We start from the raw sequence: 230686 nt of genomic DNA, 5'->3' as shown, positions 1-230686 counted from the left end.
AGTTTTCTGGGGCTGGGTATTCAACAGCCCAATTCATCGTGGGGGAGTATGCTAAACAACGCACAAGGATTTATAGGGGAAGCACCCCATCTAGCTCTGTTTCCTGGCTTGTTTATTCTCCTTACAGTAATGAGCTTTAATGTCCTAGGAGATGTTTTGCGAGTAGCCTTTGAACCAAAAGCGAATGACGAATAAGAATAGATATAACGAATGAAGATGATTAGCTTGGAGTGAGTCATATGACGGAAGTTTTATTGGATGTGAAGAATTTAAGAACGTCTTTCTTCACACGCGCTGGAGAGGTGCAGGCTGTTAGGGGAGTTAGCTTTACCGTTCAAAAAGGTGAAGTAATAGGGATTGTAGGAGAGTCGGGGAGTGGAAAAAGTGTGACCGCCAAATCAATTCTCTCTCTGATTGCACAACCGGGGAAAATTGTCGGTGGAGAGATCAAATTTGGTGAAAAGGATCTGTTAGTAGCGACAGAAAAAGAGCGTAAAGCGATTCGGGGAAATCGGATCGCTATGATCTTTCAAGATCCCATGACTTCTCTTAATCCTGTATATAAAATTGGACGCCAACTGACAGAAGTAATTATGAGGCATCAAAAGGTAAGTAAGTCGGTAGCTAAACAAAAGGCAATCGACTTATTAAAACAGGTGGGCATTTCCTCTCCTGAAGAACGCTTTAACCAATACCCGCATGAATTCAGCGGCGGGATGAGGCAGAGAGTGATGATTGCAATGGCACTCTCATGTGAACCGGAGCTATTGATCGCAGATGAGCCCACTACCGCATTAGATGTAACGATACAGGCTCAGATTCTTGATTTAATAAAAGAGCTAGCTAACCAGTCAGATACAGCTGTTATGCTGATCACGCATGATTTGGGGGTAGTCGCCCAGGTATGTTCAAGAGTAATTGTCATGTATAGCGGTATGGTGATGGAGGAGGGGAAGGTTGAGGATATCTTCTATCGCCCACAGCATCCTTATACACAAGGGCTTCTGCGTTCTCTACCTAAACACCATAAGGGAAATAAAGAAAGACTAATTCCCATCGAGGGAACTCCGCCTAGTTTATTAAACCCTACAAGTGGCTGTCCATTTGCAGAACGCTGCCCTCATATGATGGATAAATGTCTTAGCGAGATTCCGCCTTCTTACGAGATAGGTTCCGACCAACGGATGAAATGCTGGCTGGGAGAAGAGATCGGGGGGAAAAGGAATGAAACCCAAGGACATTTTAGTTGATGTAGAACATCTCAAGAAATATTATCCAATCAATAAAGGTTTTTTTGGTGGGATAAAGAAATATGTCAAGGCTGTTGATGACATCAGCTTTCAGATTTATAAGGGAGAAACGTTTGGGTTAGTTGGAGAGTCGGGATGTGGTAAATCTACAACAGGACGCAGTATCGTCCGGCTGTTCGATGTGACTGATGGGAAAATATTGTTTGATGGACATGACGTAGCGAAGATGAGCGAACATCAGCTCAAACCTTTTCGCAAACGAATGCAAACCATTTTTCAAGACCCGTATTCTTCTTTAAATCCGGGGATGACTGTCTTCGAGCTGATCAGTGAACCTATGAATATTCATGATTCCCTTGGAGAAAAAGAGCGGAAGGAAGTCATTCAGGATCTCTTGGAGCGTGTCGGTCTAAAGAAAGAACATTTGGATCGTTACCCGCACGAATTTAGTGGAGGGCAGAGGCAGAGAGTCAGCATTGCTCGATCTCTAGCAGTGAAGCCAGAGTTTATCATGTGCGATGAACCAATTTCAGCGCTGGATGTGTCAGTTCAGGCCCAGGTTGTCAATATGCTAGAGGATCTTCAAAATGAATTAGGGCTGACCTATCTGTTCATTGCCCATGATTTATCGATGGTACGTCATATTTCAGATCGCATCGGGGTGATGTATCTAGGTCAACTTGTAGAAGTAGCTGAAAGTAACGAGCTATATGATCATCCGGCACACCCATATACACAAGCACTTCTTTCTTCTATTCCGATAGCTGATCCCAAGTTGCGTAATCAAAAACGTATCATGATGGAAGGGGACATTCCAAGCCCCTTGTCAACCATCCGCGGCTGTAAATTCCAATCGAGATGTCCATATGCATCATCACGCTGTGTCGAAGAACAGCCGAAGCTAGTATCTATTAGCCCGGGTCATCAGGTTGCCTGTCACTTGTTTAGTGAATAAGTCAGAAATGGAGAGGGTATTACAAAATGTCTCTAGTAAAACTTTCGCAAAATGAAGCACTCATGATTGAGGTACTCCGGGCAAAGGGTGTGACAGAAGAAGAGTTATTTGATGTCTTAAAAGAGGGAGATATCAGTTCTTTTCAAAAATGGAGCGATGACTTCGATTTTTCCAATCTGCTTGATTTCTCAAGACAGAACTGGGGTGAGTTTGAACAAGCAGTAAGAGAAGGATATCAGATTAAATTTAATACAATCAATGGTATCAAATATTTGATCTCTGTTAGATTAAACCAAATGGCTGACCGTGATTACCAACATAATGGTGATCATTTATCGGGAATTAAGCTTAAAGAAGCGGAAGTCATCTGGCTACAGTCTGTACTCTCTAAGAATTGGACGGTCGTGGAGCAAGAACAAGAACGAAACTCAGATTTTAAGGTAGTAAAAATAGAGATGGTTCGTTCGTAAGCATTGGAGCGTAATTACGTAATTTTTCAATGGAAAGTCACCTGCCGGGGTGGCTTTTTTTTGTGGCTTGAGCGTGACTGCCCTGTCATTCCTTTTTTTGTCATACTGGTGTAACACTTCAGCACTACTATATACCTAGTCATTCGCAACAACGTGCTGGAGGGAACTCAGATGAAAAACGAGACATTCTTACTTACAGGAGGTACCGGTTCTTGGGGATGGGAACTAGTGACTCAGTTATTAGAGAAAAATCCAAAGGAAATACGTATCTATTCTCGCAATGAAGCGCTTCAAGTGGAAATGAGTCAGTATTTTCATGATCACCGATTGCAGTTCATTATTGGTGATATTCGCGATAAACAAGAAATGATACAGGCTTGTCAGGGTGTCGATCATATTTATCATTTAGCCGCCCTAAAGCATGTACCTATTTGTGAAAATCAACCAGATATCGCTATTAAAACAAATGTGATTGGCACACAAAATGTTATTGAAGCTGCCATCATAAATAAGGTGAAAAAAGTCATTTATGTATCAACCGACAAAGCCTCAAATCCTTCAAGTACATACGGAATGACAAAAGCGATCGGGGAACGTCTCATTATTCAAGCCAATATGCGAGACACGTCCACCAGATTTGTTTGTGTGAGAAGTGGAAATGTTCTAGGATCAACAGGAAGCGTCATTCCTATTTTTCAAAATCAGATTCAGCAAGGACTGGATTTGGGTGTGACGGATATGAATATGACAAGATTTTTTTTGCGACTAGAAGAAGCGATTCAAATGTTGTTTATAGCTACAGAGCAAAGCATGGGAGGAGAGACGTTTGTCTTACACATGCCATCCTGTAAGATCAGTGATATGGCTGAGGTATTCATTGAGGAATCGAGAAGAAATGACATAGGAATAAAGCTACTGGGCTTACGTCCTGGAGAGAAGCTTAATGAAACACTAATCTCGGAATGTGAAAGTCACAGAGCGATTCATTTTAACCAAGATTATTTTGTGATTCTACCTACCTATCAATCTCCAGAGCTACAGGTGCATTACGCTAATTGCCAACCGGTTGGTTTTCATAGTTACCATTCTGAAAGCTCCCTTATGACAAAAGATGAGGTTAAACAAATGCTAGAGACTGGGGGGTTCTTTAGATGAAAAAAATCATTTTTACAGGAGGCGGATCAGCCGGTCATGTAACGGCCAACTTAGTGCTGATTCCCAAATGTACAGAGGAAAATTATGAAATCCATTATATCGGATCAGAAAATGGTTTTGAGCAAAGGCTTGTAGCGGAATTCGAGCAGGTTCACTATCACAGCGTATCAACTGGTAAGCTACGGCGCTATCTCGATTGGAAGAACATTACTGATATCTACAAAGTGATGAAAGGTATCCTTCAAGCGTATCTCCTAATGAGAAAGCTGAAACCTGATGTGGTATTTTCTCTAGGGGGATTTGTTTCCGTTCCAGTAGTCCTCGGAGCAAAAATGAATGGGATTGCTACTATCATTCATGAACCTGATGTGCATATGGGGCTTGCGAATCGGATATCTTATCCTTTTGCTACAAAGGTGTGTACAACCTTTTTAGAAACGAAAAAAAATGATCCATCAAAAAAGATCACTCATATAGGGGCTATTGTTAAAGATACGCTCAAATCGGGGGAGCGGGAGCGAGGAATTTCTTTCTGTAACTTTACCTTTCAAAAGCCCGTCCTTCTTGTGATGGGAGGGAGCCAAGGTGCAGAGAAAATTAATCAGGTTGTTCGAGCGGTTTTACCTGAGCTATTACTAAGCTTCCAAGTGATCCATTTATGTGGACCGGGGAAAATAGATGCTTCCATCCATCAAGAGGGCTATCAACAATTTGAATATGTCACACATGTATTGCCTGATTTGTTGGCAGCGGCTGATATAGTGGTGTCACGTGCCGGTTCTAACTCGATACATGAATTGTTAGCCCTGCAAAAGCCTATGCTGCTAATTCCGCATACCAGTGGCGGTACGAGAAATGGACAGATAAGGAACGCACAAAATTTTCAAGATGCAGGATATGCAGAGACTCTCATGCAAGAGAATATGACAAATCAAACATTTTTGGAGCATGTCTATTATCTACACCAAAACCGTGAATCATATATCCGACAGATGAAAACCGACGATTCTGGAAAAGCTGTGGAGAAGGTTATGGAATTAATCAAGGGGTTTGATAAACGTAGTCTCTATCATTAAATGGTAGATGCGAGACTGATTGCTTACGTAAATGATTGAAACAAGGAGTATCTATGAATATATTACTTGCAGACGATGATCTGGACATGCTGAGAATTATACGGCTCTATTTTGAAAAAGAGGGATTTCAGACGTTTACAGCACAAGATGGTGAGGAAGCCTTAGCGGTCTTTTATAATCAAAGGATTGATCTAGCCGTGCTTGATTGGATGATGCCAAAGATTAGTGGACTTGAGGTGTGCAAAGAGATTAAAGGACATCATACCACCAAAGTATTAATGCTTACAGCTAAAGGAGAGCATGAGGACGAACTGATGGCTTTAGAAATGGGAGCGGACGAGTATGTTAGGAAGCCCTTTGAGCCGCGAATTTTACTATTACGAGCGAAAAAGCTACTGCAAATAGAAGATAACATTCGGATTGGTCCATTGCGGGTGGATATGCAAGGGGGCAAAATATTTAAGGATGGAATCGACCTAGAGGCTACGAAAAAGGAGTTCCAATTAATGAAATGCTTTCTCACAAATCGTGGAAGAATTTTATCGCGGAAAACGCTATTAGATCAGGTTTGGGGATTCGATTATTATGGAGAAGAAAGAACCGTAGATACACACATTCGTAGGCTCCGTGAAAAAATTGGGGAGCAGCTTATCAAGACCCATCGTGGCGTCGGATATAGTTTGGAAGTCGGACATGAATAAGCTAAGTCGAAAGCTATTTTTACGCACATCAGGTATTATTTGCTTTGTATTTGTGCTGTCTTATCTACTTACTACGTTTTTTTTACCAAGCTATATTTTGCATCAGAAAAAAATTAATTTAGCAGAGCTTACTTCTAAGCTGGAAACAATGGATATAGCACAATTACTCCATGATGTTGAAAAGCTGGAGTATGACTACAACGTAACAATTGTGCAAGCACCTTTTCGTACAGATATCAATGAATTGAATGGTTTGGTACGAGACGCATTAAATAAAAAAGGAATTACGCTGTCTAAATTCTGGATTACAGAAGAGAGCTTTGAAAAATTAGAAAAGCATGAGACAGTCCGCAAAATTTATAGCCAAGAGAAGCTAGAGACTAGTTTTTTGGTAACTTTTTTAAACAAGAATGGTGCATTATTCGTTATCGGTGATTCCATTGCCCATTCAAGTGCATTTATTCAAATGGTTAACGAATTTAACTTATATTTAGCGATAGGAACACTATTATTGACAATCGGATTATCATGGCTCATTTCTAGGCAAATTGTACGTCCCCTGAGCCAGCTACGACAAACGGCAGAGGACATCTCTCATTTGTCTTTTCAAAAATCCGAGATTCAGACTGGTGATGAAATAGAAAGCTTGGCGGAAAGCATAAATATTATGAGTGACAAGTTAAAAGAGGCCCTAGAAGCGTTGGAAGAAAAAAATCAAAACCTACGCATATTTATTTCGGACATTTCCCACGAGTTAAAAACACCGATTTCGCTTATCAAAGCGTACTCTACCGGGATAAAGGATGGGCTAGATGATGGCACGTTCATTGATGTTATTAAAAGGCAAGCGGATGATATGTCTGGGATTGTAGACAAGCTACTGAATCTGTCCAAACTACAGAATGACTCATTCACGATGGAGTCATTTGACTTTTGTCTTTTATGGAAGCAAACCATAGACAAATATCAGATTGCTATTCAGCAGAAAGACCTCATTCTCACAGTAGAAGATTGTGGACTAAGCAATTGTTTTGTTGTAGGGGATCGAGCAAGGATTGAGATTGTGCTTGATAATTTTATCAGTAATGCGGTGAAGTACACAAAAAATCAACAGATAGAAATCTTGCTTCAAAGAGATGAAGAGCATTTGGTGTTCTGTATAAAAAATGGTATTGAGTATTGGGATAGCAAATATTCCGAAAAAATTTGGCAACCCTTCTATGTAATCGAGAGCTCCCGAAATAAGAATTTGAGTGGTACCGGATTGGGATTATCTATTGTTCAAACCATTTTGCAGAAACATCATGCATCATTTGGAGTACGCGTAGAACAGGAGATCATTGCTTTTTACTTTACGATGCCCTTAGCGAATGTTATGAAATAGAACAGATTGATAGAATTGAAACAATTGATACAATTGATACAGATGCCGACGTGTTAGATAAGGTATTGAAAGTAACAAAGTAGAGGAATGCGACGATCCTTCATGTGTGGAATTCTGTATAGGCAATCCTGTTTCTTTCCCTATGAACCCAGTGCCAAAAGGTACTGGGTCTTTTAATCGAAACAAGGGAAGGGTTTTATACTCCATAGATAACAGGACAGAACAACTTTCACAAAAATCAAAAAAAGATTGTGCTTATATTTTTTCTTGATTTTTCATAAAGAACCAAGCTATAATCACAACTGAAAATAATTATCATTTTCACCGTTAAGTAAACTAGTGGTACATAAAATTCAAACAAGAAATGGTTTGTAGGAGAAGGAATTTTGTTGAATAAGCTTGTGATAAAAACAACAGCAAGATGGGGACCCTCACTCATTGGGGTGTTGTTTATCTTGTCGCTTGTCGGTTTAGTTGCTTCTATGTTTGTAGCTATTTCATTTGGTGCAAAGGATTTGACACTGAGTACGGTATGGACGGCCATTACTTCTTATAATCCGGAGCTGACGACACATCAAATCGTTCATGAAATGCGGTTGCCACGTGTGATTGGGGCGGCCGTTGTTGGAGCAGCGTTCGCAGTTGCAGGAGCGTTGATGCAAGGAGTTACTCGTAACCCACTAGCTGATGCAGGAATTTTGGGGATTAATGCAGGCGCTACGTTTGTTGTAGCAATCAGTTTTGCATTTTTGCCAAGTTTGTCTTACACGAGCTTGATGATTATGTCATTTCTAGGAGCCGTGCTTAGTACCATACTCATCTTTTTACTGGGATCACAGGCAGCTGGAGGGCTAACACCGTTGCGTTTAACGATCGCAGGGGCGGTTGTTGCAGCCTTTTTACATTCACTTAGTTCTGGAATCGCTATTTATTATGATTTGAGTCAAGATTTGGCCTTTTGGTATGCTGGGGGTGTCTCTGGGGTTAGATGGTCTCATCTTACTGTACTGGTGCCGGTTATCTTGATTGCCATTTTGTGTGCTTTTCTATTGGGACGTTCTGTATCGTTACTCTCATTAGGCGACGACGTTGCAGATAATTTAGGTGTTCATACAAAGCAGATTCGTTTACTTGGAATGGCGATTGCTGTACTGCTTGCTGGGGTATCCGTTTCAGCTGTTGGTTCAATTGGATTTGTAGGCTTAGTGATTCCGCATATTTCCCGAAAGCTAGTAGGAGTTAATTATCGATATATTATTCCAATGTCAGCTCTTTTAGGGGCAACCCTGTTAGTAGTAGCTGACTTAGGAGCAAGGACAATAAATCCGCCTAGAGAGTTAGCGATTGGCGTAATGGTTGCACTTGTCGGTGTTCCTTTCTTTCTTTACCTTGCCCGCAAAGAAAGGAGAGGCTTATAAATGGAACAGCGAATTCTCAGTAGAGAAAGGCGAGCAGGGATGGTCGGAGTCATCCTGGTGTTTATTAGTTTAGTCACCATTCTTATCAGTCTCAATACAGGCTCTATCCGACTTGCTCCTTTAACTGTTTTACAAGCCTTTATTGGCAATGGTAGTCAAGAGGATATGATGGTTTTATTTGAATACCGTCTTCCACGTATTGTTGTCACGATGCTTGCTGGTGTGGGCTTAGGGGTTTCCGGAGCTATTCTGCAAGGGTTATCCCGTAATTCACTGGCAGATCCGGGGATTCTGGGTCTTCATGCAGGAGCTTCTTTTGGATTGATGATCTTTGTTAGTTTTTTTCAATCACTAAAAGGAGCCTCTGCCTTACTGATCCCGCTGTTTACCTTTCTAGGTGGGGTAGTGACTGCGGTACTGATCATGCTACTCGCTTATGATCGGCATAAAGGGTTACTGCCTATTCGCCTCATACTGGTTGGTATTGCCATTACAGCTGGCTTCAGTGCAATTACGCTGTTTCTCTCACTTGCCTTAGATGAAACGACATATGCTTTTACTTCTAGGTGGCTGGTCGGTAATGTCTGGGGACGAGATTGGATCAATGTGGTGGCATTGCTGCCATGGATACTGATATTTACTCCATATGCACTCGCCCAATCAAAAGCACTTAATGCTTTCTCGCTTGGGGATGAAGTAGCAATGGGGATCGGGACTGCTGTGAACCGTAAACGATTATTGTTACTGGGGACAGCTGTAGCCCTATCGTGTGCTAGTGTTTCGATGGCGGGAGGAATTGGTTTTATTGGCTTAGTAGCTCCTCATCTGGCTCGTCGACTTGTTGGGCCATTGCATCAGCATTTGCTACCGATAGCAGGTCTTGTTGGATTGGTCATTTTGGTGATCGCAGATACGATTGGGCGTTCCATTTTTCAACCGAATGCAATCCCGGCAGGTGTAGTAGTAGCCGCTGTAGGTGCTCCTTATTTTTTATACGTATTATGTAAAACAAAATAAATAATTTTCAGAAGGAGAAAAAATGAAAGAGAAATTAATGATTTTTATGTGTATTCTATCTATTTTTGTATTATCCGCTTGCGGTCAAAGTACATCGCAATCGAATCATACAGAGTCGACAAAAGGGCAAACAGCTGAGCAACCGGCAGATAAGAAAGAGCCTCGGATTGCCTCTATGTCAATTCATTTGACGAATAATCTCCTAGCACTAGGAATTACTCCAGTTGGTTCTGTAATTGGTGGCGATTTAAAATCCTTCTTGCCTCACGTAGCTGATCGTTTGAAGGATACGAAACCATTAGGTGTAGTAGCAGACCCTGATATGGAAGCTCTTTTAGCATTAAAGCCAGATGTGATTTATGTAGATCAACAATATGCAGGGAGTGATTTGTCTAAGTTTGAAAAAATTGCTGAAACGCATTCCTTTAACCTAGATGATGGAACATGGCGGGATACTTTGAAAAAAGTAGGGAAGCTTGTCAACCGAGAACAACAAGCGGAAACCTTTATTAAAGATTACGAAGCACAGGCTGAACGTGTGAAACAGCTCATACATAACAAGGTCGGCGATGGTACCGTGATGGGAATTCGAGTAACGGGGAAAGAGCTACGTGTGTTTAGTACGAGACGACCAATGGGACCTCTTCTATACGATGATTTAGGCTTGAAACCTGCCAAGGGTGTAGAGAAGCTTAATAAAAAGAAAGCTTTTGAAGTGATTTCTCAAGAGGTACTCCCTGATTTTGATGCAGATGCCATCTTTGTTATTGTGAATAATAGAGGTGGAGCCGATAAGGTATTTGAGCAATTACAGAGCAATCCGATCTGGAAAGATTTAAAAGCTGTGAAAGCAAACCACGTCTACATGATTCCTGAACAACCATGGCTGGACTATTCAGCACTCGGTGCGAAAATGGCGTTGGATAACGCTGAGGAAATCTTTAGTAAATAGGCAAAGCAGAAAGTCATGCGAAAATCCTGAGCATGGCTTTTTGTTTATTGAAAAAAGGAATGGAAATATTTATATAGAAAGAGATGGTAGATAGTACTACAAGGTAGAACAGTTTAGTAAAGAGGGAGGAATCACTTTAGATTTGATGAAACAAGCGATAGGACTCATGGATCAAGACGCGAGCGAAGATTATATACAGCAAAAGATTGCAGGCATCAATAGTGAGATTAAAAAATATAATGGAATATGCCCTATTTCTCTACAAAAAGGGTTAGTTACATGTAACAATCTCAGACAAAAATACGGTAGCTGGGAATAACCGCATCTTATGTAAAGGAATAAAAGCATGTGATGCACATTGTAGGGGTATCGGTTGCTTTTACTTTATGTTTATTCAGAGGGATTTGTTATTTTTTATAGAATTAATTGGTATTGATATCTATTTCAATAAAATGTGACATCGAACCACCTTGTAATAACAGAATAAGCTTACTTTAGAGGAGAAACACGCATGAACAAACGCCGAATCATGATTACTTGTGGCTCAATCGTGGCTTTCTTTTTTATTGCGATCATTGCCGCTAGTAGCTATTTTTATCAAATCAGCATCAGTCGTGGTGGTCAAGTCACACTGTATTCTGGTGAACAAGAGGCTTCCGCTACCCCTGTAAATGCAGCAGTGGAACAGGAGAAAATCAACGTAGAGGAATGGTACAAAAAGCAGGAAAAAGGCAGTCTAGAGCAAACCTCATTCGACGGATTGAAACTAAAAGCTACTTACATACCAAGTGAACAACCTAGTGACAGGGCAGTCATTTTAGCTCATGGCTACCGTCGCAAAGGGGAAGACATGAAAAGCTACGCAAAGTTCTACCATGACTTGGGGTTTCAGGTGTTAATGCCGGATGCTCGCGGGCATGGTAATAGTGAAGGCGACTATGTCGGATATGGCTGGCATGATCGTAAAGATTATCTGGGTTGGATTAAAATGTTAACGAAACAGGCAAAAGCCAAGCATATTTTCTTGCATGGTGTCTCCATGGGTGGAGCCACAGTCTTAATGACTAGCGGAGAGGAGCTGCCACCTGAGGTAAAAGGAATTATTGAGGATAGTGGATTTACCACTATGACTGAGGAATTGGCCTATCAGTTGAAGCATTTGTATCAGTTGCCGACTTTCCCGCTTATGCAAACAACGAGTTGGACTACTAAGCTACGGGCAGGCTATTCGTTTGAAGAAGTGTCTCCCATAGAGCAAGTCAAGAAGAATACTCGACCATTATTTATCATCCACGGTGATCAGGATAAGCTGGTACCAACAGAGATGGCATATCGCATCTTTGACGCTGCACAAGGAGAGAAACAACTCTGGATAGTACCTGGAGCAGGGCACACGAAATCATTTACCGTAGCAAAAGCAGAGTATCAAGAGCGTGTAAAGAATTTTATTGAAAAGGTACTCTAGGAAAGCAGTTGTGTGTTTAGATATCTTCCTCCCAAAAATTAAAAATTAGTGTTAAAAGCATCTGTTTCTAGCGTTTTTGCTGTGACAGATGCTTTTTTGTTTGGGCACGTTGCATTTTCTGATACATAGAATATCAAAAACACAACTAGAGGAGGGTGCCTCATGATGTGGGAGGAACAGGATGTATTAGAGGTGGCATGGAGCCATTTGCCAGAAGGTGCAGAGGTTTTGCCGATGAGGGAGCCTCATAATTCATCTTATGTTCGTGCTATCGACATGGACAAAGAAGGCAATATGGGGGCAGCTGTTGCTTATAGATGGCACGGGGGAATTTCACTGGTGATGCTAAAACAAGACTGCGGTGGTTGGCAGGTACTTCAGGAAGGGACTGCCCATCCACTCTATTGGTATTGTCTAGCTAAGGCTCAATTACAAGAAAATCTACCTGCTATGGCTATTGAATCTATAGAGACAGGTATCCGTATCAAATCATCATCTACTTATGTAGAGAAATGGAATGATCTCATTCAACATATTCGCATGCAAATACACCAAAAATCAATTGCTCTATATCCGGCATCCATGAGTACGAGGGAAGGAGTGAAATGGGGCTACATTAATGATCGCGGACAGTTTTTAATCGTTCCTCAATTTGTGTATGCTCTTCCTTTTCAAAAGAACGGGCTTGCTATTGTTTCAGTCGCAAATGGTACCGGATTAATCAATGAATTAGCTCAGTACGTTGTAAAACCTATATACAGTTCAATTAACTCGTTTACGGAAGGTCGAGCAACTGTAATCGATGACAAAGGCTTTTGGGTGATAGATGACAAGGGAACAGTGTTGAGCGACAAACCTCACTCTTATATCGGGATGTATCAAAATGGTAGGGCAATATTTGCTGATACAGATGTACAGGGGAACTATCGATATGGCTATCTCAATCTGGAAGGTAGGATTGTGATTCCTAACAAATATGAAGAAGCCAATGATTTCATAGATGGGAAGGCAGTTGTTAAAATCAAAGAAAATCAATATGCTCTTTTAGGTCGTAACGGGGAGGTATTACATACGTATCCCTACCATACTGTAGGATCGTTGAGCGATGGATTAATGGCTGTTCAGCAGAAAGAAAAAGAACCGTTTGGCTATATGAATGAACAAGAAAAAATAATCATTGAGCCGCAATTTACTTCAGCACAGGCATTCAAATCAGGGCGTGCTGTAGTAGATACATCGGTGGATGATTTCGTTTTTAAATGGGGGCTGATTGATAAAACGGGAGCATTCAAAATTAAGCCGGGGTATAGTGATATTGAGATGCTAGGGGAAGACCGGGTAGCAGTAGGCGTTCTAAAAGACAACAAAGCACCATACATGGGTTCTACATATGCAATTGCTGATAAGGATGGCCGTTTTTTGACAGAATTCGTATACAACAGAGTAGAGAATTATCAGGATGGGGTAGCTTCAGCGACTAATGAACAAACCACCTTCTTTATTGATCGTTCAGGGAGGACCGTGAAGAATCTACCAATTATTAAGGGGACCGGAACACTTACTAAAATGGGAGACGTAATTAAGGCTGATGTGAACCAGCGTGTAAGTTATTACAAGCCAAATGGCACATTGATTTACGCACAAAACACGGTTATTCCGCTTACCAAGCAATACCGGGTCAAAGAAGAGATATATCATCCTAACAAGGATTATCTCGTCTACTATCCACAAATAGAAGGAATGGCTAACAAAGCGGTGCAGGAACAGGTAAACAAGCGTTTAAAAGACTTATCTCAAATCAAGCCGATCGATCAGAATGCCCAGCTAGATTATAATTATTTCGGTGACTTCTCCGTTGATTTTTTTAACAATCAGCTTGTGCAATTAAAGCTACTTGGTTATAACTATCCGTTTGGTGCTGCTCATGGAATGCCTACACAGATATATACCCCAATTGATTTGGTTACAGGACAATTCTATACACTACCAGATTTGTTCAAGCCTACTAGTAACTATGTAAAGGTGCTAAGTGACATTATCGGTCAAAAGATAAAGACAGACCCACAATACTCCTATGTTTTTCCTGAGACCTACAAAGGAATAGCACCAAACCAGCCCTTTTATATTAAAGAGGACGCTCTTTATATCTATTTCGCTCCCTATGAAATCGCTCCTTATGTTGCAGGATTTCCTACTTTTCGCATTCCATTTCAAAATATTATGTCAATTATTCATACACAGGGAGCATTTTGGAAGTCGTTTCATTAACCAGCTAGATACGAGAAAGCCGCAATTCAATTCTTTGAGTTGTGGCTTTGTTTATGTTCGAAAAATATTCGTATGGCCATTCTATCCTTTACTGCCCCAAGGCTCATATTTCTGGACGGATTTATTGGACGAGCATCTATTTTTTTAAGAATGCGAAATAAGGTATGTGAATAAATCAAAAGGGATGGATGTATGAATCGGATCATCTGCACGAAGCTGAGCAACAAGAGAGGGGAAGTAAACAAAAGCGGTTCATTTTCGGAAGAGGAGAGGAAATATCATGAGTGAGTGGACGACTTTTCAAGAAAATGCGTTGTACCCTGATTGTAATGCAAGGTATTATTTCTATCCGTTTGTAGTTGATCCTGAAGTAGAGATCATTATTGAGGGAGAATATCCTTGTTCACGTTATATGTCTTATACGGTGTACGGATGCAATCAACAGGTGATTGCAAGTGCGTTTGATCAAATGCTAATTCCAAACGAAGGGTGTGTAAATACGTTCGAACCACACGCGAATTGGGAAGCTATGAATCGCAGTTATACACTCAAGCTTCAGTTCACCCCACCGCCGAAATATGTATGTCCCTTTGTTCCAGGGGTAGGAAATAATTCATTTTTTATTGGAGCACTGCCTAATGGACAACCTAATTTATGGGGGATTTTAGTCTACCGTATTTATGTAGCAAGTGAAGGGACAGACGAAGCAGGAGGGGAGCTACCAACAATCATCTATAGGCGCAAAAAGGACGGCAAACGACTCAGAGTAAAAAATCAGAAGCCGTTAGATTTGGAAGCAATTTTACAACAAAGCAGTCAGTTATGCACTATGCCGTCTAGACCAATAGGAAATCGAACAGTACCTTTGACGCCTACAACTAATGTGCTTACCTGGTCTCGGCCATCATACAAGCAAAATCTCGTTTTATTTGGAAACCCGCAGGGAGGTTATATGTATGCGTCCCTTTGCTCTTCGCCTGCTCAGTATTTGTGTCTGAGATGGAAAGCTCCCACGTTTCCTGATACGTACCATAACCAGTCCATTACAGGACTAGAAAATATGCGGTATTGGAGCATGTCCTTTGTTTCTACTGTAGGGACTGCTACTATTTGTACGTTAGCTGATTACCAAACTGTATTGGACGAACAAGGATTTGCTACATTGCTAGTAGGTTTTGGAGCTCCACGTCCCGCTTTTGCCATACCAGAGCGTGGTTACAATTGGGTTGATTTGGGCAACCAGCCAGTAAAAGGTGTCATTTATCGCAATATGGTGGTATCGGCATGTTTTCCATGCACAGCAGTAAATATCCCTCTTGGTCAACAGGTTTCTATGCGGATGGGAGAATATTTACCAATAGGACAGTACATATCAGTATGCTAAGGGGAAAATTCATCTTCCATTGTTTTTTACCTGCGAGTTGATGGTCTACAGGTGTAAGAGATACAGGAAATCCCAATTAACGTGAAGAATACATTGATAATGGAAAAATTCTAAGAGAAGGAGGTACATACATGAATATACATGCAGTCAGGGCAGAATTAATTGAGACTGTAGATGGCTTGTCAGATACAGAAATCAATCAGAGAGCTGTGGAGGGTGTCTGGACAATTGGGCAGGTGTTGGAGCATTTATACCTGACTGAAATCTCAGTAGCTCACCATGCTAAAAAAGCGTTGAGTAATGAAGAGGTACAAATAGAACCAAAGCCCATTTCATTAATACTGGATCGTAGCAAGAGAGTGCAAGCTCCCGCTTCTTGTGAACCAACAACTGAGCCTAAGCATGTACAGGATCTATTGCTGAAGCTAGAGTCTGCTCGTACTTCTTTGTTAGCTGTTTATGAAGGAGCAGAGAGTTCTCAGCTTGCAAAGAAGGGATTTACACATCCAGCATTTGGGCTTCTAGACATAAATCAATGGATAGAATTTGTTGGATTCCATGAGCAAAGACACCTAGAGCAGATCAAAGAGATTAAAGCACATTTATCCGTGTAGTTGTTAAATGAAAGAGTAGGATGAGGCTCTTTTTATGTATGCCGATAGCTATGATAGTGAATATAGTCCTAAAAAAGAAAATTCTTTATAATTAGTCCCTACGTGGTCTTATGAAAACGATATAAGGGAAAACAGACTGCCAATCTGTTGTCTGTTTTTTATTTTTATCTTTACAAACCGTCGGTCGGTATGTAAGATGATAATCAGGAAATCATTCCAAAAGGAGAACGTGCTCATGACACAACAGAATCACTCCATCTCCACATTTCAGATGCTACTAGCAACTACGGAAGAGATTATTCATGAACGGGGATGCCGGCAAACCACCCTACAAGAAATTATGAACAGAACCAAGTTGTCAAAAGGGGCCATTTATCATTATGTGCAAAGCAAGGATGAGTTGTTTGCCTATATTTTGCAAACGAAAATGGAAAAGGTAAATGAGCAATTTCAATATCAAGTTGAAATTGCTAAACGTGGAGAATTGCACGATCCATTAAAATCAATCATTGATGGTTTTACTGAATTGCTAGAGGGAGAAAAGGAGGTCTCCAGTCAAATTTTTATTTATCTCCTCTCTCAAAAAGAAAATAAAGAGATTGCTACTTTATTAAACCGATTTCATCAGTTCTCTGTTGATATGCAAATGAAGTGGATACAATGTGGGCAGGAGGCTGATGCTATTTCCAAAAATGTCGATCCACTGAAACTAGCCCATTTTTTTATGACAAATATGTATGGGAGTATTATTGCAAAAGAAATGGGTATAAATCAATTTTCGGCTGATGATCTATACCTTATTATGAATGATTTATTACAAAACAAAAACGAAGACAGTCAAAAAAATTAGGCATAGCAGGGGGTCAAATCTTGATCTCCATCTGCTTGACCTATAGGTGAAGGAAATGTTTCAAATGTTACGTATATGGAATACTAGCTCCTACTTTAGTAGCTCAATATTTTTTTATTAAGCACAAACCGCCAGTCGGTTTGTTGACAGGAGTGTATAGCTTATATGGAAGCAAGACCTAAAAAAACGCGCAATTTTACAATAATCCTTACGAGTATTCTATTATTGGTCATCTTGGTTATTTTGTACTACAGCTATAAAAATTACTATTACATAACAACTGATGACGCTCATGTTACAGGTGAAATCTACAAAATAGCAGCTAAGGTACCAGGGAAAATAGAACAATTCAACTTGGAAGAAGGTACTCAGGTGAGTATGAATCAAGTTGTTTCCAAACTTGAACAAGTAAATGCGAGTAATATTTCTTCTTTAGAAAACCTAGTTGTACGATCTCCAATTGATGGGATCATCATCCAAAAGCTTGCAAATCAAGGGGAGATTGTAGGAGCTGGTAATCCGTTAGCTCTTGTAATGAACAAAGCAAGCTTATATATCCAGGCCAATATTGAAGAAACCAAAGCAGGATATGTGAAAGCCGGGCAGCCGGTGGAAATTCGCTTAGATATGTTTCCCGGTCATGTGTATCAAGGCAAGGTGGAATATGTCGGAGAAGCGACGCAGTCCACATTTTCCTTGCTTCCCCCAACAAATGCAGGAGGTAGTTTTACGAAGGTAACACAACGTATTCCGGTTAAGATCAGCTTTGTTGAACAAGCGTTTAATTTTAAGCCTGGAAGTAATGCTTCGGTCACGATTCTTGTGAGATAGGAGAAAAATCATGAGTAGAACGAAACAGCGTTATCTAAATCCTATGCATTCTTCCACTCAGAACTTTTGGCCTGCTGTATTTGCCATCGTGTTAGGCACATTTATGGCGGTATTGGATACGAGTATTGTTAACGTGGCTATCCCAGAAATGATGAATGTTTTTGGGGTTTCTACAGATGAGATTCAATGGGTTGTTACGATCTATACACTTACAATGGCTGCTGTCATTCCACTTTCTGGATACATAGGTGTGCGTTATGGTATGAAAGTAAGTTATCTTGTCAGCCTGCTCCTGTTCACGTTAGGCTCGTTATTTTGTGGTTTTGCGTGGAGCAATGGAAGCATGATCGCAGCAAGGATTGTTCAAGCGATGGGGGGTGGCTTGATGATGACAATTGGACAGTCGATGATTCAATATGTTGTGCCTGCGGAAAAAATGGGCCCTGCAATGGGAGTATTCGGTATCTCGGTATTTGTCGCTCCAGCAATCGGACCTAGCTTGAGTGGCTATTTTGTAGAATATCTGGATTGGCGGCTGATTTTTACTGTAAATATTCCATTTGGATTACTGGCTCTTTATTTGGTCTGGCGCTTTTTACCAGAGACAAGCGCAGAAGGAAATCACCGCTTTGATTTACCTGGATTTGTGTACGCTAGTGTATTTCTTGTTACGATCTTGTTAGCCTTTACCAAGGGGGAACAGGAGGGCTGGAGTTCCTTTTACATCGTTTCATTATTTTTATCAGCGTTAGTTAGTGGTGTTTTATTTATACAGAGAGAGCTATCGACATCAGAGCCTTTAGTGGATATCCGTTTGTTTGCTAATCGAGATTTTACAATAGGTGTTTTGGTTAACAGCTTGATCATGGCAGCTAATTTCAGTGTCATTTATCTGCTACCCATTTACTCGGAAAACATGCTAGGGAAAACAGCAATGGAAACAGGACTTCTCTTACTACCTCAAGCTATTGCATCTGGTATTGTAACTCCGTTAAGCGGAATGCTGGCTCCTAAATGGGGGGTGAAGCCTTTTATTATTACTGGAATTGCACTTTGTATCCTATCTGGGGTAGGCATTGCTCAGATCGACCTGCATACGGATATGAACTACATAACATCGTTACTGGTACTCAGAGGTATGGGAATGGGGCTATGCTTAATGACTTCTATGCATATTCCTCTGCTAGCCATTACTGATCAAAGCAGGATACCGGCAGGATCTGTCATTACTAACGTTTCTCGACAAATGGCTATATCGATTGGAATCGCTGGCTTAATTAGCTATTTTTATCAACGAGGTGCTACACATACCGTTCAATTATCAGAAACGGCTACATATAAAAGCGTAGTAACTAGTGAGACACTCCGCCATTTTATACAGATGTTTAGTAGTAAAGGATTTTCGAGCGAGGAGGCTCACGGCATGTCATTAGGATTGATGGAGCAACTGGTTCGAAAATATGCTACTATTCAGGCTTTGCAAGATAGCTTGGCCATGGCAGTGATCGCATTCATAGTAGCTCTTGCATTGATTTTTTTGATACGGGAAAAGAAAATATCTGATGCAGCATCACCGAAACAATCAGTGCCACATGAATGAAAAAATGAAGGATACTTCGATGAAACAGGGTGGCAAGCGTACAGGTGTACCAGAGGAAGAGATAGATTCGATAGCGGAGGAATGGTAACAATCACGGAAAATGCCAAGTGACAATCCAAGAAAAGAATGGGAGAGAAGATGATGAGTAACGTGCAAAATGGTCGGTTTGCTGCAACAGCTGGAAAATCATTTGTGGTGTTTTACATTGGGATGCGCATCAATAAATGGTGGGCTATCCATAAATGGTTTCCTGTCTTTTTAGCAATGGGGAAAATGCTTAAAGAGTTATACCAGCATCCGGAATTAGGATTTATGGGAGCAGAATATTGCTGGAATGGTAGAACAATCGGTCTCATACAGTATTGGAATTCATATGAACAGCTAGAAACCTATGCACACGGGGGCTATCATCTGGAGGCTTGGAAAGCTTTTCAACGTCAAATAGGTTCAGATGGAAGTGTAGGTATTTTTCATGAAACATATAACATGGAACCTGCCAAGTATGAGGCGATTTATGCGAATATGCCGTTGTTCGGACTAGCAAAGGCAATTGGGCAGGTACCTGCAACAGGTAGATATCAAAGCTCTAGAAAAAGATTAACAGCACATCCTCCTGAAGAGAAAATAGAATAAAGCAGGGTTTCGTCTATGATGTTAGGTGACAGGCTGATGTAAGAATCAGCTTGTTTTTTATAAAAAAATATTGACAATGAGAATCAGTATCAATATTATGTAAGTGATAATAATTTTCATTTAAGGATTAGAAATATAGATATAAGGGAGAGATCTCCGTGAGCAAAATTGGGATGATATATGCGAGCATGACAGGAAACACCGAGGAAATGGCAGAATTGATTGCTGGAAGCATTCGTGAACAAGGGGTAGAAATTGAAGTAAAAGAGGTATGGAATGCGAAAGCTGCTGACTTGGTTGAATATGATGCAATCCTGTTAGGGGCATACACTTGGGGCGACGGAGATCTGCCAGATGAATTCCTCGACTTTTACGATGAAATGGACGGACTTGATCTTAGTGGTAAGAAAGCGGCAGTTTTCGGTTCTGGAGATACTAGCTATCCGATGTTTGGAGAAGCTGTAGAAACGTTGACTAAGAAGCTGCAATCCTTAGGAGCAGAAATCGTGTTGGAAGGCTTGAAGGTAGAGCTGTCACCTGGAGATAAGGAGATTGAGGAATGTAAGGAGTTTGGGTCTACCTTTGCACAGAAGCTTGGGTAATAGTCTGGGGTGAGAGTAACTTCTATTAGATATAGTGATCAATGATAAAGAAGCCAGAAGATGAAACAGAGAGTTTCTGTTTTTCATGTCTGGTTTCTTGTTCTGTTCAGCTTTCCGTTTGGAAGGCTTTCGCTTATAAAGTGAACCTGATACAAAAAAGCCCCGGAGAAGGTCTCCGGGACGAAGGTGAATAAAAAATCTTATTGTTTGTCGTAGGTAACTTTATTGGTTTTACCTTTACCTTCGAATTCCCACAAATCATCTTTACCATCAGTATCATAGATGGTTCCATCAATGTTAGCATCGTCAAACTCATCCCAGATGTCATCACAGATATCCTTGATGAATTTTTTGATTTCTGAATCGCTTAGGTCTTCATATTTACTCTTGTAATCATCAAGGTCGACTTTAATTTTTACATCGATATCATCCTCATCACCTTTTAAGGTAATATCCCATTCGATTTTTTTCCATTTACCATAAGTATCGTTCAAATCGTCTTCCAGATCATCTACATCATCTTTTTTGCTCTTTTTCTTTTTATCTGTATCCTTTTTGTTTAATTGATCTCTATAGTAGGTAACATCTTTTTCTAACGTAGAGATTTTAGAGTCTTTGTTAGCAAGCTCAGCTTGTAGTTGTGCGATTTTAGGGTCTACACGGTCTCCTACAGTTACTGTAAAGGTAGATTGATCCCAAGAAACATCCTTGTTAAATACGCCTGCCATCATGCGTAGTGGGATGTATGTAGTACCGTTAACGATGAATGGTTCGGTATCAGTATTAACTACATAGCCGTTATACTTTACTTTCACATTGTTATAAGTAGCTTGAATATTTTTTTTCACGACAGCTGCATCAGTTGTAGCAGGCAAAGCCCCAATTAACAAAGCTGAGGACAGCAAAAGTAGTGTTTTCTTTTTAAACATGTCTTTCCCCTCCAGATAGTGGATCAATTCGTCTTTTGTTATTCATTTGTAAACACTTTATCCTGATATTGAAACGGCAAATTGGCTTGGAATTCTCCCTACATTCGAATTCCTAAGAAATATACGGCTAAGTATCAGAATAGTGCTTATCACGGTTTTTTACAAGAGAAAAAAGTCATACTCTCGACCCATTTTCATCTTTTTTCCTGCTAAGTTTGTTTGATTTTTTTCCAATATTTTAGTTAAAAGCTTTCATATTGGGAAAGTTTCTTAGTTAAGATAAAACTATCCAAAGTATATAATGGTAATAATTACTAATGTTTCAGTAATGTAAACTTGAGGAAATGGTGTGAAAAGTCATTTAATCATTACATCATGATGCTTACGTAAGGTAACATTACCGTTTTAAATAAGGAATAATAGACTTGCAATTCCAAACATATAAAAAATATACTGAAGATACTCGGAAAAGATTGCTGATTATAATAAAATCAAAAATAGAAGTACTATTACAATTCGTTCAAAAAATATCCACTTTAGAGAAGATCACGGCATTGCGATAAATCAAAATATCAACTACTATGGAAAATAACTGTACTTTTGTAAGTAAATAAATAATAGTATGGGTGGTGTCAAGTTGAAACAGCAACACAACAAAAAGATGAAAGCTGGATCAGGTAAAAAAGGTAAAGCATCTGATCAATCTTCAAAATGGATTTTTTGGAGTATCGGAATCATAGCTGTTTTAGTGGTAGCGTATCTCTTCCTTATGCCAAAATCAACGCAGTTGGCATTGATGGAAGCTACAGACTATGAAGGGCAGCCTTATCTTGGGAAAGAGACTGCCAAAGTTAAAATTGTTGAGTTTGGTGACTATAAGTGCCCAGCCTGCAAAACATTTAATGAAGAGCTTGTAAAACAGATTGATAAGGATTTTGTAGAGACTGGAGTAGCTCAGTTTTATTTCTTGCAATATCCATTTATTGCTGTAGATTCTCATCGTACAGCTTTATTTGCTGAAACTGTTTATGGAGAATTAGGGAATGATTTTTTCTGGAAATTCCATGATTTATTGTATAAAAACCAACCAGCAGATCTTAAGCTAGAAGGGCAGGATTACTTTACAGAAGGTATGTTAAAAGATCTGATAAGCCAAATAGCTGACCAACAACAAACGGAAAAGGTAATGCAGGCTTTCACGGCTAAGAAATATCAAGCGGCTGTTGACAAAGATTTGGCTATTGTAAAAAGGCTTGATGTAAGGGGAACGCCAACCTTATACATTAATGGGAAGCGATTTGAGGGAAGTACGATGGATGACTTCAAAAAAGCTGTAGAAGAAGCAGCTACCCCTGCTACAGAGGGGAAATAGTGCATGAATAAGTCGTTAGTATTTTCCTGGATTACTGCACTTATTGCAACGATTGGGAGTCTTTATTTTAGTGAAGTAATGCATTTTGTACCATGTACGCTTTGCTGGTATCAGCGAATTTTGATGTATCCATTGACAATCCTGTTAGGGATAGCTGTGTATCGTAATGATACCAGTATCTATAGATACATATTGCCGCTTTCGATCGTGGGAATGATCACTTCAGCTTATCACTATGGCGTGCAGAAGGTACCCTTTATGAAGGGGGCAGCCCTCTGTACCCAAGGTGTGCCGTGCACAGGTGAGTATATTAATTGGCTTGGCTTCATCACAATACCTTTCTTGGCATTAGTTGCTTTTGTGATTATTACAATTTGTCTGCTTGTAGTGAAAAGAGAGGCAGATGCCGAGTAAGGTAGAAAAAGTGAGTATAGAAGTATCAAATGAAATGCAAAAACGATTTGAAAATAGAAACAAACAAGCAGAGTGTTGGAAGAGTTAATTCCAACACTCTGTTTGTTTATGCAACAGTATATCGATTCGTCTGCCAAGCCGAAATGTCAGATAAGCTACATCCGGAATGGTGATGTAGCTTCACCAAAGGGGACGAGTGGTAGTGGATTGCCAATACATATTTTTTCTTGTACACTTAGTAGTGGAAGTGGAAAATATAAAAAATAAAATATTTTCCTTGATTCCCCAGGAGGTGATTTCAATGCAAGAACGCATTGCTATGTGTGTGAAAGAAGAGATAAAACAATATGGCATCAAATTCACAATGGCAAACGTTGCTCAGCTTGCAGGCATTAGTACCAAGACTTTATATGGCATTTTTGTATCCAAAGAAGAGCTACTTGCCTACATTATTCAGCAGGATATGCAGCATTATTTCGATAAAGAAACAGAAATCCTACAAAATAAGCAGTTGGGACCGATTGAAAAACTAAAACAACTGTTTTTGGTCATCCCTAGTGAGCTTATCACGTTTGATTTACGATTTATAGCAGAATTAAAGAGGTTTTATCCTGATCAGTGGCAGATTTTTAACACACTCATGCATGAGGGATGGGACAATATAAGTAGGTTTATGGAAGAAGGGATTGCAGAAGGGATATTTCGACCTGTGAATGTAAAGGTATTTATCCAGATGTTTATAGGCTCCTTACAACAGATGACCTATCAGTCTCCGCTCACACAGCAGCAAATGACAGTGCAAGAGGCTCTGGAAGCCATCATGGATATTATGGTGGAGGGTGTAAGAAATAAAGAGATTGAGCCGGAAAATAGGGAGGAGAGAGCGAAATGAGCTGGGTCTTTTTAGGGGTGGCTATTTTATTAGAAGTTGCAGGTACGACTATGATGAAGCTGTCGAATGGATTAACAAAGATATGGCCAACCATTCTTATGTTTGTGTTTTATCTGATTTGTTTTTCTTCGTTAAGCCTAGCTTTAAAAAAGCTAGAGGTTGGCGTTGTGTATGCAATCTGGTCAGGGATAGGTACCGCATTGATTGCGACTATTGGAATTATCTGGTTTAAAGATAGCCTATCCGTACAAAAGGTGATTGCTATTCTATTGATCATTGCTGGGTGTGTTCTTTTAAATTTGCAGGGAGACTCCCATGGTGGATCAGCAGAAGGAAAGCACAGTGAAGAAGCTGAAATGGTAGCATCTAATAATAGGGATAGCTCGTACCAGTAAGTAAACAATCGGAAAAAACATTCGGGTTGCAAAGGAGTGCACCAAAAGATGAGACTTGGAGCTGTGGAAGCAGGTGGAACGAAGTTTGTTTGTGCAATCGGGAATGAATATGGTGATATTTTGGAGAGGACTAGCTTTCCAACCACGACGCCAAAAGAAACATTGGACCAGGTTATTGACTTTTTACATCGAAAGAACGTAGATGCAATTGGGATAGGTTCGTTTGGACCGATAGATGTAAACACGAGTAGTAATACCTATGGGTATGTAATGAATACACCAAAGCTGGCTTGGAGAAATTATGATGTTCTTGGTCATATGAAAGAACATTTTTCGGTTCCAATTGCCTTTGATACAGATGTGAATGCTGCTGCATTGGGAGAAGCTACTTGGGGAGCCGCTAAAGGCTTAGATAGTTGCATCTATATGACAGTGGGTACTGGAATTGGTGTTGGAGCTATTGTGGAAGGGAAGCTTTTACACGGTATGTCTCACCCAGAGATGGGACATATTTTGTTAAAACCACATCATACAGATTCATTTACAGGTGTGTGTCCGTACCATGGTAACTGTTTAGAAGGCATGGCATCTGGACCAGCTATTGAGAAACGGTGGAATCAACAGGGAACAGAATTGCAAACAAGCACAGAGGTTTGGGAACTAGAAGCCTATTATCTAGCGCAGGCTTTGATGAATTATGTCCTTATCTTAGCTCCTAAAAGGCTTATCATAGGTGGAGGGGTTATGAAGCAAAAGCAACTATATCCACTATTGAGTCGACAATTGATCGAACTATTACAAGGTTATGTGAGTGAAAATGAGTATTTCTATGGTGATTTATCAACCTACATTGTTCCTCCAGCCCTTGGAGATAATGCAGGGGTGTCTGGTGCTTTGGCATTAGCAAAGGGAAGCTTGGTGCAGGGGTAAAAGTAATTTTAGTTATGGAGGAATAGAAGCTGATAGGTGTTTGAAGATGATACTGATAATAAGTATAAAGGGTTGAGCAAATGAAAACTGCTCAACCCTTCTTTGTAATCGCACTGCTCAATCAAACGTAAAACCAACGTTGCTCCAACCGCTCCAGCTATTTATGCTTTTTTACAAGAAAAACTCATTTCCATAGTCTACCTCAGCTTTCCCACAACTTTTCCTCAAGATGAACATTCACCTGACATGCCCCGTTAGTACATTGTTCTTATAAGAAGTTATTCTTGTAAAACTAACTATGAAGGGGCTTGATTTGAATGAATAAAAAGCATCAAGATGGATGATTGGGGCGTTAGCACTAGCAGTTTTTGCACCAACGGCGGCCTTTGCGGCAACGAATACAAATGTAGATGAAACGAAAGTAGAAAGAACCTTTCATCAAAAAGGCGGATACGACTCACTAGAGAATAGACAAACCAATCAACAAGAATTAATGAAGATTATCAACAAATACAATCCTGATCTAGCTGACGATTTCCAGAAACTATTTGACCAGCAGGAAAAAGGGAAAGTAGAAGTGGATGAAGCAACCAAGAAAAAGCTAGATGAAATTCGTGAACAAGTAAAAAACGGTACGTTAACTCAAGAACAAGCTAATGAGAAGCTTGGTGTGAAAGGCTTTGACAAAGGCAATGTGGAATTTCGGAAAGTGGAAGTGGATGAAGCAACCAAGAAAAAGCTAGATGAAATTCGTGAACAAGTAAAAAACGGTACGTTAACTCAAGAACAAGCTAATGAGAAGCTTGGTGTGAAAGGCTTTGACAAAGGCAATGTGGAATTTCGGAAAGTGGAAGTGGATGAAGCAACCAAGAAAAAGCTAGATGAAATTCGTGAACAAGTAAAAAACGGTACGTTAACTCAAGAACAAGCTAATGAGAAGCTTGGTGTGAAAGGCTTTGACAAAGGTAATGTGAAATATGGGAAAGTAGAAGTGGATGAAGCAACCAAGACAAAGCTAGATGAAATTCGTGAACAAATGAAAAATGGTACGTTAACTCAAGAACAGGCAAAAGAAGAAATGGAAAAATTGGGCTTTAAGCACGCTGTTCGTGAAGGCAAAGAAAATATCATGGAACAGATTAAAGTAGCAGCCGATGCGGATGATGCTGATACAGTGAACAAACTGCTACATGAGTTGTTAGAAAACATGCAAAACAAAAAACACCTAGAAGCAAATGCTGAATAATTGAAGTATGCATATAATTGGATAAGGCTCTGTGAAGAAAGCGAAACTATACTGTCAATCATTATAGACAACCATCTACGATAACAACTTGCTGTTGTCCTATTAGGAGATATCTGTATACAAAAAAACGTCCGATTTGGCGAGTCGGACGTCTGTTTACTTAACTAGTTATTTCTGGGTCAGTTTATATCTGTTCTTTATTTATTTGTTCGAAGTAAGTAAATGATTGCTCTAAGAGATACACCAGCTGGTCGCTCTGCTCCTTGCCCAAGAAATCAATTAACCCTTCAAAAATATTCGTAGCCTGTTCACTGGCCTCTTTGGCGATTTGTTTACCCTTTTCAGATAACGTTATTTCAGCTATTCTTCGATCTGTTGGATGGACCGAACGTTTGACATAATCATTTTTAATCAAATTATTAATCATTTGGGTTACGGTTGGAGAAGTGACCTGCAAAATTTTACTAATATCAGAAACAGTAATGCCTTCGTTGTCCGCCTGTTTACTACCTTCTTTTACAGCCAGCAGTAAACGAACTTCACTTGCTTTAATGTTCCATTTGGTTTGTTGTTTTCGCCAGTCTGACTTTGCTAAACGTGAGAACAGACTTCTTAATTGTGTAACATTCTCATAGCTATTTGCATTCATTTTTACCACCTCAATTGTTATTTTAACGTAAACGAATACAGCTAACACAAGAGCTTTCAATATTCGGGAATGATAATGAAGGTATTAACTCAAAATAAATCTTGAAAATATAAAAATCAGCCTTATAATATTTATTAGGTTGCCTACCTAATTATTTTATCAAGATATAAGTTTTAACACAATAGTAAAGGGGAATGGAATGGAGAACTTATCACAGAAACAAAAAGTTGTTGTAATGATCGCGTTAATGGCATCGATGTTTTTTGCGGCCATCAATCAAACGCTTGTCAGTTCAGCTATGCCAAGGATTATCGCTATGTTGGGCGGCTTGGATTATTACTCATGGGTCATCACGGTTTATATGCTAACCTCTACGGTGGCTACTATTTTGGTTGGTAAGTTATCGGATATCTACGGACGAAAACCGTTCCTATTAACTGGAATTGTCATTTTCATGTTGGGTTCCTTTCTTACCGGCTTATCCACTAATATCTTTCAGATGATTGTGTATCGGGGAATTCAGGGCATAGGTGGTGGAGTTTTGATGTCCGTCACGACAATGGCCGTTGGTGATTTATTTATGCCTCGTGAAAGAGCGAAATGGACAGGACTCATGATGGCTATTTTCGGTTTTTCCAGCGTTGTTGGACCGACCTTAGGTGGTATCATGATTGATAATATGGATTGGAAATGGTTGTTTTGGGCGTTTTTGCCTCTTGGAATTGTCGCTTTTATGATGATCTTACGGATGTTTCCAAAGACACCCCGTGTTAAATCGGAATCGATTGATTATTGGGGTTCGCTCTTTTTGTCTCTTTTCATTATTACGCTTTTATTAGGCTTTTCTTGGGCAGGATCAAAATATTCATGGGGCTCAATAGAGATTATTGGATTGTTCCTAGCAGCGCTAATATTCGCTGTTATTTTGATTCTGATTGAACGTAAAGTAAAAAGCCCCGTTTTGCCATTGTCCCTTTTTAAAAACAGGATTGTAACCAATTCTAACGTTGTTGGATTTCTTATGAATGCAGGAATGATGGGGGCTATGGTATATTTGCCTTTTTTCGTACAGGGCGTTAAGGGGTTAAGTCCGACCCAATCTGGATTTGTTAATATGCCTATGTCATTGATGATGGTCATACTGAGCAGTATGGCTGGTCGATGGATATCTAAATCAGGAAAATACAAGCGCTATGCAATTTTCGGTATCTTTTTCATGATCCTGGGTATGTTGCTGATGGGATTTATGAACAGTATTGCATTAGCTGTGGTGAGTATGTGTTTGTTCGGATTGGGACTAGGATTAGGGATGCCAGTCTTTACATTAGCCGCTCAAAATGCAGTTTCGTTAAACCAACTAGGTGTGGTAACGGCTACAGCAACCTTGTTTAGAAATTTAGGAGGAACGATTGGGATCGCTGTATTCGGTTCTATCATGAACTCCATACTTAAGCGGAAGTTGGAAGAAACGATCGCTTCAGGAGAAGGTCTGAATCTGTCTCAATTAGACCCACAGCAAGCGGAACAACTGGTACCATTTCTAAATCCGCAAGTTCTATTGGATCAACCAAAATTAAAGATGATTGAAGCTACGTTGCCGGAAGGACTTCAATTGTATTTTGCACAAATGATGGATATGCTCCGATCCGTATTGAGCGATACACTGTCAACTGTGTTTTTTACTGGGGCTGGGATCTTGGTTGTCGCACTGGTGTTGGTCTTCTTCCTCAAAGAAATACCGCTACGTTCTGCCGATAAAGGTACATCACAGCAAGAAAGCTAACCGGAGCAATACGGGTACTATCGGAAGATGATGATAATGATGATGAAATTCTGCAAAAATAAAAATAAGCTGATCGCGATGGTGCGATCGGCTTATTTTCTGTACAGGTCATCTCATCCACGTATTATGCTTGTTCGTCATTTAAAAGATTATATTTCATCGCATATTCAACAAGTTCCCTTTTTCTAGAAACGTTAAGTTTATTCATAATTCTCGTCTTATGAGTATCAACTGTTTTGATACTCAACATTAATTCCTGAGCCGTCTCAACTAGAGAATATCCTCTTACAAGAAACCGTAAGACCTCACGTTCGCGGGGACTTAAAATTACGTAAGGATTTCGTGAATCGGTTTCTGACGGCGTTCTTTTAAGTATTGATGAAATCAATGTCTGAGTTTCTTTTGGCCGAAGGTATACATATCCGTTCATAACGGTATCAATAGCTGTATATAATTCTTCATCTACTGCCGCCTTAGGAACGTAACCTGAAGCGCCCGCATGCATGATAGATGTTATGTAGTCTTCATCTTCATGCATTGTAAGTACAATTACTTTAGCTTGTTCATGACGCATTTTAATTTCTCTAAGAACTTGAATTCCGTCCAGGCGTGGCATACTGATGTCGAGTATTAAAATATGAGGTCTTATATCTTCATAAAGCCGAATTGCTTCCACTCCATCGGCAGCTTCACCTACAACTTTTAAGGATGGTTTCTTATGCAGTAGCAGTTTTAAGCCCGATCTCAGTAAAGAGTGGTCATCAACTAGCATGATTTGGACTGTCTGTTCCATTACTGCCCCCTTTTTCCAATGGTAGCGGGATAGACACCATGAGTTCGGTCCCACCGATATTCGTAGTTTTGACAGAGAAAGAACCGCCAAGCAACTCGGCTCTTTCCTTCATACCATATATTCCAATTCGATTTTGCTGGCGAGCCCTTTCAAAATCCTCCTGCTGGATACCGTGCCCGTTATCATGGATCGTCAATTGTATACCATAATCTACGATGCTCATATTAATCACAATCTGGGTGGCTACTGTATGCTTGACTACATTAGTTAGGCTTTCTTGAAGAATTCGGTACAAGGCTACAGCAGCATGATTATCGATAATCATTTCATCTTTAGGGATGAATAGGATAACCGCAATACCGTATTTCTCTTCAAACTTTCTAGTATATTTTTTTATTGCCGGGATTAAACCCATATCATCTAAAATGGGTGGCCTTAATTCTACCGCTAAATCTCTAATTTCTCGCAAAATACTTGCTGCAATCTCTCGGCTGGAGTTCAACAACTCCTGCTGTTCGATATCTTTAGCTTCATTAGCCAAAACACGCATTGTGACCATCAGAGAAGTAAGAGCTTGGCTTGTTTCATCATGAAGTTCACGAGAAATTCTTTTTCTCTCATCCTCCTGAGCAGATAACAGCTTCAAGATAAGCGTGTCTCGAAGCTTGTCTTTTTCTTGAAGTTCCTTCAATAGTGTTTCTACCTCAGTGTTAGAGTTAATTAAGTTGTCAGCCATTTCATTGAAAGCTTGCGCTAGTTTCCCTACTTCGTCTTCACTTGTTACTTTAGCCCTCAAAGTCAAATTTCCAGCTGATATGCCTGTTGCAACAGCAACCAAACTATTTATCGGTTTCGTAATAAAGCGAGTAACATAATAAGTGATTCCAGCAGTTCCTATGCAAACCAATAATGTCGCTAAAATCAATTCACCAATCTTAATGAAAATATAGGTTTTTGCCTGTTTTTCCTCCATGCCAACGCGAACAAAGCCTACCTCTCCTCCTTCTATGGGAACGAGGATATCGTGGATATTCCCTTCGTCTGAAGTTAGTGTGGCAACTTGTTGACTATTTAAGCCATTAGGAGTATGTGAATGTAATATTCCCTTTGGTATGTGATTGGAGAACGTGTGCCCTACAAGACTGTTATTACTATTGATTATCAAGATATAACGAACATCTTCATTCGCTTTTTGTGCCTGGGAGATGAGGAGATGAATCGAAAATTGATCATCAATAAGAATGTAGTCAGAACTCAATGCCGCAATATTATTCGCAATATTGACTCCGCGTTTCTTAAGCTCTTCACCCATCATTTTTGTAAGTGAATCCCAAATGATCCATCCTAAAACTGAGGCAAGAAAGAGTAGCGCAACGATGATAGTTCCAAATATCTTTTGGTTTATCTGAAATTTTTTCATCCATCTCATAAGTGACCTCATTTATAAAACCCTGTACTGTAAGCGGTATCATATAATTGCGGATCAAAAGGAACAAATCGATCAATGCATAAACCCTGCAACGCTGGTTTTATGGTTTCTTGCTCGTGAATGGTTAAAAAACTCTCTCTAATAATTTTCTTTTCTTCATCTGGTAAACTGCTACTGATTACCACTGGACTGGTACCTGTTGGCTCTGACTTAGCAATAATTTGTAACGTATCGGCTAATTCAGGATTTTTTAGTTTGGTTTGTTCGTAAACCAAACTATTCACAGCAGCAGCATCAACAACCCTATCTATTACTGCTTTCAGAGAGTTTTCATGATTGTACGTATAAACATAGCTGCCAAAGAAATGCTCCGGAGTTTCACCAAAATCAGCTAACTTTTCGCTTACAAAAATATAACTGGAATAACTGGTGGGATCGGTAATGGCGACACTTTTTCCTCTTAAATTATTGATATCTATAATATTGCTGTCACGATTTACAACAAGATAACCATAATAGTAAGGTACTCCCATTCGCTCCTGCATCGCAATTGCTTCAAATCCCTCGACTTGTTTGTAAGTTTGATACGCACCCGATGAAAGCAAGGCTATGTCAGCACCACCGTTCATCATTAGCATGCTTAATTCATGATAACTCTTGCGCTGAATAAGAATTGCTGGCCTATTGAGTTTCTCACCCAGATAATCTGCAATTTTTCTGTAGTACATAACCGTATCACTCGGCGATAGTACACTTGAAATTGCCACTCGTATCGGGAAAGGTTCGCTATTTTGGGAAGTAACGGGCGTAACATCAGACTCAGAAAAAACAATTTGATAATTTGAATTTTTGTTCTGGCATCCTGACGCAAGTAACGTAAGCAAAATAATAAGTAGTATTCTCAGCGTCCTTATCATGCTTTTCTCCATTCTTTATAGGGAACTTCAAACAAAAATAACGAATCAACTCGAGGGTAGTAATCTCTGGATTGCATGTAGTGCTCCAAGTATAGCACATCCTCTATGACTACCTATACCCCAGTATTTACAGGATAGTGTACATGATCTTTAGAGTAAATCAAGTAAAGAAAGCTTTTTAAATCTGTACCAAATTTCGGTACATCTCGTATAGGAATATTTCTGACAAGACCTCCTAAAATATCTTACAAAAAAATCAGATGTTTGCTGATATTTTTACAACGTAAATTTCCACGATAATAAAAAACAAGGAGGTTAATGTGACGCTAAGCATTTTTGAAAGCACTATCATAAATCCAGTGATTAGCTGAAATTTTCATTCACATCTAACTTGAAACAGGTAAAGGCTATAGAGATTAATACAAATATTTTCTCGAAAGAAAGGTTATGTGTACTAGCACAAAAACCAAAAAACGATGGTTATCTATTTATGTCCTATTCATAACAGCTAAGAATTGAGGTTGATGGTATGATTTCATTTTTAAAGCCGAAGATCAATACTACAAAAGTAGCGACAGAACATATTCAAAAAACCTATAAGCTCTTCCGATTGCAATCATTAGTTGGTGTTTTTTTTGGTTACATGGCTTATTATATTGTCCGCAATAACTTTGCATTATCTACTCCTTATCTAAAAGAGCAACTCCACCTTAGTGCTACAGAAGTTGGACTGTTAAGCAGTTGTCTGCTAATTGCGTATGGAATTAGCAAGGGATTCATGAGCAGTCTTGCCGATAAAGCAGATCCTAAAAGGTATATGGCGCTTGGTTTGCTCATGTGTGGACTGGTCAATATAATGATGGGATTCACGACGGCATTCTGGATGTTTGCCGCTCTCGTTGTACTGAACGGTATTTTTCAGGGAATGGGAGTTGGGCCTAGCTTTATTACCATCGCAAACTGGTTTCCTCGTAAGGAGAGAGGGTTTGTCGGCGCCATCTGGAATATATCGCATAATTTGGGTGGTGGTATCGTAGCACCTATCGTTGGCGTCGGCTTTGCTATGCTTGGATCCGACCAATGGCAAGCAGCAAGCTACCAAGTACCGGCAGCAGTTGCTATCGTTTTTGCCATGGTTGTATTAGCCTTGACAAAGGGTTCCCCGGTAAACGAAGGATTGCCGCCTTTAAACGAAATCATCAAGGATGATCTAGACTCGACTTTGCAACAAAGAGCTGATTCCAAACCGCCAGAGGATATGACTGTCTGGCAAATCTTCAAAAATTATGTATTATGCAATAAAAATGCATGGTTTGTTTCCTTTGTAGACGTTTTTGTATATATGGTTCGTTTTGGCATTATAAGTTGGTTGCCAATTTATCTGTTGAATGTAAAACATTTCACCAAAGTAGAAATGAGCGTTGCCTTTTTATTTTTTGAATGGGCAGCCATTCCGTCCACTCTCTTGGTTGGTTATCTTTCGGACAAGTTTTTCAAGGGATATCGCATGCCACCAGCTATCATTGCTATGGTGTTAATTTTCTTCTGTATAATTGGCTACTGGCAAAGTGGTACTTTATTTGCAACTACGGTCTTTGCCGCGATAATTGGTTGTCTGATTTACGTTCCACAATTTCTGGCTTCCGTACAAACTCTGGAGGTAGTACCACCTTTTGCGGTTGGTTCCGCGGTTGGTTTGCGGGGCTTTATGAGCTATATCTTGGGTGCATCTTTAGGTACTACCCTCTTTGGTGTGATGGTTGACAAAGTAGGCTGGAATGGTGGTTTCTATGTACTATTGTCTGCTGTTGTCTGCTGCATTATTTTCTGTATATTGACCCATTTAGGGGCAAAAGAGCTAGAACGCAATAAGAAACAGGAAGCCTCAGAATTATAAAAAAGGGCCCGAATTCTGAACAAGAGAGTTCGGGCTTTAAGTTTATATTCTATACGAAAAACACTAGAGCAGATCCAAAAGCATTAGATGAACTATACAGCTTGAATGCATATAAAAAAGGTAGCACTTACTAGCGCTACCTTTTTTGGCTTTTTTACAAAGTAACTTCTGTTTCCTGTTTTGTGAATTGTGGAACTGGTGGTGTTTTGCGATTCAACATACTAATCCCTAATGCCGTCAGGGCTTCTGCAATAGGTACTGCCAGCCAAATACCATTTACCCCGAACCATTTAGGTAGGATAAACAACAAAGGAATAACCAGCAGGACACCACGGGTTAATATAATCCATAGTGATTTACGTATCTTCTGTATGGCTTGGAAGTACTCTCCATACACCAGATTATATCCTAAGAAAAGATAGTTGATAAAAAATAGATTCATCCCGTTCACGGTAATTTGAATCAACTCTTTAGATTGAATGTCAAACAACATGATAAATACATTTGAAAACAAAACTCCAAAAAGTACGGCAGCGACTCCAAAAATCCAACCAGTTTTTACTGTTAAACGTAAGCTAGCTCGCAATCGTTCACTTAATCTTGCACCATAATGAAAGCTTGCAATTGGTTGAAGAGCCGCCCCTACCCCCAAGAACAATAGCAATAGCATGGCATGAATATAATTGACGATGGCATATGCTGCAACACCCTGTGCCCCCAGATATTTCATGAAAGCTAGGTTGTATGCCAATGTAGTGATCGCGATGGTACTCTCAGCAATAAAGCTAGGAAATCCAATATTTACTATTTGCCCGATTTCCTTTAGCTGAAACCGGAAGGCCACAAAACGCAATGTGCTACCTTTCTTACAAAAGTGAGTAAGTAGAACGAAAAAACCAATAGCAGCCGATAATATCGTAGCATAGGCTGCCCCTTTTACACCCATCCCCATCATGAAAATAAAGATATAGTTAAATATTATATTAAGGACCGATGTGACAATTAGGCCCATCATTGCTAGCTTGGGGTTTCCGTCATTACGGATAAAAATGCTCAAGATGTTTTCTAATACATAAACCATCCCGAAAGTTAACAGCACACGTAAATAATCAAGTACATAAGGCAAGATTGCCTTGTCAGCTCCAAAAATATAGGCAATTTGTTCAATATTTGTTAAGCAAACGACCATTATTAGACTAACCAATAGAATTGCCAGTGTAAAAGATTGAGTAAAAATCTGGCGAGCGTGTGTTACTTCATTTCTTCCCAAGGCAGCTGAATAGAGAGTAGCTCCACCCATTCCGATCCAAAGAGAGATAGAAAGGAAGATGGAAAAGGCGGGTACGGAGATGTTTACCCCAGCTAGTCCTTCTGGCCCTACCCCCCGACTGACAAATACCCCATCCACAAAAATATTAATCGACATAAGTAGCATGCCGAGTACAGAAGGGATGAGATACGAGATGAATAGCTTTGGCACGGGGGTCTCCCTTAGTTTAATTGCTGCGTCTGTCATAATACGACCTCCTTGTGATAGCTCTTATTGTAAACCTTCAAGCTACTTGAAGCTCAAGGGGGCGCAGAAATTTTTTTGTTTGTCAGTCAATAAATTTATTTGAAATCAGTCAGTTATAAGGGAGGTAGAGGGTTGGATTGGAATTTGGATTTCAGTAACAAATTCATCGGATTCACTGGTGATAGATAAATCTACAATGCCTAGCTCATAGGATTTATCAGTAATCTCATAATTACGCCTTCTGATTGCTGAAAGGAGGCGTTCATAGGACTGATCGAGCTGTTCGTAAGGTCCATAATGCATGGTACATGCGTACAAACCAGCTGGAATACTGGCATAGCGCTCTTTATCAACGGGAAGATCATCAATCATGATAAATAAACTATTGTAATCTTGATATTCCCCTTTTAGGATGGAGGATTTGGACACAGAAGTACCAATATCGCCAGCAAATAATGATACCTCTAAAAGCTGAAGATCACTTTGCAATGTATTAAGGTGATACTCAAACTCTTCATCAGAGAGGTCTGCTTCTACGACTATAGAGTGAATATAGCGCTTTGGTAAATCTTTAAATACGACGGAATCATCCGGTTTATCTACGCCTTGTTTGATGGTTGTGATCTTACTTTCCAAGCGATTTAGCATGTAGGCGATTTCCTGTTGTTTTTGTTTAAGCGATGTTCTTTGTTTTTCTAGGATGTCCAAAGCCAGATCGGGGGTACGTTCATCCATAAATCTTTTAATCTCTTGTAGTGGAATACCTAAATGGCGAAAAAACTTAATAGAAGTTAAAGTAGAAAATTGATCAATTGTGTAGTAACGGTATTGTGTTTTCTGATCAATGCTTTTAGGCTGAAAAATGCCTTTCTCATCATAATAGCGAAGCGTTGATTCGGCGATACGGTGCATACGAGCCATCTTGCCAATTGTAAATCGATTTTTCATAATAGATTCCTCCGGTTTGGACACAGGTTTCTCCTTTGTTTCCTAGTAATACATTATCTTGTCCAGTTATACAAAATCAATAAAGCCCTATAAGCATAAAAAAAGACAGACGAAATGAGGAGTTTCGTCTGTCTTTATGAGATAACATGGATAGGGATTTTGTTGATCCTCTATTCCGAAATAAGTGGTTTATCCGATGAATTCTTGTACCCAGTAACCGTTATAGTATCCTACTCCGATTTTTGTGAAGGAAGAATCCATAATGTTTCTACGGTGTCCGTCGCTACCCATCCAGTCTTTCATAACTTCTTCTGCAGAACGTTGTCCCTCAGCGATGTTTTCACCAGCTGTACGGAAAGAAATGTCATACTGCTTCATCATGTCGAATGGAGATCCGAAAGTTGGGCTGTCATGATCAAAATAATTGTTTTGTGCCATGTCTTTTGCTTTGTCTGTTGCCATTTTAGATAGTTCTTTATCCATGCTAAGTGGTTTCAGACCAGCCTTTGCACGCTCCTGGTTTACGATATCTACTACTTCGTTCACCATTGCGCTTGCTTCAGAAGATACGTTCTCTTTTGAATCGTTATCTTTTACTGGCTCTTTGATGGAAGGTTTTTTCTGTTCGTCTACAGAAGCTTTATCGGAATCCTTTTTAGAAGTCTCTTTGTCAGCCCATCTGTCTTTACCCTTTGATTTAGAAGGTAATTCAATGTCGCAATCTTCAATGTTTTTCAATTGATCGACGATGGATTTTCCCTTATCCGAATTTTGATTTAAAAGGTTATTTAATACATCGGTAGGAAGACAATCCTTAGAGTTTCCTTGCTTCTGTTTAAGTAAATCAGAAAATGCATTCAGATCAAGGTTAGCAGTACCTTTTTGGATCGGTAACTTTTTCACCGTGCAATCTGGAGAAGCAGCAAATGCAGACGTAGCGATACCGCTTACTGCCATTCCTACTGCTAATGCAAATACTGTTTTAGACATCCATTTTTTCTTCACTTCTCATCGCTCCTTTTTTTTACCTACGAGGTTAGTTGTCGGGTTCGGATTGAGGATACAACCCTACGCAGACATTATGTACGATTCACCCCAGGCGGTTAGCATAAGCCTTACACCATCAGTCATCCCCCGCACTTCTCATGACTTGGGAAGTTTCGGCAAACTCAGAATAACAAAGTTACCAGCAAGGAAAAAGCGGTAGATAATTGGTAAAAGTAGATAAAAATTCCTATTAAAATTTGATGAGAAAAGGAGGAACTAGGAAGAGTTCAAGTGGCTAAAGGGATGAAGCTGGATCAAAATAATAGAAAATAGAGGCAGCGATAACAGGTAAGTTGGAAGAAAAAAAGCACATTTGCTAAGTTTAGGAGGGGAGTGAAGTAAATAAAACGATGAAAAATAGAAGGAATTGTAAATTTTTTTACTCCTATAAAAGGGTAATTTGCACGAGTTGGACTATGCAACGATCAACTAGATGTTAGAAATTAGAGTAAGAAACTAGAAATAATAAGAATGTAGGAAGAGGGGAGGTGGATACAGGAGGAAAACAAACTTATATTTGTTGTTGTTAGAAAAATGTGATAATATCAGTTGTTACATTCTAGGAGGGGGATGAATGATGGCATTCCATTCTGTTTTATCGTCGGAATATTTAGAACTATTGGAGGATGTGTTTGAAAAAGCATATGAATGTATAGTGGTGACCGATCCAGAGGGGGTTATTCTGATGATGAACCATAAATATCGGAGCTTTATCGGCATAGCTGACCCAATCGGTAGGCATGTTACGACGGTTATTGAGAATACGCGAATGCATGTAGTAGCCAAAACTGGCTTAGCAGAGCTGGCTGAGGTTCAACGTATTAATGGCCGGGAGATGATAGCGAACCGTGTCCCTATCTATCGGGAAGAGAAAATGATTGCGGTACTCGGAACTGTTATGTTTCAGGATGTGCGGCAGCTTCACGCTTTGTCTGCTACTGTAGATCGATTAAAACAAGAATTAGATTACTATAAAGGTGAATTACAGAGGAAGCTGAGAGCAACCTATCGTTTTGAACAGATTGTGAGCACCAGCGACTTAATGAACAAATGTAAGGAACTGGCAATGAAGGTTGCTAACAGCGATACAACCGTACTGATTACAGGAGAGAGTGGCACGGGAAAGGAACTGTTTGCGCATGCTATTCACGCGGCAAGTCAGAGGGCGATGGGACCATTTATTCGTGTAAATTGTGCGGCTATCCCGGATAATTTATTGGAGTCCGAGCTGTTTGGATATGAAGAGGGAGCATTTACAGGGGCACTACGCAAAGGAAAAAAAGGTAAGTTTGAACTAGCAGATCGAGGTACAATCCTTTTAGATGAAATTGGGGATATGCCACTAGCTCTACAAGCCAAGCTCTTACGCATTTTACAAGAAAAAGAAGTAGAGCGAATCGGGGCGAGTCGGCCACTATCACTAAATGTACGAGTGATTGCTTCTACTAATAAAGATATGATCGCTTTGATGAAAGCAGGCAAATTTCGCGAGGATTTATTTTATCGTTTGCATGTTGTTACCCTTACAATACCACCGCTTCGGGATAGGCTGGAAGACTTACCATATTTGGTAGAGATTATACGAGAGCAGTTGATGGAGTCAACCGGGATTGTAGTGAAAGGAATGGATGAAGAGGTATGGGAGCTGTTACGTTATCACAGCTGGCCTGGCAACGTCAGAGAATTACGTAATGTATTGGAGCGTGCCATGCATATGATGGAGGGAAAGTGGATTAGGGCCGAACATATTCTGTTACCTACATCCATACCAGGAAGCCCCATGCTACAGAGTAGCTTTCCTAGCCTCAAGGAGTGGTTAGCAAAAGCTGAACGAGAGGCGTTGCAACAGGCCGTACAACTTGCTGGGGGAAATAAACGAGAGGCAGCAAAACTGCTCGGAATTAGTAAATCAAGCTTCTATCAAAAGTGGGAGAAGCTAATCGACAGGCAAATAAAACAAGTGAAGTAGTAAGTCCAAGATACCGGAATGAGTCCAGAATCTTGGACTTTTTTATATGTACAGCTTACAACCAATGATTCATAAAGAGGAGAGCTTTTATGTATTTGCAGGACGCGAATTATTACGTGATTTTTTTCCGAAAATTTGGACTTAAACTCAGGGGCGGCATGCGAAATCGTTCAGCTTGTAAAAGGCTGGGTACGATGAAAATGTTGTTAGTATCTGTCAGATTGACTGGAATAATGTTACATAACACTTTTGCTCAATAAATGGCATAAATCATGCTTCTTTATAGAGGATAGACACATTTTTGTCAGATGAGAGAGGGGAATTATTTATGTTTTTAGAGATCGTAGCGATCCTTGTGTCTTTATGTTTACTAATGTTTTTTGCATATCGAGGCTATCCTGTTATCGTATTTGCCCCCATTTTTACTCTATTGGCTGTCGTCCTATCGGGCTTAGCGTTACTGCCAAGCTATACAGAGACATTTATGACAAATGCAGCTAATTATATTAAGGCATTCTTCCCTGTATTTTTATTAGGAGCGATTTTCGGTAAAGTGATGGAATTAAGCGGAGCGGCTGGTTCTATCGCACAGACAATCGTCAAAGGGCTGGGATCAAATCGAGCCATGTTATCCATTGTATTAGCTTGTGCAATCCTCACCTATGGTGGTGTCTCCTTGTTCGTTGTAGCGTTTGCTGTCTATCCATTTGCAGCAGCTCTTTTTCGGGAGGCGAATATTCCTAAACGCTTGATTCCAGGCACGATAGCTTTAGGAGCGTTTACATTCACGATGGATGCATTGCCCGGTACACCACAGATTCAAAATATTATTCCAACGAATTACTTTGGAACAGATGCCTATGCGGCTCCACTTGTGGGAATTGTGGGAGCCTTCATGATTTTTGTAGGCGGGATGCTTTGGTTGGAAAGACGTCGCAAGCAGGCGGCCATAGCAGGAGAGGGATATGGTGATAATCACAAAAATGAGCCAGAAGCAAAAGAAGCTGAAAAATATCCTCATATTGCCTTGGCCATCTTACCTTTATTGCTTGTACTCCTCACCAATTTTCTATTAAGCAGAGGATTCATTGCAGTTGATAGCTGGTACGACCCAGCTATGCTTCAAGAAAAATTTAAGATTGAGAATGTAAAGACGGTAGCTTCTTCGTGGGCTTTGATCATTGCGTTGCTAGTAGGGGTTATTTCAGCTCTAGCTATAAATGTAAAAGCGGTGCATAGCAAACTGGCAACAGGCCTTACGACAGCAGCAATGGGGGCTTTACTTGCCATCTTTAACACAGCTTCTGAAGTAGGCTTTGGGAACGTGGTAAAAACGTTGCCAGGGTTCAAAATCATTCAAAGCTGGATTTTGGGGGCAAGCGATCATCCATTGGTTTCTGAAGCCTTAGCGGTAAATGTACTGTCTGGAATGACTGGCTCAGCTTCTGGTGGTTTGTCGATTGCCTTGGAAGTAATGGGAAAACAGTACGTAGAGCTAGCAGATGCTGTTGGTATTTCACCTGAGCTACTACATCGGATTGCTTCAATGGCTTCGGGAGGGATGGATACGTTACCTCATAATGGTGCTGTTATTACACTATTGGCTATCACTGGACTTACGCACCGTCAGTCCTACAAGGATATTTTTATCATTACCGTATTGAAGACAGTCACGGTTTTCATACTGGCTTTCGTGGTTTCCATTTTCTAATGGGATGGGTGTTGAAAAAGATAAGGATAAGGCTTTTGCCATGATAATAAGGAATAGGAGAAATGTCTAATGGGGTTATTAGATCAAAGAGTAGCATTAATTACTGGGGCTGCGAGCGGTATTGGTTATGAGATGGCACAGCATTTTGCCAAGGAAGGAGCGATCATCGCCATTGCTGATCTTAATGCGGGAGCGGTTGTGATGTCAGCAGAGAAGCTACGTCAGCAGGGGAATAAGGTGATCGGCTTATGCTGTGATGTTTCAAATGAGGAGCAGGTTGCAGCCAGCGTACAGCGGGTTGTCGAAGAGTACGGCAGATTGGAGATTTTAATTAATAATGCAGGTCTACAGCATGTGTCCCCAATCGAAGAGTTCCCGACAGAACGTTTTGAGCTGTTGTTGAAAGTCATGCTAGTGGGACCCTTTTTAGGCATTAAGCATGCGTTTCCTATAATGAAACAACAGGGATATGGTCGGATTTTAAATATGTCTTCTATAAATGGACTAATCGGATTTGCGGGAAAGGCGGCTTACAACAGTGCCAAGCATGGAGTGATTGGACTGACGAAAGTAGCCGCATTAGAAGGGGCCGTGCATGGGATTACAGTAAATGCGTTGTGTCCCGGCTATGTTGATACTCCATTAGTACAAAATCAGTTGAAGGATTTGGCTGTTACTCGTAATGTACCGTTAGAAAAAGTACTGGAGGAAGTCATTTACCCATTAGTCCCTCAGAAGAGATTGTTGTCCGTAGAGGAAATTGCAGACTATGCTTCTATGCTGGTAAGCGATAGATTAAAGGGAGTAACAGGTATCGCCGCCGCTATTGATGGAGGATATACTGCCCAATAAAAAGCCTTTACCGAAGAATGCAATAGAAAAAGCAGGTAACAAAAGAAGAATCAGAGGATTCCTTTCGCTATTACCTGCTTTTTTATCTATTTTCTTATTGGAAAGAAAATGTAATTTCTTCTAAAGCTTCATTAAAATCAACGGTCATACTTTTATCTTCAATAAACCACATGTCATCTTGCTCAAAAAAGAAGGTGATGCCTTCAGCCGTACTGGAGAGTGCAATTTCATTCGGTTCGGCTTTAGAAATCCCCATGGAATAGCTTTTATGTAGGCTGGTGCCCCCACCGTATCGGACGAAAAAGCGAATGGAATCGCCTGATTTGAAGCCCCAGTCTTTTTTGAACCAAGCAAGTGCTTGTGGTGTAATGGTAATGGACATTGAGAGCCACTCCTTCATCATGTCATCTGGAGATTGGTCGATACAGAAGTATCCTTTTATGTAGCATACCAGATTTTTATTGAAACATGATAGGATATAAGTGTAAAGTCTAAAAAAGTTAGTTAAAAAAATACAGGCAAACGTGTGAGAAACATCACATACATATACGTAGTTATCGAGTAAGATTAGGGTGTACCAAGGAGCTGAATAGAGAAAGATAGCCCCAAGGTGGTTTATAAGGAATTGCTTTTATGCACTACTTAACATCAAATAACAAAAGTTCCTTGTAAACTAGAATGTGAAAAATTTCACTTTCGCTTTATTTTTTAACGTGTAAGTGAAAAAATTCACTAAATCTGTGGATACAATGCTTTCTTATTTAATAAGGAGGAAGAAACCATGAGCAATGAAGTAAAAGTGCAGGAGCAAGCAAAAGAAGAGGCAGTAAAAACAATGATTGATACCTTGGTCGAGAATGGTAACCAAGCATTAAAGGACTTTGCTAATTACGATCAGGAGCAAATAGACAGCATTGTAAAAGCAATGGCGTTAGCTGGGTTAGATAAGCACGTATATCTGGCCAAATTAGCTCATGAAGAAACAGGACGCGGTGTTTTTGAAGACAAGATGATCAAAAACATTTTCTCTACAGAATATATTTATAACAGTATTAAAAAAGATAAAACAGTTGGTCTCATTCGTGAAGATGAGCAAAATGGTATCATCGAAATAGCTGAACCGATTGGCGTAGTAGCAGGGGTTACACCAGTAACAAACCCGACCTCTACCACCATGTTCAAAGCAATCATTTCTATTAAAACAAGAAATCCAATTATCTTCGCCTTCCACCCATCTGCACAGAAGTCTAGTGCAGAAGCAGCGCGTACATTATATGAAGCAGCAATAAAAGCTGGTGCTCCAAAGAATTGTATTCAGTGGATTGATCAACCATCCTTAGAAGCAACGAAACAATTAATGAACCATCCAGGCACAGCTCTCGTATTAGCAACAGGTGGAGCTGGTATGGTGAAATCAGCTTATAGTACAGGTAAACCAGCACTTGGTGTAGGTCCTGGTAACGTACCTTGCTATATTGAGCGAACTGCGGTAATCGAGCGTGCGGTAAATGATTTGATCCTATCTAAAACGTTTGACAATGGTATGATCTGTGCTTCTGAACAAGCTGTAATTGTTGACGCACCAATCTATGAACGAGTTAAACAACTTATGATTTCTAATAACTGTCACTTTTTGACACCTGATGAAAAAGCAAAAGTGGAGAAGCTGGTCATAAATGAAAATACATGCGCAGTAAATGCGGATATCGTGGGAAAACCAGCCGCAGTCATTGCTGAAATGGCCGGTGTACACGTAGATCCTGAAACGAAAATTCTAATCGCAGAACTGACAGGGGTAGGTGCTGATCATCCATTATCCCGTGAAAAATTGAGCCCTGTCCTTGCATGCTACAAAGTGAAAAATGCGGATGAAGGATTCCGCCGTGCAGAAGAAATGCTTGAGTTCGGTGGCCTGGGACATACAGCAGTTATCCATACAGAAGACGATGATCTTATGGAAGCATTTGGAATGAGAATGAAGGCTTGCCGTATCGTAGTTAATGCTCCATCTTCTCAAGGGGCAATCGGAGATATTTACAATGAATTTATTCCTTCTCTAACGCTTGGTTGCGGTTCTTATGGTCGAAACTCTGTATCTACCAACGTAAGTGCTGTGCATATGATCAACGTCAAAAAGGTGGCGAAACGACGCGTGAACATGCAATGGTTTAAGATTCCAGAGAAAATATACTTCGAGAAAAATTCTATTCAATATCTGCAAGACATGCCTGATATCTCTCGTGCTGTAATTGTGACAGACCCAGCTATGGTAAAACTAGGCTATGTAGATAAGGTATTGAGAAATCTGCGCAGTCGTTCTCAATACGTTCATTGTAAAGTGTTTAGCGATGTAGAACCAGATCCATCTGTAACAACCGTACGTAAAGGAACTGAACTAATGGCGGATTTCCGACCTGATGTGATCATTGCATTAGGTGGTGGTTCTGCAATGGACGCTGCGAAAGCTATGTGGTTATTCTATGAATATCCAAATGAAGAATTCCAAAACCTATACCAAAAATTCTTGGATATCCGTAAACGTGTTTATAAATTCCCTAAACTAGGTCGCCTAGCTAAATTCGTAGCCATTCCTACCACTTCTGGTACTGGCTCTGAGGTAACACCTTTTGCGGTAATTACTGACCGAGAGAAAAACATGAAATATCCAATTGCTGACTATGAATTGACTCCTGACGTAGCGATCCTTGATCCGCAATTTGTAATGACTGTGCCAAAAGTAATCACTGCTGATACTGGTATGGACGTCCTGACTCACGCGATGGAAGCTTATGTATCCGTAATGGCGAATGATTTCACAGATGGTCTGGCTCTAAAAGCAATTCAGCTTATCTTTGAATACTTGCCACGTGCCTATAAAGACGGTGGAGACGAGGTCGCCCGTCAAAAAGTCCACAATGCATCTTGCATTGCAGGTATGGCTTTTGCTAACGCATTCCTTGGTATCAACCACAGCTTAGCACACAAATTGGGCGCTGAATTCCATATTGCCCACGGTCGTTCTAATGCGATTCTGATGCCACATGTCATTCGTTTTAATGCGACTGTTCCAAATAAATTCGCATCTTTCCCTCGATATGAAAAGTTCATAGCACATGAGCGTTACGCTGAAATAGCTCGCTTGCTAGGACTGCCTGCTAAAACAACAGAAGAGGGTGTAGAAAGTTTAATCCAAGCGGTAGTTACATTAGGAAAATCTTTAGATATCCCAATGAGCATTGAAGCGAATGGAGTAAGTAAAGAAGCGTTCGAAAAAGAAGTGGATCGCTTGGCAGTTCTCGCATTCGAAGATCAATGTACTACTGCTAACCCTAAAATGCCATTAGTTACTGAACTTGCAGAGATTTATCGAAACACATTCAAAGGCGTGTAGAGCTACACAATTTGTGTTAGCTATACCATATAGCTTCTCCTTTCCGATTTCATATGATAACCTTCCCTTCACACTACTAAATTGGGCGAGCCGAATCTGGCTCGCCGTTTTTTTCTTTTCCCTAGGCGACAGCGATATTTTTATTTTAATTGCTTTATTCTTACTATGTAAAAAATTGTAACGAAACGTTTGTTAATTTCAGCATATTTCAGAAATTATATTTACAGTCTTCAAAAAATCAGATAATGTATTACAAAAGAACCATAGCAGTACAGTTGAGAGAGTAGTAAGAGAAGAGTAGATAGGTTTTAAGTGAACAGTGCAGGTTAGACCAGTATAGTACAGGTTTTACAGAGCTGAGGAGGAGAGTTAAGATGAGAAAAGTAACAGGGTTTATCATGTCCATTGGATTAGCGTTGTCATTAGCTGCATGTGGTGCTGCACCAACTGAAAAGCAGGAGGGAGCAACAGCAGCTGGACAAAGTACTTCAGATAAGCAGGTCAAAATTGGTGTATCCCAATTTGTACAGCATCCTGCCCTGGATTCCATTTATCAAGGAATTAAGGATGGATTAAAAGATAAAGGCTTTGAAGAAGGTAAGAACCTGGAAGTAGATTATCAGAACGCAAACGGCGAACTGAATAATACGATCACAATTGCTCAGAAGTTTGCCAGCGACAAGAAAGACGTTGCAGTGGCGATTGCTACTCCGTCCGCTCAAGCTTTGGCTAAAGCAATTGGAGATGTTCCAGTAGTATTTACTACGGTAACAGATCCTGTATCAGCAGGATTAGTACCTTCTTTAGATAAACCAGATAAGAATGTAACAGGGACTTCTGATAAATTGTCAATGGAAGTGCAGTTGCAGCTCGTTCAAAAGTTCATTCCTACCATCAAAAAAATAGGTGTCATCTATACTACAGCAGAAGTAAACGCTGAGGTTCAGGTTAAGGATTTACAGGCAGCTGGTCAAAAAATGGGTATTGAAGTCGTCCCAGCAGGCATCAGCAGTCAAAATGAAGTGCAAATGGGCGCTCAATCCTTAATTGGTAAAGTGGAAGCTATTTTTATTCCCATTGATAATACAGTGGTTGCTTCCATTGAAGGTGTGCTTGGTGTAGCGGAGAAGGCTAAAGTACCGGTATTTGCATCCGATATGGATACTGTTAAGCGCGGTGCAGTTGCTACGTATGGCATTGATTATTACAAGATGGGCAAACAGACTGGTGAAATGGTCGCACGTATTTTGAAAGGTCAGAGTGTGGCAGATACACCGGTTGAAGTAGGGAAGGATACCGAATTGGTCATTAACGAGAAAGCTGCTCAAAAGTTTGGTTTGACTATTTCAGATGATTTGCGTAAACAAGCGAAAGAAATCGTGAAATAACAAAGAGGGCAGCAATGCCCTCTTTTTAGCGTTTGATTAGATGGATTCATGCTTTGATAAAGCAGAGTTTTTATATGTATATGGTTGAGATTAGAAAGCTGAGATGAGCACAGGAGGATGACAGATGAGTGTAGCAATGATGGGAGCTTTAGAACAAGGATTATTATTTGCGGTTATGGCTTTAGGTGTCTATCTTACGTTTCGGATACTTAACTTTCCGGATTTAACGGTAGATGGGAGCTTTGCTTTAGGTGGGGCGATGGCAGCTACATTGATTACGGAAGGAACACATCCCGTGCTAGCTACATTCGTTGCCACAGGAGTCGGAGCATTAGCGGGAGCATTTACAGGAGTACTCACTACTAAAGGTAAAATTAACGGTTTACTTGCAGGGATTTTAACCATGATTGCCCTATACTCGATTAATTTACGGATAATGGGTAAATCAAATGTTCCCTTGCTACGTGAAACAACACTATATTCAATAGCACAGGATATGTCTATTCCAGACTTTACTGTTAATGGTATTACATTCTTTTCGGGAGTTGCCTTGCTTTTCCTGATGGGAATCCTAATCTTAAAAGGAGTCTTAGATTACTTTTTACATTCTGATGTAGGACTTGACCTTCGTGCCACTGGAGATAATCCAACTATGATACGTAGTTATGGTGTTGGTACGGATGGAACATTAATTATGGGACTAGCCCTTTCTAATGCACTGGTGGCTTTATCTGGAGCACTGATTGCCCAATATCAAGGCTTTGGTGATGTAAACATGGGAATCGGCATGATTATCATCGGGCTGGCCTCTGTTATTATCGGAGAAGTAATTGTTGGAGATAAAAGCATCATGAGAGCCACATTAGCAGTTATTATTGGCTCTTTGTTGTACCGGTTTGTTATTGCATACGCACTAAAAATAGGCTTGTCACCTGGGGATATGAAGCTGATCACCGCTTTACTTGTGATCGTAGCACTTACTTTACCAAATGTTTTGCGTGGGATGAATAAGTACCTGCCTGTCATAGGTAAAGGAGGAAACAAATCATGCTAAAGCTAACAGATGTAACTAAGCTATTTTATGGAGGAACAGTAAACGAGAAAATCGCATTACAGCAGATTCATTTACATTTGAAGCCAGATGATTTTGTCACAGTAATAGGTAGTAATGGAGCAGGCAAATCAACATTGCTAAATATGATCGGTGGAGCCTTGTTGCCAGACAGGGGACAAGTACTTATTGATGGACAGGATGTAACACGTAGGGGAGAGCATCAACGCGCCAAATATATAGGGCGAGTATTCCAAGACCCAATGGCGGGAACCGCACCCCATATGACCATTGAGGAAAATCTAGCTATTGCTTTAGCCCGAGGAGAGCGTAGACTGTTCCGGCTAGGCGTCACTAAGTCAAAACGAAGCTTATTTCGTGAACAATTGAGCATTTTGGAGCAGGGATTAGAAGATCGTCTGCAAGCTAAGGTAGGTCTATTATCTGGAGGACAACGTCAAGCTCTGAGCTTGTTAATGGCAACTCTTACTAAGCCAAAAATCTTGCTATTAGATGAACATACCGCAGCACTCGATCCGAAGCGAGCAGCTCTCATAACAGCACTGACTAAGCGAATTGTGGAGCGTGATCAGCTAACGACTCTGATGGTTACGCATAACATGGAGCAGGCACTCACACTAGGAAATCGATTGCTGATGCTCCATGAAGGTAAAATCATTTTGGACGTAGGGCAGAAGAAAAAAGCTAACATGACTACAAAGGAACTGTTGCAGGCTTTTGAAACAGCGCGAGGAGAGAGCTTTACGGAGGATCGGTATTTGCTGTCGTAATAGATTTGGGTTTGAAAATGTAAAAGCCAATGCTTATGGTCAAAAGACCTGGGCATTGGCTTTTTATATGAAAATCCCTATTAGCCGTTGATCAGACGACCAATGATTGGATAGTAGTACGTTCTACCTGTAAGAGAGTAGAAGATACCTTTGATTGGGCAGTAGAGTGCCATGATTCCGAATACAATGAGGAATGGAATGCCGATTAGAATGAACGACAATGCCCAAGAAATAGCGATCAAAACAGACATAGAAATATGGAAAACGAGTGCTTGCAGAGCTACGTTTTTTACATATCGATCAGATGCGAGTATCCAAATAATAATGGGCCCAATAATGGGAGCAAAAAAAGTGCTGGCATGGGAGAGTAATTTTAAGACTTGATTCATTTCCATAGCATAAACCTCCTATTCGTTATTGCAAATATCACATGAGTAACGATAGATTCACATGATATCACGTTCTAAATGAAATTTCAAAAAGTCATGCTCTTCTTTTACACTTTTATTTTACAAGTGAATCAATGGTTTTTATACCAGCAAACGAATGATTTTTATCTCCTTCTCAAGACTGAGGCGATAGTTAAATGGAAATTGAACTATTGTCGAAATTTATATCTAAATTTATCGAAAAAAATAAAAAAATGTAAAAGGAATTTAAGAGGATGAAAAGAATGGTAAAAAGATACCCGAATAAAGAGTTTTTACTAGGGGAAAGGGAGGTTTTCAGATGAAGTGGAGAAAGACGATGTCCGCGATGCTTGCATCCGCACTGCTTTTTAGTACAATTGCAGGCGTACCAACCATTACGGAAGCTAAGAGTAAGAAAGATACGAAGCAGCAAAAGCTTCACCAGAAGAAGAAAAAAGAAAAGGTAACGACCAAAGACAATTTTTCACCGGTAGATGAATCCACTCTCAACCTTGATCGTTTAGCGAAAAATCTACAGGCAAGAGGCATTATCGCTGAAGATGCTACCCAGGATGAGATTCGAGATTCTATCAAGGAATACCTGGAGGATAAGCGCATCCCAAGTGGGCCAGATACCTCCAGTTCATTTGGTGCTGAGGCAAAGCGTAGTCAAGAAGCTGCTAAAGAAGAGGTTATTCAGAATGTAGCTGAATTCAAAGGAAAGAAACGTTCTAGAAATTTTGATGATAATATGTTTGTTGATAATATCGTCGTTAGCCTCGTTGAGTTCCCAGATAGACGCCACAATGAATTACCAAAAGTGAAAGATTCGATTTGGACAGCTGATTTTAATGAAGAGCATTATGAAAAAATGTTGTTTGAACCGGGCGGATACACAACACCAGAGGGCACGCCAATGACCACAATGGCTAAATATTACGAAGAGCAATCTCGTGATACCTGGTCGGTAAATGGCATAGTAACACCTTGGATAACCGCTGAACATTCTTATAAATACTATGGAAAGAATCGGAACGGTGGAGATGCTCGCCCACGCGATTTAGTAATTGAAACTTTGGAACAGGTAGGTCAGGCAATCGCAGGTCATGAGGAAGAGTACGATCAACGTGACCCTTACGATCTTGATGGTGACGGGGATCTAAATGAACCGGACGGCATTTTGGATAATCTGATGTTGGTACATGCTGGTATCGGGGAAGAAACAGGGGAGGACGATGATGCGATCTGGTCACATCGTTGGACGCTAGAAGAGCCTGTAAAGATACCAGGAACAAATTTACTTGCGTATGATTACATGATTCAACCCGAAGATGGGGCACCAGGTGTCTTCAGCCATGAGTATGGTCATAATTTGGGCTTGCCGGACTTATATGATACGAATAAAGGCGGGCATGATTCTCCAGTTGGAGCTTGGTCATTGATGTCAAGCGGTAGTCACACAGGCTATGTATTTCAAACAGAACCCACCAGTCTTGACCCTTGGTCTAAAATGATGCTACAAGAAATGTACGGTGGGAAATGGATATCTCCGCAGGTGGTAGATTATGCTGACCTACGTAAGAAACAGAGGTTTACATTGCACGAAGCGGTAAACCAAGATATTGATAATAATATGGTACTTAAAATTGATATGCCTGAGATTATTAAGGATGCGCCAACAAAGCCCTTTCAAGGTGAATATTCTTATTTTTCCGATGAGGGTGATAATTTAACGAGTACGATTACAACTCCTGAAATCGACCTCACGGATGCTACGGAAGCGACAATGACTGTAGATATGTGGAGGAGTATTGAAAAAAATTACGATTTCTTATACCTAAATGCTATTGATGTAGACACAGGCGAGGAGGAAATAGTAGAAGATTGGAGCGATGATCCCGAAGAATGGGAAGAAGAGGAGATCGATCTCTCTGATTATGTCGGTAAAAAAGTGAAATTTCAATTTGAGTACGTGACAGATGCTGCAACGACGAGACAAGGAGTATATCTGGATAACATCGTGGTATCAGCTGATGGTGAAGTGGTATTTAAAGATGACGGGGAAGGGAAGCCTAATATGGAATTAGATGGCTTCACCCATTTCAATGGAAAAGGTAAAGAATATGATGCCTATTATCTCGTAGAATTACGCTCTTATAACGGTGCTGATGAGGGATTAAAATATTTTCGCCGTGGAGAAACATTTTTAACCTATGATCCTGGAATGGTTGTTTGGTATTACGATGGGCGATATGGTGCAACGGAGGATAACAAAACCAGCTTGCATCCTGGCCATGGAATGCTTGGTGTAGTTGATTCTCATCAACAAATTCGTTATTGGGATGATAACAAGAAGAAACCAGCCGATGCTCGTTACCAAGTAAGTGATGCTGCATTTAGTCCAAATCCTACAAGTGAAATTAATCTTGATTATATCTTGGGTAAGATGTGGAGTCCGTCTCGGAAGGGTGTAACAACCTTCTCTGATGAAAAGGATTACTCGATGCCAGGTCTAGAAGATGTAGGAATGGTACTACCACAGGTAGGTCTTAACATCAAGATTAAGGATATTGAGGATGATTTTACAAAGGCTACAATTGAAGTGTGGAAAGACTAGGTAATAGGAACAAAAAAGGACAACTTGTTAGAAAGTCTTCACGAAAAATTAGAAAATAGGTTACATCAATTCGAGCATTTGTGATAACATATGAATTGTTGGAAATAGCAACCTATTTCGACAAAAATTTACAAAAAAATGCCGATCACCATAGAAAAGCCGCAGGTGGTCTGAACACCTGCGGCGATCGCAAATAGTCGTACGGGGTAGGTAGCCGTTCGAGTCAGCCATGGCCACTTTTCTGTTTATTAGACAGACTAGTGGTCATTTCCGTTTGGCAGAGGCGGTCAGCAAGGCTATGATGAGTGTCCCAAACGTAATCATCAATGATAAGCCTTCATACACTGACATATGCCCACCCCCTTTCTGTGGGGATACGGTCCGCCTTACCGTCGTTTGACTTATCTGCTTACATTTTATTATATCATGATATTTTCCTTTGTTGTATTATTTTGTAAAATGTCATGATTGTTAAATCATTTTTAGACCGCTAATTAAAATAATAGCGCAAATCATGTAACGTAAATGAATAGTAGGTACTTTAAGCGCAAGCAAACTCCCAATAAAAACACCAGGAATCGAACCTGTTAACAGTTGGAATACGGTGGCATAATTTATGTTTCCATATAAAATATGAGTAAAACCAGCAGCGGTAACTAGAAAGAAAGCGTGGGCAATATCGGTTCCGACTGTTGAGGCACCTCGCATCTGAAAAAAGTAAAGCAAAACAAGGGCAAATAGGGAACCACTGCCGACAGAAGTAAGTCCTACGATAAAGCCTAAAATGGCTCCTGAGGTAATGGCTAAAATACTTTTTTCTTGCGTGGTTTTTTGTTGCCATTTGTTTGGCTTCACTTCTTTACGAGATTGGATCGTTTTAATCAACATGACAATAGGAATGAGAATCAGGGCAAAACCTAATACCTTTTTGACTACTGCATCAGCTGAACCGAAATTCGTTTGTATCCAATGTAGAAAATGGACTGCGAGAATGGCACTGGGAACACTTCCAATACCTAAGTAGAGTACAATGGTCCAGTCGATGGTTTTTTGTCTCCAATGCTGGAGAGTTCCAAATATTTTTGTAATGGAGTTATATACAAGATCTGTTCCTACGGCAATCGTTGGCTGAATTCCCATCATGATTAAGAAAGGCGTCAGTAATGCTGCCCCACCTACTCCTGTTAATCCGACAAGAAAGCCAACTAACAAACCGATGAGAGTTAATGAAATATCGATCATGCGAAACCCTCTCTTCCATGGGCGAATGCTACCTTACATGGTATGGAGTGGTTAGAATCGGGGTGCGTATCGACAAAAAAATAGGCGAAAGGCAGTTGTTATGTGCTAACTGTGTTTCTATTGTTGACTGTATATGGAAAGATTCGCTACAATGAATGCGAATCTATTTATGAAAAAAATCACTTCTTACGCTATAGACTTTCGAGTAATTTTTCCGCTGTTATAGTATAAGGGATCACTTATTTTGAAAGAAGGAAAGGAGCCTTGCAATATGGAACACGAGGTTGACTTAAAGGAGTCCGGCACCTCTTTCCTAGATGATATGGATACAAAACAAGTGCAAACTGAACCCGCAACGTTATCAGATTATGTACAATTAATGAAGCCAGGTATTATTTTTTCTAACTTACTAACTGCTTTTGCTGGTATTTGGCTTGCTTCAGCAGGATTTAAAAATTTTCATTTTGACCTTACGATTTATACGTTGATCGGAACTTCTGTAATTATTGGCTCTGGTGCTGTATTAAATAACTATCTGGATCGAGATCTGGATAAAAGAATGAAACGGACGCAAAACCGTGCCTTAGCATCAGGACGAATCCAACCACGTAATGCATTGATTTTTGGACTAGGTTTATTATTGCTTGGATTAATAGTGTTGTTCTTTCTAGCTAATCCACTAGCAGCAGTCTGTGGCTTGGTGGGTCACATTTTTTATGTGCTTATTTATACACCGATGAAGCGTGTCAGTACTTTGAATACCGTGGTAGGCAGTGTCTCAGGAGCAATGCCTCCTTTAATTGGCTGGGCTGCGGTAACAGGAACGCTTGATTTAGGAGCTTGGACTTTGTTTCTAATCATTTTCTTGTGGCAATCTCCTCACTTCTTGTCATTAGCTATGATGAAAGTGGAAGATTATCGAGCGGGGGGTATCCCAATGCTCCCGGTGGTACGAGGATTTGAAGAGACCAAGCGCCAGATGTTCTTCTGGGGAGCTGCCTTATTGCCGGCATCACTCATTTTATTCCTATATGGGAATGTAGGTATGTTGTATTTTATTGTCGCATCCATCATGGGAATTATTTACCTAGTACTTCTCTTCCAAGGTTTTTCAGTCAAGGATGATATGGCATGGGCGAAAAAGCTATTTGGTTATTCGCTCATTTACTTAACAGTAATGTGTGCAGCCATGGTTATTAGCGCTATTTTGGTTCACTTATAAAAAAGTTTGAAAAGTTGACATGTTTATCACACATTTATACAGGAACATCTCTTGCAAAGCGGGGGATGTTTCTTTACTGTTAAAGAAAGTAAGAAAAAATTCGGAATAAAGGAAGTTATTCAAAAAGATGGCGGTTACATTTTTGCGCCAGCTAGGTTCGTTGCTTCTTCAAAAAGATTTGCTACATTGATAAAAGAGGTATGAGAATGGACAAAAATGTAAAACGATTAGCGATCCTCTCGACTGTTGTTATGTTTATCGTGATGATTGCTGGTTCTTTAGTAACCAAAACTAACTCTGGTCTTGGCTGTGGAAATGATTGGCCACTGTGTAATGGGAAGTTTGTTCCCTCGTATGCTTTGGAGTCAATCATTGAATACGTTCATCGATTAACAACCGGTCTAGCGGGAATTGTAGTGGTTGTCTTTTCTATTTACTCCATTTATAAATACAAAGGTAATAAAGAAGTATTAGGACTAGCAATATTCGGAATGTTTTTTATTGTAGTAGAATCTATTCTGGGTGCCTCTGCTGTCATCTGGCCACAATCTTCACCTGTCTTAGCTCTACATTTTGGCTTTTCTTTGCTCGCATATACAGGAGTATTTATGCTCACTATGTTTGTTATTAACCATGAACGTCTTCAGAAACTAATTAAGGGAACTGTAGATAAAGGCTTTGGTTTATATGTGTGGATGGTAAGTGTATACGCTTACGGGGTTGTGTATCTGGGTGCCTATGTACGTCATACAGGCTCCAGCTTGGGCTGCTCAGGCTGGCCGCTTTGTAATGGGAAGCTAATTCCGGAATTGAGTGGTCAGGTGGGTGTTCAGTTTTTACATAGGGTGGCTGCTGCTGTATTGGTGCTACTAATTATCGGAATTTATGTATATGCTGCCAGACATTATAAAGAATCACGTAAAGATATTTATACCTGTTCTAAGCTAGCGCTGGGATTGGTTATTCTCCAAGTGCTTAGTGGGGGATTAGTGGTATTTGCTAATTTAGAATTATATGCTACTTTGATCCATTCTGCCATCATTACAGTATTTTTTGGAATACTATGTTATTTAGGTTTACAGACATTGAAGAGGCCATCCTAAAAAAGTGGAGATGGAAAAGAGCGAGGTTTTCTCGCTCTTTTCTTAGGTTAACGAATTATTAGATGAAGAAGCATGATCATCTTCCTTGTATTCGTCCTGTAAAACGGAGTACACCTTAGAATCACGCAATTCTCCTTTGATTAACACATTTTTGCGCAATGTTCCTTCATAAACCATCCCCAATCTTTGCATGACACGTTCAGATAGAGTGTTGGTTGCTTCGCATTTACCTTCCATTCTCACGAGTCCGATTTCTTTAAAACCATAAGCCATTACAGCTCTAAGCGATTCGTATGTCATTCCTTTTCCACGATAGTCAGGATGTAGGACTGCACCTAATGAAGCGCTTTTTTCTTTATCTGCATATTGGAAAAGGCCGGCCACTCCAATGGTTTTACCGGATTCTCGATGGTAGATCGCCCAAATGAATGCTTTTTTCTCCGCGCAATCTGCCATGCGTTTCTCTAAGTACAAAACAGTATCCAATTTACTTTTATGGATTTTTCTAGGCACGTGATGTGTAGTTTCTTCCTTTGAAAAGATTTCAAATAGGTCATCGGCTTGATGTAAGGATAAATGGAGGAGCATGAGCCGTTCGGTTACGAGAACAGGGTAGTCGGTTATCATTAATCAAACTCCTTTGTAAGTATTAGTTTCTTATACGTATTTTTTCTTATTCTATGTATATCACAGGTTTTGGTAGAAACAAAAGAATATCTCCAAAACTTTCATCACTATCTTTTCTGAAGCAACGCTCTTACTTCTGGTACAATAGAGAAAAGCAAACAAATGATCGATAGAGGTGGAAGGATGCGCATTTTGCATACAGCAGACTGGCACTTCGGCAGATTGCTAGAAGGTCGGGATAGACGAATAGAACAAGCGGCTTTTGTAGACGAACTATGCCAGATTGTTGAGGACAAGCAAATAGATTTAGTAGTGATTGCAGGTGATGTGTATGACTCTGTAAACCCACCTGCGTGGGCGGAGGAGCTTTATTATGAAGCCTTAGAAAGATTATCAGCAGAAGGTAAGCGCGGGGTAGTCGTTATTGCAGGTAATCACGACCAACCAGAACGGGTGCGCGCTGCTTCGCCACTGGCTCATAAGCATGGAATTGTGTTGCTCGGATTACCTAAGGAACAACCCTTGCTTACTAAAGTTGATACATCGGCAGATAAAGTAAGAATAATTGATGGCGGACCATCCTGGTTTGAAATTGCGATTCCAGGAGTAGAGCATACAGCCGTAGTTGTGGCTTTATCATATCCTTCAGAAGCACGATTAAAGGAATTAGTTAGTGAAAGCTTTACACCAGAGCAAATGCAACAAGCATTTAGCGAGAGAATCAAAGATCTTTTGCATGATTTAGCTAGCCATTTTCGTGAGGATACTGTCAATATCATGACGAGCCATCTGTTTGCTATGGGTGGACTTGAAACCGATTCGGAGCGTCCGATACAGATTGGGGGGACGCATACAGTTTCTCTGAATGCATTCCCTCCGCAAGCAGATTATGTTGCATTAGGTCACTTGCACCGCTTGCAAAAATTGAGTGAAACACCTTTGATTCGCTATAGTGGTTCACCGTTATCGTACAGCTTTTCGGAAGCAGGACAAAGCAAGGCGGTAGTGATGGTTGAGATTATTCCAGGTCAACAACCGACAGAAGAAATTATTTATTTGAAATGCGGTCGAACCTTGGCAAGATGGAAGGCGACTGGCGGAATAGCAGAAGTAGAAAAGTGGTTAGAAGAAGGTAAAGATGCAGATTGTTGGATTGATTTAGAAATTCACGTGGATGATGTGATTGATCCCGCAGAGTTTCAGCGTATACGCAAGTTGAGCGATAACTTTGTAAAAGTACAGCGTGTGCTGGTTGCTTCCACAGAGCAAGAGAAGCAGGAAATTGAAAAACGCGAGGAATTGAATCCTGTACAGCTTTTTACTCGTTTTTATGAACGTAAGCGTGGAACATCGCCGGATGAACAGGTTATCCAGTTATTTTCCCGTTTGATGATAACCTCTGATGCTGAGACAAAGAAACAGCCAGGAGGAGATGAATAATGAAACCTATTCACTTGAAACTATCAGGATTAAATAGTTATCGGGATTTGCAGGAGATTGATTTTGAAACGTTATGTGAAGCGGGATTGTTTGGTATTTTTGGCCCTACTGGTAGCGGTAAGTCAACCATTTTAGACGCGATTACGTTGGCGTTATATGGACAGGTTGTTCGTACAGGCGGAGGTTCACATCCACAAGAGGTTTTAAATCAATTGGAGTCACGGTTGTTTGTCTCTTTTACCTTTGAATTAGGAAGCGCTAGCCAGCGACAACGATTTACCATCGAGAGGGAGTTTGGTCTCAATAAAAACGGTAATCGAAAGCAACCGGAAGTTCGTTTAATTCAACATGGATTACTTGATGATGAACAAGATCAGGTGCTGGAGTCTAAAGCCACAGCAGCTACATCTATGATTGAAAAGCTAGTGGGTTTGACCATTCACGATTTCACACGAGCGGTTGTGTTGCCACAAGGTCAATTCTCTAAGTTTTTGACCTTAAAAGGCAGTGAGCGAAACGAAATGCTCCAGCGTATTTTTCATTTGCATGAGTATGGCGAAAAGCTAATGTACCGAGTCAAAGAACAGATTGATAGCAATAAATTGTCTCTGCATCAATTAGAAGTGGAAGAAGCACGACTAGGGGATGCCAGCAAGGAAGCTGTTGAAGCGGCGACTCAGGATGCAAGAATATTAGAGCAAGAGTATGAGAAAGCGGCGCAAATCCAAAATGCTTTGTTGAATCAAAAGAATGAATGGGAACAAATTCGCAAGTGGCAGTTCGAATTGGAAGAAATTCAACAACAACTGACAGAGCTTGAAGAGCAGGCTCAACAAATCATGTTGCGAAAAAATGAGATAGCTAAGCTGGAGGCATCTGTTTCCCTTTATCCATTGGTGCAGAAGGAAAGTCAGGCGATAAAGCTATGGGAGGAAGCTAAGCAACAGTTGCTTACTAAAAGAGTGGAGCGGGAACAAGTCGAGCTGCGTAGCAAAGAGGCAGAACAAGTAAGCCAACAAACCCAGCAGCGTTTGCGACAAGAAGAGCCACAGCTAATCCAACAGCGAATCGAATTGCAACAAGCCGCAGAGTGGGAGCAAGAAATAGCAAAATTAGCTCAGGATATCGGTCAATATCAGGCAGAGATTCGTTTATTACAGCAACAGATACATCAGGATGATTCTTTGCTATCAGCACTTGATCAGCAAAGAGCAGTAGCCGCTCAAGACTTGCAAAAGCTTGATGCAGAATGGCAACAGATCTCGTTGAGCACAGAGGAACGCAAGGCGATTCGTGCGATGCAACAGGCTAAGACTGCTTTTGTTCAGGAAGAGCAACGCTTTATAAGCGCCGAGCGTGAGGTAACCGAACTATCTCAAAAGGTACAGCTTGGTCAAACCCGATTAAGAGAAGCGGAGAACTTATATATAAAAGCTCATGGAAGGCGTACAGAGACCGAAACATCGTTGGTTGAAATAGAAGCTCAGCCGATCAAAAGTGAAGAAGACATTACTCGGTTACGTGAACAGCTAGTAGATGTAAAACGTATCGGCATTGATTGGCGTAGCTTTGAAAAAAAACAGGACGATTGGGAATTAAAATGGACCGAATGGACTGCTTTGCATGCCGATGTAACAAAGAGATTACAGCAGGCAGAACAGACGCTGCAACACATAGAAACCAAGAAGAAGACTACTCAGGAACAGATAAAAGAGTGGGAGACAGATTGGTCTTCTTGGCAACAAACTAACATGGCTCATACGCTACGTTTACAGTTAAGAGCTAATGAAGAGTGCCCGGTATGTGGATCGACTCATCATCCTTATGAGGATGTAGATGAGGAGACAGGCAATATATTGCAGACAAAAATCCAAACAACTTCGCTACAACAGCAGGAAATTGCTCTACGTGAGCGTCGTGTTCATTTAGATCACCTGCTGGAACAGGCGGAACAAGAATGGAAGAGTGCTTCGGAAGCTTGCCAGCAGATGAGAGTTGAGCTGGCTGGTTTATTGGAAAGAAAAGATTCCTTGCAAAAGGAAAATACACAGATCGAGCAAGACTTGCAATATATGAAACAGCAACTAATTCAATTGGGCGAAGAGTGGATTGTAGCGTCTGTTGATGAATTGGGCGGGAAGTTCAAACATGTGAGCCAGGAAGTAAAAGAACTCTCAGAACAACGCCACCATCATGTGAAACAGCTAGATGAATTACAAAAGCTTCTGCGTGAACAACGTGATGAAGAATTAGAAAAGAAGGTTCAACAAGAAAAGATTACCACCTGGTTAGAAAGTCAGCAGGAGCAATTGCAACAAGCCAATCAGCGTCTATTAGACAGTAAACAGGCCTTGTTAACGGCAGAACAGCAATTGGATGAGCTTCGGGGTGAAATACCACGTGACCAGATTGAAGCATACCACTCTAGAATGGAAAAGATGGAGCAGAGACAGGAGGAACTGCGTACACTACGCGTGAATCTGGAAAAGACGCTAGAGGAATTACAACATCAAAAGCAAGCCAAAGTAGAACAGCGTGGGGAAGAGCAAGCGAGATTAACAGCGCTACAGCAGCGCTATGAGGATCGAGAGGCACAGTATAAAGAGAGACAAGAACAATGGCAGTTACGTACTCAAGGTAGGCCGGCTAATGAACTATTGCAGTCGTTGGCACGAAATTTACAGGAGCTACACGCAGCAGCAGAACAAGCAGATACTCTAAAACTTCAGCTAACGAATGAGCGACAACAGTTGGTCGAATCATTGGTTGCATTGGAAGAAACAAATTTACAGCTTACGAAGCAAGCAAAGGAATTGGAATTGGAAGTGGAACAAGCTTTATCACATGCTGTATTTGCTGATCGGGAGACCGTCTATGAAAATTATGAGCGACGAGCTTTTTTAAAGCCTTATCAAGCAGAAGTAGAAAGCTACCAAAAACAGCTAACGGAATTGTCATATGCCAAGACACGTTTGATCGAATCTCTTGCTAATCGTTCTGTAAGCGAGCAGGCTTACAATGAGCTATATGCCTCCTTTACAACAGGAGAGCAACGGTTGTCTGAATGTAGGGAATCGTTAACGCTGGCCAAAGAAAAACTTCTAACCGTGCAACAAAATCACGAGAAATGGAAAAAAATAGAGAAGGAATTCGGTGCAGTCATCGATGAACAGAGCCGTTTAGAAGAGTTAAGAAAGCTGTTTGAAGGAAAAGCATTTGTTCAATATATTGCTGAAGAAAAGATGATGGCGATTGCCCGTGATGCTACCTATCATTTAGGACGTATGACTAAAGGACGTTATGCACTGGAAATTGGAGATGGTGGAGAGTTCGTATTGCGTGATGAAGCAGCAGGTGGACTGCGCAGAGCCGTTAACACCTTATCCGGAGGGGAAACATTCTTAACAGCATTAGCCCTAGCCTTGGCCTTATCAGTTGAAATTCAAATGCGTGGAGGTCGGTTGGAGTTTTTCTTTTTAGATGAAGGGTTTGGAACACTAGATCCTGAGCTGCTAGAAGTTGTGTTAGATGCTTTAGAAAAACTAAGAATGAGTCAATTTACAATTGGACTAATTAGTCACGTACCGGAATTAAAATTGCGTATGCCGCGACGACTTGTTATTACCCCTGCTGAACCGCTTGGATCTGGTAGTCGCATTCATATGGAGATGGAATAGGAGGGGAGACAATTGGCTGTACAGTTTTTGTTAGGTCGGGCAGGTACTGGCAAGACGGCTGCGATCTATACTGATGTAATGAATAGGCTCGATGAGGAACGGATGGGTCCCCCTCTAATCTACTTGGTTCCAGAGCAATCTACTTTTCAGGAGGAATATCAATTCATTAACCTACCTGGGTACTCTGGTCATATCAGAGCACAGGTGTTAAGCTTTGGCCGACTTTCCTACCGAATCTTACAAGAGGTGGGGGGACTGACGACGCTACCTATTGATGAACGCGGTAAGCAGATGGTGTTGCGTCTATTATTAGAACGTCATCAGGATGAATTAAAGGTATTTCATCGTTCCGCCTTGCAACCAGGATTCGCTGAAGAATTAGTACAAATGATCAGTGAGTGTAAAAAGTATAGTGTCAGTCTGGAAATGCTAGAGCAGTTACAGATAGAGAATGCAACCCTACAACATAAATTACATGATTTGTTATTGATCATGCGTGCATATGAAGACTATGTTACAGATAAATATTTTGATAGTGATGAACTATATTCTACAGTTGCTAACAAGCTAGCTGAATCTAGTTTTATCGCAGATGCAGAGATTTGGATTGATGGATTTAGTGGTTTTACAAAACAGGAATATGCTTTGATTGAGCAATTGATGTACTGCGCTAAACAAGTAAATATTGCTTTATGTATAGACCCACAGGATCGGATGAAACCGCTAGATGATCTCTCACATTTTTATCCAACAATGGAAACGTATCAAAAGCTACTAGAGATTGCGATGCGAGGTAATATTCCAATTGAGGAGCCACGTTTGTTTGAGCATGACCATCGTTTTACTGATAGTCCATGGCTTGCACAGGTGGAACAAAAGTATTTTGACTGGAAAAAGCCCGCTGTATTACCTTCACCTAAGCATGTGGACGAGGTAAAGCTGTTTACAGCCGCCAATCGCAGAGCTGAGGTACAAGCTGTCGCTCTACAAATTTTGGCGTTAGCACGTGATTATGGCTACAGGTATCGTGATATGGCTGTGCTTTTACGAGAAATGGGAACGTATTCCGAAGAAATTGCGCATGTATTTACGAGCTATAACATTCCATATTTCCTTGATCAAAAGAGAACAGTAAGTCATCATCCTCTGATTGAATTTATTCGTTCATCTCTTGAGGTTATCTCTAGAAATTGGCGATATGATGCCATTTTTCGTTGTTTAAAAACAGACCTGCTGTCTCCGCTAGATCAGCCGCTTAGCCAATCGAGAGCCGAGATTGATTTACTAGAAAACTACGTGCTGAGTTATGGTATTCAGGGATATTATTGGTCCATGGATGAGTGGGGGTTTCACGGAACAAATACTTTATACGAACAAATTGAACCTATACGTCAACGATATGCAAAGCCACTTAAAATGTTTGAGACTGAGATGAAAGTGGCTTGCAAAGCAGGTGTTCGCCAAATGGCAACAGCCTTATATGAATTTTTACAGGTGCAAAATGTTCCTATTAAATTGGAAGAATGGCAGAAGCAGGCTGAATTAGAAGGAGATTTAGAAGCTGTCCGTGAGCATGAGCAGGTATACAATGATGTGATGGATTTATTGGATCAGATCGTAGAAGTAATGGGCGATGAACAAATGGAGCTTGTTACATTTGCTCGGATTATTGATACAGGTCTGGATAGTATTCGTCTTGCCTTGGTTCCTCCTTCGCTAGATCAAGTGGTCATTGGGTCCATGGAGCGCTCCCGTCAACCCGACGTAAAAGCATTGTTTTTGATGGGAGCAAATGAAGGTGTAATTCCACTACGCCCCAAAGAAGAAGGGATTCTAAACGAGGCGGAACGAGAAAAGCTGGAAAAGGCAGGCATTGAACTAGCACCTACGGCGAAGCGAAAACTAATGAACGAACAATATCTCCTCTATCGTGCTATGACACGTCCATCCGAGAGATTATGGATTAGTTGCTCGCTAGCTGATGAAGAAGGCAAAGTCTTGTTACCATCGAGCCTGTACGAAGAGATGAAAAAGACCTTACCTGGTCTTACGATTGGTTATTTTCACAATGAACCAACTGCCCAACCACAGCTAGATATAGGTTTGCTGGGGAGACCAAGACAGGTGTTTAGTCATTTACTTACGCTAATTCGTCAATTAAAAAAAGGGATTCCGCTTCCGCCATTTTGGTGGGAGGTCTATGACTGGTTCCTGGAGCATTCGGAAGATGAAAAGCGGGAGAAATGGCTATTATCGGGGCTGGTGTATCAGAATCGCGCTTATCCGCTCTCGAAAGAAATTAGTCGTTCCTTGTACGGAAGTGAGATTCGGGTAAGTGTTTCCCGTTTAGAACGATTCCAAGCCTGTGCTTATTCTCATTTTTCCTCTCATGGCTTGCGGTTAAGTGAACGTCAAATGTACCGTCTAGAAAGATTTGATGTTGGTGAACTTTTTCATGCTTCTTTAAAAATGGCAGTGGAGCAGATGAACAAACAGCAAGTCAATTGGAGCGATATGACGGAACAAGGTAGCATGAAGCTGGCTGATCAGGTTGTGGAAGAGCTTGTTCCACAAACGAGAAGCAGTATTTTGCAACGAACCGCTCGTTATCGTTATGTAACGAAGAAATTAAAACGTGCTGTTGGGCGTGCGATCTCTGTACTGAGTGAACATGCAAGACGAAGTCATTTTGCGCCTATTGGTCTGGAAATTGCCTTTGGACCTGGTGGAGAAATTCCGGGTCTGACTCTAGAGCTGGAGGATGGAATCAAACTGCATTTGTTAGGTAGAATAGATCGAATCGATCACTCTGTTGGAACAGAAACCGAATTTTTGCGAGTGATTGACTATAAATCAGGCCCGAAAGCCCTTGTTTTGTCTGATGTGTGGAATGGATTGAATCTCCAATTGCTCGTATATCTGGATGTCGCTGTGAGCAATGCTGAGCAGTGGGTAGGCAAGCAGGCTGAGGTAGGTGGTGTCTTCTATTATCAGGTAGCTGATCCGTTCGTTGCAGCCAAACAGATGTTATCAGCTGAACAGGTGGAAGCGGAACGGCAGAATAAGCTGAAAATGAAGGGACTTATGTTAGCAGACCCACAATTAGCACGCTTAATGGATAACCAAACGGAATCAGGTAATTCCGATCTACTTCCGTTTGGGATAAAAAAAGATGGTAGCTTCACTCAATATTCATCAGTAGCTTCCAAGGAGCAGTTTGACCTCCTACAGAAATTTGTGCGGAAGTGTATTGTGAAGTTGGGTAGACGATTAACGGATGGAGATATAAGTATTGCACCGTATTTGCAAGGGCCAAGACTTGCATGTCAGACTTGTGCGTATAAGTCAGTTTGCCAGTTTGATAGTTTATTGGAAGGCAATCAGCCACGTTTATTAAGTAAAAAGACTGATAAGGAAGTTTGGGAATTAATTCGTGAAGAAGTCTACGAACAAGACGAGGGAAGGGAGGTAGGAGCATGAGTGAGCAGGAGAATAAAATGGAACAAAAACCTAGTCATTGGACGGATGAGCAGTGGAGAGCAATTATTGAAAAAGGAGATAACTTGCTGGTAGCCGCTGCTGCTGGTTCTGGGAAAACCTCAGTATTAGTAGAACGGATCATTCGTAGAATTTCTGACGTTAACAATGCTGTAGGTGTGGATCAGTTGTTGGTTGTGACCTTTACAAATGCAGCTGCTGCTGAGATGCGCCACCGAATTGGTGATGCCCTGCGTCAAGCATTGGACAGCGATCCTACCTCTGCCCATTTACGGAAGCAGTTGGTTTTGCTACAACGAGCAACTATTACGACTTTGCATTCTTTTTGTTTGGGCTTGTTGCGTCAGTATTATTTTATGGTGGAGCTTGATCCAGGGTTTCGCATTGCAGATCAAATGGAGGCGGAATTACTGCGCCAGGATGTATTGGAAGAACAATTTGAACAATGGTATGAATCTGATGAGAGCTTTGCAGCACTAGCTGACGTGATGGTAGAGAGCCAGGATGATGAAGCGTTAATGGGGTTATTTATGCGCCTGTTTGATTTCTCACAGAGCCATCCGCATCCAGAGCGTTGGCTAAAAGATGCCGCTGATATGTTTGCCAATACACAAGTGGAAGAGCTACATGAATCTCCCTGGGTAGTTACGTTATCAGGAGCTATTTCATTAGAATTATCTGCTCTTGAGTCGCAAGTAAAAAAAGCAATAGCACTTGCAGAAGAACCGGATGGGCCTGGAGCATATATCCCTTTATTACAGCAAGAGCTTTCTATGATTAATCAAGCAAAATGTGCTGCTGAGCAAGGCTGGAATCAGTTAGATGACAGTATGAGAAGTATTACATTTGGTCGACTGCCAGCAGTAAAGGATGCTGACCCGTTGATCAAAGAACAGATACAAAAACTACGTAATGGCGCAAAGGATAAGATAAAGAAGCTGTTGGAAGAGTATTTCACGATGACGCCTGAGCAATATACAGCAGACCTACAGCGAATGGCTCCCTATATGCAAACGTTAGCTCGTCTAGTTAGTGAGTTTAAACAGGCCTTTCGTCAGGCGAAGCAAGAACGGGCTCTTGTTGATTTTAGCGATCTGGAGCATCTGGCTCTACGAATTTTACAACAGGAACAGGAGGACGGCAGTTTCGTACCTTCTGCTATTGCCATGCAATTACAGGAACAGTTTGCCGAAGTGCTAGTCGATGAGTATCAGGATATCAATCTTGTGCAGGAAACGATTTTACAGTTGGTATCAAGGAAAGAGACAGCGGAAGTGGCAGCAAATCGTTTCATGGTAGGGGATGTTAAGCAGAGCATTTATCGCTTCCGACTTGCTGAGCCTAATCTATTTATGCAAAAGTACGATTCGTATGAAACCAATGAAGAAAAGGACCCTTTCGCCCCTAAGGAACAAGATGCACCTCTGGAGTTAAAGGGAAAGCGAATTGATTTGGCCGCTAACTTCCGCAGTCGAAAGGAAGTAGTGGATGCAGTCAATTATATTTTTCGTCTAGTTATGACACCTCGTGTAGGTGAGATTACTTACGATCAAGCGGCGGAATTGATTGGTCGGGCTTCCTATCCAGAGATAGAGCCTGAGCAATTGGCGGTTGAAGTTCACCTAATCGATCGTACGGGATTTGAATCGGAGGAATCCAACTCAGGGCAAGTGTCGGAGCGAACAAGTACTAACTCTATAGGAAGTATAGATAGCTATGATACTGAGGTAGAAGCTCTACCTACTCTGGAAGAGGAAGCTTCTGTTGCTCAGCTAGAAGCACGATTGATTGCCAAGCGTATTAAGGAGTGGCTAGAACCGGGTGTGGGCGGTCAGCCCTTACTCGTTTTTGATAAAAAAACACAGGGAATGCGCCCCCTGGAATATCGGGACATTGTTATTTTGCTCCGAGCTACAGCGGGCTGGGGACAAGCAATAGCAGACGAATGTAAGCAAGCTGGCATACCTATTTATGTAGAACAGAATCAGGGCTACTTCTCTGCAAATGAAGTGGATATAATCATGTCGTTACTACGCGTCATAGACAATCCGAAACAGGATATCCCTCTAACGGCGGTACTACGCTCGCCTCTTATTGGGCTTAGCGAAGAGGATTTAGCTCTGATTCGTGTGTTGACTCCTACGGGGCCTTTTTATCAGGCGGTCGAACAGTATGTAATGGCCGAAGAAGAACAGCTGAATCGAGTCGTAATGGCAAAGCTACGCCGATTTTATCGGATGGTACAAGGCTGGCGAACACGGGGAAGACGAAGCTCGGTGGCAGAATTACTGTCTGATATATATACGGAGACAGGCTACGTTGATTATGTAGCATCGCTAGAGAACGGTTCACAGCGGCAGGCAAACCTACGCGCATTATATGACAGAGCTAAGCAATACGAAGCCACCTCGTATCGTGGTTTGTTTCGATTTTTACGCTTTATTGACCGGATGCAGGAGCAAGAGAATGATCTTGGAGAAGCGAGGACTATTACGGAAAGTGAAAATGTAGTCCGTTTAATGACCATTCATAAGAGTAAGGGATTGGAATTCCCAGTTGTATTTGTGGCTGGAATGGGTAAACAGTTTAATCAAAGCGATATGAAAGGTCGTTTTTTACTGCACAAGGATTTAGGCTTTGGTCCGCAGGTAGCTGATGCAGTTTTGCGCCTGCGTTATCCCAGCTTAGCTTTTTTAGGCATTCGTCAAAAGCTTAAATTAGAGATGCTAGCAGAAGAGATGCGTGTACTCTATGTAGCGTTGACTCGAGCTAGAGAGAAGCTTATCCTTGTGGGTTCTGCTAAGGATTTGAGCAAATCAGCCATCGCTTGGTGCAGCCAGTCTACAGATAAAGAGACCCTATCTGATGAAGATTTAGTTCAAGCGAAGGGATATCTTGATTGGATTGGCAGAGCGTTAGTACGACACAAAAATGGAGAACCATTACGCTTGCTATGCCCAGATACTCAGGATAATTCTTCAATTCCTCTAGTACGTGATCCGTCTGTATGGCAGTTCCAGTTTTATCAGCCGAGCGATCTTATTGCGATAACCGAGCAGAGTGAGCATGATGAGGAAGTTTTTTCTTTACTGCAGAAACGGAAGCCAGTTCCTGATCATCCGCACTCGGAGGAATGGCGTGATAAGATTAGGTCTGTTCTAGAATGGCAGTATGCTCCACAGGTTGTATCACAGGTACCAGCTAAGTGGAGTGTCAGTCAATTGAAGAGCCAGGCTGTAAATCTAACCGAGGGAGTGGGAGAAGACGGCGTTAAGATTGATTGGGAGAATGATCGTCTAGAAACACATTCTCAATCTGTATCAGGACTGGAAAGCCAAACCGATATGCAGTCGCCAACTCGATCTGTAGCTGAAGGATACAGTCATCTTAATCCAAACCTTGAAAAGATAGCAGAGAGTCCGAATTCTCATCGATCGAGACTCACAAAAAAACCGCGATTTCTAGCTGATATGGACAAGAATAGAGAAGAAATAAACAGTGAAATTGATGATATAAAAATTATGACCAGCAGTGATCCTGCTACAAGCAAGGTGGAAAAACCTATTTTTACGAAGGCGGAAGTAGGTACCTTTACACATTTGATTATGCAAAATGTAGAGTTGAATAGAGCTTTAGATCAAGCGAATGTTACTGATCAAATTGAGCAAATGATAGCACGACAGATGCTGACTAGAGAGCAAGCCAGTGTAGTAGATATTGCCTCTATAGCACGCTTTTTTGCCAGTGATTTAGGGCAACGAATGCAAAAAGCTACCAAGGTGTACAGAGAGTTACCATTTACACTTGCAGTTCCCCTACGTGATATTAGATCACGTTTGCTTGCCGACCAAACAGAATTATTACTAACTGATTCAGGTGATGAACGGGTACTTGTGCAGGGGGTAATTGATTGCGTTATTCGGGAGGAGAACGGTGGATTAACGTTGATCGATTATAAAACGGATCGATTACCACCAAACGAGAACGAAGCAGCTCAACTACTCCGGACAAGATATAACGAGCAAATAAGTTTGTACACACGTGCTCTTGAGGAGAGCTGGAAGGAGCCAGTTACGAAACGCTATCTGGTAGCTATGGCAATGGGGCTTGCAGTACCATTGCATGAAGAGTAAGGATTTTTTGTAGAAAAAAACTAAGAGGTCTCCCGAAAGTCTAACTGTATGGGAGTAACCTCTTCGTTTTATTTTTCATGTTGTTTGATCATAACAATAATAGTGAGTACAATGCAGGTCACTAGGCTAGCAATACCGATAGTAGCACCAATAAATGCTATTCCCAAACCTTCAAAGCCATTTACACAAAAGCTATATAGAACTGCCAAACTGCTTACAATAAATACAACCGTTGAAGGGATATACATGAAGATCATGTTTTCAGGTTTTTTGATGTAAATAAAGTAGGAGATTAAGAATAATACGATAAAGGTAACGATAGCTATCATGCTTATTCCAAACAATTAACCATCACCCTCCTCACGATGTTGACTTGATGTATCTCATTATTAAACAGGAAATCTAGTATTGAATAATCAATTTATAGACAAAATGTGAGTTTTCTCACCAACTGACCGCAACTTCCCTCGATTTTTGGCGTACTAGTATGGAGGGGGAAGAAAGATATGGAAAGTAGAGAATATATGGAGTTAATGGGGGCCTTGACTGCAATAGCGCTACCTGTCTCCTTAGGATTATTGCTTGCCTATTTTATCCGGAAGTTACCTGAATGGTTCAAGTAATGATGATGTTCTTTTCGTACCGCATGATTTCTTCTATAGCTGGCATCATAAATAATAGATTTATCATAATGAATGACATATAAAAGCAGGCATGACCCTTTTGCTATTTTCGAAAAGACATGCCTGCTTTTACATTTCTACATATAAAAAGAGAGATAATAACATATTGGGAAGGCCTACTAAAAATAAATGAACTGCCCAAATTTGCTGTTTTTTGTGCTGTTTATCATAAAAAAGAGTGCGCTCATGCATTCTGCTGCTATCTAATAGAAAGGTAGAAATGAATGCACTGATGGCCCATAATAAAGCACCAATGATGACAGCAACTTTCAGCATAAGTAGGTGGTCTTGGATGAGCAATGAGACGAGGAGTGAGACAAGTAAACCTAAGCTTAATGATTTTAACATGAGTTCACCCTCCTTTCTCACTCATTTTTACGCTTGGCAAGCCGAAAAGGTTACAGGAAAAAATGACACAAATCTATTCTTTATTACGTTGATTGGATAACGGATGGGAACGTGCTATACTTTGAAGAAAAAATTCTGGAGGAACCCTAACGATGCAACCAATATCAGACAAAGAATGGAACCAATTTAAGCAAAAGCATGAAGATACAGCAATTATGCTAATTACGTGCCCTGATCGTCCCGGGATCGTCTCGACAGTTTCTCAATATCTATATGAACAAGGTGCTAATATCATTCAATCTGATCAATATACAACCGACCCAGAAGGCGGTCGCTTTTTTATGCGTATTGAATTTAAGCAAAATCGTCTACAAGAGTGCGGGGAGTCACTAAATCAGGGCTTTGCCCCGATTGCGAAACAGTTTGAGATGGAATGGAAGTTAGTTGAAGCCTGCAAGCGTAAGCGTATGGCCATTTTTGTATCTAAAGAAGATCATTGCTTAGTAGAATTGCTGTGGCAGTATAGTGCAGGATATTTGCATGCGGATATTGCGATGGTAATCAGTAATCATTTGGATACGAAAGATATGGTAGAAGCGATGGGTATCCCATTCTATCATATTCCCGTGACTAAAGATACGAAACAAGAAGCTGAGCAAAAGCAAATCGAGCTTATTAAAGGTAAGGTAGACATGATCGTATTGGCCCGGTATATGCAGATTTTATCGCCGACATTCCTTCAGGATTTTCCGTGCCAAATCATCAATATTCACCATTCCTTCCTACCAGCCTTCGTAGGGGCAAAGCCATACGAACGAGCGTATGAGCGTGGCGTTAAATTAATTGGTGCTACTGCGCATTATGTAACGGAAGAACTAGATGCAGGCCCGATTATTGAACAGGGAGTAGAACGTGTTACGCACCGTGATGACGTAGATGATCTTAAGCGTTTGGGTAAACAAATAGAGCGGACCGTGCTGGCCCGCGCTGTTCATTGGCACCTAGAAGATCGAGTTCTGGTACATCAAAATAAAACCGTGGTTTTCCCATAAAGATCTGATAATTCTTGTTGTAGTATTTGATGGATGTAGGAGATGACCTTCTGAGATTCGGGGCCATGTAAAATAATATGACCAGAGTTTGGGAAGTATTGAACGGTGGTTTGCCTGCTCGTCACCTTTTGCTGCAAATACTCAGCGCTGATAGCTTGAACAGTATCGTCCTTTTTCCCTTGAATAATGTAATATGGGCAGGTAACGCGATGCATCATTATCTTTGTTTCAGCTAGCAACCTGCGGAATTGTATCATGCTAGAAAGTGGAATGCGCAATAGGCTTGCCAAGTATTTGTTGCTGTAGTTACTGAAGTCTTCTTTTAGATTAGAAAGGGACTGGGGAATGTCCCAATAGTAGTATGGTGTACACAGAGTAAACAAGAGTCGAACAGGGTAACGAGCAGCTAGATGAAAGGCAAGTAAGCCTCCCATTGAAAAACCAATGATCACCGTGACATCTACGCGCATGCTAAGTCGTTGATAGGCTTGCTCGGCTGAATGTATCCATTGTCCGCGAGTGGAACGCTTCAAATGGTAACGATCAGTTCCATGTCCTTCTAGTGTTGGGCACTCAACAGTATAGCCTTGATTACGCAGAAATTGGACAAGAGGTAACACATCATTAATTTTGCCTGCAAACCCATGTAAAACTAGGAAGCCAAGCGTGGTATCCATTTGCAAGCTCCTTTCTACATAAAAAAGGCGACCCAAGGGTTGCCTTTTTGTGCTAAGAATACACGTATTTTTAGCTCTAACAAGTGCAACAGAAGAGGTGCTTTACTATATGTGCAAAGCCAAGCTTTCTATGTCTTGTTAGGTTATGCGTAATGAATTGAAAGTAACCGTGTTAGACGGAAACGTTTTTTAACACGTTTGCTACTTGGAAGGAAGCGGCGGTGCACGCTTTAATATCATCTGCTGTGAAACCGTCCGCTACTTCTACTAAAATAAGACCCTCTGCGGTTACATCAAACACAGCACGATCCGTAATAATACGGTTAATGACCTGTTTCCCGGTTAAAGGGAGAGTGCAGGAGGGAAGAATTTTGCTTTCTCCATGCTTATTTACATGCTCCATAATCACAACAATTTTTTTCGCACCGTGGACCAAATCCATGGCACCACCCATACCCTTTATCATCTTTCCTGGAATCATCCAATTGGCTAAATCACCCTTCTCGGATACCTCCATCGCACCTAGAATGGCCAGATCAATATGACCTCCACGAATCATTCCAAAGGACTCAGCAGAGGAGAAATAGGAAGCACCCGAAATCGCTGTTACTGTTTCTTTTCCAGCGTTGATCAGATCAGGATCTATGTCGTCAGCATACGGATAAGGTCCAATACCCAATAATCCATTTTCTGACTGCAAAACTACCGTTTTACCCTCCGCAATATAGTTAGCCACCAGTGTAGGCATACCAATTCCCAAATTTACATAAAAACCATCCTCGATTTCTTGAGCGGCACGCATGGCCACTTGTTCGCGAGACAAGGTCATGGATATCTACCTCCTTATTTTAAACAGTGAGTAAGCGTATGAGTGAACATTATTAATATTTTTAATTATTTTTTTGTAGTTCAATAATGTTATGTTAAGCTTTTTGAACGGTGCGCCGTTCGATACGTTTTTCAAAGGATGGGGCTTTAATCAAGCGTTGTACGTACACGCTTGGAGTATGAATTTGATCAGGGTCCAGCTCTCCTGCTTCTACGATTTCTTCTACTTCAACAAGTGTGATTCTACCAGCTGCCGCCATCATCGGATTAAAGTTACGTGCGGTTTTATGATAGATCAGATTGCCGAGTGTATCAGCCTTCCAAGCCTTTATTAATGCGAAGTCACCCGTAATCGCTGTTTCCATTAAGTATTCTTTACCATTAAATATGCGTGTTTCACGCCCCTCGGCAATGGGGGTACCGACACCAGCCGGGGTATAGAAAGCAGGAATGCCTGCTCCACCGGCACGAATTCTTTCCGCTAACGTGCCCTGTGGAGTCAATTCTACCTCCAGCTCACCTGAGAGGAATTGACGTTCAAATTCTTTGTTCTCACCTACATAAGAACTGACCATTTTTTTTATTTGCTTCTGTTGTAGCATGAGGCCAAGCCCCCAGTCATCCACGCCGCAATTATTTGAAACCACGGTTAAACCCTGAACCCCTTTATCACGTAAGGCAATAATCAGATTTTCTGGAATACCGCAGAGACCAAACCCACCAACTAATAGCGTAGCCTCATCATGAATGTCCGCAACCATGTCATGATATGATTCAAAAATCTTTGCCACGATGCACCTCTCCCTCCTGTTTAAAAAAAGCTATCACAGTTTTGTATAATCTGGGATGTGTGTAAGCGTTTTACAAGCTAAATTTTATCAGACTATTCAAAAAGATAAAAGGGTAGAACACAACTTTGGCGACCTATCATATCTTTTCTTTTTAAGGTAAGATTACTAAGGACAGATAGAGAGTTTGAAACGGAGGAAACCTGCATGATAAAAATGTTTGTAAGCGATTTGGATGGCACTTTACTTACGGATGAGAAAAAAATTGATCCGGCCGATCGTGAGGCATTGCTGTTTTTAGCTAAAAAAGGAATCCAAATTTGTATTGCTAGCGGTCGTATTGATAGAGATATTAAATGGGTTATCGAGGAGCTAGGTCACCAATGCCATCGTGTGAGCCAAAACGGTGGTTTTGTCATTACGCGTGAAGAGCAATTATTGCATGCTTGCGATTTTGATCCAGAGATGGCTCGAAAATTGTGTGAAACAGGAAATGAATTCGACGCGATAAGTTTGGTGAGTGTGGGCGATGAGGTGTACCTGACTAAAAAAACAGCGTACAAGGAAATTGAAGAGGCTCACAAGGAACAGATTAAAGAAGAACCAAACCTTATAAATATGTTCAGTGATCAACTAAAACCGACTAAATTAACATATATTGGGGAAATGGATATATTAAAGCAATTGCAACAAAAAGTACATGAACTCTACCCTGAACAATTTGATTCATTTGTGTCCTTTAGCGATTGTCTAGATTTAATGCCTTTACATGTTAGTAAAGGAGATGGTGTAGGCCGACTGATGAAAAACTTAGATTTATCTCCAGAGGAAGTGGCCTGCATTGGGGATTCCTATAATGATCTGCCTATGTTTGAAGCAGTGACGCACAGCTTTGCAATGGAGCATGCTGATGAGGCTATTAAAGAAAAGGCGGCTCATACTGTAAAGAGCGTACGTGAAGCAGCTGAGTGGGTTGCTCAGCAAAACGGTTGGCAATTGACACCCGCCCCTACATCTAAATAGCAAGAATATAAATAAGGAGCAGCTTCTACGCATTGATGTGGGGTTGCTCTTTTATTTATGTTTTTGCGGTTATATTATTTTTTAAAATATTGAAAGCTATTGTAACTGCTAAGATATCCATATACAATGAATTAATTAAATATTTGAAATTTTTACTCCGGGGAGTGATCGGGTGAGAAAAAGGATGTTATTGGGTGTTGCATTCCTACTTATGTTGAGTGGTTGCGATAAAATGAAATCGAATGTTGATCAGATGGAAGAAATGAGAGAAGGATATTTTGCTATGGGGGAAATGGGTCTACAAATAAAGACGGTTCCAAGCTATCGTGTATCCACTTTAGAAGCAAATGAAAGGAGCACAACCTATGGAATTGTTGCCGCGGCCAAGGAAATGTCCTTATCCTTTGGAGCAAGCGGTAAAATAGCTCAAATCAACGTGAAAAAAGGAGATAAAGTAGAGGCAGGAAAAGTGTTAGCCCAGTTGGATACGACTGTATGGCAACAGGAAATTGCATCTGCCGAATCTCAAGTGGCACGGGCAAGTGCTGAAAAAATAAAAGGCTTACAGGGGGCTGATCAGCATGACTTGTATGATCTGCAATTGCAAATTAATAAGGCAAAACAGAAGCTTGCAGTAGCCAACGATGAGCTGTCAAAAGGAAAGCGATTATACGACAGCGGGGCTATTGCTAAAAGCGAACTGGATCGACTGGATCAAGCACAAAAACAAGCTATGATTGATTTGCAAGCAGAGCAGAATCGTTCTTCTAAATTGCAGCAAAAGCCAAGCTTCGCTGATCAAACCACTTTACATGCTGGCATTAAACAGGCGCAGGTACAACTGGCTAGAGCTCAACAGGAATTAAAAGCCACCCAATTGATTGCCCCTTTCTCTGGGATCGTTGCTGAGGTAAACCAGAATGTTTCAGAGCAGATAGGTTCTGGCCAAGCTGTTGTAAAGCTAATGGACGATAGTGCTTGGATTGTCAATCTTCAGGTAAATAGTGGTCAAATCACTCAATGGAAGCAGGGAGCAGAGCTTACGATTCAATCGGTTGGAAATACCTCCATTCCTGGCGTCGTCACATTCGTATCCCCCATACTAGATGAGAAAAAGGGTACATACACGGTAGAAGTAGCCGTGCTAGGAAACCCACAAAATTGGAAAACAGGTATGACTGTCTCTATCCAAATTACAAGCAAAGACAGTAAGGATATCTATGTTCCCGTATCAGCAGTCGGCTTACAGGATGGGGAACGCTTTGTAATTGTCATAGATGGGGGAAAAGCAAAGCGGCAAATCGTTACAGTAGGTGCTATTCACAATGATATGTATCAAATTAAAGAGGGAATTTCTGATGGACAGGTCATAGTTCGATCTGGTTTATCATACGTAGCAGAGGGTGAAGCCGTGAAGGAGAGTTCCCATGAGTGATACTATGACGAAACATCCGCGAAAGCAGTTGTTACTTCTTACAGTGGGACTTATTTTGTTACTAGGATTAATCTCGCTGTCTTCCATACCTTTGCTCGTGTTTCCTGATGTAAAAAAAACGATTTATCAAGTTGAGATTACAGCTCAGGGACTTTCAGCAGATGAAGTAGAAGCACAGATTTCTCAACCAGCTGAAGCAATGATTAGAGGGCTTTCTGGAATTAAAAAGCTAACAGCTATCTCGACGGAAGGGCAAGCAAAAATTGAAATTGAGACAGAGAATCATTTTGGCAATGATTTTTATAGAAAGCTACAAGCTAAGCTAAACGATAGCGAAGGATTGGGGATTAGTAAGGATTCTATTACGGTAAAACAGGAGGAATTATATCAAGAGCCTGTTGCAACTATGTTTATGACTGGTCTGGCTATTCCTGAATTGAAGAGACTGGCAGAGAACGAGATAAAGGGTAGGCTCGAACGTATCGAAGGGATATCACAGGTAGTAGTAAAATCACCCAATGTACAAAATGAGATTGAATTATTACTTCGTCCCTCTATGCTTCAAGCCTATCAGCTAACACCAGGTGACATTGTAAGAGAGTTACAAAATAAAGGGAAGAATGAATCACTTGGAAGCATTGGTGAAGGTGTAGATGGCACCGCGTTCTCATGGAATAATACGTCTCATTCATTGGAAGATATATCTAAGTTGACCGTTTCTACACCAAAAGGGGAAGTAGCATTACATCAATTGGTTGATATTCGTGATTCCCGTCATGAGATTGGTGAGTCACTGAGGTTCTATCACGGAGAGCCTGTAGTTGAGTATCAGCTTTTCGCAGCAAACGAAGCATCCCTTCTTACAATTGATCAGCAGCTCCGTCAACAAACAGCTGAGCTAAATAGAGAAGCAAACCAGAAATACCAATTGTTTATCAGACCTGGAGCACTTCAGGAGGCTTTGGCATCCATGCGGATTGTCCTTGCTCTTTTTAGTGGAGTTTCCATTTTGGCAGCTCTCTATATTGGTTATCGGATGCGCCAGTGGAAGGCTGGATTATTGTTATTAGTCTCCGTTCTCCTAACCTTGCTCGTGCTAGCGACTGGTCTTTATTTTACAGATCAGACCTTTACCATTGCTTCTGTCGGACCGCTGTTGGTGATAGTTACCCTATGTCTAGGAGCAGGAATGCTCTTATTTGAACGCTATGCGCTCATACAGATCTGGAATGATCAACAGGTTTGGCAGGCGACTAAGAGCAGGTGGATTCCTATTATCCTTCCGCTTGTTATCGTTAGTTTATTGTTTATCCCCCTTTTGTATAGTCGCCTTTTAAAAGAAGAGGACAAGCTTAGTTTATTACCAGCACTTCCGATCCTGCTTTGGGGTGGAATCGGGGTTTGTCTGATCTATTTATACGTTCTACCAACAACTGCTGCTCTATGGCTTCGGGCACGAAAAGGACCTGATTCCAACGAGCACGAGCAACCTAGCAAGCACATAAGGAGCATAAATCGTCGTAGCTCACGTACAGAATTTAATCAAAATACAGATTCCCATGCCCTTCAACGCATGAGGAATTGGATACAACAAAAAATCATATCAACCTGGTACGAGCGTATGCAACTGGGCTTATTACCATATCTACTAGCGTTACTTGCTGCATGGGGTGTTTACTTCTTTTGTGGCCCGTTTATGCAAGCTGACCCTTTCTTACAATGGAATCAAAATGAATCCAAAACACTAAGTGACACTAGTCAAACTTTTACATTGGACCTTCCGCCCTACACACCAATGGTAGAAGCTCTTCAGAAGGCCAAGGATACGGAAATCATGCTACATAAAACGATTCCTGAGCTTCAAGATTCCTATATGGATGTGACACCGTCTAGCATCACGTTTTATTTACAGTATCAAAATCAATCTTCCTGGGAGCGTAGTAGTTATAAAATAAAACAGAGTATTGATACAATATTATCCAATGTACCAGATGCTAATTATTCAGTTAAATTTGCTCAGTCAGGGGTAGAGAACGAAGAGAAAGTGAAATTTACCGTTCAAGGCCCCTCCTTGTCAAAAGTAAAAGAAGTAGCGAATCAAGTCATACAAGTAATGGAAAAGACAGGCGACGGGTTATCCTCACAGGTATACAATGTGATGACCAGTGAAAATTCAGAAGGGCAACAAATGGAGATCGTTCCCAAAGCTGAGATCACTAGTTTATACGGTGTATCTGCTGAAGATGTAGAGCAGCAAATGAACAGCTACTTAGGCCCACAAAAGGTGAGTACGGTAGAATGGAGTGGTGTGAAAAGTCAGATTGTACTACGTTATCCTAAGCTGTACATGGATTATCCTGACCAGCTACAACAAGCGCCTATAAAGACCCTCAATGGACTGAAACCGCTGGGAGAGTTAGTGATCATGCAACATAAAGCTCTATCTCCTACCTATATACGGACGGATAAGACGTATCAAATCAATATTCATGCAACCGTTAAAAAGCAGGGAGAAGGGAAGTTTCCGACTACACCAAGGACTCTGTATTACAGCATGCCAGAAACCTTCAAAAAAGAAATTCAATTGCCAACCGATTATAAAATAGTAACGCCACTTGATAAAGAACTAGAGGAGCACAGTGTAAAAGGCTGGGAACAAAAGGGGCCATTCATTGTCACATTCACGATCAGTATATTGATTGCTCTATTGGTAGCTACTGTGTTGAAACAGTTGCGTTCGACGATCATCGTTATCTTACTGACACCGCTACTGGTGGTGCCATTAGTTGCAGGGGTAGCGATTTGGGATTTACCTGTCAATCAGCCAGCGGTATTTGCTACACTGTCATTGATTACTTTTTTAACACAACAAATATTGCTAATGTGTCGTTATTTTGAAGAGTACCCAGAGCAAGGAGAGCTGAGCTTAATTCAATCACATAGGGGGAAAACGGCTACATTTATGTATATGCCAAGCCTTCTTTGTATCGTGGGCGTTTTTTTCATTCCGTTTCTGCCGTTCTTGTTTGGATGGACGAATCGCTATTTCTTTAGTTCTTTCTTGGGAGTTATGTCAGTAGGATTCCTATGTATTCCATGGATCATGCTCTATATAGTACCAAGCTTATATCGATATGGACCTAGTCAACAAAAAGAGCATCGAGACCACATAGGAGTCATACTACGCCAATCATTTACCCATTGGTGGAATAATAGAGGGAGACGTTCTCTCACGAAATCACGTGATTCTGACGAAAGAGTAGGGTGGTTAGTAAATAAAGGAAAAATGAAGAAAGAAAGCGTAGAAGAATCTGGAGATAGACGTGAAAAGCTCTGTCCAGAAGACTTTCAACCATTACCGCGTACGGATAGGTAAGCAAATCAATCATAACGATATATGTCTATAAGTGGTAGATGGAAAAGGGGCTGTCAACTAATTGGATAGCCTTTTTTCCATTGGTTAATCTTTCAGGTATAATGGTGAACATCATTTTATTTCTCAAAGAGGTGACCTATGAATCGTCGAAAGGGACTATTGTACGTATGTATCCTACTACTGGCACTAGGTGTTCAATTCGTATTTTCTTCTCAACCGTATGGACAACAGGATATGCGTGGACAATTAAAAAAATATATCGATCTAAATGGTATTCAAGAAAAAGTTGGAAATATTTCATTTCAGTATGTAAACAAGGAGATAAGTTTTGAAAATAATGGTGTAGAGGGAGTTTTAGAATTCTTAATTCGTAAAGCAGGACACTTTTTTGGTTTTATGTTCATTGGAATCATGCTGTTTCAAGCCATTCGCTATTTGTCCTCTCCTACTTATTCGTTACCATGGAGCCTATTTTTAAGCCTGTTTCTAGGGGTGTTAGATGAATGGCATCAGTCCTTTACACCGGATCGCTCCTCACTTGTTACGGATGTTGTTCTTGATTTTTCGGGAGCGTCCATTGGCATAATATTTTTATTTGTCTATACAATTTTCGGAAAAAAACAAAAAAGTTTAAAAATGTTGTAACAGAATACTCACAGGTGTTAACATTTTACCGTAGGGTTGATGATAAAATTTAGGAAATCAACCATTATAAAGAGAGATAACACCACTATAGAATTAGGAAAAAGAAGGGAAGTCTGTTAAATGAAAGTACCTGTTGGTATTTCAAACCGTCATATTCACTTATCACAACAAGATCTAGATCAATTATTCGGTCCTGGCTATGAGCTTAAAAAGCTAAAAGATCTTAAACAAGTTGGTCAGTATGCATCAGAAGAAACGGTTAACATTGTTGGACCAAAAGGTAGAATTAATAAAGTGCGTGTATTAGGACCGGTACGTAAAGCAACGCAACTAGAAGTATCCCGTACTGACAGCTTTGTCTTGGGTGTAGAGCCTCCAGTGCGTGATTCCGGAGATATTAAAGGTAGTCCAGGTATCACTCTTGAAGGGCCTCATGGAACTGTTACCATTGATGAAGGTGTTATCATTGCATTCCGTCACATTCACTTCTCAGAAGACGAAGCAAAAGAATTTGGCGTAAAAGACAAACAATTTGTATCCGTTGAAGTTCCAGGTACTCGTTCCATTGTGTTTGAAAATGTATTGTGCCGTGTGCATAAGGATTTCCGTTTAGAATTGCACATCGATACAGATGAAGCGAATGCTGCTGGTCTTAAAAACAATATGGAATTAGAGGTTATTGTACCAGTTGATAATGGCGACACTTACTCTAAGTTTAAAGCACAAGAGAAAAAGCTAAGCCTTGTTTTAAACTGTGGAAGCTCTTCTGTAAAATATCAATTGTTCGAATTGCCTTCCCGTAAAGTAATTGATAAAGGCATTGTAGAAGAAGTAAAACGCGATGCTTATGAACAAGCAATTAATGCTATTTTTGATAAATACAAGCAATACGATATCGCTATGGTATCTCATCGTGTCGTTCACGGTGGAGAGGATTTCAAGGAATCCGTTATTATTACAGACGAGGTAAAACGCAAAATCGATGCATTGTCTCGATTTGCACCTCTGCATAACCCTATCAACCTACTGGGGATTGAATTGGCGCAAAAAATTCGCCCAGATGCGCTTCATGTAGCCGTATTTGATACAGCTTTCCACCAAACAATGCCTCCAGTATCGTATTTATATCCATTGCCATATGAATACTACGAGAAATACGGTATTCGTAAATACGGCTTCCACGGAACGTCCCACCGTTATGTCGTACAACGTGCTGAGCAATTAATGGGTACACCAAAAGAAAAATTACGCCTAATTAGTTGTCATATTGGTAGTGGTGCTAGTATTACAGCTGTTCGTTATGGACAATCCATTGATACATCTATGGGTATGACCCCACTTGCTGGTGTAATGATGGGTACTCGTAGCGGTAATATTGATCCAGGTATCTTGCCATACATCGCTGAAATCGAAAAAACAGATACAGCTGGTGCAATGGATATTTTGAACAAAGAAAGCGGTGTACTAGGGTTATCTGGTATCTCCAGTGACTTGCGTGACATAGAAAAAGCAACAGCAGAAGGTAACGAGCGTGCTAAATTAGCACTTGAGCTATTTGCACAACGTCTACATGACTTCATCGGTCTGTACTTGGCTCGCCTTAATGGTATCGATGGTATCATCTTTACAGCAGGTGTTGGCGAAAACAGTCAATTGGTTCGTCAATTGGTATGTAACGGACTAGAATACGCTGGTGTTATTCTCGATAAAGAAGCAAATCGCAACAACAAAGGAGAAGGCTTCATCAATAGTGCCTACTCTCCAGTTAAGATTATGGTAATCCCAACTAATGAAGAATTGGTAATGGCTACCGATGCTTACCAGCTTTTCCTAAATAAAACAGATATGGTACAAGTATAAAAGTGAAGAATGGGCTTTTCATTGAATCGTTTTGTCTGCTATACTTAGGAAATGAGCCTGTATGAAGTGGGGTTCTCGACACTTGGTGAAAAGATAAAAGGAGTGCAAAATGGATGGCAGTAGAAGTTGGAAGCATCATTGAAGGAAAAGTGACGGCAATTAAACCTTTTGGTATGTTTGTTGCTGTGGATGAAACGCAACAAGGACTAGTTCACATTTCCCAAGTTGCAAATGGTTTTGTAAAGGATATTAATGATCACTTTTCCGTTGGAGCTGCTGTAAAGGTTAAAGTACTCTCCATCGATGATGCAGGTAAGATCTCCCTTTCCGTTCGCGCAGCTTTACCAGCACCAGAACGCGAAGCTCGCGACGAACAAAAAGAGCGCGGTGGAGACCGTGGCGGCTATCGTGGTGGTGGGAATCGTGGTGGAGACCGTGGCTTTAATAAGCGTGACACTCCTAAGGATTCGTTTGAAGACAAAATGAAAAAATGGATGAAACACAGCGAAGAAAACATAGCTACTATCAATAAAAAACAGAATAAGCGCGGATACTAATCGCAGCGATGTTTATAAACAGAGAAGAGGAACTATCATGGTTCCTCTTTTCTTTTTCATGTTTTAGCATAAAATCTGGATATTTATAGAGAACAGGTGGTAATAAAACATGTGGAGAGAACTTTTGCAAGATGTTCCTGAGATTATGCAGATAACGGAAGAAGAACGAGCCATTCCGGAGGTGGCTTTGTTCACGGTAACTTATCTTAGTGATACTCACCCTGTAAAAGCACTTTTAGCTATTCCAGATGAGAAACTGATCCCATATCAAAAGGTGGTAGAGCCCTTGCCAGCCCTTCTCTACTGCCGAGGTGGCTATAAAAAAATCGGAAGGGTTCAGCCACTACGGATTTCTCAAATGGCAGCTTTCGGTTATGTCGTTGTTGCTCCCCATTATCGCGGGAACGAGGGAGCTCCTGGTAGAGATGAATTTGGCGGAGCAGAGATGGAGGATGTGCACCAAGCGTATTTTTTGCTCGCTAACATACCCTTTGTAGATACTAATCGCATACATCTATATGGCTTTTCACGTGGTGGCATGATGGCATTACGTGCTGCTATGCTTCCTAATCGTTATGCGTCCGTAGTTGTTTGGAGCGGTGTCAGTGATATGCACCTCACGTATTCAGAACGCCAGGATATGCAGTCTTTATTGAAAAAAATAATGGGCTCTCCAGATACGGCTCCCCATGCCTATGATAGCCGTTCACCTGTGAGACAAGCTGAACAAATCACCTGTCCAGTTTTGATCATTCATGGTCAAGTAGATGAGAATGTAGGAGTAGAACATGCCACTCGTTTGGCTAAAGCTCTTGTCCTGCATCATAAACCACATGAGTTGTGGCTGGTGGACGATGCGTCCCACTTGTTTACTTCGGAGCAGATTGGAGAATATACGAAAGCTATGTTTCGTTGGTTAGAAAGCAGTTCTATTAAATAGATAATAGGATAAGTAAAGCCAGTTAAATTAACATATCAATGTTTAACTGGTTTTTTTAGTGAAAGTAAAATATTTTAATTATTGACAATATATTGAATTAACAGTAAATTTAAGTAAAGTTAAATTATGCTATTTATAGAAGGGAGGTGAGAGTATGAAAAATTATACAACACCAAAAGTGAAAGTAGTAAACCCTGGCGTAATTGATGTAATTGATTCTTGTCAATGTGGTTCAAAAAACGGAGCAGGAGCGTAAGACACATAGGTAATAGTAGTAATGGCACTACTTGTAAAAATAGTGCCATTACTATTTCTATTAGGAAAGGAATGATACGATGTTAGTAACCGATGATGTATTAACTTTTCCAAAATTAGCTGTCTATCGAGAAAAGGAAGATTATATTATTCATAATTACTTGGTGAGTAGTTGGATTGTGTTGAATCAGAAAGAATATGAAGTAGCGCATGAAATGATTTATAACAAAAAATCACCGCAGGGTTTAATTGATGAACAGTACGATGCAAGTTTGGTAAAAAGGGTCATTGGTTTGATTAGACTGTATAAGATTGATAGTTTTAATGTAGATACTGAGAACAAACAAAGTACGCACAAACCTGTACCTAAATCTGTTTATTTTGTTACAACATACAAATGTAATTTAAATTGTGTCTATTGTTATGCAGAAAGTAGCCCCAGCAGATCTATGGATAATGATATCTCTACCGAAGAGGCTAAAAGAGTCATCACAGAAGTAAAGGAATTAGGGACAAAAACAATTGTTTTTACAGGAGGAGAGGCATTTTTACGAAAAGATCTCGTGGAATTAATGGAATATTCTAATTTTATAGGGTTAAATGTCCATATGATTTCAAACGGTTCTTTTATTTCTAACAAAGAGATAGCTAACAAAATTGCTGAGATCACGAAATTAGTAACGATAAGCCTTGATTCCATGATCGAGGACGAACATGACAAAAATAGGGGAAAAGGATCGTGGCAGAAGGCGAAAAAGGCCATTGATTTATTGCTAGAAGCTGGTTGTAAGTTAAAAATTAACCAGACAATCACGAAAAATAATATGGATGCTGTGGAGGACGTAATCGATTATACAAATAAAAATAACATCCGGCTTGTTATAGCTCCTGTAGCATCTTTAGGAAGAGGCAAGACTCACGAACACGAATTAAATTATGTGCAACGTATAAAAATCGAAAACACAATCATCAACAAACAACCTAATTTTGATGCTGTTAACCAGTTTTACATTAAAAATCATTGTGGTCACGCGTATAGTGAGTTTTCGGTTGATAGTAAAGGGGATGTATTTCCCTGTAAAATCATGCATAATCCCGAGTTTTTAGGTGGAAATGTAAAAGACAAATCGTTAGAAGAAATTTATTACGAATCTCCTGTCTTTACTGCATCACGAAACAGAATCACGGATAACTTACCGATTTGTGGAAAATGTACATTTAAACATATGTGTGGTGGTGGATGTAGAGCTATCCAATGGAGCGATACAGACAGTATAGATGGTACAAACACGGAAGAGTGCAAAATTATAAAAAGTAACTTGAAAAAACATATGTGGAATTATTTTAGAAAATCAAAAGAGGAGGTTCCTTCCTGATGATGTCTCCCTATCAAGTAAACAAAGATATCTTTTATGATCAAAATGTAGAGGGTATATTTGTCCTCACACCTGAAGGACAAACGATATTGTTTGAGGATGAAGTAGCCTGTACACTGTGGACACATATTTGTACGAAAGAAACAATTACGCTAGAAGAGATACTAAAAGAGATATCGGGAAAATTTAATGTTAATACAGAAAATACGATGATTACAAATGATATACAGATGTTTTTAGATGAATTAGTTAGGCATAGGTTACTTACTACCTAGGTAATGTTCCTATTTACTATCATGATAACGAAAATGATAGATATCCATGCCAAACAATTTTGGGGCATGATCATCTAAGACAATAAGTAAGTACATGCAATCATGCCCTGTCGCATCTAAAAATATTTGTACGTTAAGAAGGAGATTTTGGCTTGGATATCATAAGAATATTCAAAAATAAAAACTATACATATCTTTTTCTGGCGAATGTAACCTCCTCTATGGGCAATAAAATTGGTCTCATCGCATTCACATTGTATATTCTTACAAGATTTTCTTCACAGCCTATCTTTGCCACCATTACAGAATTAATGTACTCTCTCCCCATGCTTGTCATTTTCTTGTTCATCGGTGCTGTGGCAGATCGTTTTGATCGCAAAAAGATTGCTTCTTGGGCGGATTTTATTTGTGCTTTTCTTTCTCTAGGATTACTTTTTGCTATTGCCATTGATTCCATCGTCCTTTCCTTTTTCATCATATTTGTGAGGAGTGCAGTCTCTAATTTTTTTAGTCCTGCACAAAGAGCTATCATGCAAGGCATTTTAACCGAAAAGGAATATCCAGTAGCTACCGGTTTAAATCAAATGGTAAACAGTATTCTTATATTAGTAGGCAGTTCCATTAGTATCTTTCTTTATTGGCACATTGGTATAGAGGGAGCAATCTTGGTAGATGCCATATCATATCTGGTATCTGGATTGCTAATCCAATTATGCAATATCAAAGTAGAAATCAGATTGCCAAATGGTGAGAAATCGTGGAAAGATGTATCAATAGGAGCCTTGATATCAGATTTCAGTAAAGGTGTTGGATATATTTGGAATAATAAACTAGTATTAGCCATATCAAGTGCTTTTTTTCTATTTGGAATTATAAATGCCGGTTATGCACTCATTCCTACTTACGCATTGAAGTACAAACTTGCTCCAGAGTCATATGAGACAGTATTGCTATGGATGGGGATTGTGTCAGGAGTAGGTGCTTTGTTTGGAAGTGTAGTCGGGTCCTATTTAGCAACTAAAATGAAACTATATCACATAGCAGTTCTTTCCCTTATGATTATGGGGATCTCGGTTGTTTCCTCAGGTCTTACGAACAACGTTTCCGTTTTTATTCTCCTTGATTTTTTCATTTCTCTGGCTTTTCCCTTATTAAATATAGGTTTTGGTGGTTGGTTGCCAAGCCTCGTTGACCCCAAAATAATTGGAAGAGTATACGGGTGTCTTACGCCTATGATGATGCTGTCACATTCTATTACGTTGGGAATTATCGCTGTTACTTTCCCTGTCTATATAGGTGTAAGCTTCTTGTTCTTCATACACGGCACATGTATGCTTCTAGCGGCCATTTTTTACTACTATATCTTTCAAAAGAATTTTGCAAATAGGCAAGTGGTTGAACAACAGATGTAGGGGCAAATAATGGAAACAAATTCGTTTAAAAAATCGCTTTTTCCCCCTATGCCCATTCGTTATAATGAAGAGACAAAAGGATGATAACGGATCCATGTAGGTAACTAAAAAAGCGGGGAATTCATGTATGCAACAAAAATATTTTGAGCAGCATCAGCATAGTGATATTGATGAATTGGCGGATATTATAGGTGAACTATTACAAAATCCGATTACCATTGAAGATTTAGATCATCGATTGATTGCATATAGTTCGCATGGAGATAGTACAGATCAGGCTCGTTGGTCTACGATCATGGGACGACGCGTGCCAGAAAAAGTATTAACACGCCTCTGGAAGGATGGCGTTTTTCAACAGCTCTTTTCGCAAAAGGACCCCGTACATATTCCTGAAAAGAAAGAGATTGGACTTGGAAAGCGGGTTGCAATCGCCATACGTAGAGGCAATGATATCTTGGGCTATATCTGGGCACAAGAGGTAAATCGCCCCTTGACCTCCTGGGATGACGAAATTCTTCGTCAGGCTGCGAAGGAAGCGGTGCCTCGACTGCTACAACGACAAGGAAAGCGCAAAGCAGAGCAGGATAGACAAAAAGAATTTCTGTGGGAGCTTTTACTTGGTGGGCACGGTGAGGAGACGAAGCTACAGCAGAAGGCGATAAACCTACATATGAAAATTGTTCCTCCATTGCTTATTTGCACCATAGAGGTTTTGGAAGGCAAGGGTGAACAGATACATCAATTGCTATATCCCCTATTGATGCGAGATAAAATTTACAATCTAACAGATGGTTCCCAGCTGATTTTGCTCATGCAGCATCCTAAGGGGAAAGCTGTGTCAGAAGATACTCTAGTTGTTTATTCCGAGCAATTTTTAGAGGAATGCATGTCCAAGCTCACAGACAAGTTTGGAAAAGGAAAAGTCCATATTGGTTGCGGCCGTTCTGTTTGTTCACTTATCGAAGGACGCCAAAGCTATCAAGAGGCTTTGCAGACGAACGCTATAAAACGGCTGTTCCCTCATGAGACAGAGCGGATATTGAGATTTCAACAATTAGGGATCTACCGTTTCTTACCACAGATGAAGAGCTGGAATAAAGAACAAGCCTACAAAAATGATCAATTAGCTAAACTACTTTATTATGACCAAGACAATCAAACCAATTTGACCGAAACATTGGAAGTCTTTCTCGATCATGTCGGAAAGGTTAACCGAACAGCGGCTCATCTGCATATCCATATTAATACGCTCAGCTATCGATTAAAACGAATTGAGGAAATTATGCAGATTGATTTAGATGATCCTAACCAGCGGTATTCGCTCTATATTGACTTAAAGGTAATGAAGCTGGAATAACTTTTTTGCGCATTTGTGAAAATTCACAAATGAACGCTTTTTCTCTCAAAGGAATCTCTAATGCTCCCTTTATGAAAACGCTGTATTATTGAGAAGTGAAGAAGAAATTGTAAGTGAAAGAGAACTGAGCAGGGGCTATCAAGGGGAGGATTTAATAATGATTATCGGGATTCCTAAAGAAATTAAGAACAACGAGAACCGTGTAGCGATCACGCCTGCTGGAGTGACAGCATTGGTACAAAGCGGTCATCAAGTGTTAGTTGAAACAAATGCAGGACTAGGCAGTGGATTTATTGATACTGAATATCAAGCAGTGGGAGCTACTATCGTGCCAACAGCAGCAGATGCATGGGCGGCTGATATGGTGATGAAAGTAAAAGAACCACTTGCTTCTGAATATAACTATTTCCGTGAAGGACAAATTCTATTTACTTACTTGCACCTGGCACCAGAACCAGAATTGACCAAGGCATTGGTTGATAAAAAAGTGATTGCAATCGCTTATGAAACCATCCAAATGCCAAATGGCTCTCTTCCTCTGTTAATGCCAATGAGTGAAGTGGCAGGACGCATGTCTGTTCAAATCGGAGCTCAATTCCTAGAAAAACCATACGGTGGTAAAGGTGTACTTCTAGGAAGCGTTCCAGGTGTTCCAAAAGGTGAGGTTGTTATCGTTGGTGGTGGTATTGTAGGTACCAACGCTGCGAAAATGGCAGTAGGCCTAGGTGCAAATGTTACTATTTTAGACATTAGTGCTGATCGTCTTCGTCAATTAGATGACCTATTTGGTGGACGTGTTCATACATTGATTTCTAACAGCTTTAACATTGCTAACGCTGTGAAAAAAGCGGACTTGTTAGTAGGAGCAGTACTAATCCCAGGTGCGCGTGCTCCACGTCTGGTAACAGAAGAAATGGTAAAAACGATGGCTCCAGGTTCTGTGATCGTTGACGTTGCTATTGACCAAGGTGGTTCTATTGAAACGATTGATCGTATCACTACACATGATAACCCAACATATGAAAAACACGGTGTTATCCATTACTCAGTAGCAAATATGCCAGGAGCAGTAGCTCGTACGTCTACACTTGCTCTAACAAATGTCACAGTTCCTTATGCTGTTCAAATTGCTAATAAAGGATATGTAGAAGCAATCCGTAGCAATCATGCTCTAGGAAAAGGTGTTAACGTTATTAATGGTCAAGTAACCTATAAAGCAGTTGCGGATACACACAATCTGCCATTTGTTACTTTGGAAGATGCTTTACTAGTAGCAAGTAAATAATAAGTTCCAGATTATAAAAATAATTCATTTGAAAAAGTGACATACTTTTTGTTAAAAAAGGTATGGCACTTTTTCTTTTTTTGACTTTATATCCAATGCCAAAGGTTTATGGTATGCTCTTATATCGAGAACAGAATATGCGTTAGGAGTGAAGTGGCAACAATGTATAAGCACCTAAAAAAGTTTATATTTAAAATGGATCCTGAATCGGCACACGAGAATGCGATTAATGGACTACGAATGGCCGACAGCATTCCTTTAGGCAAAAGGGTATTAAATATGATGTATGGTTATGAACATCCAATGCTCGTCAATAAAGTATGGGATATCGTATTCCCTAATCCAGTGGGACTGGCAGCTGGATTCGATAAAAATGCTGAGGTTTATGTTCCACTCGGATCAATTGGATTCGGCCATGTCGAAGTAGGTACGTTAACCCCACTAGCCCAACCAGGTAATGACAAGCCGCGTTGTTTTCGTTTAAAGGAAGATGATGCGATCATCAACCGTATGGGTTTTAATAACCACGGTGTACAAGCAGCAGCGAAATCATTGAGTCATTATCAAGATGCTTGCATGCCAGTTGGGGTAAACATTGGAAAAAATAAACTAACTCCTAATGATCAAGCAGCAAGTGACTATGAAAAATGCCTCGAAGCTTTATATCCCTATGGGCATTACTTTGCGATTAATGTAAGCTCACCTAACACTCCTAACTTACGTGACTTGCAGGAAGTAGATAGTTTACGTCATCTTTTGCGGACAATCCGCCAAAAAGCGGATCAGCTAGAGAAATACGGTGCGAAGCGTAAACCAATCCTATTAAAAGTAGCCCCAGACATGTCGGATGAGCATATGAGCGATGTTGTTTATGTTGCTCTAGAAGAGAAAATGGATGGATTGATTGCTACCAACACTACTCTGTCTCGAGAAGGTGTGTCCGATCCTACGCTGGCAAAAGAAGCAGGGGGACTGAGTGGTCCAATGCTATTGCCACGTTCAACCGAATGCGTTCGTGATATTTATAAAGCAGTAGGCGACAAAATGCCCATTATTGGGGTAGGTGGTATCTTCACTGGTGATGATGCGTACCGCATGATGAGAGCAGGAGCATCTATGATTCAGATTTATACGAGCATGATCTATGTGGGACCAGGTGCTGTCACAGAGATCAACAAACGTTTGGTTCAGCTAATGAAGCGAGATGGATTTACCCATATTAGTGAAATTATTGGGATTGATCATAAATAAATGTGCAATACAGTTAAAAAGGAGCTCTTTCGTTTTGAAAGACTCCTTTTGTAGAGCCGATTTTTCTACACATTGTTTCAAAAATTCTACTTGGGATTTCCCAAAAACCAGCTACAATATATGTGAGAAGATACAATAGGACAATTGATTATAGGGGGTTGGTGTAATGCGGATACTAATGGTAGGTGCGGGAGCAATTGGTGGATATTTTGGATGTCGTTTGGTGGAGGGTGGCAGAGATGTTACTTTTCTTGTACGCCAAAAGCGTAAGGCACAGCTAGAAGAGCGAGGTCTAGTTATTCAAAGTGTTAATGGCGATTCCACAGTTTACCCCGCCTTATTACTAGCTGGAGAAGAAGCGACCCCTTTTGATGTCATTATGTTATCTCCAAAAGCATACCAACTAGATGATGTAATCAATGATATCGCTCCATATGTGGGCGAGGATACAATGATCATACCGCTTTTAAATGGAATTGCTCATATGCAACCACTACAGGAGCGTTTTGGAGCAGATAAGGTTTTGGGCGGATTGTGCTTTATAGAAACGACGCTTAGCGTTGACGGGGATATCATACAAACCAGTAAGGCTCATCGGCTAGCTTTTGGGGAATGGAATGGTGGTACGTCAGAGCGAGTAGAGCGTTTATATGAGTATGTAAAAGTAGCAAATGCGAGCTTCGAACTGTCCAATAACATACAGCAGGAGGCTTGGCGAAAATATTTGTTTATTACGATGCTTTCAGGTATTACCACCTTGATGAACGCAGCAGTAGGACCAATTCGCGATTCTCCATTTGGAATCGAGCTGACGAAACAATTAACAGAAGAATGTGTGAGCGTTATGATAGAGATTGGTGCCCCAATCTCTGCTCAAATGGTAGATCATGTGATGGATACTTTTAAGCAACAGGGCTACAAAATGAAATCCTCCATGCTACGGGATATGGAGAAACGACTCCCAATTGAAGGAGAGCATTTGCAAGGTTACTTGCTGCGCCTTGCCGAACAGCAGGGAATAGAGACACCAATGCTACGGATTGTTTATAATAACGTAAGAATTTATGAACAAAAGCGTGAAAGCACATTCTAATGCTATAATAAGGGGCAGAAAAGGAGGGCTATGCTGATATGGAAGTTGTAAAAATTGCTCCCCGTGGTTATTGCTATGGCGTAGTGGATGCCATGGTACTGGCTATTAAAACGGCAAAAAATCAAAATGTGCCGCGCCCTATCTACATTTTGGGAATGATCGTGCATAATGCGCATGTGACAGATGCTTTTGAACGTGAAGGAGTTATCACGTTGGATGGAGAAGATCGTCTAGCGCTTTTAGATAAAATTGATCATGGAACGGTTATATTCACTGCTCATGGGGTATCGCCAGAAGTCCGTAAAAAAGCGAAAGAAAAAGGTCTGACGGTTGTGGATGCTACTTGTCCTGATGTAACGAAAACACATGATCTCATTAAGGAAAAGGTAGATGAAGGCTACCATATTCTCTATATTGGTAAAAAGGGACATCCTGAACCAGAGGGAGCGATTGGGATAGCACCTGATCGTGTTCATTTGATTCAAACGCTGGAAGATTTGCAAAACGTACACGTTACGACCGACAAATTAGTGGTAACAAATCAGACAACGATGAGCCAATGGGATGTAAGGCATATTATGGAAGCCATTGTGGAGAAATATCCTTCCGTTGAGGTTCACAATGAAATATGTATGGCTACACAGGTTAGGCAGGAAGCAGTAGCAAAACATGCTGGAAAAGCAGATGTAACCATAGTAGTGGGAGATCCTCGAAGTAATAACTCGAATCGCTTAGCACAAGTTTCTGAGGAGATTGCGGGTATTCCTAGTTATCGCATTTCTGATCTGTCTGAGCTTAATATTGAGTGGCTAAAGGGTAAAAAAAGTGTATCTGTTACTGCAGGTGCATCTACCCCTACACCATTAACAAGAGAAGTCATCGCTTTTCTCGAACAGTTTGATGAGAATGACCCTACAACCTGGGAAAAAATACGGACGGTAAATTTTGATAAGCTATTACCTACTGTAAAAGAATAGACAAAAGTGTAAAAGTAGCAATCTGATACGAAAACAGCTTCTTCGGTAATTCCGATTGAAGCTGTTCTTTATGTGGAAAGTAGAGGAGAAAACTGCATGAACAGCAAAAATAACCAACATACTTTTACAAACGAAAGCGCTTCAAATGCTTACGTAGCCCTAGGTGGACTTTATATCTTTTTGTATTACGCTATGGGCGCTTACTCGCCTCTATTAACAGAGTACTTTAAATCCATTCATTTAACGGGAGTTGAAATTGGTACTCTCAGTTCGATCACTCCTGTGGTATCTTTACTGCTACAGCCAGTTTGGGGAATGATTTGTGATAAGTTTCAAATTCGAAAAAAGGCGTTAATACTGGCTCTGATCGCTGCAGCCTGTATCTCATTTTTGTTTACCTTCATTAATACTTACGCATGGGTGTTTTTTACGATTGCGTTTTGGTCTATTTTTCAATGTGCGGCTATCCCGATTTCAGATAGCTTAACACTTAGCTATGTTAGCAAGCGCTCCATGCATTTTGGCAGTATTCGATTATGGGGGGCCATTGGATTTGCTATTGCTGCCTTTCTTACTGCCTTGGCTGTTCAGCAGTGGGGTCCATCCGCTATTTTTTACAGCACAGGGCTTGCTTATTTTCTCGCTGTACTCTTTTTGATCAGAATTCCAGATGAGCGAATTGAGCGCAAGGAGCTTCCACGTAATAGCTTTAAAAAAGCCGGGACACTTTTTAAAATCCCACGCTTTATACTCTTTCTCCTTTGTACATTTTTCGTATTCGGTTCGATGAATGCTCATAACACCTGGTTTAATCTATACTATCAGCATATCGGTGGAGAGATCGCCACATTAGGTCTTGCTTTCTTACTGTTTGCAGGTAGTGAAGTGCCTTGTATGAAACTAGCATCACGTCTTATCAAAAAAATTGGCTTGGAGCAAACTCTCTTATTTGCTTGTATTGTCTCAGGTGCCAGGTGGTTTTTTTACGGATCAGCTCCAAGTACGACAATCATCCTAAGCCTATTTTTCCTACAAGGATTATCTGTCGGTCTATTCTTAGCCACGGCTGCCCAATATGTACGTGAGAATACACCTCTTTCCTTGCAGGTAACAGCTCTAGCTCTATTTGCTTCCTTTGGAGTGGGATTAGGCTCTATGTTTGCTAATTACACAGCAGGATGGGTCATGGAATACTACGGTATTTTGCGAACGTATACATTCTTTGGGATTTCTACGCTGCTTGGAATCATTCCTTTATTACTCATTTGTTATGGTCCTTGGAAGCGTAATTCAGAAGAGATTGTTACGGAATAAGGTGCAATGACAAAAACAAAAAAATATAATTGTTCCCCGAATGAAAGACGCATGTAAGGAAGTCTTTCATTCGGGTTTTTTTATGTTCTAAAAAGTGAAAAGAAAAAAATTGAAAAAAAGAGAAAGAGAATTCAATTTTTTACGTTATACCTTATGACAAGCAAAAAGAATAGGCTGCGCAGCATTCTTTTTGAATGGGAGGATAGACATACATGCAGGACGATCACGAGCTGATTGAGTAGGTCTTGCAACAGTAGGTGGATAAGAAAGTGACCGATCAGAATATTACGGTTGAATTAAAAGAAATTCTCGCTGATTCCATGCGAATCGCCGCCATACTTGATGCGAAGGATAAGGATGGTAAAAAAATTAGCCAAGAGGATCTCTCGGATCATTTGGAAGAGGCTCTATTAGATCCATCAGGAAAAGATTTGACAAGAAAAATAAGGGGATGGATGGGAGGCGATTACAATGGATTTACGATGATTCACAGAGAACTAACTGATCTGTTCGATGACACAAATTCTATTCCTGTAACAAAATAGATAAAAGTAATCCCTTTTAAAAATGGGAAACTACCTTATCAGATAACCCAAAAGATGCCCCCCCCCTTATCGGAGTCATCTTTTTTCTATTTGAAGAGACAAGAAAAATCACGCAAGTAGCACTCTGATAGCAAATTACCCGGAGTGACCCCGCAGTTATGTTGTACATGAATAAAGTTCTGCTACACTATATACTATTTACAATAATTGACAATCGTCTTAGCTGTGATTTATACTCGCCTTATAGAATGAAAATTCATTCCGCAAAGGGGTTACAGGAAGTGTCGGAATCTAAACGCGATTTAATAATGAAAGCTGCACTAATTCTTTTTGAGGAACGAGGCTTTGATGGGACGACAGTTCCGATGATTGTCGAGAAAGCGGGAGTTGGTGCCGGTACTCTTTATCGGTATTTCGAAAATAAGGAGTCCCTCGTCAATACCTTGTTTCAAGAATGTGTAATGGATTTGCTAGAGATTGTGAAAAAAGGATATCCCCATTCTTCTGAAGATGTATATGAGCAATTTCAGCACATTTCCAATCAGGTTATTAGCTATTTATTGAACAATATGTATGCATTATTGTTTCTTGATTCACATGCGAATAGGCATTATCTGGACGAGACTAGTCGCCAATCCTACAATATGCTACGGGATTTCTTTATTGACTTTATTAGTCAGGGCCAACAAAAGAACATTATTCGCCCATTACCTGCTGATGCATTGCTTACGATCGTTGACGGTGCATTTATCGCTTTAAATAAGGCAATTCGGTTTTGCGAAATTAAGAATCCATCAGAATTAATTGCAGGTGTTCAAGAAGCATGTTGGGATGCGGTCAGAATTCATTAATTCAGACCCCCCTTATCAAAACAGAATGAATTTTCATTCCGAATGAAGCCAGTTTTCACAATCTAACAGATTTAAATTATAGGAGTGATAAGAACATGAATGCTACCGTACAAAAAAGGTTTTGGATTCTACTCATACTATCCCTCTCGATGATCGTGATGACGGCATGCAGTAAAGATAAGGAAGCAACTGTTCAACCGCAGGAGGCGAAAATAGTTGTAGCAGAGGCTATTAAAGCGAAAACATTTAAAGAGATGAGTGAGCTTCCCGGGACGCTTGCTCCCAAGGAAGAAACAACGTTATCTTTTGAAGTAGCAGGAGAGGTCAAGTCTTTACCATACAAAGAAGGAGATCAAGTAAAAAAAGGGGACATTTTGGCCCAGCTTGATTCCACAGATTACTCTCTCCAGCTAGCTTTGGCCGAGGCTAATGTATATGGTGCGAATGCTAATTTGGCTAAAGTAAAAAACGGCTTCAGAGAACAAGAGGTCCATCAAGCAAAAGTAGCGGTTGATGCAAAGAAAATCTTGCTGGAAAAGGCACAAAAAGATTACATACGCATGGAGCAACTCTATAAGAGTGGTGTGATCCCTCAAACTGAGCTTGAGAATGTCAAAAATGCACTTGAACTTGCTAAAAAAGACTTTGCTTCGGCCCAGCAATCCTACTCGCTTGTAATGGCAGGGGCCCGGGCGGAAGATATAAGCTCGACTCAAGCGAGCTATCAGGGTGCTGTTGTTGGTCGAAATCAGGCCGCAGCCACTCTAGCAAAAACACAGATAAAAGCTCCGATTACTGGAACAGTACTATCAAAATTAGTGGATGTGGGACAACTGGCGAGTCCGGGTGTTCCTGTTTACCGTATCGGCAACATTACCCAACTGAAAACAGTTTTACCCGTACCTGACAGGGATATATCTGCCTGGAATGTAGGAGATACAGTCGAATTTACACTGTATGAGCAAAAACGGACAGGAAAGGTCTCAAAAATCTATCCGGCCACCAATGAGCAGACAGGTACGATCAGCGTAGAAGTTGTGATTGATAATGCAAAGCATGACTGGTTTCCCGGACAAGTAGTGAGTGCGAAGCGTGCCTTGTCACAAAAAGAAGGAATTTTTGTGCAGGTAGAAGCTGTTTTTAGCCGAGGGTCCGGTCCTTTCGTCTATGTGATAAAAGATGGTAAAGCAAGGAAGACACCTGTAGTCATTGGCCAGTACGTTGATAACTTTCTGGAAATTACATCAGGGCTTCAAGCAGGAGATATGCTGATTACGAAAGGTGCTGACCGATTGCTCGACGGTGACATTGTTGCCGTGGGAGGGGGCAAACAGCATGATTGAATATTTCATCAAAAAGCGAAAAATAACGCTTGTCTTCTTTACGATGGTGGTGCTGATTGGGATATTCATTTCCCTCTCACTTCCTAAGCAGGAATCACCAGACACCATTGTCAGTATAGCTACGGTCACGACCATTTATCCAGGGGCCACTCCAGAAAAAATGGAACAAACCGTAACGAAGAAATTGGAAGAAAAGATCAATGAGGTTCAAGGCATTAAATCAATTAGTTCCGAATCCCGTTCTGGGATATCCCTTATTACCGTTCGGTCAGAGAGTAAAGTCGAACCGAAAAAGGTATTTGAAGAGCTGCGGAAAAAAGTGAAGGATGCTGAGGCTGATTTACCTGAGGAAGCAGAGCAACCAATCATTAATGATGATATGAGTCGTACGTTTATACAGACCTTTCAAATTACGGCTGAATCATTTGAAGAAATCCTTCAGCTACGCGATACACTTGATCTTTGGAAGGACCAGCTTCGTACCATACCTGGTGTTTCAGACGTCTCTATACTCGGGTTGCCAAAACAAGAACTAAAAATATATGTAAATGCACAAAGATTGCAACAATACAAAATTTCCTGGACACAGGTAATGAATGCTGTTCGAACGAAAAACGAAACGACGCCACTTGGTGATGTCAACATTGACACCCGTAAATATCAGCTTACCTTGCCTGTTAGCTACAAGGCTGACACATTCAACAAAGTAATTGTGACCCGTACAAAAGAGGGAGTGCCTGTTTATCTTCAGGATATCGCGACGATTTCAGACAGTACCAAAAGACTTGAATATCGAACCTATTATAACGGGAAGCCTGCTGTGACGGTCAGCATAAATGCCGAATTGGGAAGCGATGTTCCAGGTGTTCAGAAAGCCATTGATCAAAAGCTAGAAACGTTAGAAAAGAACCTTCCTTCGTGGGTAAAAAAAGAACCGGTTTTTTCCCAGGTGGATCGAATTGATGAGCTTTTCTCCGGACTGTTTCACGAGATGCTGATTGCTATTGTGGCCGTTCTTTTCATATGCATGCTAGGCTTGAACCTGACGACATCCATGATGGTAGCCTTGGCGATTCCAATCTCATTGGCAGCAGGGATGGCTGTCCTTCCTTTCTTTGGAATTACACTCAACCAGATGACGATCTTCGGGCTCATCATTGTACTTGGTATTCTAGTGGATGATGCAGTAGTGGTGAACGACAATATCGAGAGAAGGCTGTCTGTACTGGGGGAAGACCCGTATACGGCTGCCGTACTTGGAACCAAAGAGGTCTCAGTTTCGATTATCACAGCTACTCTTGCTACGGTCTCGGCGTTTGGGCCGATCATTTTTCTCCCTGGAGATGCGGGGCACTTTATCTTTCCTGTTCCGGTGATCATCATCTTTACGATGCTAGCCTCAATGCTCATGTCACTTACGATAGTTCCTATTTTTAGAGAATGGAACCAGAGACGAAACAAAAAACAGACAAACTACCAGAAGCCATCTGGTCTATTAGGAAAACAAATCAATTCCTTGATTCATTGGTATGGGGATCGCGTAATGCCGATAATGCTGAAGAATCCATTAAAAACAGGAGTAATTGGGGTATTGATAGCAACCGTGTTTTATGGATTGATTACATTTATACCCGTTCAGCTTTTTCCTGATGACGACAGACCACAGATGATTGTCAACATTAGCACGCCTGTTGGCAGTAATTTGCAGGAAACAGATCGAATTGTTCAGAGCGTTACAGAGTGGATTCAGCAGCAGCCGCATATTGAAAAGGTCTCTGCTTTCGTAGGTGGGAATGGGCCACAGATGATTCCGAGTGCACCACCTGTCGGGTCAGGAGAAAATATGGCACAATTGGTAATTACATTTAATAATAAGCAGATGGATTCAAGAAAAATCCTGAAGCCGTGGATGGCACAGTTTAAACAGATGTACCCAGAAGCAAATATTATTCCCTATAGTGTAAAGGCAGCGATGTATACAGGAAGTCCGGTAGCCATTCGGGTGTATGGAGACGATTTGCATCAGCTATATGCCATTTCGGAGCAAATAAAACAACTGATTGCTGAAACGAGGGGAACCTATAATATAAACGATACCCTTGGTAATGAGCAGTATTCCCTGCAATTCAATGTGAATCAGGGAAACATGGATAAGAAGCTGATCAGTGAAGCTGACTTAACGCGGACATTACGCCTGATTAGCCAAGGAATTCCTATGGGGCAATTTGATAATGGGAAACATTTGGTTGATATCACTCTGCTTGCGGATCAGTCGGGAATGACGACTCAGCAAGTCTTTCAACAGCTTACAGTTCCAAACGTTCAGGGGCAACTCATTCCTGTCTCTCAGATAGCGGAAATGAAGCCAGCCTTATCATTACAGAATATTCCTCGCTACAATTTATCACGCAGTGTCACGATTACAAGTGATGTAGGGGATCGGACGGCCGATGATGTGATGAGGGAATTGAAAGAGAAGATAGAGAAGCTAGAATTACCAGCAGAGTATGCATGGAATGTAACTGGTGAAACAGAAGAGGAAACCGATATTTTACTTGATTTAGGAATGCTGGCGGTTGTAGTGGTTTTCCTCATTTTTCTCTTGATTGTCATACAGTTTAATTCGTTATCCATTCCTATTTTGGTCATGAGTACGGTTTATCTGGCGATTTCTGGTAGCTTAATCGGGTTATTCATCACAAGAACACCAATCGGATTTATGACAGTGGCGGGCTTTATCTCCTTGTCTGGGATTGTTGTGCGAAATGGGATTGTCTTGATTGAGTTTATCGAGGAGGCAAGACATACTGGTGTTGAACTGAAGGAAGCGGTTATTGGAGCTGGTAAAGCCCGATTGAGACCGATCCTGTTAACATCTCTGGCAGCGATAGCAGGGCTTACGCCAATGGCGATTACGGGCAGTGTGATGTTCAAACCGCTCGCTATTACTATCATTTCTGGTTTGTTGTTCTCCATGCTGCTAACACTGATTGTGGTTCCATCCCTGTATATGGTTCTTGCAATTGGCAAGCAAAGGAAAATCGCAAGAAAGAAGGCTCGGGGACAGATAAATAGCCAACAGGTTGAAAAGCCATTGTAAGTCAAGGCTTCCTCAGTGGTCGTAAAAAAGTAAAAAGGAATGGATAGCGAGTCAAATGATTTACGACTGTTATCCATTCTTTTTTACGTGTCTTAAAAAGTCTACGATAAGCTTTTCGTTGTTGATTAATGGTTATATGGAAATTGAGTCGAATATCCGCTAAATTGCTGATGAGCTTGTGTTACTTTTTGTTGATCTTCCACTTCAAGCTTATACCAGCCCTTTTGGAACATACAATTATACAATTCACGGGCTGATTGATGAGTTTCCGTTAATAATTGCAAATAGGTTTCATGTAATTGCTGGTGACTCGCTTCCCGTACCGCATCATTTAAGCTGTCTGTCAAATATTTGCAGGTGCTAAGCGCATCATTGATATAATCCCGATCATTCATCTCAGGTCCTTTGACTTGTGGCAATTGGTTGGATTGCGGATTAGCAATCTGTTTATTCTGCATGGAGACATACCTCCCTTTCCTTGATATTATTGCATTTGTGGCAAGGATTCTGTGACGCTTGTATTGTTGATAGTAAGGTGTGTTAGCAGTTGTTCATAATGCATTTGATGCATGTAGCCCGTTTTGTTCAACAGGTCTTTTATCTGAGGGTCCTGTACCTGCTGTGCGAAAAAATGGAGCTTCTTAAAAGCGTTTAACTCCCAAGACAATGCATCCTTTAGATAACTTAAATCCTTTCCTGTAATGATCGTAGGCGGAGTTGGAAATGGAAGTTGTTGATTTTGGGCGTTAGCTAATGTAGAAGAGATTGTTTGCATAGGGAAAGCCTCCTTTCAAATTATAGACAGTTTACAAAGATAGCTTTTGTTTGAAGAGAAGGTTTCATACAAGACAAAAAAGCCCTTTCCTAAGCCAAAGCGGCGTGTAAGGAAAGGGCTACTCTTTCGTTGTTCCTTATGGTTTTGCTTCTATGATACCTGTTAAAAAGGAACATGTTTAATTTGACTTGTCGGTTGTAGCTTGGACGAATTGCAAAGTAGTAATTTCAAAGTCAATGCTGGCTGGAGCAATAAATAAGTAGTATTCTAACTCCTCCTGTAATTGATGCTGTAACTCAATTAACCGAGAACGTAAATCTTCTCCGAGCATTGCCTGTACAGCCAATGTAACTTGCAGGCGAGGCATAGCTTGAAATGTGTAATCTACCTTGTGGACTTTCACGACAGTGTTATTTCGATAGCAGGCCTGCTGTACTAACTTACGCAATACCTGTTCATGAATCTGGATACGACCTTGAGAAAAGGAAGGTTGAACAACTGTGGTTTCGCCCACGTGTTTTTTAGAGGAAAAGATTTGCCACGCTGAATCGACAATACGTTTAAACAAATCTTTTTCTACTTCTACGCGTGGGATAGGAATTACGTGCTGACCCATTGTTTCGCGAACATAGCGTGCTGCTTCAATCTCTTTTTCAGGCTTGATCGCTTCTATTGGTATGTATTCCGTTACTTCTGGCAAATCAAGCGCAGTTACAATCTTTCCGATCATCCGTGTTGAAGTGCCTAGAATTAAAATCTTCTCTATAGGAAGCTTGTGCAAAACGCGCTGTACCTCATCGACATGATCTGAAAAGTGAAATATAGCGCGTTTTACTGCACGAATTTTTGTTTTTTCGTATTTAGCTGAGTAGCCTGCAACCTTACGACCCTCATAGATGAGAATCCCATCATCAATGATGGCATCGATGTGACGTGAGTGAGCGAGACTTAATGCACTGGTGCTTTTACCTGTACCACTAGGGCCATAGAGAGCATATACTTGCACAAACTTCCCTCCTCCACTTTTTTATTCAGTATAGCATGGATTGGTCAAGCGAGGGAGGGAAGCAGGTAACAGTAACAAGTAATAGGGAAAATACTAATAGAAGTCCGTAGACGTCCTTTTACCGATATGGTGCTCCTAGCTCTCGTGCACGTTCAGTTGCCCGTAAAACCGCTTCTGTTATGGCTTGTTTAAAACCATGCGATTGCAAAACCTCTAGCCCTGCCTGTGTAGTTCCACCGGGGCTAGTTACTCTTTTGCGCAGAACAGCTGGTTCTTCTTTGGTGGCTAACAACATGTGCGCAGCGCCGAGCAAGGTTTGCACTGTTAGCTCACGGGACATCTCCTGTGAAAGACCTGCTTGTTGTCCAGCACCTTCCATCGCTTCAACGAGATAATAAATATAAGCGGGACCACTTCCCGATAAACCAGTGATAATATCTAATTCTTGTTCAGGGACTGTACACACCTGACCGATTGACTGAAATAAACATTCTGCTATGGCTAGATGGTGTGCAGATGCATATTTACCAGCAGCCATTCCAGTTGCAGATAAACCTACGGCCGAAGATGTGTTTGGCATCGCTCGAATGATTGGACATTCTACTCCGAGCCATTCCTGAATAGAGGAGGTAGGGACACCGGCAATGACCGAGATAATTAAGTGATCCGGTGTTACGTAATCACGTAAGGTTTGGCATGCTGTGGCTACGTCTTTTGGTTTCATTCCTAAGAATAATACTTGAGATTGTAGAAGCATGGCAGATAAATCACGAGTTGGGATTACCCCGTACTGCTCTTGCAGCTCACGGAGCCTAGCATCATCTGAATGATTCGTCACATTGATGCTACTAGCAGGTAGTAAATGTTTAGCTGTGATACCTTTTACAATGGCTTCTACGATGGAACCTGCTCCCATAAAACCCACGTGTAGTTGTTGGCATATCTGGTTAGCTTGATGATTGTTCATGAGAGAGATCTCCTTTCGTGAATGAATATTACCGCGTTTGTCCGTTCCCTAAGACACGGTATTTAATTGAAGTTAAAGCTGTTAGTCCCATGGGACCACGAGCATGTAATTTTTGTGTACTGATTCCAATTTCAGCTCCAAAACCAAATTCCCCACCATCTGTAAAACGAGTGGAAGCATTATGGTAAACAACAGCAGCATCTACAGCTTGCAAGAAGCGTTCTGCTTGCGTTTGATCCTTGGTCAAGATAGATTCTGAGTGCTTTGTGCCATAGGTAGCGATATGTTCTAAAGCTTCGTCTATATTGGTAACTATTTTAACAGCTAGGATTGAATCTAGGAATTCAGCATGCCAGTCTTGCTCGGTAGCTAAGACAAGACGATCGCGTAACTCCGGATGGGAAGCAATCGTTCGTTCGCATGCTCGTAGCTCTACTCCTGCATCAAGAAGGGAGGTCAAAAGAGCTGTTGATTGATCATGCCCAAAATCCTGATGGATAAGTAAAGATTCAAGAGCATTACATACAGCAGGACGACTTAGCTTAGCATTTTGCACGATGGCCTGGGCCATGGAATAATCAGCTGTTTGATCAATGAAAATATGGCAGTTACCCACTCCTGTCTCAATAACAGGCACAATGGAATTTTTCACAACACGATTGATTAGCGATGCTCCTCCACGGGGGATGATTACGTCGATAATTCCATGGAGGCTGCACATGACATCTACGGCCGCTCGATCGGTCGTAGCAAGGTACTGGACAGCTTCAGGTGGTAGCCCTAGATTTTGTAGGGCGGTTTGAATACTTTTAACCAAAGCTAGATTAGAACGAGTGGTAGAGGCACTGCCGCGCAGTACTACGGCATTTCCCGTTTTTAGTGAGATTGCGGCCGCATCCACTGTAACATTAGGACGTGCTTCATATATCATACCGACTACCCCTAGTGGTACACGAACGGAACGAATAGATAAACCATCCTTTTGTACCCATTCAGCAGTTGTTTCGCCAATTGGATCAGTGAGAACAGCTAGATCCTCTAGGCTATCAGCCAAGGCGGTAATACGTTCAGGGGTTAGACTGAGACGATCAATTAAGCTATTGAGCTGTCCGCTTTCTATTGCTTTGTCTACATCATGTTTATTTTCAGCTAAAATATAAGCCTGATCAGCTACAAGTTGTTCTTTTATAGCGCGTAATGCAGCGTTCTTTTGTTCACTAGTCAAAAGGGCTAATTTTCGTGAGGCATGTTGAGCTAATTTTGCCTGTTTAGTAACTTGGTCAACGACCTGCTGGGAAGCTACTTTCGTTTGTTGGTTTCCTTCTCTCATTTTTTCCACTCCTTTTTCCTGCTTATTTTTGTATGAGATGAGGTAGCGATACCCATTGATCTCGATGGATTGCTTCTGTAATAGGTTTTTCCTTTTGCGGCTCACTAATGATTTCACGCAACAGTTCACTATCATACCGACAGACACCTCGGCCAATTAAACCAGCAGGAGCATAAACTTCAACAACATCCCCTTGAGAGAAGTCACCTTCCACACTGGTAATTCCTGCTGGCAGTAGACTGCTTTTACGTTGCTGGATAGCTTCTTGGGCCCCAGCATCTACATGCAAGCGACCAGCGATAGCGGAATGTAGGGCAATCCACTGCTTTTGTGTAGAAACACTCTCACGTTTTTCAGCAGAATGAGGAGAAGCGGTGTCAGAATCCATTTCACCAAAATCTCCAATATAGGTTCCTTCCCCAATTCCATTGATGACGTGTAATAAACTATCTTTTGAGGATAATCGACCGATAAATGTACGTGTGCCGACTTTTAAAGCAGTCTCAGCAGCGATTACTTTTGACTGCATTCCCCCGGTACCAAGAGATGAACCAGAACCACCTGCTACTGCTTTGATTTCGTCTGTAATGGTAGCGACCTTGTCGAAACGCTTTGCGTCAGGATGATTTCTTGGGTCTTTATCATAAATACCGTCTGTATCAGTCAAAATGATGTAGATGTCAGCATGTAACATACCAGCCACTAATGAACCTAACATATCGTTATCGCCAAACGTTAACTCTGTAACGGAGACAGTATCATTCTCATTAATGATAGGAGTGATGTTCCGTGAGAGGAGTAGTGACATCGTTTGAAACGCATGACGGTATCGTTCCTGATTAGAGAAGTCACTGCGAGTCAACAGAATCTGTGCGATATGATAGCGATAGGTTGCAAACAAAGCTGAGTAATGCTCCATCAAAATACTTTGTCCGATGGCTGCTGCGGCTTGTTTAGCCACAATAGTTCTCGGTCGTTGTTCATAGCCAAGCAGGCAATATCCACTTGCTACAGCTCCAGAACTCACGAGTACTACTTCGTGTCCTTCACCACGCAGAGCTGCGATGGCATCTACCAAGAGACTCATTTTTTGCTGATCGCAACCGCCTTGTTTCTTTGCTAAGGAACTGCTTCCTACTTTCACCACAATGCGCATTTTTCCAGTTTGATTCATGTTGATCTGCTCTCCTTTTTCATCTCTAACAAACAAAAAAACCTTCCATCCTTAGAAAAACATAAGGACGAAAGGTTTACTTTCGCGGTACCACCTTAATTAAATGTCGAGCCAACCTTACATGGATCGCCATCTATCTTTACACTTAAGAAAGCCATAAATAGGCCTATAAGCGCTTTCCTTGATAACAGGGGAAAGAGTCCTGTCTAGGTCGTCCCTAGCCGCTCTGGGATGGGTTCAAGCTGTCTCATGCACGCGATCTTCCAGCCAATGGATCACGTTCTCTGGAGCAGAAAGGGGGCTTTACTATTTCCCTTCAAAGCGATGAAGTATGATTATTTACATCATTATGATGGGGAGGACAGGAAAATGTCAAGGGACGTTACTGGAAATTTTCCTGTCCATATATACCAGAGCGTTTTGTTATTTCGTACCGTTTGGATTCATGATCCCGCCCCAAGTGATAACGGACAAGCGAGCGAGAGGATGCAGTAGTAGGTGAAATCCCTGTCACTTCTACAATTAATCCATTATTTTCAACGGAGACTTTCATATTTTGGGTAGTGATAAATACAGGATAGCGTCTTGTAGAAGTAGAAAGATACACATTTCCATCAACGATTTTCGTATCTAAATGATCGTATAAAGTAACTGCCAATGGTCTACTCCAATACTGCTGAAAGAAAGCAAGAATTCCATCCCTAGTATTATAAGGCTTTGGCAATTGCCGATAAATGAGTCCATCTTCTTTCATTTCTTTGCCATCAGGAAGGGTGGCAGCGAAATATTCTAGGTCAATAATTACCTGTTCGGCTTTTTGTAAGAAAACCGACACATCATTGAGATTTGTTTCCATATGAGCCATTGCTGTCGTTTGCCATTTAGCTTGTTCCTTTTTTGTGTCGGCTATTTTTATGTGGCCTGATTTTCCGCCAGATGTAGTGGAATTTCCCTTGTGTTTATTGGCAGTACTTTGTGATTTAACGCTTTTCTCTGCCTTCTGACTCTGTTCTTTTTCACTGGTATTCTTTGATTGCTCTGGTGGTTTACCACCTTTACATCCCGTTGTCCCTGCTACAATTAGAGCTACTATCAACGGAATAACCCACTTTTTGTGCATAACCAATCACCTCACCATTTTCTCCTTTTCTGCTAGCTTTTGAGTAGAAAGTCGATTTCAAACCCGTTAGATTTTACTAACAAAAAGCATGGAGTAAGAAAGAGATGGTTATGATAAGACAATATTCAAGCGAGAAAACGGAAAAAAGAACGACGAGGGGTTGTTTGTTGACTGTTTTCCCACTATCATAAAAGGGATAAGCATTGAAAATAGGGGGGATCCCCCGTTATTTTGAGGTGGTAATAACGCATGTTCGGATTTGGAAATAAACAAAGAAAATTAATGACGTATGACGTACTGCTTGTAAAAACAAAAGATGGTAAGGGTCGTGACTTTTTCCAAGTTGCTTTTCATAGCTCCCAAGCCGCTGATATTATGAGTATGATTATGAAACTGGAGACATCTAAATATAATTCAACGGAATATCTAGGTGAGCTTGGTGATTTTCGTATAATTACGCATTATGAAGGGGTAGAAAGCATTAATATTCATGACACTGTAGACCCTGATGCGACACCTGTTCAAATTCAAGATTTCGCGAATATTATGCTTCGTCGTTTTGAATTGCTTCAAGAAGCTGGCAAGCTGGAAGAAACAGATGAATTAGCTTTCTTTATGGGTGAATTAACGATGCTACGCGATGAATCCTTTACAGGGTTGTAGAATTTAATCAAATAGTGGTCAAATTCAGAAAATAGGATTGCAAGGTATGGTTATTTGGTTTACAATGAAGCTGAACAATCACTTAATTGGTAGCAAATGTCAACATTCCACAGAATCGAAAAAATAAGACGATTTTTGTGGAATGTTTTTATAGGCAGATAATGAATGAGCATTCATTCAAATGTAAAAACGACACCAAATCTGCCTACCTGCTAAAATCAAAGCCAATGATACAGGCATATGAAGGAGGAGACTTCATGGAACGCAAAATTAACAAAGCTGCGGTCTTGGGATCAGGGGTCATGGGAGCTGGTATTGCTGCCCATTTGGCTAACGTAGGTATCCCTACTTATCTACTGGATATCGTACCGCGTGAATTGACGGAGGATGAAAGCAAGAAGGGATTGACGCTGGATCACCCAGCTGTTCGTAATCGTATTGCACAAGCGGGTCGTGATCGACTGCTAAAGGAAAAGCCAGCGCCTCTGTATGATAAAGATTCCATCTCCCTCATCACAGTAGGCAATTTGGAGGATGATCTAGACAAACTAAAAGAAGTGGATTGGATCATTGAGGTTGTTGTCGAGAATGTAGACGTGAAAAAGCAGGTATTTGCTAAAATAGAAGCTTATCGTAAACCAGGCGCGATTGTATCCTCTAATACTTCGGGTGTTTCCATCAATGAAATGTCTCAGGATTGTTCAGAAGAATTCAAAAAATCCTTCCTGGGAACACACTTTTTTAATCCGCCTCGCTATTTAAAGCTCTTAGAAATCATTCCAGGTGAGCATACTGATCCAGCCTTAGTTGAATTTATGATGCATTTTGGAGAATTTGTACTCGGAAAAGGAACTGTTCTTTGTAAGGATACACCGAATTTTATTGCCAACCGCGTTGGTACATATGGTCTACAAGTGTCCATTCAGGAAATGCTACGTCTCGAATTAGGAGCAGACGAAGTAGATGCTCTTACAGGTCCAGTAATTGGTCGTCCAAAAAGTGCAACGTTCCGGACCTTGGATGTGGTAGGTCTGGATACGTATGTGCACGTTGCAAAAAATGTTCGTGATAAAGCAACGGATGAAGCCGAAAAGGCCATGTTTGAAATCCCTGAGCTACTTACCAAGATGGTGGAAAATCGCTGGTTAGGTCAAAAAACTGGTCAAGGCTTCTTTAAGCAAGAAAAAACGGCAGCAGGAAAAGAGATAGTAGTTTTAGATACGAATACGTTGGAATATAAGCCAAGGGTAAAAGCGAAGTTTGCTTCACTGGAAGCTGCTAAACAAGCGAAAACATTGCCACAGAAATTACAGGCGATCGTGTATGGAAAAGATAAAGGCAGCGAATTTTTATGGAACGTATTGAAAAAGACGATGCTGTATGCCGCAGCAAAAGTACCAGAGATTGCTGATGACATTGTTTCGGTAGATAAAGCAATGAGATGGGGTTTTGGTTGGGAACTAGGTCCCTTTGAAACATGGGATGCCATAGGTCTTGAGAAATCAGTGGCTCGTATGAGAGAAGAGGGCGAAACGATTCCAGCGTTGGTAGAGGAGCTATTAGCTAGTGGCAAAACCTCCTTCTATGAACAAGCTGAAGGCAAGGTAGCGGCTTTCCATATTGGCGGGGCCTTTAGGGAGTTAGAAGAGAAAAAAGAAATCATTAATCTAGCTGCTCTAAAAGAACAGGGCAAAGTGATTGTCAAAAATGCAGGTGCGTCCTTAATTGATCTAGGTGATGGAGTAGCTTGCTTTGAATTTACTACGCCGCATAATGCACTAGGTGTGGATATTTTACAAATGTTCAACAAGGCAGCAGATGAGGTAGAGAAAAACTTTACCGGCATGGTTATTGGAAACCAAGGCAAGAACTTCTGTGTTGGCCTAAACCTAGCAATGGCTTTAATGGAAGCACAAGATGAAAATTGGTTTGAGCTAGATATGCTGGCTAAGAAATTCCACAACACCGTTAACCGAATACGTACAATGCCTCGCCCTGTAGTAGCCGCACCGTTCGGAATGACGCTTGGTGGCGGAGTAGAGATTTGTTATATGGCTGATCAGGTGCAATTAGCGGCGGAAACCTATCTTGGCTTTGTTGAAGTAGGTGTTGGGGTATTGCCTGGAGCTTGTGGTACAAAAGAAATGCTATTTAGGGCGATGGAAAACATTCCGAGTGGAACTCCTACTCCTGTCGATGCTTTCCCATTTGTGGCACGTGCATTTGAGACAATTGCCATGGCTAAGGTATCCACTAGCGGTAAGGAAGCCATTAAATTAGGTTATATGCGTCCGACCGATCGTGTTTCTATAAATCAGGATCATCTGTTATATGATGCTAAACAAGCCGTACTAGAGCTTGATAAACGAGGATATACAGCTCCTGTTGAACGCAAGATTCCAGCTATCGGAACGACAGGGTATGCCTCATTACGTCAAAACATTTATGGATTGCGTGAAAGTGGCATGATCAGTGAGCACGACGAATTAATTGCAACGAAAATTGCTCGGATCATGTCTGGGGGAGATGTCCCAGCAGGTACGCAGGTTAACGAAACGTATATTCTTGAACTTGAGCGCCAGGGCTTCCTTGAATTAATCAAAACACAAAAGACACAACAGCGCATGCAACATATGCTTGCTAAGGGAAAACCGTTGCGTAACTAAACAAGCGTCGGAAAAGAAGGAGGAGAAAGCATGAGAGAAGTAGTCATCGTGGCAGGAGCACGTACGGCTGTAGGTAAGTCAAAGCGCGGCTCATTAAAGGATGTTCATCCAGTTGATCTGGGCGCATATGTCGTAGAGGATTTGCTTCGCCGTGTTCCGAATCTGGACCCGGCGTTGATTGAGGATATTATTATTGGGAATGCAGTGCCAGAAGCGGAACAGGGAACCAACATGGCTCGTTTAATCGGTCTTCGTGCTGGACTGCCGACCAATGTATCAGGGATTACGATAAACCGTTTTTGTTCATCTGGTTTACAAAGTATCGCTTATGCAGCTCAACAAATCATGTGCGGTGGTGCTGATGTCATCATTGCAGGTGGTGTGGAAAGCATGAGTCTTGTACCGATGGTTGGTAATAAGGTAGCTTTGAACCCAACTTTGGTAGACACGATGCCAGAAGCCTACATGGGCATGGGACATACGGCAGAGAGAGTAGCTCAGCGTTATGGCATTAGCCGTGAGGATCAGGATCAATTCGCGGTAAGAAGCCATCAGCGTGCGGCTGCCGCTATTGCGGCTGGTAAGTTTAAAGATGAGATCGTCCCAGTACCAGTGAAGCAGGTATATGTAGATGACAACGGTAAACGTCATGAGAAAGAATTTGTATTTGATACGGACGAAGGTGTACGTACTGATACAAATGTTGAAACCTTAGGAAAATTACGACCAGCCTTTCATGTAAAAGGTAGCGTTACAGCGGGTAACTCATCCCAAACTAGCGATGGGGCTGCCGCCGTTCTAGTGATGTCTAGAGAAAAAGCAGACGAATTGGGTATTAAGCCAATTGCTAAGTTTCACTCCTTTACGGTAGGTGGTGTTGACCCTGATGTAATGGGAATTGGCCCGGTTGTTGCTGTTCCAAAAGCCCTGAAGCAGGCTGGACTTAGCATCCAAGATGTAGATTTGTTTGAGTTAAACGAAGCATTTGCCTCGCAATCTTTAGCCGTTATTCGTGAGCTAGGCATTGATGCTGAGAAGGTGAACGTTAATGGTGGTGCAGTCGCATTAGGACATCCTTTGGGATGCACAGGTGCCAAATTAACGGTGTCTCTACTCAATGAGATGAAACGACGTCAGTCAAAATACGGTGTTGTAACAATGTGCATCGGTGGCGGTATGGGAGCAGCTGGGGTGTTTGAGATTCTGTAAGTAAAAAAGATGAAAACGTATAAAGCATGAATCATGCTTGTTAAATATGGAAAGGAGAAATTGACATGGCAGATGTAAAAGAAATTGTACGCGGTGGAAGCTTTTTGATCGAGACAGGTTTAGCAGAAGATGTATTTACTCCAGAGGATTATACAGAAGAACAGAAAATGATTGCAAAAACTACAGAAGACTTCGTCATCAATGAGGTGTTGCCTCATTTGGAAGAGATTGAACATCATCATTTTGACCATTCTGTTCGCCTGTTAAAAGAAGCAGGAGAATTAGGGCTATTAGGTGCAGATGTTCCTGAAGAATATGAGGGACTTGGGCTTGATAAAATGAGTTCTGCGTTAATTACGGAAAAAATGGCACGTGCACGTAGCTTTGGACTAAGCCATGGTGCTCATGTAGGGATTGGTTCCTTGCCAATCGTCTACTTTGGTAACGACGACCAAAAACGTCGGTACTTACCTGACCTGTCATCGGGTCGACGCCTAGCAGCCTATTGCTTAACAGAGCCGGGTTCTGGTTCCGATGCGTTAGGTGCTAAAGCAACAGCGAGACTGTCTGAGGATGGTACGCATTACCTGTTAAATGGTGAAAAACAATGGATTACCAACGCTGGATTTGCTGATGTATTTGTGGTCTATGCAAAAATCGATGGTGAGCATTTCACAGCCTTTATTGTAGAGCGTGATTTCCCTGGTGTATCATTTGGACCAGAAGAGAAGAAAATGGGTATTAAAGGTTCTTCTACTCGTACCGTTATTTTTGAGGATGCTCAGGTTCCAGTCGAAAATCTATTGGGTGAGCAGGGCAAAGGTCACGTGATTGCGTTTAATATATTGAACGTGGGTCGTTATAAATTGGCGGTTGGTACAGTAGGCTCTGCAAAACGTGCATTAGATATTGCTACTGAATATGCAAAAGAGCGTAAACAATTTAAAACGCCAATTGCTAACTTCCCGCTTATTCAAAATAAATTAGCTTCGATGGCAGCAAAAGTATATGCGTCTGAAAGCTCTGTATATCGTACGGTAGGTATGTTCGATTCTTCTCTATCCAGCTTGGGAGAAAAAGCAAATGATGGTCGTGAGGTAGCAAAGGCAATTGCTGACTATGCGATTGAATGCTCCATCAACAAGGTGTTCAGCTCAGAGGTATTGGATTTCTGTGTGGATGAAGGCGTGCAAATCCATGGTGGATATGGCTTTATGTCTGAGTACGAAATTGAGAACATGTATCGCGACTCTCGTATTAATCGGATTTTTGAAGGTACCAATGAAATTAATCGCTTATTGATTCCTGGCACATTGGTTAAAAAAGCGATGAAAGGCGAACTGCCTTTGTTGCAGGCAGCGTCAGGCTTACAGGAAGAGTTGATGAGCTACTATCCTAGCGAGTTGGAAGAGGCTCCTTTGGCTGTTGAAAAGCATCTGTTGGATATGACGCGTAAAATCATTTTAATGGTTGCAGGTTCGGCTTTGATGAAGTACCAAAAGCAATTGGATCAAGAACAAGAACTACTAGCGATTGCGGCCGACATGCTAATCGAGCTGTATGCTATGGATAGTGCCGTGAAACGCACTGAAAAAGCGATAGCAAAGAATGGAGCAGACAAAGAACAGCACAAGCTAAACATGACAACGGTGTTTGTGCATGAAGCTTTTGAGCGGATTGAGCAAGGGGCGAAGGAAGCATTAGCAGGAATGGAAGAGGGAGATGATCTCCGTTTACGCTTATCTATTCTGAAAAAATTGACTCGTCGTGATCCAATCAATAGCATTGGATTGAAACGTCAAATTGCAGCCCGCTTATTGGAGAAGAATGGCTACGCTGTATAAAAACAGATAGATTGAGCATAAAAAAGGTTGCCAAGATAGTCGGCAACCTTTTTTTACTTTTTCTTTTTTAGTTTTTTGGGGGTGGAAGTACGATAGTTATCGCAAGAATTTCGCTCTACTAATTTGAAGGGAATAATAATGCGTTTGGTGGGTTCATTTGGTTGTTCAAGCTTCTCAATCAAGCATTTTCCAGCCTGATATCCCAATTGAAAGATTTGAATATCCACTGAGGTGAGCGGCGGCTGGGAGATTTCCGTGATCAGAGCATTATTAAAACTAATCAAAGAAACATCTTGAGGCACCTGAACCCCGATCTCGTTAAGTACTCGCAAAATTCCTAAGGCCATCATATCATCGGTAACGATCAGGGCAGTGGGTCTGTTAGGCAAATTCATTAATTCAATTGCGGCTTCCTCACCGCCTTCTCGTAAGACTTTTTCCCGGACAATATATTCATCATGTAGGGTGAGAGAAGCTTGGGTGATGGCCTGTTTGTATCCTTCTAAACGGTCAATGGTTACCACCATGTCAGGAGAACCACCGACGAAAGCGATTCGTTCATGCCCCTTTTGGATAAGGTACTCGGTAATTTCTTTAGCCGCTGAATAGTTGTCGTTGTCAACATGATTAATGGCATCCATGTCTATATGCGGTTTTCCTACCATTACAAAGGGGAAATCTCGTTCTTTTAGGTAGTTGGTAACACGGTCGTTAATTTTGGAATAGAGAAGAATCAATCCATCTACTCGACCACCTTGAACCATTCTCACAACGCCATCATATAATTCTGCTTCTGTCTCCCCGGTGGACATACAGATAGCGTACTCGCGGCTGTGGGCAATTTTGCTAATACCTCGGATCACTTCAGGAAAGAAAGGATTTTGGAAGATACGATCCGTTGAATCAGGCATCACCAGCCCGATGGTTTGAGAGGATTTGCTAGCGAGACTCCGAGCCTGGTAGTTAGGATGATAGCCGAGTTGCTCCATTGCTTCTCGGACTCGCTGCTTTGTTTTTTCGCTAATGCGTGGATGGTTGGCAACGACTCGAGAGACTGTAGATGGTGCTACATTTGCTGCCCTTGCCACATCTTTAATTGTTACCCCCATGCGTTACCATCCCTTTCCACTTATTCTTTCATTTGTTTTTCACTATGATCTCTCATGAAAAAACAGTCAGGGAGGCGCCCCCAACTGTTCTATTATTTATTGGCTTAGTTCAAATGTGAGGATATGTTTATCTCTTAAATAAGAGCCTGTCATTTCTTGACCATTAACATAGATGGTTTTCATAGTATCTACTCCATGTATGTGGACAATTATTGATGTCCAAGAAGGTGAGTAGCCAGTGTGAATATCCTCTATGTTTATTTCTACTTGATTTTCATCGTGGTGACAAGTAATTTTTCTCTCTACATATTGATTATTTTGATAGGAGAAAGTACAACCGTCGTCTTCATACAGGATATACTCCGTTTTTTGTTGACTTGGATAGATATGAATAATGATTTGCTCATCAGGTACCTTAGTGGATAATTTGACTGGTGCTTCCGGAATAATTGCTCCTTCTTTCACAAAAATCGGTAGGGTATCTAATGGTGCAGAGACCATGATATGTGTACCGCCTTCGAATTTCGTATCTGTCCAGTAATCATACCAGGTGCCTGCTGGCAAATAGACAACACGATGGTATGTTGATGGTCTAGTGATGGGAGCAATTAAAACATTCTCACCAAGTAGGAACTGATCAGATAAATTGCAGGTATGTGGATCATTTGGATATTCCAGTACAAGTGGACGCATCACAGGAAGACCCGTCTGATGGGCTTCACGGAACAACGTGTATAAGTGCGGAAGCCATTTATAACGTAGTTCAATATATTTCTTTGTGATTATCTCCACTTCTTCCCCAAACGCCCATGGCTCTTGTGCAACTGTACCAAGGTTGCTGTGGTTTCGGAAATAGGGAGTAAAAGTACCAAGCTGCGTCCAGCGTGTCAGCAATTCACCGGTAGTATCATGAGCAAAACCACCAACATCAGGCCCGGTAAAAGGTACCCCTGATAACCCAAGATTCATGCACATAGGTATCACCATTTGCATGTGCTCCCAGAAGCTCCGATTATCTCCTGTCCAGACAGCGGCATAACGTTGTACACCAGCGTATCCAGCTCTGGTCAGTACGAATGGACGCCTTCCAGATAATTGTTCTTTTAAACCTGTATAGGTAGCCTCACCCATTAGGAGCCCGTAGATATTGTGTAATTCACGATGGGTTTTTGGATTTCCGTCATTTTCATGTATGACTGATAAATCCATGGTCTTTGTTTCATTGAAAACGGCTGGCTCATTCATATCATTCCAGATACCTTCAATGCCCATGTCTGTATAAAATTTTTGCTTTTGTCCCCACCATTTCCGTACATTCGTATTGGAAAAGTCAGGGAATGCACTAATTCCCGGCCATACTTCCCCTAAATAAATATTTCCTTCGATAGATTTGCAAAAGTGATTTTCACGCACGCCTTCTTGATAGATAGGGTATTCGGCATCTTGTTTGACTCCTGGATCAACAATGGGAACGATGTTAATTCCTTCTGCTTTTAATTCTTGAATCAGCGAATGGGCATGAGGAAATCGGTCATAGTCAAAGGTAAAAACACGGTACCCATCCATGTAATGAATATCCAGATAAATGGCATCGACAGGAATTTCTTTCTTCTTAAAATTCCTTACCAGCTCACGGACTTCCTGTTCGTTTTTATAGCTGTAGCGTGATTGATGATAGCCGAGTGCCCATTTAGGGGGAATGTCCATGCGTCCTGTTAATGTGGTGTATTGGGTAATAACATCCTTTGGAGTAGGACCCGCCAGAATGTAATAATCTAATTCTCCACCTTCTGCCCAAAAGGAATAGCTGGTTGGGCTAGATTTCAGATCAAAAACGCTGCGATACGTGTTATCAAAAAAGATTCCATGCGCAAAACCATTCCGAATCGTCATGAAGTACGGAATGGATTCATAGAGAGCATCAGTCTCTGGATTATGTGGAGCAAACACGTCTGTATTCCACATTGTCATTTTTTCACCGCGTTTATCAAGAAAGCCGGTTTTTTCTCCAAATCCATAAAAATGGTCGGCAGCATTCATTTCTTTAAAGCAGATAATTTCTTGTTTTTGTGTAAAAGCCATTCCTCTCTCGCCTTCTTCTACAAGCAATCGGCCCAGAGGATCATAAGCGGCAATGCGAAAAGGATTTTTGTTGATTTTTAGGTGAAGACTAGCTGTTTTAATCAGGAGATACTGATCGTGGTCCTCACATATAGAATCGATATCTTGAGGAGCTTTTATTAGAGCGAAACTACTTTCTAGGGTTGGTTTTGATAGCGGTTTCATAGTTATCCGGACAATATCATCCGCATAGAAGGAAAGATTAACCCAGCCACGCTCACAGTGAAATTGGAAGCGATCAGTGTTTTCATAGTCTAATAAAGTACCAATGTCATAGTAGGGAGTTGAATTGTTTGCTTGTTCATTTCCAGGATGAATGGCAAAACTGGTATCTTGCATATAAGAACCTCCTTCGTTCTTTTTTGACCGTATGTTTGAAAGAATCTCATACTCATTATATTTCCAATCAACTAATTGCGCAACCGATTGCATTAAGTTGATTTTGGATCGTGTATCATCCTTTTCTTTAAGGGGATGCTTTTCATTCGGTTTATAGGGGAATAAATCGTGTATTAAACGTGTTTTTTATTAATAATGTATAAGCGATATAGTCTCTGTTACGAAAAGGGGATGTATCATAAATTTTCACTTGTTTTATGAAAGCGTTTTTATTACAATAATTTTGTGCAAACGATTTCACTATGTTGATAAAAATACTTATATAAGTATGCAGGGGGGGAGTCACAGTGAGAAATATGGCATCTTTTGATTTTTGGCAAAAGCTTGGGAAAGCTCTTTTAGTAGTAGTTGCTGTTATGCCTGCTGCGGGGATTATGATTTCTCTAGCCAAGCTGATTGCGATGGCAGGAGAAGATGTAACCTTTATTGTCAGATTTGCCCACGTGATGGAGGAAATAGGGTGGGCTGTAATCGGTAATCTTCATATTTTGTTTGCAGTTGCTATTGGTGGCTCATGGGCAAAGGAGCGGGCAGGTGGTGCATTTGCTGCACTGATCGCTTTTATCTTAATCAATCGGATTACGGGTGCAATTTTTGGAGTAAGTACAGATATGCTATCTAGTCCTGACGCTACTGTCTCCTCCTTATTTGGAAAAGAAATACTAGTAAAAGACTATTTCATTTCATTTTTAGGTGCCCCTGCTCTTAACATGGGTGTTTTTATCGGTATTATTTCTGGTTTCCTAGGAGCTGTTATCTTTAATAAGTACTATGATTACAATAAACTTCCGGCATCGTTAGCTTTCTTTAATGGGAAGCGATTTGTTCCGTTTGTCGTTATTTTTTGGTCCGCTGTAACCGCTATCATTTTGGCTACTATTTGGCCGTCTATTCAGGGAATTTTGAATGATTTCGGAAAATGGATTGCTTCTTCTAAAGACTCAGCACCTGTTATTGCTCCCTTTATCTTTGGAACGTTAGAGCGCTTGTTGCTACCATTTGGATTGCATCATATGTTGACTGTTCCGATTAACTACACCCAGCTTGGGGGTACATACACGTTGCTTACTGGTACCAGTGCGGGTCAAGTAGTGGCAGGTCAAGATCCATTGTGGCTTGCTTGGGTCGCTGACTTGAACAATCTACTTTCTCAAGGAGATACAACGGCATATAACCAATTGCTAAATAGTGTAACGCCAGCTCGTTTTAAAGTAGGTCAGATGATTTTATCAACGGCGTCACTGCTTGGAATTGCGTTAGCTATGTATCGCCATGTGGACATCGAGAAAAGACCAAAATACAAATCCATGTTTTTCTCTGCTGCTTTGGCCGTATTTTTGACTGGGGTAACAGAGCCTATCGAATTCATGTTTATGTTCGCTGCACCTCTTTTGTACGTGGTTTACTCGATTTTAACTGGGATTAGCTTTGCGATGGCTGATTTTATTCATCTACGTCTACATTCCTTTGGGTTTATCGAGTTGCTGACAAGAACACCAATGGCAATACGGGCAGGAATGATACAAGACATCATCAACTTTGCGATTACATGCCTTGTTTTCTTTGGATTGAATTTCACTGTCTTTCATTTTTTGATCAAAAAGTTTAACTTCCCTACTCCAGGTCGCGCTGGAAATTATACAGACGAGGACGAGCCATCTACAAACCAAGAGCAATTGAAGAAAACCACTACTGGTGTTGCAGAAACGATTGTTCAGCTATTAGGTGGAGAAAATAATATAGAAGATGTGGATGCATGTATGACACGTTTGCGGGTAACCGTCAAAAATATAGAAGATGTGGCTACGGAATCCGAATGGAAAAAGACAGGCTCGCTTGGACTTATTTTAAAAGATAAGGGAGTTCAGGTTGTGTATGGTCCGAAAGCGGATGTGATTAAATCAAGTGTCCAGGATTATTTAGGAGTCTAATATGAGGTTATTAACACTGAACTGCCATTCGTGGCAAGAGTCTGATCAGCATACAAAGCTAGTGGAACTAGCAGATACTATAGTAGAACATGCTTACGATGTTATCGCTCTACAAGAAGTGAGTCAATCGATTGATGCTGTTGTGATTGAGGATCACATCAAGGCTGATAACTATGCTTATCTTTTATTACAAGAGCTTCAGAAGCGAGGGCTAGACGGTTATCGGATGATCTGGGATTTTTGTCATATTGGATATGGGGTATATGAAGAAGGAGTAGCTTTATTGACCAACCTCCCAATCAGGGATCAGAACGCATTCTATGTGTCTAAACATACAGATACGTCATATTGGAAAACCCGCAAGGTTGTGCAAGCTACTGTGGAGTATCATCAGAAGTATATTTCATTTTTTTCCTGTCATTTCGGATGGTGGGAGGATGAAGAAGAACCTTTTTTTGATCAGTTTGAACGTTTGATAAAGCGGATTGATAAAAATGAGCTTACCTTCTTGATGGGAGATTTTAATAATCATGCCGGGGTGAGTGGAGAAGGATATGACTGTGTAAAAAGGCATGGCTGGTACGATACGTTTCTACTAGCTCAGGTTCAAGATGAGGGCAGCACGGTTCAAGGGAAGATTGCTGGATGGGATTGCAATCAGGAAGGCTTGCGGATTGATTATATCTGGGTAAATCAGCCTGTTTATGTTCTGGAATCCAGAGTCATTTTTAACGGTATAAATAAACCAGTCATATCTGATCATTTCGGAGTAGATGTCATCATTTGATGCCAAAAACCAAAGTCTGATTCATTAACAATCGGGCTTTGGTTTTTTTTATTTTTATTTTTTTTATCTTTTCCTGAAACGTTTGTGAAAAACACCTCGTCAAAGAGTGTGAATCAAACAAAATGGAAATTTTGTTAATGAAAATGGAGGTATCCACAATGAATAAAACTTTTAAAATGTTAAGTGCTGCTCTGGTTACCGCTGTGGTGGCTACCAGCTCCATTTCAGCTTATGCCGCTACCCCACAACTAACACAAACAAACAATGTACTAACAAAACCGGCTTCTAAGCATGCTGTTTATGTAAATGGTAAAGTAGTAGATGAGAAGCTAAACGTATACGCAAACAAACAAAATGTACTAATGATCCCATTGCGTACGATTTCCGATCAACTAGGTTATAAGGTTACCTGGAATGCAGAAACCAAGAGTGCTGAGTTGCAAAAAGGTGCACAATGGACAGCAGTTTCGGTGGGAAAAGATCAATACAGTGTAAATAAAATGTACGTGCAATTAGGATCAGCTCCTGAGTCTAAAGCAGGAGTAACCTATGTACCAGTTTCCTTCTTTGATAAAGTACTTCATCAACAAGTAATTGTCGAGGGTGATGGGACAATTAAAATTGGCGAACAAGTACAAGGGGTTACGAAAAAAGGTAGTATTACTCACATCTCTATTGAAGAAAAAGATGCTTCTATCAAAGGGGCTATCATGATGAATGGTTTCACAAATGGTGTACGTCTAAACATCACAGATGAGACAAGCATCGTTGATCAGGATGGTAAAAAGCTTACAATAGCTGATTTGAAATTGGGTCAAGAAATTGAAGTTGAGCATGGCCTGACTATGACTATGAGCATTCCACCTATGACAAATGCAGTGAAAATCGTGGTAAATGATAAAATGGATACTCCTGAGGTTCTAGGAACAGTTGGTGAAGTCGTTGAAGCGAAAACATTAACAGATGGAACCATTCAGGTAGTGATTAAAGGCGAGAAGCTAAATGACAATTCCTTTGAGATGATTGCGCTAAATCTAGCAAAAGACACCCCGATTATCGACGCAAAAGATAATAGCGAATTAAAAGCAGAGGACTTGCGTAAAGGGACAAAAGTCTATGGATTCTATGGTCCTATGACAACAAAGAGCCTACCAGCAATTGGGCAAGCGGTGAAAATTGTGGTTGAGCAGGAGTCTTTGATCCAGCCTAAATAATTCGTGTAAGGTACTGTAGAATAGTAGCCTGAAAATAGAATGGATAAGAAAAACGCTTGGACGGATGGTCCAAGCGTTTTTTTATGTTTAATGAAGAAATAAATTTGAAGTTAAATGGTAAAGCTGTAAATGTTAATTCACGTTCGTTTGAAGCTCTCTTTACAAATCTCCTAGTAAATCGCTTCCCAACCCGCAGGAGTTACAAACAGACGAATCGCAATAATTTTTCGATCCTCCATTAAGGTGAAATAGTGTCGATATGAAGACGGAACGGAGATTAAATCACCAGGGGATAGCTCTACATCAAAGTAGCGACCATCTGTACCTAAAATAGCAAAAATACCATGACCATCTACACAGAAGCGGACTTCATCATCCGTGTGATGATGTTCTTTGACGAAGTTCTCTAATTTTTTATCTAACTCTGGTGTTTTGTCGCTTAGCACAATTACGTCTGCTGTAGTGTAGTTGCGACGTTCACTAATATCTTGTATCTCTTTTTGGAAGGTCTCTAAAATTTGTTGTTTTTCTGCATCAGTCGGTGCGTAATTATTTCGCAAAGCAGGATCTAATTGATCTACACCCCAATATTCGTAGATAACATCCTGTGAGTTTAAAAAAGTCTGAACTGCTTCTGTACCCTCAATATATTCATTGGTATCATGAAAACGTACTTTTGCCATGAAGAAAGACCTCCTATTGTTTGTAATCTTATGAATTATTTATTTAATCAGATTAAATTAAATGGCAATACCAGAAGCTTGCGAAGATAAATTACTTACTTGCAGTAAGCGTAGTTGATATTCAAATAGAAATTCAAAAGCTTCTATATGTCTCTTTGCTTCAAAATCATTACGACCCCATGCATATATTCCGTGGTTACGAATTAACACGCCGGGTACATCAGGCCTTATCGCCTCTTTAATGGCTGCCGCTAATGTAGGGATATCTGCATAGTTTTCGACAATAGGGACGTTAAGTAGAGCGTTCTCTTCCCAAATGCCTAGTCCCTTGATCAATTCCTGACCGTGAATACTAAAGCTTTGCTTTTGGGCGTACAATTCGGAAATCACATTGTTCGCTATCGTATGCACATGGAAGCAAGCGCCAGCATCGGGAATGCTTTGATAGACAACAGCATGCACTAAGGTTTCCGCAGACGGCTTCAAATTGGTAGGCTCTACGGAACTAGAGTTGCTGTCAACGATCAGGTAATCTTCTGGCGATAATTTAGTTTTATCTTTGCCACTGGCGGTCACAGCAAATTGTAAGGGTACATCGCTGATTTTAATAGAGAGGTTTCCACTAGTGCCCGGAAACCAGTCTCTTCTAGCAAACGTTAGCTTTACTTCATCTAGTTTTTTAAAAGCGGCGGTGCGCTGTTCAAGTGTTGTTGTCATAGCACAATTCCCTCCTGTTTGGCCTGAATGGCTTTAATGATTGAAATCACATCATAAAAGGTAGTAAATGGTTTATGTGATAAATTTTCTTCCTCACATTTTTCTAATAGGAAGGAACGGGCAATGACAAAGTCAGCAATTCGAGAGCCTGCTAAGTCAGTAATACTGTCCCCAATGACAACACGCGTATAGGCCGTAGCATCATAGCTTCTAATAATGGTAGTTTTACACATTCCACAATCTGTTTGGCAATGCTCATCGCAGGTATGCGGCCACGTAATTTTTATGCTCTCTTTGCTAAAATCACTGCCATTGCAGTAGATTGGACCATCCAACTGAAACGGAGCGAGAATCGGGTGAACAAAGAAATCAATACCTCCGCTTGTAATGAGCAAAGTCACATTTTCTTGACGGCAATATTCCACAAACTCGGCGAAACCAGGGCGGATACTAGCATTCTTCACAGCAAATTGAGTAATTTCGTGTTCGAGTGAAGAGGGAAGCAGGGAAAAAAGCTTTCCTACCCCTTCTCTAATGGTTATTTTTTGCGTCAAAATCTGTTCGGTTAATTCTTCCCAGCCTGGGGGATGAAAATGGCGCATGATTGCTACAATGTTGTCTTTTTCTGTAATAGTTCCATCGAAATCGCAAAAAAGCACAAGTTGTTTTGTCATGCAAGACCTCCCCATTTTTCTAGTGCGAGTCGCAGTTCTTCAGAGTCGGCAGCTGCCTTAGTAAGACTAATTCCGTTTACGGATGCATCAATAGCGGCACGGAACGCTCGACCGCCTGCTGTTGCTCCTAGTGGGTGTCCATGAATACCGCCGCCTGCGTTAACCACCTGGTCTAGACCAAAGTCAGCGTACAGCTGTGGAACCAATCCAGGATGAATACCTGCCGATGGAACGGGGAAGGCAGGTTGTAAGGTACCGTATTCCCCAACTAAATGATTAGCTAGCTGATTAGCCTCTAGCTTATCTAATGCAACATTTCCGTATGGAGAAGGGAACAAGACCAGGTCAGCCCCAGCTAAACGCAATAGATTACCGAGTAAGAGCGGAGCAGCTATGCCGTAATCAGGACTAGGATAATAAGCGCCAGCGAGTGCAGGATGCGCCATGATTGGTACTTGAATGTCCGGATCTTCTGCTAGACGTTGCAAGAGATCGAAGCCGAAAGCAAGCGCATTAAACAGGAGGCAAGAAGCACCTGCATCAATTGCTTGTTTCGCCCGCTCAATAAGCTGTGAGCTAGGTCCTGTAAGGTTAGCGGCATACAAGACAGGCTTACCGGTTTGTTCCGCAATTTCATCTGAAATGGCTTTGAAACGTCTGATGCGTTGGATAAACGGAGCTTTATCATCAGCAAAGAAAATTTCGTCATCCTTTATCAAATCAAGGCCACCTTCTGCTTGTGCACGAAACTGAACCTCTAATTCCTCTAGTGATAAACCTGTGCATGACTTAAAAATACTCATTAATAAAGGGCGATCATGCACACCGGTTATTTTCCGTATACCTTTTATGCCAAATTTCGGACCCTGAAAGCCTTGTAAAAAAGCAGGGGGAAGTTGAATATCCACTAGCTTGATTTTGCCATCCATTGATAGCTTGCCGAATACCCCTGTAAGAAGAGAAGGGATATCTTGTGTAAAGCATATTGTTGGATAACTAATAGTGATAAGACCTCGTGTTTCACCTGATGAGGTAGATTCGAGAGGAGCTACATGTGCTACTTCACCTAAATAGGCACGTAGTTGCTCTTGTTTGGCCAGGGGAAGGTCTGTCCATGAGCCTACTGTCATACCAACTGCAATACCTTCCGCTTTTTTTTGTAAATCTTTTGCTTGCGTTAAATAGGTTACGAGGATTCGATCTGTACTCATGGATGACCTCCTTATAGGTAGAGAATTTATCAACTAAAAACGCCCCCTTCAAGAGAAGGAGGCGTCTGATAGACAGATCTTCTTCTCTTATCTCTCACATAAACCAATAAAGCACGATTATGTGTAGGATTTAGCACCGTTTCGCATCGTTATACCGATACGAGGGTTGCCGGGCATCATAGGGCCAGTCCCTCCGCCTTCTCTCAATAAGAGCTAAATAATTGTTGTAGTTGTCAAAAAAGAAGCTGTTTCTTGGAGACCATCTTATCCCTTTTTATAAAATGCGTCAACCCTTTTATAAATAAAATCTGAGTTGAATAAATTGTTTGACATAAATGGTTTACCTGTGTATATTTCTACTAACGATTCATTTTGAAGCTTCGTTACGTAGGATAAGAACCTGCATTCACTTACAATTACATATAACTTTTGGATACCTTATCCAGAGACGGTGGAGGGACTGGCCCGATGAAACCCAGCAACCGACACATAGCCACTAGCTTGGCGTGTGCACGGTGCTAATTCCTGCAGAGACATTAAAATTCTGGTAGATAAGGGGGAACGTTTAATGAATATGGCATGTAAAAACGACCTCTTTTCTTCGGAAAAGAGGTTTTCTTTTTCTTTGGTAAGCAAAGCATGGTGTGAACAGATATGGGCAGAGCACAAATATTGGGTCATGATGAGGTGTTATCAAAAATATAAGCAGATATCACAAGCATTTCGGGATCAATTAAAATTGACACGAGAAACAGGCGAGCGAGATTGGAGTATATTTGCAGAGCATTTGTTACATGAATTCCAGAAGATCAGGGAATTGCCTATTGATTCAGGCAATGCCTGCAATGCTTTGAGCCATGCATTCGGTCATTTACGCGGTAAGCTTAGTGAACAAGAAAGCGGGTCCTGGCATGTATTATTACAAAGGAGCTGGGAGGAAGCCCATCGCATATTGTTCTTACTTACTATGGAATATGGTGATGATTATTTGTCACGATCCCGCATATTTTCACCAGATGTTCCTAGCAGTCATACATGGATTCGTTTTCGGGGCAAGGACTTTTTTATTGAAAAGGATTTGGGGCGATGGAATATTCTTGAGCCGAGTGAAGTCTGGGAGCGAGTCGGTGTGTATCAGGTTAACCTATTGACCAAGTATCGCTTATTAGCCAATCTAGAAGGAATCGTCCATCCCTTGGCACATTACGATCAATACATCAACCGATACTAGTGATAAAAAGGAGAGGAAAGATATGGGTTATCAAGCGTTATCGGTTCAAGAAGCCATTTTATACGTACAGAATCAGGGAACGATTTTTACACAAGACGCGTCTCTTGTTAGCCAAGAAATTGGTGATGGCAATTTAAATTTGGTCTTTAGAATAACCGATGAAGCGACCGATAAAAGTGTCATTGTGAAGCAGGCCTTGCCTTATGCTCGCGTCGTTGGCGAATCTTGGCCGTTAACACTAGATCGATCGCGAATTGAAGCCGAGGCGCTCAAGACTCAGCGAGAGCTAGTAGGGGATTTAGTACCTGAGGTATACCATCACAATTCGGAGCTTGCCTTGACGATTATGGAGGATGTCGGTGATCATAAGCTACTCCGTGCAGGTCTAATTGATGGAGAGGTGTATCCACATTTCGCTAGACATATCGGAACTTTTCTGGCCCATACCTTGTTCTTTACCTCTGATCTTGGGATACACCCCTTTGCTAAGAAGGCTAATGTGAGCAAGTTCATTAATCCAGAGCTATGTAAAATTACCGAAGATCTTGTATTTACTGATCCTTATGTGGACCATGAAACCAACGATTTTAATCCACTTATTCGTCGAGATATAGAAGCAATATGGGAGAATCAAGCATTACGTCGAGAGATTGCTAAGCTAAAATACGGTTTTTTAACACGAGCAGAAGCTTTGTTGCATGGTGATCTGCATACAGGTAGTATTTTTGTCACTCAAACGAGTACAAAGGTGATTGATCCAGAGTTTGCTTTTTATGGGCCGATCGGTTTTGACATTGGGGCGGTAATCGCTAATCTTATCTTAAATTATGCAGGTCAATACGGGTTGCAAGCGGACATAGAGAAACGGGAGAGCTATCGTTTTTATTTATTGGATACGGTAGAAAACGTATGGAATGAGTTTGTATCGCAATTCGTTCGTTTGTGGCATAAACAAGCGGAGGAGCGTAGTGCGCGTGTTCCCGATTTTTGGCAGGACTATGTATCTCAAGTCTTACAAGATACGGCAGGATATGCTGGATGCAAAATCCTGAGACGTGTGATTGGATTGGCGGGTGTGGCTGACTTAAATAGAATTGAACAAGTAGAGATTCGAGCAGAAGCAGAAAGACTTGCTTTGGAGATTGGTCAATCCCTCATTATCAATCGTAAGCATTTTACAGAAATCGCAGATATAACTGCGAGCGTACGAGATATTGCCGCTGAACGGGAACGAGTTTTTCAAAAGTAAAATGGTATCGAAAACAGAGTCATCTGCTGTCCTACTAAATAGGGCAAGCAGGTGATTTTTGTTTTTAAGAGAATTAATGTTCAATCTATTGGAACAATCAGGGGCAAAAAAGGGGGAGGAGAAGCATGAAGAATATCGTGATATCACCTGATTTGGAACTAAAGGAAGTCCGTATTGAGGATGCAGTAGTCACCTTTGCTTTAATAGAAAAAAATCGAGATTATTTACGGGAGTTTTTACCGTGGTTAGATAATGTACGAGATGTAGAGGATTCAGAAAATAATATTCGTTTTGCCATTCAACAAGCAGCGAATATGCAAGGAACGCATTATTCGATTTGGTATAAAGGCCAAATTGCAGGGAGAATCGCCGCCAATTATATCGAATGGAATCATCGTAAAACGGTAATTGGCTACTGGCTAGGAGCCGAATTTCAGGGGAAAGGCATCATGACGCAGGCAGTACAAGCATATCTTGACTATTTGGTATTTGGGAAGTGGAATCTGCATCGAGTAGAGATTGCAGCAGCAGTACAAAATGAGAAAAGCCGTGCTATCCCTGAGCGACTTGGTTTTCAATTAGAAGGAATTATCAGAGGGAATGAATGGTTGTACGATCATTACGTTGATCATGCTGTGTATGGAATGCTACAGCAGGAATGGAAACAACAAAAAGGAGAGAGGGAAACGACATGATCCCTATTCTGGAATTGATTTAATTTTGAGATTGATAGGGGAAGATGGTGTTGAAGAGTGAGTTCATTTCGACAATTAGCTTGGTTTTTTCAAAGACATTGGAAGCGATATGTGTTTGCCATTAGTGTACTGATTATTATTGATATCTTATTATTATTGCCACCACGTATTATTGGTAGTTTAGTCGATGAAATTCGAAACGGACTACTAACTCAAAAAGGCTTAGTTATGATGGCTGGGATACTAGTAGGGATCGGTATTTTGTTATATGGACTCCGGTATTTGTGGCGTTATTTGTTGTTTGGTGGCTCACTTACGCTAGAAAGGACTCTGCGAAATCGCTTCTTTCAGCATTTAAAATCAAATGTCACCAAGCTTTTTTCAACGCCATCGAACAGGTGACTTAATGGCCATTGCAACTAATGATATTCCAGCGATCGAAATAACAGCGAGTATAGGGGTTTTAACCTTGGTCGATTCCATCTGTATGACCTTGCTAACACTTGGAATCATGCTGTTTGCGGTAGATTGGAAGTTAACACTCGCAGCCTTGTTGCCTATGCCGTTCCTAGCTTGGTCTACCGCTTATTATGGTAAATTGCTGCATGAGCGCTATTATCTAGCACAAGAAGCGTTTGGCAAAATGAACGATCATGTGCAACAGTCGATATCTGGTGTACGTGTTTTACGTTCTTTTGTTCAGGAAGAAAAGGATGTAGAAGCATTCCAGGATGTTAGTGAAGACACCTTAAAGAAAAATGTCAATGTAGCAAAAATTGATGCGCTGTTTGAACCTACTGTGGCTATTATTATTAGCTTCAGTTTTTTAATTGCATTAGGGTACGGTTCTTTATTGGTGATCAGCAGTCAGATATCCTTAGGGGAGCTAGTGGCTTTTCAGCTCTATCTTGGACTACTGATTTGGCCCATGTTCGCATTTGGGTACTTAATGAATGTTTTACAACGGGGGAGTGCATCGCTCAAACGTTTATACGAGCTATTAGGTGAACCTTCTGATGTAGTAGAGGTAGCTGATGCTGTTACTCATGTGCCTTTAGGTACAGTAGAGATGCGGGATTGTTCCTTTACTTATCCACAAGCAAACCGACCAGCATTGCAGCACATTTCCTTCACACTAAACAGTGGGGAGACGCTTGGTATTGTTGGGAAAACGGGTAGTGGTAAATCGACCTTATGTAGAACCTTACTGCATCAATATCCGGTTGAATCCCAACAAATATTTTTCTCTGGAATTCCCATTGAACAAATAGCTTTGAATACAGTACGTGAAAAAATTGCCTATGTTCCACAAGAGCATATGCTATTCTCACGCACGGTCAAGGAAAATATAGCGTTTGGTGTTACAGAGGCTAATGACGCTGATGTGGAGCGGGTGCTTCGACAGGCTGAGATGCTAACAGATTTACAGCACTTATCACATGGTTTAAAAACGGTTATAGGGGAAAAAGGAGTCATGCTATCACGTGGGCAAAAGCAGCGAATTTCTATTGCGCGTGCCCTATTAACTGACGCAGAAGTATTGATATTAGACGATTCCTTATCGGCTGTAGATGCTAGGACGGAAGAGAAAATCTTTCGTCATTTACGTGAAGCACGTCTGGGGAAAACCACGATTATTACAGCTCACCGTTTGTCTGCTGTTGTCCATGCACATCACATTCTTGTGTTAGATGAAGGATTGGTTATAGAAGAAGGAACCCATAGCGAACTGATGATCAAAAACCGCTGGTATGCCCAGCAGTATCGTCGTCAGCAGATCCAGCAATCCTTGTATTGGATGAAGCAACAGCTAGCATTGATAGTGAGACAGAATCGGCAATTCAAGATGCATTGAAGGTCCTAGCACAAGGAAGAACAACTTTTATCATTGCGCATAGATTGTCAACTATTCAAGAAGCGGATGTCATATTGGTATTGTCGCAAGGAGAGATCGTCGAGCAGGGTAACCATGAGGCGTTAATGGACAAACAGGGCATCTATTATAAAATGTATCAACTTCAACAAGGGAAACCTATAAAGTAAACTGTGAAAAAGTAGAGGGTTGTGGAAGAGTAGGGATACGGTGTATGATCTTCTAATGGAAAGGAGATCGCATACATGAAATCTTCGCGCTTTACTTTTACAACATTGCTCGTAGTGGTCTTTATTGCTGGTATTACTCAGGGATTAACGCTCCCATTGCTTGCTATCTTGTTAGAGGAACGAGGCATCTCTGCTGTATCTAACGGTTTGAATGCTGCTGCCCTCTATGTCGGAATGTTCATTATGTCACCATTGATGGAAATCTTTTTACGAAAATGGGGTTATCGGACATGTCTATTTATTGGACTTGTACTGGTAACATTCTCAACTTTGTTACTTCCATTGTTTACATCGCTTAGTGTATGGTTTGTCCTCCGCTTGATAATGGGAATGGGCGATTCTGCTCTGCATTATACCAGTCAGATCTGGGTGACGGCTACATCTACACCAGAGCGACGTGGGCGTGATCTTTCGCTATACGGTCTTTCTTATGGGGCGGGCTTTAGCGTAGGACCTTTGGCAATCAATTTAATGCCGTTTGGCTTGTGGGCACCATTTATGGCACTTGTTGCTTGTAACCTAGTGGCTTTCTTCATGTTGTTACAAATTCGTAATGCCTTCCCACCTGAAGTAAAAGCAAACGATGGGAAAAAGGTTGTTAAATCAAGAGAAAAGTACAAGATGGTTATTCAAATGACATGGCTGGCTTTGATTCCAGCTTTCCTATACGGCTTTATGGAAACGACGCTCAACGGTAGTTTTCCGATCGCGGCCTTACGTTCAGGAATTTCGGCAGAATCAGTTTCCATTATTTTGCCATCATTTGTAGTAGGTAGTTTATTCTTACAGTTGCCACTTGGTACATTAAGTGACAGAGTAGGACGCAAAAAAGTCATGATGTGTTGTGCAATAGCAGGCTGCATCGCGTTTATGATGTTCCCATTAGCAACATCCTCAGTACCATTAATGATGCTGTTATTAGCTGCAGCAGGAGCAGCGGTGGGTTCGTTCTACTCGCTTGGATTAGCGTATTGTGCTGATATCTTACCACAAGGCTTAATTCCGATCGCGGGAATTATTGCAAGCATGAATTTTAGCGTAGCAAGTATTATTACACCGAGTGTTAATGGATTCTTAATTAATTATGTTTCCCCAACTTCAATCTTTGTGGCAATGGGTGCCATGTTCATTGTTTTCTTCCTCGCAGCTATTTTCTTCCGCCCAGAGAAAGCACGTGCTACATCTATTCAAGAATTTGAAGGAATGGAAATGAAGTAGGATAAATGAGACCTTAGCGATAGTAGCTAGGTCTTTTTTCTTTTCCAAAATTGTCCTTGACGCTTTGCAAAAAAGAATTGTACTATGATTGTAATGATTATTAAAAAGTTTGCCTGATTCAATTATATTCACCTATGGAAAAATGCATAAAGCCGCATGAACGCTGTTACCTTCGGGTAGCAGCTTCGTTTGTTTTTAGGGTAATTTTAAGTATGATTCTCTTTCTCAACAGAGTACGTTTCTAACCAAAAAGAAAGAAGGGTGATTGGTATGTTACAAAAAGGAAGTATGATTCTTTCAGGTTTGTGTGTTCTGATTAGTTGGCTGTGGGGGAGTATCGCAGGGATTGACCCAGCCTGGATTGCCATTGTGGTATGTGGAGTTCCCATTGCACTTACAGCGGGTAAGGAATTATGGACACAACGACGCCTAAATAGCGATGTGTTGGTTACAATTGCCATCATTGCTGCTACCTGTATTGGGGAGTTATTAGCTGCTGCTGAAGTAGCCTTTATTATGATGATTGGCATGTGGCTAGAAGAAAAGACGGTGGCAAAAGCGACTTCAGCTTTAAAAGAAATGGTAGAAATGGCTCCCGAACAGGCAAGGGTAATGCGGGGAGGACAGTGGATTGAGGCAAAAGCAGATTCAGTGCTAGTAGGTGAACTGGTACTGGTAAAACCAGGTGAGAGGATACCAGTAGATGGAATTGTAGTAGCTGGTCAGGCTGCGATTGATCAGGCGATTTTAACAGGAGAATCCTTACCTGTCGAAAAGCGACAAGGGGATGAAGTATTCGTAGGCACTACCAACACAAACGGCTCTCTAGAAATACAAACCACTCGTGTTGGTGAAGAAACAACGTTTGCTAAGGTAACGCGATTGGTAGAGGAGGCGATGGAAAAGAAAGCGCCTGTACAGCGTTTGTTGGATAAATGGGCAGTATGGATTGTAGGGGCTAGCTTATTATTGGCGATTCTTGTGTATCTGGTTACAAACGATATGGTTCGTTCTGTTACAGTTCTAATCGTCTTTTGTCCCTGTGCTTTGGTACTGGCTACTCCGACAGCGATTATGGCAGGGATCGGAAACGCAGCCAAAAACGGGATTTTAATTAAAAGTGGTGTAGCATTGGAGCAGTTAGGTTCTATTAATACGGTACTGTTTGATAAAACAGGTACGCTAACAAAAGGGGCATTGTCCGTTGCTGGGATTGCTCATGCAGAGCAAAGTGCCCAAGAGGTTATTCGTTGGGCTGCGGCTTTAGAACAACATTCAGAGCATCCCATTGCTACGGCTATTTTACATCAGGCAAAAAAGTGGGAATTAGAATTACCTGCTGTAGAATCCTTTATTATGCATGCTGGTAGTGGAATTGAGGGTATCGTTGAAGGCAAACGAATCTATGTGGGCAATCCTTCCTTTATTAAGGGAATGGGAATAGCTCTTGAACAGGTGCAAAGCTTGCTTACAACCAAAGAAAATGAAGGGAAGACGAATGTTCTCATCTCATCGGAGCACAAGCTACTAGGAATGATTTCAGTATCAGATCAACTTCGCCCTGAAGCCAGAGAAACAGTGGAACAATTAACAGGAGCCGGTGTTGAGGTAGCAGTTGTCACTGGAGATAACAGTGGAGCGGCTCGGTTTATGGCAGAGCAGTTGGGAATTACGCAGGTGTATGCTGAACAAATGCCCGACATGAAGTATATACAAGTAGAGCGCCAGCTCAAAGCCGGGCGTAAGGTAGCGATGATTGGCGATGGGATTAATGATGCACCGGCGCTAACGTTAGCGGATGTAGGGATTTCAATGGGAGTACATGGTACACAAATTGCTGCTCAAGCGTCTGATGTGGTATTGATGTCAAATGATCTACGTAAGATTGCTGATGTCATGCGTTTGGGCCAAAAAGCTGTGCAAGTAATACGGGAAAATTTAATCATTTCTACAGCTATTAACAGTGCTGCTATCCTGCTTGCTTTATTAGGTGTGTTAGGTCCGGTATTCGGTGCGTTCGTGCACAACATCACTTCGGTATTAGTGGTAGTAAACTCTGCCAGACTAATCGGTTTTTTGTCTAGACATAAAGACTCTCGTCCATCTTCACCGCATCATGGAGCGCATTCATCAGCCGGGTATTCTACTGATACAATAAAGTTCCATTCTGTAAATCAGTATATTTGATCTTAAAAAAGAGCAGATGGGAGTATTACAAGGGATAATGCAACGATCATGTTATCCCTTGCAGTCTACATCTGCTTTTTTATGCTCACTTATCAACGAACTTTATTTCCCTCATCCAACAATTGACTTACAGTAACGAACTTATAGCCTTTAGAGCGTAAATCAGTAATAAGCTCCTGTAAGGCTTTTAATGTTTGCTTTTGATTCATCCCACCATCGTGGAATAGGATGATGTCGCCTCGTGAGGTATGTTTTTTAACACTATTAACAATAACAGATGAGGTGCGAGCTAAGGACCAGTCTCGCGGATCAACTGACCAATAGATGATATCATAGCCCGACAATTGAACAGCACTCATTACATCGGTGGTAATCACACCCCCTGGCGGACGATAGTATTGGGGGAGGACACCTGTAGCCTTGTATATGGATTTTTCTGCTTGTTTAATCTCATCATAAATCTCTTGTTCGGTTAACTTGTTTAGATCGTAATGATGATATCCATGATTTCCGATTTCGTGTCCAGCCTTTTTTATCCACTGCATAATGACAGGATATTTATCAGCCTGGGAGCCAAGGACAAAGAATGTGCCAAGAATCCCGTTCTTATGCAGAGTTTCTAGGATACGAGGTGTATAGACTGGATCTGGGCCATCATCAAATGTTAAAGCAACCACCTTTTTTTGCGTTTCAATACGGTGGATGGGTTCATAGGCCATTTGATTAGCAGTAAGTCCAAAAGAACCCCATAAAATTATCCCTAAGCATGCTAAACCTATGAGGGCAAGGCAGCATGTGAAGCGCCTTGCCAGTCGCTTCCTCATGTGAAACCACTCCTTTCTCTAGTCATTCACTTTCCTTAGGGTGACCGAACAGGGATAAGAACATGCTGGAAGAAAAGCGCAAAGTTTGTTGGATATGATATCATGGAGGCAAAACGTTACGCGTGAGAGGAGTGACATGACGTTGGAAAGAAGCGGCTTGCTGCATGGACTAGCACATACCTATCAAGGAAAAGAACAACCTGTCGATTATTATCTTCATATAGATGAGGACAAAATAAGCCTGAATGAGTGGATTGGACAACAAATCTCTATTCAGTATGATGGACAAAAAAATTGTATTGCTTGTGGACGCAAAACCAACAAAACCTTTAACAGTGGTTATTGTTATCCTTGTTTTGTTAAATTACCAGAAAACGACCTTTGTATTGTAAAACCGCATGAATGTCATTTTGATCAAGGAACCTGTAGAGACAAAAGCTTTGGAGAATCGCATTGCATGATTCCGCATTATGTATATCTTGCGCTCTCCAGCGATGTCAAAGTGGGACTGACTCGCAAAAACAATGAGTTAAGACGTTGGGTAGATCAAGGAGCCGTTCGAGCTATTCCAATTGCGGAGCTTCCAACTCGTCGAATGGCGGGAGAGCTGGAGGTGCACCTCAGCCAATTCATGCCAGACAAAACAAACTGGCGCAAAATGTTAAAAGGTGAAGTAAAAGAAGCGGACTTAATTCAAATTCGTGAAGAAGCTTATGAGAAATTTCCTGAAGAGTTTAAGCCATTCCAATTGCGTGAAGATGAGTGGGTAGATATTACGTATCCAATCTTAGAAACATTGGCCAAAATTAATTCTTTATCCTTAGACAAGCTGGAGTGTGTTTCTGGAAAGCTACTTGGTGTAAAAGGTCAATATTTAATTATGGATATTGGAGTATTCCAAGTACGAAAGCATGCTGGTTATCACGTAACGGTGAAAACGGGATAAACTTTTGGTAACGACAAAAAGCCATGATCGCAGAGGTCATGGCTTTTTGCTGTGTGCGACTACTTCTACTCCTGCATGCTTCTTTATAATCCTCGTGAAAAATTTCGCATGATGTAAGGCTTATCCAATGGATATTGTGAAAGAAAGACTCATATACTTTTTGAAAAAAGCTATGAGGTGTTTTCTAATGGACAAATTCTATCGGGACACGTGGGTAGAGGTCAATTTGGACGACATACAAACTAACATACGAACCTTTCGGAAGCATATTCCTGAAAAAACTCAAATCATGGCGGTAGTGAAAGCAGATGCTTATGGACATGGCTCCGTAGAAGTAGCAAGAGAAGCTCTAGCGGCAGGTGCTACCGCTTTAGCAGTTGCGTTTCTAGATGAAGGAATTGTTCTAAGAAAGGCGGGTATCACGTGTCCAATACTAATCTTAGGGTACACGCCTATAAGTGCAGTGCAAGAAGCATATGAATGGAACATTTCGTGTACTGTGTTTCAAACGAATTGGCTAAAAAGAGCTGAAAAAATAATAAGTAAGAAACAGGGAAAGAAGAAGGTCAATAAGCATGGAGACAAATCTGGAGACAAATCTGAAGATAAAAATGAAGATAAAAATGAAGATAAACCTGAAACCGAGAATACCCAAGATAAGAAGGAAATATCCACTCAGGAGCGTAAACGTTTGTCGGTTCATATTAACATTGATACAGGCATGGGAAGGATTGGAGTAAGGACAAAAAAAGTACTTCTTTCTGTCGTGAAGGGTGTCAATAAAAGTGATGTTTTTCAATGGGATGGCATTTATACTCACTTTGCCACGGCTGATTCAAGGGATATTACCTACTTGAATCAGCAATTTGAACGGTTTCAAGACTATTTGGAATTTTTGCGGGAAAAAGGGTATCAGCTACCTGCTATTCACTGCTGCAATACTGCGGCTGCGATGACCCATCCTGAGTGGGGATTTAGTTATATACGATTGGGAATTGGAATGTATGGTTTATACCCATCTGTCTATATAAAATCTTTACATATACTTAACCTAGAACCTGCTCTTCAAGTAAAAACCCGTGTTTCAAATGTTAAGTTTATGCAAAAGCCGTATGGCATAAGCTATGGAGTTACCTATATCGCTACACCAGGGGAACAGATTATTACTCTGCCGATCGGTTATGGAGATGGTTTCTCACGTTTGCTTTCGAATAAGGGAAGTGTCCTATTACAAGGTCAACGATTTAGCGTGGTAGGTAGGGTAACGATGGACCAATGTATGGTAAGTGTGGATAAAATAAAGGCAAAAGTAGGAGATGAGGTTGTTATTTACGGTCGATCTGGCAAAGAAGAGATAACACTTGAAGAAGTAGCCGAACTAATAGGAACGATTAATTATGAGGTAGCGTGCATGCTTAATTATCGATTACCTCGTGTGTATACCAAACAGCATAAAGTCGTCTCAGTACGTAATTTATTAGAGTCAATAAATTCTAAGCCAATTTAAAACATATTAAGAACTAACAGATCAGATACGTTCAAAAGGTATAAATGCTGGATAACTTGAAAAAACTAACTCTGGGCAATTTTTGATAGTAGATTATGTCCGCTCAGACGTTCAGCAGTACATGGATTATCTAGTGGCAAAGAAAAAGTCAGCTTCAACCATAAACAAGATTTATAATGCCAATCAAATCATTCAGTCGATGGAATGGCAAACAAGAGATTGTGGAAGATATTCGAGTAATCAAACAAGTGGACTATAAACAACAAGCCCCTAAAAGAAGTAAGAAGGGCGATAAAAAGATACATAGAGGAACGATCTGACAGTAACGATGCACTGTTTCTGAGTAACCGACAGCAGCGTATTAGTGTAAGAAGTGTTCAACATTTATTAGAGAAGTATGGTTTTCATGCTCATCAATTAAGACATACATTTATTACAGCACTAGTAAGAGACAATCAAGATATAGGAGTGATTCAGTCTCTTAGCGGACATAAGTCAACGGATATGGTTTTACGTTATAGTAAGCCAACAGAGGAAGAGAGACAAAAAGCGGTTGATAATTTGTTTTTAAAGTAGCTATCCTATAGGATGGCTTTTTGTTTCATAATGACTGAATAGTTTTTAGAAGGGGGATACTTTACATCCATTCAGCATGTGCATATTCGAATATGGGGATGAACACTTCCATAAATCCACCCTAGATGTTGAATTTACGATACGTTAACAGATGTAATCATAAAGTCGTTCATACTTCTCTTTTTTGATACCCTTTGATGAAACATACATTTTATTAGAGCTATTTATAATCCTTGACTTTCAAAATCCTTTTCATAAAAGAAAGTAAATCAATCTATTATTTTTTATTGTTATTTACAAAAATATACAATAAAGTTAGAATCAAGTTAAGATTGATAAAGGAATCAATGGGATTATTTATAAATTATGGAAGGGGATTAACATGAGTGTAAGTTTAACTTTCACAACATTGGGGGAACTGATAAAGGGAAAAAGAGTAGAAATAGGCATCAGTTTGTCAGAAGTGTCCAGAATAACAGGGATTAGTAAAGGGGTTTTATCAAAGATTGAATCTGGAGATACGAAACGTCCAGAGCTTCGGACATTAAAACCAATTGCAGATGTTTTAGAAATCCCTTATGAAGAGATAATTGAACGCTATGTTGAAATAGAACATCGGATCGAGGTTTTGGATGATATATTACAGTTGTGCATTGAAGTTTCAAGCCCTTCTTTGATGACTAAGGTGGCAAAGAAATTCCTTGAGAATTCTAAAGAAGAAACATATGTACTATTAGAGCATGTATTTTGTCTTGCTAATAATACTGCAAGCAATGAAGTTAGACTGTCGCTATACAATACAATTATTAAATATGCAAGGGTACACGGAATTCCCATGTACATAGCCAAATCGTCCCTGCAAAAATACCTAATTGAAAGACAAGATTTTAAGACTATGGAGGAGTCTTTTAAGATTGGTGAAGAAGTTATTCATTATGTAGATTTTTTATCTGAGGAAGAAAAGATAATTTTATATTTCAGAATGGCGCTTCAAGCATATGCTATAAAGAAATATAAGGCTTGTATTGAACTATGCGAAGCAGGGATTACATTAGAAAAAAATGATACAGAGCTAAAAGCTAGAGCATATTTAGCAATGATTAACTCGCTCTATTTTTTAGGTTTTTATGATGAAATTGAGAGGCATCTGACTGTTTATAAAAAATTTGATTATCATTTTGTCAATGAATCAGCTACATTGACTAAAGCAATGGTAAAGGCGAAAAGAAAGGAATACGAAACAGCCATCCCACTGTTACTTGAGTGCCTACAAAATACCAGCAAGGGTTCAAAAATTCATGCAGTTAATGAATTATTTGAACTATATTTAGAGACGGGGAAATTTGATTCCATTGCAGAATTAATTGCACAAGAAGACAACTTCTTGAAGATTGAATCAAAAACACCTTATAAATATTATTCGACGGGATTGTATTTTCAATATAAAGCAAATTACCAAATTTTAATTAAATTATTTGAAGAAGGATTGGATAGTTACCTTAGCAGCATGTCTGCATATGGGAAAATCAATGCTTATCAAGATATTAATCAATGTATGGAAAGCATACTTGATTTTTATATATCCAAAAACAAAAATCTTGATTTACAAATGCTACATAAGCTTCAAAAGGTATATAATGGAATTACGCAGGATAAGATAATTAGTTAGCATAGGAGGGATTGAGATGAAAAAGGCAATTATAACGATTTTCATGACTTTAGCAATGGCAATTTCTATAGGCTCTATTGATTCTTTCTCTCATGTTGCAGAAGCTAAGATAATTCAGTATGCGTATGATCCAGGCTATTGACACTTATAATTTTTATGAGCGCTATTAATTAGCGTTCTTTTTTTGTGCTTTTTGTCGTAATTTGTAAAACGTTTCAATTTAATGGATTTTTAGTAAAATATAGAACAAGGTGGTAAAATAATGCTCAGGAGGAAGAAAGGAGGTGTCATCTTCAAAATATATAACTTAACAACTAAAAGGGACGTTCCCACTAGTTTGCACACCATCGGAACGCCCCACACCTTGAGCAACAAAAAATGTTACTCAAACTCATTTTACCACTCATCTACAGAATGTGAAAACAGAAAATATGAAATCTAAAGATGATTTACAGAAGCTAATTGAATTCCTCCGTCAAGAGTTAGAGATGTTGTATTACTAAAGAAGGCTCATTTTACACCCAACCGTAATACAAATAAGCCAACAGCTAGATGAGTACATCGTTATGTTTCAGAAGATTAGACGCTAGTTGGTCGATATGAATAGGCTGTACTGAAAACTTTACGAAACCCAGTAGGGGTATAATTATTATAGCCGTTTTTCAGCTATTCACTAAAGACCTCTAGGAGGTTTACAACGTGTTGATATGGGGTGACTCCTATCAATAAATTGCAATTGGAAAAATCAGCTAGAATATTACGACAACAAGAATTAAAACAACAATGGTCTGAACGCAGACTTGAACTGGTAGTTGAAACTAGGAGAACGATAAAAAATGTTAGATAGTAAATATCACTATTAAATTCCAAGTTGGAGGTACTAAAATGAAGAAAAAAATTGTATCCTTAGCAGTAGTCTTTATGACGATGATATCTTCAATCGGGTTTGCAGCAGAAAGCAATGAACATTCAGATTGGGGAGAAGACTCCTCCTTAAGTAAACAAGAAATACAGAAATTGATAGATGATGTTGGAATGGAAGAAAGTGAAATTAATGATTATCCCGTCCAAGTTCTTCACCAACTAATTCAAAATGATGCGAAGAAAATAGCAACTAATTATAAAGTCGTCAAAGAAGAGGCAATACAAGGTCTATCTGGTGAAGATATAGATGGTGGTACTTTGGAGTTGAGAGGAACTGCCTTCGAGGAAAAAAGTGATAAGAAAGGGAAAAAGAAGTTTTATTTATATGGAAAGTATGAATGGACAGATAGTCCACGTTGGGAATTAACAGACGGAATAAGTATTGGGTATCCAGTGAGTAATAAATGGACTTTGCCGATGTCAGCAAATGGGAAGGTTAAAGATTTTGAACTTCGATATTGTCATAAGCCAGATAACGTAGATAAAAAATGGAAGTGTTCCAAAAGTTACAAACCAAAAGATTGGGATCCAGGTGTAGGCGTTGGTGGAGAAATAGATTTAGAAGCAATGCCAAGTAACAACCTTCACAAAGGATATATTGGTCAATATGTATACACAGACGAAAGGAATTCAGGATCAACAAATATTAAATTTCAATACGGTCACCAAACTTGGGGTGGGAATGTAGAATTTGTTATATTTCCAGCCGGACTTTCAATTAAACCTCAATCAGTAAGTGAGGTAATTGATTTCGGTATTGAATTTGATTATTAAAATTCCTCGTATTATCGAAAGAAACCTTAAATCAATAATGTTAGTTTGAACGTTAAAACTTTTTTGCCTTCTTGAATCTCTTCCAAGATATTTTTCGAGGGTAGACAGAGATATTGGTACCCTCCTAAACTTCAAGACAAGTCCTCTTTTTGAAAGGGGACTTTCTCGTCTATCTAATCGCATTATTTGACGATGAGGATAACCTATATTAGGAGGTATTTATGAAATACTATTATTTATCTTTGTTATTGATATTTGCTTTTACGTTTTTGTTTAATTTTTTTGAAGTAATAAAATCATTACTGGAAAAAAACATGTCTCGTTATAAGACTTGTCGGATACTATCACTTATTAGTTTCTTATTGTTTATTACAATTTATATCTTAGCCTACAAAAAATAAAATATGTACACCATGAACTTATGTAATAATTTTGATTAAATGGGCTACTAGTCATCTTTTGTGGTAGCCCAATTGGATTTGAGTCAATATCTTGGACACAACTAAGTTAAGTACTAGGATACTTTTCTTTGCAAGTCTTCTACTTCTTGAGGTGTTTTGTAGCCTAGACTACCATGTATTCGGGTTCGGTTATACCAACCTTCTATATATGTAAAAAGCGCAAGCTTTGCGGATTCATAATCAATGTAAGTCACATGGTTTACTTCTTCTTTCTTCAGAATGGCATGGAACGATTCGATACAGGCATTGTCATAGGGACAGCCCTTTCTGCTAAATGAGTGAACAATGTGAAGTTGCTTAACATATTGCGTGAAATCCTTGCTTGTATATTGGGCACCTAAATCGGTATGAAGTACCAAATCCCTTGCGGGTTTTTGAGTATCATAGGCATTTTTTAATGCATGCAAAACTACATCCACTGTCACATGACGTGAAAAAGAGTACCCTATGATTTTTTTAGAATGTAGGTCAAGAACGGATGCCAAATAACACCAACCATCTCGAAGAGTATGAATATACGTAATATCTGCTACCCATTTCTCGTTAATAGATGTTGTTTTAAAATCTTGCTGAAGTAGATTAGGTCTCTCTATCACTCTGTCTTTGCTTCCTTGTGGGCGGAATTTTTTACGCGTAATGGATCGAATATCAGCCTTATTCATTAATCGTTGCACTTTTTTCTGGCTAATAGAAAAGCCTTCTCTATTCAAAAGATAGTGGATCTTGGGAGCACCATAACGTCCCTTGCTATCCTGATGAATTTCAATCATTCTCTTTGTAATCAGTTGATTCTCTTTATGACGTAGAGAGGGCTCTTTCTTTTGGAATTGATAGTATGTACTTCTGGAAAGATTGAGTACCTCACACATGGTCTGTACAGAGTACTTTTCTCTGTTTGCTTCAATAAATTGATTCCATTCTGCAATTTCTACTTTTTTGCGAATATGGCCATAGCCTTTTTTAGAATTTCATTTTCCTGTTTCAATCGCAGCATTTCCTTCTGCATAGCAGCAATCTCTTTAGGTGCTATAGATTGTCCTGCTTCTCCGAGAGGAGTAAATTCTTTGATCCATTTATAAATGGTGACTTCTGAAATACCATATTCGCTAGATAATTCCTTTACAGAGTAACCAGAGTGATAAAGATCTACCACTGTTCTTTTAAAATCTTCATTGTATCTCTTGTTCGTTTTTTTGTGTTCCATCCGGACTCATCTCCTCTTGTTTTCATTGTAAGGACTTAACTAAGAGGTGTCCATGAAACTATACTAACTCCAAATATCACTCCTCAGTTTTAATAATAAACACTCTATAGATGTTAGTTATATTTTATAAAAACCTATCAAGGATTTTGGATTAACTCTATCGGTTTTGCGGTTCCTGTCCACTAGCAATCCTTACCCGATCAGCCAGCTCCCCCAAGTATTTGGCTTGCTCCTTCATCATTGCATTCCAAAAATCTTTTTCCATACAGATCATGTCCACATTACAGTTAATACCAGCCACTTTCCCACTATCGGAATCTTGACAGCTATTGTTGGAGAGTTTGGGTTACGTAAGAAACAGCAAGATATAATGGAGGACATGATTGCACCTGCAAAAAAGCTGAACGAGCTTTTCAAAAAATCAAATCAAACTCTCCTAAGAATCTACAGAATTTGCTACCAATCCAAGGAGTAAGTGAAGCATCGTAAAATTATAGAACCGCCTTTTTATGGGCGGTTTTTTATTATAGATAGTTTATATTTTATTAACTTATAGGAGGCGATAAAGTTGGCTGAGTATTTTTTTCAAGTGTTGTATGCTGGTTTGTTAATTGCTATTGCTTTTGGGATTAAGGAACTGAACAAACAAATTAAAACTGTAATTGAATTACTCAAAAAAAATAATAGCAAGGAGTAAAGCTAAGATTTTGATATTACTTACTTACTATTTATATGGAGCCCTGTTAAACATATTTCATATACCTTAACGTCCGAATCCCCCATACTCGGACGTTTTTACTTGTGTTAAATAAGACCTGTGTGTTAGCTGTAAGATTAATCAACAAAGTATAGCCTTTTAAATATTAATTATAAAAGTTGTTAAGTTGTTTGACTGGGGCTATATTAACTTATTCGATCGCCCTTCCATATACAAAAGAAAAAATTTTAGAAACTAAGGTGCTCTTAATCAATTTTTTGTTATTTAAGAATATAATCAAAGTAGCAGTTATTGTACAAAAGAGGTGAATTCATGACAGTAACTACCTTTGAATAAATAAGGGTATCATCTGTGTAATACAGCTCACCAAGGTTTCTGCTTACATACTCTCTAAGAAAAGAAACTTGGTGTTCAATTGAATCACCTAATGTAAGCAAAAGCAAAAAAATGGTTAAATCTAATGCAAAATGTGGAGGTGCGATGGTTTGTCAAAAGAAAACATCCGAATGGCGAGGGAAAAGACATACGTCTAGATACTATAGATGCTCATCTACTCAAAACTATGGAGATAGAAAGTGTACTCAAAAAGGTATAAATGCTGGAAAACATGAAAAAACTACCTCTGAGCAATTCTTGTAGAGTTCACAAAAATGAAAGAAGGAAAATGTGTTACTAACCACGAAATTGAGGTTATGTCACATGTTTATAGAAGAGGTGAGGATTTTGACAAACGCACCAAATATTCGTTTGTATAGTTACGCAAAATGCAGTACATGTCGTAAAGCTAAACAATGGCTGGATACCAATGAGGTTACATATGAAGAGATTCCAATTGTAGATACTCCACCATCGAAAGAGGAATTACGACAAATCTGGCAAAATAGTGGAGTCGATATTCGTAAATTATTCAATACCAGCGGTCAATTCTATCGTGAGTTGAACTTGAAAGAAAAGCTGCCAACAATGTCAGAAGACGAGATGCTAGAGTTACTGGCATCCAATGGTAAACTTATTAAGCGACCTCTTATAACAAATGGTACGAAGACAACACTAGGTTTTAAAGAACAAACATTGGAAGAAATGTGGGGCAAATAGCGGATTCTTCTATACAAAAATGGAAGAGTTGGATACGAATCTCCATTACAATGGGTACTATACATAGAGATTGAGGATCATTGTCAAACAAAAACCACTGTTTAATAAAAATTATTACAAATTAATATTGACTATAATCTATTAGTTTTGATATCATAACTCTTGTAGATAATATTAACATTCCTTAAGGAGGTAATATATATGGCACAACGTATTATTGGTCTTCAAGCTCCTGATTTTTCAATGGAAACAGTATCCGGTGACGGAAAAGAATTCGGTCGTGTTTCCCTTTCTGATTATAAAGGTAAATGGTTGGTATTGTTCTTCTATCCACTAGATTTCACTTTTGTATGCCCAACTGAAATTATCGCTTTGAGCGATGCATACGAAGATTTCAAAGATTTAGATGCAGAAGTACTAGGTGTATCTGTTGACTCTGTACATTCTCACAAAGCTTGGATCAACACTCCACGCGATCAAAATGGTCTTGGTGGTTTGAACTATCCACTTGCTGCTGACTTTAACAAAACAGTTGCTCGTTCTTTCGGTGTGTTGGATGAAGAATCCGGTGCAGCTTACCGTGGTCTATTTATCATCGATCCAGAAGGCGTTGTTAAATACCAAGTAGTAACTGATATGAACGTAGGACGTTCTAACGACGAAACTCTACGTGTTCTCCAAGCTCTACAATCCGGCGGACTTTGCGCAGCTAACTGGCGTCCAGGCCAAGCTCATCTAAAAGGATAATTCCTGATTTAGATGGGGTATCGTTTTACACAAACAAAGGGTCTAACTTTACAGTGTTAGGCCCTTTTCTATATTAAAGGAGGCATGAACCATGCGTTTACGTGAAGAACTTCCAGATTTTCCAGGCATCACAGAATGGGTAAACGGTCAAGTTTCTAAGGCTGATTTGCAGGGCGAAAGAGCAGTTCTTGTACATTTCTGGTCCGTTAGTTGTTACATGTGCAAAGAATCTCTACCACAAATTAACGAGTGGCGTGACAAGTATGCAGATCAGGGCTTAAAAGTGATTGGTATTCATATGCCGCGTTCCGAAGCTGATACGGATATTGCTAAAATCAAAGAAACAATTGCTCAATATGAGCTTACACATCCAGTAGCGATTGATAACGAGATGGCAACAACAGATGCGTTTCAAAATGAATATGTTCCTGCCTACTATCTGTTTGACGAGACATTGGCACTTCGCCACTTCCAAGCAGGTGAAAAGGGCTTAAATATGGTCAAAAAACGTTTGCATCGAATTTTGGGTATTGAAGAGGATTAGGGTCCTTACATGTCCAATTATGTAGAGGGGAAACTCTAAAAAAACCCCGTTGCTCACAAGCTCCACACGATAAGAGCAATGTCGGCTTTGCCGTCACCAGAAGTCTTGGAATAATCATCCGAGTGTTCTACGAAAAAAGGAGGAAGTTAGATGGATTTTCCAAAAGAGTTACGTTACAGCGAAGAGCATGAATGGGTACGTGTAGAAGGCAACAAGGCTTATATCGGTATTACTTCTTTCGCTCAGTCCGAACTAGGTGACATCGTATTTGTTGAATTGCCAGAAGTAGGTTCCACAATCCAACGTGATGAACCATTCGGTAGTGTAGAATCTGTTAAAACTGTATCTGAGCTATATGCTCCAATTACTGGTAAAGTATTGGAAATCAACGGTGCACTAGAAGATGAACCTGAATTGGTAAATACATCTTCCTATGACAAAGCATGGATGATCGTGGTTGAGGTGTCTGATTCCAGCGAGTTGGATAAGCTTATGGATGCGGATAAATACGAAGCAATGGTAAAAGAATAATCAGTAACGCTTATTAACGTTATGAACAGAAAGATCGGTTATAAGAAACCGATCTTTTTTTGCTTTCGTAACCTTTTTGCAAACATTTTAAAGTGATACTCTTTTATAATGAAGAAAAGGTATGTAGTTTAGCTGGAGGTTTTCTTACATATGGTTATGAAAATGAGACATTGGAGCACTGGAATGCTGTTGATAGGGCTGCTGGCAGGTTGTACACCTGTTGCCTCCCCAAATGAATTGTTAAAGGCTCCTACTTTAAATGAAAATCAGGAAGAAGTAAAAAAGGCCGTATTAGCTAATTTGCCTCAAGGTAGCTCGCTCATGATTCCACGTAATAACCCAGGTGAAAATGGAGCCATTATCGAAAAAGACTTAAATGGTGATGGAAGTAATGAAGTCGTCGCCTTTTATAAATTGGGCGAGTATAACTTGGGATTTATTGTGATGCAAAAAACAGGGAATAGCTGGCAAAAGGTTGGGCAGATCGAGGAAACGGGTCAAGATGTGGATTATGTTGCCTTTGAGGATGTTTCAGGAGATAAGGAAAAAGAGATTTTCGTTAGTTGGATGGCAAGTGAAGAAGTAGACAAAGAGTTTGGCGGTTATAAGTGGAAAGATGGACAAATGATTCAAATTTTAAAAACATCTTGCAAGGAAGCTATCGTAGGGGATTTAGACAAGAGCGGGGTATCGAAAGCATATGTTTTCAAGCTGGATCGAGACAAAATGAAAGCTCCTGCGGAAGTGTACCAGTATGACAAAGCAATCTCGAAAATGAAAATGGTGCAGCAGTTGGAATTAGATTGGGTTAATGGGTATGAAAATGTTTTAGTAGGTAAAGCAACCAGAGAACAAAATGGGATATTTTTAGATTCTGGTGTCGGGGCTCATTCAGGGCAAACAGCCCTATTAGTAAGTAACAAGGGGAAGCTGACGCAGGTAGACCTGACCAATTATGATAACGTGGTGTTTAAGCCCTATTCTACTTTTAGTAAAGACGTTAATAATGATGGAATTATCGAAATCTCGACGTTAGTACAGCCGGTAGGAGCAGAAGATTTGTCCATGGTTGATACTCCTTGGATTACAGAGTGGTATCAATGGAACGGGCAAAAAAGCCTGATCAAAGTAAAAGAATCCTATGATGACGTTAACAATGGATTTCAAGTAAATATACCAAACTACTGGTTCGGGCATTACACGGTAAAGCTAGTTACTACGAAAGACGCAGGAACGATCACATTTTTATATGTAGACTCTCAGGGAAAGCCTTCTGCTGAGCTGTTTACCATTGATCCGATTAAAAAAACAGAATGGCCGAATACAGAGCGGGAGTTAAAGCTACAAAGAAAAGAGTATGGTGTTATTGATGAAAATGGAGAACACGTCTTTATTGTACGATTCCCGACTGATATGAGCAGAGTTCCAGCGATCGAGCAGTCTACTTATCGAAAAATGCTATTCAATTTGCAACAGGTTCAAGAGGTATTTCGCAAAATATAGATAGATTAGCAGAGCAGCTAGATACAGGGCAGAAAGGAGTAACGACAGATGAAAGTATTATTACTGGAAGATGAAGAATCCATCCGTGGATTTGTAAGAATTCAATTTAAACGAAATGGTTTTGAAGTGTTAGAGGCGGAGACAGGGGAAAAGGCCTTGGAAATTGCTAAGAAGGAGCCTGACATTGCGATAGCCGTATTAGATGTAATGCTCCCAGGAATCAGTGGTCTAGAGGTCTGTCAAGAGTTACGGAAGATGTACCCGCAATTGGGGATTATTATGCTGACTGCTAAAGCTCAAGAAGTAAATAAAATAGAGGGGTTAAATATAGGAGCAGATGATTACATTACAAAACCCTTCAGCGCCGCTGAGCTGATTGCTCGAATGAATTCACTTAAACGACGGGTAGAAACGGTACCTTCCACGGTAAAGCCAGGTGAATTGATTACTACAGGTCCATTTACCCTGCGATTGACGGATAGAAAAATGATTAAAAACGAGCAAGAAATAGATTGCACGCCTAAGGAATTTGCTATTATCCAATTATTAATGGAACAAAAGGATCGCGCAGTCAGTCGCGATGACATCTTAAATGAAGTTTGGGGAAAACACTATATTGGGGATTTAAAAGTAGTAGATGTCAACATTAGGCGCATTCGCCAGAAAATCGAGGATGACCCATCAAAACCGAAATATCTGGAGACAGTCTGGGGATTTGGTTATCAGTGGAAAGAAGGAACTTAGAACATGTATGGGATAAAAAAACGTCTAGTCATGAATTTTACCTTTGTCGTACTAATGGTAATTCTAGTACTAGGAAGTTCGTTTGTTTTAGGGGTACGTAGTTTTTATTATGGTGGTGCAGAACAAGCTCTTCTTAGTCGTATCAATGTGTCTACGACCTTTTATAACAAATACATTCAATATTATAATCTGCAAAATAAAGCGAAATATATTTTTGAGCATACGTCACAAGATGATCTGGCACATGTTGAAATCATTGATTTAGATGGTAATGTGATTTTAGATTTTAACGGTTTTACCAAACGGAAAAGTGTACTTACGCAAGATGTGCAAGACGCATTAAAAGGCGACACAGGGATTTGGATGGGGAAAAATGAAGATACAGGTGAGCATATCCTTGCAGTATCTAAGCCGCTCACTTTTTATGATTCAACAGCAGGAGTCTTACGCTATGTGACCTCTGTTGAAGCGATTGACAAGGTTGTTAATCAAATAACTTTGCTTGTTTGGAGCATTGGAGCTGGTCTCGTCCTTCTATCTCTTATTTTAAATTTGATTTTATCTAAGCGGATTATAACTCCTATCGTTGAGCTTACGGGTGCGGCCAAGTCAATGGCAAAAGGTGATTTTAGTCAACGAGCTAGGAAGGTAGGAGACGATGAGGTTGGAACGTTGGCTGAAACCTTTAACTATATGGCTAGCGAATTAGAGAAGGCTGAGGAAATCAAGAACGACTTTATTTCTTCTGTCTCCCACGAATTGCGAACTCCCTTGACTTCTATTAAAGGTTGGTCTGAAGTGGTCTTGACGGGTGACATGGAAGACAAGGAAGAGACACGTATGGCCATGCAGATCATTGTTAAGGAATCCGATCGACTAACTGGATTAGTGGAACAATTGCTAGACTTTTCCCGTTTGCAGGCAGGAGGGATGGAGATTCATAAGACAGAGCTAGAGGTGAATCAGCTTTTAATGGATGTTCAGCAGCAATTTTTAGCACGTGCCTTCCAAAAAGAGATCCAATTGGTGACGGAAACTCCAGATGAACATTTGATCGTATTAGGAGACGAGAATCGATTAAAGCAAGTGGTGATTAATCTACTCCATAATTCAATGAAGTTTAGTGAGGAGCACACCACTATTACAATTCGCAGCTATCGGGAAGATCAGATGGTTATTATTGAAGTTATTGATCAGGGAGCTGGAATATCAGAAGAGGAATTGCCTAGAATTACGGATAAATTTTACAAAGGTAAGCATAAGCAATCAGGTAGCGGCATCGGATTATCTCTATGTTTAGAAATTGTAAAGTTACATCAGGGAACACTTCACATAACGAGCAAAGTAGGCATAGGTACAACGATTCAGGTCCGTTTACCTATGAATATATAATACGAGTAGTGAAGGAGAATAACAGGATTCCATTGAAAAATCATCAGAAACGGCTATAATCAAATACGGGATTGGTAGAATTATCATTGGTGAAACTGGTAGCATTTTAAACCTAGCATATCGGAAGCTTGTAAGATACAATCAAAGGACAATAACGATTTTGTACTTGTGTGTCTGTTCAGATAAAAACAAATAAGAGTTCGACCACATGTACATGGAAGGGAGAGCTTATGGGTTTTTGCTGTGGAGCAGGGATGATTGGCTCTTTTGGAACACTTCGTCACGAGCAAATTATGGTGCACAATGTACCAATTATGTATTGTCCAGTTTGTAATCGTACGAGGGTTCATCCAACCGTTGAAGGTGAGTATGAAATTCTTGTCGAATATGCTCAGGGAGATCACGCAGCAGAAGTAGATTTCGCAGAGTTTGTAGATTTAGATAAGCTGTCCGAGCTGTTTGAGAACTGTTCAATGACAGATCAAGGTTCTTATGATGAAAGTCTGAAACGACAAATTGACATCGCCCTTGATTTGCTAGGTGTAGCCAAACAAATGAACGATTTGGAATGGCGAGAAGCTTTAACAAATAGATTAACAAATTTAAGCCATCGGTTACGACAACATCACGCCAATGAGCGAAAGACAAAAAAAGCCTTTTAATAGGGGCTAACCAGTGAACAGTTGATGGAGGTCAGCCGTTTAGGAGGATTGTATTCGATGCTTCAACTTCAAGGTGTTCATCATATTGCTCTTAGCTGTCGCAATGTGATGGGCGTAGCTCAATTTTTTCAAGAGATTTTAGAAGTACCGATTTCTCTTGATCAATCGGGAGAAGATGAGCCAGTTTATTTTAACATTGGGCCTTATACACGAATTGGTCTACATCCAACTACCAAAGAGCTAAATATAAATTCCGGTCACGTCGATCACATTGCATTTGCAGTGGCGACACGTGATGAATTAGACTATCTTGTTGATAAGCTGGAAGCGGAAAATATATGTTACCGTGGGCCGATTGAACGCCCGGGAAGTTATAATCTTTATTTTGAAACGCCAGACGGTCACCACTTGGAGATTCGGTTGGACAAGGATGAAGAGGATGAAACGGATGACGCCTAGAGAGGGCGTCTTTTTTCTTTGTGTATATTTCGCTAAACATCAACAAAAAAAGGTCTGCCTTCACTTGGAAAAGGCAGACAGAAAGGAGTTTATAATGAAAAAGGGGGTACTAATGGGTGAGTAGTAGGTAATATACCTATCTACTAATTATTACCTATTATGCATTATTTTTCGGAAAATTTCAATCATTTTTTAATATTTTTTTAAAAAGTTAAATCAGTTTCCGCATATTCAACAAATTATCTTCTGGATTTTATTCGTGATATTTACTCCGTGAAGGAGAACGTAGAAATATGACGATAAAAACAGGCTTTAGTAGACAGGGAACGACAAAGCCTCCAATTCCTCGCCAAAGGTATCGACGGACCAATTTACGAATATGTAGTAGTGAATGGGTCGGATGTGAGCGGGGGGGGATGACAATGGCTTCTCAATTAGAAGTGGTATTGTTTGAAGTACAAAAACGCTTGGAACGAAAAGGACACTTACAAAATTTAATGAAGGATTGGGATCGTAAAATTGGATTCAAATTGGAAGACGGCACACGAGATTGTTGTTTAGTTTTTGGAAATGGAAAAATAATCGTAACAGAGTGGAATGCAAAGCAAAAGATGGATGTTGTTGTAAAAGGGGAAATTCAAAGCTTACAGATGCTTTTGACAGGAGATGAGCTTTCCTATCGATATGCTAAGGGGAACATTGAGATGAAGGGGCACGTCCGGGATCAATTAAAATTAGACTCACTGCTACGATTGTCTTTGGGAAATGAGCAAAAACTAGCCTAGTTTCTGATCATAAATATGCTCGTAGATATCAATACTATATAGATTACATCTGCCGCTTTTTAGAAAGGGGCTATTTGTTTTGACTACCGAAGCTGAAGATAGAATTCCATTTACTAGGCACATACCCAATTTTGAACGAATTATCTCTAGTTATTCACATCTTTTTAAAAAAAAATCGCAAAATCTTGTAGCTTAATTGATCTAATGTGATATACTAATTAAAAATAAAACATGATATAGCCCACAATTTTTACAGTTGGGGAAGGAGATATATTTACATGGAAGCCAAAACGGTTAAGCGTCTATCTGAAGTTCTTGCTGGTGCCAATGCTCATTATAATTTGGCTGTACCCAAGTTGATTGAAGAAGCAATTAAACGTGGCGAAGGAGTTCTGACAGATAAAGGCGCTTTAAACGCGCTAACTGGCAAATTCACAGGGCGCTCTCCGAAAGATAAATTCATAGTTGATGAACCCTCTGTCCATGACAAAATTGATTGGGCCAATAACAAACCCATTCAAATCGAAAAATTTGAGCAATTACATGCAGAAGTTTTAGCTTACCTAGAGAACAAGGAACTTTATGTTTTTGACGGATTTGCTGGAGCGGATCGCAACTTTCGTTTGCCAATTCGTGTGGTAAATGAATTTGCTTGGCATAATTTATTTGCTCATCAATTATTTATCCGCCCAACAGTGGAAGAATTAGAAGGGCATCAAGCCGATTTTACTGTTATCTATGTTCCGAACTTCAAAGCAAATCCAGAGGTTCATGGAACCAATTCTGATACATTCATTATTATTAGTTTTGAACAGAAAGTAGTATTAATAGGCGGAACAGAATATGCCGGTGAAATGAAGAAGTCTATTTTTAGTGTGATGAATATGTTGTTACCTGAACGTAATGTGTTATCTATGCATTGTTCTGCTAATATTGGACGTGATGGCGATGTTGCTTTATTCTTTGGTTTGTCGGGTACAGGGAAAACTACCCTATCTGCTGATACAGACCGCCGCTTGATTGGCGATGATGAACATGGATGGTCTGATCAAGGTGTTTTTAATATTGAAGGAGGATGCTACGCAAAATGCATCCGGCTTTCTGAACAAGGAGAACCACAGATTTGGAATGCAATTAATTTTGGTGCCGTGCTAGAAAATGTAGTGGTCGATCAGGCTAGTGGTATCGCAAATTATGATGATGATCGTTACACAGAAAATACGCGCGCAGCTTATCCTGTAGAAGCGATTCCAGGAGCTGTCATACCTGGTGTGGGTGGTCACCCTAATGTGATTCTTTTCCTAACAGCAGACTCTTTTGGGGTAATTCCTCCCATCTCTAAATTAAACAAAGAACAGGCGATGTATCATTTCTTATCTGGCTATACGAGTAAAATGGCTGGTACAGAACGCGGTATAACAACGCCACAAAGCGAGTTCTCTACTTGCTTTGGCTCTCCTTTCTTACCGTTACGTCCTGTGGTCTATGCAGAAATGCTAGGTAAAAAGATTGATGAGTCTAATGCGCTTGTATATCTGGTTAACACGGGCTGGACAGGTGGACCTGTGGGGGTAGGAAGCCGTATGAAATTGGCATTTACGCGTGCTATGGTAACGGCTGCTCTGCACGGTGAGTTGGAAAAGGTTGAGTACGCCACTGACCCCGTTTTTGGAGTACAAGTGCCAACCACTTGCCCAGGGGTACCTAGCGAAGTGTTACAACCACGTGATACATGGGCAGATAAGGATGCCTATGATCAGCAGGCAAATGAATTAGCAAAGCTGTTCCAGGCTAACTTTGCTAAAAAGTTTCCCAAAGCACATGATATTTCACAGGCTGGTCCTGTCGTTAAATAAGAAAAGTAGTAGAAGACCCGGGAGTTTCTCCGGGTCTTTTTGTATGTTGCCTGATTGTGTGTCGAGTCCATGACAAATCGAACTCGTTAACTTTGCTAGGGTAGGGAATTCTGCTACACTGTGAGGAGTGACTAATAGAGAAAACTTCTCAAGTCTGAATCAATAGACACGTACACCTAGACATAAAAGATAAGAGCACGTAGTTTAAAAGAGGATGGAATACTTAAAAGGGAAGGGGCAACTACACATGAGTAACGATAGAAAACAACCTGAATCCACACTTTCTTTAAAAGAGTGGGCAGTTGCGATTAAGGCATTAGGAGAAGGAAAACAGATTATTACTGTCCGCAAAGGCGGTTTATATGAAGAAACAAGAGATTTTAAACTAGAAAACGATACATTCTATTTGTACCCAACCTATGAGCACCAAAAAGCAGAGATGATTAAACCTGAGAATCAGTCTGATTTGGAAGCAACTCTTGTAGGCTGGAGCCTTGATAAGCCAACTGTTGATATCGAATACTTTGCTCATATTACCGATGATATTGAAATCTTAGATGAAGCAAAAATTCGTGCTTTGAACCCATACCATATCTGGACGGATGACTTCGCTGATGTCCGCTTGCATTGGAAAAAGAAAAAACCACTGCATATTCTATTTGCGCGAGTTTATAAATTAGACAAGCCAGTAACGATTGAAATTGCTGAAGAATATAAAGGCTGTAAATCTTGGCATAACCTATTGTCAAGCATTCCGCAAGAGGGTTATATACCAGTACTAAGCGACGAGAAATATGCACATAATCGTCAAGTGATTATGGATGTATTAACCAAATAAGTTTAAAATTTCTTTTTGACTGTAAGATTTGGAAAATCCCACTATGGCTAGTAGTGGGCTCTTTTCGTACTAGGGGAACGGTAATTTTACAAAATGGATAGGCGATTGAAACTACTGCTATGCGGCAGGAAAAACAGCATTACAAACAAGGAATTCTGCCGCGTAAAAATAGGCTTTTCCGGATTTAAGAAACATTCATGTTTTATAAATATGGCAATAGTTCTTTCCTTGCTTTCTTAGAATTATTATTATAAAATGTATTGAGAATGAATTGAGAATGCACAGGTTTTTCGATTAAGATAGTATAGTGCTTGTCTACAACATCGTGAAGACTGGTTGATCATAATATATGGAGGTATGCAAGATGGCTGCTGTACATCTACAGATTAAGAATTTACGCGCAAGGATCGAAGAGAAGGAAATCCTAAAAGGTTTGAACCTAGAGATTAAAGGTGGAGAAATCCACGCGATCATGGGACCAAACGGAACAGGTAAATCTACATTAGCATCTACGCTAATGGGACATCCTAAATATGAAGTAACTGATGGTGAAGTTACATTAGATGGTGAAGATCTATTGGAAATGGCTGTAGACGAGCGTGCTCGTGCAGGTCTGTTCCTAGCTATGCAATATCCATCTGAAATCACAGGTGTAACGAACTCCGATTTCCTACGTTCAGCAATGAATGCAACTCGTGGCGAAGGAAATGAAATCTCCTTAATGAAATTCATCCGTGAGATGGATAGCAAAATGAGCACATTAGAAATGGACGAAGCTTTTGCTCATCGCTACCTAAACGAAGGTTTCTCTGGTGGGGAGAAAAAACGTAATGAAATTCTACAAATGATGATGATTCAGCCTAGTCTCTGTATTTTAGATGAGATCGACTCTGGGTTAGATATCGATGCTCTTAAAATCGTAGCAAAAGGTGTTAATGAGATGCGCTCTGAGGATCGCGGTTTCTTAATCATTACTCACTATCAACGTCTACTAGACTATGTGAAGCCTGATTTTGTTCATGTAATGATGCAAGGTCGTATCGTAAAATCAGGTGGTCCTGAATTGGCAGAGCGTCTAGAAGCAGAAGGTTATGATTGGATTAAAGCTGAGCTCGGTATCGAAGACGAGACCGTTAACGCAGAATAAAAGGCGAAGGAGGTCGAGACTATCATGAGTACAGAAACACAACTTCGCTTTGGTAAAGAAGCGATTAAGCAATTTTCCCAAGCGAATCAAGAACCAGCCTGGTTTTTAGAAAAGCGTCTAGCTGCATTCGAACAAGCACAGACGCTAGATCTACCTGTGTTGGAGAAAAGCAAAATTGATAAATGGAACTTCGATCAATTTCACCCGTTCCAATTAGAAGCGCGTGTAGACAACATCGAACAATTGGATGAAGTCGTAAAAGAACAACTGGACGATAAAGATGTAACCAGCTTACTCGTACAGAAAAATGCGTCTGTCGTCTACCATAAGGTGGATGAAGAGTTGAAAAGCCAAGGCGTTATTTTTACTGACCTTGCTACAGCGCTTCGTGAACACGGTGAACTTGTGAAACAATATATCTATTCAATTGTCAAAGAAGACGAGCATCGCGTAGCTGCTTTGCATGCAACAGTAGTAAATGGTGGGGTATTCTTGTACGTTCCAAAAAACGTAGAAGTGAAAATGCCATTGCAAGCTATTTATGAAGTAGCAGGCGAAGAATCCTTGCTAGCTCCCCATGTTGTTATCGTAGCAGAAGCTAATGCGCGTGTAACCTATGTAGATTCATTTGTATCTGCTGGGGGAACCAACATGGTAGCAAATAGCGTTGTGGAAGTACACTTGGGAGCTAACGCTCACGTACAGGTGGCGTCTGTTCGTTCCTTCTCCACTGAGGTTCACGATTATACGTTCCGACGTGCCGTGATCGGTCAGGATGCTAACATGGAATGGATTTTAGGCGAGATGAATGATGGTAACACAGTTGCGAACAATACCTCCATTATGGAAGGTAAAGGTGGAAACGCTGATACCAAATCCATCACAGTAGGAACAGGTAAACAACGCCAAAATCTGACTTCCCAAGTTCAGCATATCGGAACACATACTGAATCCAATATGTTGAGTAAAGCGGTAATGACAGATGAAGCGATTGCCATCCTGAACGGAATTACCAAGATTGAAAAAGGCGCAGAAAAAGCAAACGGTGTGCAAGCAGAAAATATTTTGATGCTATCTGAAAAAGCTCGTGGGGATGCAAACCCAATCCTTTTGATTGATGAAGACGACGTAAAAGCTGGTCACGCTGCTTCTGTAGGTCGCGTGAGTGAGGAAAGCTTATACTATCTTATGTCTCGTGGTATTGAGAGAAAAGAGGCTGAGCGTCTTGTCATTATTGGATTCTTGGACCCAGTGGTCGCCGAGATTCCGATTGAAGGAGTGAGAAGCAAGCTACGCCAAGCATTGGAAAGGAAGTTAGGACGATGAACGCACATGAAGTCCGTAAATTGTTTCCTATCTTACATCAAGAAGTAAACGGTCATCCATTGGTATATTTGGATAGCGCCGCTACTTCGCAAAAGCCGATTCAAGTTCTTGAAGTGGTAGATAAATATTATCGTAGCTATAACTCTAACGTTCATCGCGGCGTACATACGCTTGGTACGTACGCGACGGACGCTTATGAAGGAGCACGTGAAAAAGTACGTGCGTTCATCAATGCGAAGGAAACAGCTGAGGTAATCTTTACTCGTGGTACGACTACTGCGTTAAACACCATTGCGATTGGGTATGCTCGTACGTTCCTTACTGAAGGGGACGAAATTGTAACCACGCTGGTTGAGCATCACAGCAATTTTATTCCTTGGCAACAAGCAGCAAAGGCAACTGGAGCAAGTTTCAAGTTTATCCCGTTAGCTGAAGATGGTACGATTACCTTGGAGGCAGTGAAAGCAACGATCACACCACAAACCAAAGTGGTAGCGATCCATCACATCTCTAACGTTTTAGGTGATACAACTCCCATCAAGGAAATTGCTAAAATTGCACATGAAAATGGCGCTATTTTGGTTGTGGATGGTGCCCAAAGCGCTCCACATAAAAAAGTTGATGTTCAGGATTTAGACTGTGATTTCTATGTGTTTTCCAGTCATAAGATGTGCGGACCTACAGGAATCGGCGTATTGTATGGAAAGCGTGCACTCTTGGAAAAAATGGAGCCAGTTGAATTTGGTGGCGAAATGATCGATTTTGTATATGAACAGGATTCCACATGGAAGGAGCTCCCTTGGAAGTTTGAAGGGGGAACGCCGATTATCGCCGGAGCCATCGGACTTGGGGCTGCGATTGATTTCCTAAATGATCTGGGCATGGACGAAATTGAAGCACATGAAAAGAAACTGATTAACTATGCAATGGAACAAATGAAAGAATTGGATGGACTTACGATTTACGGTCCTGTTGAACATAGAAGCAGTTTAATTACTTTCAACCTGGCGGACGTTCATCCGCATGATTTGGCAACGGTTTTGGATACAGAAGGTATTGCTGTACGTGCGGGTCATCATTGTGCACAGCCGTTGATGAGATGGTTGAAAGCTACAGCTACTGCCCGTGCCAGCTTCTATCTGTATAACACAGAAGAGGATGTGGATGCCTTAATCGCTGGGTTGAAAAAAGCGAAGGAGTATTTTGGAAATGTCTTCTCTTGATGATCTCTATAGACGTGTCATAATGGATCATTATCAAAAGCCACGGAATAAAGGAAAGCTAGAGGATGAAAACGGATTGGTTATCAATCTAAATAATCCAACCTGTGGAGACAGCATTTCGTTATCGTTACAAGTAGAGAACGGTGTAGTTGTGGACGCAAAATTTCTAGGAGAAGGTTGCTCCATCTCTATGTCTTCCGCTTCTATGATGACGGAAGCTGTAAAAGGAAAAAACGAAGAGGAAGCGTTACGCTTGATTCAGATTTTCTCTGATATGATGCAGGGAAAAGAACCGGATGACTCTATTGATTTAGGCGATATTGAAGCTCTGCAAGGTGTCTGCAAGTTTCCAGCGCGCATTAAGTGTGCAACGCTCGCCTGGAAGGCATTGGAGCAAGGTATTAACCAGACGGACGCAAAGTAATATACCCTCCAACTGAATGGTGAGGCAAAAGGAGTGAACGATATGGCGAAGAAAGCCCCTGAAATCCAAGAGTATCAATATGGATTCCACGATAAAGACGTTTCGATCTTCCGTACGAAAAAAGGTTTAACTCGTGAAATCGTAGAAGAGATTTCTAAAATCAAAGAAGAGCCAGAATGGATGTTGGAATTCCGTTTGAAAGCATTAGACATTTTCTATAAAATGCCGATGCCTAAATGGGGTGGCGACCTCGACGAATTGGATTTCGACAACATTACTTACTATGTAAAGCCATCTGAAAAAGCGGGTCGTAGCTGGGATGAGGTACCAGAAGAAATCAAAGCTACCTTTGATAAACTAGGTATCCCAGAAGCAGAGCAAAAGTTCTTAGCTGGTGTATCTGCACAGTATGAGTCTGAGGTTGTTTACCATAACATGCAAGAAGATTTAGAGTCTCTTGGTGTTTTATTTACTGACATGGACTCCGCGGTGCGTTTATACCCTGAGATCGTGAAAGAGTATTTTTCGACAGTTATTCCGCCAGCAGATAATAAATTCGCGGCTCTTAACTCTGCTGTATGGTCTGGTGGTTCCTTCATTTACGTACCAAAAGGTGTAAAAGTAGAAACTCCGCTTCAAGCATACTTCCGTATTAACTCAGAGAACATGGGTCAATTCGAGCGTACGCTGATCATTGCAGACGAAGATAGCTTTGTTCATTACGTAGAAGGCTGTACGGCGCCAATCTACAGCACAGATTCCTTGCATTCTGCTGTAGTTGAAATCATTATCAAAGAACGTGCTCGTTGCCGTTATACAACAATTCAAAACTGGTCTAATAACGTATATAACCTAGTTACAAAACGTGCTGTAGCTTATGCCGATGCAAACATGGAATGGATTGATGGAAACATCGGTTCCAAGTTAACGATGAAATATCCTGCGGTTATCATGAAAGGACCACGTGCGAAAGGTACAGTTCTCTCTATCGCAGTAGCAGGTAAAGGTCAACATCAGGATGCTGGGGCGAAGATGATTCATTTAGCACCTGATTGCACTTCCACAATCGTATCTAAGTCTATCTCTCGCGATGGTGGTAAAGTAACGTATCGTGGTTTAGCTCAATTTGGTCGTAAAGCAGAGGGAGCTAAATCCAACATTAAGTGTGATACATTGATTTTGGATAAATTATCTACTTCTGATACGATCCCATACAATGAGATCATGAATGACTACGTGACGCTTGAGCATGAAGCAACTGTGTCTAAAGTATCTGAAGATCAATTGTTCTACTTGATGAGCCGCGGTTTGAGTGAAGCAGAAGCAACAGAAATGATCGTAATGGGCTTTATTGAACCATTCACAAAAGAATTGCCAATGGAATATGCCGTTGAGATGAACCGTCTGATTAAGTTCGAGATGGAGGGAAGTATCGGATAACCTTGTTGTATCAAGGGTTTTCGGCTTCTGGCATAGGGTTTGTCCGGAATTTGCCCGGAATTTTAAAATTGAACATACCGTTCGTACTGACTCAAAGCGTCATCCTCGATCTTCTTGGTGACGTGAAGATATGTATCGGCGGTTACTTTAACACTTGCGTGTCCGAGTCTCTCGGACACGTATTTTATATTTACGCCCGATTCCAAAAGATGAACAGCATGGGTGTGACGTAAGGCATGCGGTGAGAGAACAGGAACACCTGCACGCTTACATACTTCTTTGACATATTCGCGTTTACCAGAACGACGGACACTCCCCTAATGCCCCCACAGCGCACAGCAGCGGTTAAACAAAGCGGGGCCAAGTTTTGTATCTCCAATCACATAAACGCTGGTAGAGGCGAAGGTGTCGAGGCGATCCACTCGATTCATGCGTGCGAAGAGCTTGCGAAAGTACTTGCCCAGTCCGTTGCAGATTGTGGTCAAAAGTTCCGTAAAGCCTATAGCCGCCAAGGGAATGGAGGCACTGACTACTATTTCATGCATCGAGATACTGGAGCGGTAGACACAACTATTTTGGAATATGGTTTTATCGACAATATGGGAGATGCTGCACGCTTAGAATCTAACTGGAAGACGTATGCGGAGGCTGTTGTCAAAGCATTTTGTGGATACGTTGGCCATCCGTATAAACTAAAAGGAGGAGCTGTAGCTATGAGCGATTTAGATAAATCACTAGAGGCACTCGTAAAAGCTGGCGTCATTAAAACTCCTGAGTATTGGAAAACCAATGCCGTTCAAGGTGGGACGGTAAAAGGTGACTACGCTGCCACACTAATTCATAGCATTGCTAAAAAACTGGGGGTATAAGGATATAAATAGCAATTGTGAATGCCTTTCAAAGTAAAAAAAACCCTTTGCTTTTTGAAGTGCACCCCTTAAAGTAGACATTGGAAAAAGCCCCAAGGTTATCCGATGACTTTAGGGGGTGTATTTTTTTATGGCGGTTAAAGGACAAAAATTTAAAAGTTATCCAGAATCATTGAAAATGGAAGCTATTCGTTTACACATTGAGGAAAAGTGGACGTATAAACAAATTGTAGAGCATTTGGAAATTCAGGACAAAGATCGCTTAAAAAAGTGGATGAGAAAGTACAGACAACAGGGTGAGTTTGGACTTCTAGATCGACGCGGACGTCGTCAGGCCTATATTGATCAGGATAGGTATGTCCAAAAACTGAAGCGCGAGAATGAAATCCTAAAAAAGTGTTTGGAAATCTGGATGCGGGGGGTGTAAGGAAGAAGTATCGAATTGTGGAGAGTTTGTCTACAATATATCCAATTACTGAGGTTTGTAAGGTGTTAGGAGTTTCGAGAAGTGGCTATTACAAGTACCTCTCTACTAGAAACTTGTATAGGGATAAATCGATGAAAAAACGGATCAGAACGATCTATGAACAAAGAAAAGGAATATATGGATATCGCCGAATTCAGGCCGAACTGTTACGCCAATTTGGTTGTAGGGTTAATCATAAGAAAGTATTACGCATCATGCAAAATCTGGGACTCAAAGCCATCATTCGCCGTAAACGTGCCTATATGACTGCCCATCAAGCAAAGGTATCGGATGGACGTGTTGCAGATAATTTACTCAAACGTGATTTTACCGCTCAAGAGCCTAATCAAAAATGGGTAACTGACGTTACCCAATATCGCATCGGTGAAGAACGTATCTACCTTTCTGCAATCAAAGATTTATGTACGCATGAGATTATCGCTTATCATATCAGTACTCGAAATGACAATGCGCTTGTTCTAGAGACTTTTAGGAAAGCATTTGAAATGCAAAAAGACGTGACTGGTTTGATCGTTCACAGCGACCAAGGTTCCCAGTACACGTCCCATGCATACCACGACATGCTGCCTACGGTTGGCGCCCAAATCAGCATGTCCCGACGGGGCAATTGCCTAGACAATGCCTCGATAGAAAGCTTCTTTTCTCATTTGAAAACCGAAGCCCTATATCCCTATGATATACGAGATCTTCAAGATGCTCAAAGGAGAATTGAAAATTACATTTATTTTTACAACGAAGAACGTCTTCAACTGAAGTTAAATAAACTGACGCCTAGTGAATTTAGGCGTCAGTTAGCGGCCTAACGGCCGGGGTTTTTCTTACTGTCTACAAAACGGGGGCTTGACCATTTCGGCAAGGGGCAATTCCAGATACCAATGGAGGTGAGTGTGTCATTTCATCCGATCACTACAAATCTATGCTAGATAAATTAAGAAAGTTCGCCCTTAGTTAAAAAAATAGGTACAAACCTAGAAACAATAGATTATTACGAATCACTTTAAACACAAAACAAACTAGACAAAATGCCGTCCAAGCGATAGGCATTTTTCTTTTCCCTACTACGCACACATAATTTACTACATCATGGGAGCTGACACGATGATTTTTAACATGGATTGCATAACTGGAGCAAAACAATACCTACAAGACGAAACTATAGACCTACTCATTGCCGATCCACCTTACAATCTAGGTTTTGGTGGCACTACACAAACCAAGACGAAGAAGCCTAGATTTAACATCATCGCAAACGATCAGCTACACCCACGAGACTATCAGCGATTCACTTTCCAGTGGCTCAGAGAAGCGTATAGAGTTTTGAAGCCAGGTAGACATATTTACGTGTTTATCGATTGGCGCATGTATCCACTCTTGTATTTGGATGCAGCGCGTCGGATTTACGATAAAGAACTGTCTAGTCTGGAATAAAGTACACATGGGCATGGGCTGGCAATACCGCTATCAGCATGAATTTATCATATTTGCTGTAAAGGGGAAGAACAAGGTACGTCGGGTTTCGAATCGTCGTGCTACAGACATCTGGCCAATACCAAAAGTAGCAGGACAAAAAATGATTCACCCCACCGAAAAGCCGGTTAATCTTATGGAGAGTATCATTCTGAACAGTAGTCAGGAAGGGGAAACGGTAGCGGATTTCTTTTTAGGATCTGGTCCTGTGGTTGAGGCAGCATACAAGCTTGGCCGTAAAATAACAGGCTTTGAAATAGATGAGGTTTATTTTAATTTAGCTCGACAAAGATAATGGGAAAGCCCTCTGACGGAACAATTCAATGTAGACCGTCAGAGGGCTTTTTTTGTTTCTGTGGTATTAGCGGTAATTCTATCCTTTTCTTTGGTCAGCTATTACTTTAATAGTGAAAACCAAAATTAAAGTAATAACGAACAAATTGTTTGTTGCATGTTCCATTGATATTTGTTGCCAAACTAAAATTGAAATAAGAAGCAAAGAGAAAACAATATAGGCTATGTTCTTTGAAAACACAGACTTTAACAGGAATAAAGTTACAACAGCACCTATTAATATAATAAACAGCATTATATTAAATACACCGAATATGATAAGTCAACACTCCTCTGTAATACCTTGATGGAATAGTGTATGTTGATCTAATCAATATTTTACCATGCATCTTTAGGATTTGTCGAAATTGTAAAATAGCCGACATAATGAATGTTTATTGTAACCCCATAACCTTCATTTTTATGGTTAATTTCGTTTGCAATGGCTACCATTCCAGTTGACAAAGCATACGAAATAGCTTGTACAAGTTTTGTTGGTGGAGAAGGAATCAACCCAGAAATCGCAGTAACACCTGCTGTTACTGTCCCTGCTTGTGCCCAAGCATTAGCTACGTCTCTAGTATCCCTATCTGTCATAGTAAATGCGTATCCCCACCAGTAGTAGTTTCCGAAAGATCCGAGTGCCGCAACTTTCGAACCCTTTTCAGTAGGGGTAGATAGATCTTTTTTATCTACTGAAAGCTCACCATCTTCTACTTTAATGTCACCGGACTCTATTGCATTATTAACAGATGCAGCACCATTAACGTATACCTCGTAAACTTCTTTTCCAACTATCTCTTTGGCAGCAGGATCAACGTGTACCAAGCCATCTTTTCCTACTTTAACATAATCAGACATTACAGTAATATTTCCAATAACTTGTTCCTGTAATTTAGATTCAACTGAGGATTCAGCTTGTGACGATGAACTAGATACCTCAATGGGGGAAGCAGCCAGTCCAGTAGTGGCGGTTCCCATAATAGTAGCTAAAGACAATGCACTTGCTAGAATCGTTTTTTTCATAACATCATATCTCCTTTGGTTTTAAAGTTAAAACTCAAAACTTTTAGAATATTTGTATTTACAGTTAAATATTACCATATAATCAACAATATACAAGCCCTTTTATCAAAAAATGACATAAAATTACTCGATCTTAGAGCCTGTTAGGGGACAGGATACAGCAAATACCGCACCTAGCCTGAAGATAAACATGTAATTTATAGCCATTGCTTAATCTCCTCACTATCTAATAGAATAAGAACACATATTCGTATTTGAGGAGTTGTTTTGATGGCTAGTAAAATTCTTGATCCACTTGTAACGAAATTTATCTTGCCAGAACATGCAGAGATGTTACGTCAGCATCACCTAGACAAACAACTTGTGCCTAAGCCGATTATTAAAGATTAAAAATAATACCAGATATCTCCAGCAACAGCGGCCTTTGGGAGTTCTAAAATAGAAAAGCCATCCTCAGCTTTCCCACAACTTTTCCTTATGGTGTACATTCATTTAACATACTCCATTAGTAAATTGTTACTTGTAAGAAGTTCTTCTTGCAAATCAACTATGAATGAAGGAGTTTGATTCGAATGAATAAAAACGCATCGAAATGGATGATCGGAGCATTAGCCCTTGCAGTGTTTGCGCCAACCGCGGCTTTTGCGGCAAGTAATACAAACGTAGAGACAACAAAAGTAGAACAAACTTTTCAAAAACGTGTACACTATTCCCTAGAGGATAGACAAGCTAATCAGCAGGAATTGATGAAGATCATCAATAAATATAATCCTGATCTAGCTGACGATTTCCAGAAGCTGTTTGATCAGCAGGAAAAAATGATACAAATGGATGAAGAAACGAAGACAAAGCTAGATGAAATTCGTGAGCAAGTAAAGGATGGCACGTTAACAGAAGAGCAAGCAATGGAGAAAATGAAAAATCTTGGACTACTGGAAGGCTTTGAAAAGGGTAAGGGTAAAATAGTTAATAACCTAGATGAGGAAACAAAAAAGAAGCTTGATGAAATCCAAGAACAAGTGAAAGCTGGAACACTAACTGAAGAACAGGCAAAAGATAAAATGGAAGAGTTAGGAATCAAGCAACCTGTTCTTAAAATGATCAACCCTGATGAAGAAATGAAAAAGCAACTGGGTGAAATCCGTGAGCAAGCGAAAGAGATGGAGAATGGGATCCATGAAGGCATCAAACTTGACGTAGAAACAATGAAAAAACTGGATGAAATCCAGGAGCAAGTGAAAGCTGGAACGCTAACCGAAGAACAAGCAAAAGAAGAGATGGAAAAGCTAGGTATCAAGCATTTTGTTCGTGAAGGAAAAGAAAATATCATGGAACAGATCAAAGCAGCCGCTGACGCGGATGATGCTGATACCGTGAATAAACTACTACAAGAGTGGTTAGAAAAAATGCAAGGATAACAGCTATGTTATGTAGCATGGTTACTGTTTACATACATGGAATGGGCGGTTAAAAATTTTTTAAAAGCATCCCTTTTGTAGATCACGCACCCCTTAAAATCAGGGGTGTTTTTTTATTTTTTTGCACTTCCCGTATTTGGCAAACCTTAATATCTAGAAAGTTAGTGTATATTTTTTTAGCTTGAAGAGGATGAACTAGCCGAGTTTTGTTACAGGATATCTGACTCTCGACAGTATGACTACGCCCTTACAATTAGCTGGTGGAAAGAAACAAAAGAGGGTAGAGGAGTAATTGAAACAGCTTGGGGATGGGTAGATAAGTTTGATTCAACGTTTAAACAGATCAAATTAAAGAACGATGAGGATTTCTGGCGGATACCTGTAGAAGATGTCGTTAATGTGCAAGCCTAATCAGCGATACCTTAAAGTGAACAAACTTTAATACTAATCGGAACAACCGGATACAGCAAACCCGCCAATAAGTTTGGCGGGTTTTTTATTAAACGGAATTTGATTTGCAAGTTTTGCTTTTAATCACGAAATGATATGCAAAAAATAAAACAGTCGAAATCAAAGGATAATAAAAAAGCTCAACAGATTTAAACATCAATAAAGCAAGTAAAGAAGCTACCAGTGTACCAAGTACGCCAAATAAGAGACGACTTTTACTTACATGATAGCAAATGATTCCTAAGATCAGGGGGATCAAAACATACATGAGCAAACTTACTACTAGTACCATTTATTACACCGTCCTCTCTTATAACAATATATACTCAATTTTCATAAAATAAAAGCTTGTTTATGAATTATATTCCAATTATAATAAAATTTGTGATAATAATTTCAAATATTTGGTTTATGAGGTAAATGATAAAAATTTTTTTGAGGTCTATATTTAGTTTTGTAATGGTTGCATGTTTATTTTCTGTACAAGCAGGTGGTGTATCGGCTCAGGAGGATGATAGCAAGGCTCACGTACAATTTTCAAAGGAATTATTGGAAGAAATGAGACGACTTTCTGAGGTCAATCCAGTAGGTCCTAAGAAACCAAGAGTGGAATATCACCTATCAAATGGTTATAAAGTGGTAAAAACATATTCAGAAAAACCAATCAAACAGCCGCGTGGGATTACCCAGTATGCTGACTCTGTGAGTAGTAAAACTACGCTTGAGTACACAGAGCAAATTTGGGTTGGTGGCCTAAATGTAGCTCAATTTAGAGGCGCCTGGAATGTGACTCTCTACCGTGATGAATCAGGGGTTACAATTGACTCATGGGATTATTTCACTGTGAACTTAAGAGGAGAGGGAACTTACTCCAAATCAGAGAAACCTGACATTAAACGTGCTAGCGGTACTATGAGAAGTCCGGCTATTGCTCGCAGTTATGTGACTTTTACGACAAAATTTTACCAATCTGATGTAATTTGGGAGGTCAAAATTTCACCTGACAAATCAATCTCCACAAGGTTGATCGAATCATAATTACAAACAGATACCAACCCCCTCCAACAATGAGCTAAGGAGGGGGTTCTTCTATTTAAAGAAATTCTTGAATATGTCAAACGATGTCTTTACGATAAACCTTACCCTCTCAACTCCAGTTAGTTATCATTCATCAAAACCTCTGTTTCTTCGCTAAAGGATTCGACAAGCCCTAAAGTGAAGTGAGCTATGGGGTGATTTTATGATCTGCTATCTGAAAGCTATCCTGGTCATGTTGGACATGTCACAGCAGGAGTTGGCTGACACACTTGGAGTAAGCCGAAATACCATCACAAGCCTTGCTAGGAATAAGTCAGTGCCTAATCTAGCGTTGGCTTACGACATAATGGATGTATTGAATGCAAGAGCTGCTGAACAGGGATTACAAAAGCAATGGACAATTGAACAAATTTGGGATAGAAAAAAATCACAGTTGGACATGCAAAATCAAAGTTAACTGTGCATACACTGTACCATCAAGATTAAGGAGCTGGTGGGAATGTGGATCGTTCATCAACGTATGGCAGAGCTTTGGTTTATCAATAAGACGAGAGACCTTACTGACTCGGAAATGACAGAAATGAGCCATTGTCTAAGTGCAAACGCTAAAAGAGCTTGGGAGATTGCAAAACTCAAAAACTTATCTTTGATAGCCAGTATGACGAACGATATGGACTGGCAGCACGAATTATGCTCAAGGATAGAGAAGATAGAGGGCTGAAATGAAAAGCCCCTCTACCATTTTAAAGTGACGTGATACCACTCTTGATACCGTTTTTTCGTTTAAATAATGATTTTCGAGTTAAAAAGGGTTGCGCCAAACGGTATAAAAGTGCATTTTATGCGGTTCTTGGTTTTAGTTTCGCGAAAGAATAGTCGAGATGGAGGGAAGTATCGGATAACCTTGTTGTATCAAGGGTTTTCGGCTTCTGGCATAGGGTTTGTCCGGAATTTGCCCGGAATTTTAAAATTGAACATACCGTTCGTACTGACTCAAAGCGTCATCCTCGATCTTCTTGGTGACGTGGAGATATGTATCAGCGGTTACTTTAACACTTGCGTGTCCGAGTCTCTCGGACACGCATTTTATATTTACGCCCGATTCGAGAAGATGGACGGCATGGGAGTGCCGTAGAGCATGCGGAGATAGGATAGTAACACTTGCACGTTTGCATACTTCTTTTTGGTTGATTCTATGCCGTTTCATGAGCTTAGGTACGACGACAACTAGCACGTATTCTGGTATGGTAACAAGACCCTCTACGGCGGTCTATAGCTATACGCAAAACTATCGCTATTCAGTAACCATTGAGTATTCCGATAACTCTAATCCAACACTTACCCTTTCATCACTAATTGACAACCCAATCCTTACGGAAAATACCACATTAAGCATCCAGGGAAATGCGTCTGATGTCAACAAAGACAACGTAGTCATAATTAAATACCACATCAACAACAGCACCACAAGGGTGTTGCAATCGGGAGTATCCAACGGTAGCACGTCCCATAAAGAAGCACCTCCTTCGAATCATATTGGAAATACGATTCAGGAGGTGCTTTTTCCTCGTCTCAATTTACTGGGTCACTTCATAATAAACCGTTGGAGGGCTATTTTTGATGTGAAGGGATCATTTTTTATCTTTAGAGACGAAGCACAAAATACTAATAAATACGGATAAACCGATTAATATGAAAATAAAGTCAGGGGGGCCTCCACGCGAAAAGTTACCTGATGCAGCTTCTTTTATTGAGTTGGCTATTTCATGTAAAGAGTAGACAATTGCTACTGTTAAAAACGAAAAGCCTAATAATAGAAAGCCTACTAATTTATTCAATAAAACACTCCCTTTATTATTTGCATTTACTAGAAATAATGGTAACTATTAATAAAGATTATAAAGCTAAGCTCATTAATACTATCTTTACTGTTAGTTGGGGTGGTTTCTGTACCAAATGGAACCTTATCAGCTGCCGAAAAAACTCTAAACGTACAAATTGCAAATGACGAAAAAGAGTTTCTAAAACTGCTTAAAAATAGTAATAGCAATAAGTTGAGCGAAGAGAGCGCCAGAGTCACAGCTACTGTTGCTAATGCTGAAAAAGTATCCGTTGATATAATGGATGAAAAGTCTAAATTTTCTTTAAAAGAAGAATTCCCGGGTAATCTTAAATATTTTGGCGTAATTAATTTTGATGGGGATAAGTCACCTAAAAAACATAGAGATTTTAAACCCGCAGCCACAAACCACGGACAATAAAACCAGTATAGATATTGGAATACCTGGGGGAGTTACTTGGGAAGTGGACACAGGTGGCAGTGTTGATATTGAGACCAATTTCAGCCCTTCTAAAAATACCGTTACATGGGACGTAGTTAACGCTTCTTTTCTTTGGCAGGATTTCTATGTGATGAAGGACTTTGGTTTTACCAAAGGAGTGGAAATAGAATCTCCTAAGTCTAACAACGGATTCAACATGAAAGTATACTATAAGATATGGCATAACGAGCCTTACATTGGAATTGATTATGATGAATACTGGGATGATAATATCATCTATGACGAGAACAAAGAGGATTTGGATTTCAAAGACTAATCAAAATACCACGGTGAAAGATACAGTGAACCCCTGCCAGCTAAATATGGCGGGGGCTTTAATTTTGTAAATACCATTTCTAACCATTGCATAATCTCCTCACTATCTAATAGAATAAGAACATATATTCGCATTTGAGGAGTTGTTTGTATGGTTAGCAAAATACTTGATCCGCTTGTAACAAAATTCATCTTGCCAGAACATGCCGAAATGTTACGTCAGCTTCATGAGGATAAGAAGCTGATCGAGAAACCGATCATTGAAGAGGATGAGCTAGCCGAATTTTGCTACAGGATATCTGACTCTCGACAGTATGACTATGCTCTTACAATCAACTGGTGGAAAGCAACAAAAGGGGATAGGGGAGTAATTGGATCTGCTTGGGGCTGGGTAGAGAAGTTTGATTCCCAATTCAAACAGATTAAGCTGAAGAATGACGAGGATTTCTGGTGGATACCTGTAGAGGATGTAGTAGGTGTGGAATCCTAGCCCAGCAGTACCACTTAGATTTACATACAATGTATCGCTGTGGGAACAGGGATACAGCAAACACCCCATCGAATAAGATTTATGATGGGGTGTTTATGTTATTGTCGAGTAGCCTTAACTAAGTTTCTGGCTATCCCACCAACTAAAAATGGATTTTATTATTTTATTAAAGTCATCATAAAAAACCATTGTCAGAACTCCTAATATTGTTATTAATGCTGAAATTGATCCAGCATTAATAAACAACCCTATAAACATAATAACAAATCCTACGTACAAACCAGTATCTTTGTTATCGGCGATGATTATCTTTTTTTTGAAGCTCTCGTTTCCTTTTATTAACTCATCTAGTGTTACATTGTATAACTCGCTAAGTAAAATCAAATTATCAATGTCAGGATAGCTTTTGTCATTTTCCCATTTATAGACAGCTTGTCTAGTCACACCAATTTTTTGAGCTATATCTTCTTGTGAAAGAGACTTTAATTCACGGAACTTTTTCAATTGCTGACCTAAACTCATTTCATTCATCCCTTTTTGTATCATCATTGCATATAAAGAAATAATTAGTAAAGAAACCATTGGTAACAATGCATGTAAACTAGTGGTTTACATCAGCAAATCCCGCCAGTATCGACCAAGCGGGGTCTTTTTTCGTCAAAACCTCCATTTACTCGTCAAAGGATTCGACATTCATAGAAAAGAAGTGTTGTAATGAGGTGTGGTAATTTGCATTGTATACGCGATTGTGGAAATATCTCTTTAAAAGTGATATGGAGCCAGTCCACCCAACACTTATGTCGTCTTTGAATCCGCATATTTTTCTGCGGATTCTTTTTCATTTCTTTTAGCATTTCTGCACCGAACGTAGGAAAAGGTACAAGAACGATGAAGTATTTTGGTGGCTACCTGTAGAAGAGGTGGTGAATGTGGAAACCTAACAGTAACTTCTTCATTTACATACAATGTATGGACTGAGGAACAGGGTTACAGAAAAACGTTAATGAATAGCGGTAAAAGGGGTTGTCATATTTTCAGTGATTTAATTTCACCTATTCCTATGCTTATTCAAAAACTCGATTGTTTTTTCTAATGTTTTTTCAGCATGAGAAGAGGAAAAATCAAATTGATACTCATGACCTAATTCAGACTTGGTTCCTTCAAATAAAACACTCTCCACTTCTACGTTATTTATTTGGAGAACATCTATAAGATCTGCTGAATGTGGTGCAAGAGGATCAGCATCTCCAACTGTCAAAAAGACAGGTGGATAATTAGGTGTTATCTGTTTAACTGTTGATATTTCATCTATTTTAGAGAATGATTTGATATCTTTTTCCCCTGTATATGACCAAAACATTGTATTAAAAAAAATCTTTCCTAATGTAGATGCATGAGGGTTATCAAATCTGTACATGTTATAAGGTCCGCAAAACAAGAGAAGGCCTTTTATTTGTTTGTTATCAATATGAGGCTGTATGTCCATTGTTTTTGCTAGTTTTTCATTAGAGATTACTGCTGCAGTTTGACTAGCGATTTGAGCACCCGCTGAATCACCTCCAATGAACAAACGATTCATATCGCCTCCGTATTGAGCAATATTCTCTTGCAAGTATTTCAGAGCTTGATTTGCTTGAATTATTGGACCAGGGTACTTTTGAGCTGGTGCAATTGCATAGTTTATATTTGCCACTACATATCCTGCGTAAGCTAGTGACATCCCGTACTCCTGTGTTTGTTCTTTACTACCTGATATGAATCCACCTCCGTGTATCCACATAATAACAGGAAGATTTTTATTGGAATTTTTGGGATAGTAAATATCTAAAATACTATTTTCAAGTCCAGCCTCGTCATAAACAATATCTTTTTTTACAACAACTTGCTTTTTAATCGTTTCAATGTTTTTAGGTGATGCAAACGGTTTTGCTTCGAATATTTGTTTGATTACTAGAGCTTTAAGGGCAGGAGTAAACTGATTAGTAACGGATATAAGTAATATAGGAATGACAATGATAGAGATCAGAATCATCCATCGTTTTTTCTGATAAAATTTTTTCTTTGTTGTCAACTGTGTTTCACCTCTTTTTCTGTTAGTTATTATCTTCCACGCACCCATCAAACATGTATCGATGTAGCTACGATACTCTATCATGTACGATTTCCATTGTTAATGTTGAAAGGGGGGCTGGATATTATTTATGCTAAACAAGTGTAAGAATAGATTGAACCTAGAAAATGGAGGCTTGTCTCAATGGAAGAAATTTTGGAACAGGTAGCAAGGCTAGCAGAGCAACTACATCGGAAAAATATTTCTTTTGCCTTAGGTGGTAGTACTCTGTTATACAGCTTAGGACTGGAAAAGGAATTTCGCGATATCGATCTCACCACTGATGCATCAGTAGAACAGTTGAGGGAAGCATTAACGGAGTATCCTGTGAAAGTAGAGAATTCTGGTGATGGTATTTATAATACTCATTATCGTTTATCAGTGGAGTTAAATGGGAAGGATATTGATTTTATGGGGAGTTTTTCAGTGAAAACAAAGACAGGTATATGTTATCTCCCTTGCTTACCAGCTTATGAATGGAGAGGTATTCCAGTATGTGCTCCTGAGGTTTGGGCTGTAGCCTATCAGCTGATAGGACGTATTCAAAAAGCAGAAAGAATATATGGATATCTGGAAGAGCATGGTACCAATCAAGAGGTTTGTAAACGATTATTAGAGGAACCGTTGCCTGAAGAGGTGAAACAAAGAGTACTTTCTTTAACCGATTATAGTTCATAACCTTATCCTAGGCTCTAACAATCAATGCTACTGTCTTACATAAGCTTATTTCTTGTCTAGTGATAGGAATATCCTATCCTTTTTCTGCGGATATTACTTTTATACACAGGTTATACTCTCAAATTTCCTGCTAGCGAACGGATAAGGAAGATGTTTAGAAATAGGAGGGACATGTTAGTGCCTACGTTCATGAAGAAAGAGATTTCTCTCCTACATTTTATTTTAATCTTAACTAGCATCGAGCTGGGAGCAAGCATTTTGACGCTTCCTGCAGAGCTTGCGCAGGAAACTGGAACGGATGGCTGGATCTCCATTATCATTGGATATGTTCTTGCTACAGTCGTTAGTTTATGTATTATTAAGGTCATGTCAAAACATCCAGAAAAGACAATGCAACAAATACTCAATATCTATTTCTCCTCTTTAGTAGGGAAATTTATTATAGTTGTCTGGATTATATATGCCTTTATCAGTGCATTCTCTATTTTTATTTCGAGTATCTACATTATTAATGAATGGATACTCCCAAATACATCTAATTATTTTATTGCTGTTCTATTTCTTGTTCCCATCTTTATGGCAGTACGTGGTGGCATCCGTATGATTAGCGGATTTCAGGTTGTCGTGTTTTTTTCAACTCTATGGTTATTACTGGTTCTCCTTTTTCCGTTACATCATAGTCATATCATGTTTCTGTTACCAATCCTAAAAGAGGGCTGGGGACCTGTTATTCAGGGCGTAAGGATCTCAGTTTTTGCCTTCTTAGGCTTTGAATTGTCATATATCTTTTATCCATATATCAAAAATAAACAATATGCAGTAAAGGGCATTATTATTGCCAATTCAATCACTTTGCTTATTTATTTACAAATCACACTAATTTGCTATGTAGTTTTTAGTCCTGATGAAATTACAAAGTATATCTGGCCTACTCTAACATTGGTGAAACCGATACGCTTCTCATTTCTGGAGCGTTTTGAAATTGTCTACGTTTCTTTTTATATCCTAATCTTTTTATCATCGGTTATTCCTTATCTATTTTTTGTTACAGAAAGTATCTCTGAGCTTATGAAAAGAAGAAGTCGGTCACATTTATATATGGTTTTAGGTATTTTTATAGTGAGCTATTTGTCTTATCAACCGCATTTTACGAACATAAACTTGTTTAATACCATTTTGCCTCCTTTTTCTTATATCGTAGCTTTTGCTTTTCCTGTCTTCTTGTGGCTATATGTGATGATCGTATCGAAGAGAACAGACAAAGAGTAAGTAATGAAAACAACCGGTTCCAGTAAGAAATAATCTGTAAGCGAGGTAGTTCATAGAATGAGCTACCTCTTTTTAATGGAATAAGTGAAAGAATGTGCAGGATTGATTTGCAGTAGGATGCGCCATAACGAAATCTCTGTACTGATTTTGCTATACAATTCTCAAGTAGTGACACAAAAACAGTGATCTAATCTGGTCACTGTTTTTTTTTTGCATCCGATGCCGTATACAGAAACAGAGGAGTATATATTCAGGAAGCGCTAGCTGTATATAGTCAGCGTTAGGTATCGGGAAAGGTTGGAATAGACATCTAACATATTTGAACTGTTAATCTGCTAGTGAATTCCGGAAGAATATGGTAGAATATTGAAAAAGTGTTAATGGCAAGGTGTTGGTTAGCATGAAATTTATTCAATCTCCTATATGGAATTTAATGGCAATTATTTTTTGCTCTCCGTTATTATTTCTCACAATGTATATGGATTACAAACAAGGTAGCGCATGGATGTATTTAGTGTCCATGATCTTATTGCCCTTGTGTGTGAATAAATTCAGATATATTTTGGGGGGCATTGCTATTTCAATGGCTGTAACCATAGTCCTTTCTCACTATTTTATGGGTGGAAGCGATGCTTACTTTGAGCCATTGACAGCAGAGCTGGTCGCACTAATTCTTTCCGTGTTGTTTGCTTTTCCACAATTGCTGTTATACCAGGTGATTAAGCTTGTTTTTCAAAAAGAAAGATCAGAATAAATTGAAAAAAATGGCGGTTACATCTCATTCGGTAACCGCTTACACTATTTATTTTAGAAATACAATAAAAACCCTTGTATTTTTAAAATAAATCTGCTATATTAGTTCTTGTATGAAACATATGGACAGGTGTCCGAGTGGCCGAAGGAGCACGATTGGAAATCGTGTAGGCGGGGTCGACCCGTCTCGTGGGTTCAAATCCCACTCTGTCCGCCATTTTACTTTATCTCTAATTTCATACATGGCGGTCGTGGCGAAGTGGTTAACGCATCGGATTGTGGCTCCGACACTCGTGGGTTCGATTCCCATCGATCGCCCCATCTTATTTTAAAGACATATAACTGCTACGATTAAAACCCCTTTGTTGTTCAAGGAAACTTGAAGACAAGGGGTTTTTTGATGAATTCGAGTTTCTTTTGGAACTGTATTTATGTTGTAGCATAGGCTTATATAAGGAGAATAATGATAAGTGGGAGGGGGAGAAAGATGTTTGTACTTAAAATAATGCTACTGATAATCTCGTTTCTGCTACTGCTTTTCTTTCTCTATCTCTTATCTAAGAAGAAAGAGTGTACCAAACAGCCAGAAATGCTAAAGGTCTGGATGGGTGTAGTCGAGCAGGCGGTTGCCGAGGTAGAATCTCACCCTACACAACATTCTCAGAAACACAGGTATCCAGAGATTGATAATGATGAGCCGAAAAATAAGCAAATAGATGTGACTTTGCGAAAGTGGATCAAGTCACATTATCAAGCATTCTTTCATGACCAACCAGTTGACCAGTTTTCTATCCACCAAAATAAAGATGAGATAGCAGTGCTTCTTTACCCGTGTAATCGCAATCGCGGATGGTTTACTTATGCAACTTGTGGCTGCGCAACAAAGAATGGCTCAGAGTATATAATTAGCACCTATGAAAAACATAAAGAATTGCCGATACTTATTGAACAGATTATACAGCAGGCAATAGAAATAAGTAACTCTACTAACGAGCAACTCTTTCCTAGTAGTCGTTCATTTGGGACCCACAATGGCTTTACACATGTTATTTGTTTACCTCCTGTTTTTGAAACAGAAGGGTTTGCGCATTTTATGGATGGAAAAAGGCTTGTAAGTATATACATGTTGGTTCCTTTATGGCGCACTGAAGCCGAGTTTGTAAAACAAAATGGTTGGTCTGAACTGGAAGCCATCTTCATAGAAAATGATGTAAACACATTAGAATGGAATCGAGCCTCTGTCATCTAAATTAGATGATTCAGAGGTTTCTTTTGTATGATGAGAAAGTATAGAATGAAATAGGTATGATAAAAGCACAAACGACCTCACATTAAAAGGAAGGAAAGCACAAAAAATGATGGAAATTATCTGGAAATTTTGAAACCGTATGCCAATCGAAACGTATAAACAAGTGCAAGATAAAATTATTGCACCCTTTTACGCACTTGACTCAATTATAGGATGAGGTGTTTACATGGGGACATGGGATATTATTTTTCTTAGTTGTATAGGACTTGGATTCTTGTTTGCTATTGTGCTGCTGTTTGTTGATCATAGTCACGCTCTAACAGGTGGTGTTGAGAGCCCTGTTTTACAACCAGTTTGTGTTGTGAGTGCGATTACGGCTTTTGGTGCTTGTGGTTTTCTTCTACATCGTTTTACATTGCTTTCAATTACAAGTGTAGTATTGCTTTCAGCTGGTAGTGGTCTATTACTTGCTGCAGCGGGGTATTTTATCTGGATTCGCCCAATGAAAAACGCTGAAAATTCTACAGGTTACTCAATTTCCCAACTGGAAGGGCAAATTGGAGAAGTGATTACAACTATCCCTGCAAGTGGATATGGTGAAATTATTATTACAATGCTGAGTGGGACTAGTAACCAAATCGCGTCCAGTCAAGATCAGGTTGTTATTCCTCAAGGTTCTCGTGTCATAGTTGTCAAAGTAGAGGATCATGTTCTACAAGTGATTCCCTTTGAATAAATGCTTTATGAATACATATAGAAAGGATGTTTGCTGATGGATTTTGACATCATTGTGCTTGGACCCATTATTGCTGTGATCGCTGTTTTTGTAATCATTGGTATTGCGTTTTGGGCAAGATACAAAACGGTAGGTGCAGACGCAGCAATGATTGTAACAGGGAGTGCACTTGGGAGTAAGAACGTATTAACTGATGAATCAGGCAACAAAATTAAAATTGTACGAGGTGGGGGTACGTTTGTCCTACCAATTTTCCAGCAAGCGAACTTTTTAAGCTTATTATCACATAAGTTGGATGTATCTACGCCAGAGGTTTACACTGAGCATGGTGTACCTGTGATGGCCGATGGTGTGGCAATTATTAAAGTTGGTGGATCTATCGAAGACATTGCCACAGCAGCAGAGCAATTTATGGGTAAGCCAGACGAGGCGCTACGCTCTGAAGCACAAGAGGTACTAGAGGGGTATCTACGTGCTATCCTGGGAAGTATGACAGTAGAGGAGATCTATAAGAATCGAGAGCGTTTTGCCCAGGAAGTCCAGGCAGTGGCTGCCAAAGACTTGAAAAAGATGGGTTTGGCTGTCGTTAGCTTTACCATTAAAGACGTTCGCGATAAAAATGGTTATTTGGCTGCACTAGGTATTCCGCAAATCGCAGCAGTGAAAAGAGATGCTAGTATTTCTCAAGCAGAAGCTGATAAAGAGTCTCGTATCAAGCAGGCCCAAGCCGAAGAGCATGCTAAAAAGGCGGAATTATTGAAAGAGACCAACATTGCTGAAGCAGAAAAAGAGAAGGAGCTCAAAATTTCGGAGTTTAAGCAAGAACAAGACAGAGCACGTGCTACAGCCGATCAGGCGTACTCCTTGCAACAGGCTAAAATGAAACAACAGGTTACCCAAGAGGAAATGACTGTAGACATTGTACGCCGTGAGAAAGAGATCGAACTAGAGGGAAAAGAAATTCTGCGTAGAGAGCGTCAGTATGATGCAGAGGTGAAGAAAAAAGCGGATGCCGATCGCTATGCTGTAGAGCAAGCGGCTGAAGCGGAGAAAGCGAAAAAAATGCGTGAAGCAGATGCTAAAAAGTATAGTATCGAGGCAGAAGCGAAGGCTCAAGCAGAGCAAAAGCGCTTAGAAGGTCTTGCTTATGCTGATGCAGAAAGAGCACGTGGTACAGCGGAAGCGGAGGTAACTCAACTCAAGCTGGAAGCTGAAGCAGAAGGGAAGCGTAAACTGGCTGAAGCTTATGAGAAGTTTGGTCAAGCGGCTGTATTAGATATTGTTGTGAAGATGTTGCCTGAATTAGCAGAGAAAGTCGCTGAGCCAATGAAAGCAATCGATAAGGTAACAATTATTGATACTGGTGGTGGGCAAGGAGACGGTGTAAATCGTTTAAGTACCAATGTCACTAAATTAATGACTCAATTACCGGAAATGCTAAAGGATGTCTCTGGCTTAGATATGAATGAGATGATTGAAGGCTTCATGAAAAAAGGGAAAGCATCAGTACCAGCAGATGTAAATCATGCTGACGTAGAAATGATTCAAGGAGCTCCTGATGTTAGTAAGCTAGATGATCAGATTCAACAAGAGAAATAGGATCGTAAGCAGCTTTTTCAAATGGCTGAAGCTATAGCGTTTTTTAGAGATTTATTAGTTGTACGAACCCTTCTACCGCGTTTATTGAGGTAGGAGGGTTTTATTATGTATAATAAAATCTAACAAGAAGGAAATACCCTTTACATACACTAGGGGGGTATAGTACTATATAGGAGAATAATAGCGGAAGTAACAAAAGGAAGGGAGTCTGAGCAAGATGGAAAATGTCGTATTACAAGTACAAGGTATGTCGTGCAATCATTGTGTGCAAGCGATTGAAAAAGCTGTAGGTAGTTTAGCAGGTGTTGCTTCAGTAAAGGTTAGATTGTCTGAGGCAGAGGTGGATGTAGCATTTGATTCGGCAAAAATAACAGTAGAAGCGATTAAAGAAACAATTGATGACCAAGGATATAATGTAGAATAATATAGAATAACGTATACAAAATAGAGAATAAGAGAAAAAGGGGGGAATGAAATGGAGGTAGATAATCAACAGCTTCTACCTGATGAAAAGGAAAAGGGATGTTGTCAGGAGCGAACTAGTCATCATTCCGAAAAGCTAAAGGGGAATCTGCAATCACGGCTGAATCGAATTGAGGGACAGGTTCGCGGCATTAAAGGTATGATTGAAAAAGACGTCTATTGTGACGATGTATTAAACCAGATCGCTGCTGTTCAGTCTGCGCTCAACTCCGTAGGTAAAATGCTTTTGGAGGGTCATATGAAAAGCTGTGTAGTTGAACGCATCCAGGAAGGCGATCAGGAAGTTATCGATGAGTTGCTAAAAACAGTGGCAAAGCTAATGAAATAAATAGTACGGATATTAGCCTGCTATTAAAAAGAAAAGCTCTCTTTCGTGTGTATTTGAAGTCACAGAAAGAGAGCTTTTTTATCAGGAGTAAGTATAACAAGAAATCTGTGGTATAAGAATAATCAGCCTATGCTATTGAATCTTAATTTCACCGCTGATAATCTTGTTGCGGAATTCCTCTACTTTTTTCCAAACATCCTCAGAAATATTTTTACGGGAAGACTCAGATAAGCCTACACCATTTTCTTTTAGACCAAGGGAAAGGGTTTTACCACCTTCAAATTTACCAGTCATGTAATTGGTAGCAACTAGATAAGCTGCTTCGTCTACACGTTTCATCATCGATGTAAGCGTCACGTCATCCCCGAATACAAGAGATTGGTCCATATCTACGCCAATAACCCACACGTTCTCACCTTTGCCTTTACGTGCTTTTGCCTCATTAAATACGCCGTCTCCGGACGCACCAGCCGCGTGATATAAGATATCAGCACCTTGATTGTATAGTGAGGATGCAGCGGATTTACCAGCATCAGGTTTATCAAATGCACCAGTGTAGATAGCATTTACTTCTACGGTAGGATCAGCCGCTTTTACCCCAGCTAGGAAGCCTTTTTCAAAGCGTTTAGTAACAGGGATTTCAATACCACCAACAAAGCCGACTTTCTTTGTTTTTGATGTTAATGCAGCTACGACTCCAGCTAGGAAGGAACCTTCCTCCTCTTTAAATACAACAGAAGTAACGTTTGGAGCTTCTACGACGGTATCAATAACAGCAAGCTTTGCTTCAGGATTTTCTTTTGCTACCTTTTGTACATGTTCCATAATTGGGAATCCGATTCCAAATGTTAAGTCCCATTTTTCTTTCACAAATTGGTTAAGATTTGGAATAATATCCGCATCGGAGCTGGATTGTAGGTATTGTACTTCAGCACCTTTATCCTTGTTTACCTTTTGCAACCCTTCCCAGGTACCTTGGTTAAAGGAGTTATCATTTACGGTACCTACAGAGGTTACCATTCCGATTTTTACATCGCTTTTAACATCCCCAGCAGGTGTTGTTGGTTGTTGTTTGCCACATCCACTTAGAGCTAAAGGTAGTACTAATAGAAGTGGTAGCGCACGGCTAATCATTTTTTTCATGTTATTTGTACCTCCAAAGAAAATGAGTAAAGAACGGCATTGCCGTAGCATAAAGCTAACAGAAATGCCGTTTTTATAAAAAGGTTTTACATCTTGTCTGGTACTGTAATTTCACCATTAATGATCTTTTGTTTAAACTCTTCAATCTTTTTCCAAACGTCCTCAGAGATGTTTTTCTTTGTGGATTCAGCTAGTCCAACACCGTTCTCTTTTAAACCAAGAGATACAGCTTTTCCACCTTCAAATTTACCATTTAATAGATCAGTGGATACACGGTATGCAGCTTCATCAACACGTTTGATCATAGATGTCATTGTGATATCTTCACCAAATACTTTGGACTGATCCATATCTACACCGATAACCCATACGTTTTCGCCTTTAGCGCGACGGTCTTTTGCTTCGTTAAATAAGCCATCTCCTGTAGAGCTCGCTGCGTGGAACACAATGTCAACACCGCGGTTAAACATAGAGGAAGCAGTAGATTTTCCAAGGTCAGGTTTATCAAATGCACCTGTGTAAAGAGAAACGATTGTAATATCTGGTTTAGCTGCCTTTGCACCTGCTGTGAAGCCTGCTTCAAAACGTTTGATTACAGGCATTTCAATACCGCCAAGGAAACCAATTTTGCCCGTTTTACTACTTAGTGCAGCTGCTACACCTGCTAGGTAAGCCCCTTCATGCTCTTTGAACACGATGGATGTTACATTTGGTGCGTCAACAACAGAGTCAATGATAGCGATTTTAGCTTCTGGATTTTCTTTTGCTACTTTTTGTACATGTTCAGACATTAAGAAGCCAACACCAAAAGTTAGATCCCATTTCTCTTTAATAAATTGATTTAGGTTTGGAATGATATCACTGTCACTTGCAGATTGCAGGTATTGAGTTTCTGCACCAGTGTCTTTTCCAAACTTTTGCAAGCTTTCCCATGTCATCTGGTTAAAGGAATTATCGTTAACGTTACCAGTAGCAGTAACCATTCCTACTTTTATTTGTTTTTTTGCTTCTCCAGATGCGTTACCGGATTCAGGAGCTTTTGTTCCACAGCCGCTTAGAGCGAGTGAGAATGTCAAAAGACCAGCACCGAGGATCGAATAAAGCTTTTTCATGATGAAAAATCCTCCCTTTTGTCTCTGCTAAGTTTTGTTTAAATTGGGCAAACGATGAAATTCTATCAGACAAATAAACAAACGTCAATTGTTAGATTATTTACTAAACGAAGCCCGTTTCAAAAATCTATTGTTATTCTGCTCATTTACAAGGGGGGTTATGTAACGTCCGCGCATTTGAGGATTGTCGAAAAAAGGAGTAAACTAATATGGAAAGAATTTCTGCCGGACAAAATAGGCGTGGGCAATTGGAGAAATTTATACGAGTGTAAAAGCTAATCAGAGGAGTTTGGGAGCTGTTAGATTATCGCGTATGAATGCTGTTGTATATGTCCCTGTCTGATTTGATATAAAGCTAAATCGGGTTTCTCAGATGCAAATGACAAAATCCAGTAGGAAAGATCCGGATAATGCCATCCATGTATGTCTAGGGAGGAAGGGACGGCTGGAGAGAGCGGATGTGTGTGCAAAATGCCAAGCCAGCTTTCATGTTGTTCTTTCATGTGAGCCATGCTTTGAAAAAAGATAGAAGGACTTAACAAAAAAGTATCTGTGGAGGCAACTTCCGAAGAAGCAGGATAGAATGACGTAATGATGTTTTGATGACCGCCTAGTAATGCAGTGAATTCGTAAGGTAACTGCTGTTTAGCTGCTTCAAGTAGTTGGGACACTAGTGTTTTTGAAATAAGAATCGGCTGATCAACATGGGAAAAGGGAGAGCCCAATAACGTGTGTTTCATAACTACAAATTCTCCTTTGAGATTAAAGTGAAAGAAGGTTTTCTCTTGAGCAAAAACCAAAACATTCAAATTGGCGTATGCGGCTGGGGAGATCATGATGATTTATACACGCAGGGTGTGAAAGCCAAAGATAAGTTGTCTGTTTATGCCAGCCATTTTCCTATTGTAGAGCTGGATAGCTCTTTTTACGCTATTTTACCACAAAAAAATTATGTGACGTGGGTAAAGGAAACCCCTGATGCATTCCGTTTTATTGTGAAGCCGCATCAGGGGTTGACCGGTCATCAGCGTGACATCGAGCGTGGTGAAAAGCTAGAATTATATAAGAGTTTTGAAGATAGCATTCAACCACTTGTTGACGCAGGGAAATTAGAGACACTCTTGTTTCAATTTCCACCTTGGTTTGACTGTAAACGTGAGCATGTGCAATACGTTCAGTATTGTGTTCAGTATTTTTCACGTTACTCTGTCTCTGTCGAATTTCGACATCAAAGCTGGTTTGAGTCTACTTGGAGAGAAAAGACATTAACCTTTTTGCAAAATCTGGGTGCTGTTCATGTTGTCTGTGATGAGCCGCAGGTAGGGTCTGGCTCTGTCCCTATTGTTACAGCGGTTAGCTCTCCTAAACAGGCTTTGGTTCGCTTTCATGGGAGAAATAAGGCAGGTTGGCGTGATACTGGTGCGCCAAATTGGCGAGATGTTAGATATTTATATAGATATAGTGAGGAAGAATTACAAGAATGGAAACCTAGGCTACTAGAATTAAGCCAGCAAACGGAACGTGTCATCGTGCTATTCAATAATAATTCAGGGGGCGATGCTGTAGCAAACGCCAAACGAATGATGCAACTATTGGATATTGATCCAGATGGATTGAATCCTCGACAACTTGAGCTTTTCTAACAACATTTTGGCGTTGTACGCCCAGGAAGAGGCCTAAATCATGTTAATTGCACTCTTTATTTTATTGTTTATGTTTATTGGGCTGTTTGCAGGTGTAATGGGGAGTCTGGTCGGTATTGGCGGAGGAATGTTTTTCGTTCCTGCCTTACTTTATTTTGGCAATATGTATGACCCAGGTAGCATTACGCCACAAATTGCGAGCGGTACCTCGCTATTAGTCATTGCGATCACAGCTTTATCCTCAAGTATTAGTTTTTTAAAACAGAAAAAAGTGGATGTGCAAGCGGCTGTACTATTTTTTATTGGTAGTGCACCAGGAGCAATTGTTGGAGTTTATGTAAATAAATGGATGAATAGTGACTCGTTTTATCTATTGTTTGGTTTGTTTCAAATATCAATGTTTATCTTGTTACTGATTAAAGATAAATTCAAACCAAAAACGAACCAATGGAAGATTGTTAAAACCTATCTGGATGAGCAGGGCGAGCAGCGAACCTACGGCTATAACCGTACATCTGCTATCATCATTGCCTTTTTCGTCGGTGTCATTTCATCTCTGTTTGGGGTTGGTGGAGGAATTTTGATGGTGCCAGCGCTCTTGGTCCTATATCGTTTCCCTGCGCATATGGCTACGGCGACCTCCATGTGCATTATCTTTTTATCGGCTGTTGTTGGTTCAACGACCAATATTATAAACGACCATATCCAATGGTTTTATGTGCTTGGTCTAGCCCCAGGAGCATGGATTGGGGGATCAATAGGAGCTATTGTGGCAAATAAATTAAAGGGTAAGACCTTAATACTCCTGTTGAGAATTATGATCTTAGCGATTGCTGTTCAAATGATTTATAAAGCTTTAGTAGCGTAGCCTGTAACATTCTGTTTCGAAAAAACACCCCTTCTCTCTTTTGCTCATATCGTAAAAGAAAGGAGGAGTACGATGATTGAAATGAAACCGATTTATTTTAACGCGGGTGTAGCTCAGGCCATTACCGTTTACTTGCCAAAAACGACGTTGCTGGTTGTAGCGACGGACATTGGATATATCATGTGTGGTGCGCTTGATGTTGGACTATTAAATGAGAAGTTAGCACATCGAGAAATTATTGCAGGCCGTGCAACAGGAGTAAAAACGATACAAGAACTATTGGATGCTCCTTTGGAATCAGTGACTTATGGCTCAGTGGCTTTGGGTATAGAGATAGGTACAAAAGGTAGCGATGCCATTGAACTCATGCTCTCTCATGAACAACGAACATAAGCGGAAAAAACCTCCTAATTGCCTGTGGGCCTAGGGGGTTTACGATGATGGACAAGCTAATAAGCCTTAGCCAGACTTCTCTTTATTTCATATGAATAGTAAATATAAACCTCCTTTTTGACGAAATTACTAATAGGTATATAGATATAATGGTTCTAGAACTAGGAAAGGCTTGGAAAAACTAATGCGATTATTGTCCATCACCCGCTGTGAAACGGGCATGAAGCTTGCACGAAGCATCTACAATAGTAATGGTACAATTTTAGTGGGAAACGGCGTTACTCTCACCCAGAGAATGATCGGACGTTTAGCAGAAATGAATATTCATTCCATTTATATTGAGGATGAGGATACTGCTGATATTCTTATAGATGATATTATCTCCGACCAGACGCGACGGGAAGCGATGGGATTTATCCATAAGTCATTTGAAACCTTTCGTGAAGATCCTAAAAAATTTAGACAAGTGTTTGCGGCAGAAAAAATGGGACTGCGTGTTCGAGGCGTGCTCATGAATCTGATTCATGAATTAAAACATAATCATTCAGCAATGAATTTACTAGGAACGGTGTGTGGTGTCGATTCCTACGTGTTTGTCCATTCCTTTAACGTAACAATTTATACTGTATCAGTCGGATTAAAAATGGGGTTAAATGATAAGGAAATTGCTGATTTAGCCTTAGGGGCTATTTTACATGATGTAGGTAAAATGATGATACCGCCTGAAATATTAAATAAGCCGGGGCGTTTGACTGATGAGGAGTATGAGATTGTCAAGCAGCATACCGTAATCGGATTTGAATTATTACGAAAACAAATAGGAATTCCGTTACTAGCTGCACATTGCGCATTTCAGCATCATGAAAGAATTGACGGGAGCGGCTACCCCCGTCAATTAAAAGAAGCAGAAATTCATCCATATGCAAAAATTTTAGCTGTATGTGATGTGTTTGATGCTTTAACAAGTCATCGGGTTTATCGTCGGCCGATGCTGCCACATGATGCTACGGAGCTGTTGTTTGCAGGATCAGGGACGCAATTTTGTAATAATGTTTTAGAAAAATTTCGCAATGCGATCTCTATTTATCCAGTTGGTTTGGGGGTAACGTTAAGCTCCGGTATCTCTGGTGTCATCATAAAAAATAATCCGGGATTTCCTTCAAGACCAGTTGTACGGATTTTAGAAAACGAGGCCCACGAAAAAGTACATCCATTTGAAATCGATCTAACTACGGAATTAAGTCTAGTCATTTCTGATTGTGAGCCACTTAGCTAAAAAGCTTATTTTTGAAAAAGTAAACAGGCTTAGATGGTTACGCTTGTTGAAATTGTCTCAAGTCCAGCTTGATTCCAGGCGAGGATTCCACCTTTTAAATTAATCAAGTTCTCAAAGCCTTTTGATTCTAAAAGGCTGACTGCTATTGCAGAGCGAGCACCGGAACGGCACTGGACAAGTATAGGTTTATCTTTGGAGATCTCATCTAGTCGCTCCTGTAGAGAGCCGAGTGGGATATGAACAGCATGTGGAAGATGGCCCTCAAGCCATTCTGATGAATTGCGTACATCGATCAAGGTGACGTCTTGCTGATAGACAAGTGGAGTGGCTGTCATAACATCCATTTCCTGCATGTCTTTTTGCAGGGGGGACAGATCGATGTTTTTTTGAATTGCATTACTATCGCCTATTGCTGTGACGTGGTCAATTCCAACTGCCCGGAGATCAGATAAAATTTGGTGATGATCTTCTTTATCCCCAATGATATATAAAGGACTTTGTTCATCAAGTAACCAACCAGCCCATGTACAGAAGCTACGCTGATGAGGGATAGATAGAGAGCCATTCAAATGATTTTGGGCAAATACGGAGGCAAGACGTGTATCCAGTAGGATTGCTTCGCTAGTTCGTATGTCTTGTAGTACTTCCAGATTTATCTGTAATTCTTTGGGGTGAGGTAAATCGGCTATCAAGGTTGCTCCTTGTTTATTAACTTGTTTCATTCGAGAAAAGTATCGAGGGGGCTCTGGCTGACCGTCTAATAACCATGTGACGAATTTAGCTTCTTCTGTGAAAGACAGGGCAGGGTTATAACGCTTTTCATAGCCTACCGTAGAAGAAGGTACTGCACCTAACGCCTTTCCGCATGCACTTCCCGCTCCATGACCTGGCCAGATTTGTAGATAATCCTCCCATTCTTTAAAACGTTGAAGAGATTTATACATTTGGCGTGCTCCTATCTTAGCAGTACCAGCTTGACCAGCAGCCTTTTCGAGCAAGTCAGGACGACCTACGTCGCCAACAAACACAAAATCTCCTGTAAATATTCCGATGGGTTGTGGTCCGGCTGAGCCATAATCCTTCAATAAAAAGGACAGACTTTCCGGTGTATGTCCTGGCGTGTGCATAACTTCTAAACGTAGATTACCAACGGACAAGGTATCTCCTTCATAGATAATTTGATGGGCAACACCATCGAGTCTCGCATATTGCCAATCAGGACCCCCTTCTCCTGACAGATAGAGAGTAGCTTGAGTCTGATGGGCGAGCTCTCTTGCTCCGGATACAAAATCTGCATGAATATGAGTTTCTAAAGCTCCTACTATACGCAGACCTTCTTGTTGGGCAATACGTAGATAAGCTGTAATGTCTCTTTGAGGATCAATGACGACGGCTTCACCAGTTCGTTGACAACCTACAAGATAGGAAGCTTGAGCTAATTGTTCATGATAAAAGTAACGTAATAACATGGATAATCGTTCCTCCTTTTATTTTGTAATGAAAATGGTGGAACAAGGGTTACATTCGCCCTTTCAGCATTGCTCGCCAGTAAAGGAGAGGAAGCAAATCTTTTTTTACTCGATACATGCTATACCTTTCCTTTGATTGATCAAAGGGAAACGTTTCGCGTGGTTCTTGCTTGTAATCAAATTCTGCTAGGATCACGCGATTGTAGCCTGTTACTAGTGGACAAGACGTATATCCATCGTATCGAGCGGATAAGGATTGCTGGTCCATGACAGCCAATAGATTGGCAACGAGCACAGGCGCTTGTTTTCGAATAGCAGCCCCAGTCTTAGAAGTTGGAAGGTTACTACAATCTCCTAGAGAAAAAATGCTTGGGTAGCGTCTATGCTGTAGGGTAGCCGAATCGATTTCTACCCAACCAGATTCGTCAGCTAAAGGGCTTTCCCGAATAAAACGGGGAGGGAACATAGGTGGCACCACGTGCAACATGTCATAGGAAAGGGTATGTAACTCTTTTGTATCAAGATGAACAAATAAAGCTTCTTTCTTATCTGAAAGAATCTCTATTAGATTCCACCTAAAGTTTGTATGAATATTTTTTCTGTTAATAACATTCTGTAAGGCATCTGCATATTTTTTGACGGCAAAAATCCTCGCATTAGCTGAAGCAAAAATGATTTGAGATTGAGAGCGAACCTTTGCCTTCCGCATATGATCATCAGCTAAATACATAATTTTCTGGGGGGCACCCCCGCATTTAATCGGTGTATTTGGATGAGTAAAAATGGCAGTACCTCCTGCAAAAGTGCGCAGACATTCCCACGTATAAGAAACGTGTTCATAAGAATAATTGCTGCATACCCCGCCTTTTCCAATTGCTTCAGGAAGCCCTTTAATTTTATCCCAGCCTATCTCAATTCCTGCGGCCACGACCAAATATTCATATTGAATATCTTCCCCAAGTGCTGTACGTACTTGATTCATTTCAGGAAAAAAGAACTCTATAGACTCTTTGATCCAAATCGCACCCTTAGGAATCTGGGAGGCTTCCTCTCGTTCTGTTTTTTCTTTTGATACAACACCTGCTCCCACCAAAGTCCACAAGGGCTGGTAGTAGTGTTTATCGGAAGGATCAATGATTGCAATGTTTCCACGAAGGGAGGGACGTGCGCGCAATAACCTAGCAGCAACCATAATACCGGCGCTTCCTCCGCCTACAATGACAATACTAAATGTGCGTATATTTGACATCTCCAATCCCCTTTCAGCCATAAAGAGATTCTCAATCGTAAGAAAGATGAAGAAAGAAAAAATGTCAAGGGAAAAGAAAACCCTTTCATATACCTCTTATTCTAAATTATAGACTTTTTTCCATTCATAACCAATCCCTTTTTTTAAAAATAACATACATTGTAGTAGCTAATGTGAACATAATGATCAAGACGAAAAAATAGCCATAGTGTGTATGTAGTTCTGGCATCACATCAAAGTTCATTCCATAAATGCCTGTCACAACAGTCAAAGGCATGAATATGGTGGTTAGTGCTGTAAAAATGCGCATAATCTCATTGGTTCGATTGGAAACAGATGATTGGTAAGCTTCACGTACGTTGCCAATTAACTCTCGAAATGTTTCAAAATTCTCCACAATCTTCACTGCATTCTCATGAATATCAATGAAATATTTACGTAGGTTAGGAGAGATCAGAGATAAATCCATCGTTTGAAGTGCATGAATGAGCTCGCGTTGTGGAGCCATCATCTTTTTTGCATACAGAATTTCCCGGCGTAAGCCAACAATTTGTGAAAGATGAGCGTTTTTTGCTTTGATTAAAACCTGCTCTTCTAAGTTTTCAATCAGGTCTTGAATTTCTTCCATCACATCAAAGTAGCTTTCTATAAGCTGATCCATGAAAAAATACAAGAAGGAATCGGATGAATGAATTTCTTCTTCACGAATAATGGAGGGAAAAATACGAATCTCATTTATTTCAAATTTACTGACCGTAATGACATAATGCCCTCCAAGAAAGATATTTACTTCTCGCAGAAAAATATCTTGATTTTGAAACTGAATACTATTGCTAACGATAAAGTAATGATCATGATAAACCTCAAGTTTGGGGCGTTGCTCTTCTTCATCAATGCAATCCTCAATGGCTAGTGGATGCAAACCAAACAAGGATTGCAGTATGTCCAGATCAAATAAACGGGCCTGTATCCAATAGAAACCGTTAGCAGGCGGGCGGGTTGTCTCTTCTACGTCTTCAACTGATGTCATGGTTCCATTTTCAATTAAAAAGATTTTCAACCTAAAACCCTCCTCTTTCTTCTATTCTCACAGATACCAATAGTATATCCCGTATGTCAGATAACCTTTATTTAGTCAGAGCATTACCAACATTTACTCTTACCCGAATGGGCTAAAATCGCTTGCAGAGGCTATTTTCAAACAGTAAGATTGAAATGCTTTGTAGCATTTTTAACAGCTGAAATTAAGGGTGAATTTTACGATTATGGAAGACAACAGAAGCTTACCCCCCAGGATTTAGGGTATCATCAGGTAACACTGTCGAACGTCTATAGTGAATCAACGAGCTATCAATTCCCAACACCACCTTGACTGGAAGTATGTTAAAGGTGCTGGATTTCGTCTGGTGTATCAACATTCTGAGCAGGTAAATAAGAAAGTAAGCTCAATAACAGTGCTTATTAATGGAATACCAGTGATACGACCCCTTTAGAAGGAACAACAGGTAAGCCAAAAGAAGCTTTCATTCCCTTTCCGTCAGCTTTACGTACGGGAGAACCAATACAAGTAGTGGTTCAAGCTAATTTAAATAGTAGAGATACAGGCTGTGACGAGGTAACCAATCGCCTGGAACATTTCGTAAGCATTTTACCTGAAAGTCGGTTTATAGTTAAGCATGAGTCATTGAGAACAGCGGAGCTTTCCCGTTTCCCTAATTTATTTGTGGATCAGAATAACCAAGTGAAGGCAACAGCTTTGTTATCAACAGAACCAACTAGTACAGAATTGACAGCACTGGCTCAATTGACAGCAGGAGCTATGAAAAATGTGAATGACATACAAGTAATGCTTAAACAAGGTGCTAAAACACTTGAAAAAAGTAATGAACATGTATGGCTGATGGATTAGGCAATCAAGGGGATTTACTAAATCAATGGAAGCAGGAGCAGGACTTGCAGATCAAGGCTACTCCAAAAGGGCTTTCTAGTGATGAGGTTCCTGTGCTTGAATCTTTGCAAGATAATGGCGCAAGCATTCAGCAGTTTTTTATAAATAAAGAAGGTCAAGCAGCCTTAGTCATTAGCGCTAGTAAACCAGAAATGCTGGTAGAGGCAACAACAGCTATGGGAGATCCCAAGAGAATACCGGCGGAATCTACAGAAGAAGCAGACATTTTAACCACGAACGGTAATATTGTACTACTACCTCTCACAAGTGAAGCACCTATCCCGGTTAAATCTCAACTGGTGAATAAGGTGAAGGGCTTGTATGAATATGCAAGTACAACTGACGGACAGGCAATGATGGCAGTCATCGTTTTTGCCATTACGGTTCTGATCGTTCTCTTTATTCTGATACGCTCGTGGAAAAGAAAACGTCGTCTAGAAAATATGGATCAAAAACAAGGCACTGATTCAAATTTGACAGGCAAAAACGGTCAAAGTCTGACTCGATTAGGACGCAATTCTAAAAAGAAATAGCAGTAAAAAACAAATGAAGCTCCTGCAACGCTACACGAAGCAGGAGCTTCTCCTCATATCAGGGTGTTACTAAAGGTTATTTGTAAATAGGCTTAGGTTGCTTTTTCTGATTTTCCCAACGCTTTAACAGCGGATAGGGATCAAAAGCCCATTCATTATTTCCGGTGTCCCGATACGTTCCATAATGAAGATGAGGTGGGAACTTACCTGAGGTACCAGGCTTTCCGTAACCAGAACTGCCTACATAGCCAATTACTTCACCAGGGACAACAATATCCCCCTCTTTTAGCCCCTTTTTAAAAGAGGATAGATGAGCAAAGTAATGATAAATATTGTCGATATCGCGAATACCTACACGCCACCCACCATAGCGGTTCCAGCCTAATACCTCAACCACGCCATAGCCTGTGCTCATCACCGGTGTAGAGTATCCAGCAAAAATATCGACACCTTCATGAATGCGTCGCCCTCCCCAGCCACGTGGGTCTCCCCACGTACTGCGATAACTATAAGAGAACCGTTTGGGAATAGGAAAAGCATGGTCATGCAATTCAAGTGTTTGGAATTTCTCATAGATTCGTGAGAAGTGCATGATGGTTCTTACTGCTGAATCACGCTTATAATAGTTCCATAGACCAATCTTAAAATCATCGGAATTAAAACCATAGGTACCTAAGAAACGAACAAGACTAGTTAATACGTCACGATCATTATCCTGATCAGCTACACCATCTCCGGAACCATCTAATCCGATCCCATGAAAGAAGGTAATTGATGTTAAATTATTGTCATTAGAATCAGGATTAAAAACGCCACACCATAATTCAGTGGGAACCCTGATAGCAGTAAGGCGTTTGTTTGTAGACTCTGCTTCAGTGTTTTTTGGTTTCTTTCTAATGGTTCGTTCATACTGATCAATAGCAGCTACATATTTCCATGGAATTCCATATAATGCTTCATATTCGATAAATAATTCCATACGCTCATCCCTCTCTGACTTAGCAGGGGAAGTTGATGGTGCCTTAGTTGGAATTGATGCTGCTAACCCCTGAGATGGAGCAATAAGGATAATAGCTATCATCCAACATGAATAAAGGCGTAGAAAACGCATACGTCTCCCTCCAGCCATTAGTCTCCTTATAGTAGAATGACCGATACGCTTATGAACTATTCTTACAAATTTTAGGTAATGAATGAAGGGGTTCAAGGCCCTCTAAAAATAAAATGAAAGGGGGTGCTTTATATGGTCCGACAATATGTTTTTATCGGGGGAGAAGGAGCTTATCAATTAACGTCGCTATTACCACTGTGGCAGCAACTTCGGATAGATGAAAGTCTGTTTTTTTCGAAAATAGTTGATTCATCTATCGATACAAGTAAGTGGGACGTGAAGGAAGCGGAGGCTTGGGATGCTCTGCTTGAAATAGGAATACCTGAGGATTGTCAAGTTATGGTAAGTCATTTGATTCTCCCGGAAGAGGATATGATAAATGACACAATACTCCAATTGGCAGTAGGTCAATATATTAAAAAATGGAGGAAGAAAGAGGAAGGGGAAGCGTGCAGCGCTCCATTTCTTAGGTGGCTACAAAGGATGGGAGTACTCTCGGTCGCAAGTCCTCCTCCTGGCAAAATACAAAGGGTGTGGAGTGGCAAGGGAATATATATAGCTTTTATTGGCCCTGAAAATGAAGATGTAAATGTAATTAATGCTGGCCATACGGAAAATAAACATGACTCATGTATAAATGAGGCAATGATTCTCTTACAAGCCAATCTAGAGGATACTCCTCAAGAATGGTTGGGTTATACCATGCAAAGCTTGTATGCAGCTGGAGCCAAAGATGTTTCCTATTTTTCAATAACGATGAAGAAGAATCGGCCTGGTCTCATGTTGCAGGTGATGTGCTACGAAAGTCAACAGCAGATAATGAAAAGCATCATGTTTCAAGAGACGACAACCTTTGGTATACGTTATTTTCCCGTTACTTGTCACCGTTTAACTGAACAGATTTTGGATGTAAAAACAAAGTGGGGGGAAGTGGAAGTGAAGCTGGGGTTTTATCATGGGGATTGTGTACAAATTGCCCCTGATTTTGAGATATGCTCCAAACTAGCGGAAGACCACGATGTTCCTTTACGTAAAATTTATCAAAAGGCAATGATGATGGCTAAGGCACGCTTATAGGCGTGCTTTTTTGTATGGATGCTCTGAAGGGAAAATATGTTCGTAATCTAAGCAGGAACATAGCGGTAAAGTGAAGAAATTAGCCTTAGACGGGGAGGGCGAACATGATCAGATTTATTCATACAGCTGATGTCCATCTGGACGCACCTTTAACGAATTTATCTTCCATCTATGAAATAAGACAGGAAGATTTCAGGCGTACTATGCGACGAATACGTGATGTAGCATTAGAAAACCAAGTTGATTTTTGGCTCATTGCCGGTGATTTATTAGAATACCATGGAGGTACGAGGGCCACTGCTTTATTTTTACGAGAGTTATTTAACAGTATGGCACCCACACCTATATTTATCTCGCCAGGTAACCATGATCCTTGGCAGGAAGGATCATTTTATCAAACAATGGAGTGGCCTGCACATGTTCATATTTTCACAGATGAATGGGGCGTTTATGAATATCCAGAAAAATCGTGTGTTTTGTATGGATGGGGATTTCCGCAAGCGCATGTTACCACATCACCCTTAAACTTCTTTCCGGGAAAATTACCTGATTATCGCTACCATCTAATAGTTATTCATGGTTCTGTGATTACCGGAGAGCATACAGAGCATTCTGTCTATGCCCCAATGACGATTGGCGGGCTTGCTGATACAGGGGTAAACTATGTGGCACTTGGACATATCCATAAACCAATGCAGTTTCTTCATCCACAGACTCAACAGGTGTTTGCAGTATATCCAGGTTCTCCTGAAGGACTATCAATCAAGGAAAGTGGAGAGCGTTATGTCATTCTTGGAACCATTTCTAATAATGGTGAGATAACAGTAGAGCCTATTTCTGTACAAAGTAGAATCAGCAGAAAAATGACGATCTCACTTAAAGGCTTGGAGACAATTGATACAATTGTTGATCGAGTTGAACAAGAGCTTTCTCAAGTAAATCGGGAGGATTTGCTGTATGTGACATTTGCGGGAGAGAGAGCCAGTCACCTACATGTACCAATCGAGATAATAAAGTCACGTTGTAAGGAATATTTCTTTATTCAATTTTCAGACCAAACATATCCAGATATAGATGAACAGCAGGTAAAAGAAAAGGGTGGCGTTTTTGGCAAATGGCTGGAAAAGCTAGATGATTTAGAACAGGCAGCAACAAATGAACGAGAGAAGGCAGTAATCCAACTTGCGAAACGAGAGGCCTTACAGCAGATTGGGAGTGTATTTCGTTGATCATTGAGGACCTACATATCAAAGGGTTTGGTAAATGGCAGGAACGAACCTTTACCTTTGCACCGGGATTAAACCTATTTTATGCCCCAAATGAGGCTGGAAAAACTACCTTATTACAAGCACTTGTGGCTAGTTTGTATGGGATGAAAAAAGATTTTATCAAAGTCTCCCGTTATTTAGACGAATACGATCGCTACTATCCTTGGCACCACGCTTCCTATGAAACAATTGTACGGTATACATTAGCAAATCAACAATTTCGCTTACATCGAGTTCTTGATAAAGAGCGTGAGCAAATGAAATTGTATCTAGAGCCAGAGCTGACAGAGGCCTTAGCTTTATATAAAGAGGATCGACGGCGAGAATACAATTTTATCGAGAAGCATCTTGGGCTTAACCGTAGTTTATTTACTGATATAACCTGGATCAAGCGAGAAGGCTTACAGGCACCAGAACATTTATTACCAAACCTTGCCCAAGAAGGTATAATTGATCCTGCTGTTCAAGGTGTGCTAGCTGCATTAGAACAAGAATATAGTGTGATAGGGAAAAAAGATAATGCCGAGAACACACGGTGGGGCAAAGCTAACCGACAATGGCAGCAAGCTCGTCAGGCTCTTCAACAAGCAGAAGAAATCTGGCAGACAAACCAGCATCTCCATCAATCTGTGGTGGTGTGGCAAAAGGAAGAAGAGCTAATCCAGAAAAGATATGACATGCTAGCTAAACAGCTTACAGATCATCAACGATTTATGGAAGTTTGGCAACAGTGGTGGACATACACATATCAGACATCTCATAGTGACCATGTAGCTCGTTGGTTAACCGACTCTACAAATTCACTTCCGATCATATACAATGAGACTCCAGAGCTTATCGAGTGTCACCAGTCAACCCAACAGCAACTCGCTTGGCTAGAGCAGGAGTTAGGACAGCATACAGAGGGTGGCGATGTAATTGCCCAAACTCAGAAAGAAGCAGCTGTAAAAGAAGAGTTAGAAGAAGCAACAGATAATCTGGGAGAATGGACGAAACGAAACGATTTGCGACAGGAAGCTGAGTTAGAGCAAGTAAACCATGATTACCAGATAGCACGTGCGATGAATAAGAGTCTAGAGGATGTACGCCAACAACGATATCAGCAAGAAATTTTGTTGGCTCAACTGAAAGCCACGCTACAAAATAAGAAAAGTGTCCATGCCGCAAGTAAGGAATATACCCATCTTTTACAAGAATCACCTCAACTAGCTTATTATGATGATGTAGTCGCTATACAAGCAGAAAATTATTTGCGGCATAATAGATTTGACGAAGTAGACCTTTTTGTTTCAGTGAGTAGTCGTAGAGCCAAGACTCGAAAGCAAAAGCTAGAACAATCAAAGCAAGAGACAGCACGAGTACATTCTAAAATTCCTCTACGTATCTGGGTAAGTGGCGAGATCGCACTGGTGACTGCCATTTGGAGTACATGGATGATAATTGAACAACGATGGGATTTAGTGAAAATTGGTGGTGGAATAACCATCTTTGCAGGTTTACTCAGCATCATTTTCTATTTTCTTTATAAGAAAAAGATAAGCAGAAAAACCAAAGAGACAAACTTTCAGACTACCCAAGTATCGCAGATTCCTGAGTCTGTTCAGCAGTGGCTTTCCCGGATGAATATTCACTCAGCAGAGCAACTTCGGACGCTACGCGAGAAATATGTCAGATTACAGCATTGTGAGCGGGAGATAGAGGCTTTTACGCAGGAGAAAGAGGAACAAGCTACCCTATTAAGTAAGCTAGATTTAGAAATAGGGGAGCTACAGCAACAAATCGAGCAAGCTCACCAAACATTACAGCAGCTAATTGAGCAGGAGCAGAATCAGATTGAGAAGCTTGCAGCTCTTTTTTCTGTTCATCAGGTTGATAATTGGGAAGAATTTACCGATAAACGGGAAGCCTTATTAGTAGAGATCCATGTGTTATCCGCTAATCAAGGACAATTACAAGCGATTGAGCGATTAGAGGAAGAATTGCAGGTGGAAAGATTACGAGCAGAACAGTCAGCATATATAGAAAAACAAGAGGAGCATCGACAAGCACTTCTGTTGAATTGGGCAGAAAAAACACGAAAAGCGATGTTGGTTTCTAAAGAGATAAAGGAGCATGAGCATACTACAGACTTGCAGGAAGCTAAGGAGTTGGAGGATCAGCTTGACCAATTGAGGGAGCGTATTGCGAGAGCTAGGGGAGAGATTGGACAGCGAGATCAAAGCTCGTGGGCTAGAGCGAAAACAGATTTTGATGAAGCCGAGTCAGTATTAGAAGAGGTACAAGTACGACGAGATAGCTTACAAATTGCTCGGGACACCCTTCAAGAAGCCATGAAGGTGTGGCATAGGGAAGTCTCCCCAGATGTAAGTCAGATTGCTTCAGAAGTGACGAATCGGATAACTGAGGGGCGATACCAAGATGTGCGAATTGATCCTACCAATCAATTTTCGATAAAAGTAATAGAGCCTGATTTGCACCGAGTTATTCATCAGGAGAAGCTTTCTAATGGTATGCAGGATCAGTTATATTTTGCCCAACGAATCGCTTTCATTCTGCAAATTAGTAAGGCCAAAGAGCCTCTTCCGATATTTTTAGACGATCATTTTGTCCATTACGATGAACGTCGATTACAGAGCACAATAGCATACCTACTTACATTAGCCCAGACGCATCAAATTTTTTTATTTTCTTGTCAACAGCGTGAAATGTTATTATTAAGTGAACAAATAAAAAATCACCCACGTCATCAGCTTCATAACTGGTACAATAAAGAAGCGAACAGGAACATCTAATAGGTTGCAGATAATAATCATTCTAATTATAATTGAGACACTGAAAAATGTTAGGAGTGTGACGGTAGATGGCACAACGCAAACCAGATTGGTTAAAAATAAATCTCGCATCTGGACAAGATTTGGACAACTTCCGTGAAATTAAGCAGATGATGCGTGGGAAAACCCTGCATACGGTTTGCGAGGAAGCAAAATGTCCCAATATACATGAATGCTGGGTGAATCGAACCGCCACTTTTATGATTTTAGGCGATATTTGCACACGTGCTTGTCGTTTCTGTGCAGTTAAAACAGGTCTTCCAACCGAGTTGGATTTGGCCGAACCAGAACGTGTAGCAGAAGCATCAGAACAAATGGGCTTGAAGCATGTTGTTGTAACTTCTGTAGCTCGTGATGATTTAGCTGATGGAGGAGCAAGTATCTTTGCAGCTACGATCAAGGCAATTCGTAAACGACTTCCTCTTGCTACAATCGAAGTTCTAATCCCTGACTTTATGGGCAACTGGGATGCATTGAAATTGGTTATGGATGCGCGCCCCGATGTATTGAATCATAATATTGAAGCGGTACGTCGATTATCGGATCGTGTACGTGCTCGTGCTAAATATGATCGTACGTTAGAGTTATTGCGTCGTGCAAAAGAGATGCAACCAACTATTCCAACCAAATCAAGCTTGATGATTGGTGTTGGTGAAGAGATTGAAGATATTTTAGAAACAATGGATGACTTGCGTGCGGTTGACGTTAATATCATGACGATTGGACAATACCTGCAACCAACGAAAAAACATATTGCTGTAACCAAGTACTATCATCCAGACGAATTCCGTATGATGAAAGAAGAAGGAATGAAGCGTGGTTTTAGTCACGTAGAATCAGGTCCATTGGTACGTAGCTCTTATCACGCACACGAGCAGGCGAATGCAGCAAAGGATACGATTGCGGCGGCTAATGCATAATTGATAATAGATTTAGACATACAATAACATGTTTCCTACAAACACCTCCATTTAATGGGAAAGCACCCTCATACCATAAGCTTTATGGCAAAGGGTGCTTTGTTGTCTCTTTAGCGTGTCCTACTCTGTGTCTTGTTCATCATGCTTTTGGTTTTTTCGTAATCGGTCATGCCCCCAAAGCTTTTTACAAGACGATCTACTGTTTGAACATGAGTTGTCCCACTGGTGCTTTGTGTACTCGCTGTTTTTGCTGAGGAGTTCGCTACGTGAGACAGTTCCTTGGTCATATTTTGATCGTTGGTTAAATAGACCTTGTAATAGCGTGGGGAAATGGACAAAGCGCTATTACGAGCTTTTACTGTAGCAGAGTGGTCGTCCTTATCAGATGTTTTTACACCAACAAAAATCTCTTCATCCGTTACTAAAACGGTAGCATTATCGATACCTGGAACACTACAGACTACTTGTCCTACTGCTTGTGCCAATGCATCACGGTCAATATAGACGCGAGGTGTTTTTTCATATCCGCGCAGTTGATTCCGTTGTACAACAGCATATCCTGTTGTATTTGCATTTTGGCCATAGGAGGTGTTATAGGTGCTATATATACTCGGAGCACCTGTCCCATTCATTGCATTGTAATAAGGATAAGACTGCGTACTGTTAGGGCTGCCATAAGCGTTGTAGATGCCTACCCCGTTCATTCGATAGCTTTGTCCATAGCTTTCATTGGAATATAGGCTGGCTCCTTTGGTTAGAGTTCGCCCAGAATAGGGATAACCACTGCTGCTGTAGGCATTTGAGTTATACATAGAGCTGGGAGCTGTTGTCCCATATGGAGTTGCTCGATAAGCAGAAGTTCTCCCACTTCTTAGGTAATCATTGTAATTAGGCTGACTGCCATAGAAAAAAGTGGGACGCCCAGCATTGTTACGATACCCGAACCCTTCGTAATCATAGTTATTTGTGCTTGTACCATAATTCATACGGTTCGTGTATGCAGAGGTGGAATAGGATTTCGTCTGAGCTGTTCCGCCACCGGGGGTGGTTCCACAAGCAGATGTAAGTAATGCTAAGCTGGCTACAGTAGCAAAAATCCATTTCTTTTGCATAGATGGACACCTCCTGAGAATAGGTTGCCCTCTTTAAGGATATGTTTTTCCGTAAAAAATGTGGTAAGATTGGAGAAGATGGTCATGTTTGAGGTTTAAGAAGAGGAGGAAGTACTCTTGATTCGCTTGCAAGCAGGTGTTTATGAATTATTGGAAGAAAATCGTGATGGCTGGAATCTGGAGGTCTGTAAGGAACGTTATAGCGATGTATTGGATAAATACGATTACATCGTAGGTGACTGGGGCTATGGCCAGCTTCGTTTACGCGGATTCTTTGAGAATACGAATCGTAAAGTGCCTTTTGAGCAAAAAATTGCTGCATTAGACGAGTATCTTCAGGAATATTGCAATTTTGGCTGTGCTTATTTTGTTCTAAAGCGCACCAAACGTCTGAATGAATCTGAGCTAGAAGACGAGACAGACCACACATTGATTGATTTGGAAAGCCTAGATAAAGAATCATCTTCTCAAGCGACCCAAACTCCTACCCGACCTCGAAATTATGAACGTCCCTTTAAACGTCGATCGGACAAGAATGATAAGCCATCTCGTTTTCCTCGACAAGATCGGGAGCGTCCGAATAAAGAGGGAAAAGATGGGAAGGATCGAGGAAATCCGAAAGCACATCGCACCGAACAAATAACCAAAGAGAAGCGTGCGAACAATCAAGCTCCAAAAGGACCACGGGTCAAACCAACGGCAACACCTACTAAAAAAGTCATTCAAACTGAAAAATAACGATACAACAACGAACACCTGATGAAAGTAAATGCTACTTTCGTCAGGTGTTTTTGATTAGCTACACAGATTCATATTCATACCCATATCCATACCCATCTTCTCCATATATGGGAGCATCTGTGCGACGATACATAAACGGAGGGTAAGGGGAGGCTGGGTCATATGGTGAAAAGGTTGGATAAAAAAATAGTGGAAATGTTCCGGAATAAGGGTAGTAGCGGCGATGACCACCATCATGATGAGGATGATGAGGGTGGTGAGGGTGGTGAGGGTGGTGAGGATGATGAGGGTGATGAGGATGATGTCTACCATGATGATCATGGCTATCATGATGACCATGGCCGCCTCTTTGTACAGGAACGATTTCATACGGAGAATACGTAGGAGCTAAATAAGGTGTGTAAGGATTATAAACGGGTGTATAGTGGTGGGGATAAGAAGTTTGATGGTAAGGGACATTTCCTTCGTTATATCCTGTATACTGAATCTGATCTCTATCCTCAGGCTCCTGGGGAGAAAGAGGTTGGATTGACTGGCTTTCGTATTGACTTTCCATAATCGACGGTACACTCCTCACATTTGCTGTTTTTGTATTTATGGGAGCAGTATACGGGGCAAATAGGCATTTGGCGTATGTCCATGTGTAAAATGGGCACAAATGACAAAGAAAAAAGCCCCCTGCAATGCAGAGGACCTAGTAAAGATTAACCAATTACTCGAACTAAAAACTCCTTTAGTTCTTCCGCTTCCGATTCAGTGATTTGAAAGGCATACTCTAAGTACCCTTCTTCCTCTAAATCATCTGTTCCGATAATCGCGCTACGTCCGTTTTGAATATTGACAACTAACTTTTTTCCATAAAAACGACTTGTTTTGATAATCGCCAGATCAAAACGAGTGGATTCGCCCATAAAGCTGACAAAGCGAGTAGTAGTCTCTTCCGTTTCATCATACAGATAAAAAGGCTCGTGGGACATAAGATTACCCTACTTCCATACCAAGTTTGGTTTATGATCTAGACTGTGCCTAGCCTCTACAAAACGTACTGTTCTAGTCTTTGCTCTCATGACTAGGGAATGTGTCTTAGCTATATTATTACTTAGAAACTTAACCCCTTGCAATAGTTCTCCGTCTGATACTCCAGTTGCGGCAAAAATAGCATCATCTCCAGATACTAAGTCATTAATTGTCAGGAGTTGCTCAGGATCAAGTAGTCCCATTTGACGGCAACGTTCTCGTTCTTCATCATTTTGTGGTTTTAGTCGTGCCTGCATATCTCCGCCTAAGCATTTGATAGCAGCTGCACTAATGACGCCCTCAGGAGCACCGCCGATGCCTACAAACAAATCAATTCCCGATTCTTCTGGCATAGAAGCAGCAATAGCAGCACCCACGTCACCATCTCCAAACAGTTTGACACGGGCCCCAGTTTCTAGAATCCCGTCTATGATTTCTTGATGGCGCTCCCGTTCTTGAACGATCACGGTTACTTCTTCTATGCGTTTTTGATTTGCTTTTGCCACGGTTTCAATCATTTTTTCGATCGGATCATCTAGATTGATTAAACCGGCTGCAGCAGGTCCCACTACCAATTTTTGCATGTACATATCTGGTGCATGTAACATAGTGCCACGATCTCCAATTGCAAGTACAGCCATGGCGTTATTGTGACCTTTAGCAAGAATAGTTGTTCCTTCCAAAGGATCTACGGCTACGTCAACCTCTGGAGAATCCTCTGATTGATTACCTAGTTTCTCTCCAATATATAGCATCGGTGCTTCATCAAGCTCTCCTTCACCGATGACAACCGTACCGCGAATGGAAATTGTATCAAATACGGCGCGCATAGCTGATGTTGCAGCATCGTCAGCTTCATTTTTTTTGCCACGCCCCATCCAGCGTGCAGAAGAGAGCGCTGCTGCCTCTGTAACACGAACAACCTCTAACGCTAATTCTCTTTCCATCTGATCCTCCTGTTACAATCATTGTTATCGTTTTCCCTACAACATGCTTTATCGACTTCATTTTATCACAACATCAGAAAAACAACAGGTGTTCTCCAGATGAAAAGCGAAAGAAATGTTTGGATAGAGAAGATAATGTACGGAAATCATCTTGATCTGTTAGATAAGTTATTTCATTCAGTATTTTTGTTATAATGGGACATGGAAATGAGGTGAGTTTGTTGACGGAAGACCTTGGGATGAGCTTACTTGTATTAATGATGGTCGTATTCACGTTTTTTGGAATTGTAATTTGGACAAAACTTGCTTCTAAAAAACGCAAAAAATAGATAATTAAGCGGGGGAAGACAACATGTATGATGTAAATACAGCAAAAGTGGAGCAAGTGCTTACTTATATGGAGCGCATGCTGACGCTCTTATCTCAAAATATGACTTATTCTGATGAAGAACTGGCTTGTGATCAAATTAAGCAGTTAGCAACCGAACGTGCTCTGCATATATGTATAGAAGGGATTGCAGATGTAGGAAACGCTCTCATAGACGGATTTATCATGCGTGATCCTGGTAGCTATACAGATATCGTTGAAATTCTTCGAGACGAAACAGTTCTCACAAACGAGCAAGCCACTGTTCTACATCGTGTCATGGAATTTCGTAAACCACTTGTTACCTACTCAGAAATTCCTGTATTGGAAATGAGTTCGTTAGTTAGAGAGGCTTTACCTATTTTAACAACATTTGCACCTTCTGTACGGTCATACATTCAAAAGGAATTATTTTAGTAAGAAGCAAGGCAAATAGGCTATTAACAAAAGTGGATTTTTTAAACAAAAACCTTTCATTAGTTTACTAATGTTATTCCTTACTGTAGAATAGGAGAGAAAGGACGGTGATTGTTATGTCAAAGGAACAGACTTCCACACGTGATCAAATTCTGCATATGTTAAAAGTTAAAGGTTCCCTTTCAGTTAGCGATATTGCGTTGGATTTGGGCATCACGGAGATGGCAGTACGTCGTCATTTGAACACGTTGGAGCGTGACAATCTGATCAAGTCCTCGCTGGTACGTCAAGCGATGGGCCGTCCGACTAATGTATACTCCTTATCACAGCAAGCGGATGAACTATTTCCGCGTAACTATCATGATCTTACGCTAGACTTCCTTCAGGATTTAGTTGATATAGACGGAGCGGACAAGGTAGCAACCTTGTTTCGTAGACGAGAAGATCGACTCGAAGAAACGTATCGCCCCTATATTCAAGGCGAATTGGAAGAAAAGGTAGCTGCATTAGCGGATATTCAAAATCAGAAGGGCTACATGGTGGAATGGGGTAGAGAAGAGGAGACAGGGGACTATTTTATTAAAGAGTTTAACTGTCCGATCTCTCAGGTAGCTCGCCAGTTTAATCAGGCATGTAGTTGTGAATTGTCATTGTTTAAACGCGTATTAGGCACAGAGGTAGAGCAAGCCTCCTGTATGGCTAAAGGTGGAGACAAATGCCTGTACAAAATTAAACAAAAGGCTGAATAAAGAGCTAACAAACCACTCATCTGCGGGTGGTTTTTTGTTTTAAACAATATGATGTCATTTGTCATGCCCAAACCGAACAAGTACAATAGAGACAGGCTATCAGAAGGGAGAGACAACATGAAAACATATAAAGGATATCTGCTTGATTTAGATGGGACCATCTATCATGGGAACAGGGTTATACCTGAAGCTATCACTTTCATTACATATCTTCAGGAAACAAAAACTCCCTATTTATATGTGACAAACAATTCATCAACCACCCCTGAAAAGGTGGCAGAACGACTAAGCAACATGGGCTTACCTACCACAGCCGATCAGGTTTATACAACTAGTATGGCTACAGCAAAATATTTGACTGAACAAAAGGGACAGCCCAAAACGTATTTTGCTTTAGGCGAAGAGGGCCTATTTACAGCCATGGAGGAGGCAGGATTCACGTTTACACAAGAAAATCCCTCCTATGTAATCATCGGTATTGACCGTAGCGTAACCTATGAAAAATTGACAACAGCCATGCGTGCAATTCGAAATGGAGCCACATTTATTGCTACCAATGCAGATCCTGCTCTACCAACAGAACACGGTTTAATGCCTGGAAATGGAGCATTAGTAGCTGCTGTAGCGACTGCATCAGCACAGCGCCCCACCATTATTGGTAAGCCAGAATCAATTATTATCAAATATGCATTAGAGAAACTCGGAACTAAACCAGAGGAGACCATCATTGTAGGGGATAACCTACACACAGATATCCAAGCGGGTATCAATAGTGGTATTGACACCCTGCTTGTACTCTCAGGATATTCCACGTTGGAAGATGCAGATAAACATGATGAGCCACCTACGTATGTAGAGCAAAGTCTACTTACTTGGATGGATAAGATACGCCCTGGGCTTTAAGCTCTTCTTCTTCCTGATGACGACGTCGGTGGGCCAATCTGCTGGATGCAGCTGCTGCAATTGCGCCTACCAGATCGTCTAAAAAGGTATGAACACCATTCTTTTTATCGTTTAGTTTTTCTAATACACCGTATTTCAGCTTGTCGGCGTATCCATAGTTGGTAAATCCAATGCTTCCGTAAAGATTTACAATCGCGAGGGACATGACCTCATCTACTCCAAAGAGCGATTCATCAGTTGCAAGCATCTCCTGCAAAGGGGATAGTAGCTTGTTCTGTTCAGCTAGTATGTCTAGCTGAATGCCTGTTAATAGGGCATTCTGTACTTCACGCTTTTGAAGGACGGCATGTATGCTTTCAAGACATTGTTCCATCTGTAGGTTTGGAATATATTCTTCTTGGAGAAACATGACGATCTCTCCAATATCTTGAAGTCGTACTCCTCGCTCTTGCAAAAGCTCAAGTGCTTTCGAGTATACTTGTTCACTCCAAACATGCTGCTGTTGATTCAACAAATAATCGCCTCTTTCTAAGAGAGATATAGGTAGTATTTGTCTTTTTTAGAAAGGCTATGCACTCACCTATGCCCATGATATGTCATAAGCTATTTCAACAGAATCAGGGCCAGGAGGTTTAGATAATGGAAGAACTATTGGGCAAGTTTTGTGAGGAGTATTCTTTTGTTGATGCAGAGTGGAAAGAGGAGAATGGACGCAAGCTGTTGTATACAGACCGAGGATTACACTACATCCATACTTGTCCACCATCTTATCGGGCAAAGAGTTTATTAGTGGAGAAGACAATTGAAGCGATCCATAAAAATTGTGATCTGAAAGTCTTACCCATTTGCAAAGCAAATGATGATAATTATCATGTGAAAGATGGAGAAGTCCTGTATTATTTACAGGAAGGCATGAGGGAGACAACGTGGGAACGCCACTATTTTAATCTGGGTAAGTCACTGGCGGAGTTTCATCAGGCGACGCGCTCGCTTTCATGGGATAAGCTTTATTTACCGTATCGTTCTTTAGGTACGTGGCCGGAGATGTGGGGGAAAAAGTGTAAAACCTATGAGAGTCTACTCGATAGTTTGGAAAAATCGGATTCATTCAACCCTTTTGAGGTTTATTTATTTACGATGTTTACGTATATACAGGTATCTGCAACGACCGCTATTGATTATTTGAATGGGAATGGTTACAAGCGGTTGACGAATGGTTTGAGTAAACAAGGAAAGATTGCTTTTCAGAATTTTCAAGATGGTCATATAATGTTTCATGAAAGTGGAAAAAGATACATTGCGGGACAATATAGCTGGGTGCTGGATATGCGTACGCGTGATATTGGGCAAGGTATTAAATGGATTGTTCGCAGAAATGGATGGCAAGCAGATAAAGTAATAGAGTTTCTAGTGGGTTATCAATGTATAGCACAGCTTTGCCCAGAGGAGTATTCCTTTATTTTTGCTATGTTGCTGTATCCCTCTCGCTTTTTAAAAACAGTGGAGCTATATAGTCTCATGTGTGATGAGGATCGAGAAAGGGCGGGGGAGGATTGGCAAGCCCCACTTGATGAAGAGCTTGCCACAATGGAACAAGTACTTGGGCAATATCCAGAAGCAATTCGTCAGTACTTCGGCGTTGAAATTCCCGAAATACATTGGCTATGGAGGTTACCTGAAGATGACGACAAAACCATTTGTATATGTGACACGGAAAGTAGCGAAGGAAGCTATGAACCTTTTAGCGACTATAGCGACTGTTGAGGTATGGGATCAGGAATATCCTGTCCCTCGCGACATTTTATTAGAAAAAGCGAAACGATCGGACGGCTTATATGTCATGCTGTCCGACCGGATCGACCGTGAACTAATCGATGCTGCCCCCCATTTAAAAGTGGTATCTACACTTGCTGTTGGGTATGACAATATTGATGTAGAGGCTTGCAAAAAGAGAGGCATTGTCGTAACAAATACACCAGATGTTTTAACGGATGCTACTGCTGATCTGGCCTTTGGTCTGTTAATGGCGGCTGGGAGACGCTTTGTAGAAGCGAACAGGGTACTGATGAATGGAGAGTGGAAAACATGGAGTCCTTATTTCATGGCTGGTCAGCGCATTCATGGTGCAACGATTGGAATTATTGGAATGGGACGAATTGGTGAAGCGGTTGCCAAAAGGGCGAGCGGGTTTGATATGCGTATTTTATACCATAACCGGAGTCGCAAAGTAGAGGCGGAAGAGACCTATGGTGCTACATATTGCTCTTTACCAGATTTGTTGTGTGAATCTGATTATGTGGTGTTGTTAACACCATTGACAGAGGAAACGAAAGGTTTAATGGGGGCAGAGCAATTTGCAATGATGAAGTCTACAGCGGTCTTTATTAATGCTTCACGTGGAGCTACGGTAGATGAAATGGCCCTATATCAAGCATTGAAACAGGAAACCATTTGGGCAGCTGGTTTAGATGTCTTCCAACAGGAGCCGATTCCAACAGATCATCCTCTCTTATCACTTCCAAATGTAGTAGCTCTCCCCCATATTGGTAGTGCTACTTATGAAACTCGAGATCGTATGGCGATGCTTGTCTCTCAAAATCTAGTAGCTGTACTTTCAGGAGACGAGGCGGTTACTCCTGTATGAGTCAACCCCTGTTGATGTTTTTGGTCTGTTTCATCTTTGTATTGATAGTGTTGCTAGTCGTGATTAGTGTGTATATTGGTCAAAAATTACTACATCCAAGGCGCAAGCCTATCACCAATTATCCAGAGGATTACGGTTTATCTGTATATGACTGTATTTCATTTCCAAGTCGTGATCAGTTAAAAATGAAGGGCTGGTATTTTTCTGCCGCTAAACACCAAGAAGCGCATTTGAAACAAATGGATGAGGGAGCAGACATGGCTACACAGGAGAGCCAACATGTACAACCGCTCAAGCATGCTACCATTATTGTTGCTCATGGCTACAGACAGAATCGCTTAGAACAGCATTTACCGGCATTGACACTTGCTAAATCCTTTGTGGAGGCCGGCTATGATGCCATACTCTTTGATTTTCGTAATGCTGGGGAGTCAGAAGGAAGCTTGACTACAATTGGCTTATATGAACAGAAGGATTTGTTAGGAGCAATTGATTTCGCCAAAAAACGAGCTCCAGGTCATTCTATCGGTTTGATTGGTTTTTCTATGGGAGCAGCTACCTCTCTTATGGTTGCAGGAGAAGATGAACGTGTGAATGCGGTTGTTGCGGATTGTTCCTTTGCTTTGTTATCTGATTATCTTTCTAACAATTTGCCAATATGGACAAGACTTCCTTCATTTCCGTTTACATCGATTATCTTAACCGTGATTCCCATTCTGGTGGGGGCAAGCCCAAAGCAGGTAAAGCCCATCGAGGCCGTCAAACGATACGGTTCTAGACCGTTGCTCCTAATCCATGGTAGAGAGGATAAGACAATTCCTTATAAGGAAAGTGAAAAATTATATGAAGCAGCCATGCACCCCGAAGCAGAATTGTGGCTAGTACCAGAAGCCGATCATGTACGGTGTTATACAAGAGATAGGGAGTTATATTCTCGGCGAGTACTACAGTTTTTTGATCGCTATGTAGGGGAAAGTCCGAATAAGTAAAATCGGACTTTTCCTATATGTTAATCCGGCTTTAAACAAAAAAAGCATTCAAGGCATAGGCGCATGAATGCTTTCAATCGTATAATAATCTTAAAATACTTGTTGAACTTCTACAACACCAGGTACTTCTTCAACTAATGCACGTTCAATACCGGCTTTTAGGGTGATGGTAGAAGAAGGGCAGCTACCGCAAGCACCCATCAAACGTAGTTTAACGATGCCATCTTCAACGTCAACAAGCTCAACGTCACCGCCATCGCGTTGAAGGTACGGACGAAGCTTTTCTAGTACTTCTTGTACTTGTTCTTTCATGGATAATCACTCCTTTTCAACTCCATTCTATTATAATCTCCCTACTTACGAAAATCCATGAGTTTCTATACTTATTATCATTCTTTTATCAAAAATAGGTGGGAAATGGACTATTGCCGCTGATTCATAAGAAAGTCCATCCTGTGTGGACAATGTTAAGATAAATGCAAAAAGTTAGCTAAAAGCATGGTATACTAATGGCGTTCCTACTTGTACTTATACATTCCTGCATATAAACATTGGATCGGAGGAAGATCTACGTGAAGGTTTATCGCAACATAAAGGAATTAATTGGAAATACACCTATAGTTGAACTGACGCAATTTGCTTTACCTGAGGGGGTTCGTCTGTTTGCCAAACTGGAGTCCTATAATCCAGGGGGTAGTGTAAAAGATCGTCTCGGAGTAGAATTAATACGAGATGCAGAGGAACGCGGTCTATTGCAACCTGGTGGGACCATTATTGAACCAACAGCAGGTAACACAGGGGTTGGCGTAGCACTTGCCGCAGTTAATACTTCTTATCGTGTGATCTTTTGCGTACCTGAAAAGTTTTCGATGGAAAAGCAAGAGCTTATGCGCGCTTTGGGGGCGGAAGTGGTAAATACGCCAACGGAATTAGGAATTAAAGGAGCAATAGCTAAGGCAAAAGAATTAGCTGAGACGATTCCAGGAGCTTTTGTGCCACAACAATTTGCCAACCCAGCTAACCCAGAAGCTCATTATAAAACAACAGGCCCCGAAATTTGGGATCAAATGGATGGTCAGGTGCATACCTTTGTGGCAGGTGCAGGTTCTGGTGGTACCTTTATGGGAGTGGCACGTTATCTAAAAGAACAGCGTGCATCTATAAGAACTGTTATTGTTGAACCAGAGGGCTCTATCTTAAATGGAGGAGAATCTGGCCCACATAAAACAGAGGGTATCGGTATGGAGTTTATCCCAGGCTTTATGGATACTTCCTATTTTGATGCCATATATACAGTTTTGGACGAGGAAGCCTTCTCTCTTGTAAAAGAATTGGCAGGTAAAGAAGGTATTTTGGCTGGTAGCTCAGCGGGTGCAGCTTTACATGCGGCTCTTAAGGAAGCAGAAAAATCTGCTCCAGGAACGAATATTGTTGTGCTATTTGCAGATAGTAGTGAGCGTTATCTATCGAAACAAATCTATCAGGGGGGTCTATAACATGAAAATGAAAACTCGATTAATTCACGGTGGTATTGAGGGGGATATTCATACAGGAGCAGTATCTACACCGATTTATCAGGTGAGTACCTATAAACAAGAAGGAATTGGCGTTCATAAAGGCTATGAATACTCTCGTACAGGTAATCCGACACGTCATGCATTAGAAACCTACATGGCTGATATAGAAGGTGGAGCACGAGGATTAGCATTTGGTTCGGGAATGGCAGCCCTATCCACCATTTTATCCTTATGCAGTCAAGGAGATCATCTGGTTGTCGGAGATGATGTCTACGGTGGTACTTATCGCGTTATTACTCGCGTATTCTCTAAATTGGGCTTGGAAGCTACTTATGTAGATACGACTGATCTTGCTGCTGTTGAAAAAGCATTACGTCCAAATACTCGAATGATTATTATGGAAACACCTACAAACCCATTGCTAAACGTATCAGATGTAAGAGCGGTAGCTGCGATTGCGAAATCGAAAGGAGTTCTACTTGTAGTAGATAATACGTTTATGACTCCTTATTGGCAGAATCCATTAGACTTAGGTGCCGATATTGTTTTCCATAGCGCAACTAAATATTTAGGCGGGCATAGTGACGTGGTAGCTGGTATCGTTGTTACTAAAGAAGCTGAGCTTGGCGAACAACTGCACTTCCAGCAAAATGCTATTGGGGCTATTTTAGGTCCTCAGGATTCATGGTTGTTGTTACGTGGAGCTAAGACTTTGGGAATCCGTATGGAGGAACATGAGAAGAACGCTAATCAATTGGCTCACTGGTTACAAGAACAAGCTTCGATCAGCCGTGTGCTTTATCCAGGCCTTGCTTCCCATCCAGGACATGAGCAGATGAAAAAACAAGCACGTGGTTTTGGTGGTATGATTTCTTTTGATGTGGGTAGCGATAGCCGGGCAGAAGAAGTCCTATCTAAATTAAAATATTTCACTCTAGCTGAATCTTTAGGGGCAGTAGAAAGCTTGATCGGATTACCTGCTCGCATGACGCATGCTTCGATCCCTGCTGAACGACGTGCAGAGCTAGGGATAACAGATGGATTACTCCGTATTTCTGTAGGTATTGAGGATGTAGAGGATTTAATGGAAGATCTGGAACAAGCTTTATCATAAAAATCCATATTTGTAAGTGTGGAAATCAAAGAGGCCAACCCAAACAGCGAAAAATGTTGGGTTGGCTTCTTTAGCATATACAGATTTCTTAGTTTGGATAGAATGTTCAATCGACATAGACGGTTGTAAACCAAAAACAATATAATGAAGACAAATAGGGAAGCGGAGGGATTCAAATGAAAGTAGAGATTTTGGTATATGGAACGGAGCAACTATGCGCAAGCTGTGTGAATCTACCTTCAGCCAAAGAAACGGCAGCTTGGCTAGAAGCAGCTGCTGGAAGAAAGTTTGTACAAGAGCAATTTGTCGTACGTTACTGTGATTTTTTACATCCCACGACTGAAGTAGATAGTTTATGGGCTAAACGTATCGAAGAAGAAGATTTGTGGTATCCGCTTGTCGTAATTTCCGGGGAAATTGTCGGAGAAGGAAATCCAAAGTTAAAACAGGTGTATGAAGCTTTAGAAAAAGCAGGTGTTCAACCAATCGAACGCGTTTAGAAAATGGAAAAAATAAGGTGTAACCTTTTTGTAAAGACTTCACCGCAGGGTAAACGTTATGATAAAGGTGCAATCATAACAGAAAGAGAAGATGATGAATGAAAAACCATAAATGGATGGGGCTTTTAACCCTTGGCCTTTTACTTGTCACCGGATGTGGTGATCCGACGTTAACAAATCCCTCGATACTATCGAATGTTGGTGCAGAAGAGACAAAATTAGAAGTTTCGAGCGAAATACCCAATGGGGCTCCAAAGCTAGAGCAACAGGAGAAATCGCAACCTACAAGCCAAACTTCATCTCCTGTGAAACAGACGGGTATGGAGAAACAATGGGATAAAGATATAATGCCAATTAATCCTAGTAAAGTGATTGGTATGACAATAGAGCAATTATTTGCGGAAAAAGGTGAAGGCAAAAAGGAATACGGTTATAATGCAGACGGAAAATTCCTATCTGCTATTGAATACAAGGAAACGTGGTTTCAATGGAATGAACCAGCGAGAGCCCAATATATTATAAATAATAACAAAGTAATGCAAATTACATTAACGTATGAAAAGAATACAAAGGTGCATGATCTAATCAAACAGATATCCAGTTTTTTAGGAGAGGGCGAACAACGTAAAGAGATAGGTGCTCCTTCTTCGTACTCTGCCCATTGGAAAACTGAAACGGCAATATTTGACCTACAGTATTTTGACACCTATACGGAGATTTACATCTTTCCTAAGCGTTAAAGGAATAACAAAAGAAATAGTAGAACAGGAACCTACCTTGCCCGTCTAATGAGGGAAAAGGGTAGGTTTTTTAGTATTGCATTTTTCTTTGTTGCTTGGACAATCATGTTACGTTTGGAATCACTTGAGTGTTGGTCTATTCATAATCTGATGATACCAAGGTTGAAAAAGGATGATGAGAATGGCTAACAGAAAGCTGATAGGGATCTTAACATGGAGAGAAAAAACGACGTTTAAAGAACCAAAATACTTTCGGAATTTGATCAATCAGGGGAAGGAGCTAGGGGCATCGGTATTTTTATTTTCGCATCGTGATGTATTCGTCAAGCAACGGCGAGTCAGAGGGTATGTACCAGATAAACAAGGAGGCTGGAGGAGCAAGTGGTTTAGATGGCCAGAAGTAGTCATAGATCGTTGCCGAACTAGGCAACCAGGATACTTATCCTTTCGGCGTAAAAAACATTTTTTGTATGCAAATAGTGTTTTTTCTAATAAATGGAATATAACAGAATATTTATGGACAGACAAAACCATGAGGAAATGGATGCCACGAACTGAATTTTATTCAGAAAAAGCCTTACAGGCTTATATAGAGGATTTTCCGATTGTTTATGTAAAGCCAGGCAACGGTACAGGTGGACGTAGTGTTCTCAAAATTTCAAAGATAAAAGGTGGCTTTTTGCTGATTGGGCGGAATAAGAATCTTCAGCATAAAACATGGCAAGTCACATCTAGGGATGCTATGGTCCAACGGGTCAATCTTTGGGTAGATCAGGAACTGATTCGAAATGGTCATTTTATGGTTCAACAAGGTCTTGATTTAGAATTGCTACCCGACAGACCAAGTGATACACGCTTATTAATTCAAAAAGATCAACAAGGAAAATGGAGTATTACTGGGTTAGGAGTAAGGGTTGGAGTATTGAACAGTGCTACCTCTAACTTGCATAACGGTGGTAGGGCTACTGACTTTACCATTTTCATGAACAACAGATTTGGTGAAGTCAAAAGTAAAAGGATTTTACATGAATGTCATGAACTAGCTTATTATACCGTTCAGAAATTAGAGGAAAAGTATGGCCGAATGTTGGAATTTGGTTTAGATATCGGGATAGATACATCTGGTCAAATTTGGTTAATTGAGGTTAATCCAAAACCGGGGCGTGATATCTTTTTAGGGATGGGAAAAGCAAAGTTATATAAGAAGGCAGTCCGTAATCCCCTAGCTTATGCCATGTGGCTTGCTGAGACTCAGAAAAACAATTCTTAGAAATGATAAGGAAGGAATCACGTACACTAGGGTGATAACGAACCTTAAGAAGGCAAGAATTACGACGAGATGAATAATTAGCTAAAGATAGCTACGGGAGTCTACTTATTGTGGAAACAGTGAGTGGAATCTGTAGCTTTTTTGGATTGTTATGATGACATAGGTAGCACAAACCTGCCTACTAGATAAACGATTATAAAGATAAAAATATTTTTAGAAGGAACATTATTATAGAATATATATTTGGTCCGAAATATATAATTTACTTATAAATATATAGGAAGAAAAACCCGTTTTTTTAAAACCAAGGCAGGAATTAATACGAAAAAAGTCGAATATCAAAGTGCTATTGATGCGATCTTTACTAGCCTTCAGAGTGTATAGAGTAAGTCTACTCTAGATAAAACAGATAGAGTGAATGGTAATGAGGAGTATTTGGGTGGATTGATTACATCCACATTCGTAGGAAAAGGTGTAAGGGTAGGAGGTAGCTCATGTCTGACAGAGATTATTATTCCCCGCAACAATTGAAGAACACCGAGCGTCTTCGCACCATTGGAGAGCAGGAGAGTCAAATTGCTAATTTACAAAAAAGTATAGCTCAAATGGAAAAAAAGCTACAGGAACTAACACAGCAACATAAAAGAATCTTTGAAACCTTACAAAATCAAATTTTTGCAGGTAAACGACAAGAGGATGGCTCTTTTGTTCTAACCTTTTCGGAAGGTACAATTGCAGAGGATTTAGGAGTTACGACAAAGGATGTAGAGGGTAAAACCATTACCGAAATTTTTCATCCTGATATGGCTCCCTTTGTTCAGCAAAAATTTGAGGAAGCTTTCTCTGGTTGTTGTGTATGGTATGAATTTGAGCAGAACAAACGCTTTTATATTACGCAAATCTCCCCCCTTTTGGAAGGCGATACGGTGACCGAGATTGTCGGCACAGTGTTAGATATTACGCAGTCAAAACGTGCGGAACAGAAAAAGGAACGGTATGGTCAAAAGTTTAAAACCAGTTTATCGATTCTGCCTCACGTCCTGTTTTCCTTTGAAAAACGAGAAGATAGCCAAATTACCGTTACGTTATTTGAGGGGGCACTTACTAAGAGGTTTGGAGTAGGCATGAAAGAGGGCCCCTTAGAAGATGTAATGCTACCTGATATGGTAAAAATAATGAAAAGTCACGTGGAGCGTGCCTTTTTACAGGATACAGTTGATTTTCACATTTCACTTGATAACAGGCTGTATCATGGACATATGAAACCAGTAATCATTCAGAATTGTGATACGATCAATCAAAAAGTGACAGAAATAGTTGGTTTTTTGACCGATGTGACTGAACAAAAACAAGTAGAAGAAATGTTACACGTAGTGACTCAAGGGATTACCAACAAGATGGGGGAAGAGTTTTTTCACTATCTGAGTCGCACATTGATAGATGTCTTGGAATTAGATTATGCATTTATTGCAGTACTACATAAGGATAAACCAGGTCGTGCAGTTACGATATCCATAAGTGATAAGCAAGCTTATTTAGAGAACGTCGAGTACGATATTGCTCATACTCCTACTGAGGAGGTGATTAGAGCTGGAAAAAGCTGTGTGCTGGAAGGTATACAACAAGCATATCCGCTCGATCAATCTCTTCGTTTCTTTAAAGTGGAAGCCCAGATGGGACATCTTTTATATGATTCTAATGGCAGTCCGATGGGGATTCTTGCCGTTTTGAGTCGCAAACCAATCACCAATCCAGGAATGATTGATTCCATGTTACATTTATTTGCGTCCAGAGCTTCTGCTGAGTTAGAACGCAAATTGGCGGAAGAGCAACTCATTAAAAATAATGCCATTTTGCGAGCTACACATGAATCGATGATGGATGGTATGCTAATTGTAAATGAATGGAATCAAATTGTGCATTACAATCGAAAATGTAGGGAAATGTGGAAGATACCTGAAAATGTGGAGCAACAAAATAATGCTAATCATTGGCTAATGTACATGTTGTCACAAATTAAGAAAAATCATCAGGCGACTGTACTTTTTGATCTTACTCAAGTGAACAAGCTACAATCTGACACAGTGGAGATTAGTTTCCATGATGGACGAGTCTACGAGGTCTATTCGGGACCGATTGATTCATCTCAGCAACATTATTATGGAAGAATTTGGATTTTTAAGGATATGACAGATCGCAAAAAAAACGAAGAAATGATGAGCCAACAGCTATTTTATGATTCGTTGACAGGGCTGCCAAATCGGGTATTGTTTGATGATCGTCTACTCTTGGCTATTTCTCAAGCAAAGCGTACAGAAAGTATGCTAGCTGTGGTCATTTTAGATTTGGATTGTTTTAAGGTATTTAATGATACATTGGGGCATGCCGCAGGAGATCAGCTACTGCAATTAGTAGCCGCTCGTTTGGCTGATCATATGCGTGAGGGTGATACTGTTTGTCGTTTGGTAGGAGATGAGTTCCAATTCATCTTCCCGGATATATCTAGTCTTCAGGATGTAGCTCATCTTTCACAAGAGTTGCTAAACAAGATCGCACTACCCTTCGAGATGGAAGGCCAGGATTTAACTATGACTTGTAGTATTGGTATTAGCTTGTATCCAAATGACGGAACCACACAGCTAGAATTAGTGAAAAATGCCAAGGCAGCTTTATATCGATCGAAAGAAAAGGGCGGGAACATCTATCAACTGTATACGCCAGCTATGACGAAGAGTGCTTTCCAGAAGCTGACTCTCATGCAGGATTTACGCTATGCAATTGATCGTAATGAACTTTTTTTACAATACCAGCCTCGTTATGATTTAAGCTCAGGGGAACTAATTGGGATGGAGGCACTGGTGCGATGGGAGCATCCTAAGTTAGGACTGATTTCACCAGGTGATTTTATTCCGTTAGCTGAAGAGATGGGCTTCATTGTCACGTTGGATGAATATGTTCTAAAAGCAGCATGTATTCAAAATAAGAAATGGCAACAAGCCGGATTAAAGCCAGTACGAGTAGCTGTCAATATTTCTCCAGTTGAGTTCCAACAGCGTAACCTCGTTGCAACTATTGCCAAAGTTTTGCAAGATACCGGTCTTGCGCCCCAATATTTAGAGGTGGAGATTACGGAGGGTGTCACTATGCATAAGGTAGAGACGGCAATTACTACCTTGCATGAGCTTAAGGATTTAGGCATTCATTTATCTATTGATGATTTTGGGACTGGATACTCCTCGCTTAGCTACCTGAAAAAATTTCCAGTGGATACTCTTAAAATAGATCGTTCCTTTATTCGTGATATTACAGTTGATCCTGATGATGCAGAGATCGTTTCTTATATCATTGCGTTAGCTAGGAGTTTAAAACTGAATGTAATTGCTGAAGGGGTAGAGACAGAAGAGCAGAAGAGCTTCTTGACGGAAAAGAACTGCTATGAGATGCAGGGATTTTACTTTAGTCCGCCGCTACATACAAATGATTTCGCTAGTTTATTGGAGACTGTTAGTAAATAGCGAATGCATATATTGGTAAAGGCCAAAAACCCGGTGAATTTGTATTATCCGGGTTTTCTTTTTTACTCCTCCAAGATACAATTTGACGATTTAATCTAATGTAATAGTATAAATATTTTGATATTATATAATGGAGTTTAAAGATGCGGAAAGACAAACAACCGCTCTTTTAAAAAATCAGAACGGTCGTAAATCCAAAATTCATTTTGTGAAGCTAACCTAAGTGGTTTTTATACATCCAAAGGACACCGCTTTTCATCACGCGCGGCATTTGACCCACAAGCGACATTTTGCCCATTACGCCAAATCCTTCTTTTTTGCCGAGAGAGCCTAATGTTCCTTTTAGTTTAATATCGGGCATTACAGTAGGATAACCTTCGCCCTTCATTTCATGTTTTAATACCATGGCGATTTGTTCTCCCTGCATCTCAGAAAGCTGAGCGCTTGGGGCATATGGCAAGCTCGCGCTATCGCCTACAACGTATACATTGGTATAGTCGGGAATCTGGTGATAAGGATTGAGGATTGCTCGTCCGCTATTATCATGGTCGATAGGAAGATTGCGTACGATGCGATTGGCTTGAATACCTGCTGTCCAGACAATAACATTGCTTTCCACAGGTTGATTGTTGTTATAAACAACACCATCCTCAACACAGGTTACATTGGCCATATTAATAAGTTCAACGTCATTTTTAATAAACCATTCGGAAGCATAATCTTGTAATTTTTTTGGGAAAGGGCTTAAAATGCTTGGCCCACGATCCATTAATCGAATGGTCAGATCCGGACGGCTTTCCCGTAATTCAGCAGCAATTTCCACACCGCTTAAACCACCACCGACAACGGTAACTGAACCGTATGGGTTAATATTATTGATCGCTGCATAAGCGCGACGAGTAGAGCCCAATGTTTGAATGGAATGTGTGTGTAGATCGGCTCCCGGAATATTATGATAACGATCCTCACAGCCCAATCCAAGAATGAGCCAATCGTATTCTAATTCTTCTTCATTTTCAAAATGGATCAAGCGCTCAGTTAGGTTGATGTCAATAACTTCTCCGTGTTTAATCTGTAAGCGTGGGTCGCTTGGAAAGGCCACTCGCACTTTGCTTTCTGGTTCCGTTCCGGCTGCTAACGCGTAGTATTCGGTTTTTAATCCGTGGAAAGGCATTCGATCTACTAGCGTTACCGTAACGTCTGTAGGCAAATCAGGGGTAAGTATGTGTTCGATGATGCGTAGGCCCCCATAGCCACCACCTAAGATAACTAGTCGTCTCATAGGAAGTCTTATCCTTTCTATGCCATATTTAAAACGGTTCCATTTTAATTAATGGAAGTGCAACAGAAACTTTTAAACGCATAAGGAAAATGATATAATTTGAAGTCGTCCCCAATCATTATAACTCTACCGTCGGTTTAGGTCGAGTTCCAATATTCACATAACTGCAATAATTTTTGAATAGGAGGGACCCATGAAAGCTTTAGTGGAATTTTGTTCAAGTAATGTCATTTCCTATACCAAACCAGTCATGGAAGCGTTAGAAAATGATCCTGATTTGGATGTGGATGTGGTGGAATATGGCTGTTTAGGACATTGTGGCGAATGCTATATGCAGCCCTTTGCATTGGTTAATGGAGATTTCATCACAGCGGAAACGACAGATTCACTTATGACATTAATTAAAGAAAAAATACAGGAATTTGTCCAAGAATGGCAATAATAGGGCGATGGATGTCAATTAAAAAGAAGAACGCTTGTTGAGAAGCCCACAGAGTGGTCAACTTCAATCAAGCGTTCTTTTTTATTAGTACTCTTTAATCACGTTATAGTGTGTGTCTCGTTCAACAGCAACTTTACCTGCACCTTTAATTAACCAGATTAGGTCTTCCTTGGTAATCCCTTGGTCAGATAAAGCACCAGCAGCATGGCTGATACGTTCTTCTACTAGGGTACCGTGAGCGTCAGAGGCACCGGCACGCAAGGCTAGCTGAGTTAATTGTGTACCGATATTAATAAAGTAGGCTTTAATATGATCTACATTATCTACCATGAGACGGCTAATCGCAATCGTCTTGATATCGTCCATCGCAGAAGTACGGCGTCTAATACCTGCTGTAGCTTTCATTGGTTGGACCGCTAAAGGGATGAAGACCTGGAAACCATTTGTCTCATCCTGTAATTCTCGGATACGTGACATATGAATTAAACGCTCTTCTTTAGACTCAATGGAGCCGTATAGCATTGTACAAGGAGTTTGCATACCAAGTCCATGTGCTGTGCGATGTGCAAGTAACCAATCGTCTGTGCTTGCTTTCTCAGGACTCATTTTAAGGCGATAGCGTTCGGTTAATATTTCGGCTCCGCCACCTGTCAAACTCTCAAGACCTGCATTCATCAATTCTTTTAGCACTTCTGTCATGCTGATTCCAGCTATACGACTAAAAAATTCGATTTCGGCTCCGGTATAAGCTTTGAGAGCTACATCCGGATATGCCTTCTTTAAGGTACGAAGTGTCTCGACATAGTATTCAAAAGGAACATGGTTGTTATGGCCACCAACGATGTGGAACTCACGAATGCCATCGTTAAAACGAGTTCCTACATAGTGAAGTAATTCCTCTGAACTCATCGTGTAAGCGCCGTCTTGATCCTGATCGCGGCGGAAACCACAAAAGCGGCATTTAGCTTCACAAACATTGGTTGGATTAATGTACATATTTTGAACAAAGTAAACTTTATTTCCATTTATACGCTCATTCACCAGATTAGCAAGTTGAGCAATACTAAAAACGTCGTCTGATTCGTAGAGAGCCAGACCATCTTCTATGGTAAGACGCTCTCGATTTATGACTTTTTCAGCAATCGACGCTAGCGTTTTATCTTGCGTAGCTATTGTTAGCAAAGACATATTTTCAACTCCTGAATAGTTATATAATACGCAATTCAATAATCGTTCCATAAATTAAAGTATCTCTATTATAAGCTTCTTTGATAAATGCAACAACCTTCTAAGTTTTTACTGTGACAAGTTATAAACTTGACAAGAACACACAAAATTGTACAAAATATACAGAACAAATAGTGCCTTTTGTTTGCAGAGGGTTTTATTCTAAAGTAAAATGTGAGATATAGCTACATGAGGGGGAGAGAAAATGCGGGAACAATTACTCGAAAAAATGGAACTCCTTCGCCAACAGATGGTAGAAATTGGGACTAAATATGGATTACATCACCCAGAGGTATTACGTTGTAGCCGGGAGATTGATTTGTTACACAACCAGCTTTTACAAATGGAAAAAGAAGTAACCTTCTACAATGAAAAGCCTTTTCACCTTCATATATTTGAGAATCGAACCCATTTCGCTTGAGGTTTTACACTATACACTTCGAGGACGGCGTTTTACAGGCGTCGTCTTTTTTATTTTGTTTTCATTTTCGAAAATTCTTACTAATGGAAGTGCATCGTTACCTTGTTGCCTTATATAATTCTTTGTATACTTAAGGGAAGCTGTTTTATAATAAACAAACAGCATTTTATAATTGTTGATCGAGGAGGGAATGGCATGATCAACTTCACACCTCAAGCAAGCGCTAAAATTCGTGAATTGCTGGAAGCGGAGAATAATCCTAATATCTTGTTGCGTGTTGGCGTGAGAGAAGGCGGATGTAGTGGGTTTTCATATGGCATGGGAACGGATGAATCAACGAACGAGGGCGATCAGATTTTTACCTATGAGGGCTTTAAAGTAGCGGTTGATGCCGAGAGCTATAAATATATTGAAGGACTCGTAATTGATTATAAGGAATCCATGATGGGCGGCGGATTTACTATGGAGAATCCGAATGCTGTTGCTTCTTGTGGATGTGGTGCTTCATTCCGTACGCGTGATTACGAGGGAAAAGCTGAAAAATGCGAGTAAGCGCTTTGAACTAACAAGCAAGCTCCGCAATCAGAGAGAAGGCCTTCTTGCCTTGTGTAGGGGAATTCATACATGAGCGAGAGGCTTCTCTTTATTTTTAGCTACACAAAAAATGGAACAAGTAAGTGGTTAATTGAATGAAAGAGGGAGGAGAAGACGTGGAAAGGATAGCCGTAATCTCTGATATTCATGGAAACATACCAGCATTGAAAGCGGTGCTAAAAGACATAGAGAAGCGTGGAATTCAAGAGATTTATTGCTTAGGAGATTTGGCTGGAAAAGGACCTGAACCAGAAAAAGCGGTCGACATGATTAAAGAAAAGTGTTCGGTTACAGTGCGTGGCAACTGGGATGACTTCATTGGAAATCCTACAGAGGATGAAGCGTTTCTTTGGCAACAACGTCGTTTAGGAGAAGATCGCATTCGTTATCTGAATACCCTGCCTTTTTCCTATGATTTTTGGATGAGTGGCAGATTGATTCGTTTGTTTCACGCTTCCGCAGATAGTGTCTTCCATCGTGTTCGGTTCACCTCACCATTGGAGGAGCGTCTAGCTATGTTCGAGAATACAGAAGCAACAGGAAATAGGGAACATACACCTGATGTGGTCATCTACGGAGATGTGCATCATGCATTTATCCAAGGATTAAAAGCAAAGTCGTTATGCAATGCCGGAAGTGTTGGAAATCCTCTGGATATGACACAACCTTCTTATATGGTATTGGAGGGTGAATTACATAAACAACAACCAAGCAGTTTCTCCATGTCAATCGTGCGTGTTCCTTATGATGTGGAAATAGCTATTCAAGTGGCGATTGATGAGGATCTGCCAGATGCTGAACTAGCTGCTTATAAAAAAGAATTGCGTACTGGGCGTTACAGGGGATTACCGGATGAATAACAAAAGGACCCAAGAGAAGGTTTCTCTTTGGGTCCTTTTAAGCTGTACATAACTATTGTATACGCGGAAAAATCATCGGCGCCGCTTAATACTTCCAAATCCCTTTTTAACCTTTGGAGGAGAATTGGTGCGTGGACGGTCAAACATGGAGGAGTCCTTTTTGGAAGACGAAGAGCCGCCAAACCATGAACTGCCTCCGCTGTCACTTTTAGAATCTCTAGTGATTTTACCCTTAGATTTAGTTGTGTCAGCGTCAGATTTCTTAAAAATACTATCGTCAGAGGAAGACGATTTTCCACTATTATCAGAAGAACGGCGTAGGATAGAGCCCTTGCCTTCTGTAGTAATAGGAGCAAATGTCTTTTTCTCTTCTTTTGAGGGAGTATGGTAATCTGTCCCTGATTTATAGATATCCCGACTAGAATAACCACGATAGTTTCCTTGTCCTTTGTATTTTATGGAATCAAACAGATCACCTAATACGGAGGCAAGGAAGTATCCTTCTAGGAAAGACATATTATAATTTTTTTGAACGAATTCTTTACTGTCTACTTCAATTAAGGTATCGCTTGGCTTGGCTTCATCTTTTTGTAGATGATACCATTCATCGGAGTAGATAAGAAACATGTGGTCTAGATCTTCTTTAGAAATTTCCTTAGGCTGACGCTTTTCAGCCAGCTCCTTGGCAACCTCAGGAACCGTTTTGTCCGTCGCGCGATAAATGCGAGACGATTCGGCCCCGTTTTTCGTAATCTTCTCTAGTGGATAGGATGACCCTACCGACTGATCGGCGCAACCAGTTAAAAGCCCGGCGACCAGAGAGAGGACGAGGGTTGTCTTTAAGAATTTTGACAATGCTTGCCACATGAGGCCTCCCCCCTACACTCCCCGGAGTACTTTCACATCAGCGGGGATGATAAATTCTCCTTCATACAACATAAAGCGTCCGTCTTGCCATTCGATACGAAGCAGCCTGCGATTGTCGGATTGGAATTCCCAGACATATTGCTCACCATCCGTAGAAAATGGTGTTTTTCCTTGTGCGGTCATTTTCCCATCATATTGCTCTTCCAAATGGTATTCAATATCATCTAATTCAATAATAGTTGGAACCTCATCAGGAGAGTCGAGTCGACCATCAATTGGAGTGTACAATTCATAATTGGTTTTCTCACGTTCTTCAATTTTCAGATAACGTAGGGTGTTCCCATCCTGTAAGGTTAACATAATTGCGTTTCGTTTCGGATTGCGAGTACGTCCTACAACTTGGTAGGTAACGAACGAGACTTCCACAATATCGCCTTGTCCCACAGTTAAGATACTTTTTTCAACAAGGGGAGTCTCAGGCTTTTTTAGGATATTTTTGACACGTTGAAAAAAACTCATTTGCAATTCCTCCTACAGTAGGCAAGCGGCGATGATAAAGGCACCGGTAATATGGAGTGAGCCAGAAAAGAGCGCATGGGCTACTTTTCCTTCCCGTGTTCCTTTATTTAAGTCAAGACCTGCTATCTGGTATACGCCAAATTGAACGATTTTTTCGAGAACAAATAATAACACAAAAGATACGACAGAAACGAGTAGTCCCTGAATTAAATCGTTAGATATAGATAATGATTGCGATAGTATATAACCTTGAGCAAGCAATTTCATAATAAAGCGAGTTGAAACGGCTACATTTCCTCGCTTAATCTCTTCCATGTCCTTATATTTTGTGAATAGGGTATCGATCCACATCAAGAGGCATAGCAAGAGAGCGCCTGAGGCAGTCCAGACGATCATTCGTAAAATATTCATGTCTCCGAGCATTCTAAACCTCCTTTATCATTTTGACGCATGATGCGCCTAATATCCAGTGAAAAAACGTGGAATAAGTAACAGAAAGAAGAAAGGGGGGACCGCATAAAGCGGCTTACCCCTCGTATTTTTTTAATAGCGCAGCTAGTTCATCTTCTACTGCTTTATCTTTATGCAATTGAGCAATTTCATCATCTAGCGAGGTTTGCTTTTTGTAAATTTCGCCACTTGCTTCAGCTTCAGCTTCTAGTTGGAGTGCACGATCTTCCATGCGTTTGAGACCAGCCATTGCTGTATCACTGTTAAATCCAGCCATGCTCTTGTTGATATTTTTTTGAGCGTTTGCTGCATTCACACGAGCTACTAGTGTTTCACGTTTGTTTTTCAATTCAACTACTTGTTTACGCATTTCTTCTAACTTTAAGCGTAAGTTGTCAGCGGCTTCTTTATTTTTTGCATAGCTCGCTTTGTATTCTTCCATTTTTACAGTAGCTGATTTCTTCTCTTCTAATGCACGACGAGCAAGATCAATGTTTTGAGCTTGAGCGGCAATGTGTGCTTGCTCTTCACGCTTTTGAACCAATGCTTCCTGTTCTTCATAAAGCAACTTGAATTTTTTCTCAAGAGCGATTTGAGCAGCTACAGCTTTCTCAGCATCCTCTAAATCCTGCTGCATATCACGTAGATATTGGTCAGTCATTTTAATTGGATCTTCCGCTTTTTCAATTAGAGCATACAGGTTAGACATAGTTAAATCACGTAGACGTTTAAAGAATGACACAAAGCATTCCTCCTTGTTAGTAGCAACATATTGGGTTAGGCCCCAGAGGCCCTAGCATTTCAGCGCTTATACTCTGTATTACGTCTGGAGACGAGAGAAGTTTCATTTAGTAAAAAAAGAATTTGTTACTAATTTGCATGAAACCAGATAAGACGTTTACAAAAAGCTTCTACACGCTGTTCCTTTCTTATTTTACTCGAAATGGAAGGTAAAAAAGAAGTAAAGAATAAGCCGATATTAAAAAAAGGCACAAACTCAAATGAGTGTGCCTAATCCAAGTGAACCGAAGTTATGCTCTGCTCCTGCACGGGTACTATTTTCGAGCATCCACACTCTGTACAACTACATATATGTAAACAGAGCTGGGGAATGAAATCAGCATATCCGTTTGATTTTTTACTATCGTCAATGGAGACATACGGACTGTAATCCCCTTGATAATCGGATAGTTTCCCTTTGTCTTGAAAATAGCTACGGCAGTTGGGACATCGTTCTAATAATTCCTGGAATCCATTGCAAATCGGACAAATGGAGTTGTTCATAACGCACCTCCTAGAAATAGAGTGTGCGAGCTTGCGAAACGTTATGCAAAAAAAACCCTTCTCAATAAAGGGAAGGGAAAAAAGTGTGTGAATTAACAATGTTCTGTCTATATCGATAAGCGGTTTTTGAATCTGTTTACAAATTCATACTGGAGGAGTGTCCAGGTTGAAGCTTGGCATTAGGATTGATATAGGCAATCGCATTGTTAACAGCCGTAGGAGCTTCTCCAAAACCAACTGCAATCAGTTTTACTTTGCCCGGGTACGTAGCAATATCGCCTGCCGCATAAATGCCAGGAACACTAGTCTCCATTTTGGAGTTTACAACAATGGAGTTTTTCTCTAGTTGAATTCCCCAATTTTTAATGGGTCCTAAAGATGAAATGAAGCCGAAGTTCACAATCACATCATCCACTTCGATCTCAGTTAACTCTTTGCTTGTGCTATGTTCAATCGTAAGGCTAGTAATTCTTCCTTGGTCGGATTGGATGGAGGAAAGCTCATAAGGAGTTAGTACGTTCACCCGAGAAGCCATCATGTTCTCTACACTATGCTCATGTGCACGGAATTTATCGCGACGATGAACGATATGTACTTCTTTCGCAATCGGCTCCAGCATCATTGCCCAATCGACAGCGGAATCTCCACCACCAAATAGGACAACACGTTTATCTTTAAAGGCATTCAAATCAGTAACAAAATAATGTAGGTTTGTTTTTTCAAAGCTCATGGAGTCGGGATGCTCCAGACGTCGAGGTTCAAACGCACCAACTCCTGCTGTAATAATAATAGCTTTTGAGTAATGCACCCCTTTGTCTGTAGTAATTTCTAAGCTTCCATCTGCTTGCTTTGCTACATCTTCAACCTTTTCTTCTAAGCAAATGGTAGGGTTAAAATGAGAGATTTGTTTTTTAAGTCCATCTACCAATTCTTGTGCGCGCACTTTTGGAAATCCTGCTACATCATAAATATACTTTTCAGGATATAGCGCGCTTAATTGTCCACCTAATTGTGGCATGCTTTCGATGATTTTCACGCTCGCTTGACGCATACCGCCGTAAAAAGCCGTAAACAAACCAGCGGGACCCCCACCAATAATTGTTAGATCGTATACCTGCTCATCTCGTTTTAATGAACTCAAAGTCCCATACACCTCCATATTCACTATAAAAATGCTAAGCCACTTTCTATTATATACAGCGAAACACCTGAAAAAAAAGAGAAAGTATGATTCAACAACATTTTAGAGCAAAATTCGGCAATTTTGTGTCAAAAACCACTTGCAAAGCTCGAAAAATGTCTCTATTATTAGTTTGTGTTAGTGAAATATGTGCATTTTTTCACAGATATTTGATCTTTTTCACTGTGACATGCTTAATTTTCACTGTGATTTTTTGAGATAACCACTATTGCTATTATTTTCTTATGATGCAGGGAACAGTATAGATACTATCTTTTATCGTGAAAAAAAACACATGATGCAAGATGATTTTGAAAAAATCGTAATGAGAGATGGAAGGAGTTTACCCATGAGTACACCAAAGATTCTAATTCTGGGGGCAGGCTATGGCGGCGTTACTACCGCTTGTGAATTGCAAAAAAAACTAAATCATAATGAAGCAGAAGTGACTTTAGTCAGCAAGCATGATTATCACTATTTAACAACATGGCTTCATGAGCCAGCAGCAGGTACAATGCCAGCTAGTCGAGCTCAAATTTTCCTAAATGAAATCATTGATAAAAATAAAGTAAATGTGATCAAAGGTACGGTTGCAAACATTTCTGGTGAACAACAAAAAGTAACGCTTGAAGATGGAACGGAACTAGAATACGACTATCTGGTTATTGGTCTAGGTAGTGACCCAGAAACATTTGGTATTGAGGGTCTTAAAGAAAATGCACTTACAATCCGTAGCATCAATGCGGTTCAAAAGATTAAAGAACACATTGAATATATGTTTGCTTCTTATAATAGCGAACCAGAACGTACAGATTATTTGACGTTCGTGGTTGGTGGAGCAGGGTTCACAGGAATTGAATTCTCAGGTGAATTGGTAAACCGTATCCCTGAGCTTTGCCGTGAGTACAACATTGACCCATCTTTGGTGAAAGTATATAGCATTGAAGCAGCTCCAAGTGCATTGCCTGGATTTGATAAGGATCTAGTAGACTATGCAATGAATCTATTGAGTAGCAAAGGTGTTGAATTCAAGATCAATACACCTATTAAACAATGCACGCCAGACGGTGTTATCTTAGCTACAGGCGAAGAGATTAAATCTAAAACCGTTATTTGGACAGGTGGGGTTCGTGGGAATTCCGTTGTTGAAAACTCCGGTTTTGAAGTAATGCGTGGACGTGTTAAAGTAGATGAATTCATGCGTGCTCCTGGTTATGAAAACGTATTTGTCATCGGAGACTGCGCATTGGTATTCAATGCTGAAGGTCGTCCATATCCACCAACAGCTCAAATTTCTATTCAAGAGGGCGAGAACGTATCCCGCAACTTGAAAGCTTTGGTTCGTGGTGAAAAACTAGCGATGGTACCTTTCGTACCAAATTTACAAGGTACTCTTGCTTCTCTTGGTAAAGGTGAGGGAATGGGTATCATCTTTAATAAGAAAAAACTATTCGGATTGTCTGCCGCATTGATGAAAAAGGGTAGTGACGTTCGTTACCTTTACAAAATCGGCGGTATTGGAATGATCTTGAAAAAAATTCGTCTCTAGGAGAGTAGCGAATGCGCCATGCTAGTGTACAGGTAAGAGGACTTCTTACACGCGAAGAGTTAGACCGATATAATGCGCTTATGGACGTCGGGGCATATCTGGAGCAACAGGAACGTTATGATTTGTCCTACCACATTCAAAGCGAAGTGGATCATCTGATAATGCCCGCCATTGAACGTTTAAAAGAAAAAGGTCGAGAGCGTGATCAGGAGAATCTGCGGTACATGATTGACCATGGTTTATTGGATATTCATGAGGAAGAATAACCATAGCTCGTAATAATGAGGACGGTAAGCCCTCCTATCTCTTTGTAGTTAGAAAGAGATAGGAGGGTTTTTGTTTTGGAATGATAGCGTATATTAGAACAAGGGAGTAGATAGGAGGATGCAATGAGAGAATCTAAGGTATGGATTGCAGCTGGTGGTATCGTAATTAAAGGTGATGAAGTTTTAGTTGTAAAGAAAACATATGGTGGATTAAAGGGGAAATGGTCTTTTCCTGCTGGTTTTGTAGACCCAGGGGAAACAGTGGATGAAGCGGCAGTGCGAGAAGTGTTGGAAGAGACGGGTATAGTTGCACGTGTACGTCAAGTTGCAGCCTTGCGTACTGGCGTTATTCGTGAGGAAATTAGTGATAACATGATTGTATTTCTGATGGATTACGTTGAAGGTGAGCCACAGCCTCAAGCAGGTGAGATCGAGATCGCTACTTTTATGCCCATTAATGACTTGCTTATAGACCCACTTGCGACAGAGTATATTCAGATTATCTTGCCTCAAATTCCCACCATGTCATCCTATCTAGTAGGAAAAACATATGAGCCTAATCCTATATTTGGTTATTCAAGTTATAAGATTTTTACCTAAATAGATGTACAAGATGTCGAGATTGATGGAAATAAGCTCTGAAATAATCAGAAAAAACCTGATGGTCCCGCTTACATCAGGTTTTTTGATTCTTTTTGCAAGAAAATAAAGGTGGAAATCCCTCAGAAATGCTGTTATCATTTTAAAAACTAAATTATCAGAAAATAAAAGAAAACGAAATGGAGAGAGGAACAATGAGGAAACATACGGAAGAAGCATGTCCATATTGTAAAGGCGAGGGATACTTTCATGTAGCAGTTGGTGGAACGGAGAATTGCCCAAGCTGTAAAGGCAATGGAATGAATATTGAACTGTATAAGCAATTAGAACCAATCCGATCATAAGCATATTAGAGAGTAAAATAATAGGTAGAATGGAAGAGAGTATTGATGGAAATTGAGTGGAAAATCCTGAAGTAGCCCACGACATCTTAGGATGCAGGGCTACTTTTTTCATTGGGGTGCGAGTAGGGACAACCTTTGCTTTGCTACTACTGCCAGCCTTTTTCGAACCTAGAGAAGCCAGAAATTTGATAAACATTTGCTTTAGGAAGTTGTTTAATTGACCGTTAAAGCACTTTTGGATACACTAAAGTCAGAATATAAACCAAATTCGGAGGTATCTCCTGTTATGTTTATGGCATTAAACCCAATAACACTTATCATCTCTGTTGTGTTATTTAGTATTTTAGGCTTTGGCATCGGCTTTATTTTAAATATGCTTTTAAAAACGACATGGCTTCCTTTTGCGCTTACCATTGGACTAATTGGTTATGTAGTAATTTCCCTCATTGTAAAAGATACGCCACCATCTATTTGGGATTATCTTGTGTTGTATGCCGGAATCGTAGGTACTTTTGCTAGTGGCTGGACGATTCAAACCTTACGTAAAAAAGGGTATCGGATGTTTTAATGGATAGCATCCCTTGAGAAATCAGGGGATGTTTTTTTGTGTTCTAGTAAATAATGTATATCCTCTCTCACTATTGGAAATGACTAGATGATGAGAGGAGGCAAATAAAAGATGAAATGGGTACGTTTTGTGAGTTTACTCACGATTAGTATGGTATTCCTGCTTGGTGCTACGTCACACGGCTATTCTTCTACCATCATTGATGCAGGAGGCACCACCAGTTCACTTGGTTTGCACGAGAAAAAAGAAGGCTACAAAATGATCAAGAAAAGATATGTGCTTTCAAGCTCCATGACAGAAACAAATATGGACACACAAAAGGACAATCAATCGCAGAACAACAAATTAGGAAATAGAATAAATAAATCAGACGAAACAGCTATTTTAAACCAATATCCTAAGGTACGGGTCGTGGCTACTGGTTATTATGCAGGTGTAGAATCAACTGGAAAAAACCCAGGACATCCCTCGTATGGTATTACGTACTCTGGTATAAAGGTACATCGTGGGACGTACTCCACGATTGCTGCTGATCTTCATATTTTCCCGCTTGGGACGGTATTGTACGTTCCTGGCTATGGTTATGGAGTAGTTGCCGATAAAGGTGGAGCAATCCGTGGTAAGAAGCTGGATTTGTATTTTAATACAAAAAATGACGTATACAGCCAGTGGGGTAAGCGTGAAGTAGAGGTCTTTGTTATCCATCGTGGAAAAGGATTTGTAAATGAGGAAATGATGAAGGCCTTAAATAAAGATGGTGTAGAAGCTTTTGCAAGAATCACGAATTAACAAGAAAAAAGACCTGAGGCATTCATGCCAGGTCTTTTTTCTTGTTACTAAAGGCTATAAAAAAGTTCATATTGAGATAGTTATGGCTTTGTTGGAACTGAAGAGCAACAACTATCGCCTAGTCTAATAAAGTGCCTAGAGAAGGATGAAGGATTTTCACTAGCTGTTCCAATCCATCCAATAATCGCGGAGAGGGGCGACAATATAGTCCTTCTTCTAAAATATGTACGTTATTATTGCGTATGGCAGTAATCTGTTGCCACTCTGGTCGATCTGTAATCATAGAAGACTTTATTCTTTTGATCTCGATTCCACACCATACCACCATGATATGATCAGGGTTTCTCTCTGCGACTTGATCACGGTTGGTTTTTACATTATCAGTATTGTAATCAGCAAACACATTTGTGGCTCCTGCTAATTCACTGACATTAGTTAGCCAGTTTGTACTGCCAGGTGTATATAATGGATTGGGCCACCATTCCCAGTAAAGGTTAGGACGCTCACTTACATTCTTGGTTAGCATGCGAATTTGCTCGATCCGTTCGATAAAATGTGTAGCTACCTGTTCTGCTTTCTCAACCCGATTGATTGATCTACCCACCTCACGAATATTTTCTGCGATATCTGTAATGTGAGCAGGATCAAGAATAATGTAAGGAAGATTGCGTTTCTTTAATTCTTCGATATTCTTCTCCATACCAGGGACACTGAGTGATGCAATTACAAGATCAGGTTGTAGAGCTTCGACTTTATCCATATCAATATTCAGGTCTGGTCCGACCTTTGGAAGGTGTTGCCATTCTAATGGCCAATCAGAATGATCATCAAGTGCAATAACGTGTTCACCTGCATCCAAAGCATAAAGAATTTCAGTATTACTTGGGCAAATCGAGATAATTCTCACATCTACTTCCTCCCCATGTGAGTATGTTTACCAGAATGGACGTAGGCACAGTGAGACAATAATACCTAACCAACCACCCATAAACACCTCGATTGGTTGATGACCTAGAAGCTCTTTTAACTTTTTCGTTTTTTCTGTGCGCGGATGTACTTTGAAGGTTTTCATACCTTCCAGTAAATGATTAAATTCCTCTACTAGCTTATTTAATACAACAGCTTGCATGCCAGCATGGCGACGAACACCAGTTGCATCGAACATAACGATGACGCCGATGATGGCTGAAATAGCAAAGGCATTGCTGGATAAACCCTCTTCAAGGGCGACAGCAGTAGAAAGTGCGGTGACGGCGGCGGAATGGGAACTGGGCATGCCCCCCGTGCTGAACATCAGTGGCCAACTCCATTCGCGGGTCGCCAGATAATTCAAGGGGATTTTGATGAATTGGGCCAACCCAATCGCCAAAAGCGCCGACCACAAAGGGAAATTGTCTAAGATGGTCATGCAGATATTCCGTTCCTTTCGTATAGACTTAATCCTACATGTTATTGTAACAGAAACTGAATATATACTTCCTTAACTTTTTCTTACGGATGATAAAGATTGCGCATTTATCTTGTAAATATTATTTACAACTTCATAAGCTCTAACTAGAGGAAGATTCTTGCACGATAAGATAAAAGCAATTTGAACATTTCCATGTATGATATGATGTAAGAAAAAAAGTACGGGAGGGAGCACTATGCAACAGCGATATCCCGAGCAATATATTCAATTTTTTATTAAATTTAATCAACGTGAATTTTATGATTGTCATGATCTATTGGAGGACATTTGGATGGAGCAAAAAACCAATAAGTTTTTACAAGGTTTGCTCCAAATGGCTGTAGGCTTGTATCATTTGGAATGTGGAAATATAAAAGGTGCACGTTGGATGTTTACGAATGCTCATAAATATTTAAAAGCATATTCACCACAATATTGGGATTTGCCAGTGGATGAGGTACTTCTCTATTTAGAGAAGTGTCTGCAAGCCTTGCCTTCTTCTGAAATGATTCCGTATGATGAGGTGAATAAACTGGAATTCCCCTATCGTACATTTCAGTTGGTGACGAAGGGGATCACAGATTAGAACAGTATAATAGAAATAAAATGGCACGTATATCAAGTCTAAGTGATAGTAAGATATAGGGTGTACATTCAAGAAACGAGGGTACAGCATTGATACATATTGAAGCAAAAAATCCTTCTTATTTGGAAAAAGGAACAGATTATTTCATCCTACCAATTTATCAGAATCAAACGATACATACACAGGAATGGAATGAGCTAGATGCAGTATTCCATCAGCAAATGTCACATATGCTCCAAACAGGCGAGATTAGTGATCAAAAGGGCAAAGTAACCATCCTACATACATTGGGACAATTGACAGCCACTCGACTCGTATTTCTAGGTATGGGAGAAATGGCAGAGTTAGATTTTATCTCCGCACGAGATGCGTTTGCTAAAGTCGTGCAACAGCTCAAAATAGAAGCATCTGAGAAAAGCCTTGCCATCCTATTGACGGAGCAAACCAATCTCGACGTAGAGCGCTTGACCCAAGCGGTGGGTGAAGCCTTTTT

220 protein-coding genes, 2 tRNA genes, 5 pseudogenes and 3 riboswitches (2 of these 230 running past the window's edge) are annotated in these 230686 nt (G+C 40.5%); of the genes and pseudogenes, 165 read left to right on the top strand and 62 right to left on the bottom strand.

Annotated elements, in window-relative coordinates; all coding sequences use genetic code 11:
- The 21 genes from ACQV1I_RS22640 to ACQV1I_RS22540 all read left to right on the top strand — a co-directional run.
- On the top strand, positions 1-195 hold the 3' end of the coding sequence (locus tag ACQV1I_RS22640) for an ABC transporter permease (protein ID WP_094700390.1). 651 nt of this gene lie to the left of the window's left edge; only the last 195 of its 846 coding nucleotides appear in the window; its start codon lies beyond the left edge, outside the window; it ends in the stop codon at positions 193-195.
- A gap of 44 nt (positions 196-239) precedes the next feature.
- The gene (locus ACQV1I_RS22635) at positions 240-1250 is read left to right on the top strand and encodes an ABC transporter ATP-binding protein (RefSeq protein WP_116334344.1); all 1011 of its coding nucleotides are present in this window, start codon (positions 240-242) and stop codon (positions 1248-1250) included.
- Positions 1225-2205, top strand: a complete 981-nt coding sequence (locus ACQV1I_RS22630) for an ABC transporter ATP-binding protein (protein ID WP_116334343.1) — start codon at positions 1225-1227, stop codon at positions 2203-2205. Before ACQV1I_RS22635 ends, ACQV1I_RS22630 begins: the two co-directional genes overlap by 26 nt.
- 26 nt (positions 2206-2231) lie before the next feature.
- Entirely contained in the window at positions 2232-2675 is a 444-nt protein-coding gene (locus ACQV1I_RS22625) for a hypothetical protein (RefSeq protein ID WP_116334342.1), read from the top strand.
- A gap of 171 nt (positions 2676-2846) precedes the next feature.
- Complete coding sequence (locus ACQV1I_RS22620; protein ID WP_116334341.1) at positions 2847-3830, top strand: polysaccharide biosynthesis protein; 984 nt, start codon at positions 2847-2849, stop codon at positions 3828-3830.
- Positions 3827-4906 carry an undecaprenyldiphospho-muramoylpentapeptide beta-N-acetylglucosaminyltransferase gene (locus ACQV1I_RS22615; protein WP_116334340.1) on the top strand — a complete coding sequence of 360 codons (1080 nt, stop codon included), beginning with the start codon at positions 3827-3829 and terminating at the stop codon, positions 4904-4906. Before ACQV1I_RS22620 ends, ACQV1I_RS22615 begins: the two co-directional genes overlap by 4 nt.
- A gap of 53 nt (positions 4907-4959) precedes the next feature.
- Complete coding sequence (locus ACQV1I_RS22610; RefSeq protein WP_116334339.1) at positions 4960-5607, top strand: response regulator transcription factor; 648 nt, start codon at positions 4960-4962, stop codon at positions 5605-5607.
- Entirely contained in the window at positions 5600-6991 is a 1392-nt protein-coding gene (locus ACQV1I_RS22605; protein WP_116334338.1) for a sensor histidine kinase, read from the top strand. The genes ACQV1I_RS22610 and ACQV1I_RS22605 overlap by 8 nt, the downstream gene beginning before the upstream one ends.
- Before the next feature lie 482 nt (positions 6992-7473).
- Positions 7474-8409 carry a FecCD family ABC transporter permease gene (locus ACQV1I_RS22600; RefSeq protein ID WP_116334355.1) on the top strand — a complete coding sequence of 312 codons (936 nt, stop codon included), beginning with the start codon at positions 7474-7476 and terminating at the stop codon, positions 8407-8409.
- Positions 8410-9426, top strand: a complete 1017-nt coding sequence (locus ACQV1I_RS22595) for a FecCD family ABC transporter permease (protein ID WP_116334337.1) — start codon at positions 8410-8412, stop codon at positions 9424-9426.
- A 22-nt stretch (positions 9427-9448) separates the two neighbouring features.
- Positions 9449-10378 (top strand): iron-hydroxamate ABC transporter substrate-binding protein, encoded by a 930-nt coding sequence (locus ACQV1I_RS22590; RefSeq protein WP_116334336.1) that lies wholly within the window; start codon positions 9449-9451, stop codon positions 10376-10378.
- A 142-nt stretch (positions 10379-10520) separates the two neighbouring features.
- Positions 10521-10697: a hypothetical protein gene (locus ACQV1I_RS22585; protein WP_155802985.1), complete on the top strand. Its 177-nt coding sequence runs from the start codon at positions 10521-10523 to the stop codon at positions 10695-10697.
- A 192-nt stretch (positions 10698-10889) separates the two neighbouring features.
- A complete protein-coding gene (locus ACQV1I_RS22580) occupies positions 10890-11843 on the top strand; it encodes an alpha/beta hydrolase (RefSeq protein WP_094700401.1) in 954 nt (317 codons plus the stop codon).
- Positions 11844-12005: 162 nt separating this feature from the next.
- The gene (locus ACQV1I_RS22575; protein WP_116334335.1) at positions 12006-14111 is read left to right on the top strand and encodes a WG repeat-containing protein; all 2106 of its coding nucleotides are present in this window, start codon (positions 12006-12008) and stop codon (positions 14109-14111) included.
- A 280-nt stretch (positions 14112-14391) separates the two neighbouring features.
- On the top strand, positions 14392-15495 hold the full coding sequence (locus ACQV1I_RS22570) for a hypothetical protein (RefSeq protein WP_116334334.1): 1104 nt from the start codon (positions 14392-14394) through the stop codon (positions 15493-15495).
- 131 nt (positions 15496-15626) lie between these two features.
- Complete coding sequence (locus ACQV1I_RS22565; RefSeq protein ID WP_116334333.1) at positions 15627-16109, top strand: DinB family protein; 483 nt, start codon at positions 15627-15629, stop codon at positions 16107-16109.
- Between the two features lie 235 nt (positions 16110-16344).
- The gene (locus tag ACQV1I_RS22560; RefSeq protein WP_094700405.1) at positions 16345-16959 is read left to right on the top strand and encodes a TetR/AcrR family transcriptional regulator; all 615 of its coding nucleotides are present in this window, start codon (positions 16345-16347) and stop codon (positions 16957-16959) included.
- 165 nt (positions 16960-17124) lie between these two features.
- Positions 17125-17790 carry an efflux RND transporter periplasmic adaptor subunit gene (locus tag ACQV1I_RS22555; RefSeq protein ID WP_116334332.1) on the top strand — a complete coding sequence of 222 codons (666 nt, stop codon included), beginning with the start codon at positions 17125-17127 and terminating at the stop codon, positions 17788-17790.
- Between the two features lie 10 nt (positions 17791-17800).
- On the top strand, positions 17801-19390 hold the full coding sequence (locus ACQV1I_RS22550) for an MDR family MFS transporter (RefSeq protein WP_116334331.1): 1590 nt from the start codon (positions 17801-17803) through the stop codon (positions 19388-19390).
- A gap of 141 nt (positions 19391-19531) precedes the next feature.
- Positions 19532-20023: a DUF4188 domain-containing protein gene (locus ACQV1I_RS22545; protein ID WP_116334330.1), complete on the top strand. Its 492-nt coding sequence runs from the start codon at positions 19532-19534 to the stop codon at positions 20021-20023.
- Between the two features lie 158 nt (positions 20024-20181).
- On the top strand, positions 20182-20625 hold the full coding sequence (locus tag ACQV1I_RS22540; RefSeq protein ID WP_104065006.1) for a flavodoxin: 444 nt from the start codon (positions 20182-20184) through the stop codon (positions 20623-20625).
- A 200-nt stretch (positions 20626-20825) separates the two neighbouring features.
- On the opposite strand, the gene ACQV1I_RS22535 is transcribed toward ACQV1I_RS22540, so the two are convergent.
- Positions 20826-21554, bottom strand: a complete 729-nt coding sequence (locus ACQV1I_RS22535; protein ID WP_094700410.1) for a copper amine oxidase N-terminal domain-containing protein — start codon at positions 21552-21554, stop codon at positions 20826-20828.
- 637 nt (positions 21555-22191) lie between these two features.
- Here ACQV1I_RS22535 and ACQV1I_RS22530 point away from each other — a divergent pair.
- From ACQV1I_RS22530 to ACQV1I_RS22505, 6 genes are all read left to right on the top strand, one after another.
- The gene (locus ACQV1I_RS22530) at positions 22192-22926 is read left to right on the top strand and encodes a DsbA family protein (protein WP_094700411.1); all 735 of its coding nucleotides are present in this window, start codon (positions 22192-22194) and stop codon (positions 22924-22926) included.
- 3 nt (positions 22927-22929) lie between these two features.
- Positions 22930-23340, top strand: coding sequence for a disulfide oxidoreductase (locus tag ACQV1I_RS22525; protein ID WP_094700412.1), 411 nt, complete (start codon positions 22930-22932; stop codon positions 23338-23340).
- A gap of 301 nt (positions 23341-23641) precedes the next feature.
- Positions 23642-24232 (top strand): TetR/AcrR family transcriptional regulator, encoded by a 591-nt coding sequence (locus ACQV1I_RS22520; protein ID WP_116334329.1) that lies wholly within the window; start codon positions 23642-23644, stop codon positions 24230-24232.
- Positions 24229-24627, top strand: coding sequence for a DMT family transporter (locus ACQV1I_RS22515; RefSeq protein WP_116334328.1), 399 nt, complete (start codon positions 24229-24231; stop codon positions 24625-24627). Before ACQV1I_RS22520 ends, ACQV1I_RS22515 begins: the two co-directional genes overlap by 4 nt.
- Positions 24628-24675: 48 nt before the next feature.
- Entirely contained in the window at positions 24676-25557 is an 882-nt protein-coding gene (locus ACQV1I_RS22510; protein ID WP_116334327.1) for an ROK family protein, read from the top strand.
- Between the two features lie 340 nt (positions 25558-25897).
- On the top strand, positions 25898-26803 hold the full coding sequence (locus ACQV1I_RS22505; protein ID WP_438769823.1) for a hypothetical protein: 906 nt from the start codon (positions 25898-25900) through the stop codon (positions 26801-26803).
- A 184-nt stretch (positions 26804-26987) separates the two neighbouring features.
- Here the strand turns inward: ACQV1I_RS22505 and ACQV1I_RS22500 are convergent, their stop codons facing one another.
- Complete coding sequence (locus ACQV1I_RS22500) at positions 26988-27452, bottom strand: MarR family winged helix-turn-helix transcriptional regulator (RefSeq protein WP_116334326.1); 465 nt, start codon at positions 27450-27452, stop codon at positions 26988-26990.
- A 199-nt stretch (positions 27453-27651) separates the two neighbouring features.
- On the opposite strand from ACQV1I_RS22500, the gene ACQV1I_RS22495 reads away from it, so the two are divergent.
- A complete protein-coding gene (locus ACQV1I_RS22495) occupies positions 27652-29235 on the top strand; it encodes an MDR family MFS transporter (protein WP_116334325.1) in 1584 nt (527 codons plus the stop codon).
- A 124-nt stretch (positions 29236-29359) separates the two neighbouring features.
- Here ACQV1I_RS22495 and ACQV1I_RS22490 read toward each other — a convergent pair whose 3' ends face one another.
- Genes ACQV1I_RS22490 through ACQV1I_RS22480 form a run of 3 tightly spaced genes read right to left on the bottom strand, consistent with a single transcriptional unit; the run spans position 29360 to position 32374 of the window.
- On the bottom strand, positions 29360-30028 hold the full coding sequence (locus tag ACQV1I_RS22490) for a response regulator (protein WP_116334324.1): 669 nt from the start codon (positions 30026-30028) through the stop codon (positions 29360-29362).
- Positions 29997-31457: a HAMP domain-containing sensor histidine kinase gene (locus ACQV1I_RS22485; protein WP_116334323.1), complete on the bottom strand. Its 1461-nt coding sequence runs from the start codon at positions 31455-31457 to the stop codon at positions 29997-29999. Before ACQV1I_RS22485 ends, ACQV1I_RS22490 begins: the two co-directional genes overlap by 32 nt.
- A gap of 8 nt (positions 31458-31465) precedes the next feature.
- On the bottom strand, positions 31466-32374 hold the full coding sequence (locus tag ACQV1I_RS22480) for a substrate-binding domain-containing protein (RefSeq protein WP_116334322.1): 909 nt from the start codon (positions 32372-32374) through the stop codon (positions 31466-31468).
- Positions 32375-32903: 529 nt separating this feature from the next.
- On the opposite strand from ACQV1I_RS22480, the gene pgtP reads away from it, so the two are divergent.
- The gene (gene pgtP, locus ACQV1I_RS22475) at positions 32904-34271 is read left to right on the top strand and encodes a phosphoglycerate transporter PgtP (RefSeq protein ID WP_116334321.1); all 1368 of its coding nucleotides are present in this window, start codon (positions 32904-32906) and stop codon (positions 34269-34271) included.
- Positions 34272-34425: 154 nt separating this feature from the next.
- Here pgtP and ACQV1I_RS22470 read toward each other — a convergent pair whose 3' ends face one another.
- The 3 genes from ACQV1I_RS22470 to ACQV1I_RS22460 form a co-directional block, all read right to left on the bottom strand.
- Positions 34426-35787, bottom strand: a complete 1362-nt coding sequence (locus ACQV1I_RS22470) for an MATE family efflux transporter (RefSeq protein WP_116334320.1) — start codon at positions 35785-35787, stop codon at positions 34426-34428.
- A 105-nt stretch (positions 35788-35892) separates the two neighbouring features.
- Positions 35893-36735: a MerR family transcriptional regulator gene (locus ACQV1I_RS22465; RefSeq protein WP_018670297.1), complete on the bottom strand. Its 843-nt coding sequence runs from the start codon at positions 36733-36735 to the stop codon at positions 35893-35895.
- A gap of 189 nt (positions 36736-36924) precedes the next feature.
- Complete coding sequence (locus ACQV1I_RS22460) at positions 36925-37740, bottom strand: CAP domain-containing protein (RefSeq protein ID WP_094700425.1); 816 nt, start codon at positions 37738-37740, stop codon at positions 36925-36927.
- A gap of 5 nt (positions 37741-37745) precedes the next feature.
- Positions 37746-37911: riboswitch (cyclic di-AMP (ydaO/yuaA leader) on the bottom strand.
- 445 nt (positions 37912-38356) lie between these two features.
- Here ACQV1I_RS22460 and ACQV1I_RS22455 point away from each other — a divergent pair.
- From ACQV1I_RS22455 to ACQV1I_RS22445, 3 genes are all read left to right on the top strand, one after another.
- Entirely contained in the window at positions 38357-39751 is a 1395-nt protein-coding gene (locus tag ACQV1I_RS22455; RefSeq protein ID WP_116334319.1) for a sigma-54 interaction domain-containing protein, read from the top strand.
- A gap of 328 nt (positions 39752-40079) precedes the next feature.
- Positions 40080-41462, top strand: a complete 1383-nt coding sequence (locus tag ACQV1I_RS22450) for a GntP family permease (RefSeq protein ID WP_094700427.1) — start codon at positions 40080-40082, stop codon at positions 41460-41462.
- A gap of 69 nt (positions 41463-41531) precedes the next feature.
- Positions 41532-42314, top strand: coding sequence for a 3-hydroxybutyrate dehydrogenase (locus ACQV1I_RS22445; RefSeq protein WP_116334318.1), 783 nt, complete (start codon positions 41532-41534; stop codon positions 42312-42314).
- A gap of 94 nt (positions 42315-42408) precedes the next feature.
- Here ACQV1I_RS22445 and ACQV1I_RS22440 read toward each other — a convergent pair whose 3' ends face one another.
- On the bottom strand, positions 42409-42696 hold the full coding sequence (locus ACQV1I_RS22440; RefSeq protein WP_116334317.1) for a HesB/YadR/YfhF family protein: 288 nt from the start codon (positions 42694-42696) through the stop codon (positions 42409-42411).
- A 399-nt stretch (positions 42697-43095) separates the two neighbouring features.
- On the opposite strand from ACQV1I_RS22440, the gene adhE reads away from it, so the two are divergent.
- The 4 genes from adhE (at position 43096) to ACQV1I_RS22420 (ending at position 48935) form a co-directional block, all read left to right on the top strand.
- A complete protein-coding gene (gene adhE, locus ACQV1I_RS22435; protein ID WP_116334316.1) occupies positions 43096-45705 on the top strand; it encodes a bifunctional acetaldehyde-CoA/alcohol dehydrogenase in 2610 nt (869 codons plus the stop codon).
- 374 nt (positions 45706-46079) lie between these two features.
- Positions 46080-47093 carry an ABC transporter substrate-binding protein gene (locus ACQV1I_RS22430; RefSeq protein ID WP_116334315.1) on the top strand — a complete coding sequence of 338 codons (1014 nt, stop codon included), beginning with the start codon at positions 46080-46082 and terminating at the stop codon, positions 47091-47093.
- A 124-nt stretch (positions 47094-47217) separates the two neighbouring features.
- Positions 47218-48147: an ABC transporter permease gene (locus tag ACQV1I_RS22425; protein WP_104064993.1), complete on the top strand. Its 930-nt coding sequence runs from the start codon at positions 47218-47220 to the stop codon at positions 48145-48147.
- Complete coding sequence (locus ACQV1I_RS22420) at positions 48141-48935, top strand: ABC transporter ATP-binding protein (protein ID WP_116334314.1); 795 nt, start codon at positions 48141-48143, stop codon at positions 48933-48935. The genes ACQV1I_RS22425 and ACQV1I_RS22420 overlap by 7 nt, the downstream gene beginning before the upstream one ends.
- An 80-nt stretch (positions 48936-49015) precedes the next feature.
- On the opposite strand, the gene ACQV1I_RS22415 is transcribed toward ACQV1I_RS22420, so the two are convergent.
- Complete coding sequence (locus ACQV1I_RS22415; RefSeq protein ID WP_018670308.1) at positions 49016-49330, bottom strand: DUF4870 domain-containing protein; 315 nt, start codon at positions 49328-49330, stop codon at positions 49016-49018.
- A gap of 334 nt (positions 49331-49664) precedes the next feature.
- On the opposite strand from ACQV1I_RS22415, the gene ACQV1I_RS22410 reads away from it, so the two are divergent.
- Positions 49665-51962: an immune inhibitor A domain-containing protein gene (locus ACQV1I_RS22410; RefSeq protein WP_116334313.1), complete on the top strand. Its 2298-nt coding sequence runs from the start codon at positions 49665-49667 to the stop codon at positions 51960-51962.
- Between the two features lie 264 nt (positions 51963-52226).
- Here the strand turns inward: ACQV1I_RS22410 and ACQV1I_RS22405 are convergent, their stop codons facing one another.
- Together ACQV1I_RS22405 and ACQV1I_RS22400 are read right to left on the bottom strand one after the other, a co-directional pair.
- The gene (locus ACQV1I_RS22405; RefSeq protein WP_113756953.1) at positions 52227-52313 is read right to left on the bottom strand and encodes a putative holin-like toxin; all 87 of its coding nucleotides are present in this window, start codon (positions 52311-52313) and stop codon (positions 52227-52229) included.
- Between the two features lie 120 nt (positions 52314-52433).
- On the bottom strand, positions 52434-53201 hold the full coding sequence (locus tag ACQV1I_RS22400) for a sulfite exporter TauE/SafE family protein (protein WP_026315037.1): 768 nt from the start codon (positions 53199-53201) through the stop codon (positions 52434-52436).
- A gap of 274 nt (positions 53202-53475) precedes the next feature.
- On the opposite strand from ACQV1I_RS22400, the gene cyoE reads away from it, so the two are divergent.
- Together cyoE and ACQV1I_RS22390 are read left to right on the top strand one after the other, a co-directional pair.
- On the top strand, positions 53476-54426 hold the full coding sequence (cyoE, locus tag ACQV1I_RS22395; protein ID WP_094700435.1) for a heme o synthase: 951 nt from the start codon (positions 53476-53478) through the stop codon (positions 54424-54426).
- 206 nt (positions 54427-54632) lie between these two features.
- Complete coding sequence (locus ACQV1I_RS22390; RefSeq protein ID WP_018670313.1) at positions 54633-55529, top strand: COX15/CtaA family protein; 897 nt, start codon at positions 54633-54635, stop codon at positions 55527-55529.
- A gap of 42 nt (positions 55530-55571) precedes the next feature.
- On the opposite strand, the gene ACQV1I_RS22385 is transcribed toward ACQV1I_RS22390, so the two are convergent.
- Entirely contained in the window at positions 55572-56156 is a 585-nt protein-coding gene (locus tag ACQV1I_RS22385; RefSeq protein WP_116334312.1) for a GNAT family N-acetyltransferase, read from the bottom strand.
- Between the two features lie 183 nt (positions 56157-56339).
- Between ACQV1I_RS22385 and ACQV1I_RS22380 the strand changes: the two genes are divergently transcribed.
- The 4 genes from ACQV1I_RS22380 to addA are packed head-to-tail and all read left to right on the top strand — an operon-like array spanning position 56340 to position 68904.
- On the top strand, positions 56340-57596 hold the full coding sequence (locus tag ACQV1I_RS22380) for an exonuclease SbcCD subunit D (RefSeq protein ID WP_018670315.1): 1257 nt from the start codon (positions 56340-56342) through the stop codon (positions 57594-57596).
- The gene (locus ACQV1I_RS22375) at positions 57596-61273 is read left to right on the top strand and encodes an AAA family ATPase (RefSeq protein ID WP_116334311.1); all 3678 of its coding nucleotides are present in this window, start codon (positions 57596-57598) and stop codon (positions 61271-61273) included. Before ACQV1I_RS22380 ends, ACQV1I_RS22375 begins: the two co-directional genes overlap by 1 nt.
- 12 nt (positions 61274-61285) lie before the next feature.
- Complete coding sequence (gene addB, locus ACQV1I_RS22370; protein WP_116334310.1) at positions 61286-64753, top strand: helicase-exonuclease AddAB subunit AddB; 3468 nt, start codon at positions 61286-61288, stop codon at positions 64751-64753.
- Complete coding sequence (gene addA, locus ACQV1I_RS22365; protein ID WP_116334309.1) at positions 64750-68904, top strand: helicase-exonuclease AddAB subunit AddA; 4155 nt, start codon at positions 64750-64752, stop codon at positions 68902-68904. Before addB ends, addA begins: the two co-directional genes overlap by 4 nt.
- A 68-nt stretch (positions 68905-68972) precedes the next feature.
- Here the strand turns inward: addA and ACQV1I_RS22360 are convergent, their stop codons facing one another.
- Both ACQV1I_RS22360 and ACQV1I_RS22355 read right to left on the bottom strand, forming a co-directional pair.
- The gene (locus ACQV1I_RS22360) at positions 68973-69248 is read right to left on the bottom strand and encodes a YesK family protein (RefSeq protein ID WP_094700440.1); all 276 of its coding nucleotides are present in this window, start codon (positions 69246-69248) and stop codon (positions 68973-68975) included.
- 408 nt (positions 69249-69656) lie between these two features.
- Positions 69657-69935, bottom strand: coding sequence for a DUF5316 family protein (locus ACQV1I_RS22355; RefSeq protein ID WP_018670320.1), 279 nt, complete (start codon positions 69933-69935; stop codon positions 69657-69659).
- A 152-nt stretch (positions 69936-70087) separates the two neighbouring features.
- Between ACQV1I_RS22355 and purU the strand changes: the two genes are divergently transcribed.
- A complete protein-coding gene (gene purU / locus ACQV1I_RS22350) occupies positions 70088-70987 on the top strand; it encodes a formyltetrahydrofolate deformylase (protein ID WP_094700441.1) in 900 nt (299 codons plus the stop codon).
- On the opposite strand, the gene ACQV1I_RS22345 is transcribed toward purU, so the two are convergent.
- The 3 genes from ACQV1I_RS22345 to ACQV1I_RS22335 all read right to left on the bottom strand — a co-directional run bounded on the left by ACQV1I_RS22345 (position 70960) and on the right by ACQV1I_RS22335 (position 73283).
- Positions 70960-71664: an alpha/beta hydrolase gene (locus ACQV1I_RS22345; RefSeq protein WP_094700442.1), complete on the bottom strand. Its 705-nt coding sequence runs from the start codon at positions 71662-71664 to the stop codon at positions 70960-70962. The two genes, purU and ACQV1I_RS22345, sit on opposite strands and share 28 nt — an antisense overlap.
- A gap of 172 nt (positions 71665-71836) precedes the next feature.
- The gene (locus ACQV1I_RS22340) at positions 71837-72493 is read right to left on the bottom strand and encodes a CoA transferase subunit B (protein WP_116334308.1); all 657 of its coding nucleotides are present in this window, start codon (positions 72491-72493) and stop codon (positions 71837-71839) included.
- 94 nt (positions 72494-72587) lie between these two features.
- Entirely contained in the window at positions 72588-73283 is a 696-nt protein-coding gene (locus ACQV1I_RS22335; RefSeq protein WP_094700444.1) for a CoA transferase subunit A, read from the bottom strand.
- 204 nt (positions 73284-73487) lie between these two features.
- On the opposite strand from ACQV1I_RS22335, the gene ACQV1I_RS22330 reads away from it, so the two are divergent.
- The 20 genes from ACQV1I_RS22330 to ACQV1I_RS22235 all read left to right on the top strand — a co-directional run bounded on the left by ACQV1I_RS22330 (position 73488) and on the right by ACQV1I_RS22235 (position 99550).
- Complete coding sequence (locus ACQV1I_RS22330; RefSeq protein ID WP_094700445.1) at positions 73488-74303, top strand: HAD family hydrolase; 816 nt, start codon at positions 73488-73490, stop codon at positions 74301-74303.
- A 172-nt stretch (positions 74304-74475) separates the two neighbouring features.
- On the top strand, positions 74476-75738 hold the full coding sequence (locus ACQV1I_RS22325) for an efflux RND transporter periplasmic adaptor subunit (RefSeq protein WP_147304266.1): 1263 nt from the start codon (positions 74476-74478) through the stop codon (positions 75736-75738).
- Positions 75731-79114, top strand: a complete 3384-nt coding sequence (locus tag ACQV1I_RS22320; protein ID WP_116334306.1) for an efflux RND transporter permease subunit — start codon at positions 75731-75733, stop codon at positions 79112-79114. The genes ACQV1I_RS22325 and ACQV1I_RS22320 overlap by 8 nt, the downstream gene beginning before the upstream one ends.
- Positions 79115-79252: 138 nt before the next feature.
- Complete coding sequence (locus tag ACQV1I_RS22315; RefSeq protein ID WP_116334305.1) at positions 79253-79759, top strand: VanZ family protein; 507 nt, start codon at positions 79253-79255, stop codon at positions 79757-79759.
- Between the two features lie 120 nt (positions 79760-79879).
- Positions 79880-81619 (top strand): acetate/propionate family kinase, encoded by a 1740-nt coding sequence (locus tag ACQV1I_RS22310; RefSeq protein ID WP_018670329.1) that lies wholly within the window; start codon positions 79880-79882, stop codon positions 81617-81619.
- A gap of 113 nt (positions 81620-81732) precedes the next feature.
- Entirely contained in the window at positions 81733-82176 is a 444-nt protein-coding gene (locus tag ACQV1I_RS22305; protein WP_018670330.1) for a S1 RNA-binding domain-containing protein, read from the top strand.
- 109 nt (positions 82177-82285) lie between these two features.
- Positions 82286-83116 carry an alpha/beta hydrolase family protein gene (locus tag ACQV1I_RS22300; RefSeq protein WP_116334304.1) on the top strand — a complete coding sequence of 277 codons (831 nt, stop codon included), beginning with the start codon at positions 82286-82288 and terminating at the stop codon, positions 83114-83116.
- Between the two features lie 335 nt (positions 83117-83451).
- On the top strand, positions 83452-84747 hold the full coding sequence (locus ACQV1I_RS22295) for a radical SAM/SPASM domain-containing protein (protein WP_094700450.1): 1296 nt from the start codon (positions 83452-83454) through the stop codon (positions 84745-84747).
- The gene (locus ACQV1I_RS22290) at positions 84747-85022 is read left to right on the top strand and encodes a PqqD family protein (RefSeq protein WP_197262317.1); all 276 of its coding nucleotides are present in this window, start codon (positions 84747-84749) and stop codon (positions 85020-85022) included. Before ACQV1I_RS22295 ends, ACQV1I_RS22290 begins: the two co-directional genes overlap by 1 nt.
- Before the next feature lie 152 nt (positions 85023-85174).
- Positions 85175-86434 carry an MFS transporter gene (locus tag ACQV1I_RS22285; protein ID WP_116334302.1) on the top strand — a complete coding sequence of 420 codons (1260 nt, stop codon included), beginning with the start codon at positions 85175-85177 and terminating at the stop codon, positions 86432-86434.
- Between the two features lie 127 nt (positions 86435-86561).
- Positions 86562-87791, top strand: coding sequence for a PucR family transcriptional regulator (locus tag ACQV1I_RS22280; protein WP_116334301.1), 1230 nt, complete (start codon positions 86562-86564; stop codon positions 87789-87791).
- Positions 87792-87948: 157 nt separating this feature from the next.
- The gene (gene ald / locus ACQV1I_RS22275; protein WP_018670337.1) at positions 87949-89076 is read left to right on the top strand and encodes an alanine dehydrogenase; all 1128 of its coding nucleotides are present in this window, start codon (positions 87949-87951) and stop codon (positions 89074-89076) included.
- Positions 89077-89238: 162 nt separating this feature from the next.
- Entirely contained in the window at positions 89239-90327 is a 1089-nt protein-coding gene (locus ACQV1I_RS22270; protein ID WP_094700454.1) for a quinone-dependent dihydroorotate dehydrogenase, read from the top strand.
- Between the two features lie 166 nt (positions 90328-90493).
- Positions 90494-91420, top strand: a complete 927-nt coding sequence (locus tag ACQV1I_RS22265) for a ketopantoate reductase family protein (protein WP_116334300.1) — start codon at positions 90494-90496, stop codon at positions 91418-91420.
- 38 nt (positions 91421-91458) lie between these two features.
- Positions 91459-92397: a 4-hydroxy-3-methylbut-2-enyl diphosphate reductase gene (locus ACQV1I_RS22260; protein WP_116334299.1), complete on the top strand. Its 939-nt coding sequence runs from the start codon at positions 91459-91461 to the stop codon at positions 92395-92397.
- A 96-nt stretch (positions 92398-92493) separates the two neighbouring features.
- Positions 92494-93711 (top strand): MFS transporter, encoded by a 1218-nt coding sequence (locus tag ACQV1I_RS22255; protein ID WP_116334298.1) that lies wholly within the window; start codon positions 92494-92496, stop codon positions 93709-93711.
- Between the two features lie 269 nt (positions 93712-93980).
- Positions 93981-94256 carry a hypothetical protein gene (locus ACQV1I_RS22250; protein WP_116334297.1) on the top strand — a complete coding sequence of 92 codons (276 nt, stop codon included), beginning with the start codon at positions 93981-93983 and terminating at the stop codon, positions 94254-94256.
- Positions 94257-94537: 281 nt separating this feature from the next.
- The gene (locus ACQV1I_RS22245; protein ID WP_094700459.1) at positions 94538-95107 is read left to right on the top strand and encodes a TetR/AcrR family transcriptional regulator; all 570 of its coding nucleotides are present in this window, start codon (positions 94538-94540) and stop codon (positions 95105-95107) included.
- A gap of 95 nt (positions 95108-95202) precedes the next feature.
- Positions 95203-96450, top strand: a complete 1248-nt coding sequence (locus ACQV1I_RS22240) for an efflux RND transporter periplasmic adaptor subunit (protein WP_116334296.1) — start codon at positions 95203-95205, stop codon at positions 96448-96450.
- A complete protein-coding gene (locus tag ACQV1I_RS22235) occupies positions 96443-99550 on the top strand; it encodes an efflux RND transporter permease subunit (RefSeq protein ID WP_116334295.1) in 3108 nt (1035 codons plus the stop codon). Before ACQV1I_RS22240 ends, ACQV1I_RS22235 begins: the two co-directional genes overlap by 8 nt.
- Positions 99551-99675: 125 nt before the next feature.
- Here the strand turns inward: ACQV1I_RS22235 and ACQV1I_RS22230 are convergent, their stop codons facing one another.
- The 7 genes from ACQV1I_RS22230 to ACQV1I_RS22200 form a co-directional block, all read right to left on the bottom strand.
- Positions 99676-100008, bottom strand: a complete 333-nt coding sequence (locus tag ACQV1I_RS22230; protein ID WP_094700462.1) for a spore coat protein — start codon at positions 100006-100008, stop codon at positions 99676-99678.
- A 26-nt stretch (positions 100009-100034) separates the two neighbouring features.
- Entirely contained in the window at positions 100035-100325 is a 291-nt protein-coding gene (locus ACQV1I_RS22225) for a rubrerythrin family protein (RefSeq protein ID WP_094700463.1), read from the bottom strand.
- A 178-nt stretch (positions 100326-100503) separates the two neighbouring features.
- On the bottom strand, positions 100504-101331 hold the full coding sequence (locus ACQV1I_RS22220) for a hypothetical protein (RefSeq protein ID WP_116334294.1): 828 nt from the start codon (positions 101329-101331) through the stop codon (positions 100504-100506).
- 118 nt (positions 101332-101449) lie between these two features.
- On the bottom strand, positions 101450-102298 hold the full coding sequence (proC, locus tag ACQV1I_RS22215) for a pyrroline-5-carboxylate reductase (protein WP_094700465.1): 849 nt from the start codon (positions 102296-102298) through the stop codon (positions 101450-101452).
- Positions 102299-102326: 28 nt separating this feature from the next.
- On the bottom strand, positions 102327-103628 hold the full coding sequence (locus tag ACQV1I_RS22210) for a glutamate-5-semialdehyde dehydrogenase (protein WP_094700466.1): 1302 nt from the start codon (positions 103626-103628) through the stop codon (positions 102327-102329).
- A 22-nt stretch (positions 103629-103650) separates the two neighbouring features.
- A complete protein-coding gene (proB, locus tag ACQV1I_RS22205; protein ID WP_035311883.1) occupies positions 103651-104802 on the bottom strand; it encodes a glutamate 5-kinase in 1152 nt (383 codons plus the stop codon).
- Between the two features lie 382 nt (positions 104803-105184).
- Positions 105185-105922 (bottom strand): hypothetical protein, encoded by a 738-nt coding sequence (locus ACQV1I_RS22200; RefSeq protein WP_116334293.1) that lies wholly within the window; start codon positions 105920-105922, stop codon positions 105185-105187.
- 249 nt (positions 105923-106171) lie between these two features.
- Here ACQV1I_RS22200 and ACQV1I_RS22195 point away from each other — a divergent pair, with 249 nt between their 5' ends.
- The 4 genes from ACQV1I_RS22195 to ACQV1I_RS22180 all read left to right on the top strand — a co-directional run bounded on the left by ACQV1I_RS22195 (position 106172) and on the right by ACQV1I_RS22180 (position 112304).
- Complete coding sequence (locus ACQV1I_RS22195; protein WP_094700468.1) at positions 106172-106585, top strand: hypothetical protein; 414 nt, start codon at positions 106172-106174, stop codon at positions 106583-106585.
- A gap of 257 nt (positions 106586-106842) precedes the next feature.
- Complete coding sequence (locus tag ACQV1I_RS22190; protein WP_104030840.1) at positions 106843-109251, top strand: 3-hydroxyacyl-CoA dehydrogenase/enoyl-CoA hydratase family protein; 2409 nt, start codon at positions 106843-106845, stop codon at positions 109249-109251.
- 30 nt (positions 109252-109281) lie between these two features.
- Entirely contained in the window at positions 109282-110460 is a 1179-nt protein-coding gene (locus ACQV1I_RS22185) for an acetyl-CoA C-acetyltransferase (RefSeq protein ID WP_094700470.1), read from the top strand.
- A 65-nt stretch (positions 110461-110525) separates the two neighbouring features.
- The gene (locus tag ACQV1I_RS22180) at positions 110526-112304 is read left to right on the top strand and encodes an acyl-CoA dehydrogenase family protein (protein WP_116334292.1); all 1779 of its coding nucleotides are present in this window, start codon (positions 110526-110528) and stop codon (positions 112302-112304) included.
- 53 nt (positions 112305-112357) lie between these two features.
- On the opposite strand, the gene ACQV1I_RS22175 is transcribed toward ACQV1I_RS22180, so the two are convergent.
- On the bottom strand, positions 112358-113413 hold the full coding sequence (locus ACQV1I_RS22175; protein ID WP_094700472.1) for a LacI family DNA-binding transcriptional regulator: 1056 nt from the start codon (positions 113411-113413) through the stop codon (positions 112358-112360).
- Positions 113414-113509: 96 nt separating this feature from the next.
- Positions 113510-115873 carry a glycoside hydrolase family 31 protein gene (locus tag ACQV1I_RS22170; protein WP_116334291.1) on the bottom strand — a complete coding sequence of 788 codons (2364 nt, stop codon included), beginning with the start codon at positions 115871-115873 and terminating at the stop codon, positions 113510-113512.
- 356 nt (positions 115874-116229) lie between these two features.
- On the opposite strand from ACQV1I_RS22170, the gene ACQV1I_RS22165 reads away from it, so the two are divergent.
- The 3 genes from ACQV1I_RS22165 to ACQV1I_RS22155 all read left to right on the top strand — a co-directional run bounded on the left by ACQV1I_RS22165 (position 116230) and on the right by ACQV1I_RS22155 (position 119865).
- On the top strand, positions 116230-117864 hold the full coding sequence (locus ACQV1I_RS22165) for a PTS transporter subunit IIBC (RefSeq protein ID WP_438769993.1): 1635 nt from the start codon (positions 116230-116232) through the stop codon (positions 117862-117864).
- 1 nt (position 117865) lies between these two features.
- Positions 117866-118651: an endonuclease/exonuclease/phosphatase family protein gene (locus ACQV1I_RS22160; protein ID WP_116334289.1), complete on the top strand. Its 786-nt coding sequence runs from the start codon at positions 117866-117868 to the stop codon at positions 118649-118651.
- A gap of 158 nt (positions 118652-118809) precedes the next feature.
- A complete protein-coding gene (locus tag ACQV1I_RS22155; RefSeq protein WP_236645807.1) occupies positions 118810-119865 on the top strand; it encodes a copper amine oxidase N-terminal domain-containing protein in 1056 nt (351 codons plus the stop codon).
- A gap of 170 nt (positions 119866-120035) precedes the next feature.
- Here the strand turns inward: ACQV1I_RS22155 and ACQV1I_RS22150 are convergent, their stop codons facing one another.
- The 4 genes from ACQV1I_RS22150 to ACQV1I_RS22135 are packed head-to-tail and all read right to left on the bottom strand — an operon-like array spanning position 120036 to position 123150.
- The gene (locus ACQV1I_RS22150; RefSeq protein WP_116334287.1) at positions 120036-120548 is read right to left on the bottom strand and encodes a cupin domain-containing protein; all 513 of its coding nucleotides are present in this window, start codon (positions 120546-120548) and stop codon (positions 120036-120038) included.
- 57 nt (positions 120549-120605) lie between these two features.
- Positions 120606-121265: a methylthioribulose 1-phosphate dehydratase gene (locus ACQV1I_RS22145; RefSeq protein WP_018670365.1), complete on the bottom strand. Its 660-nt coding sequence runs from the start codon at positions 121263-121265 to the stop codon at positions 120606-120608.
- A complete protein-coding gene (locus ACQV1I_RS22140) occupies positions 121262-121939 on the bottom strand; it encodes a 2-hydroxy-3-keto-5-methylthiopentenyl-1-phosphate phosphatase (RefSeq protein WP_018670366.1) in 678 nt (225 codons plus the stop codon). The genes ACQV1I_RS22145 and ACQV1I_RS22140 overlap by 4 nt, the downstream gene beginning before the upstream one ends.
- Complete coding sequence (locus ACQV1I_RS22135; RefSeq protein ID WP_094700479.1) at positions 121936-123150, bottom strand: 2,3-diketo-5-methylthiopentyl-1-phosphate enolase; 1215 nt, start codon at positions 123148-123150, stop codon at positions 121936-121938. The genes ACQV1I_RS22140 and ACQV1I_RS22135 overlap by 4 nt, the downstream gene beginning before the upstream one ends.
- 84 nt (positions 123151-123234) lie before the next feature.
- A riboswitch (SAM riboswitch) is annotated at positions 123235-123363 on the bottom strand.
- 222 nt (positions 123364-123585) lie between these two features.
- Positions 123586-123708, top strand: a riboswitch (SAM riboswitch).
- Between the two features lie 10 nt (positions 123709-123718).
- Between ACQV1I_RS22135 and ACQV1I_RS22130 the strand changes: the two genes are divergently transcribed.
- The 7 genes and pseudogenes from ACQV1I_RS22130 (at position 123719) to ACQV1I_RS22100 (ending at position 131833) form a co-directional block, all read left to right on the top strand.
- Positions 123719-124381: a DUF1722 domain-containing protein gene (locus tag ACQV1I_RS22130; RefSeq protein ID WP_116334286.1), complete on the top strand. Its 663-nt coding sequence runs from the start codon at positions 123719-123721 to the stop codon at positions 124379-124381.
- Positions 124382-124403: 22 nt separating this feature from the next.
- Positions 124404-125630: an S-methyl-5-thioribose kinase gene (mtnK, locus tag ACQV1I_RS22125; RefSeq protein ID WP_116334285.1), complete on the top strand. Its 1227-nt coding sequence runs from the start codon at positions 124404-124406 to the stop codon at positions 125628-125630.
- 125 nt (positions 125631-125755) lie between these two features.
- On the top strand, positions 125756-126325 hold the full coding sequence (locus ACQV1I_RS22120) for a GNAT family N-acetyltransferase (protein ID WP_018670370.1): 570 nt from the start codon (positions 125756-125758) through the stop codon (positions 126323-126325).
- 57 nt (positions 126326-126382) lie between these two features.
- Positions 126383-128180, top strand: a pseudogene (locus tag ACQV1I_RS22115) (ABC transporter ATP-binding protein).
- Positions 128099-128368: pseudogene (locus ACQV1I_RS22110) on the top strand (multidrug ABC transporter permease); the annotation flags it as partial. The pseudogenes ACQV1I_RS22115 and ACQV1I_RS22110, both read left to right, overlap by 82 nt.
- Before the next feature lie 75 nt (positions 128369-128443).
- Positions 128444-129646: an MFS transporter gene (locus ACQV1I_RS22105; RefSeq protein WP_116334283.1), complete on the top strand. Its 1203-nt coding sequence runs from the start codon at positions 128444-128446 to the stop codon at positions 129644-129646.
- A gap of 270 nt (positions 129647-129916) precedes the next feature.
- Positions 129917-131833 (top strand): heavy metal translocating P-type ATPase, encoded by a 1917-nt coding sequence (locus ACQV1I_RS22100; protein WP_116334282.1) that lies wholly within the window; start codon positions 129917-129919, stop codon positions 131831-131833.
- 92 nt (positions 131834-131925) lie between these two features.
- Here ACQV1I_RS22100 and ACQV1I_RS22095 read toward each other — a convergent pair whose 3' ends face one another.
- Positions 131926-132657, bottom strand: coding sequence for a polysaccharide deacetylase family protein (locus ACQV1I_RS22095; RefSeq protein ID WP_018670375.1), 732 nt, complete (start codon positions 132655-132657; stop codon positions 131926-131928).
- A 136-nt stretch (positions 132658-132793) separates the two neighbouring features.
- On the opposite strand from ACQV1I_RS22095, the gene ACQV1I_RS22090 reads away from it, so the two are divergent.
- From ACQV1I_RS22090 to ACQV1I_RS22060, 7 genes are all read left to right on the top strand, one after another.
- Entirely contained in the window at positions 132794-133603 is an 810-nt protein-coding gene (locus tag ACQV1I_RS22090; RefSeq protein WP_116334281.1) for a DUF2797 domain-containing protein, read from the top strand.
- Between the two features lie 187 nt (positions 133604-133790).
- The gene (alr, locus tag ACQV1I_RS22085) at positions 133791-135110 is read left to right on the top strand and encodes an alanine racemase (protein WP_116334280.1); all 1320 of its coding nucleotides are present in this window, start codon (positions 133791-133793) and stop codon (positions 135108-135110) included.
- Positions 135111-135365: 255 nt separating this feature from the next.
- Positions 135366-135686, top strand: a complete 321-nt coding sequence (locus ACQV1I_RS22080; protein ID WP_328588845.1) for a tyrosine-type recombinase/integrase — start codon at positions 135366-135368, stop codon at positions 135684-135686.
- A 382-nt stretch (positions 135687-136068) separates the two neighbouring features.
- Positions 136069-137355 carry a helix-turn-helix domain-containing protein gene (locus ACQV1I_RS22075; RefSeq protein WP_116334279.1) on the top strand — a complete coding sequence of 429 codons (1287 nt, stop codon included), beginning with the start codon at positions 136069-136071 and terminating at the stop codon, positions 137353-137355.
- A gap of 16 nt (positions 137356-137371) precedes the next feature.
- Positions 137372-137497, top strand: coding sequence for a hypothetical protein (locus tag ACQV1I_RS22070; protein ID WP_268878071.1), 126 nt, complete (start codon positions 137372-137374; stop codon positions 137495-137497).
- 370 nt (positions 137498-137867) lie between these two features.
- Positions 137868-137945 carry an aspartyl-phosphate phosphatase Spo0E family protein gene (locus ACQV1I_RS22065; protein WP_438769990.1) on the top strand — a complete coding sequence of 26 codons (78 nt, stop codon included), beginning with the start codon at positions 137868-137870 and terminating at the stop codon, positions 137943-137945.
- A gap of 295 nt (positions 137946-138240) precedes the next feature.
- Entirely contained in the window at positions 138241-139053 is an 813-nt protein-coding gene (locus tag ACQV1I_RS22060; protein WP_116334278.1) for a hypothetical protein, read from the top strand.
- Between the two features lie 514 nt (positions 139054-139567).
- Here ACQV1I_RS22060 and ACQV1I_RS22055 read toward each other — a convergent pair.
- A protein-coding gene (locus tag ACQV1I_RS22055; protein ID WP_116335482.1) for an IS3 family transposase occupies positions 139568-140718 on the bottom strand; the annotation gives its coding sequence in 2 pieces (ribosomal slippage) (positions 139568-140478 and positions 140478-140718; 1152 coding nt in all).
- A gap of 568 nt (positions 140719-141286) precedes the next feature.
- On the opposite strand from ACQV1I_RS22055, the gene ACQV1I_RS22050 reads away from it, so the two are divergent.
- The 19 genes from ACQV1I_RS22050 (at position 141287) to sufB (ending at position 158152) form a co-directional block, all read left to right on the top strand.
- The gene (locus ACQV1I_RS22050) at positions 141287-141415 is read left to right on the top strand and encodes a hypothetical protein (RefSeq protein WP_018670391.1); all 129 of its coding nucleotides are present in this window, start codon (positions 141287-141289) and stop codon (positions 141413-141415) included.
- Positions 141416-141883: 468 nt separating this feature from the next.
- A complete protein-coding gene (locus ACQV1I_RS22045) occupies positions 141884-142075 on the top strand; it encodes a recombinase zinc beta ribbon domain-containing protein (RefSeq protein WP_116335386.1) in 192 nt (63 codons plus the stop codon).
- Positions 142076-142159: 84 nt separating this feature from the next.
- Positions 142160-142531, top strand: a complete 372-nt coding sequence (locus ACQV1I_RS22040; RefSeq protein ID WP_018670392.1) for an arsenate reductase family protein — start codon at positions 142160-142162, stop codon at positions 142529-142531.
- Positions 142532-142732: 201 nt separating this feature from the next.
- A complete protein-coding gene (locus ACQV1I_RS22035; protein WP_003334553.1) occupies positions 142733-143278 on the top strand; it encodes a peroxiredoxin in 546 nt (181 codons plus the stop codon).
- A gap of 91 nt (positions 143279-143369) precedes the next feature.
- Positions 143370-143822, top strand: a complete 453-nt coding sequence (locus tag ACQV1I_RS22030; protein ID WP_094700488.1) for a redoxin domain-containing protein — start codon at positions 143370-143372, stop codon at positions 143820-143822.
- A 150-nt stretch (positions 143823-143972) separates the two neighbouring features.
- Entirely contained in the window at positions 143973-144353 is a 381-nt protein-coding gene (gene gcvH, locus ACQV1I_RS22025; RefSeq protein ID WP_018670394.1) for a glycine cleavage system protein GcvH, read from the top strand.
- Between the two features lie 150 nt (positions 144354-144503).
- A complete protein-coding gene (locus ACQV1I_RS22020) occupies positions 144504-145856 on the top strand; it encodes a hypothetical protein (RefSeq protein ID WP_116335387.1) in 1353 nt (450 codons plus the stop codon).
- 48 nt (positions 145857-145904) lie between these two features.
- Positions 145905-146600 carry a response regulator transcription factor gene (locus ACQV1I_RS22015; RefSeq protein ID WP_018670396.1) on the top strand — a complete coding sequence of 232 codons (696 nt, stop codon included), beginning with the start codon at positions 145905-145907 and terminating at the stop codon, positions 146598-146600.
- A 3-nt stretch (positions 146601-146603) separates the two neighbouring features.
- Positions 146604-147992: a HAMP domain-containing sensor histidine kinase gene (locus tag ACQV1I_RS22010; RefSeq protein WP_116335388.1), complete on the top strand. Its 1389-nt coding sequence runs from the start codon at positions 146604-146606 to the stop codon at positions 147990-147992.
- A gap of 230 nt (positions 147993-148222) precedes the next feature.
- Positions 148223-148654 carry a hypothetical protein gene (locus ACQV1I_RS22005; RefSeq protein ID WP_116335389.1) on the top strand — a complete coding sequence of 144 codons (432 nt, stop codon included), beginning with the start codon at positions 148223-148225 and terminating at the stop codon, positions 148652-148654.
- A 57-nt stretch (positions 148655-148711) separates the two neighbouring features.
- Positions 148712-149113, top strand: coding sequence for a VOC family protein (locus ACQV1I_RS22000; protein ID WP_003334561.1), 402 nt, complete (start codon positions 148712-148714; stop codon positions 149111-149113).
- A gap of 293 nt (positions 149114-149406) precedes the next feature.
- Positions 149407-149898 carry an SCP2 sterol-binding domain-containing protein gene (locus tag ACQV1I_RS21995; protein ID WP_236645941.1) on the top strand — a complete coding sequence of 164 codons (492 nt, stop codon included), beginning with the start codon at positions 149407-149409 and terminating at the stop codon, positions 149896-149898.
- A gap of 278 nt (positions 149899-150176) precedes the next feature.
- Positions 150177-151754 (top strand): phosphoenolpyruvate carboxykinase (ATP), encoded by a 1578-nt coding sequence (gene pckA / locus ACQV1I_RS21990; RefSeq protein WP_116335391.1) that lies wholly within the window; start codon positions 150177-150179, stop codon positions 151752-151754.
- Positions 151755-152001: 247 nt separating this feature from the next.
- The gene (locus tag ACQV1I_RS21985; RefSeq protein ID WP_116335392.1) at positions 152002-152592 is read left to right on the top strand and encodes a DUF1802 family protein; all 591 of its coding nucleotides are present in this window, start codon (positions 152002-152004) and stop codon (positions 152590-152592) included.
- Between the two features lie 364 nt (positions 152593-152956).
- Entirely contained in the window at positions 152957-153739 is a 783-nt protein-coding gene (gene sufC / locus ACQV1I_RS21980; RefSeq protein WP_018670403.1) for a Fe-S cluster assembly ATPase SufC, read from the top strand.
- A gap of 24 nt (positions 153740-153763) precedes the next feature.
- The gene (gene sufD, locus ACQV1I_RS21975) at positions 153764-155065 is read left to right on the top strand and encodes a Fe-S cluster assembly protein SufD (protein WP_116335393.1); all 1302 of its coding nucleotides are present in this window, start codon (positions 153764-153766) and stop codon (positions 155063-155065) included.
- Positions 155062-156288 carry a cysteine desulfurase gene (locus ACQV1I_RS21970; protein ID WP_094702767.1) on the top strand — a complete coding sequence of 409 codons (1227 nt, stop codon included), beginning with the start codon at positions 155062-155064 and terminating at the stop codon, positions 156286-156288. The genes sufD and ACQV1I_RS21970 overlap by 4 nt, the downstream gene beginning before the upstream one ends.
- Complete coding sequence (gene sufU / locus ACQV1I_RS21965; protein ID WP_018670406.1) at positions 156275-156712, top strand: Fe-S cluster assembly sulfur transfer protein SufU; 438 nt, start codon at positions 156275-156277, stop codon at positions 156710-156712. The genes ACQV1I_RS21970 and sufU overlap by 14 nt, the downstream gene beginning before the upstream one ends.
- Positions 156713-156754: 42 nt before the next feature.
- The gene (sufB, locus tag ACQV1I_RS21960; protein WP_116335394.1) at positions 156755-158152 is read left to right on the top strand and encodes a Fe-S cluster assembly protein SufB; all 1398 of its coding nucleotides are present in this window, start codon (positions 156755-156757) and stop codon (positions 158150-158152) included.
- Between the two features lie 62 nt (positions 158153-158214).
- On the opposite strand, the pseudogene ACQV1I_RS21955 reads toward sufB, so the two are convergent.
- Positions 158215-158391 (bottom strand): annotated as a pseudogene (locus ACQV1I_RS21955) (tyrosine-type recombinase/integrase); the annotation flags it as partial.
- An 81-nt stretch (positions 158392-158472) separates the two neighbouring features.
- Here ACQV1I_RS21955 and ACQV1I_RS21950 point away from each other — a divergent pair.
- From ACQV1I_RS21950 to ACQV1I_RS21930, 5 genes are all read left to right on the top strand, one after another.
- On the top strand, positions 158473-159021 hold the full coding sequence (locus ACQV1I_RS21950; protein ID WP_116335395.1) for an N-acetylmuramoyl-L-alanine amidase: 549 nt from the start codon (positions 158473-158475) through the stop codon (positions 159019-159021).
- Between the two features lie 130 nt (positions 159022-159151).
- The gene (locus ACQV1I_RS21945; RefSeq protein ID WP_094702890.1) at positions 159152-159448 is read left to right on the top strand and encodes a helix-turn-helix domain-containing protein; all 297 of its coding nucleotides are present in this window, start codon (positions 159152-159154) and stop codon (positions 159446-159448) included.
- Positions 159418-160311: an IS3 family transposase gene (locus ACQV1I_RS21940; RefSeq protein ID WP_116335481.1), complete on the top strand. Its 894-nt coding sequence runs from the start codon at positions 159418-159420 to the stop codon at positions 160309-160311. The genes ACQV1I_RS21945 and ACQV1I_RS21940 overlap by 31 nt, the downstream gene beginning before the upstream one ends.
- A 295-nt stretch (positions 160312-160606) precedes the next feature.
- Complete coding sequence (locus ACQV1I_RS21935) at positions 160607-160936, top strand: DNA methyltransferase (RefSeq protein ID WP_268878080.1); 330 nt, start codon at positions 160607-160609, stop codon at positions 160934-160936.
- A complete protein-coding gene (locus tag ACQV1I_RS21930; protein ID WP_268878081.1) occupies positions 160890-161270 on the top strand; it encodes a DNA-methyltransferase in 381 nt (126 codons plus the stop codon). The genes ACQV1I_RS21935 and ACQV1I_RS21930 overlap by 47 nt, the downstream gene beginning before the upstream one ends.
- A gap of 377 nt (positions 161271-161647) precedes the next feature.
- On the opposite strand, the gene ACQV1I_RS21925 is transcribed toward ACQV1I_RS21930, so the two are convergent.
- On the bottom strand, positions 161648-162334 hold the full coding sequence (locus ACQV1I_RS21925) for a hypothetical protein (protein ID WP_116334904.1): 687 nt from the start codon (positions 162332-162334) through the stop codon (positions 161648-161650).
- Positions 162335-162604: 270 nt separating this feature from the next.
- Between ACQV1I_RS21925 and ACQV1I_RS21920 the strand changes: the two are divergent.
- From ACQV1I_RS21920 to ACQV1I_RS21895, 6 genes and pseudogenes are all read left to right on the top strand, one after another.
- Positions 162605-162721 (top strand): annotated as a pseudogene (locus tag ACQV1I_RS21920) (YolD-like family protein); the annotation flags it as partial.
- Between the two features lie 185 nt (positions 162722-162906).
- On the top strand, positions 162907-163752 hold the full coding sequence (locus ACQV1I_RS21915; protein WP_438769792.1) for a hypothetical protein: 846 nt from the start codon (positions 162907-162909) through the stop codon (positions 163750-163752).
- A gap of 180 nt (positions 163753-163932) precedes the next feature.
- Positions 163933-164163: pseudogene (locus tag ACQV1I_RS21910) on the top strand (YolD-like family protein); the annotation flags it as partial.
- Positions 164164-164622: 459 nt separating this feature from the next.
- Complete coding sequence (locus ACQV1I_RS21905; RefSeq protein WP_116334907.1) at positions 164623-165240, top strand: hypothetical protein; 618 nt, start codon at positions 164623-164625, stop codon at positions 165238-165240.
- A gap of 202 nt (positions 165241-165442) precedes the next feature.
- A complete protein-coding gene (locus ACQV1I_RS21900; RefSeq protein WP_116334908.1) occupies positions 165443-165697 on the top strand; it encodes a helix-turn-helix transcriptional regulator in 255 nt (84 codons plus the stop codon).
- A gap of 42 nt (positions 165698-165739) precedes the next feature.
- Entirely contained in the window at positions 165740-165961 is a 222-nt protein-coding gene (locus tag ACQV1I_RS21895; protein WP_116334909.1) for a DUF7667 family protein, read from the top strand.
- 243 nt (positions 165962-166204) lie between these two features.
- Here the strand turns inward: ACQV1I_RS21895 and ACQV1I_RS21890 are convergent, their stop codons facing one another.
- The 3 genes from ACQV1I_RS21890 to ACQV1I_RS21880 all read right to left on the bottom strand — a co-directional run bounded on the left by ACQV1I_RS21890 (position 166205) and on the right by ACQV1I_RS21880 (position 167078).
- Complete coding sequence (locus tag ACQV1I_RS21890; RefSeq protein ID WP_116334973.1) at positions 166205-166447, bottom strand: tyrosine-type recombinase/integrase; 243 nt, start codon at positions 166445-166447, stop codon at positions 166205-166207.
- A gap of 181 nt (positions 166448-166628) precedes the next feature.
- A complete protein-coding gene (locus ACQV1I_RS21885; protein WP_268878082.1) occupies positions 166629-166751 on the bottom strand; it encodes a hypothetical protein in 123 nt (40 codons plus the stop codon).
- A 120-nt stretch (positions 166752-166871) separates the two neighbouring features.
- Entirely contained in the window at positions 166872-167078 is a 207-nt protein-coding gene (locus ACQV1I_RS21880) for a hypothetical protein (protein ID WP_094700921.1), read from the bottom strand.
- 102 nt (positions 167079-167180) lie between these two features.
- Here ACQV1I_RS21880 and ACQV1I_RS21875 point away from each other — a divergent pair, with 102 nt between their 5' ends.
- The 3 genes from ACQV1I_RS21875 (at position 167181) to ACQV1I_RS21865 (ending at position 168327) form a co-directional block, all read left to right on the top strand.
- Positions 167181-167501, top strand: a complete 321-nt coding sequence (locus tag ACQV1I_RS21875; protein WP_236645886.1) for a hypothetical protein — start codon at positions 167181-167183, stop codon at positions 167499-167501.
- A 43-nt stretch (positions 167502-167544) separates the two neighbouring features.
- On the top strand, positions 167545-167838 hold the full coding sequence (locus ACQV1I_RS21870) for a hypothetical protein (RefSeq protein WP_236645887.1): 294 nt from the start codon (positions 167545-167547) through the stop codon (positions 167836-167838).
- A 150-nt stretch (positions 167839-167988) separates the two neighbouring features.
- Positions 167989-168327, top strand: coding sequence for a YolD-like family protein (locus ACQV1I_RS21865; protein ID WP_116334910.1), 339 nt, complete (start codon positions 167989-167991; stop codon positions 168325-168327).
- A 114-nt stretch (positions 168328-168441) separates the two neighbouring features.
- Here ACQV1I_RS21865 and ACQV1I_RS21860 read toward each other — a convergent pair whose 3' ends face one another.
- Together ACQV1I_RS21860 and ACQV1I_RS21855 are read right to left on the bottom strand one after the other, a co-directional pair.
- Positions 168442-168849, bottom strand: coding sequence for a helix-turn-helix domain-containing protein (locus tag ACQV1I_RS21860; protein ID WP_094700924.1), 408 nt, complete (start codon positions 168847-168849; stop codon positions 168442-168444).
- Between the two features lie 526 nt (positions 168850-169375).
- Positions 169376-170398 carry an alpha/beta hydrolase gene (locus ACQV1I_RS21855; protein WP_236645888.1) on the bottom strand — a complete coding sequence of 341 codons (1023 nt, stop codon included), beginning with the start codon at positions 170396-170398 and terminating at the stop codon, positions 169376-169378.
- Positions 170399-170581: 183 nt separating this feature from the next.
- On the opposite strand from ACQV1I_RS21855, the gene ACQV1I_RS21850 reads away from it, so the two are divergent.
- The 10 genes from ACQV1I_RS21850 (at position 170582) to ACQV1I_RS21805 (ending at position 177532) form a co-directional block, all read left to right on the top strand.
- A complete protein-coding gene (locus tag ACQV1I_RS21850; protein ID WP_018673416.1) occupies positions 170582-171115 on the top strand; it encodes a hypothetical protein in 534 nt (177 codons plus the stop codon).
- 177 nt (positions 171116-171292) lie between these two features.
- On the top strand, positions 171293-172384 hold the full coding sequence (locus ACQV1I_RS21845) for a GerAB/ArcD/ProY family transporter (RefSeq protein WP_094700926.1): 1092 nt from the start codon (positions 171293-171295) through the stop codon (positions 172382-172384).
- A 400-nt stretch (positions 172385-172784) separates the two neighbouring features.
- Positions 172785-173138, top strand: a complete 354-nt coding sequence (locus ACQV1I_RS21840) for a hypothetical protein (RefSeq protein WP_116334911.1) — start codon at positions 172785-172787, stop codon at positions 173136-173138.
- 123 nt (positions 173139-173261) lie between these two features.
- Positions 173262-173354, top strand: a tRNA-Ser gene (locus ACQV1I_RS21835).
- 28 nt (positions 173355-173382) lie between these two features.
- Positions 173383-173458 (top strand) — tRNA-His (locus ACQV1I_RS21830).
- A gap of 166 nt (positions 173459-173624) precedes the next feature.
- Entirely contained in the window at positions 173625-174386 is a 762-nt protein-coding gene (locus tag ACQV1I_RS21825) for a suppressor of fused domain protein (protein ID WP_116334912.1), read from the top strand.
- Positions 174387-174612: 226 nt separating this feature from the next.
- Complete coding sequence (locus ACQV1I_RS21820) at positions 174613-175122, top strand: NfeD family protein (protein ID WP_116334913.1); 510 nt, start codon at positions 174613-174615, stop codon at positions 175120-175122.
- Positions 175123-175158: 36 nt separating this feature from the next.
- Complete coding sequence (locus ACQV1I_RS21815; RefSeq protein ID WP_018673421.1) at positions 175159-176721, top strand: flotillin family protein; 1563 nt, start codon at positions 175159-175161, stop codon at positions 176719-176721.
- 217 nt (positions 176722-176938) lie between these two features.
- Entirely contained in the window at positions 176939-177145 is a 207-nt protein-coding gene (copZ, locus tag ACQV1I_RS21810; protein ID WP_116334914.1) for a copper chaperone CopZ, read from the top strand.
- Between the two features lie 51 nt (positions 177146-177196).
- A complete protein-coding gene (locus ACQV1I_RS21805) occupies positions 177197-177532 on the top strand; it encodes a metal-sensitive transcriptional regulator (RefSeq protein WP_094700930.1) in 336 nt (111 codons plus the stop codon).
- Between the two features lie 132 nt (positions 177533-177664).
- Here the strand turns inward: ACQV1I_RS21805 and ACQV1I_RS21800 are convergent, their stop codons facing one another.
- The 3 genes from ACQV1I_RS21800 to ACQV1I_RS21790 form a co-directional block, all read right to left on the bottom strand.
- Positions 177665-178675: a BMP family lipoprotein gene (locus ACQV1I_RS21800; RefSeq protein WP_018673424.1), complete on the bottom strand. Its 1011-nt coding sequence runs from the start codon at positions 178673-178675 to the stop codon at positions 177665-177667.
- Positions 178676-178761: 86 nt separating this feature from the next.
- Complete coding sequence (locus tag ACQV1I_RS21795) at positions 178762-179787, bottom strand: BMP family lipoprotein (protein ID WP_116334915.1); 1026 nt, start codon at positions 179785-179787, stop codon at positions 178762-178764.
- 299 nt (positions 179788-180086) lie between these two features.
- Positions 180087-180527, bottom strand: coding sequence for a Mov34/MPN/PAD-1 family protein (locus tag ACQV1I_RS21790; RefSeq protein WP_104031968.1), 441 nt, complete (start codon positions 180525-180527; stop codon positions 180087-180089).
- A gap of 45 nt (positions 180528-180572) precedes the next feature.
- Between ACQV1I_RS21790 and ACQV1I_RS21785 the strand changes: the two genes are divergently transcribed.
- From ACQV1I_RS21785 to ACQV1I_RS21770, 4 genes are all read left to right on the top strand, one after another.
- Positions 180573-181430, top strand: coding sequence for a DUF72 domain-containing protein (locus ACQV1I_RS21785; RefSeq protein WP_116334975.1), 858 nt, complete (start codon positions 180573-180575; stop codon positions 181428-181430).
- A 40-nt stretch (positions 181431-181470) separates the two neighbouring features.
- Entirely contained in the window at positions 181471-182298 is an 828-nt protein-coding gene (locus tag ACQV1I_RS21780; RefSeq protein WP_116334916.1) for a sulfite exporter TauE/SafE family protein, read from the top strand.
- A 72-nt stretch (positions 182299-182370) separates the two neighbouring features.
- Positions 182371-182691 carry a YunC family protein gene (locus ACQV1I_RS21775; RefSeq protein WP_018673429.1) on the top strand — a complete coding sequence of 107 codons (321 nt, stop codon included), beginning with the start codon at positions 182371-182373 and terminating at the stop codon, positions 182689-182691.
- 184 nt (positions 182692-182875) lie between these two features.
- Complete coding sequence (locus ACQV1I_RS21770) at positions 182876-183967, top strand: HD-GYP domain-containing protein (protein WP_201747436.1); 1092 nt, start codon at positions 182876-182878, stop codon at positions 183965-183967.
- 29 nt (positions 183968-183996) lie between these two features.
- Here ACQV1I_RS21770 and ACQV1I_RS21765 read toward each other — a convergent pair whose 3' ends face one another.
- From ACQV1I_RS21765 to corA, 3 genes are all read right to left on the bottom strand, one after another.
- Positions 183997-185436, bottom strand: coding sequence for an MBL fold metallo-hydrolase (locus tag ACQV1I_RS21765; protein WP_116334917.1), 1440 nt, complete (start codon positions 185434-185436; stop codon positions 183997-183999).
- Positions 185437-185485: 49 nt separating this feature from the next.
- Positions 185486-186685: an FAD/NAD(P)-binding oxidoreductase gene (locus tag ACQV1I_RS21760; protein WP_094700934.1), complete on the bottom strand. Its 1200-nt coding sequence runs from the start codon at positions 186683-186685 to the stop codon at positions 185486-185488.
- Positions 186686-186809: 124 nt separating this feature from the next.
- A complete protein-coding gene (corA, locus tag ACQV1I_RS21755) occupies positions 186810-187745 on the bottom strand; it encodes a magnesium/cobalt transporter CorA (RefSeq protein WP_116334918.1) in 936 nt (311 codons plus the stop codon).
- Positions 187746-188255: 510 nt separating this feature from the next.
- Between corA and ACQV1I_RS21750 the strand changes: the two genes are divergently transcribed.
- Both ACQV1I_RS21750 and ACQV1I_RS21745 read left to right on the top strand, forming a co-directional pair.
- Positions 188256-188594, top strand: a complete 339-nt coding sequence (locus ACQV1I_RS21750; protein ID WP_116334919.1) for a hypothetical protein — start codon at positions 188256-188258, stop codon at positions 188592-188594.
- Positions 188579-189166, top strand: coding sequence for a hypothetical protein (locus ACQV1I_RS21745; protein ID WP_116334920.1), 588 nt, complete (start codon positions 188579-188581; stop codon positions 189164-189166). Before ACQV1I_RS21750 ends, ACQV1I_RS21745 begins: the two co-directional genes overlap by 16 nt.
- 76 nt (positions 189167-189242) lie before the next feature.
- On the opposite strand, the gene ACQV1I_RS21740 is transcribed toward ACQV1I_RS21745, so the two are convergent.
- Complete coding sequence (locus tag ACQV1I_RS21740; protein WP_116334921.1) at positions 189243-190277, bottom strand: M23 family metallopeptidase; 1035 nt, start codon at positions 190275-190277, stop codon at positions 189243-189245.
- A 132-nt stretch (positions 190278-190409) separates the two neighbouring features.
- Here ACQV1I_RS21740 and larC point away from each other — a divergent pair, with 132 nt between their 5' ends.
- The 4 genes from larC to lipA all read left to right on the top strand — a co-directional run bounded on the left by larC (position 190410) and on the right by lipA (position 196373).
- Positions 190410-191354: a nickel insertion protein gene (gene larC / locus ACQV1I_RS21735; RefSeq protein WP_116334922.1), complete on the top strand. Its 945-nt coding sequence runs from the start codon at positions 190410-190412 to the stop codon at positions 191352-191354.
- Between the two features lie 104 nt (positions 191355-191458).
- Positions 191459-192583: a metallophosphoesterase family protein gene (locus ACQV1I_RS21730; protein ID WP_116334923.1), complete on the top strand. Its 1125-nt coding sequence runs from the start codon at positions 191459-191461 to the stop codon at positions 192581-192583.
- On the top strand, positions 192580-195414 hold the full coding sequence (locus ACQV1I_RS21725; RefSeq protein ID WP_116334924.1) for an AAA family ATPase: 2835 nt from the start codon (positions 192580-192582) through the stop codon (positions 195412-195414). The genes ACQV1I_RS21730 and ACQV1I_RS21725 overlap by 4 nt, the downstream gene beginning before the upstream one ends.
- Before the next feature lie 68 nt (positions 195415-195482).
- A complete protein-coding gene (lipA, locus tag ACQV1I_RS21720; RefSeq protein WP_031411513.1) occupies positions 195483-196373 on the top strand; it encodes a lipoyl synthase in 891 nt (296 codons plus the stop codon).
- A gap of 110 nt (positions 196374-196483) precedes the next feature.
- Here the strand turns inward: lipA and ACQV1I_RS21715 are convergent, their stop codons facing one another.
- Positions 196484-197485, bottom strand: coding sequence for a YhcN/YlaJ family sporulation lipoprotein (locus ACQV1I_RS21715; protein WP_094700943.1), 1002 nt, complete (start codon positions 197483-197485; stop codon positions 196484-196486).
- Between the two features lie 117 nt (positions 197486-197602).
- Here ACQV1I_RS21715 and ACQV1I_RS21710 point away from each other — a divergent pair, with 117 nt between their 5' ends.
- From ACQV1I_RS21710 to ACQV1I_RS21700, 3 genes are all read left to right on the top strand, one after another.
- Positions 197603-198223 carry a YutD family protein gene (locus tag ACQV1I_RS21710; protein WP_094700944.1) on the top strand — a complete coding sequence of 207 codons (621 nt, stop codon included), beginning with the start codon at positions 197603-197605 and terminating at the stop codon, positions 198221-198223.
- A gap of 165 nt (positions 198224-198388) precedes the next feature.
- Positions 198389-198610, top strand: a complete 222-nt coding sequence (locus ACQV1I_RS21705) for a hypothetical protein (RefSeq protein ID WP_438769780.1) — start codon at positions 198389-198391, stop codon at positions 198608-198610.
- A gap of 12 nt (positions 198611-198622) precedes the next feature.
- A complete protein-coding gene (locus ACQV1I_RS21700; protein WP_161555120.1) occupies positions 198623-198784 on the top strand; it encodes a hypothetical protein in 162 nt (53 codons plus the stop codon).
- A 146-nt stretch (positions 198785-198930) separates the two neighbouring features.
- Here the strand turns inward: ACQV1I_RS21700 and ACQV1I_RS21695 are convergent, their stop codons facing one another.
- Together ACQV1I_RS21695 and glpX are read right to left on the bottom strand one after the other, a co-directional pair.
- Positions 198931-199203, bottom strand: a complete 273-nt coding sequence (locus tag ACQV1I_RS21695) for a DUF3055 domain-containing protein (RefSeq protein ID WP_018673444.1) — start codon at positions 199201-199203, stop codon at positions 198931-198933.
- Between the two features lie 9 nt (positions 199204-199212).
- The gene (glpX, locus tag ACQV1I_RS21690; RefSeq protein WP_018673445.1) at positions 199213-200190 is read right to left on the bottom strand and encodes a class II fructose-bisphosphatase; all 978 of its coding nucleotides are present in this window, start codon (positions 200188-200190) and stop codon (positions 199213-199215) included.
- Positions 200191-200542: 352 nt separating this feature from the next.
- Here glpX and ACQV1I_RS21685 point away from each other — a divergent pair, with 352 nt between their 5' ends.
- The 3 genes from ACQV1I_RS21685 (at position 200543) to ACQV1I_RS21675 (ending at position 202626) form a co-directional block, all read left to right on the top strand.
- On the top strand, positions 200543-200974 hold the full coding sequence (locus ACQV1I_RS21685) for a DUF86 domain-containing protein (RefSeq protein ID WP_116334925.1): 432 nt from the start codon (positions 200543-200545) through the stop codon (positions 200972-200974).
- A gap of 116 nt (positions 200975-201090) precedes the next feature.
- On the top strand, positions 201091-201723 hold the full coding sequence (locus tag ACQV1I_RS21680; RefSeq protein WP_026315311.1) for a helix-turn-helix transcriptional regulator: 633 nt from the start codon (positions 201091-201093) through the stop codon (positions 201721-201723).
- Between the two features lie 117 nt (positions 201724-201840).
- Positions 201841-202626: a TIGR01457 family HAD-type hydrolase gene (locus ACQV1I_RS21675; RefSeq protein ID WP_116334926.1), complete on the top strand. Its 786-nt coding sequence runs from the start codon at positions 201841-201843 to the stop codon at positions 202624-202626.
- On the opposite strand, the gene ACQV1I_RS21670 is transcribed toward ACQV1I_RS21675, so the two are convergent.
- Positions 202592-203140, bottom strand: a complete 549-nt coding sequence (locus tag ACQV1I_RS21670) for a phosphatidylglycerophosphatase A family protein (protein WP_116334927.1) — start codon at positions 203138-203140, stop codon at positions 202592-202594. The genes ACQV1I_RS21675 and ACQV1I_RS21670 overlap by 35 nt on opposite strands.
- A gap of 125 nt (positions 203141-203265) precedes the next feature.
- Between ACQV1I_RS21670 and ACQV1I_RS21665 the strand changes: the two genes are divergently transcribed.
- The 3 genes from ACQV1I_RS21665 to ACQV1I_RS21655 are packed head-to-tail and all read left to right on the top strand — an operon-like array spanning position 203266 to position 206259.
- On the top strand, positions 203266-204390 hold the full coding sequence (locus ACQV1I_RS21665; protein ID WP_094700948.1) for a hypothetical protein: 1125 nt from the start codon (positions 203266-203268) through the stop codon (positions 204388-204390).
- On the top strand, positions 204308-205270 hold the full coding sequence (locus ACQV1I_RS21660) for a 2-hydroxyacid dehydrogenase (RefSeq protein WP_116334928.1): 963 nt from the start codon (positions 204308-204310) through the stop codon (positions 205268-205270). Before ACQV1I_RS21665 ends, ACQV1I_RS21660 begins: the two co-directional genes overlap by 83 nt.
- Complete coding sequence (locus ACQV1I_RS21655) at positions 205267-206259, top strand: alpha/beta hydrolase (RefSeq protein WP_018673453.1); 993 nt, start codon at positions 205267-205269, stop codon at positions 206257-206259. The genes ACQV1I_RS21660 and ACQV1I_RS21655 overlap by 4 nt, the downstream gene beginning before the upstream one ends.
- 90 nt (positions 206260-206349) lie before the next feature.
- Here the strand turns inward: ACQV1I_RS21655 and ACQV1I_RS21650 are convergent, their stop codons facing one another.
- Complete coding sequence (locus tag ACQV1I_RS21650; protein WP_003334633.1) at positions 206350-206571, bottom strand: NifU family protein; 222 nt, start codon at positions 206569-206571, stop codon at positions 206350-206352.
- Between the two features lie 260 nt (positions 206572-206831).
- On the opposite strand from ACQV1I_RS21650, the gene cysK reads away from it, so the two are divergent.
- The 6 genes from cysK (at position 206832) to ACQV1I_RS21620 (ending at position 214915) form a co-directional block, all read left to right on the top strand.
- Complete coding sequence (cysK, locus tag ACQV1I_RS21645) at positions 206832-207755, top strand: cysteine synthase A (RefSeq protein ID WP_018673454.1); 924 nt, start codon at positions 206832-206834, stop codon at positions 207753-207755.
- A 1-nt stretch (position 207756) separates the two neighbouring features.
- Entirely contained in the window at positions 207757-208890 is a 1134-nt protein-coding gene (locus tag ACQV1I_RS21640; RefSeq protein WP_018673455.1) for a bifunctional cystathionine gamma-lyase/homocysteine desulfhydrase, read from the top strand.
- A 176-nt stretch (positions 208891-209066) separates the two neighbouring features.
- On the top strand, positions 209067-209390 hold the full coding sequence (locus tag ACQV1I_RS21635; RefSeq protein WP_094700951.1) for a YuzD family protein: 324 nt from the start codon (positions 209067-209069) through the stop codon (positions 209388-209390).
- Between the two features lie 98 nt (positions 209391-209488).
- The gene (locus ACQV1I_RS21630) at positions 209489-210130 is read left to right on the top strand and encodes a hypothetical protein (protein ID WP_116334929.1); all 642 of its coding nucleotides are present in this window, start codon (positions 209489-209491) and stop codon (positions 210128-210130) included.
- A 181-nt stretch (positions 210131-210311) separates the two neighbouring features.
- Positions 210312-211400 (top strand): YheC/YheD family endospore coat-associated protein, encoded by a 1089-nt coding sequence (locus ACQV1I_RS21625; protein ID WP_116334930.1) that lies wholly within the window; start codon positions 210312-210314, stop codon positions 211398-211400.
- A 494-nt stretch (positions 211401-211894) separates the two neighbouring features.
- A complete protein-coding gene (locus ACQV1I_RS21620; RefSeq protein ID WP_116334931.1) occupies positions 211895-214915 on the top strand; it encodes an EAL domain-containing protein in 3021 nt (1006 codons plus the stop codon).
- Positions 214916-215129: 214 nt separating this feature from the next.
- On the opposite strand, the gene ACQV1I_RS21615 is transcribed toward ACQV1I_RS21620, so the two are convergent.
- Entirely contained in the window at positions 215130-216197 is a 1068-nt protein-coding gene (locus tag ACQV1I_RS21615) for an NAD(P)/FAD-dependent oxidoreductase (RefSeq protein ID WP_116334932.1), read from the bottom strand.
- Positions 216198-216390: 193 nt separating this feature from the next.
- Between ACQV1I_RS21615 and ACQV1I_RS21610 the strand changes: the two genes are divergently transcribed.
- The gene (locus ACQV1I_RS21610; RefSeq protein WP_094700955.1) at positions 216391-216639 is read left to right on the top strand and encodes a YuzB family protein; all 249 of its coding nucleotides are present in this window, start codon (positions 216391-216393) and stop codon (positions 216637-216639) included.
- 84 nt (positions 216640-216723) lie between these two features.
- Here the strand turns inward: ACQV1I_RS21610 and mqnE are convergent, their stop codons facing one another.
- A complete protein-coding gene (gene mqnE / locus ACQV1I_RS21605) occupies positions 216724-217827 on the bottom strand; it encodes an aminofutalosine synthase MqnE (protein WP_116334933.1) in 1104 nt (367 codons plus the stop codon).
- Positions 217828-218071: 244 nt separating this feature from the next.
- Here mqnE and ACQV1I_RS21600 point away from each other — a divergent pair, with 244 nt between their 5' ends.
- The 3 genes from ACQV1I_RS21600 (at position 218072) to ACQV1I_RS21590 (ending at position 219741) form a co-directional block, all read left to right on the top strand.
- The gene (locus ACQV1I_RS21600; RefSeq protein ID WP_018673464.1) at positions 218072-218287 is read left to right on the top strand and encodes an aspartyl-phosphate phosphatase Spo0E family protein; all 216 of its coding nucleotides are present in this window, start codon (positions 218072-218074) and stop codon (positions 218285-218287) included.
- A 195-nt stretch (positions 218288-218482) separates the two neighbouring features.
- Complete coding sequence (locus ACQV1I_RS21595; protein ID WP_018673465.1) at positions 218483-218839, top strand: HesB/IscA family protein; 357 nt, start codon at positions 218483-218485, stop codon at positions 218837-218839.
- Between the two features lie 158 nt (positions 218840-218997).
- The gene (locus ACQV1I_RS21590) at positions 218998-219741 is read left to right on the top strand and encodes a metallophosphoesterase family protein (protein ID WP_116334977.1); all 744 of its coding nucleotides are present in this window, start codon (positions 218998-219000) and stop codon (positions 219739-219741) included.
- A gap of 72 nt (positions 219742-219813) precedes the next feature.
- On the opposite strand, the gene ACQV1I_RS21585 is transcribed toward ACQV1I_RS21590, so the two are convergent.
- The 6 genes from ACQV1I_RS21585 to ACQV1I_RS21560 form a co-directional block, all read right to left on the bottom strand.
- Positions 219814-220608 (bottom strand): DUF4247 domain-containing protein, encoded by a 795-nt coding sequence (locus ACQV1I_RS21585; protein WP_018673467.1) that lies wholly within the window; start codon positions 220606-220608, stop codon positions 219814-219816.
- Between the two features lie 12 nt (positions 220609-220620).
- Positions 220621-221127: a DUF4178 domain-containing protein gene (locus ACQV1I_RS21580; protein ID WP_116334934.1), complete on the bottom strand. Its 507-nt coding sequence runs from the start codon at positions 221125-221127 to the stop codon at positions 220621-220623.
- 12 nt (positions 221128-221139) lie between these two features.
- A complete protein-coding gene (locus tag ACQV1I_RS21575; RefSeq protein ID WP_094700960.1) occupies positions 221140-221550 on the bottom strand; it encodes a DUF350 domain-containing protein in 411 nt (136 codons plus the stop codon).
- Positions 221551-221653: 103 nt separating this feature from the next.
- Positions 221654-222319, bottom strand: a complete 666-nt coding sequence (locus ACQV1I_RS21570; protein ID WP_094700961.1) for a PspA/IM30 family protein — start codon at positions 222317-222319, stop codon at positions 221654-221656.
- A 269-nt stretch (positions 222320-222588) separates the two neighbouring features.
- Positions 222589-222861 carry a hypothetical protein gene (locus tag ACQV1I_RS21565; protein WP_140575608.1) on the bottom strand — a complete coding sequence of 91 codons (273 nt, stop codon included), beginning with the start codon at positions 222859-222861 and terminating at the stop codon, positions 222589-222591.
- A gap of 136 nt (positions 222862-222997) precedes the next feature.
- Positions 222998-224020 (bottom strand): NAD(P)/FAD-dependent oxidoreductase, encoded by a 1023-nt coding sequence (locus ACQV1I_RS21560; RefSeq protein ID WP_051088612.1) that lies wholly within the window; start codon positions 224018-224020, stop codon positions 222998-223000.
- 370 nt (positions 224021-224390) lie between these two features.
- Here ACQV1I_RS21560 and ACQV1I_RS21555 point away from each other — a divergent pair, with 370 nt between their 5' ends.
- From ACQV1I_RS21555 to ACQV1I_RS21530, 6 genes are all read left to right on the top strand, one after another.
- Complete coding sequence (locus ACQV1I_RS21555; RefSeq protein ID WP_116334978.1) at positions 224391-225590, top strand: NAD(P)/FAD-dependent oxidoreductase; 1200 nt, start codon at positions 224391-224393, stop codon at positions 225588-225590.
- A gap of 11 nt (positions 225591-225601) precedes the next feature.
- A complete protein-coding gene (locus ACQV1I_RS21550; RefSeq protein ID WP_018673473.1) occupies positions 225602-225856 on the top strand; it encodes a hypothetical protein in 255 nt (84 codons plus the stop codon).
- A 123-nt stretch (positions 225857-225979) separates the two neighbouring features.
- Positions 225980-226456, top strand: coding sequence for an NUDIX domain-containing protein (locus tag ACQV1I_RS21545; protein ID WP_116334935.1), 477 nt, complete (start codon positions 225980-225982; stop codon positions 226454-226456).
- A gap of 194 nt (positions 226457-226650) precedes the next feature.
- Entirely contained in the window at positions 226651-226800 is a 150-nt protein-coding gene (locus ACQV1I_RS21540) for a YuiA family protein (protein ID WP_018673475.1), read from the top strand.
- Between the two features lie 217 nt (positions 226801-227017).
- Positions 227018-227368: a YuiB family protein gene (locus ACQV1I_RS21535; RefSeq protein WP_236645890.1), complete on the top strand. Its 351-nt coding sequence runs from the start codon at positions 227018-227020 to the stop codon at positions 227366-227368.
- A 111-nt stretch (positions 227369-227479) separates the two neighbouring features.
- On the top strand, positions 227480-228157 hold the full coding sequence (locus tag ACQV1I_RS21530) for a 3D domain-containing protein (protein ID WP_116334936.1): 678 nt from the start codon (positions 227480-227482) through the stop codon (positions 228155-228157).
- Positions 228158-228275: 118 nt separating this feature from the next.
- On the opposite strand, the gene ACQV1I_RS21525 is transcribed toward ACQV1I_RS21530, so the two are convergent.
- Positions 228276-229064, bottom strand: a complete 789-nt coding sequence (locus ACQV1I_RS21525) for an ABC transporter substrate-binding protein (RefSeq protein WP_116334937.1) — start codon at positions 229062-229064, stop codon at positions 228276-228278.
- Positions 229065-229091: 27 nt separating this feature from the next.
- Positions 229092-229565, bottom strand: a complete 474-nt coding sequence (locus ACQV1I_RS21520) for a divergent PAP2 family protein (protein WP_026315315.1) — start codon at positions 229563-229565, stop codon at positions 229092-229094.
- A 238-nt stretch (positions 229566-229803) separates the two neighbouring features.
- Between ACQV1I_RS21520 and ACQV1I_RS21515 the strand changes: the two genes are divergently transcribed.
- Complete coding sequence (locus ACQV1I_RS21515; RefSeq protein ID WP_116334938.1) at positions 229804-230193, top strand: DUF309 domain-containing protein; 390 nt, start codon at positions 229804-229806, stop codon at positions 230191-230193.
- 89 nt (positions 230194-230282) lie between these two features.
- On the top strand, positions 230283-230686 hold the 5' portion of the coding sequence (locus tag ACQV1I_RS21510) for a leucyl aminopeptidase (RefSeq protein ID WP_116334939.1). The gene runs 1093 nt beyond the window's last position; 404 of the gene's 1497 nt are visible here — the first part of the coding sequence; it begins with the start codon at positions 230283-230285; its stop codon lies off the right edge, out of view.

It is taken from the genome of Brevibacillus sp. JB24b (assembly GCF_051713385.1).
Taxonomy (GTDB): Bacteria; Bacillota; Bacilli; order Brevibacillales; family Brevibacillaceae; genus Brevibacillus_B; species Brevibacillus_B laterosporus.
The sequence above is the reverse complement of the archived record's forward strand: the minus strand, read 5'-3'. Positions and strand labels throughout refer to the sequence as shown.

Bases quoted from the DNA above. Each gene is read 5' to 3' on its own strand.
- ACQV1I_RS22635 (WP_116334344.1), top strand. From the start codon at position 240: ATGACGGAAGTTTTATTGGATGTGAAGAATTTAAGAACGTCTTTCTTC.
- ACQV1I_RS22630 (WP_116334343.1), top strand. From the start codon at position 1,225: ATGAAACCCAAGGACATTTTAGTTGATGTAGAACATCTCAAGAAATAT.
- ACQV1I_RS22625 (WP_116334342.1), top strand. From the start codon at position 2,232: ATGTCTCTAGTAAAACTTTCGCAAAATGAAGCACTCATGATTGAGGTA.
- ACQV1I_RS22620 (WP_116334341.1), top strand. From the start codon at position 2,847: ATGAAAAACGAGACATTCTTACTTACAGGAGGTACCGGTTCTTGGGGA.
- ACQV1I_RS22615 (WP_116334340.1), top strand. From the start codon at position 3,827: ATGAAAAAAATCATTTTTACAGGAGGCGGATCAGCCGGTCATGTAACG.
- ACQV1I_RS22610 (WP_116334339.1), top strand. From the start codon at position 4,960: ATGAATATATTACTTGCAGACGATGATCTGGACATGCTGAGAATTATA.
- ACQV1I_RS22605 (WP_116334338.1), top strand. From the start codon at position 5,600: ATGAATAAGCTAAGTCGAAAGCTATTTTTACGCACATCAGGTATTATT.
- ACQV1I_RS22600 (WP_116334355.1), top strand. From the start codon at position 7,474: ATGTTTGTAGCTATTTCATTTGGTGCAAAGGATTTGACACTGAGTACG.
- ACQV1I_RS22595 (WP_116334337.1), top strand. From the start codon at position 8,410: ATGGAACAGCGAATTCTCAGTAGAGAAAGGCGAGCAGGGATGGTCGGA.
- ACQV1I_RS22590 (WP_116334336.1), top strand. From the start codon at position 9,449: ATGAAAGAGAAATTAATGATTTTTATGTGTATTCTATCTATTTTTGTA.
- ACQV1I_RS22580 (WP_094700401.1), top strand. From the start codon at position 10,890: ATGAACAAACGCCGAATCATGATTACTTGTGGCTCAATCGTGGCTTTC.
- ACQV1I_RS22575 (WP_116334335.1), top strand. From the start codon at position 12,006: ATGATGTGGGAGGAACAGGATGTATTAGAGGTGGCATGGAGCCATTTG.
- ACQV1I_RS22570 (WP_116334334.1), top strand. From the start codon at position 14,392: ATGAGTGAGTGGACGACTTTTCAAGAAAATGCGTTGTACCCTGATTGT.
- ACQV1I_RS22565 (WP_116334333.1), top strand. From the start codon at position 15,627: ATGAATATACATGCAGTCAGGGCAGAATTAATTGAGACTGTAGATGGC.
- ACQV1I_RS22560 (WP_094700405.1), top strand. From the start codon at position 16,345: ATGACACAACAGAATCACTCCATCTCCACATTTCAGATGCTACTAGCA.
- ACQV1I_RS22555 (WP_116334332.1), top strand. From the start codon at position 17,125: ATGGAAGCAAGACCTAAAAAAACGCGCAATTTTACAATAATCCTTACG.
- ACQV1I_RS22550 (WP_116334331.1), top strand. From the start codon at position 17,801: ATGAGTAGAACGAAACAGCGTTATCTAAATCCTATGCATTCTTCCACT.
- ACQV1I_RS22545 (WP_116334330.1), top strand. From the start codon at position 19,532: ATGAGTAACGTGCAAAATGGTCGGTTTGCTGCAACAGCTGGAAAATCA.
- ACQV1I_RS22535 (WP_094700410.1), bottom strand. From the start codon at position 21,554: ATGTTTAAAAAGAAAACACTACTTTTGCTGTCCTCAGCTTTGTTAATT.
- ACQV1I_RS22525 (WP_094700412.1), top strand. From the start codon at position 22,930: ATGAATAAGTCGTTAGTATTTTCCTGGATTACTGCACTTATTGCAACG.
- ACQV1I_RS22520 (WP_116334329.1), top strand. From the start codon at position 23,642: ATGCAAGAACGCATTGCTATGTGTGTGAAAGAAGAGATAAAACAATAT.
- ACQV1I_RS22515 (WP_116334328.1), top strand. From the start codon at position 24,229: ATGAGCTGGGTCTTTTTAGGGGTGGCTATTTTATTAGAAGTTGCAGGT.
- ACQV1I_RS22510 (WP_116334327.1), top strand. From the start codon at position 24,676: ATGAGACTTGGAGCTGTGGAAGCAGGTGGAACGAAGTTTGTTTGTGCA.
- ACQV1I_RS22505 (WP_438769823.1), top strand. From the start codon at position 25,898: ATGATTGGGGCGTTAGCACTAGCAGTTTTTGCACCAACGGCGGCCTTT.
- ACQV1I_RS22500 (WP_116334326.1), bottom strand. From the start codon at position 27,452: ATGAATGCAAATAGCTATGAGAATGTTACACAATTAAGAAGTCTGTTC.
- ACQV1I_RS22495 (WP_116334325.1), top strand. From the start codon at position 27,652: ATGGAGAACTTATCACAGAAACAAAAAGTTGTTGTAATGATCGCGTTA.
- ACQV1I_RS22490 (WP_116334324.1), bottom strand. From the start codon at position 30,028: ATGGAACAGACAGTCCAAATCATGCTAGTTGATGACCACTCTTTACTG.
- ACQV1I_RS22485 (WP_116334323.1), bottom strand. From the start codon at position 31,457: ATGAGATGGATGAAAAAATTTCAGATAAACCAAAAGATATTTGGAACT.
- ACQV1I_RS22480 (WP_116334322.1), bottom strand. From the start codon at position 32,374: ATGATAAGGACGCTGAGAATACTACTTATTATTTTGCTTACGTTACTT.
- pgtP (WP_116334321.1), top strand. From the start codon at position 32,904: ATGATTTCATTTTTAAAGCCGAAGATCAATACTACAAAAGTAGCGACA.
- ACQV1I_RS22470 (WP_116334320.1), bottom strand. From the start codon at position 35,787: ATGACAGACGCAGCAATTAAACTAAGGGAGACCCCCGTGCCAAAGCTA.
- ACQV1I_RS22465 (WP_018670297.1), bottom strand. From the start codon at position 36,735: ATGAAAAATCGATTTACAATTGGCAAGATGGCTCGTATGCACCGTATC.
- ACQV1I_RS22455 (WP_116334319.1), top strand. From the start codon at position 38,357: ATGATGGCATTCCATTCTGTTTTATCGTCGGAATATTTAGAACTATTG.
- ACQV1I_RS22450 (WP_094700427.1), top strand. From the start codon at position 40,080: ATGTTTTTAGAGATCGTAGCGATCCTTGTGTCTTTATGTTTACTAATG.
- ACQV1I_RS22445 (WP_116334318.1), top strand. From the start codon at position 41,532: ATGGGGTTATTAGATCAAAGAGTAGCATTAATTACTGGGGCTGCGAGC.
- ACQV1I_RS22440 (WP_116334317.1), bottom strand. From the start codon at position 42,696: ATGTCCATTACCATTACACCACAAGCACTTGCTTGGTTCAAAAAAGAC.
- adhE (WP_116334316.1), top strand. From the start codon at position 43,096: ATGAGCAATGAAGTAAAAGTGCAGGAGCAAGCAAAAGAAGAGGCAGTA.
- ACQV1I_RS22430 (WP_116334315.1), top strand. From the start codon at position 46,080: ATGAGAAAAGTAACAGGGTTTATCATGTCCATTGGATTAGCGTTGTCA.
- ACQV1I_RS22425 (WP_104064993.1), top strand. From the start codon at position 47,218: ATGAGTGTAGCAATGATGGGAGCTTTAGAACAAGGATTATTATTTGCG.
- ACQV1I_RS22420 (WP_116334314.1), top strand. From the start codon at position 48,141: ATGCTAAAGCTAACAGATGTAACTAAGCTATTTTATGGAGGAACAGTA.
- ACQV1I_RS22415 (WP_018670308.1), bottom strand. From the start codon at position 49,330: ATGGAAATGAATCAAGTCTTAAAATTACTCTCCCATGCCAGCACTTTT.
- ACQV1I_RS22410 (WP_116334313.1), top strand. From the start codon at position 49,665: ATGAAGTGGAGAAAGACGATGTCCGCGATGCTTGCATCCGCACTGCTT.
- ACQV1I_RS22405 (WP_113756953.1), bottom strand. From the start codon at position 52,313: ATGTCAGTGTATGAAGGCTTATCATTGATGATTACGTTTGGGACACTC.
- cyoE (WP_094700435.1), top strand. From the start codon at position 53,476: ATGGAACACGAGGTTGACTTAAAGGAGTCCGGCACCTCTTTCCTAGAT.
- ACQV1I_RS22390 (WP_018670313.1), top strand. From the start codon at position 54,633: ATGGACAAAAATGTAAAACGATTAGCGATCCTCTCGACTGTTGTTATG.
- ACQV1I_RS22385 (WP_116334312.1), bottom strand. From the start codon at position 56,156: ATGATAACCGACTACCCTGTTCTCGTAACCGAACGGCTCATGCTCCTC.
- ACQV1I_RS22380 (WP_018670315.1), top strand. From the start codon at position 56,340: ATGCGCATTTTGCATACAGCAGACTGGCACTTCGGCAGATTGCTAGAA.
- ACQV1I_RS22375 (WP_116334311.1), top strand. From the start codon at position 57,596: ATGAAACCTATTCACTTGAAACTATCAGGATTAAATAGTTATCGGGAT.
- addA (WP_116334309.1), top strand. From the start codon at position 64,750: ATGAGTGAGCAGGAGAATAAAATGGAACAAAAACCTAGTCATTGGACG.
- ACQV1I_RS22355 (WP_018670320.1), bottom strand. From the start codon at position 69,935: ATGTTAAAATCATTAAGCTTAGGTTTACTTGTCTCACTCCTCGTCTCA.
- purU (WP_094700441.1), top strand. From the start codon at position 70,088: ATGCAACCAATATCAGACAAAGAATGGAACCAATTTAAGCAAAAGCAT.
- ACQV1I_RS22345 (WP_094700442.1), bottom strand. From the start codon at position 71,664: ATGGATACCACGCTTGGCTTCCTAGTTTTACATGGGTTTGCAGGCAAA.
- ACQV1I_RS22340 (WP_116334308.1), bottom strand. From the start codon at position 72,493: ATGACCTTGTCTCGCGAACAAGTGGCCATGCGTGCCGCTCAAGAAATC.
- ACQV1I_RS22330 (WP_094700445.1), top strand. From the start codon at position 73,488: ATGATAAAAATGTTTGTAAGCGATTTGGATGGCACTTTACTTACGGAT.
- ACQV1I_RS22320 (WP_116334306.1), top strand. From the start codon at position 75,731: ATGAGTGATACTATGACGAAACATCCGCGAAAGCAGTTGTTACTTCTT.
- ACQV1I_RS22315 (WP_116334305.1), top strand. From the start codon at position 79,253: ATGAATCGTCGAAAGGGACTATTGTACGTATGTATCCTACTACTGGCA.
- ACQV1I_RS22310 (WP_018670329.1), top strand. From the start codon at position 79,880: ATGAAAGTACCTGTTGGTATTTCAAACCGTCATATTCACTTATCACAA.
- ACQV1I_RS22305 (WP_018670330.1), top strand. From the start codon at position 81,733: ATGGCAGTAGAAGTTGGAAGCATCATTGAAGGAAAAGTGACGGCAATT.
- ACQV1I_RS22300 (WP_116334304.1), top strand. From the start codon at position 82,286: ATGTGGAGAGAACTTTTGCAAGATGTTCCTGAGATTATGCAGATAACG.
- ACQV1I_RS22295 (WP_094700450.1), top strand. From the start codon at position 83,452: ATGTTAGTAACCGATGATGTATTAACTTTTCCAAAATTAGCTGTCTAT.
- ACQV1I_RS22290 (WP_197262317.1), top strand. From the start codon at position 84,747: ATGATGTCTCCCTATCAAGTAAACAAAGATATCTTTTATGATCAAAAT.
- ACQV1I_RS22280 (WP_116334301.1), top strand. From the start codon at position 86,562: ATGCAACAAAAATATTTTGAGCAGCATCAGCATAGTGATATTGATGAA.
- ald (WP_018670337.1), top strand. From the start codon at position 87,949: ATGATTATCGGGATTCCTAAAGAAATTAAGAACAACGAGAACCGTGTA.
- ACQV1I_RS22270 (WP_094700454.1), top strand. From the start codon at position 89,239: ATGTATAAGCACCTAAAAAAGTTTATATTTAAAATGGATCCTGAATCG.
- ACQV1I_RS22265 (WP_116334300.1), top strand. From the start codon at position 90,494: ATGCGGATACTAATGGTAGGTGCGGGAGCAATTGGTGGATATTTTGGA.
- ACQV1I_RS22260 (WP_116334299.1), top strand. From the start codon at position 91,459: ATGGAAGTTGTAAAAATTGCTCCCCGTGGTTATTGCTATGGCGTAGTG.
- ACQV1I_RS22255 (WP_116334298.1), top strand. From the start codon at position 92,494: ATGAACAGCAAAAATAACCAACATACTTTTACAAACGAAAGCGCTTCA.
- ACQV1I_RS22240 (WP_116334296.1), top strand. From the start codon at position 95,203: ATGAATGCTACCGTACAAAAAAGGTTTTGGATTCTACTCATACTATCC.
- ACQV1I_RS22235 (WP_116334295.1), top strand. From the start codon at position 96,443: ATGATTGAATATTTCATCAAAAAGCGAAAAATAACGCTTGTCTTCTTT.
- ACQV1I_RS22230 (WP_094700462.1), bottom strand. From the start codon at position 100,008: ATGCAGAATAAACAGATTGCTAATCCGCAATCCAACCAATTGCCACAA.
- ACQV1I_RS22225 (WP_094700463.1), bottom strand. From the start codon at position 100,325: ATGCAAACAATCTCTTCTACATTAGCTAACGCCCAAAATCAACAACTT.
- proC (WP_094700465.1), bottom strand. From the start codon at position 102,298: ATGAACAATCATCAAGCTAACCAGATATGCCAACAACTACACGTGGGT.
- ACQV1I_RS22210 (WP_094700466.1), bottom strand. From the start codon at position 103,628: ATGAGAGAAGGAAACCAACAAACGAAAGTAGCTTCCCAGCAGGTCGTT.
- proB (WP_035311883.1), bottom strand. From the start codon at position 104,802: ATGAATCAAACTGGAAAAATGCGCATTGTGGTGAAAGTAGGAAGCAGT.
- ACQV1I_RS22200 (WP_116334293.1), bottom strand. From the start codon at position 105,922: ATGCACAAAAAGTGGGTTATTCCGTTGATAGTAGCTCTAATTGTAGCA.
- ACQV1I_RS22195 (WP_094700468.1), top strand. From the start codon at position 106,172: ATGTTCGGATTTGGAAATAAACAAAGAAAATTAATGACGTATGACGTA.
- ACQV1I_RS22190 (WP_104030840.1), top strand. From the start codon at position 106,843: ATGGAACGCAAAATTAACAAAGCTGCGGTCTTGGGATCAGGGGTCATG.
- ACQV1I_RS22185 (WP_094700470.1), top strand. From the start codon at position 109,282: ATGAGAGAAGTAGTCATCGTGGCAGGAGCACGTACGGCTGTAGGTAAG.
- ACQV1I_RS22180 (WP_116334292.1), top strand. From the start codon at position 110,526: ATGGCAGATGTAAAAGAAATTGTACGCGGTGGAAGCTTTTTGATCGAG.
- ACQV1I_RS22175 (WP_094700472.1), bottom strand. From the start codon at position 113,413: ATGGGGGTAACAATTAAAGATGTGGCAAGGGCAGCAAATGTAGCACCA.
- ACQV1I_RS22170 (WP_116334291.1), bottom strand. From the start codon at position 115,873: ATGCAAGATACCAGTTTTGCCATTCATCCTGGAAATGAACAAGCAAAC.
- ACQV1I_RS22165 (WP_438769993.1), top strand. From the start codon at position 116,230: ATGGCATCTTTTGATTTTTGGCAAAAGCTTGGGAAAGCTCTTTTAGTA.
- ACQV1I_RS22160 (WP_116334289.1), top strand. From the start codon at position 117,866: ATGAGGTTATTAACACTGAACTGCCATTCGTGGCAAGAGTCTGATCAG.
- ACQV1I_RS22155 (WP_236645807.1), top strand. From the start codon at position 118,810: ATGAATAAAACTTTTAAAATGTTAAGTGCTGCTCTGGTTACCGCTGTG.
- ACQV1I_RS22150 (WP_116334287.1), bottom strand. From the start codon at position 120,548: ATGGCAAAAGTACGTTTTCATGATACCAATGAATATATTGAGGGTACA.
- ACQV1I_RS22145 (WP_018670365.1), bottom strand. From the start codon at position 121,265: ATGACAACAACACTTGAACAGCGCACCGCCGCTTTTAAAAAACTAGAT.
- ACQV1I_RS22140 (WP_018670366.1), bottom strand. From the start codon at position 121,939: ATGACAAAACAACTTGTGCTTTTTTGCGATTTCGATGGAACTATTACA.
- ACQV1I_RS22135 (WP_094700479.1), bottom strand. From the start codon at position 123,150: ATGAGTACAGATCGAATCCTCGTAACCTATTTAACGCAAGCAAAAGAT.
- ACQV1I_RS22130 (WP_116334286.1), top strand. From the start codon at position 123,719: ATGAATATGGCATGTAAAAACGACCTCTTTTCTTCGGAAAAGAGGTTT.
- mtnK (WP_116334285.1), top strand. From the start codon at position 124,404: ATGGGTTATCAAGCGTTATCGGTTCAAGAAGCCATTTTATACGTACAG.
- ACQV1I_RS22120 (WP_018670370.1), top strand. From the start codon at position 125,756: ATGAAGAATATCGTGATATCACCTGATTTGGAACTAAAGGAAGTCCGT.
- ACQV1I_RS22105 (WP_116334283.1), top strand. From the start codon at position 128,444: ATGAAATCTTCGCGCTTTACTTTTACAACATTGCTCGTAGTGGTCTTT.
- ACQV1I_RS22100 (WP_116334282.1), top strand. From the start codon at position 129,917: ATGTTACAAAAAGGAAGTATGATTCTTTCAGGTTTGTGTGTTCTGATT.
- ACQV1I_RS22095 (WP_018670375.1), bottom strand. From the start codon at position 132,657: ATGAGGAAGCGACTGGCAAGGCGCTTCACATGCTGCCTTGCCCTCATA.
- ACQV1I_RS22090 (WP_116334281.1), top strand. From the start codon at position 132,794: ATGACGTTGGAAAGAAGCGGCTTGCTGCATGGACTAGCACATACCTAT.
- alr (WP_116334280.1), top strand. From the start codon at position 133,791: ATGGACAAATTCTATCGGGACACGTGGGTAGAGGTCAATTTGGACGAC.
- ACQV1I_RS22075 (WP_116334279.1), top strand. From the start codon at position 136,069: ATGAGTGTAAGTTTAACTTTCACAACATTGGGGGAACTGATAAAGGGA.
- ACQV1I_RS22070 (WP_268878071.1), top strand. From the start codon at position 137,372: ATGAAAAAGGCAATTATAACGATTTTCATGACTTTAGCAATGGCAATT.
- ACQV1I_RS22060 (WP_116334278.1), top strand. From the start codon at position 138,241: ATGAAGAAAAAAATTGTATCCTTAGCAGTAGTCTTTATGACGATGATA.
- ACQV1I_RS22045 (WP_116335386.1), top strand. From the start codon at position 141,884: ATGGTTAAATCTAATGCAAAATGTGGAGGTGCGATGGTTTGTCAAAAG.
- ACQV1I_RS22035 (WP_003334553.1), top strand. From the start codon at position 142,733: ATGGCACAACGTATTATTGGTCTTCAAGCTCCTGATTTTTCAATGGAA.
- ACQV1I_RS22030 (WP_094700488.1), top strand. From the start codon at position 143,370: ATGCGTTTACGTGAAGAACTTCCAGATTTTCCAGGCATCACAGAATGG.
- gcvH (WP_018670394.1), top strand. From the start codon at position 143,973: ATGGATTTTCCAAAAGAGTTACGTTACAGCGAAGAGCATGAATGGGTA.
- ACQV1I_RS22020 (WP_116335387.1), top strand. From the start codon at position 144,504: ATGGTTATGAAAATGAGACATTGGAGCACTGGAATGCTGTTGATAGGG.
- ACQV1I_RS22015 (WP_018670396.1), top strand. From the start codon at position 145,905: ATGAAAGTATTATTACTGGAAGATGAAGAATCCATCCGTGGATTTGTA.
- ACQV1I_RS22010 (WP_116335388.1), top strand. From the start codon at position 146,604: ATGTATGGGATAAAAAAACGTCTAGTCATGAATTTTACCTTTGTCGTA.
- ACQV1I_RS22005 (WP_116335389.1), top strand. From the start codon at position 148,223: ATGGGTTTTTGCTGTGGAGCAGGGATGATTGGCTCTTTTGGAACACTT.
- ACQV1I_RS22000 (WP_003334561.1), top strand. From the start codon at position 148,712: ATGCTTCAACTTCAAGGTGTTCATCATATTGCTCTTAGCTGTCGCAAT.
- ACQV1I_RS21995 (WP_236645941.1), top strand. From the start codon at position 149,407: ATGACGATAAAAACAGGCTTTAGTAGACAGGGAACGACAAAGCCTCCA.
- pckA (WP_116335391.1), top strand. From the start codon at position 150,177: ATGGAAGCCAAAACGGTTAAGCGTCTATCTGAAGTTCTTGCTGGTGCC.
- ACQV1I_RS21985 (WP_116335392.1), top strand. From the start codon at position 152,002: ATGAGTAACGATAGAAAACAACCTGAATCCACACTTTCTTTAAAAGAG.
- sufC (WP_018670403.1), top strand. From the start codon at position 152,957: ATGGCTGCTGTACATCTACAGATTAAGAATTTACGCGCAAGGATCGAA.
- sufD (WP_116335393.1), top strand. From the start codon at position 153,764: ATGAGTACAGAAACACAACTTCGCTTTGGTAAAGAAGCGATTAAGCAA.
- ACQV1I_RS21970 (WP_094702767.1), top strand. From the start codon at position 155,062: ATGAACGCACATGAAGTCCGTAAATTGTTTCCTATCTTACATCAAGAA.
- sufU (WP_018670406.1), top strand. From the start codon at position 156,275: ATGTCTTCTCTTGATGATCTCTATAGACGTGTCATAATGGATCATTAT.
- sufB (WP_116335394.1), top strand. From the start codon at position 156,755: ATGGCGAAGAAAGCCCCTGAAATCCAAGAGTATCAATATGGATTCCAC.
- ACQV1I_RS21950 (WP_116335395.1), top strand. From the start codon at position 158,473: ATGCCCCCACAGCGCACAGCAGCGGTTAAACAAAGCGGGGCCAAGTTT.
- ACQV1I_RS21945 (WP_094702890.1), top strand. From the start codon at position 159,152: ATGGCGGTTAAAGGACAAAAATTTAAAAGTTATCCAGAATCATTGAAA.
- ACQV1I_RS21935 (WP_268878080.1), top strand. From the start codon at position 160,607: ATGATTTTTAACATGGATTGCATAACTGGAGCAAAACAATACCTACAA.
- ACQV1I_RS21930 (WP_268878081.1), top strand. From the start codon at position 160,890: ATGCAGCGCGTCGGATTTACGATAAAGAACTGTCTAGTCTGGAATAAA.
- ACQV1I_RS21925 (WP_116334904.1), bottom strand. From the start codon at position 162,334: ATGAAAAAAACGATTCTAGCAAGTGCATTGTCTTTAGCTACTATTATG.
- ACQV1I_RS21915 (WP_438769792.1), top strand. From the start codon at position 162,907: ATGAATAAAAACGCATCGAAATGGATGATCGGAGCATTAGCCCTTGCA.
- ACQV1I_RS21905 (WP_116334907.1), top strand. From the start codon at position 164,623: ATGATAAAAATTTTTTTGAGGTCTATATTTAGTTTTGTAATGGTTGCA.
- ACQV1I_RS21900 (WP_116334908.1), top strand. From the start codon at position 165,443: ATGATCTGCTATCTGAAAGCTATCCTGGTCATGTTGGACATGTCACAG.
- ACQV1I_RS21895 (WP_116334909.1), top strand. From the start codon at position 165,740: ATGTGGATCGTTCATCAACGTATGGCAGAGCTTTGGTTTATCAATAAG.
- ACQV1I_RS21890 (WP_116334973.1), bottom strand. From the start codon at position 166,447: ATGAAACGGCATAGAATCAACCAAAAAGAAGTATGCAAACGTGCAAGT.
- ACQV1I_RS21885 (WP_268878082.1), bottom strand. From the start codon at position 166,751: ATGGGACGTGCTACCGTTGGATACTCCCGATTGCAACACCCTTGTGGT.
- ACQV1I_RS21865 (WP_116334910.1), top strand. From the start codon at position 167,989: ATGGTTAGCAAAATACTTGATCCGCTTGTAACAAAATTCATCTTGCCA.
- ACQV1I_RS21860 (WP_094700924.1), bottom strand. From the start codon at position 168,849: ATGAGTTTAGGTCAGCAATTGAAAAAGTTCCGTGAATTAAAGTCTCTT.
- ACQV1I_RS21850 (WP_018673416.1), top strand. From the start codon at position 170,582: ATGGAAGAAATTTTGGAACAGGTAGCAAGGCTAGCAGAGCAACTACAT.
- ACQV1I_RS21840 (WP_116334911.1), top strand. From the start codon at position 172,785: ATGAAATTTATTCAATCTCCTATATGGAATTTAATGGCAATTATTTTT.
- ACQV1I_RS21825 (WP_116334912.1), top strand. From the start codon at position 173,625: ATGTTTGTACTTAAAATAATGCTACTGATAATCTCGTTTCTGCTACTG.
- ACQV1I_RS21820 (WP_116334913.1), top strand. From the start codon at position 174,613: ATGGGGACATGGGATATTATTTTTCTTAGTTGTATAGGACTTGGATTC.
- ACQV1I_RS21815 (WP_018673421.1), top strand. From the start codon at position 175,159: ATGGATTTTGACATCATTGTGCTTGGACCCATTATTGCTGTGATCGCT.
- copZ (WP_116334914.1), top strand. From the start codon at position 176,939: ATGGAAAATGTCGTATTACAAGTACAAGGTATGTCGTGCAATCATTGT.
- ACQV1I_RS21805 (WP_094700930.1), top strand. From the start codon at position 177,197: ATGGAGGTAGATAATCAACAGCTTCTACCTGATGAAAAGGAAAAGGGA.
- ACQV1I_RS21800 (WP_018673424.1), bottom strand. From the start codon at position 178,675: ATGAAAAAAATGATTAGCCGTGCGCTACCACTTCTATTAGTACTACCT.
- ACQV1I_RS21795 (WP_116334915.1), bottom strand. From the start codon at position 179,787: ATGAAAAAGCTTTATTCGATCCTCGGTGCTGGTCTTTTGACATTCTCA.
- ACQV1I_RS21790 (WP_104031968.1), bottom strand. From the start codon at position 180,527: ATGAAACACACGTTATTGGGCTCTCCCTTTTCCCATGTTGATCAGCCG.
- ACQV1I_RS21780 (WP_116334916.1), top strand. From the start codon at position 181,471: ATGTTAATTGCACTCTTTATTTTATTGTTTATGTTTATTGGGCTGTTT.
- ACQV1I_RS21775 (WP_018673429.1), top strand. From the start codon at position 182,371: ATGATTGAAATGAAACCGATTTATTTTAACGCGGGTGTAGCTCAGGCC.
- ACQV1I_RS21770 (WP_201747436.1), top strand. From the start codon at position 182,876: ATGCGATTATTGTCCATCACCCGCTGTGAAACGGGCATGAAGCTTGCA.
- ACQV1I_RS21765 (WP_116334917.1), bottom strand. From the start codon at position 185,436: ATGTTATTACGTTACTTTTATCATGAACAATTAGCTCAAGCTTCCTAT.
- ACQV1I_RS21760 (WP_094700934.1), bottom strand. From the start codon at position 186,685: ATGTCAAATATACGCACATTTAGTATTGTCATTGTAGGCGGAGGAAGC.
- ACQV1I_RS21745 (WP_116334920.1), top strand. From the start codon at position 188,579: ATGGCTGATGGATTAGGCAATCAAGGGGATTTACTAAATCAATGGAAG.
- ACQV1I_RS21740 (WP_116334921.1), bottom strand. From the start codon at position 190,277: ATGCGTTTTCTACGCCTTTATTCATGTTGGATGATAGCTATTATCCTT.
- larC (WP_116334922.1), top strand. From the start codon at position 190,410: ATGGTCCGACAATATGTTTTTATCGGGGGAGAAGGAGCTTATCAATTA.
- ACQV1I_RS21730 (WP_116334923.1), top strand. From the start codon at position 191,459: ATGATCAGATTTATTCATACAGCTGATGTCCATCTGGACGCACCTTTA.
- lipA (WP_031411513.1), top strand. From the start codon at position 195,483: ATGGCACAACGCAAACCAGATTGGTTAAAAATAAATCTCGCATCTGGA.
- ACQV1I_RS21715 (WP_094700943.1), bottom strand. From the start codon at position 197,485: ATGCAAAAGAAATGGATTTTTGCTACTGTAGCCAGCTTAGCATTACTT.
- ACQV1I_RS21705 (WP_438769780.1), top strand. From the start codon at position 198,389: ATGGTGAAAAGGTTGGATAAAAAAATAGTGGAAATGTTCCGGAATAAG.
- ACQV1I_RS21695 (WP_018673444.1), bottom strand. From the start codon at position 199,203: ATGTCCCACGAGCCTTTTTATCTGTATGATGAAACGGAAGAGACTACT.
- glpX (WP_018673445.1), bottom strand. From the start codon at position 200,190: ATGGAAAGAGAATTAGCGTTAGAGGTTGTTCGTGTTACAGAGGCAGCA.
- ACQV1I_RS21685 (WP_116334925.1), top strand. From the start codon at position 200,543: ATGTATGATGTAAATACAGCAAAAGTGGAGCAAGTGCTTACTTATATG.
- ACQV1I_RS21680 (WP_026315311.1), top strand. From the start codon at position 201,091: ATGTCAAAGGAACAGACTTCCACACGTGATCAAATTCTGCATATGTTA.
- ACQV1I_RS21675 (WP_116334926.1), top strand. From the start codon at position 201,841: ATGAAAACATATAAAGGATATCTGCTTGATTTAGATGGGACCATCTAT.
- ACQV1I_RS21665 (WP_094700948.1), top strand. From the start codon at position 203,266: ATGGAAGAACTATTGGGCAAGTTTTGTGAGGAGTATTCTTTTGTTGAT.
- ACQV1I_RS21660 (WP_116334928.1), top strand. From the start codon at position 204,308: ATGACGACAAAACCATTTGTATATGTGACACGGAAAGTAGCGAAGGAA.
- ACQV1I_RS21655 (WP_018673453.1), top strand. From the start codon at position 205,267: ATGAGTCAACCCCTGTTGATGTTTTTGGTCTGTTTCATCTTTGTATTG.
- ACQV1I_RS21650 (WP_003334633.1), bottom strand. From the start codon at position 206,571: ATGAAAGAACAAGTACAAGAAGTACTAGAAAAGCTTCGTCCGTACCTT.
- ACQV1I_RS21640 (WP_018673455.1), top strand. From the start codon at position 207,757: ATGAAAATGAAAACTCGATTAATTCACGGTGGTATTGAGGGGGATATT.
- ACQV1I_RS21635 (WP_094700951.1), top strand. From the start codon at position 209,067: ATGAAAGTAGAGATTTTGGTATATGGAACGGAGCAACTATGCGCAAGC.
- ACQV1I_RS21630 (WP_116334929.1), top strand. From the start codon at position 209,489: ATGAAAAACCATAAATGGATGGGGCTTTTAACCCTTGGCCTTTTACTT.
- ACQV1I_RS21625 (WP_116334930.1), top strand. From the start codon at position 210,312: ATGGCTAACAGAAAGCTGATAGGGATCTTAACATGGAGAGAAAAAACG.
- ACQV1I_RS21620 (WP_116334931.1), top strand. From the start codon at position 211,895: ATGTCTGACAGAGATTATTATTCCCCGCAACAATTGAAGAACACCGAG.
- ACQV1I_RS21615 (WP_116334932.1), bottom strand. From the start codon at position 216,197: ATGAGACGACTAGTTATCTTAGGTGGTGGCTATGGGGGCCTACGCATC.
- ACQV1I_RS21610 (WP_094700955.1), top strand. From the start codon at position 216,391: ATGAAAGCTTTAGTGGAATTTTGTTCAAGTAATGTCATTTCCTATACC.
- mqnE (WP_116334933.1), bottom strand. From the start codon at position 217,827: ATGTCTTTGCTAACAATAGCTACGCAAGATAAAACGCTAGCGTCGATT.
- ACQV1I_RS21600 (WP_018673464.1), top strand. From the start codon at position 218,072: ATGCGGGAACAATTACTCGAAAAAATGGAACTCCTTCGCCAACAGATG.
- ACQV1I_RS21595 (WP_018673465.1), top strand. From the start codon at position 218,483: ATGATCAACTTCACACCTCAAGCAAGCGCTAAAATTCGTGAATTGCTG.
- ACQV1I_RS21585 (WP_018673467.1), bottom strand. From the start codon at position 220,608: ATGTGGCAAGCATTGTCAAAATTCTTAAAGACAACCCTCGTCCTCTCT.
- ACQV1I_RS21580 (WP_116334934.1), bottom strand. From the start codon at position 221,127: ATGAGTTTTTTTCAACGTGTCAAAAATATCCTAAAAAAGCCTGAGACT.
- ACQV1I_RS21575 (WP_094700960.1), bottom strand. From the start codon at position 221,550: ATGCTCGGAGACATGAATATTTTACGAATGATCGTCTGGACTGCCTCA.
- ACQV1I_RS21565 (WP_140575608.1), bottom strand. From the start codon at position 222,861: ATGAACAACTCCATTTGTCCGATTTGCAATGGATTCCAGGAATTATTA.
- ACQV1I_RS21560 (WP_051088612.1), bottom strand. From the start codon at position 224,020: ATGGAGGTGTATGGGACTTTGAGTTCATTAAAACGAGATGAGCAGGTA.
- ACQV1I_RS21555 (WP_116334978.1), top strand. From the start codon at position 224,391: ATGAGTACACCAAAGATTCTAATTCTGGGGGCAGGCTATGGCGGCGTT.
- ACQV1I_RS21550 (WP_018673473.1), top strand. From the start codon at position 225,602: ATGCGCCATGCTAGTGTACAGGTAAGAGGACTTCTTACACGCGAAGAG.
- ACQV1I_RS21545 (WP_116334935.1), top strand. From the start codon at position 225,980: ATGAGAGAATCTAAGGTATGGATTGCAGCTGGTGGTATCGTAATTAAA.
- ACQV1I_RS21540 (WP_018673475.1), top strand. From the start codon at position 226,651: ATGAGGAAACATACGGAAGAAGCATGTCCATATTGTAAAGGCGAGGGA.
- ACQV1I_RS21530 (WP_116334936.1), top strand. From the start codon at position 227,480: ATGAAATGGGTACGTTTTGTGAGTTTACTCACGATTAGTATGGTATTC.
- ACQV1I_RS21520 (WP_026315315.1), bottom strand. From the start codon at position 229,565: ATGACCATCTTAGACAATTTCCCTTTGTGGTCGGCGCTTTTGGCGATT.
- ACQV1I_RS21515 (WP_116334938.1), top strand. From the start codon at position 229,804: ATGCAACAGCGATATCCCGAGCAATATATTCAATTTTTTATTAAATTT.